This is a genomic window from Maridesulfovibrio sp. (assembly GCF_963676065.1).
In the GTDB taxonomy this organism is placed as follows: domain Bacteria; phylum Desulfobacterota; class Desulfovibrionia; order Desulfovibrionales; family Desulfovibrionaceae; genus Maridesulfovibrio.
Genome location: NZ_OY780933.1, coordinates 1913015 through 2135000 on the forward strand (window position 1 = coordinate 1913015; position 221986 = coordinate 2135000).

General features: G+C 46.9%; 184 protein-coding genes and 3 tRNA genes (1 of these 187 only partly in view). 112 read left to right on the forward strand and 75 right to left on the reverse strand.

The window, feature by feature from the left end:
• From ACKU35_RS08545 to ACKU35_RS08570, 6 genes are all read right to left on the reverse strand, one after another.
• Positions 1-31, reverse strand: the beginning of a protein-coding gene (locus ACKU35_RS08545) for a branched-chain amino acid ABC transporter permease (RefSeq protein ID WP_319765002.1). Its footprint begins 1046 nt before the window's first position; only the first 31 of its 1077 coding nucleotides appear in the window; the start codon lies at positions 29-31; the stop codon falls past the left edge of the window.
• A gap of 15 nt (positions 32-46) precedes the next feature.
• On the reverse strand, positions 47-955 hold the full coding sequence (locus tag ACKU35_RS08550) for a branched-chain amino acid ABC transporter permease (RefSeq protein ID WP_319765004.1): 909 nt from the start codon (positions 953-955) through the stop codon (positions 47-49).
• Between the two features lie 122 nt (positions 956-1077).
• Positions 1078-2259, reverse strand: coding sequence for an ABC transporter substrate-binding protein (locus ACKU35_RS08555; protein WP_319765005.1), 1182 nt, complete (start codon positions 2257-2259; stop codon positions 1078-1080).
• Between the two features lie 614 nt (positions 2260-2873).
• Complete coding sequence (locus ACKU35_RS08560) at positions 2874-4940, reverse strand: methyl-accepting chemotaxis protein (protein WP_319765006.1); 2067 nt, start codon at positions 4938-4940, stop codon at positions 2874-2876.
• A gap of 132 nt (positions 4941-5072) precedes the next feature.
• Positions 5073-5393, reverse strand: a complete 321-nt coding sequence (locus ACKU35_RS08565; RefSeq protein WP_319765007.1) for a lipoprotein — start codon at positions 5391-5393, stop codon at positions 5073-5075.
• A gap of 15 nt (positions 5394-5408) precedes the next feature.
• Positions 5409-7040 (reverse strand): aminotransferase class I/II-fold pyridoxal phosphate-dependent enzyme, encoded by a 1632-nt coding sequence (locus ACKU35_RS08570; protein ID WP_319765009.1) that lies wholly within the window; start codon positions 7038-7040, stop codon positions 5409-5411.
• A 319-nt stretch (positions 7041-7359) separates the two neighbouring features.
• On the opposite strand from ACKU35_RS08570, the gene ACKU35_RS08575 reads away from it, so the two are divergent.
• The gene (locus ACKU35_RS08575) at positions 7360-7833 is read left to right on the forward strand and encodes a ferritin family protein (protein ID WP_319765011.1); all 474 of its coding nucleotides are present in this window, start codon (positions 7360-7362) and stop codon (positions 7831-7833) included.
• 77 nt (positions 7834-7910) lie between these two features.
• Here ACKU35_RS08575 and ACKU35_RS08580 read toward each other — a convergent pair whose 3' ends face one another.
• From ACKU35_RS08580 to hslV, 4 genes are all read right to left on the reverse strand, one after another.
• Positions 7911-9497, reverse strand: coding sequence for a flagellar hook-basal body complex protein (locus ACKU35_RS08580; RefSeq protein WP_319765013.1), 1587 nt, complete (start codon positions 9495-9497; stop codon positions 7911-7913).
• A gap of 229 nt (positions 9498-9726) precedes the next feature.
• Entirely contained in the window at positions 9727-10473 is a 747-nt protein-coding gene (locus ACKU35_RS08585) for a tetratricopeptide repeat protein (protein ID WP_319765015.1), read from the reverse strand.
• A gap of 173 nt (positions 10474-10646) precedes the next feature.
• Positions 10647-12020: an ATP-dependent protease ATPase subunit HslU gene (hslU, locus tag ACKU35_RS08590; protein ID WP_319765017.1), complete on the reverse strand. Its 1374-nt coding sequence runs from the start codon at positions 12018-12020 to the stop codon at positions 10647-10649.
• 18 nt (positions 12021-12038) lie between these two features.
• Positions 12039-12578 carry an ATP-dependent protease subunit HslV gene (gene hslV, locus ACKU35_RS08595; protein WP_319765019.1) on the reverse strand — a complete coding sequence of 180 codons (540 nt, stop codon included), beginning with the start codon at positions 12576-12578 and terminating at the stop codon, positions 12039-12041.
• Between the two features lie 312 nt (positions 12579-12890).
• Between hslV and ACKU35_RS08600 the strand changes: the two genes are divergently transcribed.
• Positions 12891-13670 (forward strand): hypothetical protein, encoded by a 780-nt coding sequence (locus ACKU35_RS08600; RefSeq protein ID WP_319765021.1) that lies wholly within the window; start codon positions 12891-12893, stop codon positions 13668-13670.
• Positions 13671-13918: 248 nt separating this feature from the next.
• Positions 13919-14698: a hypothetical protein gene (locus ACKU35_RS08605; protein ID WP_319765023.1), complete on the forward strand. Its 780-nt coding sequence runs from the start codon at positions 13919-13921 to the stop codon at positions 14696-14698.
• Positions 14699-14866: 168 nt separating this feature from the next.
• On the opposite strand, the gene ACKU35_RS08610 is transcribed toward ACKU35_RS08605, so the two are convergent.
• From ACKU35_RS08610 to ACKU35_RS08660, 11 genes are all read right to left on the reverse strand, one after another.
• Positions 14867-16687 (reverse strand): chloride channel protein, encoded by a 1821-nt coding sequence (locus ACKU35_RS08610; protein WP_319765025.1) that lies wholly within the window; start codon positions 16685-16687, stop codon positions 14867-14869.
• Positions 16684-17664 (reverse strand): bifunctional riboflavin kinase/FAD synthetase, encoded by a 981-nt coding sequence (locus tag ACKU35_RS08615; protein WP_319765027.1) that lies wholly within the window; start codon positions 17662-17664, stop codon positions 16684-16686. The genes ACKU35_RS08610 and ACKU35_RS08615 overlap by 4 nt, the downstream gene beginning before the upstream one ends.
• Positions 17665-17824: 160 nt before the next feature.
• Positions 17825-19300 (reverse strand): M48 family metalloprotease, encoded by a 1476-nt coding sequence (locus ACKU35_RS08620; protein ID WP_319765028.1) that lies wholly within the window; start codon positions 19298-19300, stop codon positions 17825-17827.
• A gap of 268 nt (positions 19301-19568) precedes the next feature.
• A complete protein-coding gene (gene rho, locus ACKU35_RS08625; RefSeq protein ID WP_319765030.1) occupies positions 19569-20843 on the reverse strand; it encodes a transcription termination factor Rho in 1275 nt (424 codons plus the stop codon).
• A gap of 334 nt (positions 20844-21177) precedes the next feature.
• Positions 21178-21693: a CarD family transcriptional regulator gene (locus tag ACKU35_RS08630; RefSeq protein ID WP_319765032.1), complete on the reverse strand. Its 516-nt coding sequence runs from the start codon at positions 21691-21693 to the stop codon at positions 21178-21180.
• A 219-nt stretch (positions 21694-21912) separates the two neighbouring features.
• Positions 21913-22530 (reverse strand): aminoacyl-tRNA hydrolase, encoded by a 618-nt coding sequence (gene pth / locus ACKU35_RS08635; protein ID WP_319765034.1) that lies wholly within the window; start codon positions 22528-22530, stop codon positions 21913-21915.
• Between the two features lie 75 nt (positions 22531-22605).
• On the reverse strand, positions 22606-23205 hold the full coding sequence (locus ACKU35_RS08640) for a 50S ribosomal protein L25 (RefSeq protein ID WP_319765036.1): 600 nt from the start codon (positions 23203-23205) through the stop codon (positions 22606-22608).
• 66 nt (positions 23206-23271) lie between these two features.
• Positions 23272-24216: a ribose-phosphate pyrophosphokinase gene (locus ACKU35_RS08645; RefSeq protein ID WP_319765038.1), complete on the reverse strand. Its 945-nt coding sequence runs from the start codon at positions 24214-24216 to the stop codon at positions 23272-23274.
• Between the two features lie 40 nt (positions 24217-24256).
• Positions 24257-24332, reverse strand: a tRNA-Gln gene (locus ACKU35_RS08650).
• A 31-nt stretch (positions 24333-24363) separates the two neighbouring features.
• Positions 24364-25236: a 4-(cytidine 5'-diphospho)-2-C-methyl-D-erythritol kinase gene (ispE, locus tag ACKU35_RS08655; RefSeq protein WP_319765039.1), complete on the reverse strand. Its 873-nt coding sequence runs from the start codon at positions 25234-25236 to the stop codon at positions 24364-24366.
• A gap of 154 nt (positions 25237-25390) precedes the next feature.
• Positions 25391-26833 carry a DegQ family serine endoprotease gene (locus ACKU35_RS08660; RefSeq protein ID WP_319765041.1) on the reverse strand — a complete coding sequence of 481 codons (1443 nt, stop codon included), beginning with the start codon at positions 26831-26833 and terminating at the stop codon, positions 25391-25393.
• 238 nt (positions 26834-27071) lie between these two features.
• Between ACKU35_RS08660 and ACKU35_RS08665 the strand changes: the two genes are divergently transcribed.
• Complete coding sequence (locus ACKU35_RS08665; protein ID WP_319765043.1) at positions 27072-27449, forward strand: hypothetical protein; 378 nt, start codon at positions 27072-27074, stop codon at positions 27447-27449.
• Positions 27450-27689: 240 nt separating this feature from the next.
• Here the strand turns inward: ACKU35_RS08665 and ACKU35_RS08670 are convergent, their stop codons facing one another.
• The gene (locus tag ACKU35_RS08670) at positions 27690-29720 is read right to left on the reverse strand and encodes a methyl-accepting chemotaxis protein (protein ID WP_319765045.1); all 2031 of its coding nucleotides are present in this window, start codon (positions 29718-29720) and stop codon (positions 27690-27692) included.
• A gap of 180 nt (positions 29721-29900) precedes the next feature.
• Here ACKU35_RS08670 and ACKU35_RS08675 point away from each other — a divergent pair, with 180 nt between their 5' ends.
• Positions 29901-30797, forward strand: a complete 897-nt coding sequence (locus ACKU35_RS08675) for a YitT family protein (RefSeq protein ID WP_319765365.1) — start codon at positions 29901-29903, stop codon at positions 30795-30797.
• 73 nt (positions 30798-30870) lie between these two features.
• Here the strand turns inward: ACKU35_RS08675 and ACKU35_RS08680 are convergent, their stop codons facing one another.
• The 3 genes from ACKU35_RS08680 to ACKU35_RS08690 form a co-directional block, all read right to left on the reverse strand.
• On the reverse strand, positions 30871-32664 hold the full coding sequence (locus ACKU35_RS08680; RefSeq protein WP_319765047.1) for a diguanylate cyclase: 1794 nt from the start codon (positions 32662-32664) through the stop codon (positions 30871-30873).
• A 160-nt stretch (positions 32665-32824) separates the two neighbouring features.
• Positions 32825-33817: a DUF3089 domain-containing protein gene (locus ACKU35_RS08685; protein WP_319765049.1), complete on the reverse strand. Its 993-nt coding sequence runs from the start codon at positions 33815-33817 to the stop codon at positions 32825-32827.
• Between the two features lie 115 nt (positions 33818-33932).
• Positions 33933-36179 (reverse strand): ATP-binding protein, encoded by a 2247-nt coding sequence (locus tag ACKU35_RS08690; protein ID WP_319765051.1) that lies wholly within the window; start codon positions 36177-36179, stop codon positions 33933-33935.
• 413 nt (positions 36180-36592) lie between these two features.
• Here ACKU35_RS08690 and ACKU35_RS08695 point away from each other — a divergent pair, with 413 nt between their 5' ends.
• The 15 genes from ACKU35_RS08695 to ACKU35_RS08765 all read left to right on the forward strand — a co-directional run bounded on the left by ACKU35_RS08695 (position 36593) and on the right by ACKU35_RS08765 (position 52261).
• Entirely contained in the window at positions 36593-37849 is a 1257-nt protein-coding gene (locus ACKU35_RS08695; protein ID WP_319765367.1) for a [FeFe] hydrogenase, group A, read from the forward strand.
• Between the two features lie 12 nt (positions 37850-37861).
• Positions 37862-38200 carry an iron hydrogenase small subunit gene (locus tag ACKU35_RS08700; RefSeq protein WP_319765052.1) on the forward strand — a complete coding sequence of 113 codons (339 nt, stop codon included), beginning with the start codon at positions 37862-37864 and terminating at the stop codon, positions 38198-38200.
• 214 nt (positions 38201-38414) lie between these two features.
• Positions 38415-38657, forward strand: a complete 243-nt coding sequence (locus tag ACKU35_RS08705) for a TM1266 family iron-only hydrogenase system putative regulator (RefSeq protein ID WP_163352432.1) — start codon at positions 38415-38417, stop codon at positions 38655-38657.
• A 14-nt stretch (positions 38658-38671) separates the two neighbouring features.
• Complete coding sequence (gene hydG / locus ACKU35_RS08710; RefSeq protein ID WP_319765055.1) at positions 38672-40096, forward strand: [FeFe] hydrogenase H-cluster radical SAM maturase HydG; 1425 nt, start codon at positions 38672-38674, stop codon at positions 40094-40096.
• A gap of 18 nt (positions 40097-40114) precedes the next feature.
• Entirely contained in the window at positions 40115-41554 is a 1440-nt protein-coding gene (locus ACKU35_RS08715; protein WP_319765057.1) for an aspartate ammonia-lyase, read from the forward strand.
• Entirely contained in the window at positions 41551-42156 is a 606-nt protein-coding gene (locus tag ACKU35_RS08720) for a hypothetical protein (protein ID WP_319765059.1), read from the forward strand. Before ACKU35_RS08715 ends, ACKU35_RS08720 begins: the two co-directional genes overlap by 4 nt.
• Entirely contained in the window at positions 42137-43144 is a 1008-nt protein-coding gene (hydE, locus tag ACKU35_RS08725; RefSeq protein WP_319765061.1) for a [FeFe] hydrogenase H-cluster radical SAM maturase HydE, read from the forward strand. The genes ACKU35_RS08720 and hydE overlap by 20 nt, the downstream gene beginning before the upstream one ends.
• Positions 43134-44336, forward strand: coding sequence for a [FeFe] hydrogenase H-cluster maturation GTPase HydF (gene hydF, locus ACKU35_RS08730; RefSeq protein WP_319765063.1), 1203 nt, complete (start codon positions 43134-43136; stop codon positions 44334-44336). Before hydE ends, hydF begins: the two co-directional genes overlap by 11 nt.
• Positions 44337-44927: 591 nt before the next feature.
• The gene (locus ACKU35_RS08735; RefSeq protein WP_319765065.1) at positions 44928-45293 is read left to right on the forward strand and encodes a hypothetical protein; all 366 of its coding nucleotides are present in this window, start codon (positions 44928-44930) and stop codon (positions 45291-45293) included.
• Positions 45294-45371: 78 nt separating this feature from the next.
• Positions 45372-45752, forward strand: a complete 381-nt coding sequence (locus ACKU35_RS08740) for a septal ring lytic transglycosylase RlpA family protein (RefSeq protein ID WP_319765067.1) — start codon at positions 45372-45374, stop codon at positions 45750-45752.
• 128 nt (positions 45753-45880) lie between these two features.
• The gene (locus tag ACKU35_RS08745; RefSeq protein ID WP_319765068.1) at positions 45881-46231 is read left to right on the forward strand and encodes a DUF805 domain-containing protein; all 351 of its coding nucleotides are present in this window, start codon (positions 45881-45883) and stop codon (positions 46229-46231) included.
• Positions 46232-46399: 168 nt separating this feature from the next.
• Positions 46400-48463, forward strand: coding sequence for an AsmA family protein (locus ACKU35_RS08750; protein ID WP_319765070.1), 2064 nt, complete (start codon positions 46400-46402; stop codon positions 48461-48463).
• A gap of 283 nt (positions 48464-48746) precedes the next feature.
• Positions 48747-49685 carry a hypothetical protein gene (locus ACKU35_RS08755; RefSeq protein ID WP_319765072.1) on the forward strand — a complete coding sequence of 313 codons (939 nt, stop codon included), beginning with the start codon at positions 48747-48749 and terminating at the stop codon, positions 49683-49685.
• Between the two features lie 38 nt (positions 49686-49723).
• On the forward strand, positions 49724-51025 hold the full coding sequence (locus tag ACKU35_RS08760; RefSeq protein ID WP_319765074.1) for a hypothetical protein: 1302 nt from the start codon (positions 49724-49726) through the stop codon (positions 51023-51025).
• A gap of 162 nt (positions 51026-51187) precedes the next feature.
• Positions 51188-52261 carry a tetratricopeptide repeat protein gene (locus ACKU35_RS08765; protein WP_319765076.1) on the forward strand — a complete coding sequence of 358 codons (1074 nt, stop codon included), beginning with the start codon at positions 51188-51190 and terminating at the stop codon, positions 52259-52261.
• 23 nt (positions 52262-52284) lie between these two features.
• On the opposite strand, the gene ACKU35_RS08770 is transcribed toward ACKU35_RS08765, so the two are convergent.
• A complete protein-coding gene (locus ACKU35_RS08770; protein ID WP_319765077.1) occupies positions 52285-52809 on the reverse strand; it encodes a C40 family peptidase in 525 nt (174 codons plus the stop codon).
• Between the two features lie 286 nt (positions 52810-53095).
• On the opposite strand from ACKU35_RS08770, the gene ACKU35_RS08775 reads away from it, so the two are divergent.
• From ACKU35_RS08775 to ACKU35_RS08785, 3 genes are all read left to right on the forward strand, one after another.
• Positions 53096-55027, forward strand: a complete 1932-nt coding sequence (locus ACKU35_RS08775) for a 7TM diverse intracellular signaling domain-containing protein (protein ID WP_319765079.1) — start codon at positions 53096-53098, stop codon at positions 55025-55027.
• A complete protein-coding gene (locus tag ACKU35_RS08780) occupies positions 55017-55643 on the forward strand; it encodes a response regulator transcription factor (RefSeq protein ID WP_319765081.1) in 627 nt (208 codons plus the stop codon). The genes ACKU35_RS08775 and ACKU35_RS08780 overlap by 11 nt, the downstream gene beginning before the upstream one ends.
• A 193-nt stretch (positions 55644-55836) precedes the next feature.
• A complete protein-coding gene (locus ACKU35_RS08785; RefSeq protein WP_319765083.1) occupies positions 55837-57606 on the forward strand; it encodes a PQQ-binding-like beta-propeller repeat protein in 1770 nt (589 codons plus the stop codon).
• A gap of 114 nt (positions 57607-57720) precedes the next feature.
• Here ACKU35_RS08785 and ACKU35_RS08790 read toward each other — a convergent pair whose 3' ends face one another.
• A complete protein-coding gene (locus tag ACKU35_RS08790; RefSeq protein ID WP_319765085.1) occupies positions 57721-58497 on the reverse strand; it encodes an IclR family transcriptional regulator C-terminal domain-containing protein in 777 nt (258 codons plus the stop codon).
• A 431-nt stretch (positions 58498-58928) separates the two neighbouring features.
• On the opposite strand from ACKU35_RS08790, the gene dctP reads away from it, so the two are divergent.
• The 5 genes from dctP to ACKU35_RS08815 all read left to right on the forward strand — a co-directional run bounded on the left by dctP (position 58929) and on the right by ACKU35_RS08815 (position 63645).
• Positions 58929-59948: a TRAP transporter substrate-binding protein DctP gene (dctP, locus tag ACKU35_RS08795; protein WP_319765087.1), complete on the forward strand. Its 1020-nt coding sequence runs from the start codon at positions 58929-58931 to the stop codon at positions 59946-59948.
• 2 nt (positions 59949-59950) lie between these two features.
• Positions 59951-60448, forward strand: a complete 498-nt coding sequence (locus tag ACKU35_RS08800; RefSeq protein WP_319765089.1) for a TRAP transporter small permease — start codon at positions 59951-59953, stop codon at positions 60446-60448.
• Positions 60448-61731, forward strand: coding sequence for a TRAP transporter large permease (locus tag ACKU35_RS08805; RefSeq protein WP_319765091.1), 1284 nt, complete (start codon positions 60448-60450; stop codon positions 61729-61731). The genes ACKU35_RS08800 and ACKU35_RS08805 overlap by 1 nt, the downstream gene beginning before the upstream one ends.
• A 57-nt stretch (positions 61732-61788) precedes the next feature.
• A complete protein-coding gene (locus ACKU35_RS08810; protein ID WP_319765093.1) occupies positions 61789-62640 on the forward strand; it encodes a M15 family metallopeptidase in 852 nt (283 codons plus the stop codon).
• A 585-nt stretch (positions 62641-63225) separates the two neighbouring features.
• Positions 63226-63645: a PPC domain-containing DNA-binding protein gene (locus ACKU35_RS08815; protein ID WP_319765095.1), complete on the forward strand. Its 420-nt coding sequence runs from the start codon at positions 63226-63228 to the stop codon at positions 63643-63645.
• Between the two features lie 109 nt (positions 63646-63754).
• Here ACKU35_RS08815 and ACKU35_RS08820 read toward each other — a convergent pair whose 3' ends face one another.
• Positions 63755-64480: a FadR/GntR family transcriptional regulator gene (locus ACKU35_RS08820; protein ID WP_319765096.1), complete on the reverse strand. Its 726-nt coding sequence runs from the start codon at positions 64478-64480 to the stop codon at positions 63755-63757.
• Between the two features lie 223 nt (positions 64481-64703).
• Between ACKU35_RS08820 and ACKU35_RS08825 the strand changes: the two genes are divergently transcribed.
• From ACKU35_RS08825 to ACKU35_RS08845, 5 genes are all read left to right on the forward strand, one after another.
• Positions 64704-65621, forward strand: coding sequence for an NAD(P)-dependent oxidoreductase (locus ACKU35_RS08825; RefSeq protein ID WP_319765098.1), 918 nt, complete (start codon positions 64704-64706; stop codon positions 65619-65621).
• Positions 65622-66121: 500 nt separating this feature from the next.
• Complete coding sequence (locus ACKU35_RS08830; protein ID WP_319765100.1) at positions 66122-67258, forward strand: hypothetical protein; 1137 nt, start codon at positions 66122-66124, stop codon at positions 67256-67258.
• Positions 67248-67538, forward strand: coding sequence for an RHS repeat-associated core domain-containing protein (locus ACKU35_RS08835; protein WP_319765102.1), 291 nt, complete (start codon positions 67248-67250; stop codon positions 67536-67538). Before ACKU35_RS08830 ends, ACKU35_RS08835 begins: the two co-directional genes overlap by 11 nt.
• A complete protein-coding gene (locus ACKU35_RS08840) occupies positions 67522-67989 on the forward strand; it encodes a hypothetical protein (protein WP_319765104.1) in 468 nt (155 codons plus the stop codon). Before ACKU35_RS08835 ends, ACKU35_RS08840 begins: the two co-directional genes overlap by 17 nt.
• Positions 67970-68608 carry a hypothetical protein gene (locus ACKU35_RS08845; RefSeq protein ID WP_319765106.1) on the forward strand — a complete coding sequence of 213 codons (639 nt, stop codon included), beginning with the start codon at positions 67970-67972 and terminating at the stop codon, positions 68606-68608. The genes ACKU35_RS08840 and ACKU35_RS08845 overlap by 20 nt, the downstream gene beginning before the upstream one ends.
• Positions 68609-68916: 308 nt before the next feature.
• Here ACKU35_RS08845 and ACKU35_RS08850 read toward each other — a convergent pair.
• A tRNA-Val gene (locus ACKU35_RS08850) sits at positions 68917-68991 on the reverse strand.
• A 245-nt stretch (positions 68992-69236) separates the two neighbouring features.
• On the opposite strand from ACKU35_RS08850, the gene ACKU35_RS08855 reads away from it, so the two are divergent.
• Complete coding sequence (locus ACKU35_RS08855; protein WP_319765108.1) at positions 69237-69638, forward strand: MerR family transcriptional regulator; 402 nt, start codon at positions 69237-69239, stop codon at positions 69636-69638.
• A gap of 74 nt (positions 69639-69712) precedes the next feature.
• On the opposite strand, the gene ACKU35_RS08860 is transcribed toward ACKU35_RS08855, so the two are convergent.
• Positions 69713-70504 (reverse strand): hypothetical protein, encoded by a 792-nt coding sequence (locus tag ACKU35_RS08860; RefSeq protein ID WP_319765110.1) that lies wholly within the window; start codon positions 70502-70504, stop codon positions 69713-69715.
• 209 nt (positions 70505-70713) lie between these two features.
• On the opposite strand from ACKU35_RS08860, the gene ACKU35_RS08865 reads away from it, so the two are divergent.
• Positions 70714-72882, forward strand: coding sequence for an AsmA family protein (locus tag ACKU35_RS08865; RefSeq protein WP_319765112.1), 2169 nt, complete (start codon positions 70714-70716; stop codon positions 72880-72882).
• 152 nt (positions 72883-73034) lie between these two features.
• Positions 73035-73304, forward strand: coding sequence for a hypothetical protein (locus tag ACKU35_RS08870; RefSeq protein ID WP_319765114.1), 270 nt, complete (start codon positions 73035-73037; stop codon positions 73302-73304).
• Positions 73305-73376: 72 nt separating this feature from the next.
• Here the strand turns inward: ACKU35_RS08870 and tdh are convergent, their stop codons facing one another.
• A complete protein-coding gene (gene tdh / locus ACKU35_RS08875) occupies positions 73377-74402 on the reverse strand; it encodes an L-threonine 3-dehydrogenase (RefSeq protein WP_407944206.1) in 1026 nt (341 codons plus the stop codon).
• A gap of 26 nt (positions 74403-74428) precedes the next feature.
• On the reverse strand, positions 74429-75619 hold the full coding sequence (locus tag ACKU35_RS08880) for a glycine C-acetyltransferase (RefSeq protein WP_319765118.1): 1191 nt from the start codon (positions 75617-75619) through the stop codon (positions 74429-74431).
• 231 nt (positions 75620-75850) lie between these two features.
• Here ACKU35_RS08880 and ACKU35_RS08885 point away from each other — a divergent pair, with 231 nt between their 5' ends.
• The 3 genes from ACKU35_RS08885 to ACKU35_RS08895 all read left to right on the forward strand — a co-directional run bounded on the left by ACKU35_RS08885 (position 75851) and on the right by ACKU35_RS08895 (position 80340).
• Positions 75851-76312, forward strand: coding sequence for an Lrp/AsnC family transcriptional regulator (locus tag ACKU35_RS08885; protein WP_319765120.1), 462 nt, complete (start codon positions 75851-75853; stop codon positions 76310-76312).
• 648 nt (positions 76313-76960) lie between these two features.
• Positions 76961-79234 carry an ATP-binding protein gene (locus tag ACKU35_RS08890; protein ID WP_319765122.1) on the forward strand — a complete coding sequence of 758 codons (2274 nt, stop codon included), beginning with the start codon at positions 76961-76963 and terminating at the stop codon, positions 79232-79234.
• Between the two features lie 476 nt (positions 79235-79710).
• Complete coding sequence (locus ACKU35_RS08895) at positions 79711-80340, forward strand: GntR family transcriptional regulator (protein ID WP_319765124.1); 630 nt, start codon at positions 79711-79713, stop codon at positions 80338-80340.
• 24 nt (positions 80341-80364) lie between these two features.
• Here ACKU35_RS08895 and ACKU35_RS08900 read toward each other — a convergent pair whose 3' ends face one another.
• A complete protein-coding gene (locus tag ACKU35_RS08900) occupies positions 80365-81024 on the reverse strand; it encodes a BON domain-containing protein (protein WP_319765126.1) in 660 nt (219 codons plus the stop codon).
• A 70-nt stretch (positions 81025-81094) separates the two neighbouring features.
• A complete protein-coding gene (locus ACKU35_RS08905; RefSeq protein ID WP_319765128.1) occupies positions 81095-82576 on the reverse strand; it encodes a glycosyltransferase in 1482 nt (493 codons plus the stop codon).
• A 108-nt stretch (positions 82577-82684) separates the two neighbouring features.
• Here ACKU35_RS08905 and ACKU35_RS08910 point away from each other — a divergent pair, with 108 nt between their 5' ends.
• From ACKU35_RS08910 to ACKU35_RS08935, 6 genes are all read left to right on the forward strand, one after another.
• The gene (locus ACKU35_RS08910; RefSeq protein WP_319765130.1) at positions 82685-83290 is read left to right on the forward strand and encodes an RlmE family RNA methyltransferase; all 606 of its coding nucleotides are present in this window, start codon (positions 82685-82687) and stop codon (positions 83288-83290) included.
• A gap of 178 nt (positions 83291-83468) precedes the next feature.
• Positions 83469-84215: a YebC/PmpR family DNA-binding transcriptional regulator gene (locus ACKU35_RS08915; protein ID WP_319765131.1), complete on the forward strand. Its 747-nt coding sequence runs from the start codon at positions 83469-83471 to the stop codon at positions 84213-84215.
• The gene (gene ruvC / locus ACKU35_RS08920; protein ID WP_319765133.1) at positions 84216-84722 is read left to right on the forward strand and encodes a crossover junction endodeoxyribonuclease RuvC; all 507 of its coding nucleotides are present in this window, start codon (positions 84216-84218) and stop codon (positions 84720-84722) included.
• Complete coding sequence (ruvA, locus tag ACKU35_RS08925) at positions 84719-85330, forward strand: Holliday junction branch migration protein RuvA (protein ID WP_319765135.1); 612 nt, start codon at positions 84719-84721, stop codon at positions 85328-85330. The genes ruvC and ruvA overlap by 4 nt, the downstream gene beginning before the upstream one ends.
• 24 nt (positions 85331-85354) lie before the next feature.
• Positions 85355-86341, forward strand: a complete 987-nt coding sequence (gene ruvB, locus ACKU35_RS08930) for a Holliday junction branch migration DNA helicase RuvB (protein ID WP_319765136.1) — start codon at positions 85355-85357, stop codon at positions 86339-86341.
• Positions 86342-86429: 88 nt separating this feature from the next.
• Positions 86430-87878 carry a sensor domain-containing diguanylate cyclase gene (locus ACKU35_RS08935; RefSeq protein ID WP_319765138.1) on the forward strand — a complete coding sequence of 483 codons (1449 nt, stop codon included), beginning with the start codon at positions 86430-86432 and terminating at the stop codon, positions 87876-87878.
• Positions 87879-87880: 2 nt separating this feature from the next.
• Here ACKU35_RS08935 and ACKU35_RS08940 read toward each other — a convergent pair whose 3' ends face one another.
• From ACKU35_RS08940 to fdhD, 4 genes are all read right to left on the reverse strand, one after another.
• Positions 87881-88807 carry a transposase gene (locus ACKU35_RS08940; RefSeq protein WP_319765140.1) on the reverse strand — a complete coding sequence of 309 codons (927 nt, stop codon included), beginning with the start codon at positions 88805-88807 and terminating at the stop codon, positions 87881-87883.
• Positions 88774-89766: a GTP 3',8-cyclase MoaA gene (gene moaA, locus ACKU35_RS08945; RefSeq protein ID WP_319765142.1), complete on the reverse strand. Its 993-nt coding sequence runs from the start codon at positions 89764-89766 to the stop codon at positions 88774-88776. Before moaA ends, ACKU35_RS08940 begins: the two co-directional genes overlap by 34 nt.
• Positions 89766-90707: a formate dehydrogenase accessory protein FdhE gene (locus ACKU35_RS08950; protein ID WP_319765144.1), complete on the reverse strand. Its 942-nt coding sequence runs from the start codon at positions 90705-90707 to the stop codon at positions 89766-89768. The genes moaA and ACKU35_RS08950 overlap by 1 nt, the downstream gene beginning before the upstream one ends.
• Positions 90708-90901: 194 nt before the next feature.
• A complete protein-coding gene (gene fdhD, locus ACKU35_RS08955) occupies positions 90902-91690 on the reverse strand; it encodes a formate dehydrogenase accessory sulfurtransferase FdhD (RefSeq protein WP_319765146.1) in 789 nt (262 codons plus the stop codon).
• Between the two features lie 252 nt (positions 91691-91942).
• On the opposite strand from fdhD, the gene ACKU35_RS08960 reads away from it, so the two are divergent.
• The 4 genes from ACKU35_RS08960 (at position 91943) to ACKU35_RS08975 (ending at position 96862) form a co-directional block, all read left to right on the forward strand.
• Entirely contained in the window at positions 91943-92767 is an 825-nt protein-coding gene (locus tag ACKU35_RS08960; RefSeq protein WP_319765148.1) for a substrate-binding domain-containing protein, read from the forward strand.
• A gap of 147 nt (positions 92768-92914) precedes the next feature.
• On the forward strand, positions 92915-93610 hold the full coding sequence (locus tag ACKU35_RS08965) for an ABC transporter permease (RefSeq protein ID WP_319765150.1): 696 nt from the start codon (positions 92915-92917) through the stop codon (positions 93608-93610).
• Positions 93610-94257 (forward strand): ABC transporter ATP-binding protein, encoded by a 648-nt coding sequence (locus ACKU35_RS08970; RefSeq protein WP_319765152.1) that lies wholly within the window; start codon positions 93610-93612, stop codon positions 94255-94257. The genes ACKU35_RS08965 and ACKU35_RS08970 overlap by 1 nt, the downstream gene beginning before the upstream one ends.
• A 139-nt stretch (positions 94258-94396) precedes the next feature.
• On the forward strand, positions 94397-96862 hold the full coding sequence (locus tag ACKU35_RS08975) for a glycogen/starch/alpha-glucan phosphorylase (RefSeq protein WP_319765153.1): 2466 nt from the start codon (positions 94397-94399) through the stop codon (positions 96860-96862).
• A gap of 55 nt (positions 96863-96917) precedes the next feature.
• Here the strand turns inward: ACKU35_RS08975 and ACKU35_RS08980 are convergent, their stop codons facing one another.
• Positions 96918-97268, reverse strand: a complete 351-nt coding sequence (locus ACKU35_RS08980; protein WP_319765155.1) for a hypothetical protein — start codon at positions 97266-97268, stop codon at positions 96918-96920.
• A gap of 119 nt (positions 97269-97387) precedes the next feature.
• On the reverse strand, positions 97388-100156 hold the full coding sequence (locus ACKU35_RS08985; RefSeq protein ID WP_319765157.1) for a response regulator: 2769 nt from the start codon (positions 100154-100156) through the stop codon (positions 97388-97390).
• Positions 100157-100354: 198 nt separating this feature from the next.
• Here ACKU35_RS08985 and ACKU35_RS08990 point away from each other — a divergent pair, with 198 nt between their 5' ends.
• Positions 100355-102004, forward strand: a complete 1650-nt coding sequence (locus tag ACKU35_RS08990) for an NAD+ synthase (protein ID WP_319765159.1) — start codon at positions 100355-100357, stop codon at positions 102002-102004.
• A gap of 45 nt (positions 102005-102049) precedes the next feature.
• Here the strand turns inward: ACKU35_RS08990 and ACKU35_RS08995 are convergent, their stop codons facing one another.
• The 5 genes from ACKU35_RS08995 to ACKU35_RS09015 all read right to left on the reverse strand — a co-directional run bounded on the left by ACKU35_RS08995 (position 102050) and on the right by ACKU35_RS09015 (position 107868).
• Complete coding sequence (locus ACKU35_RS08995) at positions 102050-103270, reverse strand: response regulator (protein ID WP_319765161.1); 1221 nt, start codon at positions 103268-103270, stop codon at positions 102050-102052.
• Between the two features lie 158 nt (positions 103271-103428).
• Positions 103429-105066 carry a glycosyltransferase family 39 protein gene (locus ACKU35_RS09000; protein WP_319765163.1) on the reverse strand — a complete coding sequence of 546 codons (1638 nt, stop codon included), beginning with the start codon at positions 105064-105066 and terminating at the stop codon, positions 103429-103431.
• A 3-nt stretch (positions 105067-105069) separates the two neighbouring features.
• Positions 105070-105696 carry a phosphatase PAP2 family protein gene (locus ACKU35_RS09005; RefSeq protein ID WP_319765165.1) on the reverse strand — a complete coding sequence of 209 codons (627 nt, stop codon included), beginning with the start codon at positions 105694-105696 and terminating at the stop codon, positions 105070-105072.
• A 4-nt stretch (positions 105697-105700) separates the two neighbouring features.
• On the reverse strand, positions 105701-105934 hold the full coding sequence (locus ACKU35_RS09010; protein WP_319765167.1) for a hypothetical protein: 234 nt from the start codon (positions 105932-105934) through the stop codon (positions 105701-105703).
• 158 nt (positions 105935-106092) lie between these two features.
• The gene (locus ACKU35_RS09015; protein ID WP_319765169.1) at positions 106093-107868 is read right to left on the reverse strand and encodes a 6-hydroxymethylpterin diphosphokinase MptE-like protein; all 1776 of its coding nucleotides are present in this window, start codon (positions 107866-107868) and stop codon (positions 106093-106095) included.
• Between the two features lie 182 nt (positions 107869-108050).
• Here ACKU35_RS09015 and ACKU35_RS09020 point away from each other — a divergent pair, with 182 nt between their 5' ends.
• Both ACKU35_RS09020 and ACKU35_RS09025 read left to right on the forward strand, forming a co-directional pair.
• The gene (locus ACKU35_RS09020) at positions 108051-110345 is read left to right on the forward strand and encodes a cysteine synthase (RefSeq protein ID WP_319765171.1); all 2295 of its coding nucleotides are present in this window, start codon (positions 108051-108053) and stop codon (positions 110343-110345) included.
• 184 nt (positions 110346-110529) lie between these two features.
• Positions 110530-113028, forward strand: coding sequence for a hypothetical protein (locus ACKU35_RS09025; protein ID WP_319765173.1), 2499 nt, complete (start codon positions 110530-110532; stop codon positions 113026-113028).
• On the opposite strand, the gene ACKU35_RS09030 is transcribed toward ACKU35_RS09025, so the two are convergent.
• Positions 113018-115378 carry an adenylate/guanylate cyclase domain-containing protein gene (locus ACKU35_RS09030; RefSeq protein ID WP_319765175.1) on the reverse strand — a complete coding sequence of 787 codons (2361 nt, stop codon included), beginning with the start codon at positions 115376-115378 and terminating at the stop codon, positions 113018-113020. The genes ACKU35_RS09025 and ACKU35_RS09030 overlap by 11 nt on opposite strands.
• Positions 115379-115557: 179 nt before the next feature.
• Between ACKU35_RS09030 and ACKU35_RS09035 the strand changes: the two genes are divergently transcribed.
• The 5 genes from ACKU35_RS09035 to ACKU35_RS09055 all read left to right on the forward strand — a co-directional run bounded on the left by ACKU35_RS09035 (position 115558) and on the right by ACKU35_RS09055 (position 122532).
• Positions 115558-116895, forward strand: a complete 1338-nt coding sequence (locus tag ACKU35_RS09035) for a TolC family protein (RefSeq protein ID WP_319765177.1) — start codon at positions 115558-115560, stop codon at positions 116893-116895.
• A 116-nt stretch (positions 116896-117011) separates the two neighbouring features.
• Positions 117012-118712, forward strand: coding sequence for an ATP-binding cassette domain-containing protein (locus tag ACKU35_RS09040; protein WP_319765178.1), 1701 nt, complete (start codon positions 117012-117014; stop codon positions 118710-118712).
• Positions 118713-118717: 5 nt separating this feature from the next.
• Positions 118718-120001, forward strand: coding sequence for an HlyD family type I secretion periplasmic adaptor subunit (locus tag ACKU35_RS09045; RefSeq protein WP_319765369.1), 1284 nt, complete (start codon positions 118718-118720; stop codon positions 119999-120001).
• The gene (locus ACKU35_RS09050; protein WP_319765180.1) at positions 119998-121404 is read left to right on the forward strand and encodes a tetratricopeptide repeat-containing glycosyltransferase family protein; all 1407 of its coding nucleotides are present in this window, start codon (positions 119998-120000) and stop codon (positions 121402-121404) included. The genes ACKU35_RS09045 and ACKU35_RS09050 overlap by 4 nt, the downstream gene beginning before the upstream one ends.
• A 123-nt stretch (positions 121405-121527) precedes the next feature.
• A complete protein-coding gene (locus ACKU35_RS09055) occupies positions 121528-122532 on the forward strand; it encodes a chemotaxis protein CheW (RefSeq protein ID WP_319765182.1) in 1005 nt (334 codons plus the stop codon).
• Here ACKU35_RS09055 and ACKU35_RS09060 read toward each other — a convergent pair.
• Positions 122529-123209 (reverse strand): Crp/Fnr family transcriptional regulator, encoded by a 681-nt coding sequence (locus ACKU35_RS09060; RefSeq protein ID WP_319765184.1) that lies wholly within the window; start codon positions 123207-123209, stop codon positions 122529-122531. The genes ACKU35_RS09055 and ACKU35_RS09060 overlap by 4 nt on opposite strands.
• 110 nt (positions 123210-123319) lie before the next feature.
• On the opposite strand from ACKU35_RS09060, the gene ACKU35_RS09065 reads away from it, so the two are divergent.
• The 5 genes from ACKU35_RS09065 to ACKU35_RS09085 all read left to right on the forward strand — a co-directional run bounded on the left by ACKU35_RS09065 (position 123320) and on the right by ACKU35_RS09085 (position 128589).
• Complete coding sequence (locus ACKU35_RS09065) at positions 123320-123943, forward strand: 4Fe-4S dicluster domain-containing protein (RefSeq protein ID WP_319765186.1); 624 nt, start codon at positions 123320-123322, stop codon at positions 123941-123943.
• On the forward strand, positions 123944-125251 hold the full coding sequence (locus ACKU35_RS09070) for a 4Fe-4S binding protein (RefSeq protein WP_319765188.1): 1308 nt from the start codon (positions 123944-123946) through the stop codon (positions 125249-125251).
• A gap of 170 nt (positions 125252-125421) precedes the next feature.
• Entirely contained in the window at positions 125422-125613 is a 192-nt protein-coding gene (locus ACKU35_RS09075) for a ferredoxin (protein ID WP_319765190.1), read from the forward strand.
• A gap of 259 nt (positions 125614-125872) precedes the next feature.
• Positions 125873-127474 carry a hydroxylamine reductase gene (hcp, locus tag ACKU35_RS09080; RefSeq protein ID WP_319765372.1) on the forward strand — a complete coding sequence of 534 codons (1602 nt, stop codon included), beginning with the start codon at positions 125873-125875 and terminating at the stop codon, positions 127472-127474.
• 305 nt (positions 127475-127779) lie between these two features.
• Positions 127780-128589, forward strand: a complete 810-nt coding sequence (locus tag ACKU35_RS09085) for a 4Fe-4S binding protein (protein ID WP_319765192.1) — start codon at positions 127780-127782, stop codon at positions 128587-128589.
• A 113-nt stretch (positions 128590-128702) separates the two neighbouring features.
• Here ACKU35_RS09085 and ACKU35_RS09090 read toward each other — a convergent pair whose 3' ends face one another.
• Positions 128703-129371 carry a hypothetical protein gene (locus ACKU35_RS09090; RefSeq protein WP_319765194.1) on the reverse strand — a complete coding sequence of 223 codons (669 nt, stop codon included), beginning with the start codon at positions 129369-129371 and terminating at the stop codon, positions 128703-128705.
• Positions 129372-129553: 182 nt separating this feature from the next.
• Complete coding sequence (locus ACKU35_RS09095) at positions 129554-130381, reverse strand: purine-nucleoside phosphorylase (RefSeq protein WP_319765196.1); 828 nt, start codon at positions 130379-130381, stop codon at positions 129554-129556.
• Between the two features lie 108 nt (positions 130382-130489).
• On the opposite strand from ACKU35_RS09095, the gene ACKU35_RS09100 reads away from it, so the two are divergent.
• The 9 genes from ACKU35_RS09100 to ACKU35_RS09140 all read left to right on the forward strand — a co-directional run bounded on the left by ACKU35_RS09100 (position 130490) and on the right by ACKU35_RS09140 (position 138726).
• Positions 130490-131242: a MotA/TolQ/ExbB proton channel family protein gene (locus tag ACKU35_RS09100; RefSeq protein WP_319765198.1), complete on the forward strand. Its 753-nt coding sequence runs from the start codon at positions 130490-130492 to the stop codon at positions 131240-131242.
• A gap of 3 nt (positions 131243-131245) precedes the next feature.
• The gene (locus tag ACKU35_RS09105) at positions 131246-131995 is read left to right on the forward strand and encodes a flagellar motor protein MotB (RefSeq protein WP_319765200.1); all 750 of its coding nucleotides are present in this window, start codon (positions 131246-131248) and stop codon (positions 131993-131995) included.
• Positions 131996-132049: 54 nt separating this feature from the next.
• Positions 132050-132415 (forward strand): PilZ domain-containing protein, encoded by a 366-nt coding sequence (locus tag ACKU35_RS09110; protein WP_319765202.1) that lies wholly within the window; start codon positions 132050-132052, stop codon positions 132413-132415.
• A 21-nt stretch (positions 132416-132436) separates the two neighbouring features.
• Positions 132437-133855, forward strand: a complete 1419-nt coding sequence (locus ACKU35_RS09115) for a biotin carboxylase N-terminal domain-containing protein (RefSeq protein WP_319765204.1) — start codon at positions 132437-132439, stop codon at positions 133853-133855.
• A 30-nt stretch (positions 133856-133885) separates the two neighbouring features.
• The gene (locus tag ACKU35_RS09120) at positions 133886-136135 is read left to right on the forward strand and encodes an acetyl-CoA carboxylase carboxyl transferase subunit alpha/beta (RefSeq protein ID WP_319765206.1); all 2250 of its coding nucleotides are present in this window, start codon (positions 133886-133888) and stop codon (positions 136133-136135) included.
• A 302-nt stretch (positions 136136-136437) separates the two neighbouring features.
• Entirely contained in the window at positions 136438-137088 is a 651-nt protein-coding gene (locus ACKU35_RS09125) for a biotin attachment protein (protein WP_319765208.1), read from the forward strand.
• A gap of 73 nt (positions 137089-137161) precedes the next feature.
• Entirely contained in the window at positions 137162-137515 is a 354-nt protein-coding gene (locus tag ACKU35_RS09130) for a hypothetical protein (protein WP_319765210.1), read from the forward strand.
• A gap of 12 nt (positions 137516-137527) precedes the next feature.
• A complete protein-coding gene (locus ACKU35_RS09135) occupies positions 137528-138091 on the forward strand; it encodes a single-stranded DNA-binding protein (protein WP_319765212.1) in 564 nt (187 codons plus the stop codon).
• 329 nt (positions 138092-138420) lie between these two features.
• A complete protein-coding gene (locus ACKU35_RS09140) occupies positions 138421-138726 on the forward strand; it encodes a hypothetical protein (RefSeq protein ID WP_319765215.1) in 306 nt (101 codons plus the stop codon).
• A gap of 178 nt (positions 138727-138904) precedes the next feature.
• Here the strand turns inward: ACKU35_RS09140 and ACKU35_RS09145 are convergent, their stop codons facing one another.
• Together ACKU35_RS09145 and ACKU35_RS09150 are read right to left on the reverse strand one after the other, a co-directional pair.
• Positions 138905-139447, reverse strand: a complete 543-nt coding sequence (locus ACKU35_RS09145; protein ID WP_319765216.1) for a hypothetical protein — start codon at positions 139445-139447, stop codon at positions 138905-138907.
• A gap of 199 nt (positions 139448-139646) precedes the next feature.
• Positions 139647-142856, reverse strand: a complete 3210-nt coding sequence (locus tag ACKU35_RS09150; RefSeq protein ID WP_319765218.1) for a DEAD/DEAH box helicase — start codon at positions 142854-142856, stop codon at positions 139647-139649.
• 259 nt (positions 142857-143115) lie between these two features.
• On the opposite strand from ACKU35_RS09150, the gene ACKU35_RS09155 reads away from it, so the two are divergent.
• A complete protein-coding gene (locus tag ACKU35_RS09155; protein WP_319765220.1) occupies positions 143116-144771 on the forward strand; it encodes a peptide-binding protein in 1656 nt (551 codons plus the stop codon).
• A gap of 2 nt (positions 144772-144773) precedes the next feature.
• A complete protein-coding gene (locus ACKU35_RS09160; protein WP_319765221.1) occupies positions 144774-146942 on the forward strand; it encodes a bifunctional (p)ppGpp synthetase/guanosine-3',5'-bis(diphosphate) 3'-pyrophosphohydrolase in 2169 nt (722 codons plus the stop codon).
• A 66-nt stretch (positions 146943-147008) separates the two neighbouring features.
• Here the strand turns inward: ACKU35_RS09160 and ACKU35_RS09165 are convergent, their stop codons facing one another.
• The gene (locus ACKU35_RS09165) at positions 147009-147539 is read right to left on the reverse strand and encodes a cysteine hydrolase family protein (protein ID WP_319765223.1); all 531 of its coding nucleotides are present in this window, start codon (positions 147537-147539) and stop codon (positions 147009-147011) included.
• 245 nt (positions 147540-147784) lie between these two features.
• Between ACKU35_RS09165 and ACKU35_RS09170 the strand changes: the two genes are divergently transcribed.
• The 3 genes from ACKU35_RS09170 to ACKU35_RS09180 are packed head-to-tail and all read left to right on the forward strand — an operon-like array spanning position 147785 to position 152623.
• Entirely contained in the window at positions 147785-148450 is a 666-nt protein-coding gene (locus tag ACKU35_RS09170) for a CerR family C-terminal domain-containing protein (protein ID WP_319765226.1), read from the forward strand.
• A gap of 13 nt (positions 148451-148463) precedes the next feature.
• The gene (locus tag ACKU35_RS09175; RefSeq protein ID WP_319765227.1) at positions 148464-149543 is read left to right on the forward strand and encodes an efflux RND transporter periplasmic adaptor subunit; all 1080 of its coding nucleotides are present in this window, start codon (positions 148464-148466) and stop codon (positions 149541-149543) included.
• Positions 149540-152623 (forward strand): efflux RND transporter permease subunit, encoded by a 3084-nt coding sequence (locus tag ACKU35_RS09180; RefSeq protein ID WP_319765229.1) that lies wholly within the window; start codon positions 149540-149542, stop codon positions 152621-152623. Before ACKU35_RS09175 ends, ACKU35_RS09180 begins: the two co-directional genes overlap by 4 nt.
• Before the next feature lie 76 nt (positions 152624-152699).
• Here ACKU35_RS09180 and ispH read toward each other — a convergent pair whose 3' ends face one another.
• Positions 152700-153548, reverse strand: a complete 849-nt coding sequence (gene ispH / locus ACKU35_RS09185; protein WP_319765232.1) for a 4-hydroxy-3-methylbut-2-enyl diphosphate reductase — start codon at positions 153546-153548, stop codon at positions 152700-152702.
• Between the two features lie 207 nt (positions 153549-153755).
• Between ispH and ACKU35_RS09190 the strand changes: the two genes are divergently transcribed.
• The 5 genes from ACKU35_RS09190 (at position 153756) to hpnH (ending at position 160465) form a co-directional block, all read left to right on the forward strand.
• Positions 153756-155138, forward strand: coding sequence for an aspartate aminotransferase family protein (locus ACKU35_RS09190; protein ID WP_319765234.1), 1383 nt, complete (start codon positions 153756-153758; stop codon positions 155136-155138).
• An 84-nt stretch (positions 155139-155222) separates the two neighbouring features.
• On the forward strand, positions 155223-157907 hold the full coding sequence (locus ACKU35_RS09195; protein WP_319765236.1) for an MMPL family transporter: 2685 nt from the start codon (positions 155223-155225) through the stop codon (positions 157905-157907).
• Positions 157908-157910: 3 nt separating this feature from the next.
• Positions 157911-158690 (forward strand): PhnD/SsuA/transferrin family substrate-binding protein, encoded by a 780-nt coding sequence (locus ACKU35_RS09200; RefSeq protein ID WP_319765238.1) that lies wholly within the window; start codon positions 157911-157913, stop codon positions 158688-158690.
• A complete protein-coding gene (locus ACKU35_RS09205) occupies positions 158687-159412 on the forward strand; it encodes a hypothetical protein (protein ID WP_319765240.1) in 726 nt (241 codons plus the stop codon). Before ACKU35_RS09200 ends, ACKU35_RS09205 begins: the two co-directional genes overlap by 4 nt.
• A gap of 36 nt (positions 159413-159448) precedes the next feature.
• On the forward strand, positions 159449-160465 hold the full coding sequence (hpnH, locus tag ACKU35_RS09210) for an adenosyl-hopene transferase HpnH (protein WP_319765242.1): 1017 nt from the start codon (positions 159449-159451) through the stop codon (positions 160463-160465).
• Positions 160466-160564: 99 nt separating this feature from the next.
• Here the strand turns inward: hpnH and ACKU35_RS09215 are convergent, their stop codons facing one another.
• Complete coding sequence (locus tag ACKU35_RS09215; RefSeq protein ID WP_319765244.1) at positions 160565-161284, reverse strand: phosphorylase; 720 nt, start codon at positions 161282-161284, stop codon at positions 160565-160567.
• 229 nt (positions 161285-161513) lie between these two features.
• Between ACKU35_RS09215 and ACKU35_RS09220 the strand changes: the two genes are divergently transcribed.
• On the forward strand, positions 161514-163679 hold the full coding sequence (locus ACKU35_RS09220) for a methyl-accepting chemotaxis protein (RefSeq protein ID WP_319765246.1): 2166 nt from the start codon (positions 161514-161516) through the stop codon (positions 163677-163679).
• A gap of 156 nt (positions 163680-163835) precedes the next feature.
• Positions 163836-164942, forward strand: a complete 1107-nt coding sequence (locus ACKU35_RS09225) for an acyltransferase family protein (RefSeq protein ID WP_319765248.1) — start codon at positions 163836-163838, stop codon at positions 164940-164942.
• A 102-nt stretch (positions 164943-165044) separates the two neighbouring features.
• Here the strand turns inward: ACKU35_RS09225 and ACKU35_RS09230 are convergent, their stop codons facing one another.
• Both ACKU35_RS09230 and ACKU35_RS09235 read right to left on the reverse strand, forming a co-directional pair.
• A complete protein-coding gene (locus ACKU35_RS09230; RefSeq protein WP_319765250.1) occupies positions 165045-167540 on the reverse strand; it encodes an AAA family ATPase in 2496 nt (831 codons plus the stop codon).
• 20 nt (positions 167541-167560) lie between these two features.
• Positions 167561-167983, reverse strand: a complete 423-nt coding sequence (locus ACKU35_RS09235) for an Hsp20/alpha crystallin family protein (protein WP_319765252.1) — start codon at positions 167981-167983, stop codon at positions 167561-167563.
• A gap of 353 nt (positions 167984-168336) precedes the next feature.
• Between ACKU35_RS09235 and ACKU35_RS09240 the strand changes: the two genes are divergently transcribed.
• The 4 genes from ACKU35_RS09240 (at position 168337) to ACKU35_RS09255 (ending at position 171632) form a co-directional block, all read left to right on the forward strand.
• Positions 168337-169128, forward strand: a complete 792-nt coding sequence (locus ACKU35_RS09240) for an amino acid ABC transporter substrate-binding protein (protein WP_319765253.1) — start codon at positions 168337-168339, stop codon at positions 169126-169128.
• A 3-nt stretch (positions 169129-169131) separates the two neighbouring features.
• Positions 169132-170166, forward strand: coding sequence for an ABC transporter permease subunit (locus ACKU35_RS09245; RefSeq protein WP_319765258.1), 1035 nt, complete (start codon positions 169132-169134; stop codon positions 170164-170166).
• Entirely contained in the window at positions 170167-170931 is a 765-nt protein-coding gene (locus ACKU35_RS09250) for an amino acid ABC transporter ATP-binding protein (protein ID WP_319765260.1), read from the forward strand.
• Positions 170932-171110: 179 nt separating this feature from the next.
• Positions 171111-171632, forward strand: coding sequence for a type 1 glutamine amidotransferase domain-containing protein (locus ACKU35_RS09255; RefSeq protein ID WP_319765262.1), 522 nt, complete (start codon positions 171111-171113; stop codon positions 171630-171632).
• Between the two features lie 57 nt (positions 171633-171689).
• Here the strand turns inward: ACKU35_RS09255 and ACKU35_RS09260 are convergent, their stop codons facing one another.
• Positions 171690-173246: a methyl-accepting chemotaxis protein gene (locus tag ACKU35_RS09260; RefSeq protein WP_319765264.1), complete on the reverse strand. Its 1557-nt coding sequence runs from the start codon at positions 173244-173246 to the stop codon at positions 171690-171692.
• A 184-nt stretch (positions 173247-173430) separates the two neighbouring features.
• Between ACKU35_RS09260 and ACKU35_RS09265 the strand changes: the two genes are divergently transcribed.
• The 3 genes from ACKU35_RS09265 (at position 173431) to ACKU35_RS09275 (ending at position 176783) form a co-directional block, all read left to right on the forward strand.
• Entirely contained in the window at positions 173431-174534 is a 1104-nt protein-coding gene (locus ACKU35_RS09265; protein WP_319765266.1) for an FUSC family membrane protein, read from the forward strand.
• Complete coding sequence (locus ACKU35_RS09270; RefSeq protein WP_319765267.1) at positions 174524-175612, forward strand: FUSC family protein; 1089 nt, start codon at positions 174524-174526, stop codon at positions 175610-175612. The genes ACKU35_RS09265 and ACKU35_RS09270 overlap by 11 nt, the downstream gene beginning before the upstream one ends.
• Positions 175613-175682: 70 nt before the next feature.
• Positions 175683-176783 (forward strand): AI-2E family transporter, encoded by a 1101-nt coding sequence (locus tag ACKU35_RS09275; protein ID WP_319765269.1) that lies wholly within the window; start codon positions 175683-175685, stop codon positions 176781-176783.
• Here the strand turns inward: ACKU35_RS09275 and ACKU35_RS09280 are convergent.
• From ACKU35_RS09280 to ACKU35_RS09295, 4 genes are all read right to left on the reverse strand, one after another.
• Complete coding sequence (locus ACKU35_RS09280) at positions 176780-177670, reverse strand: homocysteine S-methyltransferase family protein (protein ID WP_319765271.1); 891 nt, start codon at positions 177668-177670, stop codon at positions 176780-176782. The genes ACKU35_RS09275 and ACKU35_RS09280 overlap by 4 nt on opposite strands.
• A 173-nt stretch (positions 177671-177843) precedes the next feature.
• Entirely contained in the window at positions 177844-179058 is a 1215-nt protein-coding gene (locus ACKU35_RS09285) for a methyltransferase domain-containing protein (RefSeq protein ID WP_319765274.1), read from the reverse strand.
• Positions 179059-179365: 307 nt separating this feature from the next.
• The gene (locus tag ACKU35_RS09290) at positions 179366-179587 is read right to left on the reverse strand and encodes a Nif11-like leader peptide family natural product precursor (protein ID WP_319765276.1); all 222 of its coding nucleotides are present in this window, start codon (positions 179585-179587) and stop codon (positions 179366-179368) included.
• Between the two features lie 522 nt (positions 179588-180109).
• Entirely contained in the window at positions 180110-181066 is a 957-nt protein-coding gene (locus tag ACKU35_RS09295) for a hypothetical protein (protein ID WP_319765278.1), read from the reverse strand.
• 725 nt (positions 181067-181791) lie between these two features.
• On the opposite strand from ACKU35_RS09295, the gene ACKU35_RS09300 reads away from it, so the two are divergent.
• Positions 181792-182253, forward strand: coding sequence for a hypothetical protein (locus ACKU35_RS09300; RefSeq protein ID WP_319765279.1), 462 nt, complete (start codon positions 181792-181794; stop codon positions 182251-182253).
• A 175-nt stretch (positions 182254-182428) separates the two neighbouring features.
• On the opposite strand, the gene ACKU35_RS09305 is transcribed toward ACKU35_RS09300, so the two are convergent.
• The 3 genes from ACKU35_RS09305 to ACKU35_RS09315 all read right to left on the reverse strand — a co-directional run bounded on the left by ACKU35_RS09305 (position 182429) and on the right by ACKU35_RS09315 (position 183272).
• Positions 182429-182767 carry a type II toxin-antitoxin system HicB family antitoxin gene (locus ACKU35_RS09305; RefSeq protein ID WP_319765280.1) on the reverse strand — a complete coding sequence of 113 codons (339 nt, stop codon included), beginning with the start codon at positions 182765-182767 and terminating at the stop codon, positions 182429-182431.
• A complete protein-coding gene (locus ACKU35_RS09310; protein WP_319765281.1) occupies positions 182764-183018 on the reverse strand; it encodes a type II toxin-antitoxin system HicA family toxin in 255 nt (84 codons plus the stop codon). The genes ACKU35_RS09305 and ACKU35_RS09310 overlap by 4 nt, the downstream gene beginning before the upstream one ends.
• 177 nt (positions 183019-183195) lie before the next feature.
• Positions 183196-183272: transfer RNA gene (locus tag ACKU35_RS09315), tRNA-Pro, on the reverse strand.
• Between the two features lie 362 nt (positions 183273-183634).
• On the opposite strand from ACKU35_RS09315, the gene ACKU35_RS09320 reads away from it, so the two are divergent.
• The 7 genes from ACKU35_RS09320 to ACKU35_RS09350 all read left to right on the forward strand — a co-directional run bounded on the left by ACKU35_RS09320 (position 183635) and on the right by ACKU35_RS09350 (position 192457).
• Positions 183635-184684 (forward strand): chemotaxis response regulator protein-glutamate methylesterase, encoded by a 1050-nt coding sequence (locus tag ACKU35_RS09320; RefSeq protein WP_319765283.1) that lies wholly within the window; start codon positions 183635-183637, stop codon positions 184682-184684.
• A gap of 59 nt (positions 184685-184743) precedes the next feature.
• Positions 184744-186672, forward strand: a complete 1929-nt coding sequence (locus ACKU35_RS09325; RefSeq protein ID WP_319765285.1) for a HEAT repeat domain-containing protein — start codon at positions 184744-184746, stop codon at positions 186670-186672.
• The gene (locus ACKU35_RS09330; RefSeq protein ID WP_319765286.1) at positions 186673-187551 is read left to right on the forward strand and encodes a protein-glutamate O-methyltransferase CheR; all 879 of its coding nucleotides are present in this window, start codon (positions 186673-186675) and stop codon (positions 187549-187551) included.
• 45 nt (positions 187552-187596) lie between these two features.
• Positions 187597-188418 carry a ParA family protein gene (locus tag ACKU35_RS09335; protein ID WP_319765289.1) on the forward strand — a complete coding sequence of 274 codons (822 nt, stop codon included), beginning with the start codon at positions 187597-187599 and terminating at the stop codon, positions 188416-188418.
• Complete coding sequence (locus tag ACKU35_RS09340; RefSeq protein ID WP_319765291.1) at positions 188405-189103, forward strand: chemotaxis protein CheW; 699 nt, start codon at positions 188405-188407, stop codon at positions 189101-189103. Before ACKU35_RS09335 ends, ACKU35_RS09340 begins: the two co-directional genes overlap by 14 nt.
• Positions 189096-189464, forward strand: a complete 369-nt coding sequence (locus ACKU35_RS09345) for a response regulator (protein ID WP_319765293.1) — start codon at positions 189096-189098, stop codon at positions 189462-189464. Before ACKU35_RS09340 ends, ACKU35_RS09345 begins: the two co-directional genes overlap by 8 nt.
• A gap of 83 nt (positions 189465-189547) precedes the next feature.
• On the forward strand, positions 189548-192457 hold the full coding sequence (locus ACKU35_RS09350) for an Hpt domain-containing protein (protein WP_319765295.1): 2910 nt from the start codon (positions 189548-189550) through the stop codon (positions 192455-192457).
• A 197-nt stretch (positions 192458-192654) separates the two neighbouring features.
• On the opposite strand, the gene ACKU35_RS09355 is transcribed toward ACKU35_RS09350, so the two are convergent.
• Positions 192655-193632 carry a hypothetical protein gene (locus ACKU35_RS09355; protein ID WP_319765297.1) on the reverse strand — a complete coding sequence of 326 codons (978 nt, stop codon included), beginning with the start codon at positions 193630-193632 and terminating at the stop codon, positions 192655-192657.
• Positions 193633-193838: 206 nt separating this feature from the next.
• On the opposite strand from ACKU35_RS09355, the gene ybgF reads away from it, so the two are divergent.
• The 9 genes from ybgF to ACKU35_RS09400 all read left to right on the forward strand — a co-directional run bounded on the left by ybgF (position 193839) and on the right by ACKU35_RS09400 (position 201353).
• Positions 193839-194672 (forward strand): tol-pal system protein YbgF, encoded by an 834-nt coding sequence (gene ybgF / locus ACKU35_RS09360; protein WP_319765298.1) that lies wholly within the window; start codon positions 193839-193841, stop codon positions 194670-194672.
• Between the two features lie 17 nt (positions 194673-194689).
• Complete coding sequence (dprA, locus tag ACKU35_RS09365; protein ID WP_319765300.1) at positions 194690-195904, forward strand: DNA-processing protein DprA; 1215 nt, start codon at positions 194690-194692, stop codon at positions 195902-195904.
• 43 nt (positions 195905-195947) lie between these two features.
• On the forward strand, positions 195948-196358 hold the full coding sequence (locus ACKU35_RS09370) for a hypothetical protein (RefSeq protein ID WP_319765302.1): 411 nt from the start codon (positions 195948-195950) through the stop codon (positions 196356-196358).
• On the forward strand, positions 196359-197198 hold the full coding sequence (locus tag ACKU35_RS09375; RefSeq protein ID WP_319765304.1) for an HDOD domain-containing protein: 840 nt from the start codon (positions 196359-196361) through the stop codon (positions 197196-197198). It begins immediately after the preceding gene.
• Between the two features lie 111 nt (positions 197199-197309).
• Positions 197310-198248: a diguanylate cyclase domain-containing protein gene (locus ACKU35_RS09380; protein ID WP_319765306.1), complete on the forward strand. Its 939-nt coding sequence runs from the start codon at positions 197310-197312 to the stop codon at positions 198246-198248.
• Complete coding sequence (xerC, locus tag ACKU35_RS09385; RefSeq protein WP_319765307.1) at positions 198223-199185, forward strand: tyrosine recombinase XerC; 963 nt, start codon at positions 198223-198225, stop codon at positions 199183-199185. Before ACKU35_RS09380 ends, xerC begins: the two co-directional genes overlap by 26 nt.
• A gap of 79 nt (positions 199186-199264) precedes the next feature.
• Complete coding sequence (locus tag ACKU35_RS09390) at positions 199265-199801, forward strand: hypothetical protein (RefSeq protein WP_319765309.1); 537 nt, start codon at positions 199265-199267, stop codon at positions 199799-199801.
• Positions 199802-200088: 287 nt separating this feature from the next.
• Positions 200089-200676: a hypothetical protein gene (locus tag ACKU35_RS09395; RefSeq protein ID WP_319765311.1), complete on the forward strand. Its 588-nt coding sequence runs from the start codon at positions 200089-200091 to the stop codon at positions 200674-200676.
• A gap of 2 nt (positions 200677-200678) precedes the next feature.
• On the forward strand, positions 200679-201353 hold the full coding sequence (locus ACKU35_RS09400) for a class I SAM-dependent methyltransferase (RefSeq protein WP_319758972.1): 675 nt from the start codon (positions 200679-200681) through the stop codon (positions 201351-201353).
• A gap of 86 nt (positions 201354-201439) precedes the next feature.
• Here the strand turns inward: ACKU35_RS09400 and ACKU35_RS09405 are convergent, their stop codons facing one another.
• From ACKU35_RS09405 to ACKU35_RS09425, 5 genes are all read right to left on the reverse strand, one after another.
• Positions 201440-202519, reverse strand: a complete 1080-nt coding sequence (locus ACKU35_RS09405; RefSeq protein WP_319758973.1) for a nitronate monooxygenase family protein — start codon at positions 202517-202519, stop codon at positions 201440-201442.
• 251 nt (positions 202520-202770) lie between these two features.
• Positions 202771-203961: an L-2-hydroxyglutarate oxidase gene (gene lhgO / locus ACKU35_RS09410; RefSeq protein ID WP_319765374.1), complete on the reverse strand. Its 1191-nt coding sequence runs from the start codon at positions 203959-203961 to the stop codon at positions 202771-202773.
• An 11-nt stretch (positions 203962-203972) separates the two neighbouring features.
• Positions 203973-206876, reverse strand: coding sequence for a PD-(D/E)XK nuclease family protein (locus tag ACKU35_RS09415; RefSeq protein WP_319758974.1), 2904 nt, complete (start codon positions 206874-206876; stop codon positions 203973-203975).
• Positions 206877-207061: 185 nt separating this feature from the next.
• Positions 207062-210241 (reverse strand): UvrD-helicase domain-containing protein, encoded by a 3180-nt coding sequence (locus tag ACKU35_RS09420; RefSeq protein WP_319758975.1) that lies wholly within the window; start codon positions 210239-210241, stop codon positions 207062-207064.
• Between the two features lie 147 nt (positions 210242-210388).
• Positions 210389-211303, reverse strand: coding sequence for an EamA family transporter (locus ACKU35_RS09425; protein WP_319758976.1), 915 nt, complete (start codon positions 211301-211303; stop codon positions 210389-210391).
• Positions 211304-211479: 176 nt separating this feature from the next.
• On the opposite strand from ACKU35_RS09425, the gene ACKU35_RS09430 reads away from it, so the two are divergent.
• On the forward strand, positions 211480-212325 hold the full coding sequence (locus tag ACKU35_RS09430; protein WP_319758977.1) for an RluA family pseudouridine synthase: 846 nt from the start codon (positions 211480-211482) through the stop codon (positions 212323-212325).
• Positions 212326-212380: 55 nt separating this feature from the next.
• On the opposite strand, the gene ftsY is transcribed toward ACKU35_RS09430, so the two are convergent.
• Positions 212381-214180, reverse strand: a complete 1800-nt coding sequence (gene ftsY, locus ACKU35_RS09435; RefSeq protein ID WP_319758978.1) for a signal recognition particle-docking protein FtsY — start codon at positions 214178-214180, stop codon at positions 212381-212383.
• Positions 214181-214400: 220 nt separating this feature from the next.
• A complete protein-coding gene (locus ACKU35_RS09440; protein ID WP_319758979.1) occupies positions 214401-214898 on the reverse strand; it encodes a rubrerythrin family protein in 498 nt (165 codons plus the stop codon).
• Between the two features lie 281 nt (positions 214899-215179).
• Here ACKU35_RS09440 and asnS point away from each other — a divergent pair, with 281 nt between their 5' ends.
• From asnS to ACKU35_RS09455, 3 genes are all read left to right on the forward strand, one after another.
• On the forward strand, positions 215180-216571 hold the full coding sequence (asnS, locus tag ACKU35_RS09445; RefSeq protein ID WP_319758980.1) for an asparagine--tRNA ligase: 1392 nt from the start codon (positions 215180-215182) through the stop codon (positions 216569-216571).
• Positions 216572-216609: 38 nt separating this feature from the next.
• Positions 216610-217491, forward strand: coding sequence for an AraC family transcriptional regulator (locus tag ACKU35_RS09450; protein WP_319758981.1), 882 nt, complete (start codon positions 216610-216612; stop codon positions 217489-217491).
• Positions 217492-217552: 61 nt separating this feature from the next.
• On the forward strand, positions 217553-218425 hold the full coding sequence (locus ACKU35_RS09455; RefSeq protein WP_319758982.1) for a hypothetical protein: 873 nt from the start codon (positions 217553-217555) through the stop codon (positions 218423-218425).
• Positions 218426-218480: 55 nt separating this feature from the next.
• Here the strand turns inward: ACKU35_RS09455 and ACKU35_RS09460 are convergent, their stop codons facing one another.
• Together ACKU35_RS09460 and ACKU35_RS09465 are read right to left on the reverse strand one after the other, a co-directional pair.
• Complete coding sequence (locus tag ACKU35_RS09460; protein WP_319758983.1) at positions 218481-218942, reverse strand: GyrI-like domain-containing protein; 462 nt, start codon at positions 218940-218942, stop codon at positions 218481-218483.
• A gap of 23 nt (positions 218943-218965) precedes the next feature.
• Complete coding sequence (locus tag ACKU35_RS09465) at positions 218966-219859, reverse strand: AraC family transcriptional regulator (RefSeq protein WP_319758984.1); 894 nt, start codon at positions 219857-219859, stop codon at positions 218966-218968.
• Positions 219860-220016: 157 nt separating this feature from the next.
• Here ACKU35_RS09465 and ACKU35_RS09470 point away from each other — a divergent pair, with 157 nt between their 5' ends.
• Positions 220017-220730: a lipid-binding SYLF domain-containing protein gene (locus tag ACKU35_RS09470; protein ID WP_319758985.1), complete on the forward strand. Its 714-nt coding sequence runs from the start codon at positions 220017-220019 to the stop codon at positions 220728-220730.
• Here the strand turns inward: ACKU35_RS09470 and ACKU35_RS09475 are convergent.
• Entirely contained in the window at positions 220727-221788 is a 1062-nt protein-coding gene (locus ACKU35_RS09475; RefSeq protein WP_319758986.1) for an FUSC family protein, read from the reverse strand. The genes ACKU35_RS09470 and ACKU35_RS09475 overlap by 4 nt on opposite strands.
• Between the last annotated feature and the right edge of the window lie 198 nt (positions 221789-221986).

The following is a 221986-nucleotide window of genomic DNA, read 5'->3' on the forward strand; positions in this document are numbered from 1 at the left end:
AGATTCCGATATTAAAACTGTATTTCTGCATTCTGTTGATTCCGCCTTAGATCTTGGTTGTCTTTGCGACGCCGAATATCCCGGTTGGTTTAATCCACAGGATGACCAGCAGGATTGAAAAGGCGAACAGGTCTCTGAAAGTAGAGGGAAATATTGCGACGACGCCGACTTCGATGAATCCCAGCAGGAAACCACCGAGAAAGGCTCCTCGAATATCTCCGATACCGCCTACAACCGCAGCAATGAATGCTTTCCATCCGATGAGCGCACCCATGTACGGCTCAAGGATAGGGTAGGACATGGCAAAGAGCATCCCGGCCAGACCGGCCATGCCGGATCCAAGCACGAAGGTGAAGACAATTACGTTGTCAATGGGAATACCCATCAGCGGAATAGCGAATTTGTCGTAAGAAATTCCGCGCATGGCCATGCCGATTTTTGTTTTGGTAACAATAAATTGCAGGAGCAGAAAGACGGCTATAGCTGCAAATATAACGATTATTTTGAGGTTGGTAACCGAGATGTTGCCGAAGGTATAAACCACCTTATCAAGCAGCTCGGGAAATTTTTTGCGGCTTGCACCCAGCAAAGCGAGGTTGCCGTTTTCGAGGATTAATCCGCACATGAGAGCGGTGATAACCACGTAAAGCCTGTGAGCCCCTTTTCTACGCAAGGGGCGGTAAGCGATGCGTTCAAGGGTTACCCCGACTCCTGCAGTGAGAATCATGGTCAGCGGCACGGTAAGAGCCAGCACTATCCACGGGCTGAAGTCTAGAAAGCCTAACAGGGCGGTGGCCACGAAAAATGCAATGTAAGCCCCGACCATGAAGATATCACCGTGGGCGAAGTTGATCAGGAGCAGTACACCGTAAACAAGTGTGTAGCCCAGTGCAATGAGAGCGTAGAAGCTGCCCCATTGCAGGGCATTAAGCAGGTTCTGGATGAGGATATCCACTTTCGGTCTTTCCTCTGTGTCTTTGGATTAATGTCGAGCCCTTCAAAATCAATGAGTGGCGGTGTCAGTTAAAAATATCAGGCGGCGGACGAAAGTGCGCCGCCTGATATGTAATAGATGGATTAGGGGCAAACGGATTCGGCGAATACGAATTTGCCGTTTTCGTCAATGCGTACAACAACAGCGCATTTGATGGGGTCACCCTGGCTGTCAAATTTCATGGAGCCGGTAATGCCTGCGAATTCCTTGATGTTGCTCAGGGAATCACGGATAGCTTTACGTTCGTCTTTCAGATTTGAATTGTAAGAGCCTGCATCCTGAATTGCCTGCAGTACGAGGCGGGCTGCGTCCCATGTGAGAGCTGCAACATCGTCAGGTGTTTCGCCGTATTTTGCTTCGTAACGGTCGATGAATTCTTTGGTTGCGCCTTTAGCACCGGCAGCAGCATAGTGAGTGGAGAAGAACTGGCCTTTGCAGTCGTCGCCGCAAAGCTTCATCAGTTCAGCAGAACCCCATGCATCGGAACCCATGAAGGGGCCTTTGTAACCGAGGTCGCGAGCCTGTTTAACAATAAGTGCAACCTGGTTGTAGTTATCGGGAACGAAAATAAAGTCAGGCTTGGAGTTGATGATCTTGGTCAACTGAGCTGAAAAGTCCTGGTCTTTTGTTCCGTGGGATTCAAAGGCTACGACAGTATCCGCACCGTTTTTCTTTTCAAATACATCCTTGAAGATTTCTGCAAGGCCTTTTGAATAGTCGTTGGAAATGTCAAAAAGTACTGCGGATGTTTTAGCTTCAAACTGCTTGGAAGCGAAGTTAACTGCCACAGGACCCTGGAAAGGATCGAGGAAAGCTGCGCGGAAAACCCAAGGGCGGTTTTTGGTAGTGTCCGGGTTGGTGGACCAAGGGGAAACCATGGGAGTGCGGTTGTCGTTACAGGTTCCGCCGGCAGGAACAGCCTGCTTTGAGGAGTTAGGTCCGACAATAGCTACTACGCCGTCCTGCTCAATGAGTTTGAGAGCAACGTTAACAGCTGATTCAGCTTTGGATTCATTATCTTCATAGAAGAATTCAAGAGGTATTTTTTTGTCTCCGACTTTGAGTCCGCCCTGTGCATTGATGTCTGCAAGGAGCATTTCCGCTGCATTCTTAGAGGCTTCCCCTACCTTTGGAATGTCACCGGTGAGCGGGATGTTAAACCCGATTTTGATTTTTTCCTCTTTCTTGGAGCAGCCGCTGACAACAACAAGGGCGAGTCCGAGTACCATTAGGGCTAGCAGTGATCTGATAATCATTTTCTTCATTCTTTTCCTCCTGAGATTTTCATTGAAAATTCTGAATCGATTGTTGAAGGCTAGAAAAATATCGCAAAACGGAGTTTTTAAAAAGACATTTTTGCAAAAAAGAGTAATTTTTCGAGAATATTATTATATTCTGGTAAGTTGTACTTATGAAATTATTTGTGGTATGTTTTACGGTTTATATGAAGAATAATGATATTTTGGCAGGTTTCTTTAAAATATACTTAAAAATTAGTATCTTATGATTTTAATGTTTTTTTTGAACTCTGGGGTTTGTTTTGCGTTTTTGAGTTTTTGGCTATCGTTTAGTATAAAATTGTAAATTAGCTAATATTTAGCAGGATATATGCTTTTAAATGAAAAAAGTCGGGTGTAAATTTTGTAAAATGCAAGATGAATGATTCTGTGGCCCGTATTTGCTCTTTTATAAAGTGTCTCAGAAGAATGAATTGATTGCTGTTTATATTTGTGGAGTGGGGATTTTGTCATTAGAAACAGCTGGTTGGGAGGATCAAGTAAGACTTTACATTTTGGATAAGGTTATTCTGGGGTTTTGCTAAAAAATAAGGCCCCTGAATGTACCAACATTCAGGGGCCTTATCTTGTATGTCGTTTTTTTAGAGTTTGAACCTTTCCATCATATCCTTGAGTGAACGGGCCTGCTGGTCCAGATCCTTAACTGCAGCTTCAAGCTGACGGGAGCTTTCAAGATTTTGTTCACCTGCCTGTTTGATAGAGCCAAGAGCTATGGCTACCTGATCAAGTCCGGCAAGCTGTTCCTGGCTTGAAGCGGCTATCTGGGCCGAAGATTGGGCAGACTGGTTGATGACCGTGCTCAGATTGAGAATTGATTCTCCGGTCTGTGAAGAGAGATCCGCTCCGGTTTCAACAGCCTTTCCGCCCTGCTCGGTGATCATAACCGCCGAACTGGTCGCTTTCTGGATGTCGGCGAGGATGGACTGGATCTGGGCTACGGACTGTTTTGACTGATCAGAAAGATTTCTGATCTCACGAGCCACGACTGTGAATCCCTTGCCTTCTTCACCTGCCTTGGATGCTTCAATGGAAGCGTTTACGGCTAGAATGTTGGATTGGTCGGCCAGATCGTTCACTACATAAATAATGTCCCCGATGTGCTGGGATTGTTCTGATAGTTTGACAATGGACTGGGCGATTGTGTCCATCTGGGTACGGATTTCCTTCATTCCTGACGAAGCATCTTCGGCTGCTTTTTTACCCTTTTGAGAGGTCGAGACGGCTTTACGTGCGACCTCTGCCACCTGTCGTGATTTTTCATTTGAAAGGTGAGCGGTCTGCTTCACTTCTTCAACAGTAGCATTTGTTTCAGCTACGGCGCTGGCAGTTTCAGCTGCGCTGGATGTCAATTCTGCCGATGCGGCGGAAATCTGACTTAGTGAAGAAGATAGCGTGCGAACTGTTTCGTGGATTCTGAGGTTATCATCTTTAAGATTATGAACCATGGTCGCAAGGGCTTTCCCTATAGTGTCATTTTCAGAACGCGGTTCTACGGTCACGGTGAGGTCTGAATCTGCCACCCGTTCCATAGCTTCGGCCATTCGGTTTAGGGAATTATTCATTTTGTTAAATGCTCTTGCCAGCGATCCCAGCTCATCCTTGCGGTCTATGCCTTTGATCTCCTGACTCATATCACCTTCGGCAATTCTGTAAGCAGCTTCGACTACCTTGCGCAGAGGCCGGGTTATGTTTCGTCCCACAATAAGCACAGCAACAACTCCGAGTACGAAAGCCAAAAATCCGAAAATGTAAGTATTGCGGATGGCGCGGGCGTTACGGGCCTGCATTGTTGGGCCGAGTCGTTGCTGATCTGAAATTACGGATGATTTTGCTCGCTCAATCAGGTTGCTCATTGCCGGGCCCAGAGTATCCAGTTCCGTATTTATAAGTTTATCGCGATTCTCGGTCCAAGTAATAAGTTGATCCAATCCTTGAAGATAAATTTCTCTGGCATCTTTAATCTCTGTAAGCAGTTCTGCGTTCTTATCCTTTAAAATAGAGCCTAATTCGAGCAGTTCAGTATTGATTTTGTCCATTTCAGCCATGGCTTTTGCCTTGTGGGATTCCATGCTTTTATCAATATACTTTGTGGTGTACATCCTGCTTAGGACCAGATGGCGAACTCCTTTTGCGCAGTGGTAAAGAGCGGCGGAATTGCTATTCAATTTACCGAGATTATTGATGATGCGTTTGAAATTTTGCTCCATCATGGCTCCGGCGGGTATCATGATGGAGTTAATCTGTTTATCTCGTTCCTGCTGGGCGTTGGCCACTTGGGTAAAACTTGTATTGTACTCTTTAAGTAAGTTCCTAACTTCTTTAATTATCTCAACGCGGTTTTGCGAAACCAGTTCTTTTTCAGCTTTATCGATCAGGGGGAATATTGTTTTTGCGTTTGCAGAGTAGCGGAGGCTGTATTTGTTGTCTCCGGTAATAATATAATCTTTTACTTCGGTGCGTCCTTGAAGGATTCCAGTTTGAATTTTACCAATCAGGTTGGCGTCTTTAGCGAAGTTCCGGTAGTCGGTAAATCCGGACGAAGATTTTTGTAGCGCCATAAGAGATTCTATGCTCACAATTCCATAGAGACCGAAAACAATAATAAAGCTGCAAAATATTTTTTGTCCAACAGTTAGCCGTTTAAGCATGGCGCGAAAATCCTTTAATAAATTTAGTGGTAATCAGGGGCAGTGCTTTCAGTAAGCGAAGCACTGCCTGTATTTTGATCAGTTGTTACGTCAGAGAGTTTTTACTTGCAAGATCCGGGAGGGAGAGCCGTATTAATCTGCGTAATTTGAATCGCAGAATTCGTTACATTTTGCTTCTACACTCTGTAGCAGTTGCAGGCAATCCTGCTGTTGCATGTTGCTGTCCCTTTTCATGAGCACATTCTCGCAGGACATGCGGCATTCCTTTGCGGATTTGTATGGCGCGATCATAATCTCAGAATATTCGGCGCACACATTGTCCTGATTCTCGCAGAATTCCTCGGTGGAAAGGGAGCGGCAGAACGAGCTGACGTCTTGCATTGTGGTAGGGTGGCTTGAGCATCCGGCCAGCGAAAGCAGAATAAACAGGGTAAAAAATATTTTTTTCATCATTAAATCCTCCACTGGTTATAAAATGTTTTTCATGGCCGCAAGAAATGTACGGTTGCGGGAGTTGTTGCCGATGGAGACCGTGAGAAGGTCCGGAAGTCCGAATCTATCCAGCCGGCGCAGTTTAAATCCGTGCTCCAGCATTTTTCCATACAGCTCGCTTGCCGGGATCGGCGCGCTGAACATGATGAAATTACTCTGGCTGGGGTAAACAGTGCAGCCCAGTTCTTCCAGCCCCTTGTGCACACGTTCCCTGCCTCTTATGATCAAGGCTATGGTGGAATAGTAAAATTCGTTATGATTGATCGCCGCCAGTCCAGCTTCTACATTCAGCGGGCTGATGGGGGCCGGAAGTCTTGATTCTTCGAATTGTTCTGCACGCTGGCTGTTCAGCAGCGCGTATCCAAGCCGTACCCCTTTCAGGCCGAATGACCACGAAAAGCTGCGCAGGATGACAAGATTCGGAGCCTTATCAAGGAAGTTGACCATGGAGTAATCATCTTCCGGCCATGCGAATTCAACCGACCTTTCATCTACTATGAGCAGTGTCCGTTCCGGCAGGAGGTTGGCCATGGTCGCAAGCTCCTCTGCGGGAAGTCCGAATCCGGAAGGAACATCAGGGTTGGTAATAATTACCGCAGCAGTATTCTGGTTGGAGTTTTTTACCAACTGGTCCAGAGGGGGAGAGAAGTTACGGCCTCTTGGCAGCCGCAGCAGCTCCACTCCGCATAGTGCGGCCACTCTGCTGTATTCCGGTCTGCCGTGTTCGTAGCTAAGCACATGGTCAACACCCGGAATGGCGGACAACCGCAGAGTAAGATCTAAAAGTTCAATAGTCCCGCCTGCTGTAAGTACACATTCTTCGGGTAGGTCATGCCGTTTCGCCAATCCGAACTTCAGGCTGTCGGTGGAATCGTTTTCTGATGAAGAGCAGTTGTTTGCCATATTGGTGATGGCATTTGAAACCGCCTTTGAGGTGCCTAAGGGGTTCGAATTACTGGCAAGGTCTATCTCTCTTTTTATACCGTATCTTTTACGGAATGTGGCCGGTTTGAGTCTTTTCCCGTTCTTACTGCTGGCAACCTGAGCTTGGACTTCTTCCGTTTCAATTACAGGTTCCTGTTTTGGCTCAGGCTTGGGGGCCGGTTTAAATTCAGATTCCGATTCTTCTTTCTGCTTTGTTTCCGGTACAACATCCGGTTCAACCTGCGCTGTAAGGGGCTCCTCCTCATGCTTTTCTTGCTCAGCCGCCGCAGCCGTACCTGGTTTGGAGTACATTTCAAGCGGCAGAGTTATGATTCGTATGTCATAATCATTGCTCAGGGTGGCGTTGCTCACCATTTCGTTGAGTTTGTCAAACGAGTCTATAATGATGTTCAACAGGTCGTTACTGAGTTCAATTTCATTTTTATATACCTGATCGAGTACCTTGCCTATTTTATCAGCAATAAGGCTTATGTTGGTCAGCTCAAGCAGAGAGGCGCTTTCCTTTAAGGAAAACAGTACTCCGTATACCTGTGCAACTGAGGCTGCAGAGGGAGCGTTGCTTTTTTCCATCTGTATAAGCAGGGTTTCAATCTGGTTCAGCTTATCCAGCGATTGCTCAACAAAGTGTTGCAGGGCTATGTCTTCTTGTAAGTCCGAGGTCATATCTATCCCCTTTGGTGGATTTATGAACAGAACATATTGTCTGGTTTCAGTTGATTTTATGAGTCTGTTCTTCGGCTTGTGTTATATTCTATCTTTGCATTTTTTTAAGGGCTAAAGCTATTATCTTTTTATATTCTTGAATTGTAAAAATGGCAAAGGGTCTTCCTAAAAAATATGAGCTATTGCGGTTGCGCTTTTGGCAACTCTGGTTAATATTAGAATTAATGACCATCTGTTTGCAGATATTTTACTGATTTGTCCAAGATAAATCTGATAAAAATGATTTCCTGAAGACTTTTTTAATTAATGAGGTGTACAAATGGTTACTTTTTTCAGTGCCAACGAAGTGGCTGAACTCGCAATGCGTATTGAGCAGAAAGGACAGGCTTTTTACCTGTTGGCTGCTGACGAGGCCAAAGATCCGGCAGCGAAGGAATTTTTCGAGTTCTTTGCTGAGGAAGAATCAAGACACGAGCTTTTCTTCCGGGATATGCGTGATCGTATCGGGTCCATCGAGATTCCTCCGGGAAGTGATTATGAAGAATATACACAGTATGTAATGGCACTTGTGGACTCACATGATGTTTTCAACTTTGATTACACCCAAGCTTTCAAGGATGAGGATTTCAATTTTGAGCAGGCCGTGCGTGCGGCCATGCGTTTTGAAAAGGATACCATCCTGCTTTTTACTGAGCTGAAAAGAATGGTTCCTGATAGTGAGCGCAAATTTGTTGAAGAGTGTATTGACGAAGAACGTAAGCATCTGCGTATGCTGGCTGAAAAACTCAGCTAGTTTCCGAATACTGAGAAAGTTAAAAGGCCCTCTCCGATTGCAGCGGAGAGGGCCTTTCTTCTTGTTTAATTTGCGGATTATTTCTTGATTCCAAGGGCGGTGTTGATCAGTTGGTCCGAGGTGGTGATGCCTTTGGAGTTAGCTTGAAAACCTCGCTGGGTCAGAATCATGGTGGCGAACTCTTCCGCCATATCCACGTTGGAGGTTTCGAGGCTGCTGCCTACAACCGAGCCCAGTCCTTGCTTGTGTGCTACGCCTTGGATAGCATCGCCGGACTCTGTTGTCGCGCTGAAATAGTTCGATCCCTCTCTACGCAGTCCGAATTCATTCGTGAAATTATACAGGTTGGCCTGATAAAGTTCCTGAGACATTCCGTTGGAAAACAGGGCACTCAAAATTCCGTCCGAGTTGAAACTTACATTCTGCAGGTAGCCTTCGCCGAATCCGTCTTGTGACTGACTTATTGTCGAGGATGAACCGTAGTAATCAGTACTGGCGAGTGCGTTGATCTTTCCATCCTCCATACCCGGCAGAGCAGAGGCGTTGCTGCCGATATCAGCCGCAGTCACACCTGTAGTATTCCATGAGTCTGTACCGGAGGTGATGCCCATGTCCAGTGATATGGTCTGGGGCCCCGATGTTCCTTTTTCCCCGGAAAGGGTTGTGCTGAAAATAGGCCGTCCGTTGCTGTTCAGTGCTGCCTGTTCCCAGTTATTGAGATCTTTTGCGTCCGCTGATCCGCTCGCGAGGGTGAAAGCACTCTGGTTAAGCAGGGTGCCGTCGCCGGAGAAGGTAAGTGTTCCGGCCATGAGCAGCCCAGCCCCTGATGTGCCTGCCAGTGACCCAGCATCCTCGCCAGGCGGTACGGTTACCACGTATTCCCAATGGCGTTGATCTGACGGGTCTCCGTCATTTACGACTTTGTCATAATAGACAACTAAGTTGTGAACATTGCCTTTGTCGTCGTAAATTTGAATAGAATTGTTGTACTCATACTTGTCAGCTGAGAGTGGTATTTCCTTAGTTCCGTCCCATTCCTGAAGCAGAGAAAAGAAAGGAGATCCCTCGACTTCACTATTATCCGCAGCTCCTGAGTCAAGGTTTGTACGCATGCTGACAGCATCCGTTTTCTTGGGGTCGGATTTTACTACCTTGATGGTCTTTCCGGTAGAGTCGGTTTCATCTTTCATGGGCAGGACAATATCCTGTGAGGTAGTGCCGATATTACCGTATTGATCTATTGCGTATCCTTGGAGCCTGTTCTTGTGTGCATCAACAAGATTTCCGTTCTTATCGAAATGAAAATTACCTGCGCGTGTGTAGTAGCTGGTGCTGGAAACGGGGTCTGCTACCCGGAAAAATCCCTGACCGCCTATAGCGATATCAGTACTGGAGGATGTGTTCTCAAAAGAACCCTCTTTGAAATTTATCCTGGTGGCCGCAACTCTGGAGCCCAGTCCGATCTGTCCGGCAGTGTGCCCCCCTCCGGCTACTATTCCGGAATTGGCTTTGCCTGAATTCGCGCTGGCGAGTGTTTCCAGAAATGTGTCACCGCTTTTATAAGCAAGGGTATTGACGTTGGCGAGGTTGGCACCAATCTGCTGCAGAAGCATCCCGTGTGACTTCACGCCTGTTGCGGCTGTATACATTGAGCTGAAACCCATTCGTAAACTCCTTGATCGGTGCGGCATTTACGCTGACTCCGCCTGCACCTGTTTTACCTTTGGACCGGAATAAAAGTCCGGTACCGGTATTTAAGCAAAGAGCATGCCTAAAGATTAGGTTTAATTATATCAATAAGTTAGTTGCGTATGGCTAGGCGTAAGGCGGAAAAAAAGTCCTTCTTAAATCATATATTAAGCAAGGACTTCAGATTTCAGCGGGAGTGAAGGATTAAACGTGTAGTTTTTTCTTAATGTATTTTTTAAGTTTTAAAGCCGGTGTTGATTCTGGGTTTATTTCGAGACATTTTTTTATGTATTTCGCGGCTTTTTTTTTGTTGCCGTCTTCATACATGCAGCGGGCCATATTGAAATATAAGTTTTCGTCACAATCGCTTAAGCCCAGAGCTCTTGAATAAAATTTAACGGCCTCGTCGAACATTTTGTTTTTGCGCAGGGAGATGCCGAAATCATTGAAGAGATGTTTGTGCTCTTTATCAAATGCTGCGTTCAGTTCTATAAGCCTGTTGAATACATCCGTTGCTTTTTCCGCTTCATTACGTTCTAGATAGCAAAGGCCGATTCCGAAGTTGGCGCGGATGTTATCTTCATCGATATTAAGCGCGTTGAAGTATTCCATTTCAGCAGTGAAGGTGTTGCCCATCTGGCGCTGGCGGTCGGCTTTGGCAAGAGTCTTATTCAGCTGTTGTAGTGCAGGGAAAACAGTAGAAGTATAGAGCTCAACTTCCGGAGTAAATGATTCGAGCAGTTCTTCTTTGCTTATTGTCTGCTCTTCTCCTGAGGGAATGCTGTTTTCATTAAGCACGCGCAGGCCAATTTCGCCATTGTCCTTTTCTTCCGCATAGTACAGAAACGACTGAATAACCTTTCTTTTGGTCGTTCCAGTCCCGATTTCCTGTATTAATTTGGTGGAAAAGGTGCCTTTTATTTTAGGCATGGTTGGGCTTTTTATTGTCATATGGCCTGTTTATTATGCCGCTAAATTTATCTACTAATGATGTCGGTTGCTATTTGCAAACCGTATATCACACATCTGTATTATCCTCAATTTGGAATGATACACCAAAAAAAAGCCGGGTAATATTACAATTGCCCGGCTTTATTGTTAAATTGCATTTTGGGGAATGCTTATTACAGAATATAACGGGAGAGATCCCTGTCTTCATTTACATCCTGCAGTTTTTCCTGAACATATTCCTTATCAATAATGACAGAATCTCCGGAGCGGTCCGGGGCTTCAAAGGAAAGGTCAGAAAGGATCTTTTCCATAATGGTGTAAAGTCTTCTGGCTCCGATATTTTCGGTTTCCTCGTTAAACTTCTGGGCGTTAAAAGCGACCTCTTCGAGAGCTTCCCGGCTGAAATCTATAGTCAGCTTTTCGGTTTCCAGCAGGGCTTTGTACTGTACGGTCAGGGCATTCTGAGGTTCAGTAAGGATTCGGTAAAAGTCATCCTTATCAAGTGAGGTCAGCTCCACCCGCAGGGGGAAACGTCCCTGCAGTTCGGGGATCAGGTCTGAGGGTTTGGCATAGCTGAATGCCCCTGCGGAAATGAACAGGATGTGGTCAGTCTTGACCATACCGTATTTGGTATTGACCACGCATCCTTCCACGACAGGGAGCAGATCGCGCTGTACGCCTTCGCGGGAAACATTTGCAGAACCGCCACCTTCCTGATTGCCGGCTATTTTGTCGATTTCATCGAGGAAAAGGATACCACCCTGTTCAACACGTTCACGGGCCAGCTCGGCTACGTTGTCCATATCGATGAGTTTATCTGATTCCTGCTGAATGAGAATTTCGTAAGCTTCGCGGATGTTGACCTTACGCATTTTCTTTTTACCGGGAAACATTTTGCCGATCATGTCATTGACCTGCATACCCATATCTTCCATGCCGGGCATGGACATTATTTCAACTCCGCCACCCTGAACGGTGACTTCTACTTCCACTTCACGTTCGTCCAGTTTGCCTTCGCGCCACATTTTACGGAATTTTTCGCGAGTGGAGGACTGGTCGGCAGCGGGCTGTTCTTCCAGTTCTTCAGGGGTGCCCTGATTAAAGAATCCCATACCGGCCTGTTTGGGCTTGGATGAGGGCAGGAGCAGATCGAGCAGGGCGTCTTCAGCGTGTTTTTCAGCTTTGACTTTGACCTTATCCATCTCTTCCTTGCGGACAAGGTTAATGCCTATTTCCATCAGGTCGCGGACCATGGATTCAACATCACGGCCAACGTAACCTACTTCGGTGAATTTAGTGGCTTCGACCTTGAAGAAGGGGCATCCTGCAAGCTTGGCCAGACGGCGGGCAATTTCAGTTTTACCAACCCCGGTGGGGCCCATCATGATAATGTTTTTGGGTGCTATCTCATCGCGCAGTTCAGGAGGAAGCTGCTGACGGCGCCAGCGGTTGCGCATAGCGATGGCGACCATCCTTTTTGCATCAGACTGTCCGATGATGAAATTATCCAGTTCGGAAACGATTTCTCTAGGTGTAAGATTACTCATTTTCAGGCTCGTGGGATTTTATTTTTCAAGGGTTTTGAGGACAAAGTGGTCGTTGGTGTAAACGCAGATTTCACTTGCGATTTCCATGGATTTCTGGGCGATTTCTGCTGCGGGCATCTCTGTATTACGCATGAGAGCACGGGCGGCGGAAAGGGCGTAGGAACCGCCGGAACCGATAGCTGCAACACCGTCGTCCGGTTCGATAACATCGCCGTTACCGCTGATAATGAGGATATGTTCGGCGTCTGCGACCATGATCATGGCTTCAAGTTTACGCAGGAATTTATCGGTGCGCCAGTCGGTAGCCATTTCAACAGCGGAGCGCACAAGGTTGCCGGAGTATGTTTTCAGCTTTTTTTCAAACCGCTCGAAAAGGGTGAAGGCATCCGCTGTAGCCCCTGCGAATCCGGCCATAACCTCATCGTTGTACAGGGTACGGACCTTCACCGCGGAATGTTTCATCACCACCGCCTGCCCCATGGTGACCTGACCGTCACCGATCATGGCGGTGCCTTTATCGTCTTTAACGGCCAGAATGGTTGTTCCTCTCATTTCCATATTCATCTCCTGATTCATCTTATTCAATATGATGCGTAGCCGGTTATTGTGCTGCGCGCTTTGGATCAATTCGATTTCGTCTCCGGCGGCCAAATGAGCTTAGCCCCTTTGGAATCCCTTGGTTGGGGATAAGTGCTTGATTGGAGAGGTGAAATTTTATGTTACCAGAACATAATACTTGTGAGTGTGATGGCAAGGGGGGATGTAAAATTCTTCTCGTTTACCCCTAAAGAAATATTTATTTATGCCGAAAATAATAATGATGCGCGATTTTATGTCTAAACATTATATATAAGAAGTGGAGGGGCAGCTATGAGAATAAATGAATCTACGGGCTTTAATTTCAATATTTTCAATCTGAAGAAAACTAATGAGGAAGCTGAGGAAGATGCCGGCTCAACTCATCTACAGGTTGCTGTTCAAGAACCACAGGGGCACACTTCGTCTACCCGCAATATGATGTCGGGAAACTTTTTCCAGCAGGACCATGAGGAATCTCGGTATATCACTGGGCTCATGACCTCTTATGCTGTCGAGAATGAATTCCAGACTCGTATGCAAAACGTCGTTGATTTTTATAAAGGAGCAGCAGCTGCGACTGATAGTTATGCTGAAAAGGTTGCTGCGGGTATGAAGGCGGAGAAAGCCGTTGAGGATGAGGCTGAGGCCTACACCGGTGAAAAAGTCGGCGAAAAGATGGAGCAGGACCGCAAGGAAGAAGAAAAAGAGCAGGAAGCAAAAGTCGAGGAAAAGATCGAAGAAAAGCTGATGCCGGATATGGCCAAGCAAATTGTTGATGCCGATCCCAGTCCCGACGAGCTGAGCGAAGAAATATCGGATAAAGCCGAAGAAATTGTTGAAACTGAGAGCGAGAAGATCTTAAAGGGTAACGAAGCGGGGGAAGGTCAGACAGTCTCAGGAAATGTTCAGGCTGCTGAGCAGGTAGGTACAGTTACCGCTGCCAGTGCGGCCCCGCCGGACAGAGATAAGAGTGTTGAGCTTACCGGCGAATCTACCCAGACCGTAAAAGGTAGCAGTAGTTCTGCCAATACGGTGCCGCCACCGGGAACTTACGTAGATGAAGTTGTTTAAAATTAAAGTTTGTTAAATAAAAGCTCCCTCCTGCAAAAGCAGGAGGGAGTTTTTTTCTTATATGACGAATTAATTTTTTTACCCGGGTAATTTCAAATATAAATATTTGGAATTCTAAACCTTGAATTTGAACTGGACCCCGGAAAAATATTTTAGTTTACCCCTAAAGAAATATTAATTTATGCCGAAAATAACAATGACGCGCGATTTTGTGTCTAAATATTATATGTAATAGGTAGAGGGCAGCTATGAGAATAGGTGAATCTTCGGGCTTTAATCTCAATGTTTTCAATATGAAGAAAACCGATGAGGAAGATAAGGAAGAGGTTGGTTCAACTAATCCACAGGTAGCTGTTCAAGAACCACAGGGGCACACTTCTTCTATCCGCGATATGATGTCGGGAAATTTTTTCCAGCATGACCGCAAGCAATCTCGGTACATCATTGGGATGATGACCTCTTTCAAAGTCGAGAATGAATTCAAAAACCGGATACAAAGTGTCGTCGATTTTTATCAAGCTTGTGCTGCTGCGGCTGATAACGAAGGTGAAAAGGTTGCTGCGCTTATGAAGGGGGTAGAAGCCGTTGAGGACGAGGCTGAGGCTTATGCCCGCGAAAAGGTTTCTGAAAGGATAGATCATGATCAAGAGGAAGAGGAAAAAGAGCAGGAAGAAAAAGCTGAGAAAAAGATCGAAGAAAAGCTGATGCCGGATAGTGCCAAGAAGATTCTTGATGCCGATCCCAGCCCTGACGAGCTGAGCGAGGAAATCGAGGAGAAGGTTGAAGATATAATTGAGACTGAAGGCGAGAAGATCTTAAAGGGTAACGATGCTGATGAAGATCAGACTGTCTCAGGAAATGTTCAGGCTGCTGAGCAGGTTAGTACAGTTACCGCAGCCAGTGCCGCCCCGCAGGACAAGGATAAGAACGTTGAGCTTACCGGAGAATCTACCCAGCCTGTAAAAGGTAGCAGTAGTGCTGCCAATACGATGCCGCCACCGGGAACTTACGTAGATGAAGTTGTTTAAGAATTTAAGTCTGTTAAATGAAAGCTCCCTCCTGCAAAAGCAGGAGGGAGCTTTTTTCTTATGTGACGAATTATCTTTTTAGCCGGATAAGTCCAAATATAACTATCGGTAATTTTGGACCTTTTTCAATAGGATTTTATCCTGCGGAAAGCAGGCAGGGCTTAATAATCAAATCTCGGCAGCTTCCCGTAGCTCCTTAACGGATAAAGCATATGCGCGGAAAACATTTTCCCTGTTAAGTATACCGATAATCCTGTTGGGGTCATCCTCGCTGACTACCGGAATCTGTCCGTAGTCGGTGTCTACGAATTTGAGCAGGGCAGTGTATAGATCGTCGTCAGCCTTAAGGGTCGCCGGTTTAGTGGCGAGATCCTTGGCCAGAATGAGGTCGAAAAGATCAGGATTGAAGAGATGGTTGCGGACATTCTGAATAGTCAGGATTCCTGTGATCACCCCGTCTTCATTTTTAACCGGGAAGTACAACTCGTTTGTATTGGCGATAATGTCGGTCAGCGCCTTGAGCGTGGTGCCTTCTTCAAGGGTTGTCACGCGTCCCGGTTTGTAATGCGTTTCCACTTGCAAGCCTTCAAGAATATTGATGGTCTTATCCTCGATGTGAGCAGGTGAATCGAATTTGCTTTCCACCTGATGCTCATAGAGCGAGAAATTCCTGCCGAGTACGATGCACAGAGCGGAGGCGAGCATCAGCGGAGCCAGTAAACCGTAGCCTTGAGTAAGTTCGCAGACCATGATCAGCGGTCCGATGGGAGCTTTTGCCACACCGGCGAAGAAAGCTGCCATACCCACCAGCACGTAACCGCCGGGCTGAGTGACGATGTCCGGATAATATTTTCCGGCAATCTGGCCAACGATGCCGCCGGACATACCGCCGACGAAAAGGGCGGGTGCAAACATACCGCCGGACATGCCGGAACCGATAGTCATGGAGGTGGCGAGAGTCTTGCCGATGACGATGGCAATCATCATCATTAGCGGAATTTCACCCATGATGGCCATTTCCAGCCAGCCGTATCCACCGGTTAGCACCTGAGGAAAGAACATTCCCATGATGCCCATCATCAAGCCGCCGAGGCCTGTTGCCCACATGAGGCCGACTCGGTCTTTAATCTGGTAGAAAACTGAATATTTGATGAACCTGAAGGTGCGGATATACATCCATCCTGCAAGCGTACATGCAAAGGCCAGTGCCACATAAAAGATCAGTTCCCGGGGATCGTGGAAAACAAAGCGCGGAATACCGAAAATAGGTTCTGTGCCGTAGAAAAGAGTGAATAGGGAATAGGAGACCACCGAGGATATGACAGAAGGCAGAATGGCTTCGGATTCAAAGTCTTCGCGGTAGATAACCTCGATAGCGGTGAGAGCCCCGCCAAGCGGAGCACGAAAGATTGCACCCAGTCCGCCTGCGGCACCGGAGAGGAGCAGAATACGGCGTTCCTTGGGGGACAGTTTCAGCTTCTGGGCCATCCATGAGCCAAGCCCGGCTCCCATCTGTGTGATAGGTCCTTCCCGTCCGGCACTACCTCCGGCGGCAATGGTAAAAATAGAGCTGATCCCTTTAATAATCGGGATAATGGGACGCATAAGTCCGCCACCCTGATGAAAGCATCTGATAGTGGCATCGGTTCCATCTGTTCCGCCGGAAACTGTTTCGGGTATATATTTATTGACCAGCCAGCCGGTAACCAGACCGACAATGGTCAGACCGATGGGAATTACCCATGCGCGCAGATGTTCACCTGCCGGGCCGTGGAAAAGTTCTTCCCCTTCAGGGGCAGGCAGGGAGAGGCCTGCCAGTTGATTTATGAACAGGTGTTTGCCCAGTTCCACCGCGCCGAAAAAAAGTACGGAAGTTATGCCGGAAAGGATGCCGATAACTATACCGAGTACCAACCAGCGAAAATGGTTTATGTTACGGTATGAGCGGACAAGATCTTTCCACATGTTCCAATTGAGTAAAGGACTCATTTTTCATCTCCTGATTCTATCAAATGCAGGCCAGGGCGAACCTGTGACTCAGGGTATGAAAGGATTTCCCGGGCGAGGTTGATGTCGATGGCGATGCGTTCTTTGAGTTCGTCCAGTCCGTTGAATTTTTTTTCGGACCGGATGCGCTGTATGAAGTGGACGCGAATATCCTTACCGTAGATGTCTTCGGTAAAATCCAGAATGTGTGCTTCCACTGAAAGGGCTTCGTTGCCGAAGGTGGGATTTTTGCCGATGTTGGCGACACCGGGAAGGACTTTGCCGTCCACTTCCACCCGTATGGCGTAAACACCTTTTTTGGGGAAAAGTTCGTCTTCAAGCTTAATATTGGCGGTGGGGAACCCGAGCAGTCTGCCGCCCCTGTTCATGCCATGCACCACTTCACCGCGGACCTGATAAAAGCGTCCCAGTAAGGGCCGGACATCCCAGACATTACCTTCACTGACCAAATCACGAATGCGTGATGAGCTGACTACCGCGTCATTGATGATAACCGGGTCAAGCCTCTCAACTCCGTAATCATATTTTCGGCCCAGCTCGAGGAGGGTTTCGTAATTGCCGCTGCGTCCTTTGCCCAGTGCGTAATCGTAGCCCACGACCATTTCTTTCATTGCAAGGCCGTCCACTAGATATTTGCGGATAAATTCTTCAGGTGAAAGAGCCGCCATTTCTCTGGTGAAATTTAAGGTGAGGAGGATATCCGGCTCGTGCAGGGCAATAAGTTCCAGCTTTTGTGAGGTAAGGGTGATGAAAGGCGGGGTCTTGCTGTTAACCAGAACCCTCATCGGGTGCGGGTCGAAGGTTACCACTACACTGGAAAGACCGTTGGCCCTACTCTTTCGGCAGGTGCTTCTGATCAGTTTTTGGTGTCCTTTGTGGACACCGTCAAAGTTTCCAATTGTAACACATGCGCCTTGTTCCGGCGGTACTATTTCATTTATTGATTTTGCGATGATCATGTTCGCTTCACTTTTTAATGACGTAAGATTGTAGAAACGAAAACCAGTACATCAAAAAGCTATATCATTCAAGAGACGCAGGTTGGGACATCAATAGTGGTCTATAGTGATAAAGTACCATAAACAAGGGAGTTAAGCGCGTAAGACGAACTGGTGCTGATTAATCTGACTTTTTTTTATCACTCTCATCTCCCTGATCTTCAGGGGGCTTTGGATTAATTATGTCTTCCAGCTTTTTCAGCTCATCGCGCTGCTTTTGGGTTTTGGCCAGTCCTTCAGCTTTGCGCAAATGAAATTTGGCCTGTTTCATATCGTGCCCGTACAATGCTGCATAAGCCAATTGGGTATGTGCTTGAAAATAGTGACCTGACTCTCCCAGCATACGTCCAAGATGGTAATGGATTTCCTGATCATGGGGGACCATTTCGGCAACGCGGCGCATGGTCAATATTGCCTGTTTGTAATTTTTCCTGACCCCCTCGGTGCGGGCAAGGAAGAACAGGGTCATGGCATCGGTCGGGTTGCGTATGTAAGCTTCCCGCAGCAGGGGAGAAGCCTTGTCCATATCGCCGACATTGAAATAGAAGCGCCCTTCCTCCCTTAAAATAAGAGTATCTTCGGGACAAAGTTCGTGAGCTTTTTTGAATTCCTGTTCCGCTTTATTCTTTTGCTTTATTCGGGAGTAGATAATAGCCAGTCCAAGATGATCGAGACAGTTTCGCTTACTTTCGGGGATTGATTTGTAATAAGCCAAAGCCACGTCTGTTGAAGTCAGCCGGGCACGGATCAGGGTCTGTACTTTGAAGAAATCAGCATCGTCATCCCTGCGCTTGAAAATTTCTGGAGGCATGCGGGTGAATCTATCTTCCAGATAGCCGATACGGGCATCAATGCCGGGGTGAGTTGACAGGTAGGTGGGAATGTTTGTGCTGCTCATGTGCCATTGGCGCTGCTTCATTAATTTGAACCCGTCGACCATGCGTTTAGGATTGTAACCCGCTTCAATAAGGTAGTTCATTCCCAGATGGTCGGCTTCCCGTTCGTTTTCCTGAGTGTAGGTCAGATAAGCACTCTGAGCTCCGCCCATGGAACCCATAGCAATTGCCTGCCCCAGATTCCCCATATTCCCCCCGCCTCCGGCTATTCCTACCATCATTCCGGCCAATGTGCCGAGCATGCTGGCAAGGTTTACCAGCTTCATTTTTTCCATGCGCCGGGCAGCATGACGCAGGGTCACGTGGGCAAGCTCATGGCCTATTACCGCTGCAAGCTCGCTTTCGTGTTTCATGTTCAGGATCAGTCCGGTGTAAACGTAAACATATCCACCGGGGATAGCGAAGGCATTCATTGAGTTATTTTGAATCACCGTGGTTGTTATTGGAAATGGCTGGGGGGGGATATGTTCAGCCACTCTGGCAACCAGCTTTTTAACATAGTCATCTATCTGGGGATCAAGAATTACAGGCAGTTTGTTGTGGACCATCTTATTAAATTCTTTACCGAGTTTGATCTCATCCTTAACTGTGAATTCCCCGAAAAGAGAGTTGGCCATAGCCTGCGGAGTCATCCAGAAACTGAAAAAAAAGATCAGAATCAGCACGATAGTCTGGCGAAATAATTTGTTTCTGAAGTTCATAATAAAATTTATTGGATTTGTGAAAATTGTCGATAATTCGAATTTAATTAAAGAGTAAGTTTTGAGAAGGCCATTGTAAAGAAGGTAAACAAAAAGAAACCCCGAAAGGTTAATTTTCGGGGCGTTGAATTGATGTCTTATTTTAATAAGCTAAGCTCAAAAAGAAAAGGCTGAAACTAGCTTGCATGAAATACAAGTAGTTACAGCCTTTTGTTATTAACTTACATCCGGCATTGAATCTTTCAGCTACCGGTTTTGATTGAGAATTTTACTTGCCCATCATATCGAAGAATTCTTCGTTGGTCTTGGTGCCCTTCATTTTGTCGAGCAGGAATTCCATGGAATCAATAGAGTTCATGGGAGCAAGCAGTTTCCGCAGTATCCAGACCTTGTTAAGAACGCCATCTTCAAGAAGGAGTTCCTCTTTGCGTGTACCGGAGCGGTTTATGTCAATTGCCGGGAACACACGTTTTTCCGCAAGCTTGCGGTCAAGGTAGAGATCCATGTTACCGGTGCCTTTGAATTCTTCAAAGATAACTTCATCCATGCGGGAACCGGTATCGATAAGAGCGGTAGCAATGATGGTCAGGCTGCCGCCTTCTTCGATGTTACGGGCTGCTCCGAAAAATCTTTTGGGGCGCTGCATGGCATTGGCATCCAGACCACCGGAAAGAACTCTGCCGGAGGAAGGGGTGACAGCATTGTAAGCACGACCAAGACGGGTGATGGAATCAAGCAGGATGACTACGTCGCGTTTACGCTCGACAAGTCGTTTGGCTTTTTCAAGTACCATCTCAGTAACCTGCACATGGCGCTGCGGAGGTTCATCGAAGGTAGAGCTGACCACTTCCGCCTTAACTGTGCGGGCCATGTCCGTAACTTCTTCCGGGCGTTCATCGATGAGTAGAACAATGAGATCAACGTCTGGATGATTGGCGTTGATTGAGTTGGCTATGTTCTGCAACATCATTGTCTTACCGGTACGGGGCGGTGCAACGAGCAGGGCACGCTGTCCACGTCCGATGGGTGAGAGAATGTCGATTACCCTGGAACTGAAATTTTTGGGACCGTTCTCAATTTTGAAGCGGTTATCAGGATATATCGGGGTCAGGTTGTCAAAAAGAACCAGATTTCTGGAATGTTCCGGAGATTCAAGACCGATTTCATTGACCCTGAGTAATGCGAAGTAGCGTTCGCCTTCTTTAGGAGGTCTAATTTGTCCGGAGACGATATCACCTTTACGCAGTCCGAATCTTCTGATCTGGGAAGGCGAAACGTAGATGTCATCCGGTCCGGGCATATAACTGTATGTTGGAGAACGCAGGAAGCCGAATCCATCGGGAAGAACTTCCAAAACTCCCTCGCCGTAAATCTGTCCGTTCTGCGCCGCACATCCCTGAAGTAAGGCGAAGATCAGTTCCTGCTTACGCATTCCACTGGGGTTTTCGACTTTGAATTTTGCTGCCAGATCCATAAGGTCTGACATATTTTTCTGTTTCAGTTCAGTCAGGTTCAGGTTTTGTATTTTTTTATCTTGGCCCATACTGTATAACCGGAGTTAAAAGTTAAAAAATATTACTAAGTTAATGTAAGGCAGCAGCAATGCATAGTCTTTGTGCTTATGCAAATGCACTAAGGCCTTCGCTCTAACTTTTTGATGAAATTATGTAGGATTGTCCTGAAGAGGGGCTGTTTTATCTGTTTGAATACAACGACAGTTTAATCTTCGTTGATTCTTTTTACACCCTGATTGCAGTTGTTTATCAATGAAATGCACTCCAAAAAATCCATAAGGAATGAAAAGCAATTCTGCAACGTGCAACTAGTAGGGCATTAACTGAAAGAATCGTTTATGACAAGTCGTTTGATCAGGATTTTCAGGATTCCTCTTCCTGTTTTTCCATGACGTCACTGAAAAGTGCGTTGATCTCTTCCTTGATTTCTTCCTGATCAAGATCAAGGGCAAAAGAAAGCTCCATGGAAACCAAACCCATAGCTTGTTCCAGAAGTCTACGTTCACCGAAAGACAGCTCTTTGTCGCGTCCTATGAGAAAGAGTTCCTTTAAGACATAAGCGACATCCTCAAGGTCTCCGCTTTTGAGCTTTTCGGAATATTCGCGATAGCGTCTGTTCCAGTTCTGACCAGTATAACCGGTAAAGTCAGATCTATCTTTAAGGCAGTCGAATATGTGTAACCCTGCCTCTTTGTCGCAGACAGCGCGCAGGCCTACGTTGTGTGCGTTCATGACCGGAACCATGAGCGTAACATTGTTGCTTAAAATGCGTACAATATAAAACTCAGCGGTAGCTCCGCCGATTTCCTGACTCTCAATACGTTCTACTTTGCCCACTCCCTGTGAAGGGTAGACAACCAGCTGTTCTAGCTCAAACACTCATGGCTCCTTGGACTTACAAAAGAAATACTTTGGAAAGTTATATGCTGTTCTGCGGGGTTGTTCCCGGTTTTGGCGGCGCTATTTCGTAGAATTCAGGATTAGCTGAAAAATAGGTTTGCGAAAACTTCCCATTTCTTTGTCCCTCTGGTTTTGTTTACATTTACAGCAGAGGGAATTGCTGCGAAAATTTACTATAACCGAATTGTAAAGAATCGTCTACAGTTCGGTTTCAATAACATCGGGGACAAAGCTGTTCATAAACTGTGTGGCCGGTCCCTGACCTCTCCTGAAATTCAGGTTCAGCCCTTTGATTGCCGCTGCGGACATTTCTCCGGCGATTTCAAGTTCGGCAGGATTGAATTCTTCCAGCACATAATCTTTTACCTGCGCTGAAAATTCGGGGCGGCCAATGCCAATCCTGATTCTGAAAAAATTAGGTGACTCCATTTTTCCCTGGATGGATTCAAGACCGCGGTGACCGTTGTTGCCGCCACCTTTTTTAAACTTCATTCTTCCGCAGGGGAGGTCCAGCTCGTCGTGGATGACGTATACATCAGTTACAGGAATGGAAAATTTACCGCAGATAGCTGCAACGGCCTTTCCGCTTAAGTTCATGTACGTAAGCGGTTTGGTCACTAAAACATTGGTTCCGGCCAAACTGATGCTGAATAGCTCAAAGTCACCGGAAATATCCATTTTCTTATAGCGCATGCTTTTGCGGGAAGCAGCTATCTCTGCCAAAGCATCAACAGTCATAAACCCGATGTTGTGCCGGGTCTTTGCATATTCAGGCCCAGGATTGCCCAATCCTGCTATAAGTGCTTTGTATTCCATTGCTAATTTACCTGTTTAAAAACGGCAAAGGCCCCGGATAAACCGGGGCCCGAAAATGATTACATTACTAAAGATTTATTCTTCAGCAGCTTCAGCAGCTTCGTCTTCTTCAGCAGAAGAGCCGCGACCGGATGCGCAGCGAACGAGAGCGAAGTTGCTGTCTGCAATTACAGAAGCGCCTTCACCGAGGTCTACGTCGTTAACAAATACGGTGTCACCAACATTCATGCCATCGATATTGATTACGATTTTAGCAGGAATAGTTGCTGCGGTACATGCAACGGTCAGTATTTCGCGGTAGATAGCCATGCGGCCACCAAGCTTAACACCGGGAGCGATTCCTTCTGTAGTAACAGGAACGTCAACCTTAAGAGGACGGTCAGCTGCAACACCGAGGAAGTCTACGTGATTAGGACGGGGACGGACGGGATCCATCTGTACTTTCCAGATCAGTGTATCGTATGTTTTACCTTCAACTTCAAGAGAGAAGAGACGGGTTGTACCGATTTTGCGGTAAAGCTTAACGAATTCAATTTCGTTAACGGCAAGAATCAGGTTTTCTCCTTCCTGAGAATAGAAGACAACCGGAACCATTCCTTTGTTACGAAGCTTACGGTTTGCGGATTTACCGGTTTCGGTACGCACTTCAGCTTTGAAAGTAACTTTTTCAGACATTATTTTCTCCTTATGGTTAACCTGCTGCCGCTCAAAATGACCGGCAGAGGGTGGGAATAGGCAATATTAAACGAAGAGAACGCTTACGGATGACTCGGTGTGTACATTGTGAATGCACTTAGCGAGGATTCCGGCAACTGATTTTACTTTGATCTTGCCACCGGAGTTGATGATTTTCTCTTCGGGAACAGGCAGGGTGTTGGTTACAATTACCTCGGAAAAAGGAGCAGCCGCCAGCCTGTCGATAGCCGGTCCGGAAAGAACCGGGTGTGTTGCGCAGGCTATTACGTCTTTCGCACCGTGGTTTATAAGAACCTTGGCTGCCTGACACATGGTGCCTGCGGTATCGATCATGTCGTCCATGACTACGCAAACTTTGTCTTTTACTTCCCCGATAACGTGCATGGCTTTGGCCTGGTTCGGAGCATCGCGGCGTTTATCCACAATGGCCAGTCCGGCTTTGAGGCGCTTGGCATAAGCTCTGGCGCGTTCGGTTCCGCCTGCGTCAGGTGAAACCATGACCATGTCCTGTTCACGGGTGCGCAGTTCATCCAGCAGTACCGGAGCTGCGTAAATATTATCTACCGGGAGATTAAAGAAGCCCTGAATCTGGCCTGCGTGCAGGTCTATAGTGACCAGACGCTGCATACCGGCAACAGTCAGGCAGTCAGCACACAGTTTTGCACTGATAGGTGCACGGGGAGAAACCTTGCGGTCCTGTCGCGCGTATCCGTAGTAAGGTACTACAGCGGTTACCCGGCGGGCACTTGCTCTCTTAAGCGCGTCCAGCATGAGGCACAGCTCCATAAAGTGAAAGTTCACCGGATCACAGGTAGACTGGACTACGAAAACATCGCAGCCTCGGACATTGTCCTGAATCTCAATGCGAATTTCACCATCGCTGAATTTTTCACGCAGGCAGGGAGTAAGTTTGCTGCCGAGATGGTCACAGATTGCTTCTGAAAGCGCCAGATTTGACGAGCCGCTGATAATCTTGAGTTCACCGTTCATGTCGGTCTCCAACTTGACCTCTCGGAATGAGAAATGAATTTGGCAGGGATGGCAGGACTTGAACCCGCGAGTGCGTGGACCAAAACCACGTGCCTTACCAACTTGGCGACATCCCTGCACTGATTATATGAAATATATATATTAAAATTATGAAAACGTGTGAATAACAGAGTCTACATTGATGGCTTTCAATCCTGAAGCAGCTTTTTCCGCTTCTTCTTTCTTCGTAAAGAAAGAAATCACACTTGCCCCGCTTCCGCTCATGACAGCTCCGCAGGCTCCGTTTTTCAATAGAAATTCCTTTGTTTCCCTTATTTCAGGAAACTCGGGAAGGACAACTTCCTCAAAGTCGTTGAATAAAGTCACCCTCGTTTTGGAGGCCGTTCTATTATTATCGCTGGCAGATGTTGTCAAGTCAAACCTGGAATTTTTTTCCAAGTTAGCTGGTTGGCTACGGGTTGACCATGCTTTGTATGCCCATACGGTATTCACGTGCACATCCGGGCAGGCTAATAACGCGCTCAAGCCCGAAAGGTCAACAGTGCAGGGCGATAAAATTTCACCTATTCCTTTAGCCCAAGCCGGACCGTCCAGCAGAAAGAAGGGAACGTCTGCCCCGAGACCTGCTGCCAGCGAGTTAAGCTCTGCGTGTTCCATACCCGGACTGTCCGGGTGTGTATTCAGGAAGCGGAGCATGGAAGCTGCATCCGAACTGCCTCCGCCCAGACCTGCGCCGGTTGGGGTGCGTTTTGTAAGTTCAACATGTAATCCGGGCCGGAATCCGGTTACTTTGGAATATTTATCCCACGCTTTGTATATGAGGTTGTCTTCTGCCGGAAGATCCATTCCTTTACAATCAATGGTGCAACCAGTCCCCGTTTCAGATATTTCGAGAGTATCGGCCAATGCCGGAAAGGGGTGGAATAGAGTCTCCAGCTCGTGATAGCCGTCTTCTCTTTTTCCAACAATTTTCAGGTAAAGATTGACCTTTGCCGGGGCGGTCAGTGTTGTTTTTCTCATAGAGAGCCTTATACCCTAAAGCTGTCTGCTTAGGAAGATGGCTCAGCGGGCTTTTTTTTGGGCTGTTTTAGATTAATTTCAGGACTGAAGAAAAGGCCGTCCTGATATATTCAGGACGGCCTTTATGCTTGAGAGTCAACAACCAGTCAGGGGACTATTTGTTCTTTAGTTCAATAGTTCGGAAGATATTGTGTCCCTGACGTTTCAGGAGCAGCATGATCAGTCCGCGTTTTTTACCTTCGGTGTTGATGATTTTTTCGATATCCTTGATGGAATTTACCTTGTGCTGGTTGGCTTCCATAATGACGTCTCCCACTGCAATGGCAGCGTCTTCGGACGGGGTTCCCTGCATGACTTCTATTACCAGCAGACCCTCGGGTTTTTCAAGGCCGAGGGACTCTGCTTCAGCCTTGCGGTTTACCCTACGCACGACCAGTCCGAGATCATCAAGGTTTTCTTCCGCCGCTTTGGGGGACATTTTGCCTGCTTCAGCCACAACGTTTTTGCCGCTTCGTTCACCGAGCACGACACGTAGATTTTTATCGTGTCCCTTGCGCCATACTTTTACCTTGACGGATTTGCCCGGAGGCAGTGCTGCGATGGTGCGCAGCAGGTCGTTGGTGTCATCAATTTTTTCTCCGTCGATTTTAAGAATGACATCGCCGACTTTTATTCCGCCTTTGTCCGCGGGATCTCCGGGATTAACAGAGTTGACCAGCGCACCGGTCTTGCTTTCCAGTCCAAGAGCCTGGGCTGTTTTTTCGTCGGCATCCTGAATAGTTACACCCAGCCAGCCGCGACTGACCTTGTGGTCGGTTTCGAGCTGGTAGATAACACTTTTGGCCATATTACTGGGGATGGCAAAGCCTATTCCCTGTCCACTGGCAATGATGGCCGTGTTGATTCCGACCACCTGTCCATTTAAGTCGATGAGCGGACCGCCGGAGTTACCGGGGTTGATGCTGGCATCTGTCTGGATAAAGTTATCAAAGGGCCCGGCGCCGATGATTCTGCCTTTAGCGCTGATAATCCCTTTGGTCACGGTGTGTCCCAGTCCGAAAGGATTGCCGATAGCCAGCACCCATTGGCCTACTTCCGCTTTTTCGGAATTGGCGAATTCAAGATAGGGCAGCTCTTTTTTTACTTCAATTTTCAGCAGCGCAAGGTCGGTTTCCTTGTCCCGGCCGATAATTTTGGCCGGATACTCGTGGCCGTCATTTTGCAGCTTTACAGTGATTTTATCAGCAGAGGCGACAACATGGTTGTTGGTGACCACGTAACCGTCTTTGGAAATGATGAAACCTGACCCCAGAGAGCCTGTTTTGCGTTTTTGTTTATGCTGGTTGCCATTACCCCGGTTATTGAACTGTTTGAAGAACTGTTCAAAAGGGTTGTTGCCGCCATTTCCATGGAATTTAAAAAAGTCTTCCATGGGGTTGTTGACTTCGACCATTTTCACGGTATTGATGTTAACAACAGCGGGGCCGCATTTTTTTGCCAGATCGACAAAAGAGGGCAGTCCGTCTGCCTGTGCGTATAAGGGCAGTATGAGTACTGTGATGAGAGTAAATAATCCAATGTAGCGTTTTAGTTTCATATAACCTCCTCGTAGTACCGCCCGGAAAACGGGATAGGCGGTATTGATTGAGTATAGTGTCCTTTTTTCAAAAGTAAATAGTGTAAGGAATATATATAAAGGGTCTATTTTTTCATAAAATAAGGGCGCCCGGTTCTTGAAAGTCCTGTCTGGACATCATGTTGACGATTTGGATAGACTTTTGAAATTGAAATTAACTTTATATTTTAGGTATAAATCATAATCTCGTGGAGTAATAATGGAGCAGCAGGAAGCTATTAAGGTTCAACTTGAACAGCGGCTAAGGGAATGTGAACAGAAAAATGATTCAGTGGGAAAAGCCGAGATGCTTTTCGAGTTGGCTAAGCTGGAAGTCGACGCCGGAAATCAGGAGCAGGCCCTGTTGATGCTTCTTGAAGCTTATTCCAGATTCCAGAAGGCCGGGGAAGCCAAAGGACATTGTTTTACAGGGGAATTGCTTGGACAGCTCCTTTTTGTCTCCGGTAATCCGCAGGACGGACTGGCTGTTGTAAGGGAAGCCTTGAGGGGATTTACTGAGATGGGCATGACCACAGAAGCGGAGAAGACCGAACAACTTCTGTCTGTTATGGAAGAGCATGCAGCCGATAATAAGTGATGTGTTAATCAAAAGAATATAGGCTCAAATCCTTAATCTCGCTGGAAATGATTAAAAAAAGACCATGGTAGGAATCTTATGGGTAACTTTTTTTGTCAAAGCAGATTGTCGCGATATTTCCCTGAATTAATCTATTTGCTTTTATGCAATAGCAACCCCGCAGCTTTGGTGTGTATGCCAAGGCTGCGGGGTTGTTTTTATTGAGTCGTACAGGTTTGTGCGTATTTACAAAGCTACTTTCTAATCATCTCTTTTCATCTGATCTATGATTGATTTCAATTGCTGAGCCTGTGCAGCTAAGTCCATAACAGCTTCAGATGATTGTCGCATTGCATCACTTGTCTCAGTCGCGATGTGATTGATTTCATCGACAGCCCGGTTGATTTCTTCCGAAGTTGCGGACTGTTCTTCACAGGCAGTAGCAATCCCCTGAATCTGTTCAGAAACCTGATCATTTAAAGTGAGTATTTCGTCTAACGAGCTTCCTGCATCGTTTGCCATGCTGGAGACTGACCCTAATTCATGAACCGTAGTGGTACACTGGGTAATGCTTTCCTTGGTGCCGCTCTGGATTTCAGAAATGGCCTTTTCGACTTCATTTGTAGCGGTCATGGTTTTTTCGGCTAACTTTCTTACTTCATCAGCTACAACGGCAAAACCTCTGCCTGCTTCGCCTGCCCGTGCAGCCTCGATGGCAGCATTAAGGGCCAGAAGGTTTGTCTGGTCTGCAATGTCAGAAATGACATCAATTATCTGACCTATTTGTTCTGCGCTGACTCCAAGGCTTTCCATGTCTTTTTCCAGAATATTAGAGAGGTTAATAACCCGATTCAACCCGTCGACCATGTCGGAAACAACTGCTGAACCTTTTGTTGCTGTTTCCTTTGCTTCACTGGCGGTCTGGGAAACTTCTCCTGAATTTCTGGCAACTTCAAGTACGGTCACGTTCATCTCTTCCATTGCCGTAGCAGTCTCGCTTGTGCGCTGGCTTTGCACATCCGAGCCCGTTGAGGATTGTTCAATCTGTGCGGATAACTCTTCCGATGCGGCTGAAATAACATCTACAACATCTTCAAGCTCACGTGCCGCATGCAGCATTCCCTCTTTTTTGGCTCGTTCGGCCTGCTTACGGGCCTCTTCAGCTTCCTGTGTCGCTTTTTGTGCTCTTACAGTTTCTTCTGCCGCTACTCTGCTTTGTTCATTAGCTTCATTGATTTTAAGCTTGAGATTTTCCACCATAGCATTCAAAGCCTTGGCTAGAATGCCGACTTCATCTGAACTTTTGACCTCTAGGGTTTTTTCCAGATGCCCCTCCGCTACACTTGTCGCATAGTCTGTGGTTATGACAATGGGAGTGGCCATCGACTTGGCGATCAGCCAGGAAATAAGCAGAATAATGGGCAGGATGATGGCTATGATGATCAGGGATGAATTTCTGACATCATTTTGAGATTCGACCAGCGTTTGTACAGGCATGCCGATGAACCACATACCAATATTGTTACCGCTTAAGCTTTTGATGGGCCAGTATGCGGTTTGATAATCAATGCCGAGAATTTTGTTACGGGCTACAAAAGATTTCCCTTCTTTGATAACGGTCCGGGTAACTGCCGGGTTACTCATTTTTGTTCCCACGGCACGTTTTCCGGATTTGACAATCGTTGTCATCTCTCTCACGTCACCCTTGAAGACCGTTACATCGAGGTCTGTAAATTCTCTAATCGTATCTACAAATTTTTCATTTGATAAAGAAGTGCCGATTGATATCGTGCCTATGATAGCGTCGTTTTGTTTAATTGGTGCTGTCGCACGCAGGGAAAAAGGGATTTCCTTACCTGCGACAACCCCGGAACAGATTTTTCCGGTAAGTGCTATTCTAACGGTATCCATGTCACGCGCAGGATCACCATAGTTTTGCGAGTGTGATCGAGCCAGAACATCACCGTTGGCATCGGTCAATGTAATGAATTCAGATTCTGTCTCTTCCATCAGTGCTATCAGGCTCTTTGTGATTCTTTGGGTATCATTACTCCTGATCGATTCAATTAACTGCTGATCTTGAGCCATGAGCTCCGCTTTTTCTCGGAATTCCTTAGAGAGAAAATTAACGTGATTATCAAAAACTTTACGCATTGTTGAAATATTTCTGACAGATTCGGCTGAAAAACCTTTGCCGACATAGTAGTTGACAGTGAAAAATATGGAGATTCCTGTCACAAGAGCGATGCATACAGATAATAATATGATTTTATTTCTTATTGAGAATTTCATTTTAAGCTCCTTTAACTCTGTTTTCAGATTAACATATATACTCTGTCGGAATTTTTTTAAAAGATATTATAGTTTATAGATTTTAACTGTGTTTAGATTATTTTTGCTCCCTTGAATTGAAATTTCGATGCTGGTAGCAGAGGTGACATCATGTCGATTCAAAAAAAATACAAAGGAAAAATGTTGGAACCGGTTAAGTCGGTCCTTGGTAAGGGTAGTTCCATTGATTTCGATTTTACCTATTCGGTGTGGTGGAATATTCTTTTGATTACGATTGGTTCAGCAATTTGTTCGATTGCTGTAAAAAGTCTGGCGGTTCCGCATGAGTTTCTGGCCGGCGGCGTCTTCGGGTTGGCTTCACTGCTTTATTATAAAACGGGTGTGCTTTCACCGGGATTGCTGTTCTTTATTCTAAATGCTCCCGTATTTATTTTTGCATGGGTAAAAGTAAGCAGGCGTTTTTTTTGGTACAGTCTTTATGCCACCGTAGCCGCTACGGTGGCTTATGAGTGTATTTCAATTCCCATGGTCGTTCATAACCACACTTATGCGGCTGTCGCGTGCGGTGCAATGCTCGGATTCGGTGCCGGTACTGTGCTGCGAACACTGGGGTCGAACGGCGGTCTTGATGTGTTCGCCGTATATTTATTTCAGCGTTTCAATATCGGCATCGGCAAGGTTTACCTTGTGTTTAATACGATCCTTTTCAGCATGAGTATGTTTGAGCTGTCTCTGGATGTAATTATCGCGTCGCTGATTCTGGTTTTTATATCGGCCACCGTGGTGGAGCAGACTTTATCGATGTTCAACCAACGTAAGGTTGTTTTTATTATTTCGAATAATATTGAGATGATCAGCCATGATATCCTGCACGAGATGAAGCAGAGCGCGACTTTCATTAAAGGACAGGGGGCCTATCTCCGCGAGGATAAGAATATACTTATGACCGTGGTGAACAACATCCAGCTTAAAAAATTGGAAGAGATTGCTTTCCGGAATGATGATAAGGTGTTGTTTATAGTTGAAAATACTTTTTCCGTCATCGGGGCAAGTTTTTCACGCCGTAAAGTTTACTAGTTTAGTTTTTTACATCTCTGATTATAAGGCAGGCCGGACTCGTGGAGTTCGGCCTGTTTTGGCTTATGCACTATTATCCTTTTCTGTTGAGCTTCATGCCGGCGATGCGGTTCCTTCCTCCATTTTTGGCTTTGTACAATAATTCGTCGCAGGTACTTACAACCTCCAGCGGAGATAGTTCATGATTTCCGCTCAAGGTAAGAACCCCGATGCTGACAGTCACATATTCATTGATATCAGATCCTTCATGCGCAATAGCAAGACTCTCCACATGAGACCTGATATTTTCCGCCACAGTCAGAGCTCCTTCATAGTTTGTGAAAGACAGAATCGCTCCAAATTCTTCACCCCCGTAACGGAAGGCCATATCGGAAGGGCGTCTTAGTTCTCCCTGTAGAGCGTGGGCTATTCCCCTTAAACAATCATCTCCTACAACATGGCCATATATGTCGTTGAATTTTTTGAAATAGTCTACGTCGATCAGGATCAGTGTTATGGCTACACCTGAACGGGTGTGTTCTTTCAGCCTAAGTTGAAGCATTTCATCAAAGCGGCGTCTATTGTGAAGGCCTGTAAGAGCGTCTTTGTTGGCCAATTCGGCCAGAGTCTGATTGGTGGCTTCGAGCTCTTCTGTTGTGCTTGCGACGAGGTGTCCCAAAACTTTATGCAGCTGAAATCTTCTCAGGTCGAGCCCCTGGTAGCCGATTTCGTCCTGATGTCCTAAATTATTTTCCGAGATGCAGCGGTCGCTTTCCGAGAGAGCCAGAACTGTCATCGTCTGCTGGAAGAAATGCGTCGGTTCCATTGGAGCTGTGAAATATTCACCGAAGGTAAAAAATCCTGCTGAATTTTTACAACTTTTTAAGGCTTCCATCTCTAATGAAATGTTTTTCCCTAAAAGTTCTTTTCGGAAAGCACAGCTGTATACAAATACAGCTTCCGGAGTATATCCCTCAATTTTTTGTTTCAGGTGTAGTGCATTTTCTTCTAAAAGGCTGGCATCGTAAAAGCTGAAGCGTACCTGCTCTCCGGTGTGTACTTTTTGTATGAGCTCAAACGATCCGTCTTTATTTATTTCTGCGATAGGATTGGTAAACCAGATATCCCCCCTTTCAATCATAAGCGGAAAATGATTGATGAGGTATAGTGATGATTTTTCGGATTCAAGACCGAGGTAATATTTGTATATCTCAGCCACCGGCTTGTCATCTAAGCTGTATAAGCTGTTGCCTTGCGCTTGGGTTACCATCATTTTCTTGCCGAGCGGAGCCCATCCGAGAGCATAGAACGTATTGATGCAAAGTTCGGGATTAGCCAGAGATGCAGCAGCAAAGCCCTCATTGGAGAACCCTTTTTCTGTGAAGACGAAGACGTTACTGTCTAAAGTGTCTGTTCCTCCTGACTGACCTCCTGCTATTACTATATCGTGCAGCTGGTTGTTAAGACTTTGTAGAAAATCATTGCTGTTCACGAAGTTACCGTTTTTTATCCCACAGCCGAAAGCAATGACAGCCCTAGGTGAATTCTTTGCCAGCTCGGCACCCATTTTCAGACCAGCTGCGGAGAGATCCTCGTTTTGATCTATCAGTACTGTTTTGACTTCTGTCTGCTCAAAAAGAGATACGCTGATTACAATGGAGTCTATTATGTCCTGTGTATTGATGATTTCTCCGGCTGAACTGGCTCCGATAATCGCAACTCCGGGTAAATTTTGTATCAGTTTTGCACGCAGAGTTTTAATTTCATCTTGATTAGAGCGTCCGCAGAAGACTTGAATTAAAGTCCTGCTTGCTGAGTGTGAGGCAACTTTATGAAAAATTTCCTGAAGATCTTTCTCTTCGTTAAATTCAAAGCAGAAATGCTTCATTAAAAATGCTCCCTTACGGTTAGCAGGATAATTTCTGTTTATTCAGTGATTCATTTTTTCAAATATTTTAAATTAATAACATATAATATGCGCTTAGGAAATTAAACGTGAAAAAGCCCCCGTAACGAAGTTTCGGGGGCTTTTATGAATCTAAAAAAAACTATTTTGTAGCGGCATGTTTCTTCAGGTAAGCGCTTATGCGGTCACGCACATTTTTCTCAAGATTACGGTACCAGAAAGCGTAATCGAATTTGTGCAGGACTCCCGCTGGAAAATGGCCCAGTTCCAGTTTTTCCGGCGGGGTAGTAACAAGAGCACCTGTCTTCCTATCTACCTGCGCACCAGTGTAGTGCGGTACTTCGCGTTTTACGGTTCCCTTGAAATCGTCGAAAAATACCGCGCCGAGGTTGAGGTCCTTGCCCGCCGGGGTTTCATCAGTCGTCCATGTCAGAGGATTTATGCAGAATGCGCCGGGACGCAGCACCGGTGAACCGGTAGCTCCGGGAGCCTGAGTGTTCCACGAAATGATCACGCCGGTATCGTCAGCTTTTTGAGCGGTCTTGATCCAAGGATATTTTTTCAGGTCTTCGCCTGTGATCGAAAAACCGATGACATACGCAGCGACCAGCTGTTTTTGCAGCTTTTTGTCATGGAACCTGCTCCGTAACAGGTCGAGCATGACCACTGATCCCTGACTGTGTGAAGCCAGAATGAAAGGGCGGCCCTTGTTGAGGAATGAAAGGTAATAATCGAAAGCCCGGTGAACGTCGTCCGCTCCGATACGAAAGTAGCTGTTCAGAGTCATATCTTCGTTAGGATCAAGGCAGGCAAATGAGACCTGACGGTAATACGGGGCGAAGAGGTTGGCGGAAGCTGAGTATACACCGGCTTGAGCCTTTAGCAGCCCCTGAACATCGGAACGCAGTTCTTTATTGAACACGTCCATATTTTTCGGGCAGGTTCCGGGATAGATTGTCGGGTATACATAGAATACGTCAACCGGCTTATCAGGATTGGTCGGTCTGGATGCCCAGCTTATGGTTTTTGAGTAGTCGGGACATGCGGGAATATCGCAGGACTTCGCATTATCAGCGGCATAGGCTGCTGTAGCGGAAAGTAAAATTAATACGCAGGTGGTGAGTAATATTCGCATTGATTCCTCCTAAAGAAATTTAGTTCTCTCATATCAGAGTCTTTCGGTGTTGCAAATAAATATGTAACGCTGTCTTGAGAAGAAGGGCGAATTGTGCATAGTTCATGGTCCTAAGCTAATCTTCCTTTTCTATGGGTATTTCGATTTTAAATTTAGTCCCTTCTCCAACAGCAGACTCAACAAACATATTCCCTTTATGTTGTTCAGTTATTATAAAATATGAGACGGATAGACCAAGTCCGGTTCCTTTATCCACAGGTTTGGTTGTGTAAAAAGGTTCAAAGATTCTTGATTTGGTCTGTTCATCCATACCGGGACCATTATCTTCAATTTCAATAACGACTAGATTGTCTTGTTTATATGCTCGGCAATAAAAAGTGGACTTATCCTCTCCGTAGTCTTTTTCAATCATTGCTTCGGCACCGTTTTTAAAAAGGTTCAGAAGAACCTGCTGCATTTCATTGCTTTCACACATGACTAAAGGCAGGTCTTTGTCATATTCTCTAACTATCTTTATCTTCTTGAAGTCATAAAGTTTTTTTAGGTCATAGTCATTAGCTGCCAGCTCAATGGTATTGTCGATAAGAGTTGCCAGATCAATTCTTTCCATCTTCTTTTCGCTCTTGCGGCTGAAGCTAAGCATATTGTTTACAATCTTTGCCGCCCGGTTGCCGCTTTCCTCAATTATTTTGAGCATTCTGGGAACTTTCCTTTTTTTAAGGTATTCCTGCACCTGCTCAAGCTCAACACCACATTCACGGGCTATGCGCTTGTTGGAATCCATCGCGCTGAACAAACGATTGTCTATATTATATACGCTTGATAAAATGCCGGCCAATGGATTATTGATTTCATGAGCCATCCCGGCAGCAAGTCCGCCCAAAGACATCATCTTTTCTGATTGCACAAGCATCTCTTCAAGGTTTACGCGGCTGGTAATATTATCAATGCGGATAACTGCTCCTTGAACTCCGTCTGCAATCAACGGGTAGACCGTAATTTCTTCATAAATTATTTTCTCGTTTTCCCTTCGCATATATTTAGGGGTACTCTGCACGGTTCGTGAATTTATTGCTGTGCGGACATTCTTCATTTCAGCAGCAAGGCGCGGAGAAATATCTTCAATCCTTTTTCCTAGAACTTCACTCTTAGCAAGTCCGAAATCAATTTCACACTGGATGTTCCATTGAGTAATAACACCTTCAGCAGTAACACCAATTATATTTGACGGCATGGAATCGACAATATTTGAGAGATAGTTTTGCAGTGCTCGTACTTCCGTTTCTCTTTTGTGAAGTAGCTCTGCCATGTTGTCGAAAGCCTGTCCTAATTGGCCTATTTCTCCATCTGAATAGTCAACTCCGCTGCTGACATTTTTATCTCCATGACCAAATAAGGTTGTCGCTTGAGTCAATTTTTTGATTCTTGATACTATAGTAGTGTAGCCTAGGAACCAGGTCACTGCGAGAGCGAAACATAGTGAAAGAATACCCAGAATTGCTCCTTTAAGCATTGCCTCATTCGCTTCGGAGACAACAAATTTTTTGTTAAACCCTAAAAACATATACATGTATGGTGGAGTATCCGGAGCCAAACGGATAGGTTCAAAAGCAACAATGCGAGTAATATAGTCAGAGGTAAACGCTTCCACCATGCCCGGAGCATCAGTATTGTGGGCTGCGTTAAAAATTTTATCCTTGATAGGAAGTCCTAAGGCCATGTTCTTGGAGATTGGAATCCGGAAAAGACGTCTCCCCTGATAGTCGCACATCCCGAAAAAAGCGTCTGTTTCAAGTCCCGAATTATTAAACAAATCTTTGTAATGATTGAGATTTGTTCCAACGATGATAGCTCCGTTAGCTTCGCCATTGTCATCAAATACAGGTATGCCGAAAGGAAATGCTGAAATTTTAGTCTCCCGGCCTATTATGAATTCACCTGCGGCGAATTTGCCTGACGAAAGTGCGTCTTTAAATTGTTTCCTATCTGAAAAGTTGAACCCTTTGTCTTTGCCTTTGCCCTGAGCAACTACCGTTCCGTCAATGTTCAGCAGAAAAACGTTGGTGAAGATGGGGTTTGCCTTGAGCAGAGTTTTTAGGATGATAGCAGATTTTTCCGCATCTTTGTGTTTGATATCTGGCAGGGCGGCAACTGTCTGAAGTACGGCCTTGGTAGAACTGCTAATGGTGCGCTGGACTTCACTGAAGCCATGGAGAAATGTCCGCACATCCCGTTCTGCCATACGTATATCTTCCCGCCTTTGCTCCATTTCATGCAGTAACAAGGCCAGCAAAACCGGAATCGTTGCCAAGGCAACTAGAAACATAATTTTTTTTCGAATCGTACCTATAAAAAATAGCATTCACATCCCCTTGTACTACATCTTCCAAATTCGCAGAATGGAACTTCACAAAGGTCTATTTCCAACTTAATTATTACCATATTGATTTTTTAGCTGCAATTAATAACGGAAACGAGTTGGTTTTAATTTTCCCCGTTAGATAATCGTAAGTTCTGCAGGGCTAATTTATTGTTTTTACGCGTCATTCAGAATTATTATCGGAAGAGTTAGCTTTGGGATGATTTGTTGACATGGATATTGGATGTGTATTAGTGCATTTCTAGTGTTACTTTTTCAATATTTGTATTTGATGTGTTTGATGTTTTGTTAACTAATTTTAACAAAGGAGGCCATTCATGTCGGGATGCGCGCCTAAGTCCCCGCCCGCCGGGGCTGCAGCGGTTCAGCCTGCTGCGAATGTAAATGCCAAACGAATGGAGGGGGTTGAGTATAGTCTTTACGCTCCTCCTGTCGGGGTAGATGCAGGCACTATCAGGTTTATCAGGGTTGATGAATCCAAGTGTGAAGCCTGCGGGGCTTGTGAAGAGCATTGCGCAAGCGGAGCTATTCAGGAAATTAACAGTGACGGGATTCATCAGGTTGTTGATCCCGCTGCCTGTATGAATTGCGGCCAGTGCCTTACCAACTGTCCTTATGGCGCAATCTACGAGGGAGTTTCTTTCGTGGATGAGCTTGCAGCTAAACTCAAGGATCCGGATACTATTGTTGTATCCATGCCTGCTCCGGCTGTTCGTTACGGTCTTGGTGAATGTTTCGGTGCTCCCACCGGCACATATGTCGGCGGTAAAATGCACGCTGCTTTGCGTAAGCTTGGATTCGATTACATCTGGGATAACGAATTCACTGCTGACGTAACCATCATGGAAGAAGGCACCGAGCTTCTGAACAGGGTCAAGAGTCAGGGAAGCAAGGACGCAATGCCCTTGCCGCAGTTCACTTCCTGCTGTCCGGGCTGGGTGAAGTTTGCCGAAACCTTTTATCCTGATCTTATTCCCAACCTCTCCACCTGCAAATCACCTATCGGTATGCTTGGTCCTTTGGCTAAGACATACGGCGCCAAGGAAACAAAGACAGACGGTAAAAAGATTTACACTGTTTCCATTATGCCCTGTATCGCCAAAAAGTACGAAGGTGTGCGCAGTGAGTTGGATGACGCAGGGTTTGATCGTGATATCGATGCGACCATAAACACCCGTGAACTGGCTTATATGATTAAGTCCGCAGGAATTGATTTCAATAACCTGCCTGACGAAGATCCTGATCCGGTCCTCGGTGAATCCACAGGCGCGGCTACCATTTTCGGTAACAGCGGCGGGGTAATGGAAGCGGCTTTAAGGCTCGCTTACGAAGTACTTTCCGGTACCAAGCTTGCCAACCCCGATATCAAAGTTGTACGTACCCATGAAGGCATCAACACTGCCGATGTTGAAGTTCCAAACTTTGGGACTGTAAAAGTGGCGGTTGCCAGCGGACTCGGCAATGCGGCCAAGCTGTGCGACGAAGTTCGCGCGGGAAAATCTCCTTATCATTTTATTGAGATTATGACCTGTCCCGGCGGTTGCGTTAACGGTGGCGGACAGCCGCTTGATCCTGAAATTAGGGCTTCCCTGTTCAGGTCAACCGTGGCCCAGATCAATAAGCGGTTCAGAGCCCGCAAAATCAAGGCATAAGGAGGAACTGGTATGAAATTAAGCAGACGCAGTTTCATCAAGGCCGCAGGTGCGGTGGCCGGGTATGCGGTTCTGGGCGTAAATGTCGCCAAAGAGGCAGTAGCGGAGGTCATGGACTTTGTTGCCCGCCGTCAGAACTCTGTTTATGCGGCTGATGCCAACAAGAATATCTACAAGTACAGAAAATCTCAGGATAACCCTATGATCGTAAAACTTTACGATCCTAAAACAGGTTTCCTGCATGATGGTCCTTGCGGACATGAATCCCACCATCTTCTGCATACTCATTATTATGATCGCAGCAGTAAGATTGAGGCCCTGAAAGACAAGGGTGTTAATCTGAATCTTTAGAATATTACAAAAAAGCGTTAACCTGAGGTGAGGATTCATCTGGCCCAAGGGTAGACGCGAGCATTGGAGGCTGTTTTTGTAAAATAGCCTGTGTCTTTCTTACCGGCAAATTACCGAGGAAAAGGGTTAGTCCTGACTTCCTGCAGGGTTTTCCCGGCAAGCTCCGGAAGCTCTCAGCCGCTTCTTTACTTCGATCATTGCGGAGCATTTTTAAATGGATAAGCGTTTAGGAATTATAGGAATAACCATTAAAGACAGATATAAATCAGCGCCAAAAGTAAACCGGACACTAAGTGAGCACGGTGAAATTATTGTAGGGCGCATGGGTCTTCCTTTCCGCGAAAAGGGCGTGAATGTCATCGGAATAATCATCGAGGCAACCACGGACGAGGTCGGGGCATTGACCGGGCAACTGGGCATGCTTCAAGGCGTAAAAGTCAAATCATTACTCGTGTAGGAAAGGAGACTGTCATGAATAAAAATACCACCCTCGGAACTGATCTTGAGTCATTTATTGATGAAGAGCTAATTTGGTCGGAAATGGAAAAAGCCACCAATCCGGAACCGGCCCTTGTCCGCGACATAATAGTAAAAGCCAAAGAGAGAAAAGGTCTAACTCCCTTTGAGGCAGCGGTTTTGCTGAAGAATGAGGACAAGGAGCTTGATAATGAAATTTTTGAAGCCGCCATTGAGGTAAAGAAAGGGATCTATGGTAACAGGCTGGTCCTTTTTGCACCTCTTTATGTCAGTAACGAATGTGCCAACCAGTGTGCATATTGCGGATTCAACGCTACTAATGAAGATCTTGAACGCCGTACCCTCAGTGCCGAAGAAATTCATAAAGAAGTCGAAGTCCTTGAAAATCTTGGCCATAAACGCCTCCTTCTGGTTTACGGTGAGCATCCCAAATATAATGCCGATTGGATTGCCCAGACAGTCAGAGAAGTCTACTCCGTAACTTCACGCAAGAGCGGCGAAATTCGCAGGGTCAATATCAACTGTGCCCCGCTGGATGTAGAAGGATTCAGGAAACTGCATGATGTGGGTATCGGTACCTACCAGTGTTTCCACGAAACCTACCATCAGGAAACATACAAGAAATATCATCTCGCAGGACGTAAAACAGATTACAACTGGCGTCTTTATGCCATGCACAGAGCTATGGAGGCCGGTATTGATGATGTGGGTATGGGTGCGCTTTTCGGTCTTTTTGACCCGATCTTCGAGGTTATGGGCCTTCTTTACCATGCCAAACAGCTGGAAAAGGATTGCGGGGTTGGTCCGCATACTCTTTCTTTTCCCCGCATTGAGCCTGCGCAGAATTCTGATCTGGCATTGAATCCTCCTTTCCAGTCTTCTCCTCATGATTTCAAGAAAATTGTAGCTGTTCTGCGTCTGGCAGTGCCGTATACCGGTCTCATACTGTCCACCAGAGAAAATAAAGAGACCCGTAAAGAATTGCTCGAAGTCGGTGTTTCTCAGATTTCAGGTGGATCACGCACTTATCCCGGTGCCTACAGCGATCCTGAATATGACCGCCCCGAGGTACAGCAGTTCTGTATCGGTGATAATCGTTCATTGGATGAAACCATTCGTTCCATCGTCGGTGATCATGGTTATGTGCCTTCATGGTGTACCGCCTGTTATCGTCTTGGACGTACCGGGGAGCATTTTATGGAATTGGCTAAAACCGGATTTATCCAGAAATTCTGCCTGCCCAACGGCTTGCTGACTTTTAAGGAATATCTTGAGGACTACGCTTCCGAAGAGACCAGGAAAGTCGGTGAAGAATTGATCAGGAATGAAATTGAAAACTACGCTGACCCTGAACGCCGTAAACTGCTGACTGATCGTCTTTCCCGTATGGAAAAAGGCGAGCGGGATCTGTACCTGTAATTAATTTCCGGAGGAAACATGTCTGAATCCGGAAAATGTGCTTTCCGTTTAGAGAAGGACGCGCTGGGTGAAATGGAGATCCCGGCGGAAGCTTATTACGGCATCCATACCCGGCGGGCTATGCTTAATTTCCCGCTCTCGGATTGCAGAATTCATGAACGGTTTATCCGCGCATTCGGGCAGGTAAAAGAAGCCTGCGCTGCCGTGAATATGAAATTAGGCTTTCTGGATCAAAGGATCGGAAAGGCGGTTCTAACGGCATGCAAAGATGTTTCCTCCGGAAAATTAAGCAGCAGTATAGTGGTCGATCCGTATCAGGGTGGTGCTGGAACTTCCACCAATATGAATTTCAACGAAGTTATAGCCAACAGGGCGATTGAAATATTGGGAGGGAGGCATGGTGAGTACGGGCTGGTTCATCCCGTGGATCATGTAAACATGCATCAATCCACCAATGATGTTTATCCCACGGCTTTAAAGGTTGCGGCTCTCGCGCTGCTTGTTGATCTGGAAAAAGAAGTTTCAAAACTTCAGGAAGAATTACAGCGCAAAGAGTCTGAATTCTCGCAGGTTGTAAAAGTGGGACGGACGCAACTGATGGACGGTGTTCCCATGACAATGGGGATGACCTTCGGGGCTTTTTCAGATGCGGTGGCCCGTGATCGCTGGCGTATCTTCAAGTGCCGTGAAAGGATTAAAAAGGTTAATCTCGGTGGAACTGCCGTTGGAACAGGGCTTGGTGCTCCGCGTGACTATATTCTTCAGGTCGCTGGGGAATTGAAAAATATTTGCGGCTTGCCTGTTTCAAGGGCGGAGAATCTTGTCGATGCCACTCAGAATTCGGATTCTTTTGTAGAGGTATCCGGAATGCTCAAGTCCTATGCAACAAATCTGATGAAGATTTCAAATGATTTGCGATTGCTAAGCAGCGGACCAGCCACCGGCCTTGGAGAGATCAAATTGCCCGCACGTCAATGCGGTTCGTCCATTATGGCCGGAAAGATCAACCCGGTTATACCAGAATCTGTAGTGCAGGTGACCCTGCAGGTGATGGGGAATGATCAGACCTTAACCCTTGCTGCGTCCATGGCCCAACTGGAGCTAAATCAGTTTATGCCACTTCTGGCGCACAATCTTCTTAATTCCTTGAGCCTGCTGGTAAATGTGACTCGGAGTTTTTCCCGCAATTGTGTGCAGGGAATTTCCCCGGATAAGGAGCGCTGCAGGATGCATGTTGAGTCGAGCTATGCTCTGGCAACTGTTTTAGTTCCGGTTCATGGTTATGATTTTGTGGAGAAGCTGGTTGATAGTTGCCGGAAATCCGGGCGAACCCTGCGTGATGAAATGATTTTTCAGGGTGTTGCCGGAGCTGATGAAGTTGAAGAACTTCTATCGCCACAACGGCTTTGCAAGCAGGGATTTACACTGGATGAAGTGAAGGGGGGAATAAGAAAATGAAGCTTGTGAGCGGTGTCGGAGATTTGAATATCCCACATATGTTTGCCGAGGCACAGCGGAGAATTGTTCTCCACGCAGCGGTTTACGGTCCATTTTCAAAATCGGAAGTTCATATTCAGGGATTGGAAAAGGCACTGTCTCGAACCGGTTTCAGCCGTCTTGATGTAATTGCCTTACAACCTACATGCGAAAAGATATGGTCTGATCCGTTTCTAAGTGCTCTGCGTTTTGGGATTTCCCGGCAGTCTGTTGCGGATGAGCTTGATTATTCAAGTTCGTTTTTGCAGGAACTTTCTATGCGTTATCCCGATAAGGTTAATGTTTACCTAGCCTGTAATCTGCCCTGTCTGCCTTTGGTTATTGTGGATGATACCATTTGTTTCGGTCAGTATGCCCACGCCAGTTTTCATGCTCCCGAAGGTTTCTGGGGATGCGTGCATGCTGATGTGGAAGCTCTTTTTAATTGGGCGGAATCAGGAAGGGTTCCGCATGGTGTTAATGCTGACGAAATTGCCGCGTTCAGGCTGGTAAGCGAGTGCTCAAGGGCAATGAAGTGCGGCGGCGCGGCTGAAGGAGTGGAGGATGGCTGTGCTTGGGCGTGATGGCATCATTTATTACCTTAATGGCGGGAATGATGATGAATTATATTCCACTGCCGATAATCTGCGGCAGTCTTCTTTTGGTCAGGAAGTATATTTACGGGCCATTGTCGAGTTTTCTAATGTCTGCAATAAAAAATGTAACTATTGCGGGTTGCGCGCTCCAAATTCAAAGGTAAGCCGTTACCGGATGGGCATCGACGAAATTATTGAATCCGCCTGTATGGCAGCTGAAGCCGGCGCGCGTACCATTGTTCTGCAATCCGGGGATGATTTCAGTTATTCGCCTGCTCAGATTGCGGACATCATTTCAAGGATTAAGGAATCCCATGATGTGGCGGTGACTCTTTCACTGGGGGACCGCAGTGCTGCTGAGTATAAGCAATGGTTCAATTGCGGGGCTGATCGGTGTCTGCTCAAGCTTGAAACCACAGATGCTGATATTTATGAAAAAATCAGGTGTGGTGAAAATTTTCATGAGCGTATGGAGTTGCTGAGGTCCTTGCAGGAGATCGGTTATGAAGTAGGGTCCGGTATCATTGTGGGTTTGCCTGACTATACCGTGGAGCAGCTGGCGGATGATCTGCTTTTTCTTAGCAATCTTGAGCTTGATATGATCGCGGCAGGACCGTTTATCCCGCATCCCGATACGCCTTATTCCCCTGCCGTAACCGGTGATATTGATATATCTTTCAGGTTTACAGCTTTGGCCCGTTTGCTCAATCCTTTTTCCAATATTCCTGCGACCTCAGCTCTTGATTCATTTGATTCAGAGGGCAGAAAAAAAGGTTTGCAGCGAGGGTGTAACGTCATCATGCCGTCGGTCACGCCTGTCGGGCAGCGCAAAGATTATAATATTTATCCCGGCAAGAATTCTGTTTCCGTTGATGTTGTCGATACTATTTCCCGAGCTGAAGAATTAGTGCGCGCACTGGATTTTATTCCTTCAGCTTCCAAAGGTTCTTCAAGGAGAATGAATAATGTCCAATAAGGCTCCGCGCGGTGTGCGGTTGGTGATAACTCTTGTCGGCAAACGCAATGCCGGCAAATCCTCATTGATAAATGCAATTGCCGGGCAGGATGTTGCGATTGTTTCAGACCAGCCCGGAACGACCACTGATCCGGTGGCAAAGCATTATGAGTTGCTCCCTCTCGGGCCGGTCACCTTTTATGATACGGCCGGTCTTGATGATGCCGGAGAAGTCGGTGAATTACGCATAAAATCCACCAATAAGGTTATGATGCGCACTGACCTCGCGCTGATTGTCGTGGGAGAAGGGGGGATGACCAATTATGAGCTGGAGTTGATCAACAGGCTTACTGAATTGGATATTCCGTATCTGGTGGCTTTTAATAAAAACGATCTTTGCGAACCGTTTGAGGCTGATATGGATTACTGCCGTCAGCGTGGTATTCCATACTATAAAACCTCAGTGTTGGAAGCCTGTTCCATCGAGGAACTCAAGGAAGCAATCATCACGCTGGCCCCGGAGGAAATGAAGCGCGACCCAGTCCTCGCCGGGGACCTGTTCGGTGAAGGTGATTGGGTCGTCTGCGTGGTTCCCATTGATCTTGCCGCCCCCAAAGGAAGGCTGATCCTTCCGCAGGTGCAGGTTTTGCGTGAGATTCTTGATTGCGATGCTGTAGGGGTAACTGTGAAAGAGCGCGAGATTGAGGAAACATTGTCGTCCTTGAAGCGCAATCCGGCTTTGGTCATAACGGATTCACAGGTTGTAATGAGCGTTGCCGGGGATGTTCCTGATGATATCCCTCTGACTACTTTTTCCACACTTTTTGCACGCTACAAAGGGGATTTACCCAGTCTTGTACAAGGGGCAGAAGCTATTGATTCCTTGCAGGATGGGGATACCGTTTTGATGGGAGAAGCCTGCTCACATCATCCTGTTGCCGATGATATTGGCAAGGTTAAGATTCCTCGCTGGATTCGCCAGTATACCGGAAAGGATATCAATTTTGTTATGTATTCCGGGCATGATTTCCCGGAAGATTTGGAGCGTTTCAAACTGGTAATCCATTGTGGTGCTTGTATGCTAAACCGCAGTGAGATGCTGCGTCGCATCAAGGAATGTCAACGCAGCGGAGTTCCGGTTACCAATTACGGTGTGGCGATATCGAAAGTCCAGGGAGTGCTTGACCGGGTTATCAGTCCTTTTCGTATGTAGTAATTCTACTATAAATTAAGGCCAGAGTCCGTCTCCATGTTTGAGATGAACTCTGGCCTTTTTTTGTTTTCGGCATCCCCGCGGACCTGACAGCTGTGATAGGTGCTATCAGGCCCGCGGTCGAATCAGGGTTAGTTACGTCCGAGTCGCCGTGGGATTCGAAAAACTTTTCGCCCGAGGGTGGAGGTAGATCTTCTTGGATTGATTCAAGAAGTTGAAAAGCGCGCTGAGCAGTAGCTGCTTCTCAGACTTGGGCCGTTTTTCTAAAATCTGTTGTAAACAACATCGTGTTACGAGTCAACAAAAGATGTCACAATTGTATCATTAAACTTAAAAATGTTTGATCGAGGCCGGGTGCTTAGAAATATCGATAGCCGGTGCCGCATGCCTTAGACACATGGCGTCAGGGAAGTGTAGTGAATATGTTTGAAATGTAAGTCTTTTGGCGGACAGACAGGATTAGAATTATAATCTATTAATCATTTATAAAGCCACTGGAAGATAAAGGTGTCTTTTGAGAAAAGCCTCATAACCAATTAACAGGACTTGGAGTGGCGGAGTCATAACCTTGAATTGCAGTAAGGAGATATGATGAAATTTTTTACAACAATATTTTCGGCTATACTGTTATGTACACTCTTTGTTTCTATAGCCCAAGCCAACAGTCTGTGTCAGGGAAAGGAAGGACTCTGGATCAGTACCCCCACGCAAGATCCTAATTTCGGCAACTACTACTTAGGTGGTATGTGCGACAACAACTCCTGCTATCACATCACTATTTCCAACGATGCCCAAGGTGAAGACATGGTCGGACTTACATTTACCTGCCAAGAAATCGGAGACGGTCAGGGCAGAATTCAATGGGTGTTTGTGGACACAAAAACCGGTGAAAAACAGGAATTCGAAGCAAATCTTTCGGAAGTTAACGAAATCCTTCGAGACTCCCTCAACGAATAACAATTACTCGCTAAGGAGGTATAGTAGGAAGAACCTCCTATTCCGCATACAGGCGAAGATCTTATTCAGGATAATATAATGAGAATATTACCAGCATTTTTTGTCGTGTTGAGCCTGATCTGTTTCGGCTGCACTTCAGCTCCGGTACAGGTAAAAGAAACTGCGAGCTATAAACAGTCAGGGAAAGCGTCATACTACGCAGATAAATTTCAAGGAAGATCGACGGCCAGCGGTGAACCATACGATAAAAAGGCTATGACAGGCGCACACCGGAAATTACCTTTTGGTACACGGGTACGGGTAACAAACATAGCAAATGGGAAAAGCGTCATCGTGCGAATAAATGATCGCGGTCCATTCACGAAAGGTCGCGTTATTGATCTTTCTCGCGCTGCTTTCAGTTCTATTGGCAACACGGCTGCAGGAATCCTTTTTGTTACCGTTGAGATTATTGATTAACGCTCTCGTTTAAAATTTAATTATTATAGCAGAGTGGGTGGCAAAGCTATGCCTGTCCGCACTTTGGCGGACAGACATAGTTTTTTATTTTTTATAAGTAGGGACTTAAATCCAAGGAGATTTATAAAATGGAATTTATGGAAGCTGTTAAAACATGCATACGGAAATATGCTACATTTAAGGGTAGTGCCGGTAGGCCTGAGTTTTGGTACTGGGTGCTCTTTACATGGATTCTTTCCATGATTGCCTACACCATCGATACAGCTATTTCCGGCAGCACCGATCCCCTGACCCGGTCATTGCTCGCCTCAAATATAGTCGTTTTCATCACCGTTGTTCCTACTATGGCTGTCAGCGTTCGGCGCCTGCATGATGTCGGGCGTTCCGGATGGTGGTTCCTGCTTACATTTACCGTAATTGGAGCATTGCTGCTGCTCTATTGGTATGTTTGTCCAAGCAAAAAACAACAGGCTTGTTAATTCTGTTTAATGGGACCCAATGGTGCCACGACAATCATTATTAACAGCTAGGCTTTTAGATCCATCAACAAAACAGATATTGAGGAAAGTACTGACGCTATTTACCGATGGAACCGGTCATTTCGATTAGGGCTCCTTTCATTTCAATGCAAGAAGGAATACCGAGCAATGAATAAAATCGTTAAAATCATACTGGGTGCTTGTGCCGCTGTCGTGCTCCTTTCGTTCGCTGCCATCTTACTGATCACGGTCGTAGTTGATCCCAATGAGTACAAGGATGAAATAGTTCAACTGGTCCGGGAAAAGACCGAACGTAAGTTAACTTTTGAGGGAGACATCGAGCTGAATTTTTATCCGTATATCGGTTTTAAAATCGGAGCCGTAGCTTTGGGTAATGCTCCGGGATTTCCTGACCTTGATATGGCCCGCATAAATAATGCGGAAGTTTCTCTGCGTTTGATACCGCTCCTGTCCGGTAAAGTGGCTGTCGGCAAAGTAATACTGGATGGACTTTCTTTGCACCTTGTCAAAAATTCTCAGGGCATCGCCAATTGGGATGATATGGCTGGGGACAGTAAAGAGGTGGAGACTGCTTCTGCCGATCTTCCCTTTGATTCTGAAAACGGTAGCAGCGTTTTGAACTTTGAAGATATTTCCGTTCAGGGGATCGAGATTACCGATGCCAATTTGCTTTACACGGATTTACAGAATGATTCCAAGACATCCATCGGCAATCTCAACCTGAAATTAGGAGCGATTCAGGGAAATTCAAGTTTTCCCTTCGAACTCGGATTTGAATTCAAATTGGATCAGCCGAGCATGACACTCCAGCCGCACCTAACAGGAAATATTCAATTAAACCCTGCAGCCAAAACAGTTGCCTTTGATAACCTTGCCCTGTCAGTTCTTGACCTGCGTCTTACAGGACAGGTGCATGCCGAAGCTCAGAGCGTCCCTCCCACTTTTTCCGGAAGCATGCAGCTGGCGGAAACATCCCTGCGCGAATTGATAACGAAGTTTGGAGCAAAAATACCCGAAATGTCGGATTCCGATGCATTGAAGCGATTTTCGGCTGAAATGCAGTTTGATGGAACCGATAATTCCGCTGAATTGAAATCCCTCACAGTCAAGCTCGACGACAGTACGCTCACTGCCGAAGCGAAAGTTGTAAATTACGCCGCACCTCAGATCTCCATAAATGCTATGGTTGATGCCTTTGATGCCGACCGTTACCTGCCTTCGCAAGCTAAATCGGAATCAGAAAACAAGCCTGAACAGGAAACTGCAGCCCCTGATTCCGCCCAACCTGTGAAGGAACCGAATCTGGATGCACTTCGTAATCTGATTCTTGATGCCCGGTTGAAAATCGGCAGTTTCAAGGTGCAGAAAGTACAAGCCACAGACATTCTGATCGATGTCGATGCTCATGATGGCGTGCTTGCTGTGAATCCCTCCTTTAATCTCTATGACGGACAATTTGAGGCACAAACCCGGCTTGATGCAAATGGCGAAATTCCCCGTTGGAGTGGAAGCGGTAAATTGCAGAAACTTGATACCCGGTCTTTACTGCATGACCTGCTTGGAAAGGATCTAATAAGCGGCACCGCTTTAGTTGAATATAACCTTTCAGGATCGGGATTAACACCTGATGGAGTTAAGAAAACCGTGAGCGGTACTGCTGCCTTTGCTGTTACTGAAGGGGCGGTTCTAGGTGTCGATGTTGCCAAGATGATCCGTGACAGCTGGAACAAAATTATGGGGGCTGATGAAGAAGGAGACGAGACAGGCAATTTCAATTTTTCCAGCCTTGAAGCTTCAGCGACACTGAAGAACGGGCATATCATTAACAATGATTTGTTGTTTGATTCCCAACTGGTGGAATCCACTGGTGCAGGTTGGGCAGATCTGCCTGATGGCAGAATTGATTATAAGGCAATGGTTACCGTTGTCGGTTCTCTTGACGGGCTTGAGGGCGAAATTCTGGATACCGTCAAGGACATTCCTCTGCCTCTGCGTGTGAAGGGAAAACTCAATGATCCTTCTATCGGTCTGGATGAGGATGCAATGACCAAGTTACTGGTGACTGCCGGTATCAGTCTCGGACTGGATACACTTGCCGATTCGCTGTTGGGGGATATGGACAAAGATGATTCACACGCAGACGAAGCCGGAACTGATGCTTCAGATGATTATGATGACGATAGTGATGATTTGTTTGGGGATTTGTTTTGATTACAGCATGTAATCATCATCGGAAAACATTAAAAATTCAAAAAAGACAATTAAACCTGCTGCAAACAGCTAACAAGCCATGCATTTATTAAAATCCATATTAATTAAAATATTGTTGTGGGCCGCCACCTTTGGGTCATTTATTTTCAGTTGTTACTATTTCTATCTTGCATTTATTGTCGATACAGACTCAGAGATGACTCTGTACACTACATATGCAACTCTTCTACTCATTGCATCTTTTACCTGTCTGCAGTTTGCCTGCGCAAGCATTTATAACTCTATGAACGATACTGTTAAAATGGTCACCAACCCGAAAGAAGTCGGGCTGGAAGCTGTTTTTAACGCCTTTGAAGGGCTGGAGACAGTCCTTGGCAAACCTTGGATCGGCAAAATAAAAAGTATCAGAAACAAGGTGATTATCTTTGGCCCCAGCGCGTATGGCGAGTATATTTACATCGATACGTTTGGAAAAGGGAGCATCAACGTAGCCTTCAGCGACAGACCCTCATTTATAAGATTTGGCGAAGAAGATGAATGGAGGTTAAATCCCCAGCCGGAACCTGAAACCTTGGAAGACGTCATCCGTTATTCATTTGTCAGTGCTTGTATTCTCCCTGAATTGGCGAAACGAGTTCAGGAATTTGTAAATACAGGAGAAGCAGATATAACCTCGCTCGGTATTGAACAGGATGAAAAAATTTATATTTTTGATGAAGATTTCAGCTGGAAAGGACAGGAATTTACCCTGTTCGATGTAGATGAAAATGAAATGCTGGAAGTAAAAGCACTGGTTCCCTGTAAAACTTTTTCCATCACAAAGCCCGGCAGCGAAGAAGAACTATTCAGTTTGACCAAGCGAATTTTTCATTTCATGCCCACGTACGATCTCTTTGAAAAAGGGCAGCTGATAGGCCGGCTCAAGAAACGGTTTATTTTTCATCATGTCCATTTTGTCGGCGACACTGCTCTCGGTCGGTTGGAGTTGCGCAGTATGAACGCAACCCTTGGTTCCAACTATCAGGTTAAGCTGGATGGTAAGCAAATCGGGACCGTTGCCAGAAAGCTGAATATTGATTTAGGCAACGTAATTTTTGATAACTTCGTGATATCCGTCAGCGCCCCCGAATACTTGCCGCTTATGGCAGGAATGGCTGTGATGGTCGCCCGTCAAGCGCAAAGAGACAAGGTAGAAACAGTCGTTACGCTGGCAGATGATTAGATCGCACATGGGCATGATTTTAATTGATGGAGTGTTAAATGAGATTTCTCTTCAATAACCTTCGACAGTCGGACAAAGTCCTAAATTATAATCGCCGAATCAATAAAACGATATGGACTGTATTAATCACGGTGCTGCTGTTTATTTCCAGTGAGGCTATGGCGGGTTGGGATGTCAGCAACCAAGGAAAAACAGATGATATCAACCTTACAAATTCCGTTGGAGAGACCGCTTCCTCTGCACCGCAGGAGCATAACAGCACGGTAGAAACTGATGCCATAACTGAAAACCAACCTGAAGCCAGTGAGGAAAATCCCGGCTTTGATCCTGGAGATTGGGCTCTTTCTTTTGGTCTTGATGATCAGATTTTCCCTGCGGCCATTATTGCGCTCTCCACTCTTGATCCCGAAAACATCGGGGTCACCCGTAAGGAAAATACATTCGGTTCACCATTAGCAATGGCTTCGGTTTTCATTCGTGCAGTAAGTCCCGGAGACAGGGTAACTGTAGAAATAACGAGCACCAAACTCATTCGCCCCTCTAAGATGACCGTAACTCTTCCCGATGCAGATACAGTATATGAAATAAGTCCGCATCTACGCTACGAATATGAAAAACTACTCTCTATTCGCCAGCCTTATCCTGAGGACGTCACCGCAAAAGTGTTCGTCAATGGGCAAGAAGTCGGCGAGCATACGCAGACCGTTATTGTCCGTTCAGTAAACGACTGTTTCTTTGGACTATATACCGGCGAAGGCAAAAACTTTGAGGATTGGTCAGAGATGTTTGCAGCCTACGTGAATGAAGGCGATCCTATCATCGATGAAATACTCAGTGAGGCTCTACGCAAAGGGTATGTTGACGCATTTATAGGTTATCAGGGAGACGAGATGGACGTAGCTCTCCAAATGGAAGCTATCTGGAGAGTTCTGAAGGACAAAGGGTTCAGGTACAGTTCCATCTCGACTACGTCTGTAGAGTCTGATGTGGTTGCGGCGCAGCATGTCCGCCTTGTAGGAGACTCTACACGTGGAGCACAGGCAAACTGTGCAGACGGATCTGTGCTGCTTGCCTCTATTTTTAGAAAGATCGGCTTGGATGCCTATCTGATTCTCCTGCCGGATCATATGATGGTTGGAGTTTCCAGTTCCCCGGAAAAAGACGCTCCGGTTATACCCATCGAAACCACTCTGCTGTCATGTGCAGACCTTGATCAGGCTCAGGATTCCGGCATCAAAACAATCAATGAATATGAAGATAACCCCTCGGCTGTTACCTACATCAGTATAAACGGAGCCCGAGAGGCAGGAATATTGCCGCTTCGCAATCTCTACAATTAATAGAATCAACAATCATCAGGAGTAACTATTTTGAAGTCTATTGCGATGTACGATAGCAAGCCTGCTATCAGCGTATGTGTGAGTCGGGTTAGTGTGTGGCAGGGCGCATTTAAATTTTTGGTTCTTCTGTTGTTTTTATTCTCCTGCATGGTGACAACCAGCTTGGCCGATTCTACACAAAATCCCATAGATCAGGCTGTTGAATTAAGCCGTAATGCTAATAAAGCTTTTGCGAACGGCGATGTGGATACGGCCTATGTGAACTACACTACTGCGGAAAAAATTTTCCAATCCCGTGCAGACGATAATCCTTCAGATCTTAAGGCGCAGCAAAATCTGGCCGTAATCAATGAGCGGCTCGGCGATCTTTATGTTCGCATGAATAAAGGTGTTAAGGCTCATTTCGCGTACGTAAGATGCATCCGAATATTGGAAGGACTTCATAATAATGATCCTGACAATGTGTGGTTGCTGCAGAGCATTGTCGTGGTAAAGTTGAAGCTTGGGGATTTGTATGTCTGGCTGGGCAAGGCGCAGAAAGCCGCTACAGCGTATGAACAGGGTATTGCATATTGTGAAAAAGTATTCGCTGTTTCCCCTAAAAATATAGATGCCCACCGGAACCTGTGTCTTCTCTGGTACAGAGATGGATGTCTGCTGAATAAGCTTGGGCTGACTGACAAAGCCGAAACCGCCCGCGGTCATGAAATGGCAGCACGTAATTCTGTACGCGCACTGGACACAAACAAAGGAAATGAAGCTCTTTATTTCAGCTACAAACTTCTTGGAGAGCAATATGATTTGGTCGGTCAGTGGGCCGACTCCATTGCGATTTTTAACGTAAGCCTTGATCTACTCAATCCGTTGCTGCATGACGCCCCTACAAATATTCAATATCAATGGGAATTGTCGTCTGTATTCAGAAATCTTGGTAAATCACATGCACAGTTGGGACAATTCGAAGATGCAACCGCCGCCTACGAGCGGGTTCTGGATATCGAAAAACAGTTGGTTAAATCCGTTCCTGATGATTATGATTTACGGCGTGATCTTGTCGTCACACATTACAAAATAGGAGTAATTCTTGAAGCTGATGGCAAAACCGGAAGAGCTTTACAAGAGTATAACTCCTCCTTATCACTCGCAAAGGAAATGGTAAAAAAATATCCCGAAGCGGCCCAATTGCAGCAAGATATTTCTGAAATCAAGAAAAAGATTGACGGTATGGAAAATTGAGGAATCAGATCGTGTCCGGTTGTCTAAAGAACTCGTCTTACTGCTATAAGACGTCTACGCCAATATGGTCCCGACATCGACACTTCACTTACTGTTTTACCCGAACTGGGTGAATGAACAAAGGTGCCGCTTCCTGTTGCAATAGCGGCGTGAAGGGATTTACCCTTCTTGCTTACCTTGTAAATAAGAATGTCGCCGGGACGGATTGAGGATTTATCAGCAGAGCTGCCTACAGACAATAATTGCGATGAGGAGCGCGGCAGATTGATTCCGTACTGATTGAACACGTACCAGACGAAACCCGAACAGTCGAAGCCGGTTTGAGGAGAACATCCTCCCCATTTGTAGGGTATACCAAGAAGGGATCTGGCTGTGCTGACGATACTGGAGCCTTTTGATATCTGAGTGACTTTGCTTTCCCTTTCTGTTCTGGTTGCTGAAACGATTTTTGTCGATCCATATGCCTGACGTTTGGGCGACGGAGCAGAGGTGGTGGCGCAACCACTTACTACAAGCAGTAGAAGCATAAACACTAGTGGGAGTTTCACTACAAAATCTCCAAAAAGGACTTAAGGGTTATAAGTTTATCAAAGCAGAATGGAAAAATAACATAGAAGTATGGACGTGTCTGTCCGCCAAAGTACGGACTAAATCCTATTTTTTATAGAAGTTGCCAGTTAAGCTAAGCGTTTGTAAGGTCGCGTGTATAAGAAATGTTGTTCCCCGATTCAGTCTTTAGCAATCAGTTCAGGATATCATGTTGTGAAAAAAAATATTTTTCCTATTCTAAGATTGAAACGCTATAGAGTATTATGCTTTTTAATAGTGGCGACAATGCTTGGTTTAACAGGATGTGCTGCCGATAGATCTGAAACAAAACTCTTCGCAGAGCGTGGCGTGATCGACCTGCGTGGGCAGGATTTTTCAGAAGGCCGGATATTCGCCCTTAATGGAGAATGGGAATTTTATTGGGATAGACTACTTACGCCGGATAAGTTCAGCTCAGGAAATAAATCACCCGAAATGTCAGGATTCTTTACTCTACCCGGAACATGGCGGGGACATCGTATTGGTGGAGTACGTCTCGGCAGTACCGGGCAGGCAACATACCGGCTGAGACTGTTGACGGATCAATCTGTTGAGCGGTTGACTTTTCGTATTTTCGACATCCACGAGGCTTATAAATTATGGGCTAACGGCGATTTAATAGCACAGAGCGGGCTGCCGGGAAGATCTGCTGAAACAGAAAAACCTGCCCGAACATTAAAACTGGTGGAAATACCGCTAAAAAGGCAGCCTATCGATCTTATTCTGCAGGTTTCCAATTATCATTTTCGCAGAGGCGGGATTGGTGAGCCTATCCTCATCGCCAGCCCCGGACCGCTTGAAGCTATGCAGACGAGGGACTGGGCTCTTTCATTGTTTTTCGCCGGATGCATGCTGGTTATGGGGGTGTATCATCTTGTACTTTACTTATGGCGTAAACGCGACGAAGCTCCCTTATATTTCGGTCTATACTGTCTGTTGGTGGTCGGCTACAGCGTAACCTCTAACTCTTCCCGCTGGGCTATTTCCATTCTACTTCCCGGATGGAATCCGGTATCCATGGAAGTTTTTTCCCTGACCTGCTTTATCTGCTGGGCGTCACTGTTGTACCGTTTTCTTAAGACTATATACCCGGATGAATTTCATTCTTTCCCCGTCTATCTGCTGGATGCCAGAATCGCCATTTTCACTATTTTGCTTATCTTTGCTCCCGGCCTCCCTCTTTACTGGTTTATTGCAGTTTGTCTGCTACAGACTTTTCTCTATGCTGCATATTACCTGCACCGGATTTCCCTGTGTGTAAAACGTAAGCGGACCGGCGCAAGAATCTTGTTGACCGGGTTAATTATCCAGTTCGGCGCAGGCATTAACGATCCTTTAGTTCATATGGGAATCATAAAATCCGTGTATTTGGTCGAACCTGCTGTTTGCTTATTTATACTTTCTCAATCTCTGGTATTATCCAAACTTTTTTCCAATGCGTTTAGTTCTGTGGAACGCCTTTCCTTTGAATTGGAGCAGAAAAACCAGTCACTGCATGAAGAAATGGAAGAAAGAAACAGGCTGGAGAAAAAAATTGTCAGCATCAGCGAAGAAGAACGCCGTCAACTCAGCCGCGAGCTACATGACAGCCTTTGTCAGCAATTGACCGGTGCGCGGCTGCGCGCCACAGCTATGTCGCATGAACATGTAGAAGATAAAGACGGTCCTGAATTGGCAGAATTAGCGGAAATCTTAAAGACGTCAACTCACGAGGCATACAAGATAGCCCGAGGACTGTGGCCTGTTGAACATGGAAATTCCGGCCCCTCGTTGGAGGCTCTGGTCCGTAGCATCGCCAAGGCAACAGGCATTCGGGTTACTTTCAACCAGAATTGCCCCTGCGACGAATGCATAGATGAAAATATAACTGTTTTGTATCGCATTGCTCAGGAGGCTCTGACCAATGCAGCAAAACACGCAGAGGCTAAGAATATTCACGTTCAACTGAATTGTTGCAAAGCCGGTATCGTTACCCTGACTGTAAGTGACGATGGCGTAGGGCGAAGTGCTTCAAAAAATGAATACGGTGGGCTCGGCACAAGCATCATGCACCACAGGGCAAAAGTGATCGGTGCGCAACTTACAATAGAAAAAAGCCCCTTAGGCGGTACCGTAGTCAGATGTACAGCCTCATGCGTTAAATCAAATAAAAACTTCGAGGTGGACAATGGCAGATAATCCTTCCGCCCTAAATATTATTCTCATTGACGATCATCCTGCTATCCGAAAAGGATTGGGAATCCTTCTGGGCACACGTCAGCACCGGATATCCGCAGAGGCTAACAGCATCGCCGAGGCCCGGAAAATTTTAGACCAGCAGAATTTTGATATAGCCCTGCTTGACCTGTCGCTTCAGGATGGAAGCGGGCTTGACCTGCTTCCTGATCTCGAAAGACTCCATATCGCAGCCTTGGTCTATTCAATGCACGAAGAGTCCGTACTGATTGATCGTGCTTTTCGTCGCGGTGCTCTGGGCTACGTCTCCAAACAGGAAGACGCGGATATCCTCTTCGAGGCAATAGATACGGTTACCGCAGGAAAAAAATACTTTAGTCCTTGTGTTGCTCAATGTTTGGAACAAAACGAAAAAGAAGAAAGATTGGAAGAATCTTTGAGTGACCGGGAAAGACAGATATTCAGCCTGATGGGACAGGGATTCGGGAATACTGAAATTGCGGACAAACTGGGACTGAGCCGCCGTACGGTTGAGACATATTGCAATCGAATGGCCAGGAAATTTGATTTGAAAGGCAGGAAGGAATTGCGCAAATACGCGATCTCAGCTGCGCAATAACGGATGATCGCCCTGTCTGAAAACATAGTTTTTATGTTTTAGGATAAGAAGAATTGTAACTTCTATTGTCATTTGTTTTGAATAAGTTCATTTGTACGTGTTTTGACGGACAGACACAATTCTGCAGAGTTGATAAGAAGCAAACGTTATCTCTAACGGGATGTTAATTCTAAAAACTATGCAGAGACAAAATATGAACAGATCATCCTCCACCTGTCCCTATCGCCACAACCTCACGCTCACGGCATTAAGCTTAATCGCAGTCCTATCCATGCTCTTGGGATTTGCTTCCATCGGCATGGCAGCGGGAAGTCTTAAGTGGAGTTTTTCCAAAAGGAGTTCAGATGTATTTTCTCCAGCAATCGGCAATGATGGAACTATTTATGTCGGTTGCGACGATAGAAATTTATACGCTCTTGAGCCCGGCGATACAGATTGTACAGAAAAATGGTCTTATCCTACAGGAGGAGAAATCTATTCTGCGCCGACTATCGGTAGTGACGGAACTATATATACCGGATCATCTGACGGTAAATTGTATGCCGTAAACTCCGATGGTTCCAAAAAATGGATATATAATGCAGGCAGCATAATGTCCTTTTCAGCGGCCATAAGCAGCGACGGAACAATATATATTGAATCCACTGACGGTAAATTACACGCCGTAAACTCCGATGGCTCTGGAAATTGGATATACGACACAGAACATATGTTTACCTCAGCTCCGGTAATCGGTCCTGACGGGACTGTGTACGTAACAACAACCGACGATAATTTATATGCAATAAAACCCGACGGTACACTTAAATGGACCTTCAAGGCTGGAGATAGAATAGAATACTCTCCTGCCATTGACAGCAATGGAGTCATCTATTTCGGTTCAAGTGGTTCCTGTTTTTATGCCCTTAATCCTGATAAAACCCTGAAATGGAAAATTCCAGTAGACTCTGTAATAACATCTTCCCCGGCCATCGGCAGTGGCGGTGTTATTTATTTGGGTACAGCAGGCAATTTATATGCCCTGAATTCTGATGGTAGTGAAAAATGGAAATATGAAGCAGATGGGGCTGTAAGATCCCCGGCCATCGCCAGTGACGGAACCATTTACGTCTGGGCAGACAATAATATATTATGTGCAATAAAATCTAGTGGAGCCCGAAAATGGTTCCTAGATATAGGCTCATCGAGTACAACTGGAACTTTGTCTCCAGCCATCGGGAGCGATGGAAGCATTTATGTTAACATATACCCCGGGATGGCTGATTTTGTCGCTTTGCAAGCAAGGGAAGGTGATTCCGGAGGACTTGCCGATACCGACTGGCCCAGATCCCAAAAAGACAACCAAAACACCGGAGCCAGCAAGTCCGGCGATGTCTCTCCAAGTGAAACTCAGGCAGACGGGATAAGTGTCAGCATATCCGCCAGCGTGACCAAAGAAATGGACAGCACCGATCTGTCCACCCAATACCACTCCGGCGGATTTACGCCCAAAAGTAAAGTGGACTCCTTCAACGCAACTCTTAATGTAAACGGCGGTTGTGCTACTTTCAAAATCAGTTCCACGAATATTCCAACCGGCAAGGTCTCCGATCTGGCCCTGATGAAATTCTACAATACCAACGGAACCTCCAAGGAATATAGTCGTTACGCCCTAACCGGACCGGAATACAACATCGACGGCTACTGGTGGGTAACAGATGCCGACGGAAACCACATGGCCCGGACAGATGATACAACACTTGGGACTGAGTATTACATCTATTTTGTAATCAAAGATAACGGCAACTACGATGAAAACCGTGACCTTGGCAAAATAACCGATCCGGTAGCTGTAGGGACCGGTTCAAGCTCTGGGTCCGGGACAGGATGTACTTTAAATCCACAAGCAACCTTCAGTGTAGAATGGCTGCTGCTTATGTTGGTACCGATGCTCCTGCCTCTGCGCGCAAGATTTAAAAGATAATTTCTAATAAACAAAAAGAGATTCTTCCATACCTTTATAAAAGACTAGTATGATTACCGGGCTGTTCAAATTGTAAGCTTAGCCTTGCAGTGTGCTGCCCCAAGTCATAAATGACTACAATTGCGCGCTGATTCTTCCGGCAGTTTCAAGGACCATCGGAGCTATTTCCGCCTCGGCTTTTTCCTGCGACCATTCGGAAAGGCTTGCTGAAATATATACTGATGCGCAGGGTTTTCCATCTCTGCCCAAAACCGGTGCGGATACAGCAATTTCTCCAACCAATTGCTCCTGCATGGATATGCAGAACCCTTTCTCTCTGATCTTTTCTATCTCACGTATATTTTCGTCAATATCCGTAATTGTGTATGGAGTAATGGCGGATCGGTCCGACTTATTGAGTATGTCCAGCACTTCCGAATCTTCCAGACACGATAGAAAAGCTCTTCCTCCGCAAAACGCAGGGACGCTGCGTCCGGGCAGAGTTCCTTCAAAAAGCAGTAGTCGTTGGGGAAGGCGGATTAAATATATAATGGAAGTATCATAAAGAGTTCCCAGATACGCTGAGTTACCGGTCCTTTCGCGGGCCTCCAGCAGAAATGGAGTTGCAACTTCCACCAGCCTTTCGCCTCGTAAAAAATTATATCCCAAGCGCATAGCTTTGGGGCTCAGTTTTACCTGTCTTGTTTTTTCATCCTTGGAAATATATCCCAAGGACTCCCACGTATACAAAAATCTTTGAACCGCGCTCTTATTGAGACCGGTAATTCTGACCATATCGGTAAGGCTCAACCTGCGGTGTCCTTCGTCGAATGCTTCCAGCACACGAACTGCTTTTTCAAGCGAAGATACAAATAACGGGCTGTCTTGTTTGGTTTTATTTTCGTCACTCATACTCGCTACTATGTACCCTCTCTTTAATATTTGTTCCACTAACTTTTTTCGCATTTACGGGATTGAAACAAAACTTCTGAGCATTAACCAGTATTAAACATTGTTAATTAACATTTTTAGTAAATACTCCTTTTTGCAAAAACAAAAAACAACCACGATAACGTTTTTTGTCAAAAAACCTTGACGAGCGCCTTTCGGCTGCATAAAGTAATTTTAAACACTAGGTATTGTATTACAATACACAGGGCGTGCCAATATGAATTTTATGCAACTTAGCATTAGTTATACCCTGTTTAAGTATTACTGAAAAACGTTTATTCATTACCCTGATTCTATTGCAGTAAATCGGGCCGCAAAACAACTGATTACGTTTTTTGTTTCCCGGTAACTTCTTTAAAAATATCATAAACCCCTAACCCAAAGAGGATCCAATGAAACGCTCCACTTTATTCGGGCTGATTTTGGCTCTGGTTCTTGCCATTCCCGGCAGCGCTCTGGCTGCAACAACAATCAAAATGAGTTATAACGGACCGCCAAGTGACAAAGACAATGCTGTCCACTACTTTGCTTCCAAGTTTAAAAAACTGGTAGAAAAATCCACTGACGGCCAGGTTGAGATTAAACTTTTCCCTAATAGCCAGCTTGGTAACGAAGAACAGCGTATGGAACAGGTCATGAGCGGACCGGTCATCAACGTAGCTTCCTACGGAGGCCTCCAGACTGTATTTCCCGAAATGTTCGCGACTAATATTCCTTTTCTGTTTGACAGCTACAAAGCCGCGCACATTTTCTTTGATGGTAGTGAGTTCATGAAAAAGGCAAAGAAAGAATTGAGATCCCGTACCGGCATCGCTTTTCTGGACGTAATCGAAGAGGGCGGATTCCTCGCTTTCACCAGCAACTCCCCCATTCATTCCCCCGCTGATTTCAAAGGCCTTAAGTTCAGGGCTATGGATGCCAGTCAGGTTGCTATGTACGAGGCTTTCGGCGCATCCGGAACTCCAATCCCCTGGACCGAAGTTTACCTTGCACTCAAAACAGGTGTTGCTGACGGCCAGATGAACCCTCCGACCTACATCATCATGGGTAGTCTCTACGAAGTTCAGAAGCATCTTACTCTGGCAAATGTTCAGTATTCCGATCAGTTCCTGCTCATGAACGGAGAACTTCTGGATTCCTTTACTCCCGCACAGCAGAAAGCGATCAAGGAAAGCGCCGCAAAAGCTAACGCCGAAACTCGTGAGTTCGTTGAATCTCAGGTTGATGCACGCGTTAAGTTTCTGGAAAGCAAGGGGATGACCAGCTATACCCCCACAGCCGAAGAATATGCTGAATTCAAAAAACTCGGCAGTCCTTCCTACATCAACTGGCTTAAAGATCAGGTTGATTCCTCCTGGATTGACCTTGCTATCAAGGATGCCCGTAAAGCCAACGCCGAAGGGGCAAAATAATTATGTCAAATGTCGCCGGCTTTTGCCAAAAAGCCTCTGACATCCTAGAGCGTCTCTGCCTGATAGGGGCGGGGGCGCTCCTTGTGGTAAACATGCTGGATGTCATGCTCGGTGTTTTCGGGCGGTTCTATCGTCCGCCCATGTGGACCACGGATCTGGCTAAGATTACTCTTGTCTGGATTGTAATGCTTGGGGCTGCTCCGGCCCTCAAAAGGGGAGAGCACATGGCCATCCACATTATAGTGGACAGGCTGCCTAAAACTCCCAGAATGATTGTGACTTTTCTCCGTCGGGCAGTTTTTGTCGCAATTCTCATCTTTATGATCATCTACGGTTACAACTATGCCCACAAGCTCCGTCTCTTTACGATTATGACTCTGGGCATCAAGAAAAGCATTCCCCTCATGTCCATCCCGGTAGGAATGGGGCTCATGCTGATTCAGTACGGACTGCAGCAGTTTATCCCTGTCGGGGCCGGAAAAAATGAGGAGGAGGACTGATGACTTTTATTCTGTTACTGGTCTTTTTCGCCATGCTGATAATTGGGCTGCCGCTTTTTGCGTCAATGCTCGTTACCTCCGTAAGCGGTTTTGCGGTTATCGGAGACCCTTCACTTCTGCGAATTATGATTCAGCAATTTTACGGGGGGATGGAGCCTTTTTCGCTTCTGGCTATCCCTTATTTTATTCTGGTCGGAGAGCTGATGGGGTCCGCAGGGCTGACTGAGCGTCTGCTGAGATTTGCAGAGGCTCTGGTTGGACACCTTAAAGGGGGGCTCGGGTATGTGACTGTTGTCGCCAGTATTATTTTTGCCGGTGTTAACGGTTCTGCCGCAGCAGATGCCTCGGCTGTAGGTTCGATCATGATTCCTGCCATGAAAAAGGGCGGATATCCTGCCTCTTACGCTGCAGGGCTAACGGCCGGCAGTTCTCTTATCGGTCCCATTATCCCGCCGAGTATTTTTATGATTCTGTTCGGGGCAATGACCAAAACCAATGTCGGTGCCCTGTTTATTGCGGGAGTTCTTCCGGGACTTTTTCTTGGTGTCGCGTTTATGGCAATGCACAGAATCAGTGCTGCAAAGCTTGATCTCCCCATCGTAAACGCCGAATTTTCTTTTTCCAAACTAGTTTCGGCCACTGGCGGTGCCATCTGCTCGCTTGTTGCCCCGGGCATCATCATCGGCGGTATTCTGTTTGGGTTTATGACTCCGACTGAATCCGGCGCGGTTGCAAGTTTATATGTTCTTGTCATCGGCTTTCTTTGGACCCGGCAGCTCAGTTGGAAAGCGGTCTGCAAAGCTCTGGCAAGCACCGTGCGTTTAACAAGTGTTATTTTTGTAGTTATCGGTGCAGCCACTATAGTCGGCTGGATTCTCTCTTCCGAACAGGTCCCGCAGAAGCTTGCTCCCATTGTGCTTGAGTATGCAAAGACGCCTTCAATGGTTCTGCTTTTTATGAGCCTGATCATATTTGTTGTAGGTATGTTTATGGAAGAAATCGCCGCTCTTGTGCTGCTCACTCCTGTCTTTGCACCACTGGCTGTCAGCGCGGGAATCGATCCTTTGCATTTCGGTATTGTAATGACTCTTAACATTACCATTGCACTGATCACTCCGCCTATGGGCGCGTGCGTATATATTGTTTCTTCCATCGGCTCTGTTCCTCTGGAAAAAATGTTTAAGCATATCTGGCCGTTCGTGCTTGTTGCTATTGCCTGTCAGTTGATGCTGATTTTTGTTCCGGAAATTTCAACATGGCTGCCAAGAACTCTCGGCTACTAGAAAAGGAAATGTTCAGAGCATTGCAACCTTACTTAGCGAAAACAAGAAGACAGAAAAATGATTAACGCCGAATATACATCCGAAGAATATTCCAGATTCAAAACTGTGGAGCATCAAAAAAATCTACCTGCTATCCCGCCGGAGGCAAAGCCGGACTGGAGTGAGGTTTTCACGATTGAAATCAGAGAAAATAACGACAGGCTTCTTCCGCTTTCATTGGCCGAAGGCCAGATTCTCGTACGCCCGGCCTATTTTTCGGCAGGAATCGAAAAAGCGTTGCCGGATTGTTACGCACGGGATGAAATACGCAAAAGGCTGCTTGTCGCTAACTCCCTGCTGCCAAAGGGATTGCGTCTTATCATTCTGGATGCATGGCGCAGCAAGGAAACTCAAACGGCTCTTTTCACCGCTTGCAGCAAGGCTCTTGAGAAGGCTTATCCTGATATTGAAGCCGATAAGATTGTTAAAATGACGGAAGAATTTGTCGCTCCGCCGAGCCTAAGCAGCGAACGTCCTTCCCCTCATGCTACAGGGGGAGCTGTCGACCTGACTATTGCTTCAGTGGACGGAGTCCCCTTGCATATGGGGGCGCCCTTCGATTATCCAGGTCCGGTCTCCAATACCCGTTACTATGAAGAACGGGTTGAAAAGGGCGAGAGGGTAACTGATCTGGAGCAGGAGGCGTTGCTCAATAGGCGTCTTCTTTATGATGTGATGATTAAGGCCGGTTTCGTTAATTACCACGGCGAATGGTGGCATTTTGAATACGGAACCCAGAGATGGGGATTTTTAAAAGGCATACCGCACGCTTTATACGGGCCTAGGATTATCACTCTGAACACTTTTGAGGCGCTGGTCCCCTGTTCGTCTGGAAACGATATTACCACTCTGGTTACGGCCGGAGGGTAGGCAGAGTAAGGGGTTTAAGTTTAGTGTAATAACTAGACTTTCGGACTTGCGTCCCTGCTTGCAGTGTAGATCCAAATTTGATCTATCGGGCTTACAGCCTTTTGTTTGTAAGCCTCCTTTCATCTGCCTTAACGAAAAAATGTGGTACAAATGAGCTAGCACACAAAAAGGACTTAGAAATTTGTTTCTAAGTCCTTTTTGTGTTTCTGGTAGGCACGAGCAGCTTTGAACTGCTGATCTCTTGCGTGTCAAGTACAGGGTAACGGTCTTAATGGCTCGAATTAATTGTTTTTAGGGGGCAACATTTTTCAATGATGTTATAGGCTTTGGTTCAACAAGCTCCTACATCCCGGAAATTCCAACCCTGAATCAGCAGATTATACAAAATCTTAGCAGATTTTTTTGTAGCTGAATTAGCTGTTCAGAAAGTGTTGTGGATTATTCTTCGTTATAAAAGAATTCTTGGCATGCTTGACTTTTATTCCTAAATGCTGTTTTTCAAAATCAAACATCAGATGTTCTGATGTTTAGCGTTATGAAAAAGCAACCCAAAAATAAACAGCATTTACATTCAGGAGTATTTAAATGGAGTATTTTCGCTATGGTTCAAAAGTATTGATCAGACTTGACCCGGGTGAAGAAATCATTACCTGCATGACCTCTATCTGCGAGAAGGAAGATATCCGGCTTGGTATTGTTTCCGGGATTGGGGCGGTCAACAAGGCTACGGTCGGGTTGTTCAACCCGGCAACCAAAAAATATTTTTCCGCTACCCTTGAAAAATATTTTGAAATTACGAGCCTGACAGGTAATATCTCTCAAATGAATGGCGAAGTATATTTGCATCTGCATGCAACGCTTGCCGACATAGAGCATAAAGCTTTCGGAGGACATCTGAATGCTGCCATAGTCAGTGCTACAGCGGAAATATGGATTGATCTCGTGGAAGGTTCAGCCGATCGTCAATTAAGCGAGAAGGTCGGATTGAATTTGCTTAAATTCTAAGATGCTCTGTGGGGTGATTAGACCTGATTTCAGTCATCATCTTAGATACTTACATACGTATTGGAAACTGATGGTCTGGAAGCATTGCTTCCAGACCAAAGGATGCGATCTATTCTTTGTGAGCTTTAATGTCGATTTCCTGCATAGCGGATATTAGGTTCTTCCCCGCTACTTCAATGTGTTTTCCCATTGCCAATTGAGCAGCCTTGGAGTCCTGAGATTCAATCGCATTAATTATTGCTTCGTGTTCAGTTACAACATTCGCGAAGCCCCAGTCATGTTTTGCCTTTTGTTCCATCCAGTGGCGCATGGGAAGATTTAATTCCGAAAAAAATCTTATAAATATTGTGTTGTGACAGGAGTTTGCTACAGCCCTGTGAAATTCAAGATCAGCTTCAATAAGATCGTGATTATTTTTTTGGGCATGGATGATCTTATTGTGTTGTTTTTTTATTTCAGCAAGATCAGCAGCTGTAGCCCGTTCGGCAGCCAGTCGGGCAATGGTTTGCTCTATTTCTGACCTTGCCTCAACTAATTCACTGATTTTTTCCCGTCCCATGGTAATCAGGGATAAGCCGATTGATTTTGAGTTCTCCGTCGCTTCCGTTATTCTTGTTCCCTGTCCCGGGCGAACTGACAGAATTCCCAACAGTTCAAGCGCACCTACAGCTTCTCGTATTGAGCTTCTACCTACACCGAAACGTTTCATTAACTGGGGTTCGGGGGGGAGCTTATCTCCGGGGCAGAGTTCCCCGTTGGAAATGCGTTCAACTAGTTCTTCTATTATCTGGTCAGACAGTCGTTTGCGCTGAAGTTGCGTCTGGTTACTTCTCATTATTTCTGCTTTTTTTTTAAAGTTTAGTAGCTGTGCAATATTGGATTGTTAACATGTAAATTCTCTTTTCCCTATCATATTGACAATTCAGCAAAGAGGCAATATTTATTCATCATAACATCAGATGTTATGATGTTAGCGATACAGTGCAATACTTGAAGTGCAAATAAACTTTGCAGCTGAATCCATCTTGTAGTGGGGATTTTCAAAAGGAGTAACGGACATGAGTAAGAAGATTGGTTGGATCGGAACAGGGGTTATGGGGGCTTCTATGTGTATGCATCTGCTCAAAGCCGGGAACGAGGCATTTGTTTACAATCGAACTAAGTCGAAAGCTGATGGACTCGTGGCTGAAGGGGCCGTGTGGTGTGAATCTCCGGCAGAAGTTGCGAAAAACGCGGACATCATTTTTAGCATAGTCGGTTATCCTTCTGATGTGGAAGAGACCATTTTGGGACAAAATGGTGTTCTTGCTAATGCGGTTGAAGGTAAAATTATCGTAGATATGACAACTTCTGATCCTTCTCTTGCTGAGCGGATTGCCCGGGAAGCGGCAGCAAAAGGAGTGGAAGCACTTGACGCTCCTGTGTCCGGAGGTGATGTCGGAGCCCGTGATGCTACTTTGGCTATTATGGTTGGGGGAGCGGAAGAAACTTTCGATAAGGTAAAGAGTCTTTTTGAAATAATGGGTGAAAACATTCAATATCGAGGAGCTTCCGGGGCCGGACAACATACTAAAATGTGTAATCAGATTTTGGTTGCAGGCACAATCGTCGGGTCTGTTGAGTCTTTGTTTTATGCCTATAAGTCCGGCATGGATCTAAATGAAGTAATTGATGTTATCGGCACCGGTGCTGCTGCCTCTGTCTGCATAAATGGTCTGGGGAGGCGCATTGCAAACAGTGATTTTGATCCCGGATTTTACATTAAGCATTTTGTCAAAGATATGGGAATTGCTTTGGATGAGGCAAAGCGGATGAATATTTCTCTGCCGGGACTAGCTCTCGCCAATCGGGTTTATACTTTGGCAATGGATTTGGGGTATGAAGATCTGGGAATTCAGGGACTGTTTAAAGTTTTTGAACAATGTGATGTGAGCCACCCCTTGGCAAGTAAGATTAAAAGATTACCCATAGTCTAGAATAGAAGGGAGCGTCAGAAAATGATGCTCCCTTTCTTTTTGGCAATTGAAAATAAAACATCAAATCAACCATGCTGCCGTAGCGGGAGACGGGGAGATACCGAGTAATCAGATGGAGAGTATTCAAGTAAGCAGGGTAATCAGGGGATGAAAACTGTTCGCTCAAACAAGCTCTAACACTTTGGTGATCACTTCCCTGAATCAGCAGATCATACAAAAACCTTCATACATTTTCTTAATCATTTTTCTTCAACATACGGTCAACAATGGTTGACCGTTCGGTTGACCGTCCCGGTTGATCCTGTTTTTCGGGGATGATTCTGGGGCTCGTGGAGTGGGGTTGAGACAATTTTAAAAAGTTCATTTTTTCTTTCAAGGCGGACCTGAGTTAGCTGACTCAGGTCCGTTTTGCCATTTAATTTTGAGGTCAAAAGGGAGAGCTGCTTTGGATCATAATGATTCAGGATATTCCCCAACAACCTTAAAAACTGGAGGAAAGAATGAAGTCTTTCACCAGTTATCGGATGGAGCTTAGATCCTGCAGTGAACTGACAACCGGTCTGGTGTTGTACGGAGAAACTGAGCCTGCAGAGATGCAGATTGAAAATCTCTGGAAAATTGTTGACCGCAGAACCGACGAAGAATTGGTAGAGCCGAAGCGTGATCTTTCGGAGTTTGAAACTGGCGATATACTCTATCCTACCATGCGTAAGCCTGATGTTCAGGCTAGATGGGATCAAAAACAGCGTGAATATGAATCCGCAAAAGAACAGTATTCCCGTATCAAGCGGCTGTGTCATGCGCGGTTTATTAAGGAAAATCGACACTTACCATTGGCACAGGATTTGGCGAAAACAGATTACGGCAGAGATGTTCTTGCAGAAATGGATGCTGTTCAAACCGATTTTGTTGAGCATTGTGATCAAATACAGAAAAACAAACAGGCCTACCAGCCATATGCTCAAACTGGAACCGAAGAGAGCATCCATGATGAACTCGCCAAAGATGGTATTGAAGTTGATGCTGACGAAAAAGTTAGCGCCGTCAGTTTTAGCATTCCCGGAACTGATGAGCCATATACAATGCTGGCAACAGCACGTGACGAAAAATATCGTATAGTTGAGAGATTACTCGCGCTTGGGCCGAATGATCTCCATCTCCAATATGGATACGATGCAGGTGGTAGGCTGAATAAGGTTTGGGAGGGTAATCGTCTTGTTGAACAATATCAGTACGGAGAGCAGGGCGAGCGGTTGGTTTCTGAAACATTGCATTCTGATCGCAGATATTATGAGTATGACGATAAACTTCGACTCCTTAAAGCAGGTGATACCACATATACATACAATGCTTATGGAGGTCTGTCTGAGAAGAAAGTCAATAATAGGATTACCAAATACGAATACCTGACCAATGGTCAGCTGTATAAGGTTGTACTGCCTGATGGCCGGATTATTGAATATGTGTGCGATAAACATGGTGTGCGCACAGCCAAGAAAGTAAATGGTAAGGTTGTTGAAAAATTTAAATGGAAGGATTTCAGCACACTTGAAGCAATCACTGACGGTAAGGGTAAGAATAAAATAACTTTCACTCGCGATGAAGAATCCAGCCAGACAGACAGTCATGACATCTGAAGGGAAGAAGTTTTATCTGGCAGTTGATCCGGTCGGGTCGGTTTTTATGGTTGCTGATGATAAAGGAAATGAGATAAAGCGAATTATATATGATTCGTTTGGTAATGTGCTAATAGATACAAATGAGCAGTTTTGTCTGCCGCTAGGTTTTGCATCCGGGCTTACTGATAAAGATACCGGGTTGGTTCATTTCGGTTTCCGAGAATATGATCCTTCCATCGGCCGGTTTACTGCACAAGACCCACTTGGGTATGGCGGCGGGGATGGGGATTTTTTATAGATGGCAGGCTGGCGAGAAAGCATGCGATGCATGCAAAAAAAAGAATGGTAAATATTTTGATTCTCCTGCGGTTGAAAGACCACACCCTAATTGTAGGTGCCAGTTGATTAAATGTATCGTGTGGGAGAATATTCCAAAATGGGAGTTTGTGAAAGAAATTAAAACTGTTGATTACAAACCAATGTTTGCGGCCTTTGTAGGGGCGATAGGGAAAGCTTATTGGCGTAGGAGCTATATTGTGAAAGAGAAGTGTGACATAAAGAGGGTTCGGGAATGCGATTTCTCAGAAGTCATTTTATCTAAAAAGACTGACACTCGTGAAGTTCATAAAACAGATACTGTAACCACACGAGCATATAAAATTTTTCAAGGGGGTGACCCCGAAGTGGGAGATAGAGCATGGACTTTTCATCCAAGGACTGGGAAAAAAGTTGAAATACCTGTTAAGTAACTTTTTAATATTAATTTTGTTTATTTTTTTCTGGGGCCAGTTTGTTTATGCTGGCTCTGAAGCGATCCTTTTTTTAGGTCCTCCTCCGGGTAGAACCATAAAAATAAAATCAAGTGATTTTGGAATTATCACAAGGCGAATATGTACAAAGCTTGATGATGACGGAAGCTATGTTATTGAAGAGTGGACAAAGGCTCCTAAAGTAAGAAAAGTTTCACCGGGCGAGAGACTAAAAACTAAGCTTCCTGAAGGAGTTCGTTATGCGGATGATCTTCCGGAAGAAACAATGTATCGTTACAACCTCACAGCTGAAGATGGAAAATTAATTTTCAACAAGGGCAAAAAGAATGAAAATATTATTCTTGACTTAAATAATAAAGAATGGAGCCAGTATATTTGGTCTTCGACCGGGAAGATAAAAGCTGACTATGCGATTGTTAAAGAAGAGGAAAAAGTAGTTCTGGGTAAGTTACGCAATCTTGTACACGTTAAATATTCTTTTGATCTTGCAGGGATGCACTGTGAGGAGTTGTACGTAGTTGCTTCTGGGTTAGGTATAATTTATACGGAGAGTTTAGCTCCGGGGTCAAACAAGCTTACATCTACATTGGTTGAATAATAACAGTTTTAAGGCCAGTCTCTTAGAGGCTGGCTTTTTTGATCGCAATTTTTGTTTTAATGAGAGGAGGTGTACAGAGAGACCTCTTGCCTGAAAAGCAAGGTGTCAGGGAGTATATTGTTTTAGCGAAGAAACAATGTTTTTCGATATTTGGTCAATAAATACAGACTGATTTATTTCTCCGTGGCGCATGGCTATTGCCTCAGTCTGAGGTTAAAAAATAGCAGGGGTCAACATGTTGACCCTAAAATGTTGACCCTAAACGCAAAAAAGGACTCACGATTTACATCGTAAGTCCTTGAATTATCTGGTAGGCACGAGCAGCTTTGAACTGCTGACCTCTTGCGTGTCAAGCAAGCGCTCTCCCCCTGAGCTACGCGCCTATTTTGTGTCAACTCGGTGTCGACGAAGAAGGTTCTACGTAAGAGGGCTCTCACTGTCAAGCTGCTTTTAGACTTTTTTGGGTTATTCTGTTCCTTTTTCATAAGAATCAAATAGTTGTCGCATTTTAATCTTCCCTGTAGTTGACGGAAGATAGCTGCTTTTTGTGCAATATTTTATGCTCATCGGGAAGATATATGCTTGTTTATGCTTTTCTAAGGGATAGCTCTCTGTTACTAAGTTTTCTATGAGCGGGCAGAGTGAAGAAAAAATATATAAGATCGGGCAGGCGGCTAAGCTTGTGGGCCTGAAATCGTACGTGTTGCGGTTTTGGGAAGGTGAGTTTGAACAGCTTAAGCCTATCCGCACCCCTTCCGGGCAGCGTTTGTACAGCGAAGAACATATTGCGCTGATCAGCAGGATCAAAGCCCTGTTACATGATGAGGGGTTAACTATCGAGGGTGCTCGGAAGCGGCTTGATTCACCGGAAGATGCTTTCCAGGAAGTTTCGCAGGAGGCAGCGTCCACTGCGGAAACATTTTCGCAACTGCCGCTCTTCAGTCATGATGATTCTGAGTCCGGGCAATGCAGAGAACTCCTGAAAGAAGTTCGGGATGAATTGCTGGATATAAAGGATTTGTTGGGCTGAAAATATTTTTCGTGAAAAGGTAACGGGCAAGTATAACTTAAATAGTTATACTTGCCCGTTACCTTTTCTGTTGTCTATTTGTAGATCGGGAATTGGCGGGAATCCCTTGAATGCAGATATAGGCAGAAGGCCACAAAAGTAGCTATGAATCCCGGTAGCATAGGTTCCCAGGGGATTTTATAAAAAACAGGAATGACCATGGAAGATCCGTATAGGGTGGCAAAGCAGGCCAGAAAAGAAAGATAAAATGATCTGGATAAGGCTCCAGCTGCTGCAATGGCTATTCCGGTCCAAAATATTTTTTCGGGCATGATGTACGGATTAATGGTGTAGACCTTCCACGAAATGAGCATAGTACCACCGGCGATGAGCGCTTCAATCGCGGGAGAAAATTTATTCTGATTCATTATATGCATGATTGAGCGCGGTAGCAGGAAGCATGAGTATACACAGAGCCCCAGCGTCAGGGGAAAAATGTAGAAAAACGCTTCGGTCATATAAGCCGGGTCAGGGTTGGGGTTGAGCATATTTAGCAGAAATCCCTGATGATGCGCATAGAAACAAAACGAGCCGATTAGTACGGCAACACTTGGCCAGAGTATAGCTCCGGGTACTTTCCTATGTGGCTTGAGGTTGAATTTTTTGGCTATCACAAGTGGTATTATTCCCCCGAAAATCGCCATATGTCCGAGGCAGAAATAGAGCAGGGTGGTATCGCTCATTTTACGGGCGAATCTGTGCCCTAGGAGTCTTGGCCACTCTGAGCCGATCAGACTATCCAGCAATCCCGGAAGTTTAGCCATGGTGAATAGGTATAATGCATATGCGAAAAGGCTTGCCAGTAGTAAATTCAACTTATTTTTCATGGGGATTATTTGCCTGATTCTACGACGCTTGGCAAATGCTTATTGGTGCTATTGGCGTAAATAATAGTTTGCTTTGGTGTGAATATGTTTTTGATATTATTAATTTGATTTTTCTTGCTGAGAGGATATATTCAAGGCGTGGTTCTATTAATAATAAATTAGTTTTTATAAACGCTGTTCATGACCGATGCTAAACGGAGTGTTTAATAATGAGTAAAGTTGTAAAAATTTTAGTGGCAACAGTGACTGCACTGGTCCTCCTCGTGGGCGTGGGCATGGTTCTGGCCGTTATTCTGATTAATCCCAATGACTATAAAGGGGAAATTTCAGATGCTGTGCGAGATAAGACCGGACGTGAACTTGTCTTTGACGGAGATCTAGAGCTTTCAGTCTTTCCGTGGATTGGAGTTAAAACCGGAGGCATAAGTCTCTCCAATGCTCCGGGATTTTCGGAAAAGAATATGCTCAAACTTAAATCTGCCGAAGTGAGCCTGAGGTTGCTTCCCCTTATTTCCGGTAATGTGGAGCTGGGTAATGTGGATGTCGCTGACCTGCAGCTTTTTCTGATGCGTAATAAAGATGGTGTCACCAACTGGGACGACCTTGCCGGGTCCGATAAAAAGAAAGTAAAGCAGGATGAGCCTTCGTCATCGGGCGCTTCTTCTTTGAACCTATCCGTTGGTGGAGTGAATATTAATGATGCCCGCATTGTTTGGGATGACCGTCAGGAAGATGTGCGGCAGGCAGTGGATGATTGCGATATCGTGGTCGAAGGTTTCACTCCCGGAGAGCCATTCTCTTTTGATGTGCATGTCGCGGTGTCCTCAACCAAGCCCGAAGTCAAGGCGGATATCAAGACTTCCGGTAAGGCTTCATTGTCCGAAGATTTCAAACAGATCGGGGTAAAAGGTTTAAGTGTTACTGTGGATGCTGAAGGCAAGGCTGTTCCCGGCGGTAAGAGTCAGGTTCGGCTGTCCGGTGATGCCGCAGTGGATATGCTGAAGGGCGTTGCAGATGTTTCCGGTCTGAATCTTGCCGCATACGGCATGACAGCGCAGGGTAATCTTACTGCCAAGGGGCTTAACTCCAAGTCCATGAAATTCTCCGGTGATATGACCATTCCCGGATTCAATCTCAAGGATACTCTGGATAAAATGGGGATGAGCCTCAAGACGGCGGACAGTAAGGCTCTGACTTCTGTAGGAATGAGTTTCAATTACGCGGGTTCGCCCAAGTCTCTTGAGGTTACTGACCTACAGGTTAATCTTGATGAAACAACGATCAAGGGAATGTTTTCATTTGCCGATCCTGAGCGGCCGAATATTGTGACCCAATTGGGTATTGATAAGATAAATGTTGATAATTACCTGCCTCCTGCCGGTGAGAAAAAGACTGAAGCAAAAGAGGAAAAAACTGATCAGGCGAAGGAAGGTAAAGGCAGCGAGCAGCTCATTCCTGTGGATATGCTGCGCAAGCTGACTCTCAAAGCGGAGCTGAATATTAAACATCTTATAGCCAAAAAAGCAGAGATTGATAGTCTTGTAGTACGCGCCCGGGCTAAAGACGGGGTTTTGACCGTGAAACCAGCTTCTTTCAATTTGGCCAAGGGAGCGTTCACCTCCTCGGCTGTGGTTGATGTACGCGGCCAGTCTCCGCTTATGTCGGTTACTGCCGGCTTGACCGGTCTGGACGGCGGCGAACTGTCCCGTCAGATGACCGGGCAGGATAAGTTTTCCGGAATGATGAACTTTAATACCGGGCTTAAAACGCGCGGTAACGATATGAAGACCATATATGCGAATTTGAACGGCAAGCTCGGTTTCAAAGTACTGGACGGTTATGTCTCCGGTTTTGACCTGATCTATCTTGCCGGTGACGCCTTCTCCGTATTGACAGGCGGTGTTTTCGGCAAGCGGGATAGTAAACGTACTGAGTTCGGTGAGGTGTCCGCCACAGCGAATATTAAAAATGGTATTGCCGATAACCGGGATCTCCTGCTGAAATCTCCGCTGCTGCGTGCGGTGGGAGCCGGAACACTTGATCTGAACACCATGATTGTTGATTACGGTCTGGACGCTAAAGTCGTCGGTTCATTTGAAGGGCAGGGCGGCAAAAGCATGGATGATCTGGTCGGCTTGACCGTGCCGATGACAATCAAGGGCGATGTGGCTGATCCTTCGATAATGGTCGATCTGCCTCGTTTCGCGGCTGTTCTGGCTAAATCAGGATTTAAGATCGCCGGTAGTGTTATCGAAGGCGTAGGTGATGTCCTTGAAGGAATCGGAAAATCCTTGAGCGGCGGTAAGGCCGGTTCGGGAGATAAAACTGATAAAAATCCGGTTCAAAAGCTTGGTGGAGCAATTAAGAATTTATTTTAACTTTTCGTTATTATTAAATAAAAAATGTTAAGAGGGCCGTCCTATTTTTTAGGACGGCCCGTTTTTTTTGAAACTGACATGGTCTGGCAGAGAGTGTCCTTTTTCATGTGTAGTCTATATCTAATTGAGTATAACTATACGGAGATAGATAAATGAGGGAGAATGCACTCTACGATGTTTTGGTTCGTGAAATGAACCATGTGAAATCCGGAATGAAGTGTCCGGAGAAGGCGGCTTTAAGTGTGGTGAGTGAATTTGCCCATGAAAGCGTTTATGTTTCAAATAGATTTCTGAAACGTGCCGGGCTGGCCGCAAAAGTGGCACAGCTTAAGGATTACGGAGTGGAGACCTGTGATATCGCGGAAAGGTTGGGGATCAGTAAGCGTCATGTGCGCCGGTTGTATGCCTCACTGAAAAACTGACGGAACATCTTGCATGGAGGGGAGAGGAGGATAGGGACAGGTGATTAACAATCACCTGTCCCTGTAATTTTATTAGGTCCAATCGAGAATTACTTTTCCGGACTGGCCGCTGCGCATAACATCAAAACCTTTCTGGAAGTCTTCGATTTTGAAGTGATGGGTTATGGCAGAAGTTACATCAAGGTTGGACTGAAGCATGGAAGCCATTTTGTACCATGTTTCGAACATTTCCCTTCCGTATATGCCTTTGAGTTTCAGCCCCTTGAACACAACCTGATTCCAGTCGATGGCAGTGTTGTCGGGCAGAATTCCCAGAAGGGCTATGTTGCCGCCATGGTTCATTTTTTCGAGCATTATTCCGAATGCCGCGGGACTGCCGGACATTTCAAGACCGACGTCAAAGCCTTCAGTCATATCCAGTTCGGCCATTACGTCTTCAAGGTTTTCATTGGTCACGTTTACGGTGCGGCTTGCCCCCATTTTTCCGGCAAGTTCCAGCCGGTAATCATTGAGGTCGGTGATGACAATATGCCTTGCTCCGGCATGACGGGCTATGGCCACGGCCATAATGCCTATAGGTCCGGCTCCGGTGATGAGCACATCTTCACCTACCAGATCAAATGAAAGGGCGGTATGGGTCGCATTTCCCAGAGGATCGAGAATGGAGGCAACATCATCGGTGATGGCGTCGTTCAGTTTGAATACGTTGGAAGCGGGAATGCAGACGTACTCTGCAAAGCATCCTGGTCTGTTTACGCCTACGCCTATGGTGTTACGGCAGAGGTGGCGTTTACCCGCACGGCAGTTGCGGCAGTGTCCGCAGGTTACGTGTCCTTCAGCGGAAACACGGTCGCCGAGTGCCAGTCCCTGAACTTCGCCGCCCATTTTTTCAATGGTGCCGACAAATTCGTGCCCCACGACCATAGGTACGGGAATGGTCTGCTGTGCCCAGCTATCCCAATTGTAAATATGGACATCGGTGCCGCAGATGGCGGTCTTCTTAACCTTGATCAGGACATCGTTGTGTCCGCACTCAGGTATGGAAACCTCTTCCATCCAGAGGCCTTCTTCGGATTTGCTTTTTACGAGAGCTTTCATTTTATTCATTATATTAAGCCTTGGTCCTATTTGATTATTTTAAGTTCACGGCCTACTTTGATGAATGCATCAACAGCCTTATTAACCTGCTCCGGTGTATGGGCAGCGGACATCTGTGTTCTGATCCGGGCCTGCCCGCGTGGAACTACAGGAAAGCTGAATCCTATAACATAAATGCCTTCCTTGAGCAGTCCTGCGGCCATCTTCTGAGCCAGAACCGCGTCCCCGAGCATAACCGGGATAATTGGGTGATTGCCCGGCACGAGGTCGAATCCGGCCTCCTCCATGCGGGTGCGGAATATGCGGCTGTTCTCATTGAGACGCTCACGCAGTTCCGGTTTCGCGTCTATCATGTCCAGAACCGCGATGGAAGTGGAAGCGATAACCGGGGCAAGGGTGTTGGAAAAAAGGTAAGGACGTGATCTCTGACGCAACCATTCAATGATTTCCTTGCGTCCAGAAGTGTACCCCCCGGAAGCACCTCCGAGTGCTTTGCCGAGAGTTCCGGTTATGATGTCCACACGGTCAAGTACACCACAGTATTCAGGGGTGCCCTTTCCGTTTTCACCGATGAATCCCACAGCATGAGAATCATCCACCATAACCAATGCTTCGTATTTATCGGCAAGATCACAAATGGATTTGAGGTCGGCGATGATGCCGTCCATGGAGAATACTCCGTCAGTTACGATCAGCTTGTAGCGGCATCCTTCGGCAGCTTTAAGCTGTTTTTCGAGGTCGGCCATATCGTTGTTGTTATAACGGAAGCGCTGGGCCTTGCACAGGCGCACGCCGTCGATGATGGAAGCGTGGTTCAGAGAGTCGCTGATGACAGCATCTTCATTAGAAAGGATAGTTTCAAAGAGGCCGCCGTTGGCATCAAAGCAGGAGCTGTAAAGAATGGTGTCTTCGGTTTTGAGAAATTCGCTGATTTTAACTTCCAGCGCTTTGTGCACATCCTGTGTTCCGCAGATAAAGCGCACGGAAGAAAGTCCGAATCCATATTTGTCGAGCGCCTTTTTGCCGGTCTCGATCAGTTCAGGATTATTTGCCAGTCCCAGATAGTTGTTGGCGCAGAAATTGAGAACTTCCTGACCGCCCTTAACCGAAATAAGGGCCTGCTGCTGGGATGTGATGATTCTTTCATCTTTGTAAAGGCCGTTTGCTTTCAGCTCTTCTGTCTGGGCTGAAAGTGCCTGAAGTAAATTATTTTTCATATACGTTTCTCCCGTCCGGATTTAGTGTTGCTGCGCTTTATTTAAAAAACAACATGCTTAATTGTGTCAAGCAAAAAATAAACTGAAAATATTATGATAAAAATAAAAAAACATGCGATTAATTGAAGAATGTGTTTTGAAAACACGTATTGACGGATTTGTTATTTTTTTCCTATGTATGTTTCGTTAAATGATAAAAAGTGAATTTATTTTTAGTAAAGGAGAGTTCCGGTGAAAGAGCGTCCTCTAGTACTTGATGATGTAGATCGTAAAATTATTGAAGAATTGCAGCGCAATGGTCGCGAATCGTATAAGAATATCGCCCGTAAGCTTGGAGTTTCAGATGGTACTGTGCGCCTGCGCACAGAGCGAATGATCAAAAATGATTATTTGAGAATTACCGCTTCCGTTAACCCTCTCTACTTTGAAAACAGTCTTATTGCTATGATCGGCGTTAACCTCGAGGAGCGGGCAACCCCGGAAATAATGGAAGCAATTTCCAAAGTGTCCGGAGTGCAGTCCGTTATGAACGTTTCCGGACGGTTTGATCTGCTGCTTGAGGTCTTTGTTCCCTCCCGAAATGCATTCCGTCAGTTTCTGGTAGATGACCTTTCCAGTATAGGCGGCGTCAAGTCTACGGAATCATTTATGTTTCTTGAGGCTGTTAATAAATGGGCCGAACACAAGGAGTAGCACAGAGCTGCTCTTTCTACGGTTTTACCAAATTTGGTATTGCCGTTTTTGTGAGGGCTGCTCTTTAGTTGCCTGTCCTGAAATACTCCACTCAATGCCGGATCTGCGTAGTCCAGCTTTTTTTGATGGCCGGTATCGGCGATTATTCTGAAGCTGGAGTCTTCGTCTGCGTTTGCTGTTTAGGTCCTATTCCCACCTTGTTTTTATCTTTTATTTTGATGGCTGAGAAGGTCTTTAGATCTTCTTGAGCACATTTCTGCATTGTTTTTTCGCCTTATCGATGTGTCTGGCAATTTAGAGCAAGGGAAACGTTCCGCCCTGTGCGAAGAACTCCGGGATCATAAATTGATGATATGTTCATTCCTGCGTAAGACTGATGACAGAATAGTTATTCTTTCATTTCTGTGATATCCAACCGATTATAGTCTCGGCTGCTATCGTGGCAGGACATGATAACTTTCTTCAGTGCCGGAGAAGGAAGCAATTCGTCGGAGGTTTGCCGGACCGCCTTACTTAGTCCTCGGAGTCCTTTTTCATAATCTTTTATGACAAAAGAATCTTTTATCCTTTAGCAATTTATGGCATTATGTACTATCGTGATTCTTCTTGAAACTGTTTTATCCCTATGACCTTACTCTGGTGGAAAATATGGTTAGATTTTTAAAAATACGGAAGGGACATGTCTTACCGTATAAGCTCCTTGTATATATTTTAATTTGCAGCTCCTTTTTTACACTTCTTGGCACCAGCTTCCAGCTTTATGTGGAGTATCGTAGCGATGTAAGTGATATTCAGAAGGGTTTTGAACAGATTGAAAACAGTTACGTGAATACGATAGCGGCCAGTCTGTGGGATATTAATATTGATCACGTTAAGATTCAGCTTGAAGGAGCCTTGAAACTTCCAGGAATGCGATACCTTGAGGTGGTGGAGATGTCATTCGGCGCAGCAGGGCCTGTGGCTTCCGTTGGTGAGATTCCGAAAAACGAAGATATCATAGAGAAAAAGTTTCCGTTAATCCACGTTATCGATGGCAAGAGTGTGGAGGTGGGGCAGCTGCGTGCTATTGCCGATCTTAATAATGTTTTCAAGCGGCTGGAAATGCGCGTTTTTGTGGTCTTGCTTACGCAGGCGGTCAAGACATTTCTGGTGGCCTTGTTTATCTTGATGATTATACATTATATGATTACCCGCCATTTGCAGAGAATGGCCGAGTATGTTCAGGAGCTGGACCTCAGCACCCTTGACCGGGAGTTGGTTCTCAACAGGCGCCGAAGAAATGTCATGCCTGATGAAATTGATCGGGTGGTAGATGCTTTCAATGAAATGCGGCTTAATCTGATAGGGGATATCGCTGAACGAAAGAAGGTTGAAGAAGCCCTGCGTCAGTCGAATATGATTGTCGAAAAAAGTCCCATGGTCCTTTTCAAATGGCGCAATGAAGAAGGCTGGCCTGTGGAACTTGTCTCCCAGAATGTGAGCCAGCTGGGATTTAAAGCCGAAGATTTTATGTCCGGTAGGATTAAATATATTGATGTGATTCATCCCGATGATATTGGTAAGGTTGGGGAAGAAGTTAAAACTTGTGTTGAGAACGGGGTTAACCATTTCAATCAGGAGTATCGTATCATCGACCCGACAGGCCGGGCTTACTGGATTGCCGACAGTACTGTTGTAGTAAGAGATTCCGAAGGTGAAGTTACATCTTATATGGGTATAGCTTATGACTTTACCGAGAAAAAAGTAGCTGAAAACGAGTTGGCCCGCTTACGCAATCTCTTGAAAAATACAATTGATTCCATGCCGACTATACTGGTCGGTGTTGATGAAAAGTTGCGAATCAATCAATGGAACAGGTCGGCAGAAGAAGAAACCGGACTGAATTACGATCAGGTTCAAGGTAAACCCTTGTTTGAAATTTTTCCGGAACTTAATGCAGAGAAGGGATTGATTCTGGATTCTATTGCGAAGCTTGAAGTTCGTGAAAAGAACAAGATACCTTTTAATGCGGACGGTCATATACAATATAAAAATATAAAGATTTATCCTTTACTTGAGAGTGGTGAAGGCCGCGATGCCGTAGTTCTCATTGACGATGTGACTATTAAGTCCCGTCTTGAGGATATGATGATCCAGACAGAAAAGATGATGTCTGTAGGCGGTCTGGCTGCCGGAATGGCCCATGAGATCAACAATCCTCTGGGGGCGGTTCTTTCCGGTGTTCAGGGAACTGAAAGGAGGTTGTCACCTTCTCTTAAGAAAAATTTGGAAGTTGCGGCCGAGCTTGGGCTGGATCTGAATAAAGTCCATCAATATATGGATAGGCGTGGGATTCTCGGCTATCTGCGCGGCATAAGCGATGCCGGACGCCGGGCCGCATCAATCGTCCGTAATATGCTTGAGTTTAGCCGTAAGAGCGAATCCTCCCGTACGAATGCTCAGGTCAGAGGTGTTCTTGAAAAGGCTTTGAGCCTTGCTGAGAATGATTACGACCTAAAGAAAAAATATGATTTTAAGGTTATCGAGATCCGTCGGGATTACGAACAGAATCTGCCGGCTATCAATATCACAGAGACAGAGATAGAGCAGGTCTTCCTGAATATTTTCAAAAATGCTGCCCAGGCCATGTCCGATAAGGAATATGGAGATGAACGTCCTACCCTGACCTTGAGGACCCGCAAGGATGGGGAGTTCGTGCGCGTTGAAGTGGAAGATAATGGCCCGGGTATGGACGAGGATGTTCGCAAAAGAGCCTTTGAGCCATTTTATACCACCAAGAGGGTCGGTTTAGGGACCGGGCTTGGGCTTTCCGTTTCCTATTTTATTATTACCCGAAATCATGAGGGTGATTTTATTGTTGAATCGGAAGAAGGCAAGGGGTCGAAGTTCATCATCAGACTGCCTATTTCAAAAGAAGGGTAAGGGTAAATGTTTTGATCTGATAGTCGGTGGTTAATTTCAAATTGGATCGTCTTTTACAGGCCCGCTCTAACTCTGTAGGGCGGGCTTTTCTTGTGATGATTCTGCCGAGGTCGTTCTTTTTACAGCTAAGAGATTTTCTCGGGGTATGATGTTTGTTGCGCAGATGTGTAATGTGAGCTGACTCAATGCATAAAAGAATAATTTGGGTGTGCTAAATTATTTATACTGTTGTATTTAATGATATGTTGTATAAAATTAAGCATTGTTTTGTGGTCTTGATGCTCTGTGATTTTGTGTCTGCTTAGTTGCTGAGAATTTATACTTATTTGCTGTGTTCTTTGGATAATATATTGTTGCAGTGTGTGTTTTGTTCCTTGCTATCATGTTGAAAAGTAGATAGGTTTCGCTCTTGAAGAGTTAATGTGCTTCTTATGTATTAAATACATAAGTCCGGCTTTAATCTGAGGGGGAAATCTATGGTTGCCAGTGGTGGACTGAAGAGACGTGTTTTGCGGGACGACGTTGTTGAGCATATCGTAGACAGTATTTTGAATGGGGCGCTGAAGCCAGGAGAGAAAATTATTGAAACCAGAATCTCTCGTGAGCTGCAGGTCAGCCAGGGGGCAGTGCGGGAAGCTATCAGGGATTTGACAGCCCGGGGTTTCGTAGAAACCGAACCGTATAAAGGGTCTCGGGTTAAAGTTCTTTCTTCCGATGAATTATATGAATATTTCGCGGTCAGAAGTGAGCTGGAATCTTTGGCTCTTGGTTGGGGGTTCAAGGTTGACCGGATTGATGTCGAAAGTCTGGCTGGAATCGTTGAAAAAATGTTCTCAGGAATTGAGCAACAAGATATATTTACCATAGGTAAGGCTGATCTGGATTTTCATAGAACCATCATGGAAAGTGCCGGAAACGGTTCCCTTGTCCGCTCATGGGAAGTGCTGGCCAATGATTACTGGATTTTTACACTTGTTAAAGATTATTTTGAAAAGGGAATGGACCTTGGCGATCATGCCCGGAAGCATAAAGACATTTTAGATGCCATCAGCGCCGGTGATGTTGACCTGATGAAAGATAAGATGAAAAATCACTTTTTGTACTAAGTTTTATACGGTTGAAAGTCACGGCTAGCGCATGGCCGCGGCTATTTGCTTTCTTTGCCTGAGGTATTTGTTCTGGCGGGTGGAGCGGATGAAAGATTTTACTCCCTTTACGCCGTTTATCCCTGTTGCTATTTTTCCGGCAGTGATTGCTTCATTTATATCTGCCACTCTGCCCATAAGTACCACATTGCACTGCACTGATTTTACAGCAATGTTCGTGCCCCATACCGAATCATCATTTAGAAGGGCGCTTTTTACTGCCATTTGGATCATGTAGTCGTCAGCCTTATCACACGCGTTATCATTCTCTGGAAAAAGGTAAGTTGTCAGTGAGTTCACGTTCTTGTTCTTACGGACAATTTTGCGGATGTGCTGAAAATCTTCCTTTTCGTCATATACACCGACCACATAAACATGCCCGTTATATGCGTAGGTGCTAAGGTCTAGGATGTTCAGTTTTTTTTCATTTAGGATTTCAGACTGGATGCCGGCCTCAATCATTTCATCTTCAATAATAGTCTGGAATCCGCGTTCGTCCGCGCCGATGGCGTAAGCGTTGTATACTGTTCCGACTGATGACGGGATCATGAATGGTCCCGGCAGTGGTGGAATAAGTACTGAAGCGGAACATCCGCTCATAAGAGTCAAGGCTGTCAGGGCAAGGCAAATAAATAGTTTTCGCATCTCGTAATCATCCTTGATTAGAATTTTAGAGATATTTAGCAATAACCGTGCCTGATCTGCTCAGGGGCATTTAATTAAAAAAATTTAGTATCTTAGTAATTCTGTTTTTGTACGTGTGCTCATTTTTTATTATTTCGAGCCAATTTTTTGAAAGTTCTTTCGTGAGCTTAGGATGACTCCTAATGTAGTCGGTCTTTTCTTCAATTTCGGCAGGAAAGGTGAAGGTGCAGTGAGGCAGGAGTTCTTCAGGGAAAATGGATAGGCCCGGGGTATAGTCGCTTAGCAGGAATCCTCCGGTCGCCCAGACATCGAAGTTGCGTTGTGTAAGGCCATAGGGCAGTAGCGGGCTAGTCATGTTCAGATTGATTTCGGCTCCGGCATATATTGAGGGCAGAGTACTGAAATAATCCACCGGGGGGCGCAGATCTGCATGTGGGAGATACTTGCTCCAGCCAGCATCACCAAAGACTGTAAGCGCTTTCCCGGCTTTCTGCAATGAAATTATTCTCCAAATCAACCCGGACTGTTCCGTCTTAAATCCTGCGTTTCGGATTTCCCGGCCGGGCCAGAATTTATCAATCCCGGTGCGTTTTTCCCACCATGCAAAATCAGGTTTAGTTGCATTTTCAATTGCTTGCAGGGCCGCTTTTTCATCCTCTATGGTAAAGGTACAGCCGGAAAAAAAATTGTCCTTCATTGGAAAGCTGGACCGGCCTACAAAAACCGTGCGTTTATCAAGATCGGGATAAGGTCTGATCCCGGTATTAAAAATCGTAGTGTCAGTGGCAAGAGGGAGGTGCTCTACCTTTGTGGCTCCGTGCTTTTTCAGCGCGGGGATGAACCAGTGGTCGGTAACGAGCAGTGGCACATCTTTCCAATAAGCTGATTTAATGCCGGAAATTACGTGAAACGGATTGTCCACCATCCATACTGCTACCTTGACCCCTGCTTCGCGGAGCATGAAGAATATTTCGCCGGAGCTGTCCAGTCCTTTGAAATTTATGCTTAGTACCAGTTCCGGTAATTCGCTATGCAGCAGATTGAGCAGTTTTCTGCGCATTGCATCCGGTTCGATAACCCTGTATGTGAATCCTTCGTCGGCGAATGCCCGGCAGAGTTCCGGCACCAGCAATGAGTGTTTGTCGCCGGGAATCCAGACGGTTTTGTCGCGTTTTTTATTTGTTATCCCGGTCCGGGACATGGCTAATCCGGCGAGAAGAGGTTCCCAGAAAGACGGGAATAAACGTCTGCCGGGAGTATACATGATTACCCGGAATCCAGATATGTCAGTTCGTTTATCAGGGGTGATTTGCTTAAAATTGTCCGGGATTGTATATGCTTCTGGCAGTTGTGCGGTTAGGGCCGGGGATTCTATGTAGTAAAATGATTTTTTTTCGGGGAAGATCTTCGGCGCAAGGCCGGGAGCTGGACCGAGCCCTAGAAATAGAATTTCCCCTTCGCCGCCGAGGTCCTGAAAATATTCTGCGCCGTCAGGCAAAGATTGTAACTGGCCGGATTCGTTTTTTATGCGGAGTCGTTCAGGGCGTTGCATTGCTCGGGTACTTGGCTTGCGGGCCGTAATAAGTTAATTTTTTATCACTCTATAACGCAGTCGGATGCAAAAGTCTTTTGCAGATCACTGTGAAACTTAAATCAGATTATGAAACAATATCGCGATCATTATTTTAAAAGGGCTAAAAAGGATAATTATCCTGCCCGTTCCGTATACAAACTTCAGGAAATCGATAAGCGGTTCAAGCTTTTTGAAAAGGGTCAGAATGTCATGGACCTTGGCGCCGCTCCCGGTTCATGGACTTTGTTCGCGGCTAAGAAAGTCGGCGAGAAAGGCCGGGTTCTCGGCGTGGATATTCAGTCGACTGATACTGTCTTCCCGGAAAACGCCACCTTCCTACAGGCGGATGTGTTTGTGGATTCTCCGGAGCTGCTTGCGGCCATGGACAAACAGCTGCCCTATGACCTGATCATCAGCGACATGGCTCCCAAAACTACCGGAGTCAAATTTACCGATCAGGCCAATTCCCTTGAACTCTGTGAGCGGGCAAGAGATATCCTGCCCACCAGACTCAAGAAGGGGGGGCATTTTATCGTCAAGATTTTTGAAGGCCCGGACGTTAAGGAATATTCAGATTCCCTGCGTCAGATGTTTTCCAAGGTGAAATCATTCAAGCCCAAAAGTTCCAGGCAGGAAAGTAAAGAGATTTTCATCGTCGGGCTGGGTTTTCGGGCTGTTGCAGAAAATTCATAGAGCATCATCCGCTCAGTTGCCCCCTTTGGGCTCCACCTCGCGCCCGACTCTTTCCCGATTGTCTGCGAGATTTTACTTTGTATACAAACTCAGTTAGTACTTCTCTACACTATTTTATATAAAAACTGTCCCGCCAAATTTATACGCGACGGGACTTTGATATTCTCAGGAGGAATAAATGGCCGGACATAGTAAATGGGCTAACATCCAGCATAGAAAAGGTAGGCAGGACGCCAAACGCGGTAAAATTTTCACCAAAATGGCCAAGGATATTATTATTGCGGCCAAGGGCGGCGGCGATCCGACAATGAATCCTTCCCTACGTCTTGCCATCTCCAAGGCGAAAGCTGTGAACATGCCCAACGACAAGATTGATACCGCTATCAAAAAAGGTACCGGAGAACTTGCCGGTGGTGATATTTCTGAAGTAATGTACGAAGGTTACGGTCCCGGTGGAGTTGCGGTGCTCGTTGAAGCTGCTACCGATAACAAGAACCGTACTGTTGCTGAAGTTCGTCACGCTTTGGGTAAAGGCGGCGGCTCCATGGGTGAAGCAGGTTGCGTCGCATGGATGTTCGACAAAAAAGGCGTCATGGTTTTTGATGCTGAAAAGTATACTGAAGATCAGCTGCTGGAAATCGGTCTTGATGCCGGTGTCGAGGATGTTGTCACTGAAGACGATACCTTTGAAGTTCACTGTGCTCCCGAAGATTTCAGCGAAGTTCAGAAAACTTACGAAGCGGCTGAATGCGAAGCTAAAAGCTCCGATCTCGCTTACGTTCCCAAAAACCTCGTTGAAGTTGACGTTCCCACAGCCAAAAAGCTCATGAATCTCATGGAGAAACTGGAAGATAATGACGACGTTCAGGGTGTACACCTTAACGCTGATTTTCCTGATGAGCTTATGGCTGAAATGGAAGGCTAGATGGGCGAATCCGGTATTGTAATAATCGGCATTGACCCTGGAACGCGTGTTACCGGTTACGGAATTGTACGTGAAGTTTCCGGACAGGTTTCTCTGGTGGATGCCGGTACAATCCGGACTAATACCAAAAAGCCCATGTGCTCACGGCTGGGGGAAATTTATTCCCGCATTGCCGAGCTGATAAATGATTATTCACCGGATGAGGCGGCAATCGAAAATGCGTTTGTCGCTTCAAATCCGGCTTCTGCCCTTAAGCTGGGGCAGGCTCGTGGCGCGGCTATGGCTGCCTGCGCAGTCTCCGGCCTTGTCGTTTCCGGGTATGAACCCACCAAGGTGAAGCAGAATATCGTTGGGAGCGGAAGGGCGGATAAGTCACAGGTCGCATTTATGGTGGAGCGCATTTTAGGTGTTAAAAACACCAAATGGGCTAATGATACTACTGATGCTCTGGGTATCGCCATCTGCCATCTCAATGAACGAAGATTCGCAAAGGTAGCCGGAAAATGATTGCCTATATCCACGGTAAACTGCTGGAAGCCACCGATAGGTCCTGCATCATCCTTACTCCCGGCGGAGTTGGTTATGAATTGTTTCTAACCCTTTCCGCTATTTCCACTCTGCCCGTTTCCGGATCGGAGATAGCTTTTTACGTTCATTCCGTGGTGCGTGAGGACGCTTTCGATCTTTATGGCTTTCCCTGTTTTGATGACCGCGAAGTTTTCCGCACACTTATTTCCATTGACCGTTTAGGGCCCAAAAAAGCTCTGGCGATACTTTCCCAGTTCGCGCCTAAGGAATTGCAGGATATTGTTTTTCGTGAGGATGTGAAGACTATGTCCATCGTCCCGGGTATCGGACCGAAATCCGCACGCCAGATTTTGTGGTCGCTCAAAGATAAGATGGAGACCCTGAAATCCGCCAGTGTGCGTAGTGGTGCCTGTCCTGTGGAAGGTGACCGCAGTGAATTCCTCGACGCGCTTTCCGGTTTGCGCAACCTCGGGTACGGGGACGATGAGGTTCGTGAACTTCTCAAGGAAATTTTCGACGAAGAAGCTGATCTTGACGCAGGTGGAGCCATACGCATGGTTTTGAAAAAGATTTCTCAGAACAAGTAATTTTTCAGCAGGCAGTACCGGAATATGATGGAAAACAATGGTTCAGACGATCACATCAGGCCGCAACGGCTGACCGATTTTATCGGGCAGGACGATCTGCGCGAAAACCTTGATGTCTTCATTCAGGCCGCTCGAGGCCGCGGCAATGCCATGGACCACGCCCTTTTCTACGGCAACCCCGGATTGGGTAAAACTACTCTTGCCCGTATTATATCTTCGGAACTTGGGGTTAATCTCATCTCCACCTCCGGTCCTGTTTTGGAGCGTAGCGGCGACCTTGCTGCCATCCTGACCAATCTATCCCGTAACGACATTCTTTTTATCGATGAAATCCACCGCGTTCCGGCTACCGTGGAAGAAGTTCTCTACCCGGCCATGGAAGATTTCAACATAGATCTCATCATCGGTCAGGGACCTGCCGCCCGGACCGTGAAAATTGATCTTGAGCCATTCACACTCGTTGGCGCTACCACCCGCTTGGGGCTGCTCACATCTCCGCTACGAGACCGTTTCGGCTGTATTTTTCGCTTAGAATTTTATTCCCCTGAAGAGCTGGCCCGTATCGTCACCAGAGCGGCCCGTATCTTTGACCTTGAAGTCACGGATGAAGGCGCATTGATAATCGGCAAGCGTTCACGCGGCACACCGAGGATAGCCAACCGTTTGCTGCGCCGGGTGCGTGATTTCGCTACTGTTCACGGGGACGGAGTTGTCACCGGGGAATTAGCAGATATGGCCTTGAACAAGCTGGATGTTGATCCACTGGGGCTGGATTACATGGACCGTAAGATTCTGACCATTTTAATTGATCAGTTCGGTGGCGGGCCTGTAGGGGTGAAAACCATAGCCGTGGCCTGTTCCGAGGAAGTACGCACAATCGAGGAAATTTACGAGCCTTATCTCATACAGTGCGGTTTCATGAAACGTACCCCCCGTGGGCGGGTAGCTACGGCCAGAGCTTATCAGCACTTACAGAAAGTCTCTGCCGGTGGGCAGGGGAGTCTGTTTTAAGAGCTTACTTCTTTGGTGTCCCTTTTTTACTTATGTTCTTACTATTGCTGTCCAAAATTGAAGAACTTAATTTTAGTTAGGAGAGGGCATGACTGTTAGAGTAAAGTTGATAACCGCTTTATCGCTCATTCTTGTAACCGCGTTCATTTCACTCAGCCTTTTTAACTACAATGAATCCCGCAAAAAAATCCGCGAGGATATCGTCAACTCTTCGCTTCCGCTGACCCGTGACAATATTTATTCGGAAATACAGACAGTATTGATGCGCCCTTTATTCGTATCTTCGTTGATGGCCAGCGACACGTTTCTTATGGATTGGGCCTCGGACGGGGAGCGTGATCTCGGCAAAATTAAAAGATATTTAAAAGAAATTCAGGATAGATATGGCTTTTTCAGTTCTTTTTTTGTCTCTGCCAAAACCGGTAAATATTATTATTCGGGCGGAGTGCTCAAGACTGTTTCAAAGCAGAATGAACATGATGTCTGGTATTATGATTTCCTTCGGAGCGGCGAACAGCATGATCTGGATGTTGACTCAAACGAAGCAGCCGACAACATCCTTACAGTTTTTATCAACCATCGTTTAGTGAACGAGAGTGGCGAACTTCTGGGAGTTACCGGTGTCGGACTGAAAATGGGCGATGTCTCGCGGCTACTGAAATTATTCTCCGAAAAGTACGGTAAAACAATTTTTCTTGTTGATGGAAACGGGCTTGTTCAGGTTCATCATAAAGTAGGACTGATCGAGCAGATTAATCTGCGGCATATGCCCGGACATGCCAAAATTGCCACTCAGGTTTTAAATACCTCCTCGGAACCATCCACATATGAATTCGAATTCAACGGAGACCGGATATTTTTAACCGCCCGTTATATACCGGAGTTGGAGTGGATTCTCATCGTTGAACAAAATGAAACTATATTGCTCGATGCCGCACGGCATAATCTGGTACGGACTATCATTGTAGGTGGATTGGCCACCCTGTTTATAGTTATTTTGAGCATTCTTGTGGTCAATCATTTCCAGCTGCGTTTGGAAAAGCAGGCTGAGACCGATGAGCTGACCGGACTTGGGAATCGGCGTTCTTTTGAACGGTATTTTGAATCCACTGTTGTTGCCAGCACGAAAGCGAACCGTCCTTTATCCATTATTCTGCTTGATATTGACGGCTTTAAGCTGGTTAATGATATATGCGGGCATCTTGAAGGTGACCGTATACTCAAGCAGATTTCCGGTATTGTCAGCTCTTCTGTCCGCGGTGGTGATTTTTGCTCTCGCTGGGGAGGAGATGAGTTCCTGCTGCTTGTAGATGGTGGAATTGATATAGCTTTTGATATTGCCCAAAGGATTAGAAAAGGCGTTGCGAATGCTGCCGAAGATAATTTTATCCTTAATGAGTCAGGATTAGAAATAACCGTCAGTTGCGGGGTAGCCCAGTATTCCGGTGAGGATACACTTGATACCCTTATCGCAAGAGCGGACAAGGCTATGTATGAGTCAAAGACTCAGGGTAAGGATATGGTAGTTAAGGGCTGAACTTAGTCCACTTCCGGCGCGATTTTGCAGATATAATTAACCAGCTGATCGAATAAATTTTTATTGCGGTTGTTGAATCTGAATTCCAGCTCTTTCAAGTAGAGTGGGAAGCGATGCGGGGATATTCCTTTGTATCTCTTGATACGCTGCCGGGCGAACTGCCAGAATTCCCCGCCTGATATTTCTATGTGCGGGGTGATATCCGGATATTTGCGGATATAATCAAGCGGCAGGGAATCATCGCCGCAAAGGATCAGCGAATCGTATTTCTGGTAGCGGTCGGTGTGGATGATGCTGCCGTGCCGAACAAGCTTAAGGTGAAAGTTGTGGTTAAAGTGGAACACCGATTCCGCGGTGATATTCTGCATCAGATCAATGAACACCCATCCGTTTTTTTCCATTATCCCGAATACCGGTATGGTTCCGGTAGTTTTTTGGGCTGGAATCCCGGTCAATTTTCTGTTCTTGAGATGTTTGTGTAGCCCTGTCTCGGCACTTAAGAGCTGCTGGGCATCGATGGCCTGTGACAGTATGGCGAACCTAAGCGCGGTAATCGCCTTGTAGGTTGCGTTGTAGGATAGCTCTAAATCGATGGAAATGGCGTGCGCGGTGTGGTCGTCAGCAAACATCTGGATCAGGCGCACCCATTCGCGACAGGAAAGGCCTCCGTTATTTATCCAGCGTCCGCTGAAGTCCTGAAAAGTATACTTGCAGGACGAGCACCGGTAACGTGATCCGTTGAGCAGGTAGAGTTTGTGCTCCCGGCATCGGGGGCAGAAAGGCTTTCGATCTCCCAATGCTTTGTGCAGCAGGAAGTTTCTGGCCTCCTCCTCAGATGACATCAGACGTTCCATCAATTCCTGCCTGCTTTCGGAGGCTTTAATTGTGGATTCACCTATCCGCCTATGGCCGACATTTGTGTTTCGCATACACCTTTACATCCTGATCTTTGTTCCAAGAGATGATATCCCAGCGGTTTATCCCGGGTTGCCGCCGCAATAACCTTGCGCAGGGCATCATCACCAAGAGCAGGGCTTCTTAAAATATTACGCAGCCGGTAGGTCCGGTCAGAAAAAAGGCATGTGCGCAGATTTCCGTCTGAGGTTATACGCAGCCTGTTGCAGGTACTGCAGAAATGTGAACTGACCGGTGAGATAAGACCCAGCCTGCCCTTGCCCCCCTCAATGGAATACATCCTTGCCGGTCCGTGGTTTTCCTTCTTTACCTGTATCTTTTTAAGTACTGCGTACTTCCGTCCTTGCTCAAGTATATCGTCTGCGGACCAGAATCTGCTGTCGGACTTGGTGTCGTCACCCATGGGCATGAATTCGATGAAGCGTAAATCCAGAGGGTTTTCCCGTGCGAAATCGATGAAGGAATTGAGTTCATTATCATTTATTCCCTTCATGGCCACGGCATTGATTTTGATCCGTATTCCCGCGGATAGACAGGCGTGGATGGTGCTTAGGACATCTTCAAGGTGATCGCGACCGGTCACTTCTTTAAAAGTTGCGCGGTCAAGGGTATCGAGGGAAATGTTGAGCCTGCTGACTCCCAGTTTTTTTAGATCCGGCACCAAAGGTTCTATGAGGGTTCCGTTGGTTGTAATGCGCAGATCCATCTCCGGGTGCTGAACCATAACATTTGAGATGAAATCCATGAATCCCTTGCGGGCAAACGGCTCTCCTCCGGTGAGGCGCAGCTTGCCGATATTCATTGTCGAGGCGATATCAATCAACCTCAGCATCTCTTCATAGCGCAGGATGTTCGGGTGCGGGATAAACTGAAAATCTTTTGTCACGCAATACATGCAGCGCAGATTGCAGCGGTCGGTAACGCTCAGCCTCAGGTAATTGACTGTTCTGCCTAATTTGTCAGTAAGTACCATTAAAACCCCCAGACGGATAATGTTCCCCGGTTGTAACCTTCCTTTACCGAAACAAAATCAAGGGGAAGCGATTCCAGATCATCCAGCGCGGGTATGGAAATTTTATCCACTTTCCGGAAATCTGCTGTTTTTATATAACTTTTGCACGATTCGCAGACATCGACCCTGTATCCGGGAGCCTCTTCGACGGTGAAGAATTTGAGTTTGTCCGCGCTTGTTTCATCGCAATAGGCACAGGCCATCCTTTGCACACGATATTCCGTGTGGCAGAATGAGCAGTTGGCGTAACGAAATCCCTGCTTATGATGCAGGGTGTGCATGAAAGGTACGGAACCGCAGATGGGACAGTGTCCGTGAGTACGCGGCGCGGGTTGTTCCAGCTCAAAATCGATCTCGCCTGTGTCCGGTCTCTTTGAGGTATCAGGCTCAATTTCAGGCAGCTTGTCAGACAGCGTGAGGGCAACGGTTTTTATGGAAGGAGTCAATGCAGATTGGACCAGAAAACTAAGGGTGCGTGGAGCTTCCGGCATTTTCTCCGCCCAACCGAGAAAGAAATCGTCGTCGGTTTCAAGATAGGCTTGAAAGGCTTTTTTCAGGTCCAGTTCGCCGGATTTGATGCCCGCTGTGATAAGCGCGGTAGCTTCGGCAATGGGACCTTCTTCTTTAGCAACCATTTCGGACAATTCGTTTATGAGTTTGACGGCCTGTTCATAGTCATAAGGGAAGTCTTCGCGGGCAAGCAGGGGACGGCCTTGCAGATTTTGTTCTGCGGAGGCCAGTTCCGTTGGTATTTCCGGTGAGGAATGCTGCTGCGCTTCAAGCTGGATTGCGGCGACATTTGAAATCAAATTGACAAGTTCTTCCGGAAGAAAAGATTTATCCCGCAGTTCCGAGACCTTTTTATCCAACTTTTCCTTGGCGCTGTTGTAATCAAAATTCATTATAAAATAACCCCTTAATGGACTCCGGTAGTAACCTGTCCGGTTTATTTGATTTCTGTTTGAAAAAACATATGCCGTATCGGCAGCGCTTGCATAGGTGATTTAAATTAACACCGTTTTGGCACAAAATCTAATCAATAATTTAATATGAAATTATGGCTCAGTTGGCAGAATATGAGGTTTTTATAAAATGTTTACAGACCTTTTATCCTGCCCTGATCGTTATAGATCCAGAATCCGTCTTTGCTGATGTTGCCGATCAGGGTGATGCCGATCTTGCGGGCAAGTTCAACAGAGAAACTGGTTGCCACGGCGGTGGAGGCAAGTATCGGAACACCGATGCGTACAGCCTTGAGCAATATTTCCGAGGCAACTCTACCGGTGGAGACAATCATTTTGCCGTCAGTAGGTACATCTTCAAGGAAACATTGTCCCACAATCATATCTATTGCGTTGTGCCTTCCGATATCTTCCCGGAAGTAGAGCATCTCTTCCGGAGTGCAAAGGGAAGAGTTGTGGCAGCCTCGTGTCTTATTATAGAGGGCTGAGCGGGAGTGCAGCTCCTCGGCGTGTTTTAGGATTTGATCCGGTGTAACAATCAGTTCCGATTTAATGGTTCTCTTGGAAATGGTGGAGACATTGCGTCCGAAGTTCGTACCCTTACCGCAACCGGAAGTGATGGAATATTCCAGCACACGTCCTTCCCAAGGATCATGACTGGTGCTCACGTCCGCGATAATGCGGTCTTCGTATTCGGTAATTTTCAGATCGGTAACCTGATCGCGTGATGAAATATAAGCGTCAGATTTTAGAAAGCCGATAGCGAGGTAATCCGGGAACCGGGCAGTGGTCAGCAGTGTCACTACTTCGCGCCCGTTAAGATTTATGGTCAACGGAATTTCAAGGATGCTGCTGATCTCTTTTTCCGTAAAACTGCCACTGGAATATTCTTGTATTGAATAGCGTAAGCTGTCTTTCATCATGCTCCACCTGATATATTTTAAACAGCATAGGCGCAACACTGTTTGCGGACAAGTATTTCCTTTTTGCGTCTAATTCAGCACATTTTTTGTATATAATCGGGGCAATACCAAAAGTATAATTGTGCTCATATTGACATAGAGCTGTGTTTCTGTTCTAAGTTTAAGCTGGACCTGCTATATTGCGGGTGGGTCGTATCTTGCGGATGATCCAGTTGGTTACGAAAATTAAACAGAGTTCTTTTTGGAGGAAAAATGAAAAAATTTAAAGTATTGCTGCTTGCGTTTGCTCTTGTGTCCCTGCTCGTTGCTCCGGGGCTTGTTAAAGCTGAAACCCTGATGATGGCAACCACCACCAGTACCGATAACACCGGGCTGCTGGATGAAATTGCTCCCATGTTTAAAAAAGATACAGGCATTGAGCTGAAGTGGACCGCAGTAGGAACCGGTAAAGCCCTTAAGATGGGTCAGAACTGCGATGTTGACGTGCTGATGGTGCATGCTCCGGCTGCTGAAAAAAAATATGTCGATATGGGTGCTCTCAAAGACCGCCGCGAAGTAATGTATAATGATTTCGTAATCATCGGACCAGATTCCGATCCCGCTGGGGTTAAAGGCCTTCCCGTTGTTCAGGCCATGAAAGGTATTGCCAATGCAAAGGCTCCTTTCGTCAGCCGCGGTGACAACTCCGGTACCAATAAAAAAGAAATCTCTCTCTGGAAGGTAGCAGGAATGGCTGTTCCCGATAAGGCAGAATGGTATATCCAGACCGGACAGGGCATGATCAAAAGTATCACCGTAGCTGAAGAGCGTGATGCTTACATTATGACCGACCGCGGTACTTACATTAAGTACAGCGCAAATAAAAACGGTTCTCCCGAACTGAAGATTCTGGTGGAAGGCGATAAGTCTCTCTTCAACCAGTACAGCGTGCTGGCCGTTAATCCCGCCAACTGCAAGAATGCTAAGTATGAACTGGCTACCAAGTTCTCTGAGTGGATGGCTTCTCCCAAAACTCAGAAAGCTGTCGGCGATTTTAAGCTGCTCGGTAAAAAGCTCTTCATCCCCAACGCAAAATAATATGTCTCGTATGGCCCGGGAAGGGAACTTTATAAAATTCCCTTCCCGGGACTCTCTCCCCATAACTTTTTAGCGGGCTTCTATCTTGTTAATAAGACACCCGTTTGGTATATTGAAAGCTGAGATGAAAGGGAGGGCTTAATCCATATGGACTTTATTTTAAACGGTTTTTTGCAGGCTTTTGTGCTGCTTTTCTCTGCTGACCCGGAAACTTATTCCGCCATTTACACTACCCTCAGTGTGACGACCATTTCCATCTGCGCTACCTTGATTATAGGTGCGCCGCTTGGTTTTCTGCTCGGTTATCATGAATTTCCCGGAAAAAGGGCGTTGCGTCTTATTGCCGATACCCTGCTTTCATTTCCCACGGTTGTAATCGGACTTCTGGTTTACGCCATGCTTTCCCGCCGGGGTCCTTTGGGGGAGATGGAACTCCTTTTCAGTGTTTCAGGTATAGCTGTAGGTCAGACTTTACTCGGTTTACCCATTGTTATCGCCATGATGGCCACTGCGGTGGAAAATCTGGATCTGCGGCTTAAGCAGACTTTGCTCACCCTCGGCGCTTCACATAATCAGATCCTGCGTACCACGCTTTGGGAGGCCCGGTATAGCTTGATTCTTGCCGCCGCAGCCGCGTATGGGCGCATTGTTTCCGAAATCGGTATCTCCATGATGGTTGGCGGTAATATCAAATGGCATACCAGGACCATCACCACCGCCATCGCTCTTGAAACAGGCAAGGGGGAATTTGCCATGGGTATCGCTCTGGGCATGGTGCTTATGATGATCGCCTTTGCTGTTAACTTTTCCATGTCCGGCGTCCGTAAAAGAGAGGGCCGCTGATGAATGCATTGTACAGGCTGGAGAATATCACGCAGCGCTATAATGGACGGCAGGTGCTTTCACTTAACTCTTTTTCCGTGAATGAAGGCTCAATTGTCGGACTTGCCGGGCATAACGGCAGCGGCAAGAGTACTCTGATGCGTATGCTAGCTTTTTTGGAAAGCCCTGATTCCGGCAAGCTTTATTATGACGGCAGGGAAGTGGAAGGACCGGGACTAAGCTTACGCCGAGAAGTAACCATGCTAACGCAGGAACCGTACCTGCTCAAACGTTCGGTGGCCGCAAATGTGGCTTACGGACTTGAACTGCGCGGTGATAAAAATGTCCGCGATACGGTTTGTAACTCCCTTTCCAGGGTAGGTCTGAAGCCGGAAAAATTTATGCATCGTAACTGGTTTGAGCTTTCCGGAGGGGAGGCCCAGAGGGTCGCGTTGGCCGCTCGGCTGGCAATTAATCCGAGGGTTCTGCTTCTTGATGAACCAACTGCCAGCCTTGATATGGAATCCACCAGATTGATCCATGACGCGGCTGTTTCCGCCCGTGAGGAGCAAGGCACGACCCTTGTTATCGTCAGTCACGATCATCTCTGGCTTGAGGATGTCTCCGATACGATTTTCCGTCTTGCGGACGGGCGTATGGACAACTAAAGATTTATATTTTTGTAAGTTCTTTTTACGGCGCGGTATTTATATCGCGCCGTTTTTATTTCATAGCCGGATCCATTTCGAGTGGATTTAGACTTACCAAGGTGCTATCCTGATATTCCCTGTAGCTGTAGGAGGAATCATGGGACGTACCGGTTTTAAGATCAGAAAAAAAAATGACCGCGAGAGTTTGACTCTTGATATCAAGGATCACGTTATTTATTCCCTGAGCAAGGAGATGAAGGACGCAAGCGAATGGGACGCTGGTAATGCGCTGGCACTGGCCCTGCGTGACAGGCTGGTGGAGCGGATGATTGATACCCGCGACCGTTACCGTAAGGTCAAGGCCAAGCGCATGTACTATTTCTCCATTGAATATCTACTCGGTCGCTGTCTGGGAAATTCACTGTGCAATATGGAAATTCTGGATTTATGTGAGGATATTTTCAAGGATCTCGGTTTTGATCTTGACGAGGTCAGGGCCAGTGAGCGCGATCCAGCCCTCGGTAACGGAGGTCTGGGACGGCTGGCAGCTTGTTTTCTTGATTCTCTGGCAACTCTCGATCTGCCCGGTTGTGGTTATGGAATCCATTACGAGTATGGACTTTTCCGGCAGGCCATTCATAACGGCTACCAGAAGGAGCTGGCCGATTACTGGATGAAGGAGGGGATGCCTATGCAAATCGCCCGTTTTGACCAGTCGGTGCTTATTCCCCTTTACGGCAGGGTGGAAAATGCGGTTTCTCCCAGCGGTGAGTATATACCCATGTGGGTGGACTGGGATGATATTATCGGGGTTCCGTATGATGTCCCTATTGTCGGATACGGAGGTAATACTGTAAATTACCTGCGGTTATTCGCCGCCCGTGCTTCCGAGAATTTTGATATGGATATTTTTAATCATGGTGATTACATCCGTGCCGTGCAGCGAAAAATAGAATCGGAAATGGTTTCAAAGGTGCTTTATCCCACGGAATCAGTTTCCTTCGGCAAGGAATTGCGCCTTGTTCAGGAATATTTCCTCGTGGCCTGCGGTCTGCGCGATATCACCCGCAGGTTTATGGGCCAGAATAAGAATTTTGATGAATTCGCAGATTATGTTGCCATTCAGCTCAACGATACGCACCCGGCACTGACCGTTGTGGAACTGATGCGCTATCTTGTGGACGAGCGGCGTATTGAATGGGAACGTGCGTGGGAAATCACCCGCGCGACCTGCGCCTATACCAATCATACCCTGCTGCCGGAAGCTCTTGAACGATGGTCGGTTTCCCTGATTGAAAAAGTGCTGCCCCGGCATTTACAGATTATTTATGAAATTAACAGCCGTTTTTTGAAAGATATTGAAATCCGGTACGGTAACGACACCGAAAAGAAACGCCGCATGTCCCTGATCTGTGAAGAAGGAACAAAAAAAGTGCGTATGGCAAACCTCGCGGTAATCGGTTCTCATTCGGTAAATGGGGTTTCAGAGTTGCATTCCGAGCTGGTTAAAACCCGTCTTTTCCCGGATTTTTATGAGCTTGAGCCGGATAAATTCAACAATAAAACCAATGGAGTCACCCCCCGTCGTTGGCTGCTCAAGGCCAATCCTGAACTTTCCGGACTTATCACCGAATTTATCGGAAAGGGGTGGATAACTGATCTGGATGAGCTGCACGGGCTTGAAGGTTTTGTCAACGACAATGGATTTTGTGAGCGCTTCATGAAAGCTAAAAGAGCCAATAAGGTTCAGTTGGCTGAGATCATAAAATCAACATTGGATGTGAGCGTTTCCCCGGATTCTATTTTTGACATTCAGGCCAAGCGTATCCACGAATACAAACGCCAATTGCTTAATGTGCTGCACATCATACATCTTTATCTGGAGTTGGTGGATAACGAAGTGGAGCCTTCCTGTCCCCGGACTTTTATCTTTGCGGGTAAGGCGGCCCCCGGTTATTGGGAGGCCAAGCAGATTATCAAGCTTATCCATTCTGTGGCGAAAGTAATCAACAATGATCCCCGAGCAAATGAGGCGCTTAAAGTTGTATTCCTGCCTGATTACCGGGTTTCCCTTGCAGAAAAGATAATACCGGCCTGCGATGTGAGTGAGCAGATCTCCACAGCTGGGACCGAGGCATCCGGGACTGGTAATATGAAGTTCGCCATGAATGGAGCGTTGACGATCGGGACTTATGACGGGGCGAATATTGAAATGCTTGATGAGGTCGGAAAAGATAATTTTTATCTTTTCGGATTGAAACAGGAAGAGGTGGAACAAACTCTGCGTAACGGAGATTATCATCCTAGGGAATTCTATAATCGGAGTCCTGAAATCCGGCAGATTTTTAACGCCTTGTCGGAAAACAGGTTTTCCGTGAAGGAGCCGGACTTATTCAACTGGATTGTGAATAAACTGCTTTCTGATAATGAAAGATACATGCATCTGGCGGACTTTGAATCATATCTTGATGCCCATAAACGTATTGATAAGGATTATGCTGATAGCGGTCTTTGGGCAGGAAAGGCAATTCTGAATACAGCGCGCATGGGTAGATTTTCAACTGACCGGACCATGCGTGAATATGCGGAAGGAATCTGGAATATCAAACCCGTTAAAGGGTAACTCAACTTACTAAAAAGGCAGGGATTATCCGAATCGACGATCCCTGCCCGTATCTTTATTTGGTTTGTTTGATTTTTTTCAGCCGAACTGCGGTGCCGTAGCAGGAGTAGAATTTGTCTCCTTCTGGATGGAAGGAAACAGACTCCCTATAGCCGACAATAGCATCGGCATTGGCATCGATAGCCTGCGCAATAAGGCCGTAGAAGGCGTTATCGAAGTTGTAGCTTCTGCAGACAATCAGGCCGAATGTGCCCATAACTTCCCGGTTGGGAACTTCTTCAGTAGTCACTATTTTTACCTTGCCGCCGAGATACAGGGTTCGAGCCATATCAAGACGCTGGTCTTTTTTTGCGTCCTCAATGGTTCTGCTGGGTTTGCGGCTAGGGCTTCCGAACATTAATGCCATATTTGAAATCCTTTTTTGCAGTCAAGATTGATTGATGATTTCTGCCTCAAATATGAATTTATTTCAACTAAATGAATGTGCTGTCTTGATTGTTTTTTTGAGAAACAGGCTTTGAAGAATCAAGCATTATTTTTTTCAAGCAGCGAAATGTCTTCAAACAGCAGGTCCAGTTTTACAGTAGTTTTTTCCAGAGCTTCTATCGCGTCATCCCACAGCTCTGATTTGCATGACTTTTCCAGCTCAAGCGCTGCTAATGTCAGCCCTTGTGCTGAGATGTTCGCTGCCGAACCTTTCAGGGTATGCGCTCTTTCTCCGGCTTCTTTCAGCTGGTGATTTTGCAGCAGGGTCTGCATCTCAGTGCCGAAATTCATATTGTATTCCTGAAAATTTCGCAGAATATCAACCAGAATTTCCATGTCACCTCCGATGCGGTCCAGTACTTCTGCAACATTTATTTCCCGGCATTCCAAAGTATCATGCCTTTCATGAGGCGTGTTTTTCGGATGGTCCGGTTCTGTCTTTTTAGATTCCGCTTTCTTAATGAGAAAACTGTGGATAGTGGCGATCATCAGTTCTTTATCAATTGGCTTGGGGATGTAATCATCCATGCCTGATTTAAGGCAGCGTTCCTTATCTCCGCGCATGGCGTGGGCGGTCATGGCCAATATCGGAAGTTCGGTCATTCCAAGTTTATTGCGGATTACTTCTGTCGCTTCGTAACCGTCCATTTCCGGCATTTGGATATCCATGAGAACGATGTCATATTTTTCTTCCTGCACCATCTGCACAGCTTCCCTGCCGTTTGTCGCTGTATCGATCTTTATACCTGTCGGCAGCAGTATCTGCTCCGCTACCTGCTGGTTTATGGGATTGTCTTCTACCATAAGCAGCTTGTAATCCTTGAATTCATTATCAATCGGTTTGGAGGGCTCGTAAGAGAATTCCTTGGGAACTTCGTACCCAAAGGTATCCAGAATGGAGTTGAAGAGCGTTCTCTGCTTGATAGGTTTGCTTATCATTTTGTTGATATCTGCTTTTAACGCCTTTTCCAGCGCAGAATTCATCTCTGTAGAAGTGATCATCAGGATGGGGAGTTCCTCTTTGCTGTGGGTCTTGCGTATTTCAATACTGGCCTCATCCCCGTTCATCTGAGGCAGCTTGAGGTCAATGATGGCCATTTGGAACTGGTTGTCTGAATCTTCCTCGATGAGCTTCAGGGCCTGTTCTGCATCCGGAACACAGACCGGCCGGAATCCGAATTGTTTGAGGTAGCGTTCCAGCACGCTGCGCACCGCTAAGTTGTCGTCCACAACCAGCACAGGAGCATTATTGAGCTCCATGGGAAGTTCATAGGCGGGCGGAGACAGTTCCGCCGCTATATCCGGAGTTATGGTGAAGAAAAAAGTGCTTCCCGCGTCGGGCTTGCTTCGGAACCAGATGTTTCCGCCCATGAGGTCTACAATACGCTTGCAGATGGAAAGTCCCAGCCCGGTACCCCCGTATTTGCGGGTGGTAGAGCCGTCCGCCTGCTTGAATGCCTCGAAAAGATATGGTTGAACTTTTTCTGGAATTCCTATCCCGGTATCTTTAATGGCGAATACTATCTCAGCTTTGCCGGAACTTATTTTATCCGCAGATACAGTGATAATTATTTCACCGTTATTGGTGAATTTAAAGGCATTGGCTGTGATGTTTACCAGTACCTGCCGTAATCGCATCGGATCTCCAATAATTCTATGCGGAACTTCGGGCCTGATGTCGATCACCAGTTCTGTTTGCGAAGCGACCATCTGCTCTACAAATAGGTCGCTGATCTCGTGGATGAGCCGGTGCAGATTAAAATTGACTTTTTCAAGACTGAGTTTACCGGCTTCAATTTTAGAAAAGTCCAGAATGTCGTTGATAAGTCCCAGCAGAACTTTGCCTGAACTTAAGATAATCTTCAAAAATTCTCGTTGCTTGGATGATAGTCTGGTCTCCATGGTCAGATCGGCCATTCCGATGATGGCGTTCATGGGGGTTCGAATTTCGTGACTCACGTTGGCCATGAATTCACTTTTGGATTTCGATGCGGCTTCGGCGTCATCCTTCGCTACTTCAAGCTCCCGGTTGATTATCTTCAGTTCGCGGTAACTCTTTTCCAGATTCTTATTACTCTGATATATTTTTTTTTGCAGCTGTCCGCTGTATTGCTTTAATTTCAGATCCTGTTCTTCAATCTGTTGCAGCATGTTGTTGAAGTTTTCAACCAGGCTTTTCATTTCACCTTTGCATTCAACCTTCACCCGTGCGCTGTAGTTTTTGTCCAAAGAAATCTGGCGTGCGGTCTGGCTGAGCTTGGCAATGGGCGAGATCAGGATTTTGCGCATTGTAACAAAGAGGACCAGATTGATCAGCATAACCAGCATCATGGTCCGCAGCAGTGAGTTCAGCAGGGAGTGGTACAGTTCATCATTAATGAATTTAAGGGAAAGAAAAATTTCCACAGCCCCGATTGGCTTTTTCATTATTGAGATTTCAGCCTTACGTTTAACAAATTTGCCGATGGGCCATCTTTCGAAATCGCTTATCTTCCAATCTTTATTACGTATTTTACCGGCAAAGACATTGTTCCCGTTGTCTTCCGTTACCAGAATGGCCTTGATCCTTTTGTCGTTCATTTCAGAGAGCAGAATGCGGTTAATCGCGGCTTGATCAACATTCCAAAGCGGGGTTATCAGGGATTCGGAAAGCCTTTCAACCAGACCGTCAGCCTTTACATTGAGCTCTTCCAGCATGTTTCTGCGCATGAATGTATAGTCGTAAGCGCATGAAACAACGAATGAAATCAATGAGATTACTACAATGAGTACACCTATTCTGGTTTGGACTTTGTCTATTCTTAACAATTTAAATCCGTTGGCTGGTGTTGCATTAGATTTTTATGATTCTGCTATAGATATGGACAACTGATTAGCATTCCAGCATATTCAGTGCAAGATAACAGTTTAACTAGTTGGAAATTATTTGAACACGGAGAATGGACAAGCTCCGTTTCAAACGTTAGTTAGTCTGCATTCCAAATTTTTAAGGACGGACATGAATCTATGAAAATAGCCCTGTTACAGCGCAACCTGACAGTAGGCGATCTTGAAGGAAATGTGGAACTCATTCTGGAAGGAGTCCGAACAGCCGCTGAGCGCGGCGCAAGGCTTTGCGTTACATCCGAACTGGCTTTGACCGGTTATCCGCCGCGTGATCTGCTGCTAAATGCTGATTTTGTTTCCCGCTGCCGTGAGGCTGTCGCTGAAATTTCACGGCGTATGCCTGAAGGTATGGCCCTGCTGGCCGGTGGTGTGGATCTCAATCATGAAGGAATAGGAAACCCTTTGCGTAATGCAGCATGGCTCATTGAACATGGAGCTGTGCCCAAGGTTTTTTATAAATGGCTGCTGCCCACTTATGATGTTTTTGATGAGCAACGCTATTTTGAACCGGCTGAAAATATAAATTTTTTCGAATTCGATGGCCTTAAGGTCGGGGTGACGATCTGCGAAGATGTGTGGAATGACCGGGAGGCGCATAGTGGAAAACGCTATGGCAGCAATCCCATTCCTCAGATTATGGAGATGAGTCCGGATGTTCTGGTCAATCTTTCCGCTTCACCGTTCAATATCGGCAAGCAGAAAGAACGTGAAAAACTGCTTGGCAGTATTGCCCATAAGTACAGGGTGCCGGTCTTTTATGCCAATCAGGTGGGCGGTAATGATGATCTGATTTTTGACGGGCGCAGCTGTGCTTTTTCCGCAGAAGGAAATCTTGTGGCACGCGGGCACGGTTATAAGGAAGATGTGGTCATTGTGGATTCGGACTGCAGTGCCGGGCGTATTGAGGACGACGATTTCTGCGAGGAAGCCGAGGCGTGGCAGGCTATGGTGCTCGGCCTTCGTGATTATCTGGGAAAGACCGGTTTCAGCAAGGTTGTACTGGGGCTTTCCGGGGGGATTGATTCAGCGTTGACTGCTGCCGTTGCCGCCGAGGCCCTTGGACCTGAAAACGTCACCGGAATTCTTATGCCTTCCCCGTATTCCAGTAAGGGAAGTGTGGATGATTCTCTCGATCTGGTGAAAAACATCGGCATCAACTGCATTACCATCCCCATCGAGAAACTCATGTCCGGTTTTGAGGAAGCCCTCGCTCCAACATTTGCGGGCCTGCCCGCCAATGTGACTGAAGAGAATATCCAGTCCCGCATTCGCGGTAACCTTGTTATGGCTGTCTCGAATAAAATGGGCGCGCTGCTGGTCACTACCGGCAACAAAAGTGAGCTTGCCGTTGGCTACTGTACTATTTACGGAGACATGGCCGGGGGACTGGCCGTAATTTCAGATCTTTATAAAACCCTAGTCTTTCGAGTCTGCCGTTGGCTGAACGAACAGGGACGCGGCGAGATCATTCCGGTGGCTATCATCGAAAAACCGCCGTCCGCGGAGCTGCGTCCGGGGCAGAAAGATGAGGATTCACTGCCGCCTTACGATGTGCTCGACCGCATTATTGAACTGCGTGTTGAAGGGCACCGAGCCGAGAGTGAAATCATCGCCGAGACCGGATTCGATCCTGAAACCGTTCAGCATGTGCTGAAGTTGATCAGAATTTCAGAATTCAAACGTAAACAGGCGGCTCCCGGACTGAAGATAACTTCACGGGCCTTCGGTACAGGATGGCGGATGCCTATAGCCTGCCGTTTTACAGGGTAGGTGTTTCGGATTAGCAGGGGCGGGATGTCCGTTGCCGGACATCCTTTATCTCTCCTCGGTAACGTTTTCCATGATTTCAGCACATATCTGCAACCATTCAGGAAGCTTGGGTCCGAAATTATTTTGTTCAAGCCAGTCTGCGGAAAGCAGGTGAGGGGCATACTCTTTGTCTTTTACCCGCAGTTCATGGTCAAATGAGTTAGCCACATGGATTGCCACTGCCGGGCTTAAATCCGTGCTGCCCAGCAGTTGCGGTTCATGGTGGCAGTAGATTGCCTCGATAATATCTTCATCAAACCCCCAGATTGCCAGCAGGTAGGCTCCAACTGCCGCATGGGTAAATCCTAGGATATCTTTTTCCGCTTCCTGAATAGGAATATCTGATTCACGAACGATACTTAGAATTGTTTCGTATTCTTCAGGGTATGAAGTGGCGAGCACCAGCTTGCCGATATCATGCAGGAATCCGGCAAGGAAAGTGTGTTCGGCCAGTTTATTGCTGCCATTTTCAGCTTTGATTATAGCCCGCGCCATCAGCGCCGTGTACCGGCAGTGCTTTCCCAGTTCTTCTATGGAAAAGTCGATTTTTACTTTTTTTGCTGAACTGAAAAGATGAATGCCCAGCACCAGACCTTTAATGTTGTCCAGTCCGAGCAGGGTGGCGGCTTGTTCCGGTTTGGTTACCTTGGAATAGAGTCCGAAAAACGGCGAATTTACAAGCTTGAGCAGTCCGGCGGTCATGCTTATGTCTTCAGCGATCAGCTTGCCGATATCGCTTATAACTACATCTTCCTTTTGCAGCTCCTGCTCCAGAGTCATATACAGATTCGGCAGGGAAGGAAGGTCTTGAATAGATGCGATCCCCTTAGCTGCCCGTTCATTGAGCAGTATACTTTTAAGGCGCAGGCTTTTTTTGATTTTTGTAATGAGCTCGGACCCTGCGTATGGTTTTGTGATAAACTGGTGGGCATAACCTATGTATTGCAGGCAGTTTTCGGAATTAATGGTTTTGGAGATGATGAACCGAATGCTTCCTGGTTGCCGGTTTTTTATTTCATCAAGCAGTTCGTATCCTTCAAATCCTTCGACGCAGAAATCAGATGCTATAACGTCAAAGGGGCAGGTGCGCAGCTGATCCATCGCTTCTTCCGAAGTGGACGCGAACCTTATATTCCACCTTTGTTTCATGGTTTCCAGATTCTCCTCAAGGTAATCAAGTTGTGACTTATCCGCGTCGATAAAGAGAATGTTTTTAGATCTTCCCATAGTACTCTCCGGAAATATGAAATGTAATGAATGACAGGTTTTCTCAATTGGTGGTTATTTGTTTTTACGATAGCACGGTATGCCGCTTTTGAAAAATAAAAACCCCGTTCCGGTTTTAACCATGAACGGGGTTTTTATGTTTTATCAATCAGCTTGATCTATTTTTTGATCAGCAGATAAGGCCGGTCGGAAATGAACTGCTCATGAATAACTTTAATGTCATCCGGGCGATTTTTCCAGCGGTCATAATATTTTTTCTGCATGACCAGTATTACGTCATCTTTTTCAGCAAGTATCTTTTCTATCTCTTTGAGGTCGCTGGTCTCATAAATGTCTGTTCCTGCATAGTATGAGAAAATGCCGGAGTAGATTTTATGGGCCAGTGGGTAGCTGCCTTCTTCAACGTAATCCTTCATTATCTCAGCTGTTTCACGTGGGCTCATGAGCGGATCAAGTGAGGGAAGGGTGATAGTTGCCAGCGGTTGCAGCCAAAGAACCATAGCAGCCGTCATAACCAGCAGCCCTTTGTATGCACCGGATTTTTTAAGAGCCAGCAGAGCGAGTCCGGAAAGGCCCATAATCAGTACTGTGAAGGAAAGGCCGCGCAGGGTTATGTCAAAGGGGATAAACACTTCTGCAAAGGGAGCGGCCGCAGCCAGCAGCAGATAGAACCCGGCAATGGCTGTCCAGAGTCGTTTGGAATTAATGACCGGTTCCTGACCGTCTTCGCCGAAAAGACCGCGAGCGGTGAGTATGGCGAGGGGAGCAAAAAGCGGAAGAATATAAATCAGAACCTTGATGCTAAGGCAGGTGAGCATGACGAAACCGCTGATGAACATGATCCATGCCCAGTCGCGGCCCTCATTATGATTCTCTTTCCGGTTAGCAAAGATATTTCCCCAGCTTTTGATGCAGAAGAATTTTTTCACCGGCAGTGCGAAAATAGCGAGGGTCCAAGGCAGCCATGCCAGCGGAAAAGCTATCAGATAATATTGGAAAGGTTCTTCGTGGTGGAAGGAGCTTACCGCACGCTGGTAGATCTGTTTGTAAAAGATATTGTGGATAAAGGAAGTGCCGTCTACGAGGATCGCGCCGACAACCCATGCCAGCAGTATAGCCAGCATTATTCCCAGTCCGATGAGTATCTTTTTGTTACGTATGAGCTTGAGTTTGCCTTTCCAGATCAGGAAACAGGCAGCGGTTAGCAGCGGGAAAACGAGTCCCAGCGGTCCCTTGGTCAAAGTGGCAATTCCCATGAATCCGAATGCCCAGAGGAAATTTTTACCGGAACCACGGTCTTGAAATCCTTTGAACAGGCAGATGTTAGCCCAAAGGATGAAGCTGCCGAAAAGCAGATCCATGCGTGAATAATGGGCTATGCCGATGAAGAATATATTGCTCAGCAGTACCAGCCCTGTGGCGAGGGAGGTTTTGCGACCGCAGCCGAGTGTGCGGGCAAGGGCTACGGTGGACAGCAGGAAAAAGGCTGCAGAAAGCGCAGATCCGAGGAAGAATACACTGATGCCGTCCGCCGGGGTGATTGTATCGATTAAAGACAGAAACCAGAAGTATACCGGAGGTTTGTCCGGATAAGCCACACCGTTCAAATACATGACCAGCCAGTGTCCGGCATTGGTCATCTGGGTATACACATCGGCGTAACGGACTTCATCGGAAAACCATAGCGAACGGTAGTCCATGGTGAATATGGACTGCAAAAAGAGAATGAACAGGACACTTAACCATGGTTTGGTTTCCATGATGTCCCAGATAAAAGGTCTTTTTTTATAGCACATAGGCTAGTCCTCTCTGGAAAAAAGGTGAATGGCGAATCCGGCTACTGAGCCCAGCATCCAGCCGCAGAATACGTCGCTGGGATGGTGCCATGTAAGATAGATGCGGCTGAAAGCAACGGCAGCGGCAAAACAACCCAGCCCCAAAGTCAGCAGCAGGTTTCGGTAACGTAGAATCAAGGGCAGACTGGCCCCGTATACTTCACATGTATGGCCCGAAGGCATGGAGTGATAAGCCCCCCGGGAGGAAAAAGGCTCGAAAAACGGTCCTTCGCCGGGGCGGGGTTTACCAATGGCTATTTTAAGGAAGCGCACTGTGATAAGACTCACAACTAACTGTATCGCCAGAAAAACAAGTGCGAAACGCAATCGGGATTTATCAGTTTTGCGTTGCCTGAACCCGCTGATCAGAAACCAAAGGTAGATCGGATAAAAGCAGGCATTACCCCAGTCGGTCACAATTTTAGCGAACGACTTCACATCAGGATGAGCCTGTGCATGGGCCTTAAAAAAGGCCAGTATCTCCGCCTCGCTGCTGAAATTAAAATACAGCGCTGCGAAAATGATCAACAGAGGCAGAGAACCGAGAAAATAATGGCAGAGGGTGAGATGTCTGTGGATGAAAGAATTCAACTGGCTATTCCTCACCTTCACCGTCTTCGGAATCTTCCTTGGCGGGCCTGTCTTCCGGGTGTTTATCAGTGGTAAATTTGTACCATGTTTTCTTGTCCGTATTCAGTTCTTCCAAGACCTCGGAAAGCTGTTTGCCTTCTTTTTTCCAGTACTTGTATGCGTGGTCCGGGCATGAAAAGGGGATGACCAATGTGCCGTCCTCTGTAAGATAGGGCATGTCTTGCTTATTATCACTCATGGGCACGGTTTACACTTCACGGGCGCAGTGTTCAAGTGAATAGTCGAGAAATTATTTTCTATGTGAAAAGTGGAAATCCCCGGCTGCGGGCAGGTGCAGCCGGGGATTTCATCATGATGAATGGATTTTCTTTTTTGTTATTTTTTACCCTGAATCTTTCAGGCCGCTTTGCGGTTACCTGTTATGCAAAGACTCCGGTCCATGCGCCGGACTTTAGTCATGATTTTTTTGACAATACGCTTGAAGCGCGGCAGGTCTTTCGGCGAATAGCTTGATTGCGCCCTTGCCAGTCCGGCCATATCGAGAATTTCATTATACAGGTACGGCATATAAAGAAGATCCTGCCGGATGAAGGCATAAACTTCATGCAGGGTTTTGTGGATTTCCTGCTGATTTTTGCCATGCTTGCGGAAAAGTTTTTCCAGCCGTTTGGTTACGTGGTTCAGCGATGAGGTCCACTTGGGGCTGCGCGGCTCAAAGGAAGGCAGCGGCCTTGGTGTGGAAGTCATACTCATGGCGTTCATGAAACGGTTCATTCCTGCATCCTGTGCACTGAGCAGCCCTTCCGCATTCACTTCCTGCATATCAACATTGCGGGCACCTTTAATTACAGCACAGCCGCCGTAGAGGTTTAATACCGTAGCGTTAAGTTTTTTAATGTCTTCTTCCATTTCGTACTTGGAAGTCATGTACTGCACTGTGGAGCTCAGCTTTTCACCGTTTGCATCTTCGGTTTCGACCAGCATGACCGGGTTGTACGCATTGCGCTCAACCGCTTTGGCATTCTGGTGACCGGGGGCATGTGAGGAATCTCCTTTCCATGCGAAATCCTGCCCGACCAGCAGAATCTTATTGAAACCGCACCAGTCCAAAAATCTTGCCAGAGTGATGCTGACGTTACTGCCTGCGTCAAATATTTTTTCATGTTTACCGAAAACAAATGTTCCAAATCCGCCCACAGTCCACATGGGAATGGTCGGTCCCGGGTACTGGGCAAGCACTTTATTATCCAGCTTGGTGGAATAGATGAGCGGTATGTCTTTTGTCCATTCCTTATCCAGCTGTTTATAGACCCTGTCCATTGAGGAGTTGAAGTCGATTCCGATGCAGAAGTGCGGCTTGATGCCGGTTCTCTGTACTGCGGGCAGTCCCTGCAGGGAGGTTGCGTAGACGGCCTGTCCGGGATTCTTAGCCAGTTCCGGTCCGAACTGGGCAAGTGAAGGTCCTGCGCCGAGGACCACCGCGTTCAAACCGCTTCCGGCACCATGGAGCGGGGAGATGCTTCCGTCTTTGAGGATGCGTGAAAAATTGTCCAGTTCGTTTCCGACCATTACGTCCTGTTTCAGGCGCAGGGTAGTCATTTCTGCGGTGAAGGATTCCATCATGCTACGCAGGGTGGATGCCAGGATCGAGTATTCCGGCCCAATCTGTTGGCTGGGCATATCAAGCCGCAGATAAATTTTACCGTATACGAATTGAAGGTCGAGTTCTTTAATGATACTCATCAGGCTGCTTTCATCGGCTGAACAGAAATGGAGCTTGCCTGACTCCAGGAACGGACGATAGTCAGTCTGGCCCAGACAGGCGAGAATCATTTCCGGGTTAGGATCAGTAACAATGACCTTGTGACTGTTCGGGGTGCTCATCAAAACCTGATTGAGTCCGTAGCCGACATTGCAGCCGATAATGAAAGTAGCGCTGGTTTCGGGTTTTTCGTTCGGAGTCCAGCTTTTGTAAATGACATTGGGAGGGACGGCTTCAAATATTCCAGTGCCGTTTTCCATTTTCCAGTCGAGAATGTCCCACTTATTATTGAAGAGTGAGTTATGCAGCTTCTCTTCGTCAATATCCTGACTGCTCAGCCAGGCATAAAAGGGCGGGTTGTATGTTTCAAGTGCTTCGATGTTGTCTTTAAGAAAAGGATAAGCTGACATTTGTTCCGTCCTTGGCAGACTGTTTTATTAGCTGTGGCTATGCCGGGTTCATTCCTTGCCCCGGTTTTTCCAATCAGATTGATGATCTTCTGCCTTTCAACTGCAAAATAGTTGCCAGAAATAAAAAGGATGCAGCCTGTTTTTTGTTTTTTAAAGATAATTACCTGAAAGGATTAAATAAAATGTTTGCTCGTGATATTCTTGAATTGGTTGGAGGAACCCCACTTGTTGAAATGCGGGGACTTAATCCTAATAAAAATGTCAAGATTCTGGCTAAGCTGGAGGCAATGAATCCCGGCGGATCTATTAAAGACCGCGCAGCCGGTGCCATGATCCGCAAGGCCGAAAGCAGCGGGGAGCTGACCCCGGATAAAATTATCATCGAGGCTACTTCAGGAAATACCGGTATCGGGCTGGCTATGGCCTGCGCAGTGCGCGGGTACAAACTGATGCTCATCATGCCCGAGACTGCCTCCGAAGAACGCAAAATGATCATGCGGGCATACGGGGCTGAGATTCTGCTCACTCCCGGTCATCTTGCCACTGATGGTGCTATTGAACAGGCCTACCGTTTTTATCGTGAAGAGCCTCAGAAATATTTGCTGATGGACCAGTACAACAATGAGGCTTCCATAGAAGCGCATTATGAAGGTACCGGGCAGGAAATCTGGGATCAGACAGAAGGTAAAGTGACTCACGTGGTCGCCTGCCTCGGTACCACCGGAACGGTCATGGGGATTACCAAGCGACTCAAGGAGTTGAACAAGGATATCCAGATGATCGCTGTGGAGCCTGAGCCGGGGCACAAGATTCAGGGTCTCAAAAATATGCAGGAATCTTATCCTCCCGGTATTTACGATAAACAGAAACTGGACCGCGTGATCCGGGTGCAGGATAATGACGCCTTTGAAACCTGCCGCAGGCTGGCTAAAGAGGAAGGCGTGTTTGTCGGTATGAGTTCCGGTGCAGCCATGGCCGGAGCAGCTGCCATTGCATCTGAAATAGAAGAGGGATTGGTAGTCACCATTTTCCCCGATGGCGGTGAGCGGTATCTTTCCACGCCCCTGTTTCGTCCGCAGGTTCTCAAGGGACCGAAGTTATTTGACCAGAGCAGCGGAGAAGATCGGGTCCTTTCCATCTCAGAAGCGGAAACAGGGTTATTCACCATGGGCCCCTCTTTCGATAATCCTTACGATCCCGAGGTGTTCCGTCGTATAGTGCTGCTTGATGTGCTTGCCCGCTATCTTGATCGCGAAGGGGCGAAGGTCTCAGCGCTGGTCGGTCTTGCTGATCTTGAGGATCAGACGCTGGCCGCTTCCCGTGAGCGCGGCGTCGGTCGGGAGACTTTTTCACGCGAAATAACAATTGCCGTGCGTAAGGCAGCACACCTGCTGGGCGTGCGCAAGTCCATGCGTTTCGAGCGGGCTTCCGAATCCGTTGACCGCACCGTCGAGCTATGCCGGGCTTTGCTGGCTCATGGTCTGGGTTACGAAAAACTGCGTTCCGTTTATTTCGATATTTCCCGCGACAAGGGCTACGGTCAGATGTCCAATATGGATATCGATAAGGTCAGCCTCGGCAAGACTGTGGATATGGATGATTACGTCAAGGAGAACCCGCGCGATTTCACCCTGCTCAAGCGGGCGACCCTGCAGGATTTAAAGCTCGGTGATATCATCGAGACCGAGTGGGGCAACGTGCGGCCCAGCTGGTTTATGCAGCAGGCGGTGACCGCTCTTGAGGGACTGCCCGGAGTAAGCCTTGTTTTGGCCGGGGAAATCCATCGCTTTCCGCATCTGGAAAACCTGCGCGCCATCTGGGCCGGGGCCGGAGTATCCCCGCAGGCTTGGATGGTAGCACAGCCCGTATTGCCCGGAGGACCGGTATTGCCATGCGTAGATGAACTCATCGAGCAATCCGGCCAGCCCATAGCAGTGCGTATGTGGATGCTTTCCTCTTCTTATAAGAAGCCGCTGGTGTGCAGCGATCAGTCCATTTCCATGTGGGTTAAGAATCAGCAGAAATTGCAGGATCTCGCCGCTGGGCTAAGCATACACGCTGGTGATTCCGGTGAGGTTTCCGAAGATATCGATCAGGAGGTTTTTACCTTAAAGTCCGGCCTTTCACAGGCCCTTAACGATAACCTCAAGCTGCATCGCTTCTGGCCGATTCTGTTCAGTTTTACCAAAACCATTAATTCCCAGCTGAGTAGAGGGAAACTTTCCGCCAAAGAAGCTGCATTCTGTCTTGAACAGCTTGTTGAAGTGGACGATATTCTAGGCATTCTTGACCACGAGGCCATGCCCGTACCGTTTTCGGCCTTGCCCGAAGAGGTTAAAGATATACTGGAACAACGCGAAATCGCCCGTGTAAAAAAAGATTTCGCCACTGCCGACGGACTCCGTGATAAGCTTCTGGAGCTCGGCTTCAATGTAGAGGATAGTTCCGAGGGAGCGCGGGTTTTCCGGGTGAAGTAATGCCTCCGGCGGCTCTGCCGAGGGCCTTAAACCCTTTTGCAAAAGGGTTTAAGAATCCCAAAAACTTTTATTTGCGTTTTACGTAGTGATAAAAGTAAGAATCCCCCTGCCGTGATGCGGCAGGGGGATTTGTTTTTTAAGAGTGGTACTTGAAAATAATTTTGTGTTGGAATACTGGTTAGCTATGCCTGATAAAAATGATTCTGATATATTTGATGTTGAAACGCAGCTTAAGTCGCTTGCTGAGTCTGAAAATCTTTCCAAGTGGTTGTCTGATATTGATGTTTCCAAGCATATTGCCGATTGGCTGGTAGCCGAGCATGGCTTTAAGCGCTGGCAGGTAATGGTCGGTTTGAGGCTGATCACGCCTCTGATTCTGGGCTGTGGAAAAGCTGCCGGGAAGATTATGACTGACGTGATGAAGAACAGGCTGATTAGTAAGATTAATGATTTTGCGTGGGCGAAAGAATTTCTTGATAGACTGGATGACCTCCGCACGAAGACCGGACAGAGAATTCAGGCTGAAGAGGATCTCAAGGGCAGATTACAAGGGGATATCAATCGTGCCAAGGGTGACAAGCAGTACCGCAAGGAGCTTGCGCTCGATTTGCAGGCTGCTTTCGAACAATTGGATACGCTGGATGCTATGCAGGTTGATCTTGATTTTATCAAGGGCCTGCTCAAGCCCCAGCCCCAGTTCAAGAGCGTTTATGAAAGTGATGATGAGCGGTCCCGGTTTATTTACCGGTCCCAGTATATTCCTTTCGTCGGTAGAGAGAAGGAACTGGATATGTTGCAGAAGTTCCTTAACAGCGACAAAATGTTTTGCTGGCATGCGCTGGTAGGGCCCGGCGGTGTAGGCAAAAGCAGGTTGAGCCTTGAGTTTTGTCTGCGTAACGGCGTTGCCTATCGTGCTGGGATTCTCCGTAACCTTAAATTTGATTTTGAAAATTGGATTCCCAGCCAGCCGACCTTACTAGTCATCGACTATGGCTCCAAGGATGAAGAACGTTTGAGAGAGATTCTGGGACAGTTGAGTGACCGGGATTTTGATTTCGGTGTCAGGGTGCTTGTTCTGGATCGTGACAGTTCCGGGCATAAGATTGGGGATCTTTACGATGATGACGATTTTCGGCATACACGTTTTGCTGATTTCCATTACCTTCTGAACAAATCCGATGAAAATGTTGCAAAGGGGATATTGGAGTTTTTTTATTCCGAGGAAGGGAAACAAAAGCCGGAATCATGGTCGGATCATTTATCGGAATTGCATGAGATTGATGCGTCCATGCGTCCACTTTTTGCCGCATATTATGCCGATGCACGGGCAAAGGGCGGCTGCGGAAGGGAATATTCACGTAAGTCCCTATTGTATAGCGTTATAAAGAGGGAAGAGAAGAAGTTTTGGACTCCTTGCGGGGTTACTGAGGCGGATAAGGCTCTGCTAGCCTTAGCAACAATTGTTGATGGAATATCGACTGCGGATGATTTAACGCTGCCGGAGTGCGTTACTTCCTTTAAGAAACTGGCTGAGGATAAAGATCGTTTCAAAGCTTTGAATTGCAAAGTTATACAAGATTCAAATGAAACAAAAAAAAATCAAATAATTTCGTCTTGGGAGCCGGACTTAGTCGGTGAGCTTTTTGTGCTTGAATTTTTGAAAGATGATGAAGACACGGGATTAAATAAATATCGTAGAGATATTTTAAAGACTGCTTGGAGTGCTGCTCCATTTGATACAGTGAAATTTTTAGACAGGGTCAGGCAGGATTATTTTGACCATGTTAATTTTTCACAACTGTCTGGTAAACCTGATCATTTGAATAAATTATCAGTATATGCCTGGGCTTTACTGGCGTTTAATCTGATCAATGATTACGTGAAGGCTCAATGCGTTGATAAAGCCCTGTCTCTCTATGCGGATCTGCAATCGCTTGCTTCTTCTGATCTTTCTACGCCTGATATTGTTTTGCGACAGGCTAAGGGTGCGTTTAATCTGATTAATGCTTACGGGGAGGTTCAAGAGTTTGATAAAGCCCTGTCTCTCTATGCGGACCTGCAAAAGCTCGCCTCTTCTGATCTTTCTACGCCTGATGTTGTTTTGCTCCAGGCTATGGGGGCGTTTAATCTGATCAATGCTTACGTGAAGGCCCAAGAGTTTGATAAGGCCCTGTCTCTCTATGCCGATCTGCAATCGCTTGCTTCTTCTGATCTTTCTACGCCTGATGTTGTTTTGCGACAAGCTAAGGGGGCGTTTAATCTGATCAATGCTTACGTGAAGGCTCAAGAGTTTGATAAAGCCCTGTCTCTCTATGCGGACCTGCAATCGCTTGCTTCTTCTGATCTTTCTACGCCTGATATTGTTTTGCCCCAGGCTATGGGGGCGTTTAATCTGATCAATGATTACGGGAAGGTTCAAGAGTTTGATAAGGCCCTGTCTCTCTATGCCGATCTGCAAAAGCTTGCTTCTTCTGATCTTTCTACGCCTGATGTTGTTTTGGCGCAGGCCAAGGGTGCGGGTAGTTTGTGCCTCCTGTTTCAGCAAGCAGAACAGCCTGAAAAAGCAGAAGAATATCTTACTATATTCCGGGAAATTTGCAAAAAATACCCGGACAGTCCAGAATTTATGGAACTGTCCGGGCAGTTTGAATCAATTTTACAAGAATTGAAAACTACTTCTTAGTCATCCGATAAACCCCGTCCCAGATTTCGCCATCCGGCACCGGGGGATTGATTTTGTGCTCTTCTGCGCGCTTGATAAATACCTCGCAGGGAGTGTGTTTGGTGTCGGAAAAACGCTCGTATTTATTGGCCTCGGTGTAGATTTCGATGGCCTTGTCCCAGTTCTGGGCCACGTATTCTTCTCTCGCTTTGGCGAATAGGTCGAAGAGTATTTCTTCGTTTTCGGTCAGGCCGCCTTTCATGGCTACCAGCTCGTAGATGCGCACCGGTTCATTTTTGCCGACAACCTGAATGTTATCGATAAGTCTAGCTTCCACTAAATCAATGATTTTGTGGGTTTCTCCGTCTACTTCCACTTCCTGATCCAGTGTAAAATGGGAAACAGCGGTGAAGATACCGAATTGTTTTGCGCCTTCTTCCAGACGGGCGGCGAGGTTAACCGCGTCCCCCATCATGGTATAGTTCATACGCATGGATGAACCCATGTTTCCGACTACTATCTCACCGGAGTTCACACCTATCCTTGTGCGCATATTGTGGACTACTTTGGGCCATTTTTCGCCCTTGGCCCATTGTTCTTCGGGGAAGTTTTTGGTGTTGCGGTCCGGTTCATCGGGAAGCTGAATTTCATTGGCCCATTTATCCCGGAGTTCCAGACCGGCCTGCTGCATTTTTACCGCAACCCGGCAGGCTCTCAGGGCGTGGTCCGGTACATCCATAGGCGCTCCGAAAAAGGCTATGATGGCGTCTCCTTCGTATTTATCGAGGGTTCCTTTTTCTTCAATGAGGATGTCGGTCATCACCGAGAGGTACTCGTTCAGCAGTTCGACAAGTTGCGATGCGGTCAGCTTTTCCGAGAAAGTGGAGAAGCTCTGGATGTCGGTGAAGTAGGCTGTTACCTGCCTTGCTTCGCCGCCCAGTTCCGGCATTTCGCGGTTGGAGAACATCTCGTCGATTAGTTCCGGTGCCAGATAAGATGAAAAGGTCGCTTGCAGGAATTTTTTCTGTCCTTCTTCGCGCCAGAATTTAATCAGCGTCAGCAGGGTGAAGTTCAGGGCCAGTGCTATGAGTGAATACATGGGCGTGAGGTATGCATCGTATTGCCTGAAAATATGGATTGATCCGTAAACTATGGCGGTGCCGAGACCTGCTATGGGCAGGATCATCCACAGGGAGCGGGACCACGTAAGCAGAATCATGGAAGCTATGCCCGCCGCAATCACCAGCAGCAACTCCAGCCCCGGTACCCAGTCCGGGTTGAGAATGAAATTTTTGGCCAGAATATTATCAACGATGGTGGCGTGAACTTCAACTCCCGGATAGTCAGATACAAATGGAGTAACCCTTAAATCGCGTAGTCCTGCCGCGGAGGTTCCCATGAAAACGATTTTACCCTTGAGTTCTTTTTCTCCTACTTTACCGCTCAGTATGTCCTTGGCACTGTAATATGGAAATTCCTTCATACCGCCCCGGTAGCGGATCATCATCTGACCTTTGGAGTCCACGGGAATGGTGGTTTTTCCGAGCCTGATGGATTCGATGCCGATGGAGCTGGTTTTGACAAGGATATTTTTACGTCCGATTGCTTTCATGAGTGTGGCGAGGGCAAGGCTGGGGTACTGCTTTCCATCGTAGGTGATAATCAGGGGGACCCGGCGGACTACGCCGTCGTAGTCGGTGATGGTGTTGTAAAATCCGCACAGGGGGGAGGCTTTGGCAAGCACGGGAAGCGGGCAGATAGCATCCAGTGCATTCAGGGTAAGATATTTGAGTTCCGGTGCTCCTTTGGCGCGTATCTGGGCGATGGATACGGGCTTGGCAAAGCAGGGCAGATCATGCACTGATGGGGCTTTTTCCTGTTCCAGGAAATCAAAATAGAAGCCGAGTACAAAACGTCCCTGTTTAAGTATGTCGGCGAGGACTTTATCATTGTCCATCAAACCCTTGGGGAGCCCTTTGAAGTCGACAGTCACCCCCAGTTCCTGACGCAGGCTGTTTCTGATGTTGGCCGGCGAGGTCCGGTCCGGTTCACCGATGAGTATATCAAGCCCGGTGGAGAGTGCTCCGGCCTGCTGAATTTTTGCCAGAAGCAGGGCCATGCGGTAACGGGGCCACGGCCATTGGCCAAGTTCGGCGAGGCTTTCTTCATCAATATCAACAATTACCGGAATGCTGGTCTTCTGGCCCACTGAACTTGAGCGCATGTATTGGTCGTAAATTTTATAATCAACGAACTGTAGGATGGGAGGCTGGAATATATACAGGGTCGCAACCAGAATTGAGATCGCCAGTCCGGTAACGATCAGGTATAAGGAGTCTGAGACTGAAATTTTTTTAAGGATACCCAGCATTTTTTTCCCGAAAATAGTTTAAATTGTGTTATATATATTAATGCGAATAATATATATATGTATGAATCATCTGGATTTTTCAATAAAATTTATATATAAAATATAATTATGTGTCATAATGAAATAAAATGTGCTGCATCATATTAATATAGTTCTTTTTTTGGGAGGTGATGGTTTTGATGAAGAGGGTAAGCATAATTTTCAGTCTGGCGACACTTTTGCTGTTTGCGTGTTGCGGAGCTGCCTTTGCGCAGCCGGAGATGGCTTCGATGAATCCGGAGCAGGTTGACGGTGCGCCTTATCTGAAAAGTATTCTGAATGATCTTCTCTCTACGCATGACCGCATCAAGGCTGCTGAAGCCCGTGTAGAATCTACTGAGCACCTTGTCTCCCAGAGCTGGTCAGGATGGACTCCCTCGTTTAATGTTTCGGTCGAGGGCGGACGTGAGGAAATTGACAAGCCCGGCGGCGGAACCAACAAAGGCCGCAACGAAGAACGTATTGAAGCCAATCAGCTCATATATGATTTCGGCGGGGTCAACAGTAACATCGACAGTACCAAGGCTTTGCTGAATGAATACAAAGCCGTTCTTGAACAGACTCGTCAGGAATTGCTTATTCAGGGTGTGGAAGCCTATCTCGGCCTTATCCGTGCGCGCGAAACCCTGAAATATGCCGTCCAGTCTGAAGAGAGTATGAAACGTCTTTCCGGCATGGAAGAAACTCTGGTAAAGCGCGGTGCGGGGTTATCCTACAAGGAACTCCAGATCAAAGCGCAGCTTGCCGGGGCAACTTCATACCGGGTAACTGTAGAGCGGTCTCTGCAGACCGCACGCAACCGGTTCAAAGCTGTTTTCGGCTTTCCCGTTACCCAGGCGGAAATAAATAAGATGGTTCCGGTCCATATGCCGGCTACCTACATGCCCGCTTCACTTGACGATGCCATTGCACAGGCGGAATCTCAGAATCCTCTGCTTATGCAGCTTAAGTTCAGTAAGGAAAGGCTGAGTCATGACGTAGGTGTTCAGGAAGCGACTCTTTATCCCAGGTTTGATTTTTCCCTTGAAGGTAAGAGAAGGGAACAGGATCAGGGTGCTTCCGGGGTAAGAATGGAGAATAAAGCTACATTCAAGGTCAGCTACTCCGGTTTTAGCGGCCTTTATGAATATGAAGGCATGCAGGCGGCTAAGTCCAATCTTCGTGAAATCCGCAAAACCACTTTGGATACCCGGCGTACTGTAGAAGAAAATGTGCGCAATGCATGGCTTGAGCTTATGACCCTGCGCAAGAATGCAGAGCTGTACAGGACTCAGGCCAACATCACTGCCGAATTTCTCGAACTTATCAAGAAGAAAAGAGCTACAGGCGAACAGGTCGAACTACTGGATATTCTTGTTGGTGAAAGGGATTACTCCACCGCTACCAGCGCCAGCGTAACCGCTGATATTGATAATATTATTTACGCGTATAAGTTGTTGTACGAAATGGGTATGATGAATATTGATGTTTTCGATTAAGACCAGAACATTATTTCAAAATTCTTTTCGAAAATTCCATGTGTGCATGCCCATGGAATTTTCTCTTTCCGGGAAATTGATTTTTACATCCTGAATAAGGATAGGGGACCGATTGTATGAGGGAGCTGCTCAGACGATTATCGTTACATCCATTTCTGGCTTTTGAAATTTGCCTCTCTTCGTTCTTTATTAATATCCTGTCACTTGCCTCTCCTATCTTTGTTATTCAGGTTCTGAACCGTTATGTAGGGTACGGTTTTGACGGAACCCTGATTACTCTCACGACCGGTGTTCTCATTGCCGGTGCCTTGAATCACGGCTTTACACTGGTCCGCATGAGGATTGCTTCAGCCATTAACGTGGGACCGGATAGAATGCTTGCCGATACCGTTCTCGGCTGTCTTGCCCGTGTAAAAATGGCTACTCTCAGCCGTATTCCACCGGCCCGGATTCATGAGCTCATGAGCGGAATTCAGGTGGTGCAGTCCGGGTATGATGCTTCAGTAATCTGTTCCGTGCTGGATATGCCTTTTTTCATCCTTTTTGTCGGGGCGGTTTTTTTCCTCAGTCCCGTGCTTGCCCTTGTCACTATGCTTGCCATCGTCTGCTCCCTGCTTGCGGGCTGGATGAATATGCGGCGCAGCAGGCAGATGAATGATGTAATGCGCGAAGAATCAGTCGTTCACCGGGGCAATCTTGCCAACGCGATAAGCGGGGCGGACACAGTTCGCGCTTTCGGCGGACGGGCATTCCTGACCGGTATTTTTCACGCACAGATGGAAAAGCTGCAACAGATTAAACGGGATATGGTCCACGGCGGAACACGCGGACAGGCCGTTTTGCAAAGTATCTCCATGCTTCTGCGGGTAATGATTTATGCCTTGGGCGCGCATGAAGTTGTGGCCGGAAAGATGAGTACAGGCGGGCTGATCGGTGTTTCTATTTTGTCAGGCAAGGCCCTTGCCGTTTCCGCTTCTTTCATGAAATCACGGATTATGATCGCTCAGGCCGGGCAGATGATGCATTCCCTGCATGAATTTGTCCGCCAGCCTCTTGAATCGGAGACCGGAACCGAATTGAAGAATTACCGGGGAGCCATTGAAATCAAGGATCTCGGTTTTGCCTATCCCGGTTCCACCGGTCCTCTTTTTGAGGGGCTGGATGTGCGTATTGAGCCGGGAAATATAGTGATTGTCACCGGGCATAATGGTGCCGGGAAGACCTCGCTTGTGCGATTGCTGCTTGGACTCATTGAGCCCGGGCGTGGTCAGATTCTGGCCGGTGGAGTGGATCTGCGTCAGCTTTCCGCTCCGTGGTGGCGCAGGCAGGTTATGTACCTTCCGCAGGAACCGACTTTTCTTAATGCGACCATCAGGGAAAATATCTGCCTGAATAATCCGGAAATGGATGACGAGAGACTTAAGCGTGTGGTTGAAATCGCCGGGCTTAAGAAATACCTCGATACCAGTGTTGAGGGGCTGGAAGCGAAAGTCGTCAACGGAGGTGCTGAGCTTGCTGTGGGTATCAGGCGCAGGCTGGCCCTTGCCCGCGCGCTCTCCGTACAGGGAGCGGTGGCCGTACTGGACGAACCCGCCGAAGGGTTTGATATTGAAGGCTTGCGGGTCATGGATATGCTTATCCAGAGCATGGCCAAGGCCAAGAAGACTCTAATCATAGTTTCTCAGGATATGCGTTTGATGCAGCGGGCCGATATTATTATTGATCTGGGCCGAAAACCAAAGCCACAGGTGCTTTTCCCCAAAAAAAAGGCACAGGCCGCAAAAGCTGAATCTTCCACAGACGGAGGTGCGCAGTGAGCGGAATGAATAAGGAATATTCCGGTGAAGTAAAGGCTGCCAGCCATTTTTTCCTTTTTTTGTGTGTGGCAATGTGTCTGCTGTTTTTTGGCTGGGCCTGTTTTTTCAAGCTGGATATAGTAAGTCAGGCTCAGGGTGAGGTTATCCCCAGTTCACGGGTCAAGCCGGTGCAGCATCTTGAGGGCGGAATCATAAGGAAGATAAATGTCCGTGAAGGTGAGGCTGTTACAAAAGGTCAGGAGCTGATTGTTCTTGAAGCTACTGCAAGTGATTCCACAGTGGAGGAACTTGAGGTTCGCGTCACCTCCCTGCGTGTTAATATCGCCCGTCTGGAGGCAGAAGATAAAGAACTTGCCCAACCTAACTATCCAGAAGACATCAAAGAAAAATTTCCGATCCTGATTAAGCGCTCCCTGAAGCTTTTTCAGACCCGTAAGGCCCGTCTGGAGAGCGATTTACTTTCCGAAAAGGAAAAAATTAAGCAGCGCGAACAGGATATCAAACAGATTTCGTCCCGGCAGCGCAATTCCCGGCAAAGTTTGAAACTGCTGCGTGAGCAGATCAAGATCAGTGCCGGATTACTGGAAGACGGATTGACATCCCGCTATAAACATCTCGGTTTTCTCAAGGAGGAGTCAAAGCTTAAAAGCTCCATTGAAGAAGACTCGGCAAAGCTTGGCAAAGCCCGTTCAGCATTGGCGCAGGCCAAGGCGGAGATCGGAGAAATCAGAAATTCCTATCTGGCGTCAGTACGTGAAGAGTTGCAGGAAGACCGCAGGGAATTTGATGAGCTTTCGCAGCGGCAGCGCAAATTTGCGGATAACCTCAGCCGGACAGTCATCCGTTCCCCTGTGAATGGTGTTATCAAAACTTTGTACGTGGTCAGCGTAGGGGAAGTTGTCAGACCCGGTTTGACGATCATGGATATTGTGCCGGCGGGTGATAAACTGGTAATTGAGGCCCGCCTGCCCATCAGCGATATCGGTTACGTCAAGGATGGGCAGAAGGCGGTGGTAAAGCTGGCTTCAAGCGATGCATCACGCTTTGGAAACATTGACGGTAAAGTGGTTAACATCAGCCCTGATGCCGATTCAACTGACCGGGGAGTGACCTACTACCGGGTACGTATCGAGACCGGTAAAGATTATTTCGAGCACGACGGTAACTACTATAAGCTTTTCCCCGGTATCCGGGTTATAGCGGGCATCCATATCGGAACCCGTTCTGTGATGGAATATATCCTTGAGCCTTTCATGGGTTCAATGAGCTATGCCATGAGGGAACGATGAAGACAAAATCGGGCCCCGATAAGCCGGGTAAAAAGCGACCGAACTGGATTGATACAGTCCCGCCAAAGGTCAGGGAATGTTTCATCTCAGCGATAAAGGAGCACACCGCAGGCAGATATGATGAGGCTGTCGCGCTTTATTCAATTGCTTTGAATTTAATGCCTGATGATCCGCTGCTGTTGACCAACCTGGGGGTCAGCCTGCGTGAACTGGGTAAATTTAAAGCCTCGGAAACCTGCTACCGCAGGGCCATCGCGGTTAAGCCGGAAAGTCCCGGTACTTTCAGTAATCTCGGTAATGTTCTGCGAAGGATGGGACGACTCAAAGAGGCCGTGAACTGCCATCGCCGGGCCATTGAACTGGATCGTAAATTTATCGACGCGTATTATAATCTGGGGTTGGTATTACAGGATTTAGGCAAGCTTGATGAAGCTGTGCGTCTTTTTAACCATTGCCTGAAGCACAATCCTGATGATTCGCGCGTTAAATGGGATAAATCACTGGCTTTGCTTGCCAAAGGTGACTTTGTAACCGGTTTTGATCTTTATGAAAACCGCTGGACGCGTGAAGAACTTACCTCCCGCCATTTCCGCCAGCCAGTCTGGGACGGTTCGCCACTGAGCGGTAAAACTATTTTCATCTACAGTGAACAGGGTTTCGGAGATACCATCCATTTTTGTCGCTACCTGCCGTTTGTGGCTGAGGCGGGCGGCAAAGTGGTCTTTGAGTGTCAGCCTGAGCTGGTTTCCCTGCTTAAAGGCATGGAAGGCATTGATGACATTCTCAGTGCCGGTGAAAGGCTGCCGGATTTTGATGTGCAGTCACCTTTGCTGAGTCTGCCACGTATTTTAAAGCACGATATTAAAAGCATCCCCCGCGATTGTCCTTATATCAAGGCTCCCGCACAGGCCGGTTTTCCGGTGCATATTCCGGAGGGAACCAAGTTTAAGATCGGCATTGCCTGGGCCGGGAAGCCGACACATAAAAATGATCATAACCGTTCGGTAAGTATCGAAAATTTTTTCCCTTTTGCTACCATTCCCGGAGTATCGCTGTACTCCCTGCAAAAAGGACCGGAAACGGCTCAGCGTGATAAGTTCGGTATTGGCCTGCTGGTGCGGGATCTGGGTAACGGATGTTCTGATTTTGCTGATACCGCCAAGGTAATGAAGCAGCTTGATCTGATTATTACCGTGGATACATCAGTTGCGCATCTTGCCGGAGCACTGAACATCCCGGTCTGGGTAGCTATTCCTTATAATCCGGACTGGCGCTGGATGCGTAAACGTAAGGACTCTCCGTGGTATCCGAGTATGACACTTTTCCGCCAGAAAAAAGCCGGGGAATGGGAGTCAGTCTTCGCGGATATGTTGAAAGAGCTTAAACATAGATTAAATTGTTAATTTTGTTATGATATGGTGTTTTTTAGTTAGAAGGCTGGACTGGAGCCAACAGGTACGGTAATTGGTTAATTGTGTTTAAAAATTCGATGAAGATTTTAAAGCGAATTGAGGGGATGTCCAGTAATGACGGGTAGCAAAATTCTGCTTGAGTCCGGCACAAATGAGGTGGAACTTCTGGAACTCTATCTGGATGAAGGTAGTGGTGACAGTTATAAACGCTGGTCTTTCGGGCTGAATGTCGCGAAAGTGAAAAAGATTATCCGCGAAAACGACCTGAAAAATTTTTCCGGTCGCAAACAGCACGGCTCCGCAGATCAGGTTGCACCGGATATTGATACAAAGAATCCTCTGGTTCTGGGCCTGTTTGAGTTTATGGGATCGGTAATCCCGCTTATAGATTTAAGCGGCTGGCTGCGTATGGAACCGGTTGCCAAAGACCAGCGCATGGTTTTGATTACGGAATTTAATGAAGTTGTCAGCGCATTCCTTGTTTCCGGGGTCAACCGGATACACCGGATAAGCTGGCAGGAGCTTGAGTCTTTACAAGGTAACATGGCCAGATACGCCGAAGGAACCATCATCGGAACGGTCAAACTTACCGATCCTGACCGTATTCTGCAGGTGCTTGATCTGGAGCAGGCAATGGAAGACCTCAATCCGGAGCGGGATAAAGCCGCCATCAACGAGGTTGAAGAATCAATAGATTGCGTCTATCAGGCGTTGTGTGCCGACGATTCACGTTCCATGCGTAATCTGGTTAAACTCTCTTTGGAACGGGGTGGTTTTGAGGTTGAGGCTTACCCTAACGGCCTTGAAATCTGGAAAGCCCTTAAAGAAATTTCAGAGAAAGTCGGCAAAACAGGGATGCATGTCTCCGAATTCGTCCAATTGGTTGTCTCCGATATTGAAATGCCCGGAATGGACGGCCATGCCCTGACGAAACGCATCAAGGAAGATCCGAATCTGCGTGATCTGACTGTATATCTCTTTTCATCCCTGATCACTGACGATCTGCTGCACAAAGGGGAAGCTGTAGGGGCTAACCGGCAGTATTCCAAGCCGCAGATAGCCACGCTGGTAAGGCAGTCTCGCGAGGATTTGAATAAGATTTACAAATGCGGCGCTTAAAGCTGCTGTTCTCCACTGGCGATTAATTCCAATGCGGCTTCATCGATTATTTCAACTGTCTTGCGCTCAACTTTTATCAATCCCTGCTCGCTCATTTTTTTGAAAACACGGGAAAGGGTTTCCTGAATGGTTCCCAGATATGATGCGATCAGCCCTTTGGGCAGGTCCAGTTCAAGAATGTTTGAATTTTGTGTGGACCTGAGCAGCAGCAGATAACTGGCCAGCCGGGCCGGAACTTCACTTAAGCTCAACGCTGCGATCTGATTGACCAACTGGCGCAATCTGCCTGAAAGCAGGGCCAGCATGGACATGGCAAGGTCCGGATCTTCACGGATGACCTTTTCAAAGCGATCACGTGGAAAATAGAGCAACCTTGCTTTAGTAAGGGTTACAGCGCTTGCAGGATAACGGGTTCCCTGAAATACAGGAACTTCTCCGAAAATATCTCCCCCCTCGAAAATATGGATGATCTGTTCCTTACCAGCCAGCGACTCACGGTAAACTTTCACTTTTCCTGATTCAATGGAATAAAAACCAGTGGCATCGCTACCGGCTGTGAAAATCTGTTCCCCTTTTTTAAGCTCACGGGGGACAAGAATAAGTTCCAATTTTCTCTGTTGTTCAGCGCTTAGCCCTGCGAAGAGGCTTATTTTGTCAAGATCATGTGTCTTTTTCATTACAATATTCTTTTATAATTAATGGTGTTCAATAAATGACTTAAGTCAGGTTCTATGTCTAAAAATTACTCTATACTCAACTAACTGATAAAATGAAGAAAGGAAATATCATGAATAAAGTCTCTGAAATAAATGTCTGCCGCGGGTCAGGTGATGAAGGATGTCGTTTTGCCTTGTTTATAGACGAAGATTTTGCGCAGCGTATTGAAAAAACAATCGATACCAGTGGTTGGCCGGAATTCTTGAAAAATAGATTCGGGGAGAAAATTTCCAGGCATAAAATGGTTTCAGTCAGCGCGGCAGCATGTCCGAACGGATGTTCCAGACCGCATATTGCAGATATCGGGTTAATACGGTCCTGTGTGCCAGTTATCGAGCACGAAGGCTGTGTGGGCTGTGAGGAATGTGTGCGTAACTGTCCTGATGAAGCTATGCAAATGGTCGACGGAAAAATCGTTATTACCCGTGAGAAGTGTCTGGTCTGCGGATATTGTGTTAATGTCTGTCCCACCGAGGTCATCTCCTGCTCCCGCAGTGGCTGGCGTTTTCTGGTCGGAGGCAGGTTGGGCCGTCATCCCCGTCTGGCTACTGAACTGCCCGGTGTCTTTACCAGTGATGAAGCACTGGACCTTATTTCCAGATGCATGAAAATATGGATGGAGAATTACGTGGACGGCAAACGTTTCGGCTGGGTCATGGAACGGGTCGGGCACGATAAACTTCTGCTGGAATAAATGACAACACTTTTATTTATATCTTTCGCTTACCTGATGCTGGGCGCGCATGCACTGCGTGGCGGCGATTACGGTCTTGTCTTTTTTATCCTCGGTGCGGCGGGACTGGCGTTCAGCCGGGAGCGATGGGCCGGTAATATCACCGGAGTATTGCTGGGTTGCGGATCGCTTCTCTGGCTGGAAAAGGGGGCTGCGCTGATAGCTCTGCGGGTAAATACCGGAGGAGAATGGATCAGGCTGGCTTTGATTATGGGGGCGTTGTATTCCTTTACACTTTTTGTCTGTGTATATTGTTTTTCCCCATCCGGGAGAGCGAGATTCAATCGCGCTGAAGAGCAGGGCTGGTTTCGGGCTTCCATCTTTTTGCTGGCTGCCTTGTTGCTGGAAATTACCCGCAACAAGGTGCATTTCCCCATTCTACTTGCGGACCGTTTCTTCCCGGGGTGGGGCAGGGCGGAGATTTTCCTGCTGGCCTTTTATGCTTCGTGGCTGGGCGGCAGGATGTATAAGCCGGAAGGGGCGAAGGCTATGCGTCCGCGCATATGGGCTTTGTTTTCGCTGGTCTTTTTCGGACAGCTACTTCTCGGCCTTTCAGGATTCGAACAATTCTTGATGACTGGAAAGCTGCATCTTCCCGTGCCTGCTCTCATCGCCGCCGGACCGGTTTATCGCGGTTCCGGTTTTTTCATGCCCATCCTTTTTACTGTGTCAGTTCTTTTGGTGGGTCCGGCGTGGTGCAGCCATCTTTGCTATATCGGAGCATGGGACGACCAATGTAGCCGCATCGGTAAATTAAGGCCGGCAAAGGATTTCAATTCCCGGTTGATCTGGGTTCGGCTCGTATTACTGGTGCTGGTAGTTCTTTGCGCGTGGGCAATGCGGGCAGCGGGAGTTTCCTCTTTTTTCGCAGTCTGGTCCGCGGCTCTGTTCGGTTTACTGGGCATAATGATCATGCTGTTTATCTCACGCAGAATGGGGATGATGATCCACTGCACGACTTTCTGTCCCATGGGGATAGTTTCCAATCTGCTGGGACGTATCTCTTTGTGGCGGATGAAGATTTCCGCTGATTGCTGCAAATGTATGAAGTGCAGCAGGGCCTGTCGCTACGGCGCTCTTCAACCGAAAGACATCGAAGCCGGACGTCCCGGTCTTTCCTGCACTCTTTGCGGCGATTGTATTTCGAGCTGCTCCGGCTCCAGTCTTGGTTATAGTTTGCCCTTCATAAATGCCGGTACTTCTCGCAGGGTTTTTCTGGTGATGGTTATAGCCTTACATGCTCTTTTTTTGGGAGTGGCGCGTATTTAATTAATTTAATTAGTTTTATGGTTCAAAAATACTTTACAAAGCCCTGTTAGGAATTATTCTTAATAGGGCTTTCTCATTTGGTTGCAAAAATTGTTTAATATTGTTTGTGGGTATGGTAATTTCTTACTTGCATTGTCTGCATTAGATTTTATGCACAAGGAGTTAAAAATATGGGTCGTACTGTAGTTGTTGATGTTGACCTTTGTATCGGCTGCGAAGCCTGTGTTGAAGAATGTCCCGATGTATTTTCCATGGGCCCCGGAGATCTGGCCCAGGTTATCAACCCTGAAGGAGCTGATGAGAAGTGTATCGAATCAGCAATGGAGATGTGTCCTGTTAACTGTATTATTTGGGAAGATTAAAAAGTCATAAAAAAATCTTTCCCTTGACCTGAATCAAATACTTTTGAGCGTTGTTTTCCTAATTTGGAGTCAACGAATGAGAAATCAATCCTGAGTGCGGTTGGAGTGCTGATTTCAACCGCCTCGGTCAATTTAAAGAAAGTATTTAACGTGAAGGGAAAAAGTTATGGCATTTGATCTGAATCAAATACTTAAAAAGGTTACTTCGTTATTCAGTAATGAAGAAGTAGAAACCAAATTACCTGAAAAGGAGTTAAGAATGTTTTGCAACCAGTGTGAACAGACAGCGAAAGGACAAGGCTGCACCGTGAAGGGTGTATGTGGTAAGACTGATGAAGTTTCCGCTATTCAGGATCTTCTGATACAGGTTCTTGTCGAGCTCGGAACTGTAGCCACCGCAGCCCGCAAGGAAGGCATCGCGGTTTCCAACGAAGTTAACCGTCTTACCGCTGAAGGTGTGTTCTCCACCCTGACCAACGTCAACTTCGATGACGAACGGTTTGTTCCGGTCATTAAAAAAGTAGCCGCCGCCCGTGATGAATTGGCCTCCAAAGTCAGCGCGGACTGTGGGCCTGTGACCAAGGTTGCTGCTACTGCTGCTGAACTGAGCAAGCAGGGCGAAGCATTCTCCGTTACCTCCTTTGATGAGAACGAAGATCTGCGCTCCCTGAAGCAGATTCTTGTTTACGGTCTTAAGGGTGTTTCAGCTTATGTCGACCATGCCGCAATTCTCGGTCAGGAAGATGATGAACTCTACGCCCAGATCCATGAAGCACTTTCCGTAGTTCCGCAGCAGCTCGGTATGGAAGAGCTGGTCGGTTGGGCAATGAAGTGCGGTGAAATGAACCTCAAGGCTATGGAACTGCTTGATGCAGGTAACACCGGCGCTTACGGGCATCCCGTTCCTACTGAAGTTCCCCTCGGAGCCAAGGCCGGTAAGGCTATTCTCGTGTCCGGTCATGATCTTAAGGATCTGCGCCAGCTTCTCGAGCAGACCGAAGGAACCGGAATCAATATTTACACCCATGGAGAAATGCTGCCCTGTCACGGTTACCCCGAGCTGAAGAAATTCGACCACTTCTACGGCCATTACGGAACCGCATGGCAGAATCAGGCCAAGGAATTCGCAGCATTCCCCGGCGCTATCCTCATGACTACCAACTGTATTCAGAAGCCTGTTGAAAGCTACAAGGGCAACATCTTCACCACCGGCCTCGTGGGCTGGCCCGGAGTCACTCACGTAACCAACGGAGACTTTGCAGCGGTAATCGAAAAAGCCAAGGAACTTCCCGGTTTTGAAGCCGATACCGATAATGGATCAGTACTTTGCGGTTTTGCCCGTAACTCAGTCCTCGGTGTGGCCGATAAGGTAATCGAAGGCGTGAAGGCCGGTGCCATCAAGCATTTCTTCCTCGTCGGCGGTTGCGACGGCGCCAAGCCCGGACGTAATTACTATACCGATTTCGTGGAACAGGCTCCCGAGGATACTATTATCCTGACCCTCGCCTGCGGTAAGTTCCGTTTCTTTGACAAGAAACTCGGCGATATCGGCGGCATTCCCCGTCTGCTGGATATCGGACAGTGCAACGATGCCTATTCCGCAATCCAGATTGCAGTAGCGCTCGCAAATGCCTTTGAATGCGGCGTTAACGACCTGCCGCTGTCCCTGATCCTGTCATGGTACGAGCAGAAGGCGGTTTCCATTCTGCTGACCCTGCTGCACCTTGGCATCAAGGATATCCGTCTCGGGCCCAGTCTCCCTGCATTCGTAACACCCAACGTGCTGAATTTCCTTGTTGAAAACTTCAATATTATGCCCATCAGCACACCTGAAGAAGATTTAAAAGCCATTTTAGGATAATTTGCTTCGGCTGTTGGGGGAGGGGAACTTTTGGGAAAAGTTTCTCTTCCCCATACCTCATCCCTTCAAAACTTTTTAATAGGCTTACGCTCTGTATTCCGGAAGATTTTACTTAACTCTCAAATTTATATTTACCCCGGCTGAGCGTGGTTTAAGATTTAATACAAATTTCCGTCTTGGTTTAATAACCAAGGCACACTTGAAGAATTAATAACAGACTAAAACCGACTAGAAGGTTTTGGGATTCTTAAACCCTTTTGCAAAAGGGATTAAGGCCCCCGGCTGGGTCGCCGAAGGCAGATAAAATGAAAGTATTACGTAAAATGATCAGTATAGATGAAGAGTTGTGTGACGGTTGCGGTCAGTGTGTACCGGGCTGTGAAGAAGGTGCTTTGCAGATTATAGACGGTAAGGCCAAACTTGTTGCCGAAAGATACTGTGACGGTCTGGGCGCATGTCTGGGTGAATGTCCTACCGGCGCTCTGAAGGTTATTGAGGTGGAAGCCGACGATTTTGATCCTGAAGCTGTTAAGGAACGGCTGACCGAGCAGGGCAGGAATATTCCCGGTCACATGCCCGATCCTGAAAGTCTGCGTCTTGATAATCCAAAACCGGCTTCGGGAGGCTGTGGTTGTTCCGGTTCAAAGATTGAAGCCTTTGCTCCGGCTGCGACCCCCTGTAGTCAAGCCAACGTACCGACTGATGCCGAGGCCGGTCCCTCACAGCTGAGCCATTGGCCGATCCAGATCCGTCTTGTCCCTGCGGAAGCTCCTTTTCTCAAAGGTGCGGATCTGCTGCTTACCGCTGATTGCGTGGCGGTTTCCGTGCCCGGTTATCATGAAAGATTTTTGCCCGGCAAGAAGGTTCTTATGGGCTGTCCCAAGTTTGATGATGTGGATTTTTATCTCCAGCGTCTGACTGAGATTTTCGCCACCAGCGGAATCAAGTCTATCACTGTGCTGGAAATGGAAGTTCCCTGCTGTTCTAATTTCAGCCGCATAATTCTCAAAGCGCTTAAGAACGCGGGTGCGGACATTCCCGCTGAAAAGATTGTTTTCACCAGAACCGGACAGCTTAAAGCCAAAACAACTCTTGATGAACCTGTTCCGCTTTAAAGCCATCATTTAAAACTACCATCTACCTCCTTTCAGTATATAAACAGAAACGGGGAGCTTCCGAATGGTTCGGAAGCTCCCCGTTTCAATTTTGGCAAATTTAATATCTCAGCTTAATTCATAATATCCTGCTCAAAACCGGGCTGATTAATTGACTGATTCGGATCGAAGCGCGGTTGCGGGGACGAATTCTCTTTTTGCAGTGGTCCAGAGGTATTTACCATAGGATCAATGTAAGGACTTTCCTTGATGGGCAAGAGACTGCGCGTTCTGGTATTAAGCGGGACATTCCAATCCCAAGATCCGATAATTTCGCCATCTTCCACAGTTGTGACGGCGGCGGTTATGAAAATTCTGGTTTTGCCGACAGAGTAGGCCCCCGCCAATACGCATTTTTGAGGTGGAGCCAGGTCTTCGTCTATTGCGGTCATAGGAAAGCGGGAACTGTCGGCGACAATGGCGAATCCCTTTTGTGCGATGCGCGAAGCCACCTGCTCTGTGAGGACTTTGGCAAAATCAGTTTGCAGCGTACTGCCGCGCAGCCGGAACATGGTAACAGTTATGGGTGATCCTATTGGCAGCCGCTCTTCGAGCTGGTTTGAAATCTGGTCACCGGCATCGTAGTTCAACTCCACCATGGGAGTGTTATCGTCTTTAAAAAAAGGTCCGGTTGTGGGCCGTTTGCCGAGATAGTCCAGAGTGCGTTCTTGATACCCGGAGCAGGCGCCTAGGGCCAGAAGTGCGGCCAGTGCAATTATGAAGCTGATTGTTCTGCCTTTCATGAAAGTTCCCTGTTTTAAAATATGAGCAACATTGCAAGGGTTTGCTGACGCTAAATCAGATGCAATGAGAATGCCACGGAGTAAAAAATACGCTTATACAGCCAATTGAACCCGTGGTACTTGTTTTTGCTTTTGTAAACCGGGCAGATTAAGCCGGAAAAATGGCCTCGCCTCGGTCGGGATCAATTCAGCCGGGAAATAATTTCTCTGATCAGCTTGGACATTGCGGCCGAAGATTTAGCAGCCTGCTCAATTACTGCTTCATGAGTGGTTTCAGCCATACAGTCCGGCAGGTTTTTGTTAGTTAAACAGGTTATGCCCATAACCTTAATTCCCATGTGGACAGCGGCGATGGCTTCTATGGCGGTTGACATGCCCACGGCATCGGCGCCTAGACGTTTGAGCATTCGGGTTTCAGCCGGTGTTTCAAGATTTGGGCCGGGAACCTGTACGTAAACCCCGCGTTCAAGGCGGATTCCGGTATCCTTAGCGGCTTTGGTCGCTATAGCACGCAGTTCTTCGCAATATACTCTGCTCATATCAGGAAAGCGCACGCCCCAATTGTCGTTGTTGGGTCCGGTGAGCGGTGAATGCCCGGTGAAATTGATCTGGTCGGTGATCAGCATCAGGTCGCCGGCATCAAATTGTGGATTAAGCGCTCCGGCGGCATTGGTAATGAAAACCTTATTTATACCCATTTCTCCCATTACCCGTACCGGGATGCAGGCTTCAGCCGCGCTGTAACCTTCGTAAATGTGGAATCTACCGCTGAATACGAGTACCGGTTTTTCCCCCATAAATCCGTATATGAGCCTGCCGGAATGTCCTTTTACTGTTGATTGCGGAAAACCGGGGATATCTGAATAGGGGATTTCAATTGCTGAATTAAGGCGGGTGATAGCTTCGCCAAGACCGGAACCTAGAATTATTCCGGTGGCAGCGGCTTGAAAATTATCTATCTTTTCTAGTATATGCCTGCTAATAGTATGAATAGATTCCGGGGAGATCATAGGTTATAATACTCGTAGTTTCGAGGTTAATGTATTGAGGGAGCTGTAAATAGCTTCCTTGTGTCAATCATCCGTCTTAACTAGTAACTTAAAAGAGAACGGGATTCTATGGATTTTTCCACTTTAATCGGGATGCTGGTTGGGCTTTCCCTTGTCGTCGGGGCGATATTTATCGGCGGTGCTGTTGATGTTTTTGTCAACGTCCCCGGTATGATGATTGTTATCGGCGGAACGCTGGCCTCCATCTGCGTGGCATTTCCTTTTGAGGAAGTTTTGCAGGCCATGGTCGCGGGATTTAAAGCCTTTTCTTCCAGAAAGGTAAAGGTTAATGAAGTTGTTAATATCATGGTCAAGGTTGCTGAAATCAGCCGTCGTGAAGGTTTGATCGCACTTGAAAATGTACAGACGGAAAACGTTGTTTTGCGTAAATCCTGCCAGTTGATTGCTGATAATGCCGATCCAGAACTTATCCGCGCAACGTTACAGATTGAAATTTCAGCCATGAAAAGGCGCCATAAAATCGCGCAGGATGTGTATAAAAGGCTTGCCGGCCTTTCTCCCGCTTTCGGTATGCTGGGAACTTTGATCGGTCTGGTCCAGATGCTTTCCAACCTGTCTGATCCGGCGGCCATCGGCCCGGCTATGGCGGTTGCAATTCTGACCACTTTCTACGGTTCGCTGCTGGCGACCCTGCTTTTTATCCCCATCGGGGCCAAGCTCAGAGCAAGGACGCTGCAGGAACAGTTGCATCTTGAGATTATCTTCGAGGGTGCCAAATCTATCCTTGAGAATAACAACCCCCGTCTGGTTTATGAGAAGCTTTCTTCATTTCAGGCCCCCAGAGACAGATCCGGAGAATAAGCCATGGATGATGAACTCCTTAAAGGTTCGCTACTGGTTGATGATGAAGAGGATGACGATGATTCAAATGATTGGATAACTACCTTTGCGGATTTATCCATGCTCCTGCTGGTCTTTTTTATTCTGCTTTATTCCATGTCCGAAATTGATGCCAAAAAGTTTGATATGACTTTTCAGTCGGTCAGTAAATCCATCAGCGGCAAGATGCAGAAAATAGCCACCAGTAAAGCCGCCCGTGAGGAAGCCGGAGCTATCCTTAATCAGGTTGTAACCCGCCGGCAGATTATTAAGGCCCAGCGCAAGGTATTTGAAGACGTCAAATATCTGCAGACCACCAAGGGAGTTGAAGGCATCATGAGTGCCAAGTTCGAGGATGGTCAGGTTATTATTAAATTGCCATCGGATGTGCTTTTCAAACCGGGACAAGTACAGCTGAGTACCAAGGGAATGGCAGCGGTGCGGGCGTTGAAGGATTTCTTTCTCAAGCACCCGGACCAGTACATCAATATAAAAGGTTATACAGATGACACGCAGCCCGGACGTGGAAGCAGGCTGAAGGATAACTGGGAAATTTCATCTTTACGCGCGGTTAACGTTTTGCGCTATCTCATGAAAATGGGAATTAAGCCCAACAGGTTAACGGCAACAGGACTTGGGGAAATGGACCCCCTTGTTCCAAATAATTCTCCCCGTAACCGGCAGCGTAACCGGCGGGTTGAATTCGTTCTTGATAAGATAATGACGGGACCATAGGTCTCATGTTTTGAACCAACTATGCTAAACAGTTGGATGTGATTGGAGATAAGAATGGATATTTCATTCGATAGCAGTTCGGCCAGAGGAGCCTTCAGAACAAGTCTTCCGGGACTAGCTCTAAGGATTGAGGGGAAAGAATCCACATACAGTGTGAAGGATTTCAGTGTTAACGGTCTGGCTTTTTCCGCTGGCGACGATACTTTTGAAGTAAACGAAACTTTTATGGTGGATTTCGTTCTCGGTAAGAAGGCTCTTTTAACCGGGCTTGAAATCAAGGTTGTGCGTGACATAGGCAAGGGACTGATGGGTTGCATTTATGTTGACCTCGATAAATATCAGGAAGCACGGCTTGATAAGCTGGTCCTTGAAGTGCAGAAACGTATGATTAAGCTTCGCAAAAAGAAAGGTGCGTCCTGACTCCCCGTCTGGTATTGAAAAATGTATAGAGGTGAGCATAGAGTTCTTATAGCCAACCGAGGTGAAATCGCCATCAGGATAGCCAAAGCCTGTCTGGATCTGAACCAGAATTTTGTCTGTGTCTATACAGAGGCGGATAGGGAAAGCGGGCATGTCCGTTTTGCTTTGGAAAATGGTGGCGAAAAAAGTCTGTTCCGTATCGGTTCCTACCGGGATGCCAACGAGGTCTTCAGTGTTGCTGATCGCAGCGATGCATCGGCTATTCACCCGGGATATGGATTTTTTGCAGAAGATTTCCGTTTCGCGCGCCGGGTGGTGAAGCGGGAAAAACCGCTTATTTTTATAGGCCCTTCCTGGCGGGTGATTCAGGAACTGGGCGACAAGATTAATACCAAGCGTCTCGCACGCAGTCTGGGTGTCCCCACTGTCCCGGGGTCAGATCGTCCTATTTATGATGAGCTTGAGGCTGTCGAGCTTGCGGACAGTCTATTTTCTTTTCAAAGGGAACAAGGCTTCAAGGCTCCGGCCATTATGGTCAAAGCTTCCGCCGGAGGCGGTGGCATGGGTATTGAAGAAGTTAACGATCCTGATGAATTCCGCTCTGTTTATCGGCGCATACGAAATTATGCCAAGCGCCAGTTCAATGATGAAGGTGTGCTTATTGAGCAGCGTATTTTCGGCTTCAACCACTTGGAAGTTCAGGTCGTTGGTGAGCAAAGCGGGAAAAAACACGTTCATTTCGGAACCCGTAATTGCTCGGTGCAAAGCAGCGGCAATCAGAAGCGGATCGAGGTCGCGCCGGGATTCGCGCCCAACGAAATCCATTATATTTTCAATGCCTCCGGAGTGCTGGCAAGTATTACCGAGCATTCCCTGTCCATGGCCCGCGCTGTAAATTATGACAGTGTAGGGACTTGGGAGTGGATTGTTACCCCGCGCGGCGAACCTTTCCTCATGGAAGTTAATACCCGCATTCAGGTTGAAAATGGAGTTTCTGCCGCTATTTCAAGTGTTAAGGGAGAAACTGGTGTTAACATAGTGCGTGAACAGGTTCGGCTTGGGCTGGGCGACTCCCTCAACTATACTCAGGCGGATATTGATCTTTCCGGAGTTGCTATTGAGTACCGCATTATTGCCGAGAATCCGGATAAGAATTTTGCCCCGTGGGTCGGCAGGATCGAGAAATTCGACTGGCAGAGTCAGGATTGGCTTGAAGTATACACACAGGTTCCCACCGACCGTCCTTATGAAATACCTACTGAATTTGATCCTAATCTCGCGCTGGGAATTGTGTACGGTGAAAATCTGGAGCAGGCGCAAAAGCGGGGAATTGAATTCCTGAATGGGCTGACGCTGCAGGGACAGGACCGGGCGGGCAGGAAACTTGAGTCTAATTGTTCTTATTTAATTGATAAAACTTCAGCTTTGCTGGAATTTTAATGCCTTGTGATGAGATGATTCAGGAACTGTATGAATATTGATAAGCGCATAGACGCCCTTACGGAGCGGCTAAATTATATCAAGGATATTTTTGGTAATCTGGAAAACGCCAATATCAGCATGCTCAGTTCGGAGCTTGCTGAATTCCGTAGTTTGCGTGATTCGATTTCCTCTGAAGATTCCCGGAGAAAACTTGCCCGGCTTGAGGATCTTTTTTCATTTCTTGAATCCAAGCTTGAAAAAGAACTGACCCCTATGGACCGTGTGCGTATTGTCCGGCACCCACAGCGCATATCTCTGACTGATATTCTGGAAAATGTTTACGATAACTACACGGAACTGGGCGGGTTGGGTGAATTCAGTATTGATCCGTCCATGCTCATCGCTCAGGCTTACATCACCAGAAGAGTGGGGCAGAAAGTCGTCCACCAGCCGGTAATGGTCATCGGTCAGGAGAAAGGACACGGTCAGGAGTTCCGCAACGGCGGTTCGGTCAAGCCGTGGGGGAACGCCAAGGCCTTGCATTATATGAAGGTAGCGCAGGCTGAGGGGATTCCCATCCATACCTATATATTTACCCCCGGATCTTACCCCATTGAAGATTATCCCGGCGCGGCGCAGCAGATAGCCAGAAACATTTATGATATGGGGCAGATCGATGTACCCATTATTTCCATAATTTCTGAGGGAGGCTCCGGCGGAGCAGAGGCGATCGGACTTGCTGATAGGCGTTTGATGCTTTCGCACGGCTATTACTCGGTTATTTCCCCGGAAGGGGCGGCAGCGATTGAAGCCAACTTGAAAGACGGCAAGCGGGTGGCTGATTCCCTTATTGGTAATTGTGCGCGTAAGCTTGGTATTACTGCCGAGGACAACCTGAAGATGGGATACATTGATCGCATTATTCAGGAACCGCATCTGGGAGCAAAATCGGCCAGTTATGATTTTTTTCGCGTGCTGCGGTCCGAAGTTATCCGGGCTACCAACGAGGTCTGTGTTTCCGTAAAGGGCCTTAAGCTTTTTCGGGCTATGGCGCTTAAGCAGAAGGGATCGGAAGAGGATGAAGATGTCTTTATGCGCTGGGCTGTCAGTTCCCGTGCCCGTGCCCGTCTGGTTGAGAAGCGGTATGAGAAGTTCCGGCACCTTTCGACCTCTGCTTATATGGATCAGCGTTCCGTCTTTCTAAAGATGGGGGCGGCTGTGCAGGGAATGGCATGGGCTACAAAATCCCTGTTTCTGTACAATATGGTCGGGCGGACCGTGCGTGCGGCCAAGCAGGGTATGGAAGAGATTCAGGCTGAGGCGCATCTGGTAAAAGAACGTACCGCGCGAATGCTTAAAAATAAGTCCGGTAACGGTAATACTGCTAAAATTTCAAATGACGTACGGGACAAACTTCTCTGCCTGTCCTCGTCAGATCAGTCTCCGTGTTTTGAGGAAGGACGCTGGAAGTACAGCAGCCCTAAAAGCAGGGAAGACCGTACCTTCACCTGTCCTAATTCAGCTACTGAAGGCTGCCTTGATCTCTGGGCTCCTGATCTTTTCGGTGATTTTGCCGGAGTGTGCAGTAATTGCGGACACCACTTCCCTATGGAATACCAGTGGTACTTGTACAACGTCTTCAATTACGCGGAAGGTTTTGAATTTAATTCCGGCATAGAATCATCCAACCCGTTAAATTATGAAGGGTTTGACCTCAAGCTGGATGAAGCGCGCAAAAAAACGGGTTTACGTTCTTCGTGTATTACTTTTGAAACCCGCATGGACGAAATTAATGCCGTGGTCATCTGTCTTGCCGCTCCGTTTCGCGGCGGTTCAGTTGGAGCGGCTGAGGGTGAAAAGATTATCCGTGCTGCGGAAAGGGCGCAACGCAAGCAATTGCCATTGATTTTTTATGCCCACGGTACTGCCGGAATCCGTATTCAGGAAGGAACCAACGGTGTGCTCCAGATGCCTCGCTGTACCATGGCACTCCGCCGGTACGTGGATGCCGGAGGATTATATCTGGTTATTTACGATACCAATTCCTATGGCGGGTCTGTGGCAAGTTTTCTGGGGTGCTCTCCTTATCAGTTCGGAGTGCGGTCTTCAAAAATCGGTTTTGCCGGTCCGCGGGTTATTGCAGAAACCACCGGTATTTCTGTTCCTCCCAATTATCATAACGCGTGGAATGCGCTTGCGCGCGGACACATTCAGGGAATCTGGGACAGGCGTGAGATGGCTCGCAATATCGGGCAGGCTTTCATGACCATGGGTGGCCGTAATTTATATTACAGATAAAAAAAATTACAGTGGTTTTGTTTCCCTTGAAAAAAAGTAATTTTTTTGAAATTTCATGTCTGACCCTGTCTTTTTAATTGAGAAAGTGCGACACGAAATTTTTTTACCTTCGTTTGTGTAGGTTCTTATTTTAATTTGTTTTCTGTGTTAGGGAGTTTCGCAGCAGGTTGACTTTGCCTGATAATGTCTGCAAATTGCCCGGACCGGATTCTGGGTTTCAGGTTTCCGGTTTTTTAATGTAAGATAATAAAATTCGCTCATGATAGCGAAATATAAGTTAAAATAATTTAGAGGTTAATATAATGCTCAATATCAAGGAACTGCTTGAAGAGATCAAGGCTTCCCCTTATAAAGAAATTGAAATCTCTGTTCCTCATACCGGAACAGTCGAGTTCACCGGACTTAAAGTAGGTGATAAGGTAAGCGGTCCTTCCGGTGAATGGAAGGAAAAGGCCGGTACCGTGCTGGCAAAACTTACCCGTGAGCGCAATACTAAGAACATTACCGCTCCCGAGAAAGGTGAGATTGTTTCCATCAGGGAAGATTTGGAAGGCAGGTTTGTTGAAGCAGGGGAGATCCTGATTAAAATCCGCCATTTTCTTTCCAAGGAAGAGGTTATCCATCTCATCCTTAAAAAAGCTCTTTTCCTGTTCAATGCTCCTGAAAAAGCAAAGTATTATTTCACCCCTGAGGTGGATGCCAAAATTAAAGGTTCCGGTGAACGTTCCGTTAAGGTTAGAGAAGGTATGGATTTGTTCATTGTTTCGCGTATGAAAAGAGAAACCCCGCTTAATTACAGCGGCCCTGAAGGCTTGATTTATTCAGTCTATTTTCATAACGGTGATAATGTTGACGCGGCGCAACCCTTGATAGGAATCTGTCCCGCAGATCAACTCAAGCAGATTCAGGAAGTTGTGAACCGTGTCCAGAGTGAATGGGAAGAGGTTGATTAATTTAGTCTTTTACCCTTCCGCTATGTAGCCATTGACGGAATCTTTTTTTCCGTATTAATAAAGGATTTTTCACATGGGAAATGTTCTCCAGATCAGGGTTATGGCCCGTACATACGATGAGGCCGAAGTTACAAAGAAATGGCCTAATCTGGTTAAGACCGCATGGGAAGAACCACATGCAGAAGATCGTCCGCACGGGGTTGTCGAGCTTGTCGAGGACCTTAAAGACAGGTTGGAGCTGGGCATGATCCCAAAAGAAAAGGCCGAAGCTATGGCTGATTCCATCCGTAAAGCATTTGATCTCAAATTGCGTATGGAAAAAGCCCTTGGCGATTGGAAGGCCTCGGAAGCCAATACCATCAGCTACGATCTTGAAGACGAGCTGAGCGCTGCGGAACAAATAGCATCTAAAAGAAAATTCAGATAAATGGGGGCCTAAATGGCTGGAAGCATGAATAAAGTAATTTTGATAGGACGTCTCGGGCAGGACCCGAAACTTTCATACACAACCTCCGGTCAGGCTTTTGCCAACATTTCCGTTGCCACTGATGAGGGTTACAAAGACCGTAATACCGGTCAGAAAGTAGATAAGACCGAATGGCACCGTGTTACCGCCTGGAGACACACCGCTGAGTTTGTCGGCAAGTATCTTACAAAGGGCCGGTTGGTCATGGTTGAGGGTAAATTGCAGACCCGTAAATGGCAGGACCAGAATGGTCAGGACCGTTACACTACCGAGATCGTAGCCAGCAATATTCAGGGGCTCGACAGCAGACAGGAAGGCGGTGGTTATCAGAGCCAGCCGCAGGGCGGTTACCAGCAGCAGGGCGGTGGTCAGTATAACAACAACCAGCCACAGGGTGGCGGCTATCAGGGTCAGCCTCAGCAGCAGTTCAATAACCAGCAGCCTCAGCAACAGCAGGGCGGCGGTTTTCAGGAAGATGAGGACCTTGGTCCAGCATTTCCTTCAGAAGCAAGCGGAATGGACGAAGTTCCGTTTTAACTTGGCGTTTTATATCGCTGTTTTGTTTATTTGGGATAATTTTTCCCCTAATTCAGGATTGGCGGTTAATTATAGATTTCATGGAGTGGTTTTTACCACTCCTTTTTTTTATATTTGCTATTCGTCCTTACAGGTTTTCAGTTAAATCTAGTAATAATCTCAGATTTGCAGCGATAGAATATAATAAAACATTTCGCATTGTTTTTTCTAATTTTTTTCTTGTCACTAAAAATATCCATAAGTCGCGCTGCAGGAGATTTGCTTGCACGTGGTATCATTCTTATGTAATTGGGTAAGTACTGGGATAATAAAATAAGAGAGTAAAAAAGATGAAATTAAGATCGTTAGGCATAGTAAAAGATATTTTGGCAGCAATGGGATTGAATATTACGCATACTTATGATGACCTGGTTTTTGTCGATCATAATGCTTTCATGATTCAGTTTGATGATGAAAACCCAAGTTCCCTTAACATATTTTTTAATATTGATTGCGAAAAGGGCGTTGCCGGGGATCTGGAGCAAAGTTTAGCTGCTGCCGCAGCCGAGAGGGATTTTTCAATTGTCAAAAGCGGGCATTTTGAAATCAGCCCAAAAGAAAGATCAGAAGAAATTGAAATAAAATTTCTGGCTTAATCCCATTCAAGGCTTTTATGCTGGTCCTGAGCAGTGCAGAGTGGCTTAAACACGTAGTATTTGCGTGCCGGGTAAGTTGTTCTCAGCCAGAAATAACCGGCCGGTTTCATTCCTATTTTGGCTATTTTTAGGATTCGGAAATAGCAGCAATGCAGGGATATACTATCCTTAGCTGTAATTATCGTGGCATATCCGGGAACATTTTTTTAACAATTGAAGATGCTTCCTGTGTGGCCATGATCGCTCCGAATTCACTTGTGAACGGTTTTAGTTCATCGATCAGGCGGGGCACCTCTTCTATGCAGGCTCTTGCCGGAGTAAAGGGAGTCCGGGGCGTCTCCGGTTGTGTTCCATTAGCCGTGGGAGCTTGTTGAGAGCTGTCTTTTGCTTTTGCCGGGGCGGCTGGCGGAGAAATCTGGTAAATATGGCATGAAAGCTTCCATGCAACCTGAAGATCGCGGTAGGCATAGCGATATTCTTTGAGGGATGTATAAGCTTGGCCCCGGAGCATAAAAGCCTGTGCTTTTTCTTCTTCCGAATAATCAGAGTCGATCATGTCGGTCAATTTGGCCACCGCATCATCATATTGCTTATGACGGGTGTATTCCTGTGCCTGATCAATTGGACTATAGAAGAAAGAGCATCCTCCCGTGGCACTTAGCAGCAGGCACAGGAGAGCGCAGGTCAGCTTTTGAAATTTCAGTACAGGGTTTAATGTCATAATTAATGATTATCGCACAGCCTGACACTGTGTGTCTACGCATTATGAGGATGCTTACTTTGCCCTGCCTGTTCACAAATAATTGAAAATAATATTTTTAAGAACAGGGACAATCGCTGTGCAGATAAGTTTATAATATATAAGGCCCGAAATCATGTTGATTTCGGGCCTTAAAAGTTGGTGCAATTAACATGCTGTCTTAAATTTCAAAGAGCATTTCAAGATCGTCACGTGTGAGCGACTTGAGAGCGGACTGGCCGGGTATGATGGCGTCCGCAACGTTCTTTTTCATTTCTTGCAGTCCTAGAATTTTTTCTTCCACAGTATTCTGGCAGATCATCTTGTAAGCGAAGACCTGACGTTTCTGGCCGATGCGGTGAGTACGGTCAGTAGCCTGATTTTCTACTGCCGGGTTCCACCACGGGTCGTAGTGGATAACGTAGTCGGCGGAGGTCAGGTTCAGACCGGTACCACCCGCTTTCAGCGAGATGAGGAAGATGGGGATATCCGGGCTGTCATTAAAACGGTCCACCTGCTCGAAACGATCTTTACTGGAGCCGTCGAGATAGGCAAACGGAATATCTTTAATGGTCAGCCAGGAGCGGATTACATGCAGCATCTGGACGAACTGTGAGAAGACCAGCACCTTGTGTCCGCCTTCGACAACATCAAAGATGAGGTCTTTGAAGGCGTCGAATTTACCGGAAGGCAGATTCGTGGACAGTCCGGGCATATCCAGCTTGAGCAGACGCGGGTGGCAGCAGATCTGGCGCAGTTTGAGCAGTGCGTCAAGGATGGACATCTGGCTTTTAGCCATGCCTTTCTCGTCCACGTCCCTAAGCACCTGATCTTTGAGGCGCTTGGCAAGGGCGTTGTAAAGTTCGCGCTGCTCCTCAATGAGTTCGCAGTAATGAACGGTCTCAATCTTAGGCGGCAGATCCTTGGCCACTTCGGATTTTGTGCGGCGCAGGATGAACGGTTTCACCCTTGTGCGCAGGTAATTCAGTGTTTCCTCGTCACCGTCTTTGATGGGCTTTACAATTCCCCTCTGGAAGGCATGCTGAGAACTGAGGAAGCCGGGCATAAGGAACTCGAACAGCGACCAGAGCTCGAAAAGATTGTTCTCGATCGGTGTACCGGAAAGACATAAGCGCATGTCGCTCTTGAGCTTGCGGACCGATTTAGCTGTGATTGTGTTCGGGTTTTTGATGTTCTGGGCTTCGTCAAGAATTACAGAAGTATATTCGTGCTTGAGCAGTTCTTCAAGGTCCCGGCGCAGCAAGGCATAGGTGGTAATCACAATTGTGGAATCCGGGATTCTTTTGAACAGGTCCTCGCGTCTGGAGCCGTAAATGGTCAAAACAGGGAGGTGCGGGCAGAATTTCTGCGCCTCACGTTCCCAGTTGGGCATAACCGAAGTAGGCACGATGATCAGGTTCGGACCGGTAATCCCCCGTTCATGCAGGGAGAGGATGAAAGACAAAGTCTGGATTGTCTTACCAAGCCCCATTTCATCCGCAAGAATTCCGCCGAATTTGTAATCGCGAAGGAAGTTCAGGTAGCTGAGTCCCTGAATCTGATAGGGCCGCAAGGTGGCGTTCAGTGCCTTGGGCTGGTTGAGCATCTTAATTTCATCGAAATTGTGGATCTTCTCACGCAGCTTTACGAATTGTTCATCGGTTTTGGCGTCAGGAAGGTCTTCGATGATTTTATCCAGCACCGGGGTCTCATATTGCTCGAAATGCTGGCGAGGAGGCTGCTCAGGATCGTATCCAAGTGCTTTGAGCTTGTGGCTGAGCTTTTTGAGCCATGATTCCGGCAGACTGGTGTACGATCCGTCCTTAAGCTGAACGTATCGTTTACCCTGACTCCATGCTTCCCATATTTTTTCAATGGGTACACGCTGGTCGTCGTATTCTACAGTGATATCAAGGTTGAACCACTTGTTGTCTTCGTCTGTATCAATCTCGGCAACAATCTGCGGAGTGGTCAGCCTTACCTTGTAACGGGTCAGGTTTTTCTCTCCGTAAATACGGTATGCTTCTACCAATTGCGGGTAATGATCCAGCAGGAATGTGATGGCTGCTTCCTGTTCCATGAACCATATGGAATTGTTACGCGGCTGGAATCCCATGTCGCGCAGCTCGGCAAACAACTGGGCCTCTTCGTCCTGAGCGCGGCGTACAAGGTAGGATTTTTCTCCGTCTCTGTAGCTTCCGGTTTGCAGGTCGGGGTTCGGTTCGCCCATGGGAATTTCACCATGCTCTGTGTCGTAGGTATTATCGATCCTTATAGTCAGGAGCGATCCTTCCTCGTTGAGGTAGAGCTTGGGGTTGAATGTAGCCGGAACAAAGAACGGCTGCATTTTTTCAAGAAATTCTTCATGGTCATGAAGGTCTGAAACCGGGATCTGGGTCCAGACGCGGTCAAGAAATTCTGGAATATCCGCCGGGGGAATTACCGGATTCTGTATGCGCATCTCTTGCACCAGTTTGGGCGCAAGTGTGGTCTGGACCGGGTAGAAACCCTGTTTCCAATATACCCAGAGGGGTAACCGTCCATAGAAAAAGACTTCATCGTCGTCCATGATGGAGAAGGGCGGTTTCCCTTCATCCGAAAGCAGGATGTCGAAAGACAGGCCATCCTCGGAAAGTTCCGGTGAGAGCTTGAGTTGCATGGTTCTGCTTTCAATTCGGATGGGAATATCCGTATCGCGCAGGAAAATGTAATATTCGTCTTTGATGGCAGTGAAGAACCACGCGTGCAGTCCGGCTGGAATTTCCACACGATGGCCGCGATAATCAAGGTAGTAACCGATTTGTTCAGCCACACGCGGCAGATTTGGAGAGGTCTCACTCCATTCCGGTTTCTCGATTACATTTTGCAGTTCAATCTCGTTTTGCACCTGTGAAAGGCCGGATTTATTCTGCCGGGCCCGGAAAAAGGCCACCTGCAATCTTTCCGGTTCAGGATACATGCGGTAAATAATATAATGTTTGCCTGCTTCCGGTTCTAATTCAGTGGAAAAAAATGAACGGAAATTCTGACGCCAGTCAGCCTGTTTTTGGCTTTCGGCCTTTTCTTCTTCAGAATCAAGCGAGAGGAGCAGCTTAAGTGCGGCTGCGCCCACGTGCTTACATACGCCGGAAAATGATTCCGGGCAGTTGCAATAGTGGTTGATGCTTTCCTCGGCCAGATTAAGTCCTAGCTCCGAGGAGTATATTTGAAAATCATCGCCTTGGATGGAGGCGTCGACATCCCAGTATCTTTCGCGCTTTTTCAGGTCGAGCTTCTGAACTCCCTCTGAATTCACAATAGCGCGCGATCCTTCCAGAATATATTCCGGAACGGTTCCTGATACGAATGATTTGAGAATTGATTTTACTACAGCTTCTTCGTTTTGAGACATAATGATGTTTTCCCCGAACTGAAACTTTCCTTAATTAATTATATCTTAAGTTGAATTAATTATTTTTTATATTAAATAGCTACTTTAGCGTATAAATCGTAAGAACGAAACTGCTTCCGCTGCATCCGTAAAGTAAAAAGCGGTTAGGGTCAATCTGTAACGGTTGGTTACTTGGCTTTTAATCCACAATAGTCCATACTGTATATTATCAATGCAGTTGGCTCAATGAAAGATTTTTATGCACAAAAATAAGGATAACATGAACAGATATATCTCCGCAGCAGTGATTGTTGCATGTCTGGTTTTCTTCCCTGCCTGTAGTCAGGATTCCGGCAAGGATACCGGGCAATCCCCGACGGTGGAAAAAGTTAACGTTGATGAAAACAACCCTGTTTATGGCGGAAGGCTTACGGAACCCACTCTGGCTGAACCCATGTGTCTTATTTCCGCTCTTTCCTCCGACTCGGCAAGCCACGTACTTGCCAGCAAAATATTTGTTTCTGCACTTAAATACAACAAAGATATTGAACTTGTTCCTTATGCTGCCGAATCTTTTGAAGTATTGGAAGGCGGCAAATTATTGAAGTTCAAGCTCCGGGAAGACATCAAGTGGTTCGATGGAAAACCGCTGACTGCCGAAGATGTTGAATTTACGTATAATCTGATGATTGACCCCGAGACGCCGACAGCATACGCCGGAGACTTCAAAAATATCAAGGAATTTAAGAGGACCGGAAAATACACCTTTGAAGTTCGCTACGATAAAGTTTTCGCACGCTCCCTGATCACATGGGCTTCGGACATCCTCCCCAAACATATTCTGGAGGGTGAAGATCTTAATACAACAAAATACAGGCGTGACCCGGTCGGAGCCGGACCCTATAAACTTAAGGAATGGGTGCCCGGACGAAGGATTGTGCTGGAAGCAAATGATGATTATTTTGAAGGTCGGCCCTATATTGATGAACTGGTCTACCGGGTTATTCCCGACCTCTCCACGCAGTTTCTGGAGCTAAAAAGCGGCAGTCTTGATAGCATGGAATTGACCCCGCAGCAGTACCTGTTCCAGACTAAAGGTGGGAACTGGGAGCGTGATTTCCAGAAATTTAAGTATCTTTCCTTCTCGTACGCTTATCTCGGTTTTAATATGGAAAGTCCTTTTTTCAAAGATGTTCGGGTCCGGCAGGCTATGAACTACGCCATCGACAAAGATGAAATAGTCAAAGGTGTGCTGATGGGACAGGGCTATCCGGCTATGGGGCCTTATAAACCGGGAACATGGGTGTATAACGATAAACTCAAGCCTTACGGATACAAACCGGAAAAGGCGAAGGAACTACTCAAGGAGTCCGGCTGGACTGATAGTGACGGCGACGGCATTCTTGACCGTAACGGCAAGCCTTTTGCCTTTACCATTATCACTAATCAGGGAAATTCCTTGCGTATTAAGGCTGCAACAATTATTCAAAACCGTCTGAAGGATGTTGGAATAGCTGTTAAGATTCGGACTGTTGAATGGGCGGCCTTCTTGAAAGAATTTATTGACAAAGGCCGTTTCGATGCCACTATCTTAGGGTGGAACATTCTTCAGGACCCGGATATCTATTCTGTCTGGCATTCCTCTAAAGCCGTTCCCGGCGGACTGAATTTTGTTAAATATAAAAATAGTGAACTTGATGAGCTGCTTGACCTCGGGCGGTCCACGCTTGATCAGGCTAAGCGTAAAGTTATTTATGACCGCATTCAGGAAATAATGCATGAAGAGCAGCCGTACTGCTTTCTTTATGTTCCTATGGCCCTGCCTATCTACAGCAGCAGGATCAAGGGTTTGAAGGTAGAACCTGCGGGTCTGGGTTATAACGCCGACAGATGGTGGATTCCGGCTCCGTTACAGAAAAAAAGTTTACAGCAGTAATTATGATACGCATTAACGAAATCACTGACGTTGTCAGTACTTATATTGATGATCCTGATCTGGACCTGATCCAGAGGGCTTATGTCTTTTCCGCAAGAGCCCATGAAGGTCAGGTTCGTCTCTCCGGCGAGCCGTATCTTGCCCATCCTTTACACGTGGCTAAGATTCTGGCCGACATGCGGCTTGATGAACCAACTGTGGCCGCGGGACTGCTGCACGATACGGTTGAAGATACCGACACCACCATCGATGAAATTGCCGAACTTTTCGGCGAAGAGGTCGCTGATATTGTTGACGGTGTGACCAAGATCGGCATGATGGACTTTGAATCCAAGGCCATCGCCAAGGCTGAGAACATACGTAAAATGATTCTGGCCATGGCCGAAGACATCCGTGTGCTCATGGTCAAGCTTGCTGACAGGCTGCACAATATGCGCACCCTTGATTTCCAAAAGGGTTACAAACAATTACTGATCGCACAGGAAACCATGGACATCTATTCCCCGCTTGCCAACAGGCTGGGGCTGTACATGGTCAAGCGCGATCTGGAAGATCTATGTCTTTATTATCTTAAGCCGGATGTCTATCAGGATATCACCGACGGGCTAGAACGCCAGCACACCATTGGTAAAGAGTATGTGGACAACGTAATTGAGCTGCTGAAAGGTATTCTTGATACCAACGAGATCAGGGGCACCATTTACGGGCGCACCAAGCACAAAAACAGCATTCATAAGAAAATGCAGCGTCAGGGGCTGAGTCTTGATCAGGTCTATGACATAATAGCTTTCCGGGTTATCGTTGATTCAGTGAAGGACTGTTATTCCGTGCTTGGGCTGGTCCACTCAATGTGGAAGCCTGTTTCCGGTAAGTTCAAGGATTATATTTCCATTCCCAAAGCCAATATGTACCAGTCGCTGCACACCACGGTAATCGGTCCGGAAGGTGAGCGCATCGAGATTCAGATCAGAACCGAAGAGATGCAGCAGGTGGCGGAATACGGTGTTGCCGCCCATTGGCAGTACAAAGAATCCGGGAACAGCGAGGCCAAGCAGAACCGGGACGCCGAACGTTTTTCATGGCTGCGCCAGATTATGGACTGGCAAAGGGAACTTGAAGATCCCCGCGAATTTATGGCTTCATTGCGGTTCGATCTTTTTAATGACGAAGTTTATGTCTTTACCCCGGCAGGTGAGATCAAGGAACTTCCCGATGGTGCTACTCCTGTCGATTTTGCTTATTCGATTCATACCGAGGTGGGCAACCACTGTACCGGAGCAAAAATTAACGGACGCATGGTTACTCTTAATTCCGTGCTAAAAAACGGTGATACCATTGAGGTCTTTACCGATAAAAAACGTAAGCCCAGCCGCGACTGGCTTAAGTTTGTAAAAACCGCAAAAGCCCGGACCCGAATCAAGCATTACATTCGTACTGAAGAAAGAACCCGGTCCATCATTCTTGCCAAGGAACTGCTTGAAAAAGAAGGCCGGCGCATGAATATTAATGTGCCCAAGGCCATGAAAGACGGTTACTTTGTCATGCTGGCCGATGAGTTTAATTTCGGTAACGTGGAGGATCTGCTTTCCAATATCGGCTATTCGAGGATTACCCCGCGCAAGGTGCTCAAACGTCTGCACGCAGTTCTTACCGAAGTTGAGGGCGTTCAGGCTGAAATACCTAAACCGGAACAAAATCCGGTAATTGAAGGGGAAAAGACCAAGGGTGCCGCAAATTCCATTGATATCGAAGGCGTGGATAACGTCCTCATTCGTTTTGCGGGATGTTGTACCCCGCTTCCGGGTGAGCCTATAATCGGTTATATCAGCCGCGGGCGTGGAGTGGTAATCCATTCCGCAACCTGTCCGAATATCAAGAGCCTTGAAGAGGAAAGACTGCTCAATGTTTCATGGTCCGGCAGTCAGGAAGAATCCCAGCATCCGGCTCAGATCCGTATACGCTGCCGCAACCAGAAAGGGCTGCTGGCCAAGATATGTACCGTACTCACTGAAATGGACGTGAATATCGATTCCGGTGAGTTCAAGTCTGATCTAGACGGAAACTCTGTTCTGGAATTCACTGTCGAGGTTATCGATTTGGGTCATCTGCATCGATCTCTTAACAAGTTGAAAACTATTGAGAATGTGCTGGAGGCTACAAGGCTGAGCTGACGCCGTCCTGCTTTGAAAAGTTAAAATAAAGTCCCGTCGAATCTAATTCGGCGGGACTTTTTTGTTTTATAGCTCGTTAAGGATTGTTGTTGCAGGTTCAACCGTTACTAATATTGGCGCATACATTTCCGACCATACAAAATTATGGTGTTTAATGATTGTTTCGGCATCAAGATAGGGCTTATTCGCTGTGGTATGCGAATCTGATGCAACATGCACTTTGTGACCCATTGTTGCGGCCCGCCGAACAGTTGAATCCACGCAGAAATCTGTGCAGCATCCGGTGATGATCAGTTCGTCCACATTCATCTGAGTCAGTATTTGCTCAAGTTCTGTATTGCAGAAAGAGTCGCAATTGCTCTTCTCCACGGTTATGTCAATTGGCCGAAAATCCAGTTCATCCAGAATCTGCCAGCCTTCCGAATTCAGTTGCAGCCCGTCCTCTTCACTATTGTGGCGGATAAAGATTACCGGGAGGTTCTTGTCCCGTGCTTTCGCTATAAGTGAATTGATCCTGCTGATTACTCCGGTAGCGTCGTGACGGTGCCCCGCAGCAAATAATGCTTTTTGCATATCTATGATCAGTAATGCTTTCATGCTGATTTCCTTCTGAGAGGTCATTAAAGACTTTAGTCGACAGATTTTTAAAATATTATTTGATTGTTGGAAAGTGTAATCTCTTTAATTGTCTTAAGTGACTTAATTACAAAATGAATTTTTAAATATTAATATCAAACGTATTATTTAAACGAAATATTTAAACAAACGTTTGACTTTTAGTCGACCGATGACTATTTCTTTCTCCTAAAAGAATCAAAAACTCAGTAGAGAGGCTCAATAATATGACGCAACATACTAAGGGAAAAACAAATAAAGCACGTGGCGAAGAGACCCGTGAAAAGCTACTTAAAGTGGGGCTGAAGCTTTTTGCCATGAACGGATTCAATGGTGTCAGCATGCGCAGTCTTGCTGCTGAGGCTGAGGTTAATCTGGCTACAGTGGGTTATCATTTCGGCGGAAAGCAGGGGCTTTACGAGGCGGTTATTGAAGAGATTGTCCGTTTCCGTGATGAAGTTATGCCCGGAGAAGAGGCCGTTCTGGAGCAACTTGCCCGTTTTGAAGCCGGAGAGATTAGCAAAAAGGATCTGGTTGTCTGGTTTTTCCGGGCCCAGATGCACGGAATTCTCAGCGATCCCATCACTCTGTGGGGCGTTATGCTGATTAACCGTGAAATGGCAGATCCCAGCGAGTCATACGCGCTACTGGATAAAGAATTCTTTGCTCCATCTTTTGATTCTATGCATTTGTTGCTCAAGGCTGCAATGCCTGAAGGAACACCTTATACCGAAATTATTGTAGTTGGGGCCGCTTTAATCGGAATCGTCCTTAAATTTGTCAATCCCAAGCCCTGTACTGATCGTTTGGGCTGGTACGAAATGACCCCGGAACGAATTGAAGAGCTTACCGAAATCCTGTCCAGACGGGTGGTAGCTTTTGTTGGTTGCTAAGAGGTAGAATTAAATGAAAAGAATAATAGTTATTTCAATATTGGTGCTTGGTTTTGCCCTGAGCGGTTGTAAGGAAAAGACTGCTGAGGTGCATGAGGAACTTCGCCCGGTAAAGACTATGCAGGTAGGTTCCGGTGCCACGGGCAGGAATTGGGTGTTTTCCGGGACTGCCGAGGATGCCCTGCAGTCTGATTTATCATTTCGCGTCGGCGGTAAGATCGTATCTTTCCCCGGTGACCAGATCGGTCGTAAGTTCCGGTCCGGTGAAGTTCTCGCCCGTCTCGATCCCGCCGATTATGAACTGGAAGTGCGGCAGGCGGAATCCAAGCTTGAGCAGATCCGTGCCAACTACGTCCGTGCCAAGGCCGATGTAAAACGTATCAGTGAGCTTTTTAAAAGAAAGGTTGTTTCCAAGTCCGAGCTTGATCAGTCCGAAGCGGATTTTAAATCTTTTCAGGCTCAACTGAACGCTTCCGATAAGATGCTGGACATCGCCCGTAAGCATCTGCGCTACACTGTACTCAAGGCCCCTTTTGACGGCTGGGTCGGTTCGGTTGCGGTTAACATTCATCAGAACGTGCAGTCCGGACAGAAAGTTGTCGGTTTCAATGCCGGTAAGCAGATGAAAATGTCTATCTCATTACCGGATACCTTGATTGCCACAGTGAATGAAGGCGAAAAAGTGCAGGTTTCTTTTGATGCCCTGCCCGGTAAAACCATGCAGGGTGTGATCATGGAAGTGGGCATCGGTACCAATAAAGGAGCTTCCTTTCCGGTAAAAGTTTACCTTGATAATACCGATCAGAAGGTGCGCAGCGGCATGTCCGGCAACGTGCGCTTTGCAGGACGTTCGGTGGGTTCCAGTGTTTATGTCGTTCCATCGGCCATTGTCGGCAATCCAGACGGTACAAAGCATGTCTGGGTAGTCGAAGACGGTTCGGTTGTTAAGCGCCGTGAAGTTGAAGTAGGTAAAATTTCTTCAAGAGGCGTGCTGATCAAGAACGGTCTTAAGTCCGGCGAAATAGTTGTCACCCGCGGCGTCCACTCTCTTAAGGACGGGCTGAAGGTCCGTAATGTTGGGGGGCTGTCGTGAACCTTGCCAGATGGTGTATAGAAAACAACAGAACCTCAATCGCTCTGTTTTTGCTGATTGCATTTGCCGGGGTTTCCACCTTTTTCAGCATTCCTAAATCCGAGGATCCTGATTTTACCATCAGGGTTGCTGTTATTTCTACTGTTTTTCCCGGTGCTTCTCCGCAGAGGGTGGAAGAGCTGGTTACAGACAAGCTGGAAGAAAAGATTAGGGAAATTGATGTTATCAAGAACGTTAAGTCCCAATCCATGACCGGTCTTTCAATTATTGAGGTGGAATTTCAGGATAGCCAGAAAGATATGACCCCTATATGGCAGCGACTGCGCAATAAAGTGCTCGATGCCAAGAAAAATTTGCCGCCGGAAGCTTATGAACCGGTGGTGAACGATGAGTTCGGCGACGTTTATGGGATTATGGTCGCCCTTACCGGGGATGGTTTCAGCTACCGAGAACTAAAAGATGTTGCCGATTACACCCGCGATGAACTGCTTTCCATCCCCAGTGTAGGTAAAGTAGAGCGTTGGGGTTTACAGGATGAACGGGTTTTTATTGATTTTTCAAATTCGCGTATGGCCTCGGCGGGGATAACTCCATTCGCACTTGCCCAGATGCTGAATCAGCAGAATATGATTCGTCCCAGCGGTTCGGCCAAGGTCGGACCTGAGCGCATCTATATAGAACCGACCGGGGAATTTAAGTCTGTTGACGATATCAAAGACATGTCTTTGCGTGTTGAAGGTATGAAATCTTCGCTCAAGCTTTCCGACGTGACCAACATTACCCGCGGATTTGCAGATCCTCCGGGAGTCATGACCCGTTATGACGGAGAACCGTGTATCATGCTGGCTATTTCCATGGCCGATGGTAACAACATAATGGAAGTGGGCAAGCTGGTCTCCGCCAAGCTGAAGAAACTCTCCAAGAATTTATACCATGGCATGGAATACAATGTGGTCGTCTATCAGCCTGATTATGTTGATACAGCGGTTACCGATTTCATGATCAACCTGCTTGAATCATTCGTGTTTGTCGTAATCGTCATCCTTGCTTTTGCCGGATTCAGGACCGGGCTCATCGCTGGTTCTCTGGTTCCTATGGCTATGCTCGGCTGCCTGAGCCTGATGCCTGTTTTTGGTGTGGGGCTGCAGCGAATTTCCATTGCTTCACTGATTATCGCGCTGGGAATTCTGGTTGATAACGGAGTTGTTGTGTCCGAGGCTATCCTCGTACGTCTGGCAGCGGGTGAAGAGCGTCTTAAAGCCGTTGTCGGAGCAGTTTCTGAACTCTGGATGCCGCTGCTGGCCGCATCCCTGACGACTGTTTTCGCGTTTCTGCCCATTCCGATGGCAGATAACGCCACCGGGGAATACTGCTTTTCGCTTTTTATCGTGGTCAGCCTGACTTTGCTCTGTTCATGGGGATTGTCCATGTCCATGGTACCCATGCTTTGCTATTATGTGCTTAAACCCAAAAAAATGATTCAGACTTTTTCCAGCCGAATGTATCGCACATACCGGTCGATGCTTCTTTTCTGCCTGAAGCACCGTCCCAGTTTTCTGGCTGTTGTAATTGTCTGCTGTATGGCCGCGTTCTGGGGATTTCAGTTTGTGCCCAAAATGTTTTTCCCTCCCAACGAACGTGCCCAGTTCACTATTGATTTCTGGCAGCCGTTCGGTACCGATATCACTTCCACAGCGGACGAAGTGACTAAGCTGGAAAAAATTCTGCTTAGTGATAAAGGCGTTGAAAGTATCGGAACATTCATCGGACATGGTGGCCCGCGCTGGTATCTGCCGCTCAACCTTGAGCAACGTAACGACAACCTTGCCACCTTTATCGTCAACACCAAGAGTGTGGAAGCTACCGATGCTGTTATCGAGCGAACCCGCGAGGAGATTAAATCCAAGTTTCCTGATGCGGACTTCAGTCTCAAAAAGCTTATGAACGGTCCTCCCGTCGGTGCTCCGGTGCAGATACGTATCTCAGGACCGGACCAGAAGACCCTGTATACCCTGCGTGACAAGATATCGGCTTTGCTGGATAAAACTCCCGGAGTTGCCCGTGTATGGGACGACTGGGGCCAGTGGACTAAGAAGATGGAAGTAAATGTGGATCAGGAAAAAGCCCGTCAGGCCGGTCTGACCAGTTCCGATGTGGCTCTTAGTCTGCAATCAAGTATGAGCGGATATAAGGCTTCCATCTACCGCGATGGAGATACCAATATTCCCATCATGCTGCGTTCGGAGGGCGATTTTCGTAACCGTCTCGATAAACTTGAGAGTCTGAATGTATACTCATATCAGGAACAAAAAAATGTTCCATTGAGTCAGATAGCTTCATCTGAATTGGTCTGGCAGCCTTCGGATATCCGCCGCAGGGACCAGACAAGAACCATGACAGTAAAAGCGGATCTTTTCGACGGTTACTTCGCCATTAAGACTCTTGCTACTGTACGTCCTGAAATTGATAAGATGATGCAATCCCCTGATTGGCCTGTAGGATATTCTGTTGCCTACGGCGGTGAATTCGAGAAGAGTCAGGAAAGTCAGGAAGCCATTAACGCCAACATGCCGCTCGCAATGGGCCTGCTGGTGCTGGTTCTTGTCTTCCAGTTCAACTCCTTCAGGCGTCCGCTGATTATCCTGCTGACTTTGCCGCCCATGATGTGCGGTATTACTCCGGGAATGATCCTGACCAATTCGCCATTCGGGTTCATGCCCATGCTGGGGATGATCAGTCTACTGGGTATTATCGTCAATAACGCGATTATGCTTATTGACCGCATTGAGATTCTGGTGAAGCGGGGACTTGATATGGCTGATTGCATTGTGCTGGCATCCCTCGAGCGTGCAAGGCCGATCATCATGACCGCAACCACTACGATTATCGGTATGGTTCCGCTTTCATTGCAAGGCGGGGAAATGTGGCGGCCCATGGCAAACTGCATCATGTCCGGGTTGATGTTCGCCACCGTGCTGACCCTGATTCTCTGCCCTGTCCTTTATTCACTTTTCTTTAAACAGAGTTTTAAGAAATATGAATGGGATCAGGCTGTGGTCGAGAAGGGCAGTGATGTCTAGGTTTTAGATTAAAAACATAAAAAGGCCCGCAATTATTTAAAATTGCGGGCCTTTTTTATTGTTGTATAAAATAATCTTACAGGCTTTTGAGAATCTGTTTGATGTCGTCCACCAGACGTTTGGGGGTTGATGCCCCGGCGGTGAGACCGATCTTGTTCAGCTTTTTAAGTTCTTCCCGGGGCAGTTCTTCGGCTGTTTCAACGTGGGTGCACTTAGTACCCGCGGCTTCGACAACCTGCACCAGACGTCGGGTATTGCCTGAAATGCGTCCGCCGACAACAATCATGTGATCAACTTCTCCGGAGAGGGCGATGGCCTCATCCTGACGCTGGCGGGTGGCATCGCAGATGGTGTTCAGGGTTACGAAATCAATTTTCTTGCTTTCAAGGTAGTTGATGCATTTGGTATAGATGGCGCGGTCCTGAGTTGTCTGGGCAGCCAGACAGTATTTCTGGGCCGGGTCCAGATCGAGATTTTGCAGTTCCTCAAGGGAATCGAAAAGGTGCGGTCCTGCCGGGCCGTAGCTGAGCAGTCCTTTTACCTCCGGGTGGCTGTCTTCACCGTAAAGCAGCAGCACGCGGTTATCTTCTGTATTTCTCTGGATAAGCAGCTGCGCTTTTTTTACTTTAGGGCAAGTTGCGTCGATCACATTCACCCCGCGCTTGCGCAGTTCGTCTTCCACGGATTTAGGAACACCGTGGGCGCGGATCACCACATACGCATCTTCAGGAACTTCATCCGGGTTTGTGGCGGTGATGATGCCCTGTTTTTCATAATCTTCCAAAACCTGCGGGTTGTGAATGATAGGTCCCAGAATATATATTTTTCCGCTTTCGTTTCTTTCAATAAGGGAATCAAGTTTATTAAGGGCGAGGTCTACACCCATGCAGAATCCGGCTGTTTCAGCCCTGATTACATCAACCATTTATGGCCTCCAAATATTTCACGATAATGTTTTCCGTGTTTTCGTGCTTGATTTAACTTATTTATATTACATTTCATCTCTTCATTTGGCAATGGCCCGATTTCGGGCTGAACTTGTCCATAACCCATTGACCCCAGGGTGGAAGGGAGTTATTTTCCACTAAAAAAAATCAGATATTAATATTTGTAATTAATTGGAGCCTGTGAAATGAGTTCTGAAATTGTAAAAGAATATAGAAATAGACTCGCGGAAGCCTACGAGCTGCACCGCAAATATGTAAATCCTCAGTTTGTGCGTGTTCTCGAAGTTATCGGCTATGATCGTAATTATGTGTCTTCCGAGGGGGCGTACCTGACCGATGCCAAGGGAGTTCAGGTCCTTGATTTTCTGGCCGGGTTCGGTGTTTACAACATCGGACGCAATCATCCTTTTGTGGCTGATGTGCTTAAGGAAATGATGGATGAAAAAACTGCCAGCATAGTGCAGATGGACCTCGGTGTCATGTCCGGTATGCTGGCGGAGAAACTGGCCAAGCTTGCCCCGGGAGATCTTGAGGCCGTATTTTTCACTAATTCCGGAACTGAAAGCGTTGAGGGAGCACTTAAGTTTGCCCGGCAGGCCAGCGGAAAACATAAACTGGTTCACTGCCATCACGCTTTTCACGGTTTGACTCTCGGGTCTTTATCCGTAAATGCGAATCCCGAGTTCAGAAATCGTAATGAACCGCTCCTTCCGGATTGCGTAGCCGTGCCTTTTAATGATCTTGAGGCTCTGGAAGATGCGCTTAAAGGCGGAGATGTGGGAGCTTTTATTTTTGAAACCGTGCAGGGCAAGGGTGTTTTTGTGCCTGATGAAGGTTACCTTCAGGGAGTGCGGGAACTTTGCGATAAGTACGGTACTTATATGATTGCCGATGAAGTGCAGTGTGGTATGGGCCGTACCGGTAAGATGTTCGCCGTGGATCATTGGGGTGTTAAACCCGATATTCTGGCCATTTCCAAAGCTCTTTCCGGCGGATATGTACCTGTTGGCGCTATCATTACCACCCGCGAGATTCACGGAAAGATTTTTGATTCCATGGAGCGGTGCTTCGCCCACTCCAACACATTCGGGCAGAACGATCTGGCCATGGCGGCCGGGCTGGCGACCATCGAGATTCTGGAAAAAGACAAACTGGCGGATAATGCAGCCGCAATGGGCGCACGCATAGAAGAAGGTCTTAAGAAACTTGCCGATAAGTATGAGATGCTGACCGAAGTTCGCGCCAAGGGTTTGATGATCGGCATGCAGTTCGGTGAGCCTAAATCAATGGCTCTTAAGGCCAGCTGGAAACTGTTGCACAAAATGAATGATGACCTTTTTTGCCAGATGATCACCATGCCGTTGCTGGAGAAGCACAACATCCTCAGTCAGGTTGCCGGGCATGGTCTTGATACTGTCAAAATCCTGCCTCCGCTGATGATTAATGATGCTGATGTCGATAAATTCCTCGCCGCAATGGATGATGTGCTTAAAGAAGCGCATAAGATCACGGGTTCTGCATGGAAAACCGTAAAGGATCTTGGAATCCGTACCGCTAGGACTTCTTAGCGTCTTTCTTTTCCCGAATGGGACCCGGATTTTTCTGCCTCTAAAAAAGACCCCTGCCGAATCTGTTGCAGCGGGCAGAGTTTGATGAATATTTTTTATAATTTCTTAGAAATAATAATTCGTTCCATTTTACGGCTGGTCCGTAAGGCACCGGTCGCCATAGTGATTTGTGCTGTTCTGCTGGCGGTAGTCTGCGCCGGCTCTTCAGCTCTCTGGCTTAAACTCGACAGCGATCAGGATAACCTGATTTCGCACGAGCTTCCTTTTCAGAAGCGAAATCTGGCTCAGATTAAAAATTTTGGTGATCAGGAATACATGTTTGTGGTCATCAAAACCGGAGAAACAGAAGCTGGTAAAGCAAAGGCGGCGGCCTTCGCTACCACACTTGCCGCAAAACTCGAAAAACGCCCTGATCTCGTTAAGGCTGTACATTACGCCATGTCTGCCCGGGACATGGGACCGGGAGTGCTTATGTTCGCCTCCCCGGATGAGTTGCGCCAGTTTGTGAGCCTAGCCCGGGATTTTGGTCCCTTAGGTAAAGAGTGGTTTGAATCTCCGGGATTATCACGTTTTCTGAATATGACAGCAGGCCTGCTTTCCGGTGAGAAGGGCGGCAGTGCTGATTCGGAAATGTTCGGGCCGTTCATTGGTGCGGTGGATAATCTTGTGGGCGAGATGCAGACTTCGCTTACTTCCGGTCCTGACAGTGAATCCCTGAATGCTCCTGTTTTCGATCTTGATAAGGCCGGAATTCATTATTTCTTCACCCGCAACGGCAAGCTGCTCATCATGCGCATTCTGCCGAAGAAGAATTTTCAGGTCATGGACGTGATCGGTCCTTCGCTGAATTTTGTGCGTTCTTCGCTGGAGACGGTCCGTGCTCAGTATCCCGAAGTTGACGCGGGGCTGACCGGACGGCCTGTGCTTTCTGCTGATGAGATGCACACTACAGATCAGGATATGACCATCGCCGCAGTCATTTCAGTGATTGTGGTCGGGGTTCTGTTCATGTTCATTCTGCACGGCTGGCTGCGGCCCATGCTGGTCATGGGATCTCTCTTTTGCGCTATGGCCTGGACTTTCGGGTTCACGCTGGTCACGCTGGGAAGTCTGAACCTGCTGTCAATCGTCTTTGCCCTTGTGTTGGTCGGTATCGGAGTTGATTTTGGTATTCACATTGTCATGCGCTATGTGGAGGCCGCCGATTCGGGGTTTTCGCCTGATGAAGCGATCGAAGAGGCTCTGATTCATACCGGACCCGGCGTTATGCTCGGTGGATTGACTTCCGTCTGCGCATTCTACGCCGTGCTGGGTCAGGATTTTGTCGGACTGGCTGAGCTGGGGCTTGTGGGCGGAACCGGTATTATCTTTTGCTTGATCTCCATGCTTACCGTGCTGCCGTCCGCAATGCTTATCGCGGGGCGCCGCAACTGGTTTCCCTCTTCCCGTCCGCGCATGGCTACCATGCCGTTCATGGAAAAGGTTGTTTCCCGTCCGGTGGCAGTGCTGCTGGTGATGGGAGTTTTGACCGCTTTGGCTTATCCCGGATTTCAAAAGGCAGGATTCAACTACAATCTGCTGGAGCTGCAGGCTAAAGGGTTGGAGTCTGTTGAGTACGAACATGTGCTGATTAATGATTCCGACGAATCGACATGGTTCGCGGTTATGACCCGCCCTGATCTTGATTCCGTGAAATCATTGATTGCGGAACTGAAGCAGGTCCCCTCTGTGGGGCGTATCGACTCCATTCTGGATTACCTGCCCGAAGGACAGCAGGAAAAGGCTGAAATCCTGCGCGGTGAAGCCGCAGTGTTGAAAGGGATCAACTTAAGGCCTCGTAATAATTCTCTTGTTCCATCCGAAGTTGCTGCTTCCCTTAAAAATTTAATTGCAGCCCTTGAGCAGCTTGAGGAAAAACTTTTTTCCGCCGGGGCCAAAAAAGAATTGAATCAGGTCGGGGATATTATCGATCGGGCAGATGCCTGTCTTGAAATTCTGGAAAAAAATCCTGCCGACGCGGTGAATCTCACTCCGCTGCAAAACAGACTGGTTAGTGAAATTTCCGATTCTTTCGCTTGGCTCAAGGAAATTCTGGAAGTGCGTTCAGTCACCCCTGATGACCTGCCTGAACATTTACGTTCACTGTACGTCGGCAAGGACGGCAGCTTTATGGTCAAGATTTCCCCGGTAGAAAATGTCTGGGATTTTGACAAGCTGACCGGATTTGTGGCTGATCTGCGTAAGATTGATCCTGAAGTAACCGGGGTTCCGGTGGTTGTACACGAGTCTTCACTGCTCATGCGGGAAACTTTTCTGCAGGCCGCCGGTCTGACTATTATTCTGGTTTCATTGATTTTGTTTCTGAGCTCTTTCAGCATCAGTTATGTACTGTTGAGTCTTATTCCGCTTTTTGCGGGGATATTCTGGCTGCTGGAGGTAATGGGGATTACCGGACTGAGCTTCAATTTAGCCAATTTCTTTGCTATTCCTGTACTTATAGCCATCGGAGTTGACGGCGGAGTTCATTTTCTGGCCCGCTGGAAGGAACTTTCCGAGGGAGAGCGTCTCTACCATACCAGTACGCCGGTGGCGGTTGGGCTTAGCTTCTGCACTACCATGATCGGTTTCGGCGGGTTGCTTCTGGCGCACCATCGCGGACTCGCCTCTCTTGGCGGGATCATGGTTACCGGGTCCGCTACCTGCCTCGTGGGCTGCATGGTTGTTTTACCTGCCGTTTTCAGATTGATTGAAAAGATTAAAGGGAAATAGTCTATGTTTAGAAAAGTTACAGCGTTTGCGTTTATCCTTGTGCTGGTCATGATCAGTAGTGCTTCTGCCGGAAGATTCGACTTTGCCGTGATTCAGCCCGGCCAACCCGGAACCACAGTGGAAGCACAGCCGGTTATGGACGAGCTCGCCGTTTATCTTTCAGCAAAGCTGGGCGAGAAGGTGCAGGGCGTATATTATAATGACCTGACAAAGGCACTTGATTATCTTGATAAAAATAAACCGGCATGGTCCATTTGCGGGTTGACGTTTTTTAAGAGTTACTCTGCTAAATTTCCTATGACCCCGGTTGCTTCCACCCTGCCTCAGGGTATGAAAAAGGATGTCTGGCGTCTGATAGTTCCTGCAAGCGGCCCTGACTCATATGAAGGAGTAACCGGAAAAGTATACGGCTCCATGCTGTATACCCCGCAATCACTCGAGATCCTGTTGGCCGGTAAAAAGGGCGGTAATTTCAGCCCGGAAGGCACACGGAAGGCCCTGCGTATGTTGCGGAAAGTAAATAAAGGCCGGATCGCAGGAGTCGTGCTCGATGCTGTGCAGTACTCAGTAATAAAGGATTCGGACCGTTATTCCGGCACCAAGGTCATTTATACTTCTCCTGAGCTGCCCAACAGCCCGGTAGTCTGGTTCGGTGAGCCGACTGACGATGCTTTTCGGCTTCAGTCCGTGTTGCTGGATATGTCCAAAGATCCGGCCGCCAACAATCTTTTAAAACTATTGCAGACTTCCGGTTTCAACCCTGCTGACAAGGATCTGAAATGATGAAGCTGCCTCGCTTTATTCCGTTGCTTGTTCTGTTATTTATTTGTGGTTGCTCCGCAAAATATAACCTTCCTCTGTACGAATACAACGCTGATGGAGTGGTACTCTGGAAACCGTGTTCACAGGCGCAGGCCGCAGTGCTCTTTAAGTCTTCAAAGGATGAAGATGTACTGCAGGGAGCGGCCTGTTCGGCATGGCTGCTTGAAAGCGGAACAGTGGAGACCGCAGCTTACGCGGAATATTCTCAGGCAAGGCTGAAAAAATTTCTGAATAAAAATAATCAATCCGGTTTGGGACACTATCTTTTGGCTTATTTAATTGCTAAAGAGGCTCAGCTTGCTCCTTTAAAGGGTCTTGACCTTGTGCCCCGGATGGAGCAAGAAGCACTCGCAGCGTCCAGACTGTCTCCGCAAGTTGACCACGGAGGTCCGGCCCGTTTTCTCGGTGAACTTTACCTGAAAGCCCCGGTTGCGCCCATCAGTATCGGAGACATGGACAAGGCTTTGGAATACTACGAAAAGGCCGTAAAGATTGCGCCTGATTTTTCCATGAATCATCTCGGTCTCGCCACGGCGTTGCTGGAAGATGATGAAATGAAGGAAGCTTGCGCCCATTACGACAAGGCCCTGCAAAGCAAATGTTTTGATGCAAAATTATTAAAGATTGATTCTTGTAAAAAGCTGGTCAAGGCCTGCTCGGCCCCGAAGACCGCTGAAAAGTAAACCCGCCTCAGATTCGGCGGTAAAGAGGTTGATACCTTGGCAATTCCTGCAATTCAAGTAGCTAGACTCGGCAAATATATTCTCACTCAGACCTTGAAAGGTAATAAACATTACCCCTTGGTTCTTATGCTCGAACCCCTGTTTCAGTGCAATCTGCGCTGCAAGGGATGCGGTAAGGTCAACCAGCCTCCGGAAATTCTCAATAAGCGTCTTTCTGTTGATGAATGCATCGCTGCGGTGGAAGAGTGCGGAGCGCCTATTGTTTCCATTCCCGGTGGTGAGCCCATGCTGCATCCGGACATGCCGACCATCGTAAGTGAGCTGATCAAGCGCAAGAAATTTGTATATCTTTGCACCAACGGGATTCTGGTCCCTGAGCGTATCAATGAATTCAAGCCCAGCCCTTATCTGACTTTCAACCTTCATCTGGACGGACCGGCTGAAGTACATGATAAAGTTGTCTGCAAGCAGGGTGTTTTTGATGCGGCGGTAAGGACTATCAAACTGCTCAAGTCCAAGGGATTCAGGGTAAATACCAATACAACTCTTTTCGGTGGACAGACTGCTGAGAAGGCCGCTGAATTTTTCGATTTCCTCATGGATCTCAAAGTTGACGGCATGACTCTTTCCTCTGCGTTCAGTTATGAAGCCGCAGAAGATCAGGATGCTTTCCTGACCCGCCCGCAGAGTGAGAAGCTTTTCCGTGAAATTTTCACCATCGGTAAAGGCAAAAACTGGGATTTCAGCCACAGCAGCTTTTATCTAGATTTTCTTGCCGGAAATCAGCCCGACTATAAATGCTCTCCTTGGGGAAATCCCTGCCGTTCCGTACATGGCTGGCAGCGTCCCTGCTATCTGCTCGAAGACGGCTTCGTCTCCAGCTACAAGGAGCTTATGGAACAGACCGATTGGGACAAGTTCGGTGTAGGTAATGATCCCCGCTGCGCCAACTGCATGGTTCACTGCGGTTTCGAGCCCACAGCGGTTGCTGATTCCGTAAGGCGTCCCATTAAAGGAGCTCTGCTGGCACTGAAGGGTGTAAGCGTAAAATAGTCTGCTTTTGGGTCCGAAATTCTTACTCGGATTTTCGGCGGAAGCATCTTAAAAATGTTTTAAAAAACTCCGCAATATTTATCGATATTGCGGAGTTTTTTATTTTAAAATTTCACCCAGTGCTTTTAAAGCCTTTGAATAATCCAATCCCATCGGGATTAACTCCAGTATCAGGCCGGGACGTTTTATGATGGATTTGAGAATTGGTGAAAGCTGAGTCCTGCCTGATTTATCAATTCCTCCCAGCGACTCTTCGGGAATGCCCCTTTTGTAATCGTCACTTACAGCGCGGAGGCAGCCGAAGGGAATTCCTGCTTCTCGTGCGGCCTGCGCGACTGCTACGGATTCCATATCCACAGCCAGAGCTCCGGTGCGCTCGTGCATGAAAAGCTTGTCCTGCGGGGTTAGCACAGGGCTTGCGGCCGTGATAAGTTTGCCGCACTGAATATTTCCGCAGGCCGGAATTATCATGCTTTTCGCTTTGGCGTCATTCTCGTTTTCAAACCATGATTCTATATCCGTGATATCGGAATGGATGCTTGTGGCGGCCACAAGGGTTCCGGCTTCGAGACCGGCCGCCAGTCCGCCGGAAACTCCGATACTCAGAATTAAATCAGGTTTTTCAGCACAAATGAGTCTTGCTGCTTCGGCAGCACGCGCAATGCCTATCCCGGAAATAATGCAGCGATAACTTACGTTGTTTATATTTGTTCCGGAGAGGATCTGGAACTTACCTGTTTTTTCGTTTTGCGGTGCCGGGCAGACTGCTTGAGCTTCCTGTTCCATTGCCGCGACTATAGCGATTTTTATTGATTTCATTGCTAATCCTTTGGTAGTGATAGTCTTGGCGGAGGATAAATCAGATATGAAAACGGGTAAAGATACCAAATTACATATAAATTAATTTAAAAAATTGCCGAAACCGTTTTCGAGTACTTCTGCGATGTGTTTTTATATCAATATTGACACATAGTGAAAATGAAAATAATTAGCACACTGGGGTTATAGTGAGTGTATCATTCATAACTTTAATTAAGGTGGTTACCATATGAAGTGGTTCAGAAATTTAAGAATGATGTACAAGATCATGCTGCCGGTCGGAGTTCTATTGCTCCTGACTTTAGGTGGTATGGAGTATTTTGCAACGCAAAGTAGTTCTAAAGCTATTGAAAAAGCAGCAAAAAAAGAAATTTCGGCCCTTGCTGGAGAATATAGTGGACGTATTCTCAATTTTATGACCTATGCGCAAGGACAGACTCAGGGGTTGGCAAGCACTTTTGCCCAGTTTAGACGTAACAACATTGAACTGAGCAGAAAAGATGCCATCGCCATGCTTGTAGGTCTCATCAAGGGTGATGATAATTTTATCGGCGGCAGTAACGGTTGGGAACCTAATGCATTTGACGGTCGCGATGCCGAATATGCAAATACTGAATTGCACGATAAAACCGGCCGACTCATTCCGTATGCTTTCCGGGCTGGCGGAGATATCAAGGTTGTTCCCCTTGCCGAGTATTTTGTACCCGGTGACGGCGACTATTACCTAAAGCCCATTGAAAGGCGCAGACCGTATATTACTCCTCCTTATCCTTATGATGTTGATGGCAAGCGTTTCATGCTGACGACTATCGGTTCACCCATCATGGTTGATGGGCGTCCTCTCGGTGTTGTTTGTGTGGATATGCCCATCACCAATATCAGCAAACTCGTTTCTGAGATTCATCCTTACGGTACTGGTTATGCATGGTTGATGATGCCGAACGGCAACTTTATCTACCATCCGGTAGAAGAGCGTATTGGAAAAAATATGTTTGATTTAGATCCGTCAGCCAATAAAGAGGATTTACATCGGGCATTAGCAGAAGGTGAACCTTATTTTGAGATTCGTGTCTCTGCAGCGAATGGTAAGAGATCCATGATTCAGTATGTCCCCATTGAATTCAAGAATAGCGGTCAACGCTGGTATCTTGCTGTCAGCGCACCATTGGATAAAATTCTTGCTGATGCGAACGCTCTTACCCGTGACCTTTTGACCATGGGGGGAATTGCCCTTGTCCTGGTCATGATTGCAATCTTCTTTGTTGCCCGCTCTATTTCCAAACCCATCAGAGTTATGGCCGATGGAGCTATGGAAGTTGCAGGCGGTAACTTTAAAATCCGTCTTGACGAGTCCATTTTCGGTGGAGAACTCAAAACCCTGCATTCAGCTATGCGGGCAATGCTGACCGGGCTGGTTGAGAATATTTCCAAGGCTGAAAAAATGGCCGAGGAAGCCAAGGATCAAACGGAGAAAGCCCAGGTGGCTCTTGAGGAAGCTGACAAGTCCCGTGCTGAAGCTGAAAATGCCAAGCGCGAAGGCATGCTCCATGCTTCCGAGCAGTTGGCCGGTATTGTTTCTCAGGTAGCCAGTGCAAGCCAGGAGCTTACCGCCCAAATTGATGAATCCAGCCGTGGTTCTGAGATCCAGCGTGAACGCACAGCTGAGTCTGCCACTGCTATGGAACAGATGAATGCCAGTGTCTTGGAAGTTGCGCGTAACGCGGCCGAAGCTGCAGATTCCGCAGATAACGCTCGTACTGAAGCGGAGAATGGCGGACTCATCGTTAACGATGCGATTGAGCGAATTAACCGTGTTCAGAGTATGACCCTTGAAATGGAAAAAGGTCTGGGTACGCTCGGTGAGCAGGCTGATGGAATCGGCAAGATAATGAACGTGATCACAGATATTGCCGACCAGACGAACCTGCTGGCCCTGAACGCAGCAATTGAAGCTGCCCGTGCCGGTGATGCCGGAAGGGGATTTGCGGTTGTTGCTGATGAAGTCCGGAAGCTGGCTGAAAAAACAATGGAAGCCACCAAGGAAGTCGGAGACTATATCTCTGCCATCCAGAGCGGTACCCGTGACAATATTGACGGTATGACCAAAGCGGCAGCAGAAGTTTCTGCAAGCACCGAGCAGGCTAATAAGGCCGGCGAGGCGCTCAAAGGAATTGTCGAAATTGTCGATGAGACCGCAGGGCAGGTACGCAGTATCGCAACTGCTTCTGAAGAACAGTCTGCGGCAAGTGAACAAATCAACCGAAGCATTGAAGAGGTAAACCTTATTGCCAACGACAATGCTCAGGCCATGCGCGAGTCATCCACTGCTGTGGGAGAACTCATGCACCTCGGTGAGCAGCTTTCCGAACTGATTGAAGAGTTGCGCAAAGCTTAGCCCGATAAATTAAATGAACATTCAAGGGCCGGGGTTTTCTCCGGCCCTTTTTTTGTTCGCTGATTGGTGGGCTTGGCGATAGTGGTTGACTTGGAGTTAACAGGAGAATAGTCAGGGATTGGTTATATAATCGTTTAGTTGTGAGGTCCTTGCGTTATGAATCAACGTATGTATTTTTTGGATAATTTGCGGGCTGTGGTCATATTACTGGTCGTGGTGCTGCATGTTTCGCTTTGCTACATGAAGTTCAGTCCCGAGTGGTGGTTTGTTATTGATCCGGAACAGAGCATGTTTTTCACCTATGTTGTAATGCTCGTCGATGTGCCTATTATGGCCATAATGTTTTTTCTTGCCGGGTATTTTGCCCTGCCGTCTCTGCAGAAACATGGTATGCAGGGGTTTTGGCTTGCTAAATTACGGCGTATTATTATCCCATGGGTGCTGGGCGTACTGTTTTTGACCCCCCCGGCGATGTATATGATCCTGCTTTCCAGAGGTATGGCTCCGGGGTACATGGATTTCTGGACCGGAAAGTTCTGGAGCTCAATGTTCAGCCAGTCCGTGTACTGGTTTCTGGGTATGCTGGTCGTTTTTTACCTTAGCCTCTGCGGCTGCTACCGGTTTTTACCCCGGCTGCAGAGTCCTCCACGGTTCAGCCGGAATCCTTCACCTGTGTTCCCTATCCTTTTTATTACCACTACAGCCGGTATTTTTCTGGGCATGAATCAGTTTTTCCCGGTTGATACATGGATTTCAGACTATTACTTGATTGTTTTCCAGCCGTTGCGGGTATTTGTCTATCTGCTTTATTTCTGGCTCGGTATACTCGCGTGGAAACGCAACTGGTTCACCCGACAGGGCTATACGCCGCATATCGTGCCATGGCTGATAGTTGCAGCCGTATCAGCGGTCATTTATCTTACCTTTAAAGGTATGATGCACGCCCGCGGAACCGAATTCCCCATCCGGCTCGGCAATGCTCTCGGCTTTAATGTCTTTGCCTACAGCACGCTCATGACCGGGGTCGCAATATTCAAGGCGTTTGTGAACAGCCATAACGGGTTCTGGAAATCATTTTCCGCAAGTTCTTACGGTATCTATCTTTTCCATTCCCTCGCTGTTTATTACGGGGCTTACTATCTGCTTGGCATGGAGGCTTCCCCGTTCATCAAGGCTCCGATACTGCTGATAGGAGCGACCATGTCATGCTGGGTGCTGACTGTTGCTTTGAAGAAGATTAAAGGCGTATCTTCTGTCCTTTAAGATTCCCTCGCCGCCTTACACGTTGATTTGAACCAAAAAACTCCGCAGTACTTGAAAGTACTGCGGAGTTTTAAATTTTTTTACGGTTGTTGTACGTGATTTTTACTTGCCGCATCCGCAGCTTTTACCGCTTTCTTTTTTGCTGTCATCCTTCTCCTCGTCATCGGAGCCGAATTTTTTGAGTCCTTCTGCGAGGTTTATCAGTTTTGCATCTACCTGACCGTAGATGGAATCTTCGGGATATTTACCGTCGCTGTCTTTTTCCCCGGCTGCTGTTCCGGTCAGGATCTCAATTCCCTGCTCGATGTTTTCCACCGACCAGATATGGAATTTGCCTTCACGCACGGCCTCCACAACTTCTTTACGGAGCATGAGGTCTTTGACGTTTGGTTCGGGTATCATGACTCCCTGATTACCGGTCAGTCCGGCATGTTTACAGCAGAGATAAAATCCTTCAACTTTCTGGTTAACACCGCCGATTGGCTGTACTTCTCCTTTCTGGTTAACAGATCCGGTCACGGCGATATCCTGACGGATGGGAACATCCGCAAGGGAGGAGAGCAGGGCGTAAAGCTCGGTGGATGAGGCCGAGTCTCCGTCGATGCCTCCGTAAGATTGTTCAAAAGCGATGCTGGCGGTCAGAGATAGCGGTTTATCCTGAGCAAATTGACGGCGCAGGAATCCTGAAAGGATGAACATTCCTTTATTATGGGTCGGGCCGGACATTTCGGCTTCACGCTCAATGTTGATTATGCCGCCCTTGCCCATGGCCGTAACGGCGGTAATGCGCGAGGGCTTGCCGAAGGAATAATCGCCCATGGAATATACAGCCAGACCGTTGACCTGCCCGACTACAGCGCCGTCGGTATCAACGTAAAGGCTGCCGCGGTCTATCATTTCCTGCAAACGTTCTTCAGTCTGGTTTGAACGTTTCCGATGGGCGTCAAGTGCCTGATCTACATGTTTGGCTTCCACGGCGGTTGAACCGTTGCGGGATGCGTAGTGGCTGGCTTCAGCCAGTAAATCGGCCAGCAGCGGAAACGAGGTTGTAATTTTTTCCTGTCGTCCGGACATCCTTACTGCCTGCTCGACGATCGCAGCCACGCCGGTCCGGTCAAAGGGCATAAGTTTATCTTTTTCCACCACCCGGCTGATGAATTTTGATACGGCATTGATTGCATCGGTATCCCGGTCCATGGAAGTCTCGAAGTCCGCGCGGACCTTGAAAATCTTGGGTACATCAGGATCATAATGCCGCAGCAGCTGGTAAAGGTACGGAGCACCGAGAACGACCACTTTCACTTCCATATCGATGGGTTCCGGTTTAAGGCCGGTGGAGGATATGAAATAGTAGGGATCGAAGGTCTGAATCTCTATTTTTTCTGTTTTCAGGGAACGTTTCAGGGTCGGCCACACTCCCGGTTCAACAATGGCGTCCATGAGATTTATAACCAGATAGCCGCCGTTGGCCTTGATAAATGAACCGGCTTTGATCTTGGTAAAATCGGTGCGCCAGCCTCCGTGCCTGTCCATAACCCTTTCGATGGAACCGAACAGGTTGCGATAGGTGGGGTACGATTCAAAAATAACCGGAGGACTGCTCTGTTCGGAGTTATCCACCAGCAGATTAACCTGATAAGGATGAAGTATCGCTTCGGCCTGCGGCGGCATGAACATCATCCCACCTTCTCCTGCGTGCGGCTTTCTGCCTATCATGCGCAGGGAATCAAGGTCATTGCTCATCTCTTCAAGCATTTCATCAAAATACTTTAAGATTTTTGGGTCAGAGTATTTTTCCTTAAGCGGCGCTATCAGGTCCTGAGCAAGATTCATGAACATGAGCTTGTCCACGTCTTCACTCTTTTTCTTCACTTCTTTTTGAAGTTTGCGGACCTGCGTGAGTATATTGTCAATTTCTTCCTTAAGATCCTTCTGCCGCTTTTTGAGTTTTTCAAATTCCTCGCGTGGAAAACGTCCCTTTTCGACCTTTTCTTCAAGTTGAATCATGCGGATGGGTTCGCCGTCCACCAGCGGAACCACATCCGGACGCTGGAATTGTCCCATCTGCATATTGACGATGACCAGACCGGAATCTTTAACCTTATCTTCCACGCCCTGAAAAAATTCGCGGGTCTGTTTCTCATGCATTTCAATTATTTCATTCTTGCGGGCGATATATTCTTGACTTTCAAAAAGCTGCGGAACCTCGCGTTTGATACCTTCGAGGAAATCATGAATCTGTTTTTTAAAGGCGGCTCCATCACCGGCGGGCATACGGATCAGGACGGGGGATTCGGTTGCTTTGAAATTATTTACGTAGAGCAGGTCGTCCGGGCTTTTATCCGATTTTGAAAGATCGGTGAGCATCTTTTTTACGGTTGATTGCTTACCGGTATCGGCAGGTCCGGTTACAAAAATGTTGTAACCTTTTAGGGTCATGCCCATGCCGAAGCGGAAAGCCTCAACTCCGCGGCACTGGCCTATTATTTCATTATCATGTTCAAGTTCCTCTGTGGTAGTGAATGGCAGCTCTTCGGGGTCCAGGGTCCATCTCAGATTTTCAAGCGGCAGTTCACGGTCCTTCAGGATGCTGGTCATGGCGGTCTCCTGTATGGTGACTATTCAGCGGTTATGGAAATAACTTTTTGCGGCTTAATGATGCATTTATTGAGTACAATTTTCAGTACGCCGTCTTTGAAGGTGGCGGTTACATTCTCCGGGTCCACCCGGCAGGGTAGGGGGAGTGTTTTCTTAAAATGACTGGACTGCCGGGCGCCTTCAAAGGTGACATTTTTTTCTCCGGAAATGGTCATTGATGTTTCAGTTACTTTGACCTCCAGATCTTCAGCATGGAATCCGGGCATGGTGGTACTCACCTCAAGGGATTCTCCGATTTCTGTCATATGGGTTTGCGGTGTGCAGTCAATAATCCCGCATACTGAGGGGATACCGTAATCATGGCAGAGGCTGTTGAAGAGCTTATCCATATCTGTTTTCAGCCTTTCAATTTCCCGGCTTCCCCACGAAGTAAGGTTTGGCATTTGCAGTCTCCTTGTTAAAAAACAGGTGGGAATTTCAGTTACTTTTAATTTAACACATAGAGAAAAAGGTTAGCAACCGCTTTACAAGGAGAAAGTATAAAAAGGGTTGTATTTGTAATAACCGGAATATGCGGCTTTAAAAAATAGTTTTTCACAGCAGGATCCTCACATTTTTGACAAAAAAGAACCGGAAGTTCTGTTTTTGGAACGATACAGTCTTGCATGTTGACGCTTCATGAGCTATTCGATTCATCGCTTCTAATTTTAGAAATGCATGATGGAAGCGTTTTCCGTTATGTCTTTTTAAAATGTTGCAGGAGCTGAATTTTACATTTTCTTTTTAGGAGTGACGCATGAAAAGGGTATTAGTAATTCTCATGGTTGCAATGATGCTGGCATTTGCAACCACAGCAATGGCTGGTGACGGTTCTCTCGAAAAAGTACAGAAAGCCGGTAAACTCACCATCGGTCTTGACGACACATTCGCCCCTATGGGTTTCCGCAAGGATGACGGAACTCTGGTCGGTTTTGACGTTGATGCCGCTGAAGAAGTTGGTAAACGCCTCGGAATCAAAATTGTTTGGCAGCCCACCGCATGGTCCGGTGTCATCCACTCCCTGAACGCTAAGAAGTTTGATTGTATCTGGAACGGTATGACCATCACTCCCGAGCGTGAAAAAGCAGTTGCATTCTCCAAGCCTTACATCATGGACGGCCAGATCGCTGTTATTTCCATGGGCAACAAGGCTATCAAGGCTCATAAGGATTTCGGCGGCAAAGTTGTTGGCGTACAGAAAGGTTCGCCTGCTCTTGAGGCTGCAAAATCCCTCAATCCCGCACCTAAAGAAATTCGTCAGTACGACACCAACGTTAAAGCTCTGCTCGACCTTGAATCCGGTCGTCTGGACGGCGTTGTTGTAGATAACATCGCAGGCCGTTATTCCATGGCCCAGCGTCCCGGTAAATACGTTGCGCTTCCCGGCTATATCACCAGCGAAGCATTCGGTATCGCTTTCCGTCAGGGCGAAGATTCCCTGCGTGAAGCTGTACAGAAAACCATCGACGCTATGATCGCTGACGGTACCATGGGTAAAATATCCCGCAAATGGTTCGGTGAAGATGTCACCAACCCCGCTAAATGGTAAGAAATGACTATTAAGAATAATAAACTCTGGAAGAGCGGGGCTTTGGCCTCGCTCTTTCTGCTGTTTGCACTTTTGATTTTTCCGGCTGCGTCCACCGCAAGTGTGGATGCCGACGCACTGCTTAAGCAGGCCAGTAATGCCCTGACTGTAGGCAAGATTGATCAGGCCTGTACCCTGTTTAAACAGGTTCCCGCCCCCGGTCCTAACGGGGATGACGGGCAGTATGTCTATTCCCGCATGCAGTTGGCGCGTATCAGCTATTCAATGAAAGATCCGGCCAAGGCCCGCTCCTACGCAGAGCAGGTTATCTCCGTATATCCGGATAATGTTGAAGCACAGAATTTCCTGACTTCGCTTGACCGCGAAACCAAGCCTCAATGGCAGAAGACTCTTGAAGACTGTAAGCGCTTCATGCCCAATCTGCTGAAAGGGGCTTCCATGACCCTGCTGCTGGTCTTCTTCACCATGATCGTTTCACCTATCGGCGGTCTTTTTATTGCGCTTGGTAAGATCAGCCGCATGCAGCCGTTCGTTTCCATCAGCTGGTTTATCATCTGGTTTTTCCGCGGAACCCCGCTTTTGCTGCAGCTCTTTTTTATTTATTACGGTTTGCCTGCGATCGGCATTACGCTTTCTCCGCTGGCTGCGGCACTTATCGGTCTTGGTATCAACTATTCCGCTTACCTTGCCGAGATCATCAGGGCCGGTATCGAGTCTATTGACGACGGCCAGACAGAAGCCGCAAAAGCTTTGGGCATGACTTACGGCCAGACCATGCGACGGGTCATCATTCCGCAGACCTATAAACGGATCATCCCGCCCATTGCCAATGAATTCATCGCGTTGATCAAGGACACAGCACTTGTTTCCACCATTGCCATGGTTGAGCTTATGCGTGCTGCCGACCAGATGTTCAACGCCTATTTCAATGTAACTGTATTGGTGATGGCCGCTGTCATCTATCTTATTTTTACCTCCGTATTCACCTTTCTCTTCGAGAAGATAGAATACAAGGTCGGGGTATACGAGAGACGTTAAATGGAATCAATTTTAGAAATTAAGAAAGTCGTTAAGCGCTTCGGCAGTCTGACTGCGGTCAACAATATCGACCTCAAGATCAGCCGCGGTGAAAAAGTGGTTATCGTCGGTCCCAGCGGGTCCGGTAAGTCCACTCTGCTGCGGACTATGAATTTTCTCGAAACCATCGATTCCGGGGAAATCCATTTTGAAGGCAAGCCCTGCGGCTACATCTATTCCGAGGGTGCTCCGGTGCTTGCGCCACAGAAAAGTCTCTGTGCGCTGAGGTCAGAAATAGGCATGGTTTTTCAGCAGTTCAACCTCTTTCCGCATATGACCGTTTTACAAAACGTCATGGAAGGGCAGGTTACCGTGCTGGGTAAATCAAAGGATGAAGCCCGCGAAGTCGCGTTGCAGATGCTTGATAAAGTAGGTCTCTCGGACCGCGCTACCGTTTTTCCGGTAACTCTTTCCGGCGGTCAGAAGCAGCGGGTTGCCATCGCCCGTGCGCTGGCTATGAAACCGAAAATGATGCTCTTTGACGAACCTACATCCGCGCTTGACCCTGAGCTTGTCGGGGAGGTCTTCGATACCATTCGTTCACTGGCCGACGATGGCATGACCATGGTCATAGTAACCCATAACATGGGCTTTGCGCGTGAGGTTGCCGACACAGTGATCTTTATGGAATCCGGTGATTTTATAGCCAAAGGTTCTCCAAAAGAGTTCTTTTCCGCTGAAACCATACATCCGCGAATCAAAGAATTTATGGATAAGCTTTTGTAATTTAACAGGCCGGCCCTTTAAACGGGAACAAAACAGCTAAGCCTGTTTATTCGGTTTGATTATGTTATGATTTTTACAGGTCCGTAATATCCTCCGTGATATTACGGTCTTTTTTTTGCGGCATTTTGTGGTATTCAGGAACAGTGATTTAAATGAACACGAACTATAAGGAGCATTCCATGAAATTGAACGGACAGCGCGTTTTGATGTTTATTGATAATGTTTTTGAAGATATGGAGCTGTTGTACCCCTACTATCGTTTGATTGAAGAGGGCGCGGAAGTTGTGGTTGCCGGACCGGAATATGGCGAAGTGTATATCGGCAAAAACGGCTACCCTTTTAAATCAACCGCTGCCATTGCTGACATGAATGCAGGTGATTTTGATATTCTGGTCGTCGCGGGCGGTTTCGCTCCTGATAAATTGCGCCGGGACCCGAAGGTTCTGGAATTGACCCGCGAGATTAACGAGGCCGGAAAAATTGTGGCTCATATCTGCCACGGGGGATGGATTCCCATTTCTGCAAAGATTATGAGCGGCTATAAGTGTACATCGACTCCTGGAATTAAAGACGACCTTGAAAATGCTGGAGCTACGTGGGTAGATGAAGAGGTTGTAGTTGACCGTAATCAGGTATCGTCCCGCAAACCGGATGATTTGCCGGCGTTTTGTCGCGAAATAATAAAACTGGCTGCCAAGTAGCATGCTACCGTAATTTTGAAGGCCGGGAGATTTTGCCCCCGGCCTTCAAAGTAATTATTAGTCATCATTGATTTTAAAGAATGAAGTTGTATCCGCTAGACTTTCTGATTGCTCGAACAGTTCTTTGGTTGTAGCTGCTATCTCTTCTGCCGCAGCGGCATTTTGTTGAATAACATTATCGAGTTGCTGAAGGGCTGCATTAACTTGCGTTGCTCCTTCACTTTGTTCCCGGCTTGCTGCTGCTATTTCCTGTACATATTCAGCTGTCTTTTTTATCTCCGGCACCAGTGCTGCCAGCTTTTCCTCGGCGAGATTTGCTACTTTTGAACTGGTGTTAGATATGGTGATTATTTCGACCGCGGCTTCACCACTGCGCTCTGCCAGCTTACGCACTTCTGATGCTACTACGGCAAATCCTTTACCGTGTTCACCTGCCCGGGCAGCTTCAATGGCTGCATTTAATGCCAGAAGATTCGTCTGGCGCGCGATATCATCAATTACCAGTATCTTATCAGATATTTCAGTGAGGGCTGAAAGAGCCTGCGACAATGCAATGCCGCTTTCTTCTGCATCGCCCGCAGCATTTCGAGCTATGTCCGCAGTTTTATTTGAATTGTTGGCATTTTGATTAATGCTGGAGGTCATTTCTTCCATTGTGGATGCAATTTCTTCAATGCTGGAAGCCTGACTGGCGGCACCGTTTGCTAGATTCTCCGCAGCATCCGATAGCTCTTTGCTACCTGTATTTACGGAATTTGTAGCACCGGTAACAGTACGAATAACTTCAGTAATGCTATCAACCATTGCATTTAGAGTGTTCTTAACTATTCCGATTTCATCATTACGAACCGCAATCAGCCTGCGGCTGAAGTCTCCATCACTCATATTTTTTGTCTGTGCTGTAATTTCATTAAGTGGCTTTGCAACGTTATTGCGTATGAGGCGTATTGCAGCAACAGAGATGATTCCGAATATTGCCAATGTCCACAAGGATACATCGATAATTGCTGCGGTTGTTCTTTTTTGGGCAGGAGCAAGTGAACTGATAATTTCAAATGCGCCATGAATCTCGTTAACTTTCCAGCCTTCCTTTATGCCGCCTGTAACATCTTTGCCGCCGGCAGGATCTCCGTGACAATATAAGCATTCTTCAGTTAATCTGATGGCTTTAAAATATCGAATCTGCCCATCTTCGATGACAGTGGCTTCGTCTTCACCGTTATTTTTCATTTGTTTTAAAATTCTACTTTCCAGCGGAGTCGGTGCATTCTTAATGTTACGGGGTGATTCTTTAGGAACCCGAAAAGTGTAGTTGGATGTTTTGGCATTTGTCCTGACAACATTGATGGCAGAGATTACAGGCACTGCTTCTATTACTTTTTCAGGTGGGATATCTTTGAACGGCATTATAACTCCGTCGTTCAATTTCTTGTTCATTTGTTCCCGTGAAGCTTCAGCAAGCTGAACTATGGCCCTGCTTTTTTTCAAGATAGCATCTTGCGCTTCTTCTTGAATTGATGAAACCTGCAGGTAGCCCATTATCAGGGCTGTTATTGCCGGACCCGCCAGAGCAATAGCGATTGTCTTCGTGCTGATTTTCATGTTCTTAAACATTTCTCACTCCATACTCGGAAAGTGTACGCTAAATGATTTGTTTCAGATTTAAGTTGTGTTTATTGAATGTATCATCTGTTTTGGCTTTGTTCCATTAATTTTAATTGGTGAACGCTTATATTGAGAAAATGTAGTAGATATAGGAGTTGAAGTTTAACCTTCGCTGTTTTAAATGGTTATTAATATGAAATTAATATCAGAATTCTATAGAATCTTTATCCGGCCGGTCGATCCGGGGTTGTTCATGACCAAGTACGCGATCAAGTCAATCTGCGCCTGTCTGCTGGCTTTGTCGCTGGGCTATATAGTGGGCATGAGCAGTAAGTTCCTGCAATGGTCCGCTTACGGATCATTGGTGGTGGTTATTTTTCGCGCGGGTAGCACTCTCGCTAAACGCAGAGCCGTAGCCCGTTGGCTGGCGCTGACGGTGATGTGTCTTGTCCCTGTTTCGACTTTGCTTGGAAACTATCCGGTTGTATTGGAAATTTATCTTTTTTTATTGGCGTTCACGGTTTTCTTTGTGCCGGTATTGGGCGTGGCTGCCGCAACCGCTTCTACCGGGGTACTTATTATCAATCTGTTGGCGCTGACTTCGCCGGATACTTTTCTAATGGGATTGGAACGTTCCGGGGCAGTCTTTTTCGGGGCTGCTATTTCTTATATTTTCCTTTTTTATCTCTGGCCGATGAATCCTGAGAAAGTGCTCAATCGGGCCGGATCGGTAGCTCTGACCGATATCGGCGATTATTTCCGTGCGGTTGCTTCATCCACCGGTAGTAAGGAAGATCTGAAGGAAATTGCTGAAATTCATGAAAGGTCTGTGGAATCCTTGCGCCGCTACCGAGGCTTTATGGAAGCCATGAACGTGGATCCGGTAAAAGGTCTTGGCAGCTACGAAGGTCCCTCCGCCTTGTACGCTCTGCTGGTGCGGATGATTGAAGCTGTGGTCGGGCTGGCAAACAGCCGTCAGTTCGCGGAGCACAGTACTGTTTTCAAGGATATGCGTTTCAAGTTCAGTGATCTTGCCGGCAGAAGTTCCGTTGCCTTTGATGTTCTGGCGGCGGGTATCTCCACCGGGAAGGGACAGGTAGACCTGCGCGGTCTGGATGAGGGGATTGCGGATCTGGAAAGCGAGCTGCTTCGTCTGGGTGCCTATAAGCGCGACGATGGTTTGCGCGATGAATTTCTTGAAGCATGGGGCGCAATATACGGTCTGCGCAACCTGAGTACGGAGTTTGCAGAGATGAGTAAACTCTGCTGCAGGGGAGGTGCGTGCAGTGTTCGCTGATTCATTCGCAATACTCAAAAAAGAATTCCGCTGGGATTCCATCACCTTCCGCCATGCCCTTAAGGCGGCCGCAGCCATTACGTTTGCCATCATAGCTGCCCGTTTTCTGGAGCTGCGTCATGCTGTCTGGCTGCCGGTGAGTGTTATTGTCGTCATGAGGCCTTCGGTCGGAGGAACACTCCGTCTGGGCTGGAAAAGATTCTGGGGAACGGCAATCGGGGCCGCAATCGGGGTTGGGATTCTGTTTTTGCAGCCTTCCAGCACAGTCCTTATCGGGCTGATAGTGTTATCATTCTTTATAATGATTCTGGTCCGAGTCTTTAGCTACATTATTTTTTCCTGTAGTCTCAGTGTCGCAGTGATTCTATTGCTGGGAGTGATTTTTACTGATGGATGGCAGTTCGGCGTGGAGCGTATCCTTGATACCGGTCTGGGAATAGTCATCGGTATTGCAGCATCTTTCGGGGTCTGGCCCAATATGGCCCGGAAAAATCTGCGTGCCAAAATGGCTAATCTTGTGCAGTTACAGTCCACTCATTTTAAAAAACTGTCCGAATCCTATCTGCTTGGCGGAGTAAGTGAATCGGAGCTCGTTCAGAGCAGGATAGAGGCTTCCGGTATGCTGGATACATGTGCTGAATTTTTCCGCGAAGCTGCGGCAGAACCGGGCATGCAGGGCTGGCAGCGTAACGAATTGACCCGGTTGATTCGTTCTTTTACCCGTATGCACAGTTTGTTAATGACTATGTCTACCATTATCCGCAGGGGGTACGGTGGGCCACTTCCGTCAATCGCCAAGGGAATGACCGACATCCTGAAAGCAACGGCGGATCACTACGCCTGGCTGGAATGCTATTCCCTGACCCCTGAGGACTGCCCGGATGAGCCTGATTATGAAAAGGCTATCGATAGGTTTATGGGCGCAGTCGGGGAAGCCCGCATTCGAGGTGATTTTGAAGATGTGCCGCTTGACCGGCGTAACAACATTTCAGCTTTTATCTGGAACATACATGCTCTCGGCAGCGAAATTTCAAGGGCGGGAAGGCGGATGCATGATCTTCGTTACGGACGTAGTTAATTGGCCATGCTGATTTTGCAAAAGAATTGTGAGTCCCGGTTTATCGCCAAAAGGCACAGGAGTTTGAAAGATGCTTGATGACAACACCCCATACACTTTTGACCGTGTTGTCCGGATTCTGCTGGCAGCCGGTTTTATCTGGGTGGCAGTGCTTCTGCTTAATAAATTGAGCAATGCGCTGGTGCCTTTTGCTGTAGCACTGACCCTTGCTTATCTGCTCAATCCTTTGGTAAATTTTACGCGCAGATTCATTAAAAACCGTACGGCGGCGGTGTTGCTGACGCTACTGGCCATACTGGGGCCGCTTACCTATTTTTTCTGGGGAGCGGTGCGTATGGTGGGCGCGGAACTGGCGCAAACCGGGAAAATGCTGGCAGGACTGGTCAATAATTCCGCTGTTGCCCAGCGGGCGGCGGAGTATCTTCCTGAAGATATCTGGCATACGATAGTCGACCTCGCAAAGCAGGAGGATGTACGGTCATTTCTTACTGAATCCGGCCTGACCAATATGCTCAAGCTTTCAGCCCAGAAAGCGCTGCCCGGTATCTGGAATCTGGTCAGCGGATCGGCCCATACGATCGGAGCTCTGGCCGGAGTGTTTGTGATTATCCTCTATCTTGTTTTTCTGCTGACTGATTACGACAAGCTGGGTAAATGGCGGGAGCAGCTTCCTTCTAAATATCGGGGGCGGGTTGCATCGTTCGTGGATGATTTTACAAACGTGACCAACCGCTATTTTCGTACTCAGGCTCTGATCGCCTTAATCGTCGGCTGTCTCTTTTCAGTGGGGTTCTTGATAATCAAACTGCCGCTGGCGATCCTGCTGGGGTTGCTTATAGGACTTCTGAATATGGTTCCGTATCTGCAGATAGCAGGGCTTATTCCGGCTTTTCTGCTGGCGGCAATCAATGCGCTTGCTACGGGCGGTAATTTCTGGCTTGCTCTTGGCGGGGTAGGTGTTGTTTTTGCTGTTGTTCAGGTCTTGCAGGACGCTGTGCTGGTTCCGCGTCTTCAGGGAGAAAGCATGGGCCTCTCGCCTTGGATGATCCTGTTATCCCTGTCCATCTGGGGGCAATTGCTCGGTTTTTTAGGGCTGGTTATGGCTCTGCCTTTGACCTGTATGGCGCTCGCCCTTTACCGTCAGTGGATGATCGCACAGGGTGAATCCTAAGGCTGATTTTCAATTAAATCGCTTAATACCCTAATGTGTTTCGGCGTAATTCCGCAACATCCGCCGACAGCATCCACGCCGGAACGAAATGTTTCCCTGCCGAATGCAGCGAATTTTTCCGGGGTAATGGCGTCGTGAAATACCCAGTTGGGCATTTCAAAATGTCCGGCATGCGGGTAGGCGAAAGTGTGGCCTTCCCAGTGCTGCTTGAGAATTTCTATCGCCTGCGGAGTATGTTCAATCAGGGTATGCATGATGCCGACCGCGTCCGCTTTTGAAAGGTCCAGATTGCTGAGCGCACGTTTCAGCGGAATATCCGTATCCAGCAGGTAAGTTTGCCCTTCCTCACCAGTAAAGCAGGTGAATCCAACCCAGACCGGTACTCCTGAACGCAGCGCTCCCTCCAGTGCGTATCCGGTTTGCTCAATATCGCGCATCATTTCCAGGATTATTATTTCCGCGCCTGCTTTGACCTGTATTTCAGACTGCCGTGCGTATTGCGCTACTGCGGATTCACCGGAAAGCAGCCGGGGATAATCAAGGGAACCGGTGAAAGTAGTGCTGGAAATGGCCCCCGCAACTATGCACTCTTTTTTTGAGTTTTTTACAACTTCACGGACAATATGCACCGCCTCGCGATTGATGTCTTCAAAACGGTCCGCCAAGCCGGCGGCTTCCAGATTATGTATGCCGGTGGAAAATGTATTCGCGATGAGCAGCTGCGCTCCGGCATCAAGAAAAGATTGGTGAACATCTCGCAGAAGTTGCGGATGGGTGAGGACAGCCTCAGCGGACCACGCCATTCCGTTCATGGGTGCACCACGTCTTTCCAGTTCTGTTCCTGTGCCGCCATCAATGATAAAGGGAAATTTTAGTTTTTTATGCATACTCCAAATTTATCGTTGTTGGGGAGAAAAGAAAAGGCTCTTACAAAATTTTTCGTAACCCTGTAGCCCAATACTATGTTTAAGATTTCGCTTTGGACGAGTTGCAACTCAAATATAAAAAGAACAAGGCCCGTGAAGTTTAAAACTTCACGGGCCTTGTTCTTTTGTACTGATTAACTAATCTTTTTGCACCAGACTACATATACAGGATCACTTACACCACGTGTCTGCACAAAGTGACGGTCATTGGTCGGCCGCCAATCATTACGTATGCTTGTGGTGCCTTTGGGACCTGTGAATCCTGCTTCTTCGGCCAGTTGCAGCAGGTATCCCATACGCTCGAACTCATGCAGTTCAAGCCATCCTTGAGTTACTTTGGTCGGGAACCATCGGTTTGATACTCCAATGATCAGGTGCCCGCCTGAATGCAGATTTGAGTAAGCCTGCTTGAGTACTGATAACGGGTCAGTAAGGTATTCAATGGACATGCTGCATGTGATTGCATCAAATTTGTCATCAGTGAATTTGAGCTCGGGATCGATGTTTAAGTCTTGAACTACTCTTTCGTTCAAAACGGGATTCATGCGCATTTCATCCATATTCATGCCCAGACCTGTTAGATCCAAGTCCATATCCTGTGGCAGATGGGACTGCATGCTGCTCATAAGATCCAGTACCTTCATTTCCGGCCGCAGGAACTGTGCGTAGATATTTTGAAGATTACGGCTGGCCTGTTCATCAATATGGCCTGTTAAGCGGGGAGAGGCATAGAAACTTTTATCATCCGCATCGTTATCTCTTTTGAAGAAGTCCTCATGTATAAAATCCGTCTTATGATTTTGCAGAGGAGCCTGCATGCCCGGACCACCGTCGCATAGTTCTTCGATCCAGTGGGTTAGTCGGCCGCCAGTCTCGCTGTCTTTATCCGCAACGTTGATTATTTCAGCTTCCAACCGGAATGGAATCCCGGCTAAAGGGTGATTGAGGTCGGCAGTGATGCTAGAGTCCTTCTTATCGAGAACTCTGAGCGGTGAAATTGTTTGAGGGTATACGCCGGGAAGTCCTCTCAGCGTACCTTGAGGGTAGAATCTGCCGATTCTGGCCGGTTGATCCCGGAGGTGATGTGATTTGAGTCTGAACTTGCTCTGCGGAACAGTTTTTACTTTTGAAGAAGCATAATCGGGGAGTTCGCTTCCAGCAGGAAAATTTACAGCTATTGTTTCTCCGGCTTTAGCGCCCATCAGCAGCTCTTTCAGCTCAGCTGGGATTACATCTCGCCATGCATTTATTTTTCGGGCTAAGAATTTCTCTTCATGAATTCCGTTTCCGCTTTTCCATGTCAGTGTGAATTGAATTGTGGCAAATGAATTTCTATTGAATTCGGTCATTATCTCCTTCTTGCTCACTCTGAATTGAGTTCAAAGGTTAATTGCGTATAATTTTTATATAATATTTATCTGTTGATAGGCAATGCGCTCCAGTTAGAATTTTTCTAATATATTTTTTCGAGGTACTCGAGGGGCGCTATCCAAGTTTGTGAAGAGCAGAGCGCGGGATAGGCAAATACAGGAGACGATCTGCCGGAAAGAGATACTGTTTTTCCATAAAAAAGGGTTTACGAAGTAAGATTCGTAAACCCTTGAATTTTCTGTCCGGTAAATCAGGCGAAGAGCCTTCAATACATCGAATCAGAGGTTACGCCCACCAGATTGAGCGTGCCGGAGGATTACCAAAAGAGGTAAAATCGTCACCGGATTCATTGATTACCTGATCCAGCTCTTCGATTGTGAAATCGTATCCGTCTTCGTTAGCGGTAGCTACAAAGGCTTCTTTGCCCGGAATGGCGTTATACTTAGCTTTTACGGTTTTGTTTTCTCCACCTGCGATCAGCAGACGCTCTACTTCTTTCTTGGACATGTCGATACTCCTGATTAGAATAAAATTGGGTGGCTTTATTTTGATCGAAATGATCCGTCACGTTTGGATACGGACACCTATAGAGCCGGGGTTAGATGATGATTTTAATTTAGCTTGGTACTGAGCGGCTAGTCAAGTATTTGTTAATGTAAAGATAAAATAACAGCAAAACTAAGACATGAATTGCTAATTTAGTAATAATATATTCGTTAAAAATAAGCTAAATATTTAAATTAAACATTAATGTAAATTTGTATTTAATTTAAAAAAAGGGTTTTCGGCAGGTTATCCCTCAATTAAAGGGCGTGAGGCAAAAGAAAAGGCACTTAGGAATTTCTTCGTAAGTGCCTTGAAATATCTGGTCGGGATGAGAGGATTTGAACCTCCGGTCTCTGCGTCCCGAAGGTAAAGAACTACGTTGTAAGTGCTTAAATCATTAGATTTTTATTTTGATTATCCTGCGGAAATGGGTCTAAAAGGGTGCTAAAATAGGACAAGTTGTCAGATAAAAACAGCCCGTAATTAGTAGAGAGGTGTTTCCGCAAGCGAAGAGTGGTTGAACCTTAAGTTGTAGCCCATTTTCGTTGAAACGCTCTGAACCATGGCGGCAAACCACGGCGGTGCAGTTGGAGAGATGTAGACTTCATTTATTAGCTCAGTAACATTGCAAGGGATTTGTATGCCGATTTCTTGGGAGTTGGAATTGGTAATCATGGCTCGCACTTCGCGTTCGTGCTCAAATGATATGCGCTTGGTCCAAAATACACCGTTGTTTTTTGGAAATTCCTTACTGAAGTCTATGTAATTCATTTTCCCGATTTTGATGTCGAGATTTTCGCCAAGAGATTTGTATAAGTTGATCTTTGTCGTTTTTACGGCAAGGGCGTTTTCTTGGTGAGTCGAATACAGTTTCCACATCGCCTCAGACTCAATATCGTTTTCATGCCAACAACTTACGAAGTGAGATTTTCTAGCGCCTGCGCACCCTTCATTGAACTCGATTAATAAACGTTGGCATTGAGCTTCAATTTGCTCCGGGGTGAGGGTGCACGTGTGGCCTGGGGGAGGGTTCAAAGTTGCGGATTTAAAAAAGTTGTATAAATGGTCATCCCAAATTGGTTTATCAACCAGTCTGCCTCTTGCTCCTTCAAAAGGATCTCCTAGATGATCAGCTCTCGCGAAGTATAAGGAGCGATTATCGAGTAGCGATAAGAACTTAGAAAAATCCATGTAACGCCAAAGGATGGTTTCATCCTTTGGGATTAAATATGCTCTTGGAGTATAATTGTTTCGTTCAGCTAATTCTACAAGATGAGTTGCGCATTTGTCGCAGACATAGAGCGGAGTTCCGTCTGCGCTATAACCTGAGTTGCAAGCATCATTTTGGATAAATTGGTAGTGACATACACAGCATGAATCCCAATGGAAATATCTCAGCTTAGAAAGCTCAAGCGTAAACCGACCGGTCATATGGTACACGGTTTATTTCTCCATATAGTTTAAGAGTGATATTTGTTTGACGATAAGCGGTGTGAGTGATTGTTGTAAAGAGGCTAAGGCGGGAGTTTGTGTCAATTCAGCGCGAAGTGATGCGTCAAAAACGCAGTGCTTCTTGTTGCTATCGCCCTTGGATGGCTGCTCTTTTGTTGGCTGTGGGGAGATTTGTAGGATAAAAATGTAGGATAAAAAAAGGCACTTAGGAATTTCTTCGTAAGTGCCTTGAAATATCTGGTCGGGATGAGAGGATTTGAACCTCCGGTCTCTGCGTCCCGAACGTGAATTCTGACCAACTATTTAAGTCGGTTACAAGTCGAGGTTGTGCTACAAATGGGCCTTTTTTGGGGTGCTGTGCTACGCTTTGTGCTACCGTTTTCGCTCGGTTTTCTTTCCTTTTGTTTCTTTCGCTGATAAACCAGATTTAATTTTTAAAATAACAAAGAAAGGTTAATTATGAAGTTTTTTCATATCCATATCCCAGCCCTTTTTGTTTATGGTTTCATCGCAATTGCTTTTACATTGGGGTTAGCTATTTGGACTTGTGCGAAGAGGTGGGATGGACACTTGTATCCACAAGAGAATTGCTGGAAAGTTCAAGAAGTAAATGGACAGGTCTTCAAGGTTAACACCTGCACGGGGGAAGTTGAAGAAATCAAAATCACTACCCCCGCCAACTCGACAAAGGTAAAATAAAAGGGAATGTCTTCATGTTAAGTTTTGACGGAGTAGCCACTGCATGGAATGCTTTAGAGTGGAATTTTTCGTTTTCAATTGGTGATGGAATTTCGCTTGGGATAGCTCTAGTTACAGCTTGGCTTGCATTTTTAACATGCCGAATTCAGAGAGAGCAAAAGAGGATAATAGAGCAACAGGTACGTATTGAAAAAGTTAAATTTAAACGTGAAACAGACAAGTTAAAGACTGAGATAAGCAGGTCAATAGAGAGTATTATTAATTCATTCAGTGCGGATGAGGTTCCAGAAGAGGAGCATTTTTATCTTTTAGATGAGAATGTGGAAGAATTGAGCTACTTATTTAGTTTTAATGTAGCAGCACTGGCTTACTTGCTGGTAGATTACAGAAGTACACAGCAAGAAATAGGGCGTGATGATAAAAAATTGAATGAACTATTACGGATGTACATCAAAGTTGTTGAAGACCTCTGCTAGCCTCATATTTTGATTTTTTTGCTAATCCCCATCCGTCAAAGACGGCAAAGATTCCACTACATCCCGTTTCGCCCGTTGTAAAACATGCTGGTAAACTCTCATAGTAGTTGATGGGTCTGTGTGTCCCATTGCGTGGGCAATAGTCTAATATAGTTATTGCCGATTTTTCTGCCCGCTACCGAGCATCTTTTACTCTGTCGGTCAAGGCATCGGTTATCCAAGAGTTCAGGCTCTTGCCGGATGTGGCTGCGGCTGCCGCAGCTTCCCTGTGAAGTTCCGGCTTTATGCGCAGATGCAATTTGCCGGAATACGGTTTTGCTGGTTCCTCCCCTTCTTCAGAGCAGAAATCCAGATAATCTTCAACAGACTCAGCCAAGGCTGACTTGAGTTCATCAATGCTTCGGCCTTGAAAAGTTACCACATCCTTGATGTTTATGACCTCGCCGTGAAAAATATCTGCGTCAGGGTCATAGTCAAATTTTCCAAGATAGCCTTTGTATTTGATGGTATTCATGGCTTTACTCCTGCTTCTTCAAGGAAACGTCGTACAGATTTTACTGCGCCCTTATCTGTCGTAGGCTCTGGATGCGGTCTGTGGAAAATGGCTTTTGTCCCGCCCAACTTAAACCGAACCCGTGATCCTCGTCCCTCCGATTTGATGGCACCGACTGCCATAAGCAACGCTTCGATATCTGCCCAGGTAATAGTTGAACTGACGGGGGTACGGAAAATGTCTTCAAGTGTCTTGCGTTGCTTGTTGTTCATAAGAATATGATATTATCTTATGGTATCATGTCAAGAGTTTGTATTACCAAAAAGAAAAGCCCCTTACGAATTTCTTCGTAAGGGGCTTGAAATTAAGGCGTGTGCTACATTTCAAGAAAATTTGTGCTTAAACGTAAAAAAAGGGTTGCGGCTTTCGCCGTAACCCTTTGAAATATCTGGTCGGGATGAGAGGATTTGAACCTCCGGTCTCTGCGTCCCGAACGCAGCGCTCTACCAGACTGAGCCACATCCCGTCGTGAGATTGGGTATCTAGCTAATCCTCGCTGGTTTGGCAAGAAAAAAATTAATAAAAAAAATAATTTCAAATTGTACGCGGATGAATTTTTATATTCTTGCACATAAACTCCCAATGTTTTAATGTGATACAAAGGAGAACAATAAAATTAATCCTAAAATGTTCAACGTATGATTTTTTAGTGAAATTCGGGGAGTTTGTTGGACAAAAATACTCATCTGTGACAAGTTTTGCTTACGGTTGATGGTCAAATTGATATTAATGTTTTCGGCCATTTTAATAAATTAAAAGAAATTACCTGTATATATAAACTGTTAGGCTTCTGATGGGCTTGTATCGTAGCGAAAGGAGATCAGGTTAGTGATAAATGTCGTTGTTGTAGATGATTCCGCATTCATGCGCAAAGCGATCAGCACCATGCTGGAAAAGGACCCGGGGATTCGGGTTGTTGCCACTGCGCGTGACGGGGAAGAAGGTTTAAGGGTCATCCGGAAGCATAACCCGGACGTAGTTACCCTTGATATTGAAATGCCCAAGATGGACGGTCTTACCGCGCTCAGGCATATAATGATGGAAATGCCCCGGCCTGTGCTGATGGTAAGTTCCCTTACAACTGAAGGTGCTGAGTCTACACTGAAAGCCATGGATCTGGGGGCTGTTGATTTTATTCCGAAGCAGCTTTCCAAGGTGTCTCTCGACATTGTTAAAATTGAAAATGATCTCATTTCAAAAGTAAAAACAGTTGCCAGACGTAAAATGCGTCCGGTTCCGCGACTGCGCAGTTCTGTTGCCGCCCGCAGATCGGCAGCTCCCGCCCAGATAAGGCGTGGGCGCGCTAAGCGTGACGTTGTTGTTATCGGTGTGTCCACCGGTGGCCCGCCGGCAGTCCAGAAAATACTTTCTTCACTGCCCAAGGACTTTCCTGCTGGAATTGTAATAGCGCAGCATATGCCGAAAGCCTTTACCGGTCCTTTTGCCAATCGCCTTAACGGGGTCAGTCAAATCTCAGTCAAGGAAGCCGAAACAGGTGACAGGCTGTTGCCCGGTCACGCATTTGTCGCTCCTGGAGGATCCCATCTTATAATTAACCAGAAGGTCAGCAGAATTGATCTTATTGTAACACCCGAGCCTAAAGAGGCTCTCTATAAGCCTTCGGCAAACGTTCTTGTTTCATCGGTGGCTAAAGCGGTCGGGCGTAGAGCCTTGGGAGTAATTCTGACCGGAATGGGTAATGATGGGCGTGATGGAATACGGGAACTTAAAAGTAAAGGTGGAAGGGCTATTGCCCAGAGCGACTCTTCTTGTGTTGTTTACGGCATGCCGAAAGCCATTGTTGATGATGGACTCGCTGATGAAATTGTAGATATTGATGATATGGCCAATGCAATTATCAATAATCTTTACCTGTAATATTTTTTATGATGCAACCGCGAGAAGCCTTGCGGATCTAAACAAAATGGGGACTTGCAATGACGGATTGTTTAAAGGTTCTTGAAGAACTTAAAAGCGATGATAATGAAGTCGTCCGTGAGGCCGCTTTTCAAGCCGGTGAGCTGAAGTGCGTGGATGCCGTGCCGCAGTTGGCTGCTCTTTTAACGACCAGCCATCTGGGACTGCAGGAAGCTGCTGATCATGCATTGCGTGGAATCGGCGGCAAAGGAGCTGTGCAGGCGGTTGTTCCGTTACTGCGTTCAGATGATGCTCCGGTCCGTAATCTTTCCATGGATATACTGCGTGAAGTGGGAGCACAGGATTTTGCCTCACTGGTGGAGCTTGTTCATGATGATGACGCTGATATTAGAATTTTCGCAACAGATATCCTCGGCTCCACAAACAGTTTTATGGCAGTTGAGCCGCTTTGCGATGCCTTGCTGAAAGACCCGGAAGTCAATGTCCGTTATCAGGCCGCAGTAAGCCTTGGGGATTTGGCAAATCCCGCTGCCGCGCGCTGCCTTAATAAGGCTATGCAGGATGATGAATGGGTGCAGTATGCGGTTATTGAGGCGCTGGCGAAAATCAAGCATTCCAGCTCCGTAGATGCATTGGTAAAGGCCCTTAGTTCGAGTTCCGATCTTGTCGCTTCCATGATCGTGGATGCACTCGGTGAGGTTGGTAATATCAAAGCGGTTACCATGCTGCTGCGCCATTTGGACAACAGCCCCACAGCCCTGCGCAACAAGATTGTGAAGGCCATAGTAAGTATCCTCGGCGGAAAATCGCTCAAGCTGCTTTCCGAAAGCGAGCGGGAAAAGTTGCGGGAATACATGCTGGTGGCGCTTAAAGATGAAGATGAAGACGTTCAGGATGCCGCTATTGCCGGTTTGAGCTACGTTGGGGGTGAAAAAGCCACCGAAGTTGTTCTTGACCTCGCCAGTGAGCTTGACCCTGACCGTGATCGTGACCGGCTAACCACCATTATCGCCGATCTTTCCAATATAGGATTAAATGATGCTTTGATTGCCGCGTTGAACAGCGGTGACTTTAAGAAGTCGGCAATTGTCATTGAAATTCTTTCCCGACTGGAAGGTCCGGAAGTTTCAGGTGCCCTGATGGATGCTTTTGAAAGCGGGGACCGTGAAATTAAAAGGGGAATTCTCGAGGCGCTTGTCGGTACTGCCGGTGATGAGGCCAAAAGCTTTTTTGAAAATGTTCTTGAGAAAGAACAGGACGGCTCAATGCTCAAGTCCGCCATCAACTTCCTCGGCAGCAAGCTTAATGATGTCGACGCGGTTGATTCTATCTTTGCCCTTCTTTCCCATCCATACGATGATGTGAAGGAAGCTGCCTTGAATGCCTGTGTGGCCATTGGCGGCGAGGATGTAAACCGGCGTTTTGTGGAACTTTTCAGCAGCGATGAGCCTATCGATAGATTGATGGCTGTCTTCGCTATGGGCAAGATAGATTCTCTCGGAAATCTTGAGCATATCAGAATCGCCCTGGAGGACGAAGTCCCGGACATCAGGAAAATCGCGCTTGAAGCACTGCATGAATGCGCCGGAGACCCTGAAAGTATGTCCCTTGTTTTTTCAAGGTTGCATGATGAAAACCGTGATGTGCGGTTGACTGTGATTGAATTGTTGGGAGGCTGTTACACAGAGGAAGTCATCCCTTATATTATACAGGCTCTTCAGGACGATGACGACTGGGTGCAGATTCGAGCTGCTGAAGCCCTTGGCGAACATCGTGAAGAAAAAGCTCTGCCTCAACTTATAACAATGCTGGACTCTCCACATAAGCTTGTGGTCCTCAAAGTAATTGAAGTTTTAGGCGCCATTGGCGGAACTATGGCGTTTCAGGCTCTTCTGGAAGCGTCCAACTCAGGGTCAGATCCTGAAGTTATTCAAGCCGCTGAAGAGGCCATTTTGAGAATTCAGGAAGAGCAAGGAGAAGGGAATTAGATGTCTTCTCTGTTTTCAAAGACAATATCACTGCGGAAAGAGCTGAAAATTTCCGATTTGGAATTCACTCAGCTCAGGGATTTTATTTATGAGCAGGCGGGTATCTTTATTGCGGCTAACCGCAAGTATCTGCTTGAGAATCGGCTTGCTAACCGTTTGAAAGAACTAAATCTCAAGAGTTTTGGCGAGTATTATTCATACCTGCAATATGACCCGGGCAGAAAGGCGGAGCTTAATAAACTTTTCGAGGTGATCACCACCAATGAAACCAGTTTTTACCGCAACCCGCCGCAACTGAAGGTCTTTCAGACCAAGGTTCTGCCCGCGGTTCTTGATGAGTTGCGTAAAAAAAGACGCAAACGCCTGCGGATCTGGTCTGCCGGTTGTTCCACAGGGGAGGAACCGTACACTCTGTCCATGATCATTCATGATGTGCTTGGTTCTGAACTCAGCAGCTGGGATATCAAAATTACTGCAAACGACCTTTCCGAGCGGGTGCTTAAATCTGCACGCAGAGCCGTTTATAGTGAATATTCATTGCGTACAACTCCTAAACCCATCATTGCCAAGTATTTTGATAAGGATGGGAAACAGTATAAAGTAAAACCCTCAGTCAAAAAATTGGTCAGCTTTGGGCAGATCAATCTCAGTGATCGCATGCAGGTCAAACGTGTTGAACGTTCTGAAATTGTTTTTTGCAGAAACGTGATCATTTATTTTGACGAAGATATGAAGAAAAAAGTCATAAATGCCTATTATGATAACCTTGTTCCCGGCGGTTATCTTATCATCGGGCATTCCGAATCCCTGCACAATATTACCAGGGCATTCAAACCGGTTCATCATCCGGGAGCGATTATTTATCAGAAACTGGAATAGTAGTAGCTTGCGGTAGGATAAATCTTTAAAAAACTGCGGGCTGCTATGGAAAATAGTATTGATGAAAAGCAGTTAAGTGAAACTGCACCACCGGCGAAAGTTTACGCAATCGCCAACCAGAAAGGGGGAGTCGGCAAAACTACAACGGCTTTGACACTTGGAGAGGCTCTAACCAGACTTTCAAAGAAGGTTCTTGTTATTGACCTTGATCCTCATGCCAATGCCTCAGTACATATGTCGTACTTTCCGGAAACTGTTACAACATCGGCTCATGATCTGTTTTTTGACAATGCCGATTTCAAGCTCCTCTGGGGCGAAATCGTTAAAAAGCGTGAATGGGTAGGCTTTGACTTTGTCCCGGCCAGCATTCGGCTCTCAGAGCTGGAGGTTGACCTTAAGGATCGAAAGAATAAGGGAATGGTACTTTCCAATTCGTTGGAGGAGATCAAGGAATATTACGATTATATTTTGATCGACTGTCCGCCCCATGTGGGAGTCCTGCTGGTTAATGCCATTGTGGCTGCGGACATTGTCCTGATTCCCATTCAGACGGATTTTTTGGCCCTTTACGGTATTCGTTTGCTCTTTGATACGATTAAAATTTTGAACAAGGTGCTGCCCAGTCCGGTAAAATTCCGGGCTTTACCTACCATGTATGACGGTCGGGCGGGGGCTTGCAGAAAAATTTTGAATTTGATCAGGAGAAAGCTTGGGGATAAGGTTTTCTGCACTGTTGTCCACATGGACACCAAGTTCAGAGAAGCTTGCGCCAGCGGAAAGACTATTTTTGATATAGATCCTTCCACGCGAGGCGCTTTAGAATATATGCAGTTGGCAAGAGAGATAGTCAGAAATGAAGACGCCTGAAGAATATTTTGTTGAAAACGTTAACCTGCCAAGCGAAGAAAAGCAGGCCGGAAACTACACTGATGCCGAAAAAGCCTTTATGGATAAATATGTCGGTATAGGTGGTGCGGCTGCTTTAGATAATATGCAGCGGGTTGATCCGCGTGGAGATGCAGCCCTTCCCGGGTTCGGTTCCAGTCCGGTTGACGATTTCGGAGGGGAAGGAAGCTCTGCCGACTTTGAAGAAAAGCTCATGGAAGAGGATGAGATCCAACTGGTAAGTTTTGTTGTCGGAGACCGTGAATATGGACTGCCTATTATGGTTATTCAGGAAGTGGTCAAAAAAATACCGGTTACATTGCTGCCAGCTGCGCCACGTTTTATGCAGGGTATCATCAACCTTAGAGGCAGGGTTACACCTGTACTCGACCTGAGGCATCTGCTGGACGACGGGATGGGGGTTCAGGATAAATTTGTAGTTATCTGCAGACATAAAGGTTTACAGATAGGTTTGGCCATCAGCGCAGTCAGAACCATGTATCGTGCGGATAAAAAAGATATGGTTTGGGGTGTGGAATCCGAAATAGGTGTGAGCTCTGATTTTCTGCTCGGTCTTTATAAAAATGGAGAAAAACTGGTCAGTGTTCTTTCCGTGGATCGGCTGGTGGAACAAATTTTAAAGAATGAAGGAGAGGGAAATGCCTAAACATATTCTGATAGTGGACGATTCAAAGACTGTAAGGAACCTCGTCGCCTTCATTATGAAAAAGGAAGGATTCAAGGTTACAACCGCAGAAGACGGACTGGACGGTCTTGAAAAGCTCTACAGTCTCGACAAAGTGGATCTGATTATTTCAGATGTAAACATGCCTAGAATGGACGGTTTTACTTACATCAAAACAGTTCGTGAGCAGGATATATACAAGGATATTCCTATAATCGTGCTTTCAACTGAAGGTCAGGAAAAAGATATTCAGACTGGCTTAAGCCTTGGTGCCAACCTGTACATGGTTAAGCCTGCTCAGCCTGAAAAGATGGTCAAGAATATTAAAATGCTTTTAGGATAGTTACCTAACAGTCCCTGTGGACTGCCGCTGGATTTGACTGCAATTGACGTATGCAGAAGAACTTTAAAGACAGGGGGCTCTAGATGAGCCAGGATTTCATGGATCCTGAAATTTTTGCTGATTTTATCATTGAAGCTAAAGAACATCTCGAAACTATTGAGCCCAACTTGCTTGAGCTTGAAAATAATCCCGAGAATCTTGATCTTCTGAATGAAATCTTCAGGCCGATGCATTCGCTTAAAGGTGCTTCGGGTTTTCTTGGGTTGAATACCATTAATGGTTTGGCCCACAGGGCTGAGAATATTCTTGATGAACTTCGCAAGGGCGAAATTGCGGTAACATCCGAAATTATGGATGTGATTCTTGCCGCTACGGATTTGCTACGTCAAATGATTGATAATCTGGACGAGCTTGGTAATGAAGGTGAAGTCGATACCTCCATCACAATTGAAAGGATTGATGCTATCATGTCCGGTGAATCTCCCGCTCCTTTACATCCGGAAGAAGCTGTTGCCGAGCCGGAACCCGAGCCGGAACCTGAACCGGAACCCGTGCTGGAAGAGGTTGAACCGGTTGAGGAATATTTTGAAGCAGAAGTTGATTCGCCGCAGACACAAATGGTGCAGGAGTCCAATATGGCCGAAACAGGACGTAAACAGGCTTTTCAGTACGTAGCTATCGTTAATGAGGAAGCCGAACCCTACAAACTTACCACTGTAGGGGAAGGGCATCTGGCAGATTTTCTTGAGGAAGCCCATGAAATTATTGAAAATTTGACCAACGGTTTGCTTGAGCTTGAACAAGACCCTGATGGTAATGACGATCTCATTAACGATATATTCAGATATTTCCATAACCTGAAAGGTAACAGCGGAATTATCGGTTTTCGTGAGCTTAATTCGTTGACCCATGAAGCTGAAACCCTCTTGAATAAAGTTCGCAAGGGTGAAGCTTCTGCAAACCGGTCCATGATTGATCTGTTACTGGCGGTTGTTGACGGAATTGAATCACTCATAGCTCATGTTTCACCGAAATCAGGTGAAGTTCAGCCTCTTGACATCGATCAACTCGTTAATCCTCTGCAGGAAGCAGTAGAGAAAGGCGAGGTTATCACTGCTGATGTGCCGGAAGAAGATGAGGCAGCAGATGAAGCTGCAGCTGAGGATGAACCGGAAGAAGAACTGGAACCGGCTGAAGATGGTCTGGACCCTGAAGATGTGGTTATTTTTGAACAGACTGTCCACCAGCAGCTTGATAATATCGATCTGGCTCTGGCCACTCTCGCCGATGATTCCGGACAGAAAGATTATATTGATGGACTGTACCGAAGCCTTGTTTCTATTCAGAATTCAGGCGGTTACATGGGCTTTGATAGCCTGCGTGAATATGCTGAGAGAACGGCCGGACTGGTTGATCAGGCACGGTCTTCCGATATGGATTTTGGGCTGATGCTTGACCTGCTGCGTCAGGAATGCGGCATTATCTCTGAAATGATTGATTCAGCTGTAGCAGAGCTTAAAGGCGGAGATGATTCTTCTGCGCCTGAATCCAAGCCTGAGCCTGAGCCTAAGCCTGAACCTAAGCCTGAACCTAAGCCTGAGCCTAAGCCTGAACCCAAGCCTGAACCCAAGCCTGAACCTAAGCCTGAACCTAAGCCTGAACCCAAGCCAGCAGCTAAGCCTGAACCCAAGCCAGCAGCCAAACCAGCGGCTAAGCCCGCTGCCAAACCTGCAGCTAAGGCCAAGACGGCAACAGGAGCACCTGCTAAAAGTAAGCCCAAGGCGATGTCCACCATCAGGGTAGATCACCAAAAACTTGATCACCTTATGAACCTGATTGGGGAGCTGATTATCAGCAGGGGCCGGTACACCATGCTGGCACGAGGTCTTGAAGAAGGGCATCTCGAAGTTCCGGTTGTTGCCCAGCAGCTGACTGAAACGACCTATGCTCTTTCGAGGATTTCCGACGACCTGCAGGATACCATCATGAAGGTACGCATGGTCGCGGTGCAGACCGTTTTTTCCAGATTTCCGCGTTTAGTTCGCGATCTTAGCCGTAAGAGCGGCAAAAGGGTCGAGTTGATAACTGAAGGCGAAGAGACTGAACTCGATAAGAGTGTTGTCGAAGAAATCGGCGATCCTCTTGTACACTTGATAAGAAACTCTGTGGATCACGGTCTTGAGCCGGAGGAAGAGCGCATCGCCAACGGTAAGACCCCGCAGGGGCATGTCTGGCTACGCGCTTATCACAAGGGTAATTCCGTTGCCATTGAGGTAGAAGATGACGGTCGGGGAATCGATCCTGATAAAATGCGTAATGTCGCTATCAAGAAGGGGCTTATTTCACCTGAAGAAGCCCGTAACCTTGATGACCGAGAAGCGATTGAACTGATTTTCGCTCCGGGATTTTCCTCCGCGGAAAAGGTTACCGATATTTCCGGACGAGGTGTGGGTATGGATGTTGTGCGTAACAACATTAAGGATCTTAAGGGCAGTGTTCACATTTCCTCTGAAGTGGGCAAGGGCTCTAAATTTACTCTGACACTGCCGCTGACTCTGGCGATCATTGATGCGCTTATGGTCCAGATCAACGGTGCCAACTACGCTATTCCTCTTGATGCGGTTTCCGAAACCACCAAGATTGAGGCTGAAAGACTCACAGAAGTTAATAACCGTAAGGCAGTCACCCTTCGTGGCGAAGTCCTCGGTATCGCTGAGCTTGCCGAATTACTGGAACAGCCGGTCAGTGACCCCGAACGCGAAGTTCTGCCGGTAGTTATTGTTCATGATAATGACCGCAGGCTTGGTCTTGTTGTGGACAGGCTGCTTGAGCGGCAGGAAATTGTTATCAAGCCGCTTGGAAATTACCTTAACGGCTTTGATCTCAAGGGAGTTTCAGGTGCGACCATCATGGGTGACGGTAGCGTTGTGCTTATCCTTGATCCCCATGAAATATACAGCATGGCGACCGTTAAAAGCGGTTCTATCCAGTAGTAAGCTGCCTCATATTAAAACGATAAATCCCCCTGCTGCTGACGCGGCAGGGGGATTACTATTGTGGTAAGCTGATCTGAAAAAAATACTGCTTCCCCAGCCGAAATAAGCAAACAGGGCTGCGGGATAGCCCCCACAGCCCTGTAGCAAATCTATAAACTGTCAATCCAGTTAAGAACTGTCCTCGAATATATTTTTTAGGATAGGCCCAGATATAGAGTCATGGTTCCGGCCATGAGTGTGGCATGGGCGAGAATAACCAGCAGAGGGGCGAGACCGAGTCCTATTTTGTGACGCATGGGTGTTTCGCTTTTCCACGTCACAATCCATATTGCACAGCAGGTAATGGTCAGCAGCAGCGATACGCCGAAGCTTAAGGCTACGGGAAGGTTGCTGATAAGAGCGGTGATGTTCGGACCGCATATGTAGTAGACTACACCGGCTGAAGCTATCATCTGCAAAATAGTCGGAAACAATGCCCAGCGGGCAACAACAGGCAGGCTGAATTTATAGTAATCACGCCCGAAATCGTCTTTGTTGCGTCTTAGCACCAGATAAAGTCCGGACGCTGCCGCAGAAAAGGACAAAGCCATGATCAGGTATATCCCGGCAAGGCATAATCCCGCTTTACTGGGCGGGCTCTGAAAGTAAGTATAAAATGGTACAGCAGGAACAGCCGGTGTTGGGCTCTCGATCTGCATTGTGAAGAACTTCTGCATGATCACAGTTGCAACGTATATAGTGGATACGCCGCCGATAGCACCAATCGATCCTAATAAGATATGCAGCGGTTTTTGCTTTTTAAGCTTTTTCCATGAAAATTTATACGGGATAAGCCCTGCCAGAGCGACTCCCAGTGAGATATAAAACATCATCGCCGGGGAGGAAGGGTTAATCATCCAGTCTTTGAGCCATGGTAGCTGGCGACAGAAGAATGCTCCGGCAGCTCCGAGGCAGAGAATAAACAGCAGGTACATGATCAAGGTCATGGTAATAATCTGCTGGGCAAGTTTGTCATAAAATACTTTTTTCCGTGCTTTTGCTGTAATTTCGAGGATTACAGCCATGATCGGGGCGCCGATGGCAGTAAGAGTGGCGAAATCGATCAAAGCCTTGGGCAGCATCTGGGCACTCACCATTGCTGTGAGTTGGATGGTTTCCATGGGGATGTTCATATTTACATTCCTTCAATAAGTTTTTAAAAACTTCTTTTGTGAGAACTTTTGCCTTAATTTTGCACGGGACGCAAGGGCGAGAGTCTGTTCATTATGTAAAAGACCAGATATGCTTGCCAAATCTGATTAAGTGGCCTACTTTAAATCCGTTGAAACTTGAACCAAATTCACCAGTTAGATTCAACATGCTTCCCGGAGAATATTTGATGCAGTATTTACGAATCCTTCTTGTTATAATTCTTGCTTTCGGCGTTTGCGGATGTTTTGCAGCCAAACAGCCTGAAAAGCCCGCATGGGGCGGAAGTGAAGAGTGGCGCCTTAAAAGTCTTGAAGAAAATTTTCTTAATTTTAAGGAAGGACTGCGTCAGCAGAATGACTTGATTGAAAGCAACCACAAAGAAACTACCGCCCAGATAGAAAAGATAGAACAGCGGATGACCGAATTGGACAACTCTCTAGCTGAGCTCAAAGAAAACCAGCAAAAGATGATGGCCATGAAGGTGGAAGAAGAAATTACACCTGTAGAAACTGTTGTGGCTGAAGAAGTTGTTATGGGTGGCACTACCAGCAACGAGGAAAAACCATGGATGGTGGTGCCTGGAGAAAAGAGTACAGTCGATGGCGTAACAGCTAAAAAAGCAGCACAGACCCAAGTCTCAGCTCTCAGCGGGGAAGAACTGTATCAGGAAGGCGTGCGGCTGGTGATGAATGATCAGCCTCTTAAATCCCGTAAGCTTCTTGAACAGTATCTTTCCCAGAATCCTTCATCCAAGCTTGCGCCTAATGCTTTGTACTGGATTGGTGAAACTTATTATTCCGAGAAGAGTTTTGCGCAATCCATTCTTAAATTCAAGGAAGTCAGTAGACGTTTCCCCAAATCCGGGAAAGTTCCTGCCGCTATGCTTAAAATCGGGCTTGCCTACGATAAATTGGGTGACCGAGAGAATGCTGTTTTTTATTTACGAACTCTGATTGAAGATTATCCTAAGTCCGATCCCGCAAAAATCGGACGGGAACGTCTGCGCGCCATCGAAGGTTAGCCTAAACGGCGGCGCTGGTGGGTAATTTACAGGAAGAATACTTTGCCTGTCTGGCCTTGCGTTATACCGCAGGACTGGGGCCGAAATCATGGTCCGCCATCTTGCGTCATTACAGCTCCGCGTACGAGGGACTGAAAGATGCTGGCAATTGGCCGTCGCTAAGGCTTGCATCGGAAAAAAGTTCAAACGCGGCAATCAAGGAACTTTGGCGTACCAAGGCGGAAGCTGAATACCGCGCTGCTATGCGTCTCGGGTTCGGAATTCTCCCGTGGAGCCATCCTTCGTTTCCCGCTTTGCTGAAAGAATTACCTGATCCACCCACCTGTCTTTATTATTTCGGTGATCCACAGTTGCTTGGCAACCCCGCCGTAGCTATCGTGGGTTCCAGAAATAGCGGAAGGTTGGGGCAGGAGTATGCTGCCCGGATTTCAGCTGATCTTTCCAAATGCGGAATCACCGTCATATCAGGTTTTGCTAAAGGTATTGATGCATGTGCCCATGAAGCGGCCTTGCTTGAAATCGGTTCCACAATCGCGGTTATGGGAACAGGGCTTGATGTTGAATCATATCCCCCGGATAGTGAGTGGCTTCGCAAACAGGTGATTGAATCAGGGCTGCTTCTTTCAGAATTTCCGCCGGGAACGAAACCTTTCGCACGAAATTTCCCTTTCCGTAATCGTCTTATCAGCGGCTTGAGCAGAGGAGTTGTTGTGGTGGAAGCTGAAGGGATCAGTGGAAGCCTGATCACCGCCCGGCTGGCCGGAGAACAGGGAAGGGAAGTCATGGCTATGCCCGGTCCCTGCGGTCACAGCAGTTTCACTGGATGCCTGCAACTGATAAAAGACGGCGCGGCACTTGTAGAAAGTGCCGATGATGTATTAATGAATATCGGACATACCCTTGAAGTGACAGGAGATTCTGCGCCGATGACGGCTGCCGGGGCTAATCGCAAGGCCCCGCCTGAGAAAATGCGTTCCGGTAGGCAAACTGACCATGCCGGATCTACGCAAAACAATGAACAGGGCGCTATCTCGGTCGATATTATAGAATTGAAGCCTCCCGAGTCGGATATCGCAAGGGCTCTTGGAAGTGGCGGAAAGTTGCATATTGACGAAATTTCCCGTGCGGCGGGACTTGAGGTATCCGTAGCCGGAGCCGTGATACTGGGCATGGAAGTAAAGGGAATGGTTGTGCGCTTTCCCGGCATGTACTATGATCTTAAACGTCGCTGATACGGGGCGATTATTTTGAATTTTATTAGGAGAAGTCCGACTGATGCAGAAAATTCCGGTTAAACTTGCGGCTCCGGGCATGAAGCTTGCCAAGCCGGTTACACGAGACAACGGCATGGTAGTTCTGGCCGAAGGTCTTGAACTGACCGATGGTATTATCCAGAAACTGGAATCCATGGATGTTGAACGCATAGTTGTAAAAGGAAACCCTGTCGATCTGGGAGATAACGATAACTCCTCGTGGGCCAAGAAATCTGAACGGATGGACCATCTCTTCCGCCGCTATGCAAAAGACAAATGGATGTTCCGGGTCAAAGGATTTTTCAAGGAATATTTCGACCTCAAGGCCGCAGCCCAGAAAGCTGAAGAAGAAGCTTGCAGACTCGCCGAGGAGCAAGCCGCTGCAGAAGCTGCAGAAGCCGCTGAAGCCGCAGAAAACGGGGAGGAAGCATAGATGGTTGCCCAGGATCTTAAAACCAGCGTAAAGGGGCAGATTCTTTCTACCTCGGACCTGCCGACCCTGCCTTCGGTGCTTGATGAGGTGACCAAGCTTGTTGATGACCCAAATTCCTCCACCGAGCAGGTGGCGAAAGTAATTTCACGGGATCAGGTCTTATCTGCCAAGGTCCTGAAAATGGTTAATTCGCCCATTTACGGTTTCCCGGGCAGGATTACCACTATCCAGCATGCTCTTGTGCTGCTCGGACTTAACGTAATTCGCGGGATAATTATCTCCACATCCGTATTTGATATGATCCAGCAGGCCATGGCCGGACTTTGGGAGCACAGCATTGGATGTGCGATTGCCAGTGGAGCCATAGCAAAGGCTGCCGGGTTTGAAGATCCGGAGGAGTTTACCGTTGCCGGATTGCTTCACGATCTGGGCAAAGTTGTTACTGCGGTACAGTTGCCGGAACTTAATGAAGCGGTACGCATGACGGTGAAGGAAAAAGATCTGACCTATTACGAGGCAGAGCGCCAGATTCTTGGATTCGGTCATGACCGCATTAATGCGTGGCTGGCAAGGCACTGGCATCTTCCACCTAATGTCCGTGAGGCTATGACCTATCATCATCACCCGGATCGCGCGCAGTTCTATCAGCAGACCGCAGCTGTGGTTCATGTCGGTGATTTTCTGGTTCGTCTCTTTGAGTATGGCAACGGTGGTGATGACCAGATATCCTATTTTAAACCAGCTTCCATGAAAATTTTAAAGCTGAAGATGCGTGACCTTGAGCCGGTGATGGATGAAATCTCTGATAAGTTCATGGAGATTTCAGATTTTGGCTTTTAATTAAGTTATTTTTTTCGTAAAACTGTGAACCGTGGTCCTCTATAGCTTTGACGAGTCAGAACTGTTGATGTTAAGACTTAGCCCATGGATATAAATAAGGATCACTGTCAGATGGGACCAGCAAAGCATCGAGCCATTCTGGTTTCTCCAGATAAAGCCCTGCGAGACCTTCTATATGAAATCTGGTCGCCTGATATGCTGGAGTTTACCTGCTATACGGAAGCCTGTGGGGCAGTAGAGGATTTGTTCAATGATCCTCCGGATCTGCTTATAGTGGATAACAGGGTTGAAGATGTTCCTGCAAAGGAACTGGCCCGGCTGGTTAAGAGCGAGAATGTTTATCGCCAGCTTCCAGTCATAATCTGCCTCGACGAGAGTGACCTGCAGCGTACATGGGACTGGAACGAGATAGAGGTGGATGATTTTCTGATCCGGCCTTTTTTCATGCCCATTGTCCGTGAAAGAGTGAACCTGACTCTTTGCAGGGCTTTGCGAGCCCTTGATGCGAACCCTCTTTCAAAACTGCCCGGCAATACTTCCATCATTCAGCGCATTCAGAATCTTATTGACCGCGAGCAGGATTTTGCTCTCGCCTATTGCGACCTTGATCATTTCAAGTCCTTTAACGATAAATACGGCTTTTCGCGCGGCGATGAGGTGCTTATGATGAGCGCCCGCATCATCGTTAATACCGTGAAAGGTTTTGCCGGTGAGCAGACTTTTGTAGGTCATGTAGGTGGTGACGATTTCGTGATTATCACTTCCCCGGATATTATTGAAGAAGTCTGCCAGCGGATAATTTTTTCTTTCGACGGCATCGTACCCAATTTTTACGATGTGGAAGATAGACAGCGCAAATCCATTGTTTCCAAAGACCGTCAGGGTAATACACAGACCTTTCCGCTGATGGCCATTTCCATTGCAGTAGTGTTTAATCTTAACGGTAAAATGAAGCATTTTGGTGAAGCTTCAGCAATTGCCATGAATCTTAAGAAAAAAGCCAAGGAAAATCCCAAGAGCAGTTATGTCCTTGACCGCAGGCATGCCTAAAGATTTACCGGAATATGCACAGGTCTTCATGACCTATCTGGATGTGGAAAAACGAGCATCCGCAGCTACACTACGCTCATATGCAAAAGACCTTTCCCAGTTTGAAGAATTTCTGGAAACACACAACGGAAGTTTAGCAGAACCTGGAAGTATAACCTCTGATCAGGTGCGCGGGTTTCTTGCCCGGCTGCATGGTCAACGCCTTGCTAAATCGACTCTATCCCGCAAACTTTCCTCCTTGCGTTCCTTTTTCAAATACATGGTTAAGCACCGGTTTATTGATAATGATCCCATGGTCGGGATCAGGAATCCTAAGCAGGAAATACGTCATCCCCGTTCGCTCAATGTGGATCAGGCCGTTAACCTGATGGATGCGCAGGTTGGGGAAGAACCGGCGGATAAGCGGGATCTGGCACTTGCTGAAATGCTCTACGGATCAGGACTTAGGGTGAGTGAAGCCATTTCTCTTGATTTATTCGATGTGGATACTTCAAGCGGGGTGGTCCGTGTTTCCGGTAAAGGAAATAAAGAACGCTTATCTCCGCTGAGCGACACATCATGCCGGGCTGTGAATGATTATCTTGCCGTACGCAGCGAACTTGGTCCGTCCCTTGAAGAACAGGCCCTTTTTGTGGGTAACCGCGGTGGAAGGCTGAATCGCAGGCAGGTTAACCGCATCCTCGCCCGTATGGCGGAAACAGCCGGACTTCATGAGGGAGTGCATCCGCACATGCTGCGACATAGCTTCGCCTCGCACATGTTGCAGTCAGGGGCCGATATGCGTTCGGTTCAGGAACTTCTGGGACATGAACATTTGAGCACAACCCAGCGTTACACCCATCTTAATCTGCAGCAGATAATGAATGTTTATGATAAAGCGCATCCTTTAGCCGGTAACCAGTCCCCGGATTCAAGTAAAGATGAGGAAGACAAATAAAATCAGGCCGGTTTGAGATAGTATTTTGTAAATAGTTGTGTTAAGCAAAAATTAACTTAACAATTCCGGAGGACGTTTAATGAAAAAACAAACCGCAGCGGCAGTTACAAATGCAATTAATGACAAGAGCGAAGAAGCCCGTAAGGACGCCTTGTTTGAACTCCGTAGCCTGAAAAAAGATCTGGCTCAACTCGAGAAAGAACTTTCCTCCAAAAAATGTGTGATCGAAGACCCCGCTTTTGATCTGGTCCACAGTGCTTTTGAAATTTTCCGTCACACTCAGGTGATGGCAGAGAATAGAAAACTTACTGCCCAGATTGATGAGAGTCTTGAGAAGGCATCGTTCAAGGATTATCTCGATGCAAAGGGGGCCCGGGTGCTTAAAAAGCCCGAAGGATGGCACTGGATTTCCCCACAGGGCGAGATGCATTATTTAGGTGAATCTAACGACACTCAGGCTGCCGCTGAGAAGTTGGAATCTCTCATTACAAAGCGTAAGAAACCGGTGGCAAAGAAAGCGGCAAAGCCGGCTGCTAAGAAGGCAGAACCCAAAAAGGATGCTGCTTCAAAAGCAGAGCCGAAGAAAGAAGATAACAAAGCGGCTGAAAAGAACTAAATTTTTAGCTCACAATATAAAAAGGGCGTTTCGCAAAATGCGAAACGCCCTTTTTAAAAGGTTTATCTTGAATTAATTTCTTTTGCATAAATAAAATTATATGAAGTATATAAATTGTTAAATGCATATTTAGGATAAGTGTTATTTTTACTTTGCATTAGCTGGATACGATTGAATCTAAACGTCAAATGTATTAAAAAATGTATTTTGTAAAGTAAATATATAGTTTTGATAGATTGTTTATGTACTAATTATATGAATGGGGCTTTGATAAGCGAATAATTGATATGAGTATTAATGCGACATTAGTAGATTCAGCAATCAACTTTGCTACAAAGGTTAATAGTTCCGAATTTTTTGTGGGCATTTTAGGTGGTATAATTGCAGGTCTGCTCGTGCCATGGTTAGTAATAATGTTTCGCTACATGTCAGGATTAGTGCTTATTTTTCGTAAGGAAGCTAATATTGCTGGAGTTTATGACTGTGAGTATTATATCCCTTGGAAGCCAGATGGTGAAAATGTTATTTATGAACGGATTGTGTTATTCAAGCTTGGAAAGCACTATTATGGTTTTCTAATCAATAATAGTGATGATCCTCGCTATAGGAAGCTTGAAAAGCCAGGTCTGAGGCTTAAGGGAGAGGTCTTCATTTATCGCAACTTCATTGGATGGTGGATACATCCGTATACCGGAGACAATACTCACGGTGCTTTTAATATTGAAATTGATGTCGGAGGAAAAGTTCACCAAGGTAAGTGGAATGGAGAAAGCACAACATATAATAAGATATTAGAAGGCAGATGGATCTGGAAAAGAACAGGTGTTCATTATAGCGTGTTTAAACTTATAAAGAATCGTTTTTTTGGTTATTAACTATGACTATCTTTCATACAAAAATTGATGATGATGCAGAAGAATATATGTTGAACCTAAGTCAATTTGACAGTAAACATTTAAATTTCGTTTTTAATTCTGCATACAAATTTAATGAACCATCAATGCAAATATCAAAATTGCAGGCGACTGCTTTGCAGTTTTTTATAAAAGCAAATAATTTTAAAAATATTGTTGAAGTTGGAAGTTTTGTCGGGTTTAGTGCCTTTTCCATGGCTTGTGTAATGGAACCTTCGTCAGAATTAGTGTCTATTGAGATAGACGAAGAACACCATAAACAATCAGAATTAAACCACTACGAGTACCTACGAGATTGTCAACAAGCAAGAGGGGCGGTACATAATATAAGTTTTGTTAATTCAGATGCAAAAGATATTTTGCCTAGAATATACGATTATATCAAAGATATTGATTTGTTTTTCCTAGATGGGGATAAAGAGAACTACTGTTATTATTTGAATTGGGCGGAACTAAATCTTAAGTCTGGAGCTTATTTCATCGTTGATAATGCTTTGTTTAAAGGGGGGGTCTTAAACAACAATGGCAAATATGCTCAAAATATTCGCTTAATGACCGAGAAACTTTATCGCAGTGATGCGTTTGATTATTTTTTTCTGCCTGTTGGTGATTGCATGATAGTTGCAAAAAAAAGATAAATTGAATGTTTTCGGTATATGTAGAAGCCAAAAAAAAGGCGTTCCACATTGTGCGGAACGCCTTTTTTTATTTTGGGAGAATCAGCTTAACGTGCGCAGGCGCGGTCAAATTCAGCTTTGAGATCAGTGAAGAGTTGTTTAACTGAAACAATCTTCTCAGTTCTCCAAGCGTTGGAACCGGCGAAGGCGAAGCCGTTTTTCAGCTTGCCACGCTGAGCATTGATCAGTGCGGAAGCAATGCAGTAGGGGCTGTCCTCTACCTTGCAGCTTTTAATGCAGTGGAACGGGCATTTGAAAGGAGACTTTTTGCCATCGGTTACCGCTTGCAGGAAGTCGTTGTTCACGGCCCTGCCGGGGAGTCCCACCGGACTCTGAATGATAGCCATATCTTCTTTGGTGGATTTTACGTATGCCTGTTTGAATTCATCATTTGCGTCGCATTCGTGGGTAGCTACAAAACGGGTTCCCATCTGGACCCCGGCTGCTCCCATATCAAGAAACTTACTGATATCTTCGCCGGAATAAACGCCGCCCGCGGCGATAACCGGGATTGTCCGGCCTGTTTTATCTTCAAAGGGCTTAACTGCTTTAATTACTTCCGGGAGTATGTTTTCGAGTGCGAATTTGGGATCGTTGAGCTGCTCGCGTTTGAAACCGAGATGACCGCCGGCCATGGGGCCTTCAACTACGAAAGCGTCGGGAAGGTAGTCGAATTTGGAAATCCATTTTTTGCATATAATGGATGCTGCGCGGCCTGATGAAACAATGGGAACCAGTTTGGTTTTTGCTCCATCATGCAGATATTTAGGCAGGTCAAGCGGCAGTCCTGCACCGGAAAAAATCACATCTGCTCCTTCTTTTACGGAAGTGCTGACCATGTCCGCGAAATTGGACAGGGCAACCATGATGTTAACACCGAGGATGCCGGAGGTCATTTCTTTGGCTTTTCTGATTTCTTCGGCCAGAGTGTCAATATGTGCTCTTGCGTGATCTTTACCACCATTTTTGTTGGTAAGGCCGATCATTGCAGCGGCGATAACACCGATGCCGCCTTCTTTGGCAACAGCTGATGCAAGGCCGGAAAGAGAGATTCCCACGCCCATGCCGCCCTGAATGACGGGCACTTTGGCAACGAGATCACCAATCTTAAGCTGAGGAAGATTCATGTTAAAGTTCTCCTGTGACTTGTATATTTAAGAGCTGCCCCGTAAATTAAACAATACTGACTGCAAAAACGCTTTGCGGCAGGTAGCTTTAAAAAGATACATACAGCGGTGTATTTATTGTTCAGAGGCAACTTTGGAGTCCGAGAAAAGTTTTTTCCTGTATGAGGTGTAAAGTCAAGCTATTTTTGACTGTAACAAGTAGGTAACGCTACGTAGAAGTTGTTTTTTGCAATGTAAAATATATACATTCTTTAGTGTATGTAATTCTCTGCAATCATTTCAGCAAAGTACATGGAGCTGGTGAAAGCTGGAGATATAGCGTTAAGAATATGCACACTCTTTGTATCATTTTTGACAAGAAAGTCCATAACAAGTTCGTTACGTTTTAGATCTACCAACTGCGGACGAATTCCGACTTTGGTTGAACTTTCAAGGTCTTCGGGGGAAAGTTCTTTGACAAGCTTCTTCGCGTCATTGAAAAAATATTTAAAAAAATATTTGCGGGGTTCTTCAAAGGTCACTGAGCGAAATTTTTTGTTCTTGAAAAACAGGATGGCATCGCGAACCATGATCTCAAAGGCTTCGGTGTCCAATCCGCTAAGAATACCGTAGTTCTCACGCCCGAAGGCGGGAATGGCTGTAGGGCCGAGGTACACATCGCCGCTTGCACTGCGGGTAAAGTGGATTCCCAAAAAAGGATTTTTAAGGTTGGGGACCGGATAAATACTGCCTTTGATTATGTGCGCTTTTTCTTTTTTTAATTTTTTGTAGATGCCTTTGAACGGTATGAGCCGGTAACCTTCACCGAACCCGAAAGGTCTGGCGACCTGATCGCTGTATGATCCTGCACAATTGATGAACATACCGCAGCTTATTTTGCCTTTGTCTGTTGTTATGGTGTTGCTGCCATCCGTAGTAATGAATCTTGTGCCGAGCATGAAAGATACTTTCCCACTTTCTATAAGGTCATCATACAGTGACTGCATAACTGCGCGCGGGTTTACTACTGCAGTATAGTGAGAAAACAGTGCCTTGGAAGTTGTTTTTGCATTCGGTTCTATCGCGGCAAGTCTTTTCTCATCAATAATTTCTACTTTGGCTCCGTTGGCCGTGGCCCGGTCATACAGCTCTAGCAAGGTGGGAATTTCTGATTCGTTGCGGGCTACAATTACCTTGCCTGTCTCAAGCAGGGGCAGCCCTTTTTCCCGGCAGTATTCCTTCATTTTAAAGTTACCGGAAAGGCAGGATACAGCGCGCAGACTGCCGGGAGCATAGTAGATACCGGCATGCAGAACTCCGCTGTTACGGCCGGAGGCGTGTCTTGCTATTTCTGGCTCCTTATCAATGATCAGGATATCCTTATAGCCTCTGGAAACGAGTTCCCGCGCAATTGTAAGCCCTACGATACCGGCCCCGCAGATCATTATTCCGGTAGTTTTCATCATTTATATCCTCAGCTGCCGCATGCTTCACGATAAGAGCACCACTGGCACATATGGGAACGTACTGGTTTGAATTCATTTTCTGTCAGCATATTCTTAATGATCAGCTCGGTCAAAGCCGGGATCTTTCTTTCAATGATATCTTCGCGCTCTTCATCACCGGTCTTGGAATCGAATAATCCCATCTCACGGCCGTCTGTGACCAGCTCTACCAAGGCCGCCTGCCGGGGCATTTCTCCTGATGTGCGATGATCCATAAGCAGATAGAGGGGAAGTTGCAGGCTGTCCGCAGAATTCTTAATCTTTTCCAGAAACGGAGTCCCGTCGTGATAGATGGCCTGAGGATCATCCAGCACCGGTCCCCAGATTGATTCATCGTCCCAGAATGATTTGCGGGGCAGATGCAGCCGTCCGGTTTTGTAATCGAGTACGTACCGTTCTCCTGCACGTTCATCCACCCGGTCGATCCTACCGTGAATGAGGACATTAAAATCATCCAGTTCCATCTCAGCCTGTGAATCAGATTCCAGCTCCACTATTTTGGTCGGTTTTAGATTTTTAAGAAACAGGGCCAGCCTGTTTTTGCCAGCTTGTTCAAGAGATTTCTTAATGTCGTAAGCCAGATTAGGATATAGTGAATCCCGTTCGAGGCGGAGCATGAATAAATCCTGCAATTGCTCGGCATCCAGATCGTTTTTGCTGATGTCTTTATTCAGGTGCGGTTCCAGAAAATCTTTGAGCACGGAATGGATAAGATCTCCGAATCCGGCTCTGTCCCCGTCCTGATCAACGGTTACGCTTTCGCGTACATTAGAGAGATAACGGAAAAAGAATTGTTTGGGACAGCCCACGTAGCAGTCTATTGCCGACGGAGAAAGCCCTTTGAATTTTAGCAGATTCCGCAGCTTGTCCTGCAAAGGTTCTTTGGGGATGGCCGGGGGCGCATTGACGATAGCACCTACCGGGAAATTGACCGCCTTCAAAGGGAAGTCTTCACCCGGAGTGATGATCTTTCCGCCCTGTTGCTCCATTTCCCAGAGCAGTTGTTCCACAAAACGGGAACGAATGGACTTTGAATCAAGCAGTCCGGGTTGCACACCGCTCTGGTAAAAAATGCAGGATTCCTCGCTGCCCATGATTAACCGGTAAAAGTTGTAAGTGGCGACTGATTCCCTTTCCCGTGAATCAGGCAGATCCAGCAGATGACGCAGCTGGTCAGGGAGCAGAGGATCGTAGGGATCGGTGCCGGGAAGTTTGTCATCAACGGTATCAAGGATAAAAGTCCGTTTGAAGTTCAAAAGCCTGCTTTCCAGCATACCGAGAACCTGCATACCGGAGATAGGGTCTGGCTCAAAAGAGACTCGCTGCGATGAAAGCAGTTGCCGGAAAATGGAAAAGCACAGGGAACGTCCAAAGATCTCATTGCTGATGGAGCTTTCCCGCAGTTCGGGAATAACCTGATTCATGAGCCGGAACAGACATTCCGAGTCGAGCAGATAGCGGTTCCAGAGGGTGCCCCCGCGTTGGCGGAGCATTTCGGCCATGTTTTGCAGGCTGTCTGCAAGTTCGGAAAGAGTTTCAATATCCTTGAAGCCGTCTATACAGACCCGGACCGCCTCGGCTCGTAATTCTTCTGTGGTATCCGGGTTGTCCACCAGATTACCATTATCGTCACTGTAGACCGGGACGAAATCTTTTACATCCGCGTAGGGAGCGCCGTGACGCAGTGCGTTTTCCCATTGGTGAAAAATAGTCCGCAAGGGCTGATCGTCATTTACTTCAAGCATTTTCAGGTAGGGATGACGAATCAGGGCCAGAATATCCTTCCAATAGAAAGTATTTCCGCTGCGGTTTTCCTGCAATTTAAGGATTGCTTCCATCAATCCGTTCAGTGCGGAGCGTTCAAGCGGATAGCCCATACTGATGTTAACGTCCTGTTCCGGGAGATGGTGCATGACCGGAAGCAGCAGGGAAGTGTCCGGCAGGACCACGGCGCAGCCTTCAACCTTTTGCGAACAGAGTTCTTCGCGCATGGCCGAGAGCTGGGAATGGCGGTCGAATCCTTCAAAAAATTTAAGTTCCGGCAGATCACAGCTTCCTTCTGCGCTGTGGTCCGAAATGGCCTCAGCTTTCCAGTTTTGCAGCCAGTATCTGTGCTCTCGTACTGCGAAGTGTCCTTTGCTCCCTTCAGCAAGGCTCGGATCACTGTGCCAGATAACCTGCAGCCCCAGATTTTCCCAAAGATAATGGAAAAACATATCTTCGACACCGCTGACTCCGTAGAATCCGGCCAGATAGATTTTCCGCCCTTTGAGGATGTTATCCAGTCCGTGAAGATTTTCAATCAGGGTGCGGTTTTCCAGACCGGAAGTGGTCCACCCGCGTTTATCCAGTTCTTCCAGATAGCGCACGTAAATTATTTCCAGCTCTTCCAGCAGCGCGGCAGCCCATTCCATAACTTCGCCCTGTAGCATGGTCAGGTTGTGCGGTTTAATGTCTTGTCGCAATAAATCTTCCAGCAGCGATGCCAGACGGGTGCCCCATGGAAAGAACAGTTGCAGGTCCGTGGGCATTTTGGAAAGCATGCCTGTAGATTCTGCACGCAGTTTTTCGATAATATCAAAGAGTAGACCGACCTGATCCAATTTACCTATCTTGCGCGGAGAGCGAGCGGTAAGTTTGGGAATCAGCGAGGAGACAAAATCGGAAAAAGAATAAATTTCCGGCAGTATGCACGGTTTGGGTAATTGCGAAGAGGCCGCAAGGGCTTTCTTCAAATAACGGGCCGGGCGGTGATGGGGCACAATTACCGTAACCCTGCTCAGGTCGCCGTCTGAATCATTAATTATAGTAGTGGCAAGATTTTCAATGAAATCTTCCTTCCACGAAATTATCTGTATGTTTTTTTTATTCATAGTATGCCTCTGGCGGCCCTGCCGGGAGCCTCTCCGAGGGCCAAAGAACCCTTTTGGAAAAGGGGGCTCTGGACTCTCCTAAAACTTTTGTTAGTTTAAAATTGTTACTTATTATAAATGTGATCTTGTATTTATTTTAAGTGGTGAAGCCCTGATAAAAAAAGGCTGTCAGCCGACAGGGGCATTTATACATTAACTTCTTTGGTGAATTTGCCGTCCAGGTATACCAGTAAACCCCGTAAGTCTTTTTCTGTGCCGTACATATCGCGCAACAATTTTAAGTATCTTTTTACCTGTTTTTCATTCTCGGGCGAGGGCTGGCCTGTCTTATATTCCACTACCAGCGCCCGTTTATCTTCAAGAAGCAGCAAATCGGCGCGATGGGTTTCGCCTTTGGCATCCATGATGGCCACTTCCGGCCTTCCGCGTTCTATGGCGGCGCGAACATCCGGGACGGACAAGGCCCAGAGCGCCATTTCCGTTACCTGCGGAACCAGCACTTCTTCTTCATCGGTAACAGCAGGGAACCTTGCAAAGGCTGCTTCGGCGGTGCGTCGGCAATCGGCTTCGTCATCGCCGCTGAGGATCAGGTTTTCCATGGCATTGTGGGCCAGTTCACCGCGCATTCGTGCATCATATGAGTAATCTTCAAGGTTATGGCGATAGACGCGCAGCCTTGGCAGCCAGCCCATAAGTTCCGGCTCGGGTAAGGCTTTTGAGTCTGCCGCGCAGAAATCATCGCAGGGGGGTGCTGCTTGATTTGGGGTTTCATCAAGCTCTGTACTGACCTGATCCTTTTGGGGGAGGGCGCCGTATTCCAGCAGGCCGGTGTCGTTGAATTTTCCATCAAGAATCATATCAATGGCGGTCAGAGCAGGGCTGACTCCTCGAGTTTTTTCCGATGGCAGAAATCCATAAAGCTCCTGCCCGGCGCGGGTCCATGCAACATAAAGCAGGTTAAGCTGCTCACTGAACATGCGGGTCCGGTTTTCGTAATAAATATCACCAAGAGCACTGCTCATGGGAGTGAGCATGGTCTGGCCGTCAATTTCAATATCCGCCAGTGATGTGTCGGGGCCGGATACGGACCAGTTATGAAAGGGGACCACAATGACCGGGAATTCAAGCCCTTTTGATTTATGAATGGTCATGATGCGCACCGCATTGACCGATTCAGGAAGGGGAACTTTTTCTTCTGCGGAGGATAGTTCCCAGAAATCAAGGAAGGCCGCCAGCGATGTTCCCCTTTTTTCTTCGGCAAGGTGAACCACCTCAAGGAAACGGCGGATGTAAAGTTCATCCTTCGTATATGTCTCAATGAGCTTGAAGCGGCTGACCATCTCGCTGGCAAGGTCGTAAGGGGTCATCAATCCTGATTTGCGCAGGAATGGAGAAATATGAGTGTTCCAGAAATCGGGGTACTCTTCGGAAAAGCGACGGTGCAGGGGCCCCTTATCACGGTCGGCAAGCCACTTGAAAAGATCTTCGTGCTCGATTCCTGAAATACTTCCGAAGATTTCCTTCCCACATATGAATTCCAGAAAAGCCAGATCGTCCTGCGGGTAATCAAGGAATTTAAGCAGGGAAACCATCTGACGCACGATGGGATGGCGGTCTAGTTGCAGGCTGTTTTCAGTTATCACCGGAATTTCTTTTTCCACCAGCCAGTCGCATACCAGTTGGGCATGGCCGTTGGACCTTACCAGAACGCAGATGTCCCGGTATTCGCGCCGAGGGAGAAGTTCATCCATTAGCCGGTCAAAATTACAGCGTGTTTCATCCACAATTTCCTGCGCGCTAGCTGCGAAAATTCTTTGCAGCCGTACGTATCCGCCTGCGCGGTCCTGTCCCGGAGGCAGTTGCTGCGATGCTTTTTCAAAAGAATAGGAAATCTTCCGGGCCAGTTCTATCTGTTGTTCTTCCGGACTGTTGGGATAGAGTTTTTCTGCGAGATCAAGTGTGAGATCATAATCCGCGAGGGCGTCGAAGAATTCGTTATTAAATTCGATAACGTTCTCAAGGCTTCGCCAGTTGTAATCAAGATTTGCGGGGGTGAATTCGGAAAGACCGCTTAGTTCAGGGTCCTGTCCTACTTCATCGAAAAGTTCGGAACATCCTCCTCGCCAGCTGTAGATCGCCTGCTTCACATCGCCTACATAAAAAAGGCTGCCCCGCTTGGATAGGCATTCTACAGCCAGTGGAACCATTGCCTGCCACTGGGCGAGGCTGGTATCCTGAAATTCGTCAACCAGCAGGTGGTGCAGTCGTGATCCCATACGACAGAATGCATCGGGCAGCGCGCTGCCTCCCTGAAGAACATAGCTCGCAACTTTGGGAAGATCCGCGCTGAGCAGCATGCCGTTGCGGGTTTGATATTCAATGATATCTGCCCGTATTTCTTCTACAATGCGTACGAAAGGAGCCAGCGCGTAAGCTCCGCGCAGGATGGTGGCTTTATCACGGTATTTCTCGTGGGCCTGTTTTAAGTCGCCGTATATCTTTTCGTGATAGGAGCCGATGTCGCCTTTAGATTTTTTATTGACGCAGTCTTCAAAACTGTCTTTGGTCAACATGGCTGATTCCTTGGGCAGGTCCATGAAATCAATTCCCGAAGCGTGAGCCAGATATTTTTTCAGATGCGCCGAAGCAGCCAGTTTGTCTGTGTCGATAAGTGCAGACAGATCGCGGACAGCTTTTTGAAAAGCGTCGAATTCAATCTGTAGCAGGCCCGCAATTTCCTCCTGATCGGTCAGCCGCGTTGCCGGGTAATCTATGATATGGGTCAGTATGGAAAGCAGGCGCATACGCATCTGTTCAGCCAGCCAGAATCCCTGCTTTTCTTCCTTCAGCACAAGACTGTCCACTGCGTCGTCCAGAAGTTCCTTACGCAGCAGATCGCCTTCTTCGCACTGAGCGAGAAATTTATTGAAGTTAGGTTCAAACAGGGCTTGCGGTTCAAACAGAAGTTCAAATTCCGGGCTGAGTCCCAGTTCAAGGGCGAAGATGCGCACCAGCAGATTCAGCAGGCTGTCGATGGTGCGGATGTTCAGTCTGTTATAGCGCTGTAGGATCGGGATAAGCTGTTTCTTGGCGTCGAGCGGCTTCCAGTCCGCGCCCAGTCCGTCTCCCTCGATATTTAGCGCCCGGTTTTTTAAGGAGCGGATAACGCGTTCTTTCATCTCCGCCGCGGCCTTGTTGGTAAAAGTTACGGCCATGATTTCCGGCCAGCAGTATCCTTTACCCTGCGAACTTTTACATACCGGGACGGAATCTTCTTCCTGCGCGCCGGCCAGCAGTGATAAAAAACGCGCGGTCAGTTCATATGTTTTTCCTGAACCGGCGGAAGCCTTTACTTGTTTCAGCATTTATTGTGTCTCCGACGGCTATCCGAGGGCCCTACCAGTGGCCTTAAACCTTTTTCCAAAAGGGTTTAAGAACCCCAAAACGTTTAATCAGGGCTTTGCCGCTTCGTATTTAAAAACGAAAATTAAATATGTACCAGATGATATCTATTAAAAGTTTTTGATCCTGCTGGATGCGCCGCAGGAGGTAAAAAAAGAAACAATTCTTCTTTCCATTACAATCATTAACACTGCGGAAATAATCAAAGTACTGCCGATATATCCGGTCCAGTCAAAACTTTCGTTCCACCAGAGCCATGCGAGGATGGCTGCAACTAACGGCTCGATGGTCGCAATTACCGAGGCTGCCGTGGGTTCAAGCCATCTGAGTCCTGCATAGTATACCGAGTAGGCCCCGTAGGTGCAGATTACTGCCAGTGCGATGAGACTTGTCCACGATGTCCCGGTCTTTGGTGTGAACTCAAAGAAAGGCAGTAGGCAGAGCGCTCCCACCGGCAGGGCGTAAAGAAAAATGGTAGGGGTGGTGTAACGCGCGAAGATTGTTTTGCCGTATATATAATAAAGAGCGTAAGTAAACCCGGAGGTCAGACCGAAAATTATTCCAGTCCAAGTGAAAGTCATTTCCTTACCGGTGCCGAAAATCTGGGGTCCGAGAGAAACACAGGCCACCCCGAAGATAGTAATCAGCATGGCGGAAATTTTCAGTGGGGTCATTTTTTCACCCAGCAGCAGCCACGACATAAAGGCCACCCATGCCGGAGCGGTGTAGAGCAGAACCGAGGCCAGGGCGGCTCCCACATCCTGCACCGCCAATTGGTATGAACCGTAAAAAATTGTCACACCCACAAATCCGAATATCAGAACCTGAGGCAGGTCTTTCAGATCAATTTTCACAGCTCTGATGCGGCAGGCATGGACAGCGAAAAGCATCCATGCGAAAATCGCTCTCCAGAAGGCGTTTTCAAGTGGTGAGACTCCCTGCTCGATGGGGAATTTGGATATGGGACCAATCAGTCCCCACATGATTGCGGCGCAGATGACAAAAATACAGCCTTTAATATTCACGGCAAATCCTGTTATATCGGAAAAGGTTGATTAGAGCCGTTCGGGAGCTTGAAAGTAAGTACTTGCTGTAAAAACGGCAGGTTGAATAAATTTCATCACGTCAGGTCAGTTGTATGCTGTTTCCTTTACAGCGTAAACCCTGCTGAACAGATTGGGGTGCTGATCCCTGACATAAAATGGACGATAATAAATTGAACGAAATAGAGAAAAGAATAGCTGAAGATAGCGATACCGGGATGCGTGTAGATAAGTTCCTGCTTAAACTGTTACCGGAGAGTGGATTGCGTGAACGCAGACGACTTATTGAAAATGGATTTGTCACCGTTAATGGTCGCAGCTGCCGCTCCGGTCTGAAAATATTTCCTGGTGCGGAAGTTGTATTGTTCGAGGCGGCTGAACGTAGCTGCGCGGTTGAGATTTTATCGCAGGTGAGAGTAGTAAAGCAGGCCGAAGCTTTTGGTGCGCTGTATAAACCGGCCGGTTTGCACTCCGCCGGGATTGCCGGAAGTCCCGAACCATCAGTGGAAGAATGTCTTAGCGGTATTTTTCCTGAACAGGACCCTATTCTAGCGAACAGGCTGGATTTTCAAACTTCGGGGCTGCTGCTGGTCGCTTTTGGTGTGGAGCGGGAGAATCAGTTCCGTGAATATGAAGATTCCGGCACGGTGGATAAAATTTATCACGCCAGAGTGCACGGAATTCCGGGCGATTCTTTCATAATAAAAAACAGGCTGGATACTGCCGATAGGAAGTGCACAAAGGTTCTCGAGGAAGAAGCTCCACCGCAGCGCTGGTCAAAGGTAACACCCCTGAAAAGTTTCGAGGATGGAACTTCGCTTTTAGAGGTGTGCATCGCTAAAGGAGCCCGTCATCAGATCAGGGCGCATCTTGCCCATGCTGGATTTCCCATACTTGGAGATTCCATTTACGGTTCTGACGATGGAGCCGAGCGTATGTTATTGCATCACCGGCAAATCCGGTTTCCGGGGTTTGAGGCGGAATGTGAGACGGGCTGGGAATAGAAAATCCCCTTGAAGCAATACTTCAAGGGGATTTTCTTTTAGTTAATTTATTCTTCTAGGATAACAGCAGGGCTTTTGCGAAATCCTCGCCGTTAAACGGTCTGAGGTCTTCCATCTTTTCACCCAGTCCTATGTAGGTGATGGGCAGCTTGTGCTGCATGGTTACTGATATCATGACTCCGCCTTTGGCTGTCCCGTCAAGCTTGGTAAGTATCAGTTCATCAACGCCGATTTCCTCGTTGAATATTTTGGTTTGCGAAAGGGCGTTCTGACCGGTGGTGGCATCAATGACCAGCACGCTGCGGTGCGGTGCTTCATCGTGCTTTTTGCCGAGGACCCGGCGGATTTTGCGCAGTTCTTCCATCAAGTTGGCCTTGTTGTGCAAACGTCCTGCGGTATCGAGCAGCATGAGATCGTAGCCGTTTTTGACTGCGTAATCGATGGCTTCAAACGCTACCGCTGCAGGATCGGAACCCTCTTCCTTGGCGTAAAATCCGGCACCGACACGGCGGGCCCAGACTTCAAGCTGACCGATCGCCGCGGCACGGAAAGTATCGCCTGCAACGATGAGAACCTTGCGGCCCTGCATCTGGGCGCGATGGGCCAGCTTGGCGATAGTGGTAGTTTTACCAACACCGTTTACGCCGATCATCATAACAACTTCCGGCGGGTTGAAGGCCTTGATGCGTTTGGGAACCTTGAATATCTCGTCAAGTTCTTCACGCAGCAGGTCTTTGAAATTTTCAGGATTGGTTTCTCCGGCTTTGCGGATGCGGTCTTTCATGCGTTCCACAAGTTCCATGGAGGCATCATAGCCCACATCTGCCATGATCAGGATTTCCTCAAATTCTTCCCAGAAATCATCATCAAAGGCGGTGTGGCTGGAAAGCATGGAGTCGATACGCTTGGTGATCTGCTCGCGAGTTTTATTCAGGCCTTCGGAAAGCTTAATGAACAAGCGGCTGCGTTCGTCTTCCTCATCCTCAAGTTCGAGAGCAAGAGCCAGACGGTACTGGAGTTCGGAGCGGAATTCCTCCACATACTCGTAATCCATGTCTTCAAGCCAGTCTTTGAATCTGGCGATGAAGTCTTCGGCTTCTTTTTTAGGAGCTTCAAGTGCTTCCAGCAAAAAGGAAAGCCGGTCCCAGAGATCGTCTCCGGCTTCTTCAACTCCATTTAAAATCAGACCCAACCATACGGAAAGGCGAGGCTCTGCCTGCTGCAGGGCCTTGGTCAGGTCGATCTGCCATTGCGGTTTATCTTCTGCGGGCTGGGCAGGTGTTTCCATGACCGGCTCAAGGATGGTCGGTCCGGCGGGAGTTTTTGCTTCTTTTGCAGCAGGCTCAGGCTCAGCTTCGGGGTCAGGGATTTCTTTTTCGATAATTGCCTGTTTCTGTTCCGCGGCAGATTCTGTCTGCGGTTCTGCGACAGAATCCTCTGCTGGATCAATTTCCTTTTTGGGTTCCGCAACGGGGGAAGCTTCAGTGGCTTCCGGTTGCGGGGAAGTTTCAGTCTGTGAAATTTCTGGCTCGGTAACAGCCTCAGGAGCTGTGGCCGGCATTTCAGCAACAGGCTCTACTGGCGGAGTTTCGGGTTCTTCTTCAATCTGTTCAGGAACAGGGGCACTTTCCGGTTCAGGCTCTTCGGTCTTTTCCGGTTCCAGTGCTGTTTCGATGACGGGTTCCGGAGTTGTTTTTTCTTCCGGTACTTGCACAGGCTCCGGTTCTGATTTGGCTTCCTGCTCTATGACTTCATCCTGCGGCTCGTAATCGTCGCCAAGATAATCTTTAAGTGCTTGTTCGGCCCTGTCTTCCGGGCTGTTCCATAATTTTTTTACTTTAGAAAAGAATCCCATTGAAATCCCCTTTGCAGTCTATTTTGAACAGGCGACGATAGCGCAGTAATCCCGGATGCGCAACTCTCCGGTTTTGGCTGTATTCGCCGACCAGATTAACAATAGTTATTGATTCAAATTCGTCTAGAGGATGACATTTCAGATAAGAAAAGCCCCGCGCGCATATAGCGGGCGGGGCTGTCTCTGTTGCCGAGCTTTGTAAGCTTAAAGCGGATGTGGATTACTCAACTTTGCTGTATGCTTTGGGTGCTGCACCACAGATGGGACACTTTTCAGTTGCTGCGCCGTTCTGAGTGTGGCCGCATACGGAACAGATGTAAAAGTCTGCTTCTGCGAATACGTCGTCACTAGCGTTGAGTGCTTCGGTGTAAAGATTTGCGTGGATTTTTTCAGCTTCATTTGCAAAACCGAAGTAGCGGAGTACTGCGTTTTCGCCTTCTTCTTTAGCCTCATCCATCATTTCGGGGTACATCTTTTCAAATTCGTATGTTTCACCGGAAATTGCTTCTTTGAGGTTATCTTCGGTGGAACCGATACCTTTCATCAGGCGGAGATGCGCGTGTGCGTGAATGGTTTCAGCTGCTGCAGCTGCGCGGAAAAGTTTTGCTACGCCGGGTTTGCCTTCTGCTTCAGCTTTTTCTGCGAAAGCGAGGTATTTACGGTTAGCCTGGGATTCACCTGCGAAAGCTGCTTTGAGATTATCAAGTGTCTTGCTCATTGGAATTCTCCTTAAATGTTCAGTTTGAATTTATTGTTTAAAATCTTTGTTCCGTCTCGTTGAAATAAGTAGTAACGATTCCTATTATGAAATGCAAGCAAAATATTCAAAAAAACCGGAAAAAATTTACACTGATTTTCTTAACAGCAGTTTACGCTATAAATAAATCTGCTGCTATATATATTAATGATGCATAAGTTAGTTGAAATTTAGTCACCGAACGGATACATCTACGCGAAGCGCAATTATCCAGCGCTAAACCAAGTGATTGGAGATAATTTATGAGACGAACATGCGTAAAAGATATTTTGAATTCACAGAGTGCTGTTGCTGAGATTCTGGTCAAAGGCTGGGTACGTACCAAGCGCGACAGCAAGGGCTTTTCTTTTCTTGAAGTGAATGATGGTTCTTGCTTGAAGAACGTGCAGATCATCATCGACCATACACCCGAAATCGAAGCTGAGCTTGAAAAGATTTCCACCGGTGCGTCTATAAGCGTCACTGGTGAGTTGGTAGAGTCTCCCGGTAAAGGCCAGAAATGGGAAGTACGCGGCAAATCCATCGCACTGGTCGGTTTTGCTGATCCCGAGACATTTCCGCTTCAGAAAAAACGTCATTCCGATGAATTCCTGCGTTCCATTGCTCATCTGCGTCCCCGTACCAATAAATTCGGGGCCATGTTCCGCATCCGGTCCGAACTTTCTTACGCGATTCATAAATTTTTCCGCGATAAAGGATTTTTCTACGTACATACGCCGATCATTACCGGATCTGACTGTGAAGGTGCAGGAGAAATGTTCCGGGTGACGTCCCTCAATCACGCAGAACTCTCTTCTATGAAAAAAGATGATCAGGCTGCAAATGATTTCTTCGGTAAGGAATCTCACCTGACGGTATCCGGTCAGCTTGACGCTGAAATGTATGCGCTGTCCCTTGGTCAGGTCTATACTTTCGGGCCTACTTTCCGTGCTGAGAAATCCAACACCCCGCGCCACGCTGCCGAGTTCTGGATGATTGAACCGGAAGTCGCCTTTGCCGATCTTAATGATAATATGGATCTCGGCGAAGAGATGGTGAAATATCTCATCCGTCATATTCTTGATAAATGCGCTGATGATATGGAGTTGTTCGCTAAGTTTGTCGATAAAACCCTGATGGACACGCTGAACAATACGCTGGATAACGAGTTTGAACGCATCACCTACACCGATGCCGTCAATCTGCTCCAGCGCTGCAAAAAAGCCAAAAAATTTGAGTACTACCCGGAATACGGTCAGGATTTGCAGACCGAACATGAAAGGTATCTTACTGAAAAGCATTTTAAAAAGCCGGTCATCGTTTATGATTATCCTAAGGAAATCAAACCATTCTATATGCGCGTCAATGATGACGATAAGACCGTCGCGGCCATGGATCTGCTGGTTCCCAGAATCGGGGAGCTTGTCGGAGGCTCGCAGCGTGAGGAAAGGCTTGATGTTCTGGAAAGCAGGATTGCTGAGACCGGTATGGATTCCGAAGATTATTGGTGGTACCTTGATACCAGACGGTTCGGAACAGCCCCGCACGCCGGATTCGGTATGGGCTTTGAGCGTATGCTGATGCTGCTCACAGGGGTTACTAATATCCGTGACGTTATCCCATTTCCAAGGACCCCCAAGAATCTTGAATTTTAAATAATCATGGGCCGCCTTGGGCGGCCCTTTCTTTATCCATGCTTACAATCCCCCGTTTTATTAAAAAATCTCCAGAATTCGCAGATATCACTGTGGATGGAATTACTTTTGTGCAATTCCAGAGTCGACGATCCGAGGTCCGTCACGAGGTCTGCGTGTCCAAGCATTCACTCGTTTTCGTACTTGAAGGGACCAAGTATATTCATTCCAGTGACGGGGATATGGTTATCCATAAGGGCGAAGCATTTTTCTGCCGTAAGGGATGTCATCTAATGTCCGAGATGATTCCCGAAAACGGGGGGACATTCGATACCGCACTTATCTTTTTTGACGATAATATGTTTGCCGATTTTATTGACCGCCTTCCCCTCGCCACAAGCGGGGTGGCGGAACCGGACTGTGCCGCCTTTCGCATAAAAATTTCCGAACAGGTCGGCATTTATCTTTCCTCGATGCTGTCCTTATTCGAGTCTCCTTTGGGGCAGGATGATGGATTCTTAAGGCTCAAGATTCAGGAATTACTGCATTACGTATTTACTACGCCGGGAAATGATGAGTTTGTCCGGTTTCTTCTTTCATGCAGAAATTCCGGCAGTGTAGATTTATCTGTGGTTATGGAGAAGTATTTTAACAAAAATATCAGCCTCGATGCCATGGCGGAACTCTCCGGGCGCAGCCTTTCTTCATTCAAACGGGAATTTAAAAAAACATTTAATACTACCCCGGCGCGCTGGATTCGCAAGCGCCGCATGTCCTGGGCGGAGCAGCTTATCCGCAATTCCGGCAAGAGTATTACCGAGATTTCTTATGAATCCGGGTACGAAAGTCTTTCCCATTTCAGCTCTCTGTTCCGTAAAAATTACGGAGTCACTCCCCGTGAATATCGCGCTGAACTGAATTCAGCAAAGTCTGGCCTATAATCGCGAGTACGATAATCCACTTTACGCTAGCTTCTTTTCAAACAGAAAAAGGAGAGAATTTATGCGTAAATATCTAGTGATTACTATTTGTCTTAGTGTGGCCCTGCTGGTTGCGGCCTGTTCACCAAAAAACAAAGTTATAGAGGGCTTTTCCTCACCGGAAAGTGTGACTTCTGACGGAAATTATTTTTATGTTTCCAATGTAGGAGAGAAGCTTCAGCCCACAGTTATGGACGGCGACGGCTACATTTCCCGGCTTTCGAAAGAAGGAAAGGTGCTTGACCGTAAATTTATCACCGGTCTGAATGCCCCCAAAGGAATGGTGGTGACGGATGGCGTACTTTATGTTGCCGATATTGACCGCATTAAGGGTTTTGATCTGCAAAGCGGCAGGCCGGTAATGGATCTTTTTGTCGAGGGCACGTCTTTTTTGAATGATATCGTCGTGCTGTCCGCGGATGAACTGCTCGCCTCGGCAACGGATACCGGAGCGCTTTATAAGATTAAGCTCGGCGAATCTCCGAGGATTTCTCTGGTGGATGTGACTGGGGAAATCTATGGAACCAACGGCCTTTGTCTGGACCCACAGAGCAGGAGCGTTTACTTTGCGTCATTCGGCAGGAATCATAAACCCACCGGTTTTATCGGCAAAGGCAATTTTGTTGATGGAAGATTTGTCTGCGAAAAAGTATATTCCAAGAAAGGATTATATGACGGGATTGCATTCCACGATGGAAATCTTCTCTTTTCTGACTGGGTCGCAGCTGAAAAAAAGGGCATAATCGTTAGTAAAAATATGGAAACCGGTGAAGTTTCCGAGGTTGATCTTGGAGAAAAGATCGGTGGTCCCGCTGATTTTTATCTGGATCTGAATGGAAAAAGGCTCTGGATTCCCATGATGCTTGAAGGCAAAGTCATGATTTCCGAGTTCTAAATCAGAGCGCAAAACATTCGCCCCGCTTCTATTAATGAAGCGGGGCGATTTCTGTCTATTTAAGCGGCATGAGTAACAAAGTAACCAATTGTTCGGGTTTTGTTGTCTTGGGGTTATTCATATACTGTTCATAACATGGTGCGTCTGCGTGATTTTCTTCGCTTGTGGGGAGCCATTCTTCATAGAATTGCGACCATGATTTGCCCAGTCCTTCATATGGACCAAGATGAGTTGTAACAGCGTAACGTCCGCCGGGAAAGTCCTTGAATTTAATTTCCGCAGGGGCGTTGGTTGCGCTTGGTACAGTTATGCAGGCTTCTGAGCGCAGCTTTTCTGCCGAAATTTCGTTGGGGTCATCATAGTAAACGCCGTAAAATTTGGTTGTTTCATCAAAGATACCGGCCGGTCCTGCCCATTTACAGAGAATTTCCCAAGCATTCCCAACTTCTTCATATGGTCCGACATGTTCTGTATAGGCCATTTTTGCAGGATCAAGGGTCCAGATTTTAACGTCCATTTCAGCTCTCCATGTGTTTAATATTAATAGACGGCCAACCAAAGTTCCGTAACCGCTTCTTCAGACGGAACGTCCGGTGGAGCCTTTATGTATTTTTCAAACGAAGGTACAATATCTCTCGGTTGGTAAGCACTACCGGGCAGCCATTTTCCATATAAATCTTTGTACGCGGAATGCAGCTCTTCATATGGTCCATAATGGGTTGTGACCGCAAATTTACCGCCTGGAAGAATTTGAGTTCCTATTCCCGAAGGCGTGTCAATCTCATGACTAATGCTGAAACAAGCATCATAGCGAATTTTTTCTTGCGGGGTAATGTCCGGATCATCGTAGCAAAGTCCCAGAAACTCTGTTTCGGTAGAAAGTAAACCGTTTTCAAAACCCCAGCTACATAATTTTTCCCATGCTTTTGTAACACTAAAGTATGATCCAATATGACGGATAAAAGCCAGATGAGTTTCAGGACGAGTGCGAATCTCCACTTTACCGTCATTTGCAGCATTATCTAATCTGAAATTTTTTATGTCCGGTTGCGGGGTGTAGTGAATTGTATCAGTATTACCGGGAATGAACATGGTCCGCGTATTATCGCGAAAACCGCTGGGAGAAAGGTGAAATCTTTTTTTGAAAGCCCGGCTGAATGTTTCCGATGATTCAAATCCGGCTTCAAGCGCAATATCCATAACAGATAGTTCCGTGTAGCAAAGCTTATAGGCCGCACGTTCCAATCGTAAGCGGCGTACATGCTCCTTCAAGTTCTCACCTATCATACCCTTAAAAATACGATGGAAATGAACCACTGAAAAACAAGCCTGTTCAGCGAGAGTTTCCGGTGAAAGGTCTCCGTCAAGATTTTGCTGAATGTAGAGCAGTACTCTCATCATCCGTTCGTTATATGGTTGTAATAGTGATGACATTGGTATTTCCTTTACTGTTTTGCTGTGTTGAGTTTTATTAAACATATTTTTTAAATTTCAGCATGACTTTTTTTATCATCCGAAATTTTTTTATGAAAAAATATGTCAGCGATGAATCTCATAACAGTTGCCGATGTACTGGCGATAGGTTTAGAGTATGAGTATGAATAAGCTCGGATTTACTCTCCTATTATGGGTCGTTATCATTTCAGCCTGCGGATGTACTCCAATCAAACAGTTTGTAGGCAACCCTTGTGTCAGCAATTCTTCCACTACAATGCAGCGTATTGTGGATTCTGCGGCCTGTTCGCTCAAGCAGATACGCGCGAAATCCTATGGCTCTTACGTGGAATCGTTGCTGGAAGATGCGAGAGCTGTATTTATTTTTCCTGATGTGTATAAGGCGGCATTTATGATCGGGGCGGAAGCCGGGCCGGGCGTGCTGTGCGCTAAAGATGAAACCGGTTTTTGGAACGGGCCTGCGTTTTTTAATATGGCCGGGATTGATATCGGCTTGCAGGGCGGGGTGGAAGGAAAAACTCTACTGGTTTTTCTTATGGATGATCAGGCCTTGGAAGATGCCATCGGAGGCAAAATTGATCTTTCTCTAGGCGCTGACCTTGCGGTAGGCCATACTGCCGACCGCAGCAATCGGGGAACATTTGATGCTGAAGGAAATATCCTCATGCTGGTCGATCAGGCGGGGGCTTACGGGGGTATGACCTATCGCTCCGGGGCATTCATGGTCAGTAAAGATTTCAATAAACGGTACTACGGAAAGAATGTCAGCGTACGGGAACTGCTCATGACTCATAATTATGATAAGCCCGCAGCGGATGTGCTGCTTATGACTCTGGCCGGTGTGTATTAATTTCCGGTAGATTTGGCGGTAATCTTTTTCCTCTCGCGGGTGTAACGCAGCAGATCCTCACATATGAATTGAGCACTGTGGTAAAAAGCAAAAAACTGAATTATTTTCTGTAAATAAAATCTTCTAGTTGCTCCTTCATTGCGTAATTCTTCCAGCCGCTTCTGGGAAGCTACAAGCGCGTCGTGCAAAGATGCTTCATTGGGAATTTTTTTAGATCCAATGGCGCGCATAGCTTTCGCCGTTACTGTTGCAAGATTGCGTAACTCATTTTCCATAATTATATCGTACCCTTCGCCGTGTACATAGTTTAAAGCGTGGAGCATCGCCCGTAGATGTGATGCACATTTTTCAAGAAGTTCTACTTTCATGCCCAGTAGTTGCGTGTCTTCCAGATAAATGAATCTTTCATGGCGGATAACTTTTGAATATATTTCCCGGTTTTGGGTCAGCCTGCTGTTAAATGATTCAAGAGCGCTCGGGATCAGGCTGCTTTGTTTATCCAGAAAGCCATCCATTAGTGTTTCATAGTTATCTGCGCATTCCTCAAATTGATTAAAGAGTTCCTCCTTTAGAGTATCGGATGCGCGCATAGGCCAGATGGTGATGCTGGTCATGAAGGCGCAGATTACACCGATGCCGATTTCAAGCACTCGGAACAAGCCGTACTCTATCCTGTTAGGCTCCCCGAGGCTGGCTAAAGTTACGATCGTGGTGGTGATGGCCGCCATTTTGTAGCGGTTATTGTAGCGGGTCATATACGCACAGAAACCGACGGAAATAAAAAGCCCCAGCATTGTCATATACGGGGTTTGGGGGAAAATAAGAATACACAGTATCCCTATGAAAGCTCCGATGGCTGTGCCGGAAAAACGATACCAGCACATCTTAATAGAATCAGCCACATTGATCTGCATGACGATGACAGCGGAAAGGGCAGCCCAGTATCCGAATTTTAAATGACAAATGTCGGCGGCTATATAGGCCAGAACAGCGGCGAGCCCGGTCTTAAAGGCATGTTTAATATGCGGTGTGTGAGGCGTGAAAAAAGAGATGTTCATAATATATAATGGCAAAATCTGTTAGGTGGTTAATGAATGAGTTACTAATATGTACAGTATATGGGGATTGGCAATAGATTGAGAGTGAATTTTTGAAATATATAATAAGGAGTCGCGCTAAACCCCGGAATTTCGTCTTTTCTCGACTCTTACCGCTTGAATATATCAACAATAATTCAAAAACCCCTTGACGATTTC

Bases quoted from the DNA above. Each gene is read 5' to 3' on its own strand.
- ACKU35_RS08555 (WP_319765005.1), bottom strand. From the start codon at position 2,259: ATGAAGAAAATGATTATCAGATCACTGCTAGCCCTAATGGTACTCGGA.
- ACKU35_RS08560 (WP_319765006.1), bottom strand. From the start codon at position 4,940: ATGCTTAAACGGCTAACTGTTGGACAAAAAATATTTTGCAGCTTTATT.
- ACKU35_RS08565 (WP_319765007.1), bottom strand. From the start codon at position 5,393: ATGATGAAAAAAATATTTTTTACCCTGTTTATTCTGCTTTCGCTGGCC.
- ACKU35_RS08570 (WP_319765009.1), bottom strand. From the start codon at position 7,040: ATGACCTCGGACTTACAAGAAGACATAGCCCTGCAACACTTTGTTGAG.
- ACKU35_RS08575 (WP_319765011.1), top strand. From the start codon at position 7,360: ATGGTTACTTTTTTCAGTGCCAACGAAGTGGCTGAACTCGCAATGCGT.
- ACKU35_RS08580 (WP_319765013.1), bottom strand. From the start codon at position 9,497: ATGGGTTTCAGCTCAATGTATACAGCCGCAACAGGCGTGAAGTCACAC.
- ACKU35_RS08585 (WP_319765015.1), bottom strand. From the start codon at position 10,473: ATGACAATAAAAAGCCCAACCATGCCTAAAATAAAAGGCACCTTTTCC.
- hslU (WP_319765017.1), bottom strand. From the start codon at position 12,020: ATGAGTAATCTTACACCTAGAGAAATCGTTTCCGAACTGGATAATTTC.
- hslV (WP_319765019.1), bottom strand. From the start codon at position 12,578: ATGGAAATGAGAGGAACAACCATTCTGGCCGTTAAAGACGATAAAGGC.
- ACKU35_RS08600 (WP_319765021.1), top strand. From the start codon at position 12,891: ATGAGAATAAATGAATCTACGGGCTTTAATTTCAATATTTTCAATCTG.
- ACKU35_RS08605 (WP_319765023.1), top strand. From the start codon at position 13,919: ATGAGAATAGGTGAATCTTCGGGCTTTAATCTCAATGTTTTCAATATG.
- ACKU35_RS08610 (WP_319765025.1), bottom strand. From the start codon at position 16,687: ATGAGTCCTTTACTCAATTGGAACATGTGGAAAGATCTTGTCCGCTCA.
- ACKU35_RS08615 (WP_319765027.1), bottom strand. From the start codon at position 17,664: ATGATCATCGCAAAATCAATAAATGAAATAGTACCGCCGGAACAAGGC.
- ACKU35_RS08620 (WP_319765028.1), bottom strand. From the start codon at position 19,300: ATGAACTTCAGAAACAAATTATTTCGCCAGACTATCGTGCTGATTCTG.
- rho (WP_319765030.1), bottom strand. From the start codon at position 20,843: ATGGGCCAAGATAAAAAAATACAAAACCTGAACCTGACTGAACTGAAA.
- pth (WP_319765034.1), bottom strand. From the start codon at position 22,530: ATGGAATACAAAGCACTTATAGCAGGATTGGGCAATCCTGGGCCTGAA.
- ACKU35_RS08640 (WP_319765036.1), bottom strand. From the start codon at position 23,205: ATGTCTGAAAAAGTTACTTTCAAAGCTGAAGTGCGTACCGAAACCGGT.
- ACKU35_RS08645 (WP_319765038.1), bottom strand. From the start codon at position 24,216: ATGAACGGTGAACTCAAGATTATCAGCGGCTCGTCAAATCTGGCGCTT.
- ispE (WP_319765039.1), bottom strand. From the start codon at position 25,236: ATGAGAAAAACAACACTGACCGCCCCGGCAAAGGTCAATCTTTACCTG.
- ACKU35_RS08660 (WP_319765041.1), bottom strand. From the start codon at position 26,833: ATGAAACTAAAACGCTACATTGGATTATTTACTCTCATCACAGTACTC.
- ACKU35_RS08665 (WP_319765043.1), top strand. From the start codon at position 27,072: ATGGAGCAGCAGGAAGCTATTAAGGTTCAACTTGAACAGCGGCTAAGG.
- ACKU35_RS08670 (WP_319765045.1), bottom strand. From the start codon at position 29,720: ATGAAATTCTCAATAAGAAATAAAATCATATTATTATCTGTATGCATC.
- ACKU35_RS08675 (WP_319765365.1), top strand. From the start codon at position 29,901: ATGTTGGAACCGGTTAAGTCGGTCCTTGGTAAGGGTAGTTCCATTGAT.
- ACKU35_RS08680 (WP_319765047.1), bottom strand. From the start codon at position 32,664: ATGAAGCATTTCTGCTTTGAATTTAACGAAGAGAAAGATCTTCAGGAA.
- ACKU35_RS08685 (WP_319765049.1), bottom strand. From the start codon at position 33,817: ATGCGAATATTACTCACCACCTGCGTATTAATTTTACTTTCCGCTACA.
- ACKU35_RS08690 (WP_319765051.1), bottom strand. From the start codon at position 36,179: ATGCTATTTTTTATAGGTACGATTCGAAAAAAAATTATGTTTCTAGTT.
- ACKU35_RS08695 (WP_319765367.1), top strand. From the start codon at position 36,593: ATGGAGGGGGTTGAGTATAGTCTTTACGCTCCTCCTGTCGGGGTAGAT.
- ACKU35_RS08700 (WP_319765052.1), top strand. From the start codon at position 37,862: ATGAAATTAAGCAGACGCAGTTTCATCAAGGCCGCAGGTGCGGTGGCC.
- ACKU35_RS08705 (WP_163352432.1), top strand. From the start codon at position 38,415: ATGGATAAGCGTTTAGGAATTATAGGAATAACCATTAAAGACAGATAT.
- hydG (WP_319765055.1), top strand. From the start codon at position 38,672: ATGAATAAAAATACCACCCTCGGAACTGATCTTGAGTCATTTATTGAT.
- ACKU35_RS08715 (WP_319765057.1), top strand. From the start codon at position 40,115: ATGTCTGAATCCGGAAAATGTGCTTTCCGTTTAGAGAAGGACGCGCTG.
- ACKU35_RS08720 (WP_319765059.1), top strand. From the start codon at position 41,551: ATGAAGCTTGTGAGCGGTGTCGGAGATTTGAATATCCCACATATGTTT.
- hydE (WP_319765061.1), top strand. From the start codon at position 42,137: ATGGCTGTGCTTGGGCGTGATGGCATCATTTATTACCTTAATGGCGGG.
- hydF (WP_319765063.1), top strand. From the start codon at position 43,134: ATGTCCAATAAGGCTCCGCGCGGTGTGCGGTTGGTGATAACTCTTGTC.
- ACKU35_RS08735 (WP_319765065.1), top strand. From the start codon at position 44,928: ATGAAATTTTTTACAACAATATTTTCGGCTATACTGTTATGTACACTC.
- ACKU35_RS08740 (WP_319765067.1), top strand. From the start codon at position 45,372: ATGAGAATATTACCAGCATTTTTTGTCGTGTTGAGCCTGATCTGTTTC.
- ACKU35_RS08745 (WP_319765068.1), top strand. From the start codon at position 45,881: ATGGAATTTATGGAAGCTGTTAAAACATGCATACGGAAATATGCTACA.
- ACKU35_RS08750 (WP_319765070.1), top strand. From the start codon at position 46,400: ATGAATAAAATCGTTAAAATCATACTGGGTGCTTGTGCCGCTGTCGTG.
- ACKU35_RS08755 (WP_319765072.1), top strand. From the start codon at position 48,747: ATGAACGATACTGTTAAAATGGTCACCAACCCGAAAGAAGTCGGGCTG.
- ACKU35_RS08760 (WP_319765074.1), top strand. From the start codon at position 49,724: ATGAGATTTCTCTTCAATAACCTTCGACAGTCGGACAAAGTCCTAAAT.
- ACKU35_RS08775 (WP_319765079.1), top strand. From the start codon at position 53,096: ATGCTTGGTTTAACAGGATGTGCTGCCGATAGATCTGAAACAAAACTC.
- ACKU35_RS08780 (WP_319765081.1), top strand. From the start codon at position 55,017: ATGGCAGATAATCCTTCCGCCCTAAATATTATTCTCATTGACGATCAT.
- ACKU35_RS08785 (WP_319765083.1), top strand. From the start codon at position 55,837: ATGAACAGATCATCCTCCACCTGTCCCTATCGCCACAACCTCACGCTC.
- ACKU35_RS08790 (WP_319765085.1), bottom strand. From the start codon at position 58,497: ATGAGTGACGAAAATAAAACCAAACAAGACAGCCCGTTATTTGTATCT.
- dctP (WP_319765087.1), top strand. From the start codon at position 58,929: ATGAAACGCTCCACTTTATTCGGGCTGATTTTGGCTCTGGTTCTTGCC.
- ACKU35_RS08800 (WP_319765089.1), top strand. From the start codon at position 59,951: ATGTCAAATGTCGCCGGCTTTTGCCAAAAAGCCTCTGACATCCTAGAG.
- ACKU35_RS08805 (WP_319765091.1), top strand. From the start codon at position 60,448: ATGACTTTTATTCTGTTACTGGTCTTTTTCGCCATGCTGATAATTGGG.
- ACKU35_RS08810 (WP_319765093.1), top strand. From the start codon at position 61,789: ATGATTAACGCCGAATATACATCCGAAGAATATTCCAGATTCAAAACT.
- ACKU35_RS08815 (WP_319765095.1), top strand. From the start codon at position 63,226: ATGGAGTATTTTCGCTATGGTTCAAAAGTATTGATCAGACTTGACCCG.
- ACKU35_RS08820 (WP_319765096.1), bottom strand. From the start codon at position 64,480: ATGAGAAGTAACCAGACGCAACTTCAGCGCAAACGACTGTCTGACCAG.
- ACKU35_RS08825 (WP_319765098.1), top strand. From the start codon at position 64,704: ATGAGTAAGAAGATTGGTTGGATCGGAACAGGGGTTATGGGGGCTTCT.
- ACKU35_RS08830 (WP_319765100.1), top strand. From the start codon at position 66,122: ATGAAGTCTTTCACCAGTTATCGGATGGAGCTTAGATCCTGCAGTGAA.
- ACKU35_RS08835 (WP_319765102.1), top strand. From the start codon at position 67,248: ATGACATCTGAAGGGAAGAAGTTTTATCTGGCAGTTGATCCGGTCGGG.
- ACKU35_RS08840 (WP_319765104.1), top strand. From the start codon at position 67,522: ATGGGGATTTTTTATAGATGGCAGGCTGGCGAGAAAGCATGCGATGCA.
- ACKU35_RS08855 (WP_319765108.1), top strand. From the start codon at position 69,237: ATGAGCGGGCAGAGTGAAGAAAAAATATATAAGATCGGGCAGGCGGCT.
- ACKU35_RS08860 (WP_319765110.1), bottom strand. From the start codon at position 70,504: ATGAAAAATAAGTTGAATTTACTACTGGCAAGCCTTTTCGCATATGCA.
- ACKU35_RS08865 (WP_319765112.1), top strand. From the start codon at position 70,714: ATGAGTAAAGTTGTAAAAATTTTAGTGGCAACAGTGACTGCACTGGTC.
- ACKU35_RS08870 (WP_319765114.1), top strand. From the start codon at position 73,035: ATGAGGGAGAATGCACTCTACGATGTTTTGGTTCGTGAAATGAACCAT.
- tdh (WP_407944206.1), bottom strand. From the start codon at position 74,402: ATGAAAGCTCTCGTAAAAAGCAAATCCGAAGAAGGCCTCTGGATGGAA.
- ACKU35_RS08880 (WP_319765118.1), bottom strand. From the start codon at position 75,619: ATGAAAAATAATTTACTTCAGGCACTTTCAGCCCAGACAGAAGAGCTG.
- ACKU35_RS08890 (WP_319765122.1), top strand. From the start codon at position 76,961: ATGGTTAGATTTTTAAAAATACGGAAGGGACATGTCTTACCGTATAAG.
- ACKU35_RS08895 (WP_319765124.1), top strand. From the start codon at position 79,711: ATGGTTGCCAGTGGTGGACTGAAGAGACGTGTTTTGCGGGACGACGTT.
- ACKU35_RS08900 (WP_319765126.1), bottom strand. From the start codon at position 81,024: ATGCGAAAACTATTTATTTGCCTTGCCCTGACAGCCTTGACTCTTATG.
- ACKU35_RS08905 (WP_319765128.1), bottom strand. From the start codon at position 82,576: ATGCAACGCCCTGAACGACTCCGCATAAAAAACGAATCCGGCCAGTTA.
- ACKU35_RS08910 (WP_319765130.1), top strand. From the start codon at position 82,685: ATGAAACAATATCGCGATCATTATTTTAAAAGGGCTAAAAAGGATAAT.
- ACKU35_RS08915 (WP_319765131.1), top strand. From the start codon at position 83,469: ATGGCCGGACATAGTAAATGGGCTAACATCCAGCATAGAAAAGGTAGG.
- ruvC (WP_319765133.1), top strand. From the start codon at position 84,216: ATGGGCGAATCCGGTATTGTAATAATCGGCATTGACCCTGGAACGCGT.
- ruvA (WP_319765135.1), top strand. From the start codon at position 84,719: ATGATTGCCTATATCCACGGTAAACTGCTGGAAGCCACCGATAGGTCC.
- ruvB (WP_319765136.1), top strand. From the start codon at position 85,355: ATGATGGAAAACAATGGTTCAGACGATCACATCAGGCCGCAACGGCTG.
- ACKU35_RS08935 (WP_319765138.1), top strand. From the start codon at position 86,430: ATGACTGTTAGAGTAAAGTTGATAACCGCTTTATCGCTCATTCTTGTA.
- ACKU35_RS08940 (WP_319765140.1), bottom strand. From the start codon at position 88,807: ATGCGAAACACAAATGTCGGCCATAGGCGGATAGGTGAATCCACAATT.
- moaA (WP_319765142.1), bottom strand. From the start codon at position 89,766: ATGGTACTTACTGACAAATTAGGCAGAACAGTCAATTACCTGAGGCTG.
- ACKU35_RS08950 (WP_319765144.1), bottom strand. From the start codon at position 90,707: ATGAATTTTGATTACAACAGCGCCAAGGAAAAGTTGGATAAAAAGGTC.
- fdhD (WP_319765146.1), bottom strand. From the start codon at position 91,690: ATGATGAAAGACAGCTTACGCTATTCAATACAAGAATATTCCAGTGGC.
- ACKU35_RS08960 (WP_319765148.1), top strand. From the start codon at position 91,943: ATGAAAAAATTTAAAGTATTGCTGCTTGCGTTTGCTCTTGTGTCCCTG.
- ACKU35_RS08965 (WP_319765150.1), top strand. From the start codon at position 92,915: ATGGACTTTATTTTAAACGGTTTTTTGCAGGCTTTTGTGCTGCTTTTC.
- ACKU35_RS08970 (WP_319765152.1), top strand. From the start codon at position 93,610: ATGAATGCATTGTACAGGCTGGAGAATATCACGCAGCGCTATAATGGA.
- ACKU35_RS08975 (WP_319765153.1), top strand. From the start codon at position 94,397: ATGGGACGTACCGGTTTTAAGATCAGAAAAAAAAATGACCGCGAGAGT.
- ACKU35_RS08980 (WP_319765155.1), bottom strand. From the start codon at position 97,268: ATGGCATTAATGTTCGGAAGCCCTAGCCGCAAACCCAGCAGAACCATT.
- ACKU35_RS08990 (WP_319765159.1), top strand. From the start codon at position 100,355: ATGAAAATAGCCCTGTTACAGCGCAACCTGACAGTAGGCGATCTTGAA.
- ACKU35_RS08995 (WP_319765161.1), bottom strand. From the start codon at position 103,270: ATGGGAAGATCTAAAAACATTCTCTTTATCGACGCGGATAAGTCACAA.
- ACKU35_RS09000 (WP_319765163.1), bottom strand. From the start codon at position 105,066: ATGTGCTATAAAAAAAGACCTTTTATCTGGGACATCATGGAAACCAAA.
- ACKU35_RS09010 (WP_319765167.1), bottom strand. From the start codon at position 105,934: ATGAGTGATAATAAGCAAGACATGCCCTATCTTACAGAGGACGGCACA.
- ACKU35_RS09015 (WP_319765169.1), bottom strand. From the start codon at position 107,868: ATGTCAGCTTATCCTTTTCTTAAAGACAACATCGAAGCACTTGAAACA.
- ACKU35_RS09020 (WP_319765171.1), top strand. From the start codon at position 108,051: ATGTTTGCTCGTGATATTCTTGAATTGGTTGGAGGAACCCCACTTGTT.
- ACKU35_RS09025 (WP_319765173.1), top strand. From the start codon at position 110,530: ATGCCTGATAAAAATGATTCTGATATATTTGATGTTGAAACGCAGCTT.
- ACKU35_RS09030 (WP_319765175.1), bottom strand. From the start codon at position 115,378: ATGCTGGGTATCCTTAAAAAAATTTCAGTCTCAGACTCCTTATACCTG.
- ACKU35_RS09035 (WP_319765177.1), top strand. From the start codon at position 115,558: ATGAAGAGGGTAAGCATAATTTTCAGTCTGGCGACACTTTTGCTGTTT.
- ACKU35_RS09040 (WP_319765178.1), top strand. From the start codon at position 117,012: ATGAGGGAGCTGCTCAGACGATTATCGTTACATCCATTTCTGGCTTTT.
- ACKU35_RS09045 (WP_319765369.1), top strand. From the start codon at position 118,718: ATGAATAAGGAATATTCCGGTGAAGTAAAGGCTGCCAGCCATTTTTTC.
- ACKU35_RS09050 (WP_319765180.1), top strand. From the start codon at position 119,998: ATGAAGACAAAATCGGGCCCCGATAAGCCGGGTAAAAAGCGACCGAAC.
- ACKU35_RS09055 (WP_319765182.1), top strand. From the start codon at position 121,528: ATGACGGGTAGCAAAATTCTGCTTGAGTCCGGCACAAATGAGGTGGAA.
- ACKU35_RS09060 (WP_319765184.1), bottom strand. From the start codon at position 123,209: ATGAAAAAGACACATGATCTTGACAAAATAAGCCTCTTCGCAGGGCTA.
- ACKU35_RS09065 (WP_319765186.1), top strand. From the start codon at position 123,320: ATGAATAAAGTCTCTGAAATAAATGTCTGCCGCGGGTCAGGTGATGAA.
- ACKU35_RS09070 (WP_319765188.1), top strand. From the start codon at position 123,944: ATGACAACACTTTTATTTATATCTTTCGCTTACCTGATGCTGGGCGCG.
- ACKU35_RS09075 (WP_319765190.1), top strand. From the start codon at position 125,422: ATGGGTCGTACTGTAGTTGTTGATGTTGACCTTTGTATCGGCTGCGAA.
- hcp (WP_319765372.1), top strand. From the start codon at position 125,873: ATGTTTTGCAACCAGTGTGAACAGACAGCGAAAGGACAAGGCTGCACC.
- ACKU35_RS09085 (WP_319765192.1), top strand. From the start codon at position 127,780: ATGAAAGTATTACGTAAAATGATCAGTATAGATGAAGAGTTGTGTGAC.
- ACKU35_RS09090 (WP_319765194.1), bottom strand. From the start codon at position 129,371: ATGAAAGGCAGAACAATCAGCTTCATAATTGCACTGGCCGCACTTCTG.
- ACKU35_RS09095 (WP_319765196.1), bottom strand. From the start codon at position 130,381: ATGATCTCCCCGGAATCTATTCATACTATTAGCAGGCATATACTAGAA.
- ACKU35_RS09100 (WP_319765198.1), top strand. From the start codon at position 130,490: ATGGATTTTTCCACTTTAATCGGGATGCTGGTTGGGCTTTCCCTTGTC.
- ACKU35_RS09105 (WP_319765200.1), top strand. From the start codon at position 131,246: ATGGATGATGAACTCCTTAAAGGTTCGCTACTGGTTGATGATGAAGAG.
- ACKU35_RS09110 (WP_319765202.1), top strand. From the start codon at position 132,050: ATGGATATTTCATTCGATAGCAGTTCGGCCAGAGGAGCCTTCAGAACA.
- ACKU35_RS09115 (WP_319765204.1), top strand. From the start codon at position 132,437: ATGTATAGAGGTGAGCATAGAGTTCTTATAGCCAACCGAGGTGAAATC.
- ACKU35_RS09120 (WP_319765206.1), top strand. From the start codon at position 133,886: ATGAATATTGATAAGCGCATAGACGCCCTTACGGAGCGGCTAAATTAT.
- ACKU35_RS09125 (WP_319765208.1), top strand. From the start codon at position 136,438: ATGCTCAATATCAAGGAACTGCTTGAAGAGATCAAGGCTTCCCCTTAT.
- ACKU35_RS09130 (WP_319765210.1), top strand. From the start codon at position 137,162: ATGGGAAATGTTCTCCAGATCAGGGTTATGGCCCGTACATACGATGAG.
- ACKU35_RS09135 (WP_319765212.1), top strand. From the start codon at position 137,528: ATGGCTGGAAGCATGAATAAAGTAATTTTGATAGGACGTCTCGGGCAG.
- ACKU35_RS09140 (WP_319765215.1), top strand. From the start codon at position 138,421: ATGAAATTAAGATCGTTAGGCATAGTAAAAGATATTTTGGCAGCAATG.
- ACKU35_RS09145 (WP_319765216.1), bottom strand. From the start codon at position 139,447: ATGACATTAAACCCTGTACTGAAATTTCAAAAGCTGACCTGCGCTCTC.
- ACKU35_RS09150 (WP_319765218.1), bottom strand. From the start codon at position 142,856: ATGTCTCAAAACGAAGAAGCTGTAGTAAAATCAATTCTCAAATCATTC.
- ACKU35_RS09155 (WP_319765220.1), top strand. From the start codon at position 143,116: ATGAACAGATATATCTCCGCAGCAGTGATTGTTGCATGTCTGGTTTTC.
- ACKU35_RS09160 (WP_319765221.1), top strand. From the start codon at position 144,774: ATGATACGCATTAACGAAATCACTGACGTTGTCAGTACTTATATTGAT.
- ACKU35_RS09165 (WP_319765223.1), bottom strand. From the start codon at position 147,539: ATGAAAGCATTACTGATCATAGATATGCAAAAAGCATTATTTGCTGCG.
- ACKU35_RS09170 (WP_319765226.1), top strand. From the start codon at position 147,785: ATGACGCAACATACTAAGGGAAAAACAAATAAAGCACGTGGCGAAGAG.
- ACKU35_RS09175 (WP_319765227.1), top strand. From the start codon at position 148,464: ATGAAAAGAATAATAGTTATTTCAATATTGGTGCTTGGTTTTGCCCTG.
- ispH (WP_319765232.1), bottom strand. From the start codon at position 153,548: ATGGTTGATGTAATCAGGGCTGAAACAGCCGGATTCTGCATGGGTGTA.
- ACKU35_RS09190 (WP_319765234.1), top strand. From the start codon at position 153,756: ATGAGTTCTGAAATTGTAAAAGAATATAGAAATAGACTCGCGGAAGCC.
- ACKU35_RS09195 (WP_319765236.1), top strand. From the start codon at position 155,223: ATGAATATTTTTTATAATTTCTTAGAAATAATAATTCGTTCCATTTTA.
- ACKU35_RS09200 (WP_319765238.1), top strand. From the start codon at position 157,911: ATGTTTAGAAAAGTTACAGCGTTTGCGTTTATCCTTGTGCTGGTCATG.
- ACKU35_RS09205 (WP_319765240.1), top strand. From the start codon at position 158,687: ATGATGAAGCTGCCTCGCTTTATTCCGTTGCTTGTTCTGTTATTTATT.
- ACKU35_RS09215 (WP_319765244.1), bottom strand. From the start codon at position 161,284: ATGAAATCAATAAAAATCGCTATAGTCGCGGCAATGGAACAGGAAGCT.
- ACKU35_RS09220 (WP_319765246.1), top strand. From the start codon at position 161,514: ATGAAGTGGTTCAGAAATTTAAGAATGATGTACAAGATCATGCTGCCG.
- ACKU35_RS09225 (WP_319765248.1), top strand. From the start codon at position 163,836: ATGAATCAACGTATGTATTTTTTGGATAATTTGCGGGCTGTGGTCATA.
- ACKU35_RS09230 (WP_319765250.1), bottom strand. From the start codon at position 167,540: ATGACCAGCATCCTGAAGGACCGTGAACTGCCGCTTGAAAATCTGAGA.
- ACKU35_RS09235 (WP_319765252.1), bottom strand. From the start codon at position 167,983: ATGCCAAACCTTACTTCGTGGGGAAGCCGGGAAATTGAAAGGCTGAAA.
- ACKU35_RS09240 (WP_319765253.1), top strand. From the start codon at position 168,337: ATGAAAAGGGTATTAGTAATTCTCATGGTTGCAATGATGCTGGCATTT.
- ACKU35_RS09245 (WP_319765258.1), top strand. From the start codon at position 169,132: ATGACTATTAAGAATAATAAACTCTGGAAGAGCGGGGCTTTGGCCTCG.
- ACKU35_RS09250 (WP_319765260.1), top strand. From the start codon at position 170,167: ATGGAATCAATTTTAGAAATTAAGAAAGTCGTTAAGCGCTTCGGCAGT.
- ACKU35_RS09255 (WP_319765262.1), top strand. From the start codon at position 171,111: ATGAAATTGAACGGACAGCGCGTTTTGATGTTTATTGATAATGTTTTT.
- ACKU35_RS09260 (WP_319765264.1), bottom strand. From the start codon at position 173,246: ATGTTTAAGAACATGAAAATCAGCACGAAGACAATCGCTATTGCTCTG.
- ACKU35_RS09265 (WP_319765266.1), top strand. From the start codon at position 173,431: ATGAAATTAATATCAGAATTCTATAGAATCTTTATCCGGCCGGTCGAT.
- ACKU35_RS09275 (WP_319765269.1), top strand. From the start codon at position 175,683: ATGCTTGATGACAACACCCCATACACTTTTGACCGTGTTGTCCGGATT.
- ACKU35_RS09280 (WP_319765271.1), bottom strand. From the start codon at position 177,670: ATGCATAAAAAACTAAAATTTCCCTTTATCATTGATGGCGGCACAGGA.
- ACKU35_RS09285 (WP_319765274.1), bottom strand. From the start codon at position 179,058: ATGACCGAATTCAATAGAAATTCATTTGCCACAATTCAATTCACACTG.
- ACKU35_RS09290 (WP_319765276.1), bottom strand. From the start codon at position 179,587: ATGTCCAAGAAAGAAGTAGAGCGTCTGCTGATCGCAGGTGGAGAAAAC.
- ACKU35_RS09300 (WP_319765279.1), top strand. From the start codon at position 181,792: ATGTTAAGTTTTGACGGAGTAGCCACTGCATGGAATGCTTTAGAGTGG.
- ACKU35_RS09305 (WP_319765280.1), bottom strand. From the start codon at position 182,767: ATGAATACCATCAAATACAAAGGCTATCTTGGAAAATTTGACTATGAC.
- ACKU35_RS09310 (WP_319765281.1), bottom strand. From the start codon at position 183,018: ATGAACAACAAGCAACGCAAGACACTTGAAGACATTTTCCGTACCCCC.
- ACKU35_RS09325 (WP_319765285.1), top strand. From the start codon at position 184,744: ATGACGGATTGTTTAAAGGTTCTTGAAGAACTTAAAAGCGATGATAAT.
- ACKU35_RS09330 (WP_319765286.1), top strand. From the start codon at position 186,673: ATGTCTTCTCTGTTTTCAAAGACAATATCACTGCGGAAAGAGCTGAAA.
- ACKU35_RS09335 (WP_319765289.1), top strand. From the start codon at position 187,597: ATGGAAAATAGTATTGATGAAAAGCAGTTAAGTGAAACTGCACCACCG.
- ACKU35_RS09340 (WP_319765291.1), top strand. From the start codon at position 188,405: ATGAAGACGCCTGAAGAATATTTTGTTGAAAACGTTAACCTGCCAAGC.
- ACKU35_RS09345 (WP_319765293.1), top strand. From the start codon at position 189,096: ATGCCTAAACATATTCTGATAGTGGACGATTCAAAGACTGTAAGGAAC.
- ACKU35_RS09350 (WP_319765295.1), top strand. From the start codon at position 189,548: ATGAGCCAGGATTTCATGGATCCTGAAATTTTTGCTGATTTTATCATT.
- ACKU35_RS09355 (WP_319765297.1), bottom strand. From the start codon at position 193,632: ATGAACATCCCCATGGAAACCATCCAACTCACAGCAATGGTGAGTGCC.
- ybgF (WP_319765298.1), top strand. From the start codon at position 193,839: ATGCAGTATTTACGAATCCTTCTTGTTATAATTCTTGCTTTCGGCGTT.
- ACKU35_RS09370 (WP_319765302.1), top strand. From the start codon at position 195,948: ATGCAGAAAATTCCGGTTAAACTTGCGGCTCCGGGCATGAAGCTTGCC.
- ACKU35_RS09375 (WP_319765304.1), top strand. From the start codon at position 196,359: ATGGTTGCCCAGGATCTTAAAACCAGCGTAAAGGGGCAGATTCTTTCT.
- ACKU35_RS09380 (WP_319765306.1), top strand. From the start codon at position 197,310: ATGGGACCAGCAAAGCATCGAGCCATTCTGGTTTCTCCAGATAAAGCC.
- xerC (WP_319765307.1), top strand. From the start codon at position 198,223: ATGTCCTTGACCGCAGGCATGCCTAAAGATTTACCGGAATATGCACAG.
- ACKU35_RS09390 (WP_319765309.1), top strand. From the start codon at position 199,265: ATGAAAAAACAAACCGCAGCGGCAGTTACAAATGCAATTAATGACAAG.
- ACKU35_RS09395 (WP_319765311.1), top strand. From the start codon at position 200,089: ATGAGTATTAATGCGACATTAGTAGATTCAGCAATCAACTTTGCTACA.
- ACKU35_RS09400 (WP_319758972.1), top strand. From the start codon at position 200,679: ATGACTATCTTTCATACAAAAATTGATGATGATGCAGAAGAATATATG.
- ACKU35_RS09405 (WP_319758973.1), bottom strand. From the start codon at position 202,519: ATGAATCTTCCTCAGCTTAAGATTGGTGATCTCGTTGCCAAAGTGCCC.
- lhgO (WP_319765374.1), bottom strand. From the start codon at position 203,961: ATGAAAACTACCGGAATAATGATCTGCGGGGCCGGTATCGTAGGGCTT.
- ACKU35_RS09415 (WP_319758974.1), bottom strand. From the start codon at position 206,876: ATGAATAAAAAAAACATACAGATAATTTCGTGGAAGGAAGATTTCATT.
- ACKU35_RS09420 (WP_319758975.1), bottom strand. From the start codon at position 210,241: ATGCTGAAACAAGTAAAGGCTTCCGCCGGTTCAGGAAAAACATATGAA.
- ACKU35_RS09430 (WP_319758977.1), top strand. From the start codon at position 211,480: ATGGACGATAATAAATTGAACGAAATAGAGAAAAGAATAGCTGAAGAT.
- ftsY (WP_319758978.1), bottom strand. From the start codon at position 214,180: ATGGGATTCTTTTCTAAAGTAAAAAAATTATGGAACAGCCCGGAAGAC.
- ACKU35_RS09440 (WP_319758979.1), bottom strand. From the start codon at position 214,898: ATGAGCAAGACACTTGATAATCTCAAAGCAGCTTTCGCAGGTGAATCC.
- asnS (WP_319758980.1), top strand. From the start codon at position 215,180: ATGAGACGAACATGCGTAAAAGATATTTTGAATTCACAGAGTGCTGTT.
- ACKU35_RS09450 (WP_319758981.1), top strand. From the start codon at position 216,610: ATGCTTACAATCCCCCGTTTTATTAAAAAATCTCCAGAATTCGCAGAT.
- ACKU35_RS09455 (WP_319758982.1), top strand. From the start codon at position 217,553: ATGCGTAAATATCTAGTGATTACTATTTGTCTTAGTGTGGCCCTGCTG.
- ACKU35_RS09460 (WP_319758983.1), bottom strand. From the start codon at position 218,942: ATGGACGTTAAAATCTGGACCCTTGATCCTGCAAAAATGGCCTATACA.
- ACKU35_RS09465 (WP_319758984.1), bottom strand. From the start codon at position 219,859: ATGTCATCACTATTACAACCATATAACGAACGGATGATGAGAGTACTG.
- ACKU35_RS09470 (WP_319758985.1), top strand. From the start codon at position 220,017: ATGAGTATGAATAAGCTCGGATTTACTCTCCTATTATGGGTCGTTATC.
- ACKU35_RS09475 (WP_319758986.1), bottom strand. From the start codon at position 221,788: ATGAACATCTCTTTTTTCACGCCTCACACACCGCATATTAAACATGCC.